Source organism: Microbacterium sp. LBN7 (assembly GCF_045690345.1).
In the GTDB taxonomy this organism is placed as follows: domain Bacteria; phylum Actinomycetota; class Actinomycetes; order Actinomycetales; family Microbacteriaceae; genus Microbacterium.
The window spans coordinates 2,653,189-2,874,532 of record NZ_CP147856.1; the positions used below are offsets into that span (position 1 = coordinate 2,653,189).

A 221,344-nucleotide genomic window follows, 5' to 3' on the forward strand; every position below is an offset into this window, starting at 1 on the left:
GTTCGGACGCTTCTTCACCGGGCAGGTCACCGCTGCCGGCAAGGTGCCGCCCGCCAAGGTCCTGGTCGCCGGAGCCGGTGTCGCCGGTCTCGCGGCGATCGGTGCCGCGTCGAGCCTGGGCGCGATCGTCCGCGCCACCGATCCGCGCCCCGAGGTCGCCGACCAGGTCACGTCGATCGGCGGCTCGTATCTGCCGGTCGACGTCGCGGTCGCGGCATCCTCCGACGGCTATGCGAAGGCGACCAGCGAGGACTACAACCGGCGTGCGGCGGAGATCTACACCGAGCAGGCCGCCGACGTCGACATCATCATCACGACCGCGCTGATCCCCGGTCGCGCGGCGCCGCGTCTGATCACGGCATCCGACGTCGCCCTGATGAAGCCGGGCAGCGTGATCGTCGACATGGCCGCGGGCCAGGGCGGAAACGTCGAGGGCTCGGTCGCCGGAGAGCGCACCGTGACCGACAACGGCGTCATCATCCTGGGGTACACCGACCTCGCCTCGCGCCTCGCCGCGCAGGCCTCGCAGCTGTACGGCACGAACCTCGCCAACCTCGTGGCGCTCCTGACGCCCGCGAAGGACGGGCAGCTGGTGATCGACTTCGACGACGTCGTGCAGCGCTCGGTCACCGTCGTCCGCGACGGAGCCGTGACCTGGCCGCCGCCTGCCGTGCAGGTCGCGGCCGCCCCCGCCGCGAAAGCGGTAGAGGCACCGGCCGAGATCGCGACGCCGGCGACGATGTCGACCGGCCGCAAGGTCGCCCTCATCGTGCTCGGCATCGCCGCGCTGTTCGCCGTGAACGCGTTCGCGCCCGCTCCGCTGCCGCAGCACTTCACCGTGCTCGTGCTCTCGGTCGTGATCGGCTTCTACGTGATCGGCAAGGTGCACCACGCCCTGCACACGCCGCTCATGTCGGTGACGAACGCCATCTCCGGCGTCATCGTGGTCGGCGCGATGCTGCAGGTCACCTCCTCGATCCCGGTCGTGCAGGTGCTCGCCGCGATCGCCGTGCTGCTCGCATCCATCAACATCTTCGGAGGATTTGCGGTCACCCGCCGAATGCTCGCGATGTTCACGAAGGGCGGCCACAAGTGACCGTCGACGCCCTCGCGGGAGCGGCCTACATCGTCGCCGCCCTGCTGTTCATCCTGAGTCTCGCGGGACTCAGTCGCCACGAGTCCGCCCGTTCCGGCGTGGTCTACGGCATCTCCGGCATGACCATCGCGCTGCTCGCGACCGTCGCCCTCACCATGGCGGATGCCTGGACCACGGGCGCCTTCCTCGGGCTCGGCCTGCTCGTCGCCGCGGTCGCCGTCGGCGCGGCCATCGGCCTGTGGCGGGCGCGCTCGGTCGAGATGACCGGCATGCCCGAGCTCATCGCGCTGCTGCACAGCTTCGTCGGCCTCGCCGCCGTGCTCGTCGGCTGGAACGGCTACCTCGCCCACCCGGAGATCGCTCCGCAGCTCGAGGGCATTCACAACGCCGAGGTCTTCATCGGCATCTTCATCGGCGGCGTGACGTTCACCGGATCGATCGTGGCCTACCTGAAGCTCTCGGCGAAGATGTCGTCGAAGCCGCTCATGCTGCCGGGCAAGAACGTGCTGAACGTCGGAGCGCTCGTCGCCTTCGTCGCGCTCACCGTCTGGTTCGTGAACGACCAGCAGCTCGCCCTCCTGATCGGCGTCACGGTGCTGGCGTTCGCGCTCGGATGGCACCTGGTCGCCTCGATCGGCGGCGGCGACATGCCCGTCGTCGTCTCGATGCTGAACAGCTACTCCGGATGGGCCGCGGCGGCGGCGGGCTTCCTGCTGAACAACGACCTGCTGATCGTGACGGGTGCGCTCGTCGGCTCGTCGGGTGCGTACCTCTCCTATGTGATGTGCAAGGCGATGAACCGCTCGTTCCTTTCGGTGATCGCCGGCGGATTCGGCATCGCCGCACCGACGGCCACCGACGAGGAGTACGGCGAGCACCGCGAGATCACCGCCGAGAGCGCGGCCGAGATGCTCACCGAGGCGAAGTCGGTCGTGATCACCCCCGGCTACGGCATGGCCGTCGCGCAGGCGCAGTACCCGGTCGCCGACCTCGTGCGCCGGCTGCGTGAGAGGGGGGTGGACGTGCGTTTCGGCATCCATCCCGTCGCCGGACGACTGCCGGGGCACATGAACGTGCTGCTGGCCGAGGCGAAGGTGCCGTACGACATCGTGCTCAGCATGGACGAGATCAACGACGACCTGGCATCGACCTCGGTCGTGCTCGTGATCGGCGCCAACGACACGGTCAACCCGGCCGCGGCTGAGGACCCGTCGAGCCCGATCGCCGGGATGCCGGTGCTCAAGGTGTGGGAGGCCGAGAACGTCATCGTGTTCAAGCGGTCGATGGCCGCCGGATACGCGGGCGTGCAGAACCCGCTGTTCTTCCGCGACAACGCCTCGATGCTGTTCGGCGACGCGAAGCAGAAGGTGGAGGACATCATCGCGGCACTGTAGCGGCGTGCGCCCGCGTAGGAGAAGTGCGCTTGGCAAGGACGGATCCCGCGGATTCAACCTTGTGGAGCGCACTTCTCCTTGCCGGGCGCACGTCGGTGGACGCGATTGCGAACAGGTGGCGGCGTCGACCGGGTGGCGTCCGCTGCTCGAGCGGCATCCAGACCTAATGTGGAGACCATGGCAGAGTCGTCGTCATCCTCCGCGGATGCCGTGGCATCCGCTCCTCTCGCGGATCGTGCCGTCGAGCTCGCGCGCCGCTGGGTGACCGAGGCCGCGGCGGCCGAGGTCGACCCCGCGGCGGAGCGGCTCGCCGGCGTGCTGCAGGATGCGAACGGGCTCCCCTTCACCCTCGGTTTCGTCGACGGCGTGATGCGTCCGGAGAGCCTGGCCGCGGCCGCATCCCAGCTGCACCGGATCGCTCCGATCGTGCCCGAGTTCCTGCCGTGGTACCTGCGCTCCGCCGTGCGCCTCGGCGGGGGCATGGCGCAGGTGCTGCCGTCCCCGGTCGTGCCGATCGCCCGGCGGGTGCTCCGCGACATGGTGGGGCACCTCGTCGTCGACGCCCGCCCCGCGAAGCTCGGACCGGCGCTGGAGAAGATCCGCACGCCCTCGACGACCACCGGAACCGCCGCGCGCGTCAACCTCAACCTCCTCGGCGAGGCCGTGCTGGGCGAAGCCGAGGCGAAGCGTCGGCTCGATGGCATCCACGAGCTGATCCGCCGCCCCGACGTCGACTACGTCTCGGTGAAGGTGTCGGCGATCATCAGTCACATCTCGATGTGGGCGTTCGACGAGGTCGTCGACCAGGTGGTCGAGCGGCTGATGCCGCTCTATCTGACGGCGGCGGGCCCTTCGACAGGCTCAGGGACCCAGGAGGGGATGGGCTCAGGGACCCAGACCTTCATCAACCTCGACATGGAGGAGTATCGCGACCTCGATCTCACGATCGCGGTCTACACGCGTATCCTCGAGGACCCGCGACTGCAGCACCTCGAAGCGGGCATCGTGCTGCAGGCCTATCTGCCCGATGCCCTCCCCGCCCTGCAGGAGCTCACCGCGTGGGCGCAGGACCGGGTCGCGCACGGCGGAGCCCCGATCAAGGTGCGCCTCGTGAAGGGCGCGAACCTCGCGATGGAGAACGTCGAGGCGCGGCTGCACGGCTGGACCCCGGCGACCTACGACACGAAGCTCGACACCGACGCGAACTACCTCCGCTGTCTCGACTGGGCGCTGACCCCCGAGCGCACCGCCGCGGTGAAGCTGGGCATCGCCGGGCACAATCTCTTCGGCATCGCGTACGCCTGGCTGCTGGCCGGGGAACGCGGAGTCCGCCCTTCGACGAGCTCAGGGACCCAGGTTCCGGGTGCGGGGCAACCGCCGATCGAGTTCGAGATGCTGCTGGGGATGGCGCAGGGGCAGGTGCAGGCCGTCTCCCGCGAGGTCGGCGCCGTGCTCCTGTACGTGCCGGTCGTGGAGCCGGCCGAGTTCGACGTCGCCATCAGCTACCTGGTGCGCCGGCTCGAGGAGAACGCGTCGGCCGACAATTTCCTCTCCGCAGCGTTCCGGCTCGACGAGGACGAGGCCCTGTTCGTGCGCGAGCAGGATCGCTTCCTCGACGCCCTCGACCGCTCCACCGACCCGACGCTGCGCATCGGTCCCCGTCGCACGCAGGACCGGCTCGCCCCCGTGCACGAGTCGGTGCGCCCGGCGCTCGCGGCCCCGACCCCCGAGGTCGACCTCACGAAGGCCGTGCTCGGCATCTCGCGCGGATCGGATGACGGCGACGGCGAGGCCTTCCTCGAGACCGCCGTCTACTCGGCGCGGGAAGCGCCGGAGGACGCCGGCGGCGCTCCCGGATTCTCGAACACCGCGGACAGCGATCCCTCGCTTCCGGCCAACCGCGACTGGGCGCGCTCCGTGCGCGACGGCATCCGCGGTTCGACGGCCGGCCGCACCACGCTCGATGCCGCGCTGATCGACGATCCCGCTGCCCTCGACGACACCGCGCAGCGGGTGCGCGACGCGGCTCCCGCCTGGGGTTCCCGCCCGGCCGCCGAGCGTGCCGAAGTGCTGCTCCGCGCCGCCGCCGCGCTCGAGTCGCGTCGCGGCGAGCTGATCGAGGTCGCAGCATCCGAGACCGGCAAGGTCTTCGCCGAGGCCGACGTCGAGGTCAGCGAGGCGGTCGACTTCGCCCGCTACTACGCGGCCAAGGCCCGCGAGCTCGATGCGATCGCGGGAGCGACCTTCCTCCCCGCGAAGGTGACCGTGGTGACGCCGCCCTGGAACTTCCCCGTCGCGATCCCGGCGGGCGGCGTGCTCGCGGCGCTCGCCGCAGGTTCGGGCGTGGTGTTCAAGCCCGCCCCGCAGGCGCGCCGCTCGGCGGCCGTGGTCGCGGAGTCCCTCTGGCAGGCCGGTGTCCCGCGCGACGTGCTCGCTCTCGTCGACATCGAGGAGGGCGACCTCGGTCGCGCGCTCATCGGTCACGACGCGGTCGATCGCGTGATCCTCACCGGCGCCTGGGACACGGCGGCGCTGTTCCGCTCCTGGCGACCCGATCTGCCTCTGCTCGCCGAGACGAGCGGCAAGAACGCGATGATCGTCATGCCGTCCGCCGACCTCGATCTCGCCGTCGCCGACCTCGTCAAGAGCGCCTTCGGCCACGCCGGTCAGAAGTGCTCGGCGGCCTCGCTGGCGATCCTGGTCGGACCGGTCGGACGCTCTCCGCGCTTCGCCCGGCAGCTGGCGGATGCCGTCCGCTCCCTGCACGTCGGCTGGCCCACGGATCCGCTCGCCGAGGTCGGTCCGGTGATCGAGAAGCCGCAGGGCAAGCTCGCCTGGGCACTGACCGAGCTGGAGGGCGACGAGCAGTGGCTCATCCGGCCGGAGCTCGCGGCGGACGACGACGGCAGCGGACGGCTCTGGCGCCCCGGCATCCGGGTCGGCGTGCAGGCCGGATCGCGCTTCCACACCGAGGAGTTCTTCGGTCCCGTGCTCGGCGTGATGCACGCTCCCACGCTCGAGCGGGCGATCGAGCTGCAGAACGCGGTCGCCTACGGCCTCACGGCCGGCCTGCACACCCAGGATCCCGACGATCTCGCGCAGTGGCTCGACCGCGTGCAGGCGGGGAACCTCTACGTCAACCGGGGCATCACCGGTGCCATCGTGCAGCGGCAGCCGTTCGGCGGCTGGAAGCGCTCATCGGTCGGCCCCGGCGCCAAGGCCGGCGGGCCGAACTACCTGATCGGACTCGGGTCGTGGCGCTCGCACCCCGGCGGGCCGGCATCCAGCACCCTGCACCTTCGCGGTCTCGACTCCCGGATCACCGCCCTCATCGAAGCGGCGCAGCCATCGCTCGCCTACGAGCCGTTCGAGTGGCTGCGACGCTCTGCCCTGTCGGACGCGCTCGCCTGGGATCGCGAGTTCGGGCAGGTGCGCGACGTGTCCCGACTCGGTGTCGAGCGCAACCTCTTCCGCTACCGGCCGGTGCCCGTCGAGATCCGCGCGACGGACGACGCGGCCCTGCAGGATCTGCTGCGCGTCGTGATCGCCGGTGTGCGCGCCGGTGCCCGCTTCGTGCTCTCCAGCCCGACCGGCCTGCCGGCCGAGGTGCGCCGGGCGCTGGGGGATCTGGACGCCGTCGTCTTCCTCGAGACCGAGGCGGAGTGGATCGAGCGGATGCTGCGCCACGACGAGCCCGCCGAGGGCGATCGTCGCCCGACCGCGGCCCGCAACCGCGTGCGTCTGGTCGGCGGACGTGACACGGTCGCCGCTGCCCATGCGTCGCTGGCCGTGGCGTCGAGCGGTGATCCCGACCTCGCGGTGTACGACGGCGAGGTGACGGCGGCCGCGCGCATCGAGCTGCTGCCCTTCGTGCACGAGCAGTCCATCAGCATCACCGCGCATCGCTACGGGAACGTCGACCGCCGCTTCAGCGAGGTCATCTGAGCGGATCGGCGCGTCTCAGCGTCCGCTCGTGGTCACGCTGGCGAGAAGCGAGCGGATCAGCGGGTCCGTGGCACCGCGCCAGTAGACCGAGATGTCGCGGCGCACGGGTTCCCGCAGCGCGTGCGCCGCGACCTGCGGAGGCACGATGTTTCGTGGCACCAGGGTATGGCCGAGCCCGTGCAGGGCGTACTCGACCGCGGCCCGGGCCTGCTCGGTGCGCAGGGCGGCACGCGGGATGAACCCGGCACGCGCGCAGGCCGCGTCGAGCAGTTCCCCCAATCCGTTGCCCGGCGTGAAGTGCACCCAGTCGTCGTCCCGCAGATCGGCGAGGTCGAGCGGGCCGTCGGGAGTCCGTCGATCGGCGCCGGAGAGCACCACGACGAACTCCTCCTCGACCAGTCGGCTCCGACCGCCCGTCCAGCCCTCGGGGACCGGGCCGATCGCGAGATCGAACGCCCCGGCGAGGAGGCCGACCACCAGCTCCTCCTGATGGCGGAACTCGTGGAGCTCGGCCTGCACGCGCGGATGCTGCGATCGCCAGTCCGCGAGGATCGCCGGGAGGATGCCCAGGCTGAGGGAGTACAGGGTGCCGACCCGCAGCTCTCCGACCGCGCCGCTGGTCACGGTGCGCGCCGTCCGGACGAGGTCATCGTGGGCGGCGACCACCGCCCGCGCCGTGTCGAGCAGGGTGCGCCCGGCGGTGGTCGGACGCGTGGACCGAGGGAGGCGCTCGACCAGGGCGACGCCGAGGGCCTGTTCGAGCGCGACGAGCTGGCGGGACAGGGTCGGCTGACTGACGAAGAGACGCGCAGCGGCGCGCGTGATCGAGCCCTCGTCGCACACGGCGATGAAGGCGCGGAGCTGCCGCTCGGTCACATCCATGTCTTGAGTGTATGGATATCAGCGCTTTCTTGCATCGCATGTGGGGTATGGGGATCGAGGGCGGTGTGTTCCATCCCTCAGACGCCGCACCGGGCGTCCGGACAGACAGGAAGAACCATGACCGCTCTCACCATCGAAACCGCGTCCCGCGCCGCCGCCGCCGCCCAGGACGCGGCTCGGCAGCACGGCGTCGCCGTCGTCATCACCATCGTCGATGCCGGGGTGCAGCCCGTGCTGGTCGTCCGACAGGACGGGGCGCCGATCGCGGCGATCGACGCGAGCCTGAGCAAGGCCCGCACGACGCTGTACTTCGGCGGCACCGCGACGGCCGACCTCGCCGGCGCGACCGCTCCCGGGGGACCGCTGTTCGGGTTCGAGCACGCCGTCGCCGCGCCGCTCGCCTTCCTCGGAGGAGCAGTACCCGTCCGAGACACACAGGGAGAGATCATCGGCGCCGTCGGCGTCGGCGGCGGCACGGCCGAGCAGGACCACGCGATCGCTGTCACAGCGGCAGCGGCCATCGGAGCGTCGGCGTGAGCTCGGCGGGCGAGGTCGTCGTCTCGCTGGCGACGCTGGTCGCGCGCGAGGGGCGGCGTGACGACCTGCGGCGCGCGCTGCTGCCGCTCATCGAGCCGACCAGGGCAGAGCCGGGAAACCTCGACTACGTCCTGTTCGAGAAGACCGAGGCGCCGGGCACGTTCGTCATGCGCGAGGCGTTCGCGTCGATGGGCGCTCTCGGCGAGCACCAGCAGACCGCCCACTACGTGGCTTTCGCGGCACAGGCCGACGACCTGCTCGCCGAGCCGCTCGCGCTGACGTTCCTCACGCAGGTCTCGGACTGAGGCCTCGGCGACCGGAGCCGATGTAAAAGATTCTTGACACGAGGGAGCGCTGAGGCGTACTCTCGTGTCAAGAATCTTTTACATGGGAGGCATCATGGTCTACGAGGAGCGCAACGCCTGGGCGGGGTTGATCGTGAGCCCGATCACGATGATCGTCTACGTCATCCTCATCGTGCAGCAGGCCGCGGGCGGTCCGCTCACCGACGTCGACTGGTTCCCGCTCATGCTGTGGGTGATCGGCGGCAGCATCCTCGCCGTGATCATCCTCAGCATCGTCTGGGGCATGATCGCCGGAGTGAAGGATGCCGGCGGCATCGGCCAGGCCGACATCCGCGATCGCGACATCAGCCGCCTGGGCGGACGCGTCGAGCAGGCCTTCGTCGTGATCGCGGGACTCGGCGTGATCGCCCTCTGCGCGGTCGGGGCCGACGTCTTCTGGATCGCGAACACGATGTTCGCCGGCTTCTGGGTCGCCGCCGCCATCGGCAGCGTCGCCCGCGTCATCGCGTACCGCCGGGGGCTGATCTGATGGTCAAGCCGACCCGCGTCTCCAACAGCATCCGCGCCCACCGGGAGTCGGCGGGGATGACCCAGGCCGACCTCGCCCGCACGATCGGCGTGACCCGGCAGACGCTCATCGCGATCGAGCAGGAGAAGTACTCGCCCACGCTCGAGCTCGCCTTCCAGATCGCCCGCGCCTTCGGCGTGGGGATCGACGCCCTCTTCCAGTACCCGGAGCAGTGACATGGACAACACGTCTGAAACCCCGACCATGACCGCCTGGCGCCGCGACACCTACGGCCCCGCCTCCGGGACGACACTGCAGGAGATCCCCGTGCCGGTCCCCGGTCGCGGCGAGGTGGTCCTCCGCGTGAGCGCCACGGCCCTCAACGCCGGCGACGTCCGCCTCATGCTCGGAGATCCCCTGCTCGTGCGGCCGATCTTCGGCATGACGAAGCCGAAGTACCCGGTGCGCGGCATCGAGGTCGCCGGAACCGTGGTCGCGGTCGGCCCCGACGTCGTGGGCGCCGAGCTCGACGAGCACGTGGTGGGAGAGCTCGTCGGGGGAGGCGGGCTCGCGACCTACGTGCGCGTCCCCGCAGCCCGGCTCGTGCCGGTCCCGCCCGACGTCGACCCCGCGATCGCCGCGTGCCTTCCCGTCGCCGGCGGGACCGCCTGGCAGGCGCTCGATCTCGCGGAGGTCGGGCTGCGCGCCGGCAGCGCGCCACGCGTGCTCATCATCGGGGCATCCGGCGGGGTGGGCACCTTCGCGGTGCAGCTCGCCGCCCTGCGCGGCGCCGAGGTCTGGGCCACCTGCCGCACCCGCAACGCGCCGCTCGTCGAGTACCTCGGCGCCACCCGCACCCTCGACCACCGCACCTCGCCGCTGAGCGAGCTGCCGGCCGAGCACTTCGACGCGGTGATCGACATCGCCGGAGGGATGCCGCTGCGCGAACTGCAGCGCCTCGTCGCGCCCGGCGGCACGGTGGTGCTGGTGACCGGCGACGGCGGGCACATCATGGGTCCGGTGCCGCGCATGATCAAGGCGGCCTTCCTCTCGATCGGATCCCGCCGCATCCGTCCTCTCGCGGCCTCGCCGCGCCCCGAGGTGCTGGCCAAGCTGCTGGAGCTCGTCGCCGAGGGGCGCATCTCCCCGGTGATCGAGCGCGAGTACCCCTTCGCCGAGGCATCCGCCGCGCTCGCCCACATCGAAGCCGGGCACACGGTCGGCAAGCTCGTCGTGCGCGCCGGCTGACGCGCTCGGCATCCCGGCGCGCTCTGGCGACGTACAGGGGGTGGATGACAGAATGGGAGCTGGCGTGCTCGAGTCGCATCTTCCCCGCAACCCCTCTGACGAGAAGCGGGTCGAAGGACCGCCGGGCCCCTGGACAGAGTCCGCCGCGTATCGTTCCGAGGAGCATCTTGTCTTTCGAAAACACGCTGTCGACGCCTGAGACCACCGCGACCGCTGTGCCCACCCGCACCGCGCACCACCGTCACTACCTGATGTGCAAGCCGTCGCACTTCACCGTCAGCTACAAGATCAACCCGTGGATGGAGCCGGCCAACCCGACCGACACGGCGAAGGCCGTCGAGCAGTGGCAGCAGCTGCACGACCTCTACCTCGAGCTCGGCCACGAGGTCGAGCTCATCGAGCCGCTCGCCGGATTCCCCGACATGGTCTACACGGCCAACGGAGGCTTCCTCATCGACGGCCGCGCCTATGTGCCGAAGTTCCGGTTCGTGGAGCGCCAGGGCGAGTCCCCGGCCTTCGCCGACTGGTTCCGCGCGGCCGGCTACGACACCGTCATCCCGGAGGAGGTCAACGAGGGCGAGGGCGACTTCCTGCTCGTCGGCGACGTGATCCTGGCGGGCACCGGCTTCCGTTCGACCGGCGACAGCCACCGGGAGGTCGGCGAGGTGTTCGGTCGTGAGGTCGTGTCGCTGAACCTCGTGGATCCGCGCTTCTACCACCTCGACACCGCGATCGCCGTGCTCGACCCGGTGCAGGGCACCGAGAACGGCGGGCCCGAGCGCGCCAACATCGCCTACCTCCCCGGCGCCTTCGACGACGCCAGCCGCGCGATCCTCGAGGAGCGCTTCCCCGACGCGATCCTCGTGTCGGACGAGGACGGCTCGGTCTTCGGCCTGAACGCCGCGAGCGACGGCTACAACGTGGTCATCTCGCCGCGGGCCAAGGGCTTCGAGCAGCAGCTGCGCGAGCGCGGCTACAACCCGATCATGATCGACCTGTCCGAGCTCCTGCTCGGCGGCGGTGGCATCAAGTGCTGCACGCTCGAGCTGCGCGGTGCCAAGTGACGGGCCCTTCGACAGGCTCAGGGACCCAGGTGGCAGGCTCAGGGACCCAGGTGGAGGCGGCGACCGAGCCGCACGTCGCGCACAACTACCACCCGCTCCCGGTGAACATCGCCCGCGGTGAGGGGGCCTGGCTGACGGATGTCGAGGGCAAGCGCTACCTCGACCTGCTCGCCGCGTATTCCGCCGTGAACTTCGGCCACCGGCATCCGGCTCTGGTCGCAGCTCTCACCGAGCAGCTGGGGCGCGTGACGCTCATCAGCCGCGCGTTCCAGAGCGATCGGCTGGAGCCGTTCGCGGCGGCGCTCGCCGAGCTCGCCGGCAAGGACATGGTCCTGCCGATGAACACCGGCGCCGAGGCCGTCGAGACCGGGATCAAGGTCGCCCGCGCCTGGGGCTACCGGGTGAAGGGCATCGCGGAGGGCCGTGCGCGCATCATCGTCGCCGCCGGCAACTTCCACGGCCGCACCACCACCATCGTCAGCTTCAGCGACGACGAGTCGGCGCGCGACGGGTTCGGCCCGTACACGCCCGGATTCGACGTGGTGCCGTACGGGGATGCGGATGCCATCGCGGCCGCCATCACGGATGACACGGCGGCCGTGCTCGTGGAGCCGATCCAGGGTGAGGCCGGGGTCGTGATCCCGCCCGAGGGCTACCTGCGTCGCATCCGCGAGATCTGCGACGAGAAGAACGTGCTGTTCATCGCCGACGAGATCCAGTCCGGTCTCGGACGCGTCGGAGAGACGTTCGCGTGCGACCGCGAGGGCGTCGTCCCGGACCTGTACCTGCTCGGCAAGGCCCTCGGCGGCGGCATCCTGCCCGTCTCCGCCGTGGTCGGCAACGCCGATGTGCTCGGCGTCATCCAGCCGGGGGAGCACGGCTCGACGTTCGGCGGCAACCCGCTGGCTGCGGCCGTCGGCCTCCGTGTGGTCGAGATGCTCGAGTCGGGGGAGTTCCAGGAGCGTGCTCGTGCGCTCGGCGCCCACCTCGATCAGGCGCTGCAGCCCCTGATCGGACACGGCGTGACAGCCGTCCGTATCGCAGGCCTGTGGGCGGGCGTCGACATCGACCCCGCCAAGGGCACCGGGCGCGAGATCGCCGAGAAGCTGCTCGCCCGCGGTGTGCTCGTGAAGGACACGCACGGCCAGACGATCCGCATCGCCCCGCCGCTCGTGATCCGCGCGACCGAACTCGACTGGGCGGTGGAGCAGCTCAAGCTCGTTCTCGGGGCCTGACTCGCGTCACTCCACCTCGGCAGAGGAGGCTCAGGCCGGCGGGGAATCCGGGTCGAGCGTCTTCAGGGTGTCCTCTTCGGCGGCGTTGTCGGCCTGGAGCTGATCCTCGGTCGTCTCGTCGCCGCCGAGCGGTGCCCCGTGCCCGGGTCCTGCGCTGCCCTGGATCGCGCCGCCCGTGGACTCGCCACGGGAGCTGTCGCCCTGGATCGCGCCGCCGTCGCCGCTGTCGGAGCCGTCATGATCGGGCCCTGCGCTGCCCTGGATCGCGCCGCCGGTGGATTCGCCGCGCGCGGCATCGCCCTGGATGGCGCCGTCGTCGCCGCCCTCGTGGCCTTCGTTCTCGGTCGTGCCGTCCACGCCGGTGGCGCCTTCGGCCGGATCCTGCGGGTGCGGGGTGCTTTCGCTGTTGTGGTCCATGCGCCGACCCTACGTTCGGCGAAGACAGGCGCGAAGGGTGTTGACAACGGGCCCTCGCGCGAGGACGGTTCAGTCGTTCTTCGTCGCCGTGCGGATCGGCGTGGTCGCGGCGGCCTCGTCGCTGAACTCGATCGGGTCGGCCCGCTCGATGACGCTGAGCGGACGAGTCTCGTCGAGAGTGAGCAGGAAACGACGGTTCTCGTCGCGGTGCAGACGTCCGGACGTGAACACCCAGATCGCGCCGATCGCGCAGGCGACGAATCCGGCCGTCCCGCCGAGCATGATCGCCGTGCGCGGACCGAAGGCGTCGGCGACCCAGCCGGCGATGGGCGCGCCGACCGGCGTCGAGCCCATGATCACCGCCATGTAGAGCGCCAGCACCCGTCCGCGCAGCGAGGGGTCGGTCGTCATCTGCACGTAGCCGTTCGCCGTGGTCAGCAGCGTCACGATCATGAAGCCCGTGAACATCAGCGTCACCGCGTACGACGCGTACGTCGGCATGGCCGAGGAGACGAACGCGGCGACGCCGAATCCGCCCGCCGCCAGAATGACGACGCGCACGCGCGCCCGGTCGCGCCGGGCCGCGAGCAGGGCACCCGCGAGGGAGCCGATCGCGAGGATCGAGCTGAGCACGCCGTAGCCGTCTGCTCCCGATCCGAACTCGATCGCCATGGTCGAGGCGAAGATCGGGAAGTTCATGCCGAAGGCGCCGATGAGGAACACGGTCACGAACACGACCCGCAGATCGCTGCGCCCCCACACGTACCGGAATCCGGCGAGGAGGCCGCCTCTGTTGCGCGTCTTCGGGCGCGCGGCGAGCAGGCTCTTCCGCAGCATCAGCAGCGCGAGGATCATCGCGAGGAACGTGGCGGCGTTCACGATGAACACCCAGCCGGAGCCGATCGCCACGATCAGGAGACCCCCGACCGCCGGGCCGATCATGCGGGCGAGGTTGAAGGATGCCGAGTTCAGGGCGACCGCGTTCGACGTGTCGCCGGCGGTGACCATGTCGGACACGAAGGCCTGCCGAGCCGGCGCATCGAAGGCGTTCACGATTCCGAATCCGAGAGCGAAGCAGAACATCATCGGCAGGGTCATGACGCCGCTGAGCAGCAGGATGCCGACGGCGACGGCCAGCCCCAGCAGCGCGGTCTGCGTGCACAGCAGGATGTGGCGTCGGTCGAAGCGATCGGCGACCCAGCCGGTCTGACTCACCAGTAGAAGAGGAGGGCCGAACTGCAGGGCCATCGTGATGCCCATCGCCGTCGCGTCGTTGTCGGTCAGCTCGGTGAGGACGACCCAGTCCTGCGCCGTGGCCTGCATCCAGCCGCCGATGTTCGAGACGAGGGCCCCCGCGAACCAGATGCGGTAGTTGATGTTCGCGAACGAGCGGAACATGGCGCTCATCGCTCGACCGCCCGTCGCATCAGCGCGCTGGCTTCTCGGAGCGTGGCCAGCTCCGCCTCGGTGTAGTCGACCTCGCGGAGCATGTCGGCCAGCAGCTCGTCGCGGCGGCGGATGGTCTCGACGACGATCTCGATCCCCGCGTCGGTGATGTCGACCTGCACGCGGCGGCGATCGTCTTCATCCGGGGTCCTGGCGACGAAGCCCTGCTCCTCGAGGCCGTTCACGATGCTGGTCATCGAGGGCGCGGTCACCCGTTCGCGCTCGGCGAGCGTCGAGATCGTGCGGCGCCCGTTCACGCGCAGATCGGCGAGCACCGCGAGCTGCGCATCGCTCATCGAGTCGGCGGCGCGGGCGCAGCGCAGGCGGCGGGCGAGCCGGAACGTGGCCATGCGAAGGTCTGTGGCGGTGAGGTGGAGGGATTCATCAGACGCAGACATTACTTAGTTAGCCTATCTAACCTTCTGGAGGAGGGGAAGGGCGACCCGGCAGAATGGTCGGATGACCCGAACCCTCGCCCTCGAGATCGCCGTGCAGGACCCCGCCGGAGTGCGCATCGCCGCGGAGGTCGGCGCGACGCGCGTCGAGCTCGCGAGTGCCCTCGCCCTCGGTGGGCTCACGCCGTCTCCCGCGACGCTCGAGCTCGCCGTCGAGACGGCGGGGGCCGGAGGGCCCGAGGTGCACGTCCTGATCCGGCCGCGCGCCGGCGGATTCCACTACACCGAGGACGAGCTCCTTGTCTCGGAGCGCGACGTCCGCCGCGCCATCGGCGCCGGTGCGGCCGGCGTCGTGATCGGCGCCCTCGACGCCGACGGCTCTCTCGACGTCGACGCCATGGCGCGTCTGCGCGACGCCGCCGGCGGAGCATCCGTCACCCTCCACCGCGCGATCGACGTGACGCCCGATCCGGTCGCGACCCTGCTCACGGCCAGGGACCTCGGACTCCGTCGCGTGCTCACCTCCGGCGGGGCATCCGTCGCGATCGACGGCATCGACACGCTGCGGATGCTCGTCGCCGCCGCCGAGGGCGGGATCGAGGTCATGGCCGGCAGCGGGGTCGACGCGGCCAGCGCTCCGGCGCTCGCCGCGAGCGGCGTTGACGCCATCCACTTCTCCGCGAAGCGGGCGGTGCGCGAGGTCGGGGGAGTGCGCATGGGCTCCGCCGCGGACGGCGTCGGCGGCTACGAGGTCACCGACCTCGACACGGCTCTCGCGGTCTGCGCCGCACTCGGCCGGTAACCGGCGGCGACCCGCGGTCGGTAGGCTCTCCCCCGTGACGGATACCCGCGAGTTCACCGACGCCCATGGCATCGCCATCGTCTACGACGTCCATCCGGCCACCACGACGCCCCGAGGAGTGGTTCAGCTCCTGCACGGCGTCGGCGAGCACGCCGGCCGATACGGCGTGCTGGCGAAGGCCCTCACCGATGCCGGATTCGTCGTGTACGCCGACGATCATCGCGGCCACGGCCGCACCGGCATCCGTCAGCACGGCGGACCCGCGCGGCTGGGGCGTCTCGGCGCGGGCGGACTCCGCGCGGCCGAAGACGCGATCTGGCAGCTCACCGGCATCATCCGCGACGAGAACCCCGATCTGCCGCTCGTGCTCCTCGGGCACTCGTGGGGATCGTTCCTGGCGCAGAAGCTCGTCAATCACCACCCCGAGGCCTGGGACGCCGTCATCCTCTCCGGATCGGCCTTGCTGACTCCGGGGTCGCTCAACGCCGCGCCGCTCAACGCGCGCTGGGCGAAGGACGAGGGTGCGACCGGCCTCGAGTGGCTCAGCCGCGATCCCGCCGTGTGGGAGGCGTTCGATGAGGACCCGCTCACCACCGACGTCCCGCTGCTCAAGCTCTTCGGCCCGATCGAGGCCGCCAAGCTCTACGGCCGCCCGGCGAAGGGCCTCGTCTCGAAGGCGGGCCACGACATCCCGATGCTGCTGCTCGTCGGTCGCGACGATCCGGTGGGCGGACCGCGCAGCGTGCACAAGCTCGCCGACGAGTACCGCTCGCGTTCCGGTCTCGCCGACGTCACGACGCTGGTCTACCCCGATGCCCGTCACGAGATCTTCAACGAGCTGCAGCAGGACGAGGTGCGCGCCGACGTGCTCGCCTGGCTGGACAGCCGCTTCCCGTCGCGCGCGGACGGCTGACCCGCGCGGCAACCCGGCACAGCGCTCGCGCATTCCCTTCGGAGTCGCGACATTACGCACGGTGAAGGTGCGTGACGTCATCCGGGCGGCCGCTGCCGCCGTCGTTCTACATTCGGACCATCATTCCGCGGGAACGCGAGAGGGCGGTCGGATGAGCTTCGTCAGCGAATGGCGCGATTGGCACGCGGCGCGTGAGCGGCTCGCGGGATCGGAGTACGGTCCCTCGGCCCTGGAGTCGACGAACTGGCTCATCGAGATGCCGGCGGCCGTCGACGGCATCCCGGGCCTCTGGGCGCTGACCGGCGACGGCGGCATCCGCGGCAGCGAGCTCGGGCAGTCCGGTGCGAGCGTGACGCTGCGGGGTGCCGAGAGCTTCCGGCTCGGGCGGCGGGAGCTGCGCGTCTTCGACCGTCACGGAACGCTGGCTCTGCGGGTGCTGAACCCGTCCCGTCCGCAGCGCGAATGGTTCACGGCGATCGACGCCTATGCGCCCGACGAGCGCTGGCGCCTGCCGGCGCGGTTCGAGCAGACGCCCGACGAGCGGGTCGTGATCACCGCGGTCGACGGCGAGGAGCGGGAGTCTCCTGTCGCGGGACGTCTGCACTTCGAGCTCGCGGGTGCGCCGCACACGCTGACCGTGACGCGGAGCTCGCAGGGGACCCTGAGCGCCGTCTTCGCCGACGGCACCAACGGACTCGAGACCTACCGGTTCCGCTTCCTCCCGGTCGAGGAGCCCGCCGATGACGGTTCCGCGATCATCGACTTCAACCGCGCCTACCTCCCGCCCTGTGCGTTCTCGGATCAGTTCGTCTGCCCGCTTCCGCTGCCGGGCAACCGCTACTCGACGCCGATCCGGGCGGGCGAACGCGTCGTCGTGCTCGGCGGCTGACCCGCCGCGGGCCCCCGGCGCGCCTTAAGCTGGAACCGTGCACGGTGAATACAAGGTTCCAGGAGGAAAGCTGGTCGTCGTCGACCTCGACGTCGAAGACGACAGGATCGCGCGTTTCCGACTCGCCGGCGACTTCTTCCTCGAGCCCGACACGGCGCTCGACGATATCAACGCCGCCGTGAACGGCCTGGCGGTGGAGTCGGATGCGACGGTCATCGCCGCCGCGGTGCGCGAGGCTCTGCCCGACGGGGCCCAACTGCTCGGCTTCACGCCCGAAGCCGTCGGCACGGCCGTGCGCCGCGCACTGGTGACCGCACCGGGCTGGCGCGACTTCGACTGGGAGATCGTGCACGACAAGGCCGTCTCGCCGCGGATGAACCTGGCCCTCGACGAGGTGCTCACCTCGCGCGTCGGCGAAGGGCGCCGCCGGCCGACGCTGCGCATCTGGGAGTGGGACGAGTCCGCCGTCGTCATCGGCTCGTTCCAGTCGTACCGCAACGAGGTCGACCCCGAGGGCGCGGCCCGGCACGGCTTCGACGTCGTGCGCCGAATCTCCGGCGGCGGGGCCATGCTCATGGCCGCGGGACAGATCATCACGTACTCGCTGTACGTTCCGGCATCCCTCGTCGCGGGCATGACGTTCGCCGACTCCTATGCGTTCCTCGACGACTGGGTGCTGCAGGCGCTGCGGTCGCTCGGGATCGACGCGGTGTACCAGCCGCTCAACGACATCGCGAGCCCGACCGGCAAGATCGGCGGCGCCGCGCAGAAGCGCCTCGCGAACGGCGGGGTGCTGCACCATGCCACGCTCTCGTACGACATCGACGGTCAGACCATGACCGAGGTGCTGCGCATCGGCCGCGAGAAGCTGAGCGACAAGGGCACGACCTCTGCGGCGAAGCGCGTGGACCCGCTGCGCAGCCAGACCGGGCTGACCCGCGCCGAGATCATCGAGCGCTTCAAGGACACCTTCCGCTCGCTGACGGATGCCGAGACGGGCACGATCGCCCCCGACGAGTACGCCGCAGCCGAAGCCCTCGTGGAGTCGAAGTTCGCCACCGAGGCGTGGCTGCATCGGGTGCCGTGACCGACCCTTCGACGGGCTCGGGGGCCCCGGCGTCGAAGGGCTCCGTCACGATCATCGAGGGCGACAACCTCGTCGCCGCGGCGTCTCTGCCCGCGGCATCCTTCACCCTCGTCTATCTCGACCCGCCGTTCAACACGGGTCGCGCGCAGGAGCGGCAGGTGGTCACCGCGCGACGCGCGTTCACAACTCAGTCAGAATCCGGGGAACCGGCCGCTGACGGGGTCTCGCCGGCCGATTCTGCGCCGGTCTTGCTGAATACCGAACACGCGGATGCCGCGACCGAGGTGCGGCACGGGTTCCACGGGCACGCCTACGAGCGGGTGCGCGGGATGCTGCGCGCGTACGACGACAGCTTCGACGACTACGGGGCGTTCCTCATGCCGCGGCTCGAGGAGGCGTGGCGGCTCCTCGCCGACGACGGCACCCTCTACCTGCACCTCGACTACCGCGAGGCGCACTACGCGAAGGTCATGCTCGATGCGGTGTTCGGGCGGGACTGCTTCCTCAACGAGCTGATCTGGGCCTACGACTACGGAGCGAAGTCCCGGCGCCGCTGGCCGACCAAGCACGACACGATCCTCGTCTACGTGAAGAACCCGCGCGACTACGTCTTCAACTCCGAGGATGTCGACCGTGAGCCGTACATGGCGCCGGGGCTTGTGACGGCGGAGAAGGCGGCCCGGGGCAAGCTCCCCACCGATGTCTGGTGGCACACGATCGTGCCGACGACCGGGCGCGAGAAGACCGGGTATCCGACGCAGAAGCCCGAGGGCATCCTGCGCCGCATCGTCACGGCGTCGAGTCGTCCCGGCGACCGCGTCCTCGACCTCTTCGCCGGCAGCGGCACGACCGGGGCGGTCGCGTCGGTGCTCGGCCGCGATGCGGTGCTCGTCGACGACAACCCCGAGGCCGTCCGCGTGATGACCGAGCGGATGCCGCACGCCGAGGTCATCTCGTCCTCCGGTCGTTGAGCGAGCGCGGCGAGACGAAACGCCGCGCCGCCCACACCCGCATCCGTCGGTTGATCGCACACGTGCAGGTCGAGATCGACGGTTTCGACCTGCAGGCGTGAGATGAGCCTGCAGATGGAGGCCAGGCGGGTCAGACCGGGCGCAGCAGCACGAGGAACTGCTCGATCTCAGCGGCCATGTCGAGCGTCGGGTCGAGCATCCAGGCGGACTGCAGGCCGTCGGCGAGGGCGTGCATCGTCCGCACGATCCAGGCCGGATCGAGGTCGTCGCGCAGCAGGCCCGACTGCTGATCAGCCGCGACCTGCGCCAGCGTGAAGCTCTCGACGCGCGCGGTTCGGTCGCGGAAGTAGTCGTGCGCCGGATGCTCGGGGTCGCCGGCCTCGGCGGCGAGCTGCGCGTAGAGCTGCACGAGTCCGGGGACAGAGGCGTTGTGCCGGGTCACCGCGAGGAAGGCCGCGATCACGTCTTCGCCGGCGTACTCCTGCTCGTCGCGGTCGTCGCGCGCCTGGAGGATCGCGACGAAGAGCTCCTCCTTGGTGCCGAAGTAGTGCAGGAGGCCGGCGGGGCTGAGGCCCGCGGCATCCGCGATCTCCCGCACCGAGGCCTTGCGATACCCGTGCTCGGCGACGACGGCGAGGGCCGCTTCGAGGATCTCCTCGCGCTTGGCGACGCCCTTCGCGTATGCCCCTCGAGTCGCCATGGCTCCAGGGTATCCGTCACGACTCGATCACGAAAATCAAACAACGTTCGTGAATCACTTGCGCTCGCGAGGACGCGTCTGTCACCATGTCCGATGAATACCAAACAACGTTTGGGATTCATTCCGCATCCGCTCAACGAGGAGCCGACATGTCCGTGTCCCCGCTCGACCCCGCCGCCGAACTCGCACCGACCGGGACCATCCGGTCGGCGCCGCCGTCGGCGGGCGAACCCGCCGCCAGTCCGCCCGCGAACCGCAGGCTGCTGCCCAGTCTGCTGATCGCCTCGCTCACCCTGTTCGCCACGTACGGCGGGCTCATCGCGATCCTGCTGCCGAGTCAGGTGCTGCTCATCGACGAGGCGAACAAGGTCGCCAACCTCGGCCTGGTCACCACCATCTCGTTCGTCTTCACGCTGTTCGCGCAGCCGATCGTCGGCGCGCTGAGCGACCGCACCCGCTCGCGCTTCGGTCGTCGGGTGCCGTGGATGGTGATCGGCGCGATCGTCGGCGGCATCTTCCTCTTCGGTCTCGGCTCGCTCAGCGACATCCTCTGGATCACGGTGTTCTGGGTCGTCATCCAGGTCGCCCTCAACTTCTTCCAGGCGCCGCTGACCGCCATCACCGCCGATCGCTTCCCGCGCGCCAAGCGCGGCGGGGCGAGTGCCATGATCGGTCTCGGGACCCAGCTCGGCATGACGGTGGGGATCATGCTGGCCGGCGCCTTCGCCGCGCAGATCGGCATCGGGTACTCCGTCTTCGGCGGTGCGGTGATCGTCGCCGCCCTGCTGTTCGCCCTCGTGAACCGGGACTGGTCGTCGAAGGATGCCGCGGTCGATGCGTTCCGCTGGGGTGCGTTCTTCCGTGGATTCTGGATCGACCCGCGCCGCCACCCGGACTTCGCCTGGGCCTTCGCCGCCCGCTTCCTGCTCATCCTCGGGTACTTCGTCGTGAGCGCCTATCAGCTGTACATGCTGACGGACTACATCGGCCTTCCGCTCGCCGAGGCCCAGGGGGCCGTGGTCACGCTCACGCTCGTGGCCTTCGTGCCGACCCTCGTCGCGATCGCGCTCTCGGGCTGGTGGAGCGACAAGGTCGGCCGCCGCAAGGTGTTCATCTATGCGGCATCCGTCGTCATGGTCGCGGGGCTCGCGATGCCGCTGCTGCAGCCGAACATGACCGGCATGATCCTGATGAGCATCATCAACGGCATCGGCTTCGGGCTGTACATGTCGGTGGATGCCGCGCTGATGACCGAGGTGCTGCCGAACGAGGGGGTCTCGGCGGGCAAGGACCTCGGCATCCTCAACGTCGCGACCAACGTGCCGCAGGCGCTGAGCCCGGCGATCGGCGGAGTGATCATCACGGCGCTGGGGGGCTACGCGACGCTCTTCGTGTTCGCGATCGTCTTCGTCATCCTCGCCGCGATCGCCACCGCGCCGATCAAGGGAGTGCGCTGATGCTCAGCAACGAACAGGAGAATGCTGTGATGACCGACACCGACACCGAGTTCGTCGAGGTGGCCACCGCCGCAGGGCGCGTGCGAGGTCGCTGGCGTCCGACCACGGGTGGGCGGGGGAATCCGCGGTCTGCGGCATTCCTCGGCATCCCGTTCGCGGAACCGCCGGTGGGCGCGTTGCGTTTCCAGGCGCCGGTGCCGAAGGCGCCCTGGGCCGGGGTGAGGGACGCTCTCGAGTTCGGGCCGACCGCGCAGCGGGGCGACCCCGGCGTGACGCTCATCCCGGAGCCGAGCGTCGATGGGGAGTCGACGCTGAACGTCAACGTGTTCACGCCTGCCCTTCGACGAGCTCAGGGGCCCAGTGGTGAGGCTCAGGGACCCAGTGATGAGGCTCAGTGGCCCAGCGGTGAGGGACCGGATGCCGGGCTGCCGGTGCTCGTCTGGATCCACGGCGGCGGCTACTTCGCCGGCTCCCCGGCGAGCCCCTGGTACGACGGCCGCAACTTCAACCGCGACGGCGTCGTGACCGTGTCGATCTCGTACCGTCTCGGCTTCGACGGCTTCGGCTGGATCGAGGATGCCCCGTCGAACCGTGGCGTGCGCGACTGGCTGCTGGCGCTCGAGTGGGTGCAGCAGAACATCGCGGCGTTCGGCGGCGACCCGTCGCGCGTGACGATCGCCGGCCAGTCCGCCGGCGGTGGCGCGGTGCTGACGCTGCTCGGGATGGAGAAGGCGCAGCATCTGTTCCACGGTGTCTACGCGGTCTCGGGCGCCCTCGCGGATGTGTCGGCGGAGCGTGCGGAGGCGTTCGGCCGGGGTCTCGCCGCGACCGCAGGCGTCGAGCCGACGGTCGCGGGATTCTCGTCGCTCGCCCAGGAACGCGTGCTGGCGCTGCAGAAGAAGGCCACGCAGCTCGGCCCGTCGTCGCTCGGAGCCATCGTCGACGAGGGGCTGCCGCTGGGGCCGTCGATCGACGGCGACCTGCTGCCGCGGTCGACGAGGGAGTCGCTGCGCGCGGGAGTCGGAGCTGACAAGCCGCTCGTGCTCGGCGCGACCGACGACGAGTTCACCATGGCATTCACGGGTGCTGCGGAACGGGCGCTGCGCTGGGTGCCGCAGAGCTTCCTGCTCGCCAGGCTCGGCCTTCCGAAGAGCGCGCGGCAGGCTTATCTCGACGCGAACGTCGATGTCGCGCGACGGGGCAAGGCGCGTCTCGCCGGTCGGCTGCTCACCGATCGGATGTTCCGCGCGGCGCTGCTGCGCGTTGTCGAGGATCGGGGGTCGGCCCCGACCTGGCTGTATCGGTTCTCCTGGCCGTCGGGCCAGTTCGGATTCGCGGAGCACTGCCTCGACGTGCCGTTCTTCTTCGACTGCCTCGACGGCCCGGCGTTGGAGCCGCTGGCGGGACCGAAGCCGCCGCAGGAGCTCGCGGACGAGCTGCACGGCGCCGCGGTCGCGTTCATCACGAGCGGCGACCCGGGATGGCCGAGACACGACGGGACAGGCGGGATCGCACGGGTGTACGACACGCCCACGCGTGACATCGCCGACGCTTACGCATCGGTGCGTCCGCTGCTGGGTGCCGCGTCGTGACCGCCGTGGAGACGGCCGGGTCCTCGACCCGGCCGGTGACGGTCGCGCGCCCGCGGTGGATGCTGTGGACGGCGCTCGGACTGCTGGTCGCGTTCGTCGCGCTCGCGCTCGGCGTGCTCGCCGCGCCGGATGCCCCGTGGACTCAAGCCCTCGACGACCTGTGGCGCGGGGCCGTCGGCGTCGGGCCCGACTCGTGGGTGCCGGCGTTCGCGCTCGCCCAGCTGTTCCAGCATCTCGGCCAGCTCCCCGGCGCGGTGCTGATGATGATCCTTCTGCCGCTGGTCCTCGTGCTCGTGGGACGGTGGCGTTCGGCGCTCTTCGTGATCGCCGTGCAGCTGGCGGGACCCGGGCTCCTGTCGCAGCTCACCAAGAACCTCGTCGACAGGCCGCGCCCCGCCGAGGACACGGTGGCCGGGTTGTTCGGTCCCCTCGTGCAGGTCGACCACGGCTCCTTCCCCTCCGGGCATTCGGTGAGCATGGCGGCGATCATCATCACCGTGCTCGCCCTCATCCCGGCATCCGCCGTATGGGCGCGACGGATCTGGATCGTGATCGGCGTGCTGTTGGCGGCCGGGATGGTGTGGCAGCGCACGCTGATCAACGCGCACTGGTTCACCGACACCTGTGCGGGGCTGATCGGCGGCGCCGCGGTCGCCGTGCTGCTGTGGTGGGCGTTCCTGCCGTGGCTGGGTCGCGATCACGAGCGGCGGGTGTGGTTCGTTCGCCGCATCCGGCCTCGCAACGCAGGTTGATCGCACAGTTGCAGGTCGAGATCGGCGATCTCGACCTGCAACTGTGAAACGAACCTGCAAAGCGTCTCGAACGACCGCGCCTCAGGCGATGTAGATCTTCCGCAGCGTCTCGCTGACGGTCCAGATCGTGCGCTGGCCGTCGGCGAGACGTACCACCGAGCCCGGACCGACCTCGAGGTCGGGCAGGTCGGGGTCGTCGAACGCGATGGTCGCGCGACCCGCGATGACGACGAAGACCTCGTCGACCTCGGTGTCGGATGCCGTGCCCGGGGTCATCTCCCAGACGCCGATCTCGGTGTCACCGAGTGTGGCGAGGGCGGCGCTCGCCGCGGTCGGAGACCCCTCCTGCACTTCTTCGACCGGAAGAGGGGTGTGGACGAGGAGCAGCGCGGCAGCATCCACGCCGGCTCCGGGACGCAGTTCGCTCACGAGTCGAACCCCATGCCGACGGCATCCAGCGTCTTGAGGAACAGGTTGCGCTTGCCCCCGTTGTGGTCGGCCTGGTTCATCGCGGCGCGCACGAGGTTCACGCCGATCGAGGCGGCGGGCTCGGGCGGGAACGGGATCGGCTTCTCGCGCACCATCCGCAGATCCGTGCGCTCCGTCACCTCGCCCGACAGCTTGTCGAGCATGACGTCGGCGGCGAAGCGCGCCGCCCCGACGCCGAGCCCGGTGAACCCGGTCGCATAGGCCACGCGGCCCTTTCGTGCCGTGCCGAAGAAAGCGCAGAAGCGGCTCGACGAGTCGATGGCCCCGGCCCAGCGGTGGGTGAACCTCAGGCCCTCGAGCTGCGGGAACGTCGTGAAGAAGTGCGAGGCGAGCTTGCGGTGGCTCTCCATGCGGTCCTCGTACTCGGGGCGCACCTTGCCGCCGTAGTGGTAGATCGCGTCGTACCCGCCGAAGAGGATGCGGTTGTCGGCGGTGAGTCGGTAGTAGTGGAACTGGTTGGCGCTGTCGGCCAGGCCCTGGCGGTTCGACCAGCCGATCGACGCCAGCTGCTCCGTCGAGAGCGGCTCGGTCATCAGCACGTAGTCGTACACCGGCACGGTCATCAGCCGGTTGCGCTTGAGGAGCGAGGGGAAGACGTTCGTGCCGAGAGCCACGGCATCCGCCGTCACCCGTCCGTTCGCCGTCACGAGCGTGATCGGCCCAGAGCCGTCGCCCTCGACGCGCTTCACCAGGCTGTGCTCGTAGATCTCGACGCCGAGGTCGGCCGCGACGCGCGCCAGCTCCATGCCGAGCTTCGCCGGGTGCACCATCGCGCAGGCCTCGCGCTCCCAGGCGCCGCCGAGGAACGTGGGGGAGTGCACCTCGGCCTGCACGGCCTCCTGGTCGAGGAATCCGGGCTCGTCGCGGTACCACTCGACCTGGTGCGGCTCGACGGCGACGGCCAGCTGCCCCGTGCGCTCGAAGTCGACGTCCATGTCGTAGCGGGCCACCGTCTGCTCGATGCCGTCGAGGTTCTCGAGTCCCATCTCCTCGAGGCGGTCGATCTCCTCGGGCCAGCGGGTCAGGCCGTTCTCATGACCGTGGGTGAGGCTCGCCTCGCAGAATCCGCCGTTGCGACCGGATGCCGCCCACGCGATGCGCGACGCCTCGAGCAGCACGACGCGTCGCTCGGGATCGCGCTCCTTGGCGCGCACGGCCGTCCACAGCCCGGCATAGCCGCCACCCACGATCGCGAGGTCGGCCGTGACGTGCCCGGTGAGGGTCGGGTGCGCGGTGCGCGTCACGTCATCGAGCCAGAACACCCCGAACGCGGTGTCGCGCAGGGACCCGGCGACTGCGACGGGGGCGGGCAGGCGGCGTTCGAAGACGGTGGTTCCCATGATCACTCCTGGTCGTGCGGATTCGGGCGCGGATGCGGTGGGGTGCGCGTCAGCGCGTGCCCCAGTTGTAAAGGTCCTTGTAGAGGCCGGCGTAGAGCAGGCTCTCGGTGTGCGCGACGCCCGGGATCGTGCGGATGCGGGTCGCGATGAGGTCGATGAGGTGCTCGTCGTCCTCACACACGGCCTCGACGAGGATGTCGAAGGTGCCGAGGGTGACCACGACGTAGGCCAGCTCGCGGATCTTCGTCAGCTCTTCCGCGATCTCTCGAGGATCGCCGGAGACGCGGATGCCGATCATCGACATGCGGTGGAAGCCCAGCTGCATGGGGTCGGTGACGGCGACGATCTGGATGATGCCCGCCTCGGTCATGCGCTGCACGCGCTGGCGGGCGGCTGCTTCGCTGAGTCCCACCTCGCGCCCGATCTCGGCATAGGGCCGCCGGCCGTCCTCCTGCAGGAGCTCGACGATCCGCTTCGAGATGTCGTCGAGTGCCAGCTGCTTGGTCTTCGTGCTCATGGGTCGATATTGTCAGGCTCGAATGTGGATAGCAACTGATTCAGTTGTTTCAAGGTGATCAGACCTTTTGATTTCGTGGCAGAGCCACTACGCTGGCGCCATGCTCCGTGATCTCCTGAAGAACTCCGCCCCGCTGCAGAACTTCATCGGCGGCCGCTACGTGCCCGCGAACGGTGCCGGACGGATGCCGCTGCTCGACCCGGCGACCGAGGCGACCTACGGCGAGATCCCGGTGTCGGATGCCGGTGACGTGGATGCGGCCTACGCCGCGGCATCCGCTGCCTTCCCGCTGTGGCGCGACACGACTCCCGCCGACCGGCAGCTCGCCCTGTTCCGCATCGCCGACGAGATGCAGGAGCGGGCCGAGGAGTTCGCCGACCTGGAGTCGCAGGACACGGGCAAGCCCCGCGCGAGCCTCGTCGCCGACGAGATCCTGCAGTCGATCGACCAGCTCCGCTTCTTCGCCGGCGCCGCACGCAGTCTCGAGGGGCGCGCAGCGGGGGAGTACCTCGCCGGGCACACCTCGTTCGTGCGCAGGGAGCCGGTCGGCGTGATCGGTCAGGTGACGCCGTGGAACTACCCGCTGAACATGGCGGTGTGGAAGATCGCGCCCGCGCTCGCCGCCGGCAACACGGTCGTGCTCAAGCCCGCCGAGTCGACCCCGCTCACGACGCTGCTGCTGGCAGAGATCGTCGCGCTGCACACACCCGCCGGCGTGCTCAACGTCGTGCTGGGCGACCGCGACACGGGCGTGGCACTGGTGGAGCATCCGACTCCGCAGATGGTCGCGATCACGGGGTCGGTGCGCGCGGGCATGGCGGTGGCACGATCGGCCGCGAGCGACGTCAAGCGCGTCCACCTCGAGCTCGGCGGCAAGGCTCCCGCGATCGTGTTCCCGGACGCGTCGATCGAGAAGGCCGCGGCCGGGATCGTCAACGCCGCCTTCTTCAACGCCGGTCAGGACTGCACGGCGGCCACCAGGGTGCTCGTGCACTCGTCGATCCATGACGAGCTCGTGGCGGCGCTCGTCGAGCGGACCCGGACGGATGCGCGGACGGGCGGGCCGCGCGAAGAGGGCGTGCTGTACGGACCGTTGAGCAGCGCCGCGCAGCTCGCGCAGGTGTCGGGGTTCGTCGAGCGGCTTCCCGCGCACGCGACGATCGAGACCGGAGGCCGTCGTCAGGGCGATCACGGGTACTTCTTCGAGGCGACGATCGTGTCGGGGCTGCGGCAGGACGACGAGGCCGTGCAGGGCGAGATCTTCGGTCCCGTGCTCACGGTGCAGGCCTTCGAATCGGAGGAGGAGGCGCTGGAGATGGCGAACGACGTGCCTTACGCGCTGGCCTCCTCGGTGTGGACGACCGATCACGCGCGGGCGATGCGGTTCTCGCGCGACCTCGACTTCGGCTGCGTGTGGATCAACACCCACATCCCGTTCGTGTCGGACATGCCGCACGGCGGATTCAAGCACTCCGGGTACGGCAAGGATCTCTCGCAGTACGGTTTCGACGACTACACGCGCATCAAGCACGTGATGACGGCGCTGGACTGATGCCCTGCGCGGGGCCGGCTGAACGCTGGTCCCCGCGCGGGTGTCCGGGTCAGGTCACGTTCTCCGTGAGCCAGGGCAGGGGGTCGACGGGGGTGGCGTTGAGGTGCACCTCGAAGTGCAGGCACGAGCCGAACACGTATCCGGTCGATCCGACGTCGCCGATGTACTGCCCTGCCTCGACGCAGTCGCCGACCTCGACCGCGCGACTCCCGTACGTCATGTGCGAGTAGACGGTGCTCACGGCCTTCCCGTCGACGATGCTCTCGATCTGGATCGTCACGCCGTAGCCCTCGAAGCTCTCGGTCGACCGGGAGACGCAGCCCTTCATGGCCGCATTGATCGGCGTGCCGAGCGGAGCGGCGAAGTCCTGGCCGAGATGGGACCGCCCGGGTCGTGAGGCGCCGAAGCCATCGGTGAACGAGTACGTCCCATCGGCCATCGGCATCACGATGCGGTCGGCGAGCGGGATCTCCATCGCACTGCTGAGCGGCATGCCGGCGGCGACCGCGGCAGCGACGGCACGGGAGCGCGTCTCCTTGATCTCCTCGGGCGTCGTCGCGGCGAAAGCCCCGCGCGGAGCGATCTCCGCGCGGATCTCGTCCGTCGCCGTGTAGGACTGGGAGTCGGCGTCTGCGGTGGTGGAGACGGCGGCTGCGGCGCTGGCCGCGGCGGTCTGATCGCTCAGCGGGTTGAGCCCGGGAAATGCTGCTCCGGTCATCATCACGCCGATGGCGAGCGTGGCGCCGAGCGCCTTGACCTTCGCCCAGTGGCGCTTCGTCCGGCGGGACTGCACCCGGGAGATCGGTGCGACCGGCCGCGTCGTCTTCGAGGTCGGCCGAGGGGCGATCGTCGGGGGCAGCTGGGGTGACAGCGGCACCGACATCGGTGCATCGGGTGCAGACGCAGGCTCGTTCGCTCGGCGGGGGCTCTGTGCACTCGCGGATGCGGTGCGCCGAAGATCACGGCGCAACAGCGGGCGCTGCGGGTGGGAGATGTCGGTGGCTGGTTCCGAGGCACCCTGAGCGGGCTCGGTTGGCAGGGAGTTCGTGACGGGTCCTTCCGGAGGCGGATGTACTCGGCGGTCGATCCCCCGGATGCCACCGTTACCGATTCGTAATTTATGCGCTGTGTCGCGCTGGGTCAAATCGAGCGCGAGCTGGGGCGCCGTGCGGCGAGCGGGCGTCAGCCGACGAGTACCTTGACCCGCCGGTGCTCCTTCAGCGTGAGATTCGGCCGCTCGTCCACCTTCGTGGCACCGTCGAGCTCCCATCCGTGGCGCTCATAGAAGGCGTCGGCGCGGTCGTTGCCGTCGAGCACCCACAGGTAGGCGCGGGTGTGGCCGGCATTCGTGATCCGCTCCGCTGCGCTCGTGAGGAGCGCGTGGCCGACTCCGGTCGACCACGCATCGGGGTCTGCGTAGATGCCGTAGATCTCGCCGTCGGCCGCTCCGTCTTCGTCGCGCCCCGAGCCGAACGACGCCCAGCCGAGGATCCGGTCGTCGCGGACGGCGACCAGGATGCCGAGGCCCGTGGGCAGCGGTTCGGCGATGAACCTCCGCCAGTTGGCGGCGCGATCCGGGATCGAGAGGGAGTCCAGGACCTCCTGATCCATGAGCCCGCGGTATGCGGCCTGCCAGGATCGCACGTGGATCCGGGCGACCTCGTCGGCGTCGTCGGCACGGCCGTCGCGGACTTCGAGGGGTGGTGTCATCGGGCCAGCCTAGTGAGGCCGCGGGAGTGTGGGCGAGCCGTCTTGGTGGGTGCTCTGTGGAGGAGGACTGGCTGTCGCGAGAGTATTGGAATATTCGCCTGAACTGGGATATTTGGGGTCTTGAATGTCGGTGGCCCTCGGTTGAATGGGGGTATGAACAGCACCGCGGAGATCTTCGATCGGGTCGTGCCCGACGTCCGCGGAGTGCTGCGTGCGGATGCCGTTCGGGTGCTGTCGGATGCCGAGAAGATGGAGCTGCTTCGCGTGGCGGGTGACGTGCGGCGGGTTGTCGAAGCGCTGGTCGTGGAGACCATCGCATCGACCGATGTCGATTTCGCCCGGTCGTTCGGGTGCGCGTCGATGAATGAGCTTCTGCAGCGGGCCCTGCGCACGGACGCGGCAGGGGCCGGGCGGGTGGTGCGGGCGGCGAAGGCCGTGCACCGCGAGACCGAGTTCACGTCGGGGGCGCCGCTTCCGGCGCTGTGGCCGCAGATGCGGGAAGCACTGCTCGACGGGGTCGTCGGGGTCGCGGGACTGTTGGCGGCCACGGTGCCGGTGGAGCAGGCGGGGCGGCGCATCGGTCCCGAAGACCGGTTGCGGGCGGATGCCGAACTCGCGGCGTTCGCACGCGGGTTCGCTGCGGATACGGATGCGGATGCGGATGCCGATGCCGATGCGGATGCGGACGATGCGGATGCGGCGCCGCCGGCGACGCCGGAGGATCTGCGGCTTCTCGCGAAGGTGATCGTGACCTACCTCGACCCCGACGGCGCCGAACCCGCGGAGGACATCGCCCAGCGCGGGCGCGGTGTGCTCCTCGGCCGGGCGAAGAACGGCCTCATCCCGCTCCGTGGCGACCTCCTCCCCGAAGTGGCCGGGCAGCTGCAACGCATCTGGGACGCCTACCTCAACCCCAAGGTCGACGGCCCACCCCTTCCGGGTGTGAGCTTCCGGCCCACCGAAGACCTCGACGCCGACACGATCTGCGCCGACACGATCGAAACTCCAGAGGACCCGCACGCCGAGGGCGACACTCTGCCCGGTGGCGACTCCACCGGGATGGTCGACACCCGCACCCGGGCGCAGAAGCAGCACGATGCTCTCGCCGCCGCGCTCGGGATCGCTGCCCGCCACGAAGAGATGCCCCGCCTCGGAGGTGCCGCTCCGACCGTCGTCGTGTCGGTCACCGCCCGGGACTATGCGACCGGCCGCGGATGGGCGCACATCGACGGGACAGACACCCCCACGAGCATGGCCGCCGCCCGGCACGCGGCGTGTGGAGGGAACATCCAACGGGTGCTGTTCGATCCCGAAGGGCGCATCATCGGCATCGGGACCACGGAACGGATCTTCACCGTCCATCAACGCCGCGCGATCACCCTCCGCGACAAGGAATGCCTCATACCGGGATGCCACGTTCCGGCATCCTGGTGCGAGATCCATCACGTCACCGAACACGCCAGGGGCGGACCCACACACACCGACAACGGCGTCACCCTCTGCTGGCACCACCACCGCACCCTCGACACGAGTGGGTGGGAGATCCGCGTGCAGAACGGCATCCCGCAGGTGCGGGGCCCGGCGTGGTGGGACCTCGAACGGCGCTGGCGTATGCCCAGTCACCTGCTCCAGGGCATCCACGGGCGCGCCGGCTGACCGACTGTGCGTCACCTGTCGAGCAGGGTGATCCACGGATGTCTGGGATGCGCGGTGGTCAACGCCGATCGAAGCCAGTGAATCGCGTCTGGACGGAGGTAGCGAATCCCGTCGCGCTCCCAGAGGATCTCGTCCGATGGCAGATTCACCCGCGCATCGCGCTTGTACGTCCAGAATCCCTCGGAGGTGTCCATGAGCATCACGTCGTACTCCCAGGGATCCGCTCCGCTCTTTCGCAGCCACAGATTGCTGCAGGGGTCGGGGATTGCGGCATCGACCTCGGTCAGTGGAGTGAGAGAGCCACGGAGACGCACCAGCTCGTCATGATCCACGATTCCACCGTAGATCCCGAGCCTCGAATCTCCCATCGACGGGTGCAACCCGATGTGGCATAGTGGGCGGGACGCCGACCCAGGGATGACATGTCGAGACCACTCGCGGGACCGCAGAGCCTGCTTCGCACACTCAACGGCCGCGCGATCCTCGAGGCACTGGCGCGCAGCGGCCCGCAGACCCGCGCCGAGCTGATGGCCACCACCGGACTCTCCCGCACGGCCGTGACCCAGGTGCTCCGCATGCTCGACGGAGCCGGCGCCGTCGCCGCTGCCGGCGTCGACCGCGACACCCGCGGACCCGCGGCCGGCCGCGTCGGACTGCACCCGCGCCTCGGCTTCGCCGCCGCCGTGCACGTCGACCATCATGCCGCCCACGTCGTCCTCGTCGACGCGACCGGAGCCGTGCGAGCCGAGCAGCATGCCGCCTTCCTCAGCGGCGACCGCGTCGGGCGCATCGTCGAGCTCATCGAGCGATGCCGCAGCGCCCTCAAGGGGCCCGTGCATCTCGCGGTCGTCGGGGTCCCGGGTATCGTCACCCCCGAAGGAGGGATCCGCGACGACCTCGGACCCGACGGCGGAGCCTTCCGCAGCGCCCTCTCCGAGACGCTCGGCTGCCCGGTCCGCGTCGAGAACGACGTGAACCTCGCGGCTCTCGCAGAGCTCACCGCCGGGTCGGGCGGCGAACTCGCCAGCTTCGCGCTGCTCCACCTCGACGACGGCCTCGGCGCAGGCATGGTGCTCGACGGAGTTCTGCACCGCGGATTCTCCGGGGTCGCCGGAGAGGTCGCGTACCTCCCGCAGACCCCGCTGCCCATCGGCGCACCGATCGTCAACGACGCCGTCGTCGGAGATCTCGCGCTGGGCCTCGGGCTCGACGTCGACGCCACGCTCCTCCAGCACCTCGAAGCCGCAGCCCGCGGTGACGAGGTCGCGCAGAAGCTCGTCGCCGAGATCGGCCGGCGTATCGTGCTCGTCGCCGGCACCGTCGGACTCGTCCTCGACCCCGAGGCCTTCATCCTCGGCGGCGATGCGGTGCATCCGATGCTCGTCGACGCCGTCGCACGCACCGCCGCCGAGTACGCGGCCCAGCTGCCGCTGCGCTTCCTCGTCTCCTCGTTCGGCCCGGAGGCGCCGCTGGTCGGCGCCGTCGGCGAGGCGGCATCTGCTCTTCGGGTCGCGCTGTTCACCCGCATCCTCACACCGTCCGCCAAGATCAGCCGCTGACCGTCCCGACAGGATCCGCCGATGACCGCTCCGTCCGACCTCGCCGATCGACTCGGACTCGCCCCGGGCGCGCGCGCGATCATCCTCAACGCCGACGACTTCGGTATGTGCCATGCCGCCAACACCGCGATCGTCGACCTGCTCACCACCGCAAGGATCGACTCGACGACGCTGATGGTGCCGTGCGCGTGGTCGCCGGAGGCGCTGGCCTTCGCGGCATCTCGCACCGACCTCGACATCGGCGTGCACCTCGTGCTGACCAGCGAATGGAGCCGCTACCGCTGGCGCCCGCTCACCGGCACTGCGACGACCCTCGTCGACGCCGACGGCTTCTTCCCCGCCGACGTCGCCGCCGTGGAGCAGGAGGCCACCGACGAGGAGGTCGCCGCCGAGCTCGCGGCACAGCTCCAGGCCGCCCTCGACGCGGGCGTCGACGTGACCCACCTCGACAACCACATGGGCTCGGTCTACGGGCTCCTCACCGGACGCGACTTCCTCCGACCGGTCTTCGCGCTCGCGGCCCGGCACGGCCTTCCCTTCCGCCTGCCGCGCAGCATGGACGGCGTCGGAGCGGATGCCGCGCTGCAGAAGAAGCTCGACGAGGCGGCAGCCGCGGCCGATGCGGCAGGAGTCGAGATCATCGATCGGCTGTGGAGCCATCCGTTCGGACTCCTCGGTGAGGGCACGAGCGAGGAGGAGACCTACGAGCAGGTGCGCGACGGCTTCGTCGCCCTGCTGCGCGCGGTGCCGGCCGGGCTCACCGAGATCTACCTGCACCCGATGATCGACGACGACGAGCTGCGTGCCGCGGTCGACTACGGGGCCGCGAAACGCGGCTACGAGCACAGGCTCCTCAGCGACCCGGTGGTCCTGCAGGCGATCGAGGACGAAGCGCTCGTCCGGGTGGGCTGGCGAGACCTGCGAGACCTGCAGCGGAGCCGCATCCGATGACGTCACTGGGCGGACGACTGCGTGAACGGCGGTTGGATGCCGCGCCGACGCGGGCGCAGTCGATCGCGTTCGGGGCCTCCGGGTTCCCCACCCAGCTCATGGCGCAGACCTTCTCGGCCTTCGTCGTCTACTTCTACGTCTCGCAGCTCGCCGTGCCCGCCGGGTGGGTGGCGGTGTCGATGATCGCCCACGGCGTCCTCAACGCAGTGCTGAATCCGGTCGTCGGCGCGCTCTCCGACCGGCTGCGCACCCCGTGGGGTCGCCGCGTCCCCTGGATCGGCCTCGGCATCGTGCCGCTCGTCGTCGCGTTCGCCCTGGTGTGGATGCCGCCCGACCTGCCCGTCGCGGGCCTCATCGTCTGGTTCCTCGTCGTCGTCGCGGTCTACGACATCGCGTTCGTGGTGGTCGTCCTCAACATCTCGGCCCTGTTCCCCGAGATCTTCCGCACCACGGAGGAACGGGCCAGGGGCAATGTCCCGCGGCAGATCTTCGCGATCCTCGGCATGGTGCTGGGAACCGCCGGCGCACCCGCCCTCTACGGTGCGATCGGCTGGCCGGGTATGGCCATGGTGCTGGGCGGCGTCTGCCTCGTGCTGCTCGTCTGGTCCTTCCTCGGCGGCATGATCGAGCGTCGCGCACCCGAGCCGGGCGGCGCGACGGCCGCCGCGGAGATGCGCTGGCGCGAACAGTTGAGCTACACGTTCCGCAATCGCGCGTTCGTCCCCTATGTGCTCGGCTCCCTCTTCGTGCAGACCGCGGTCGCCGTGATCCTCGCCGCGATCCCGTTCTACGTGCGCTACTCGCTCGGTGCGGACGAGGGGGAAGGGAGCATCCTGCTCGGCGCGATCTTCGTGACCGCGATCCCCTCGATCCTGCTGTGGAGTGCGGTCGTGCGCCGCACGAGTCCCCGGACGGCTCTGCTGTGGAGCGTGGCGGTCTTCGGTGTCGCGGTGCTCGGCTACCTCGCTCCGTCGAACGTGCTCGGCGCGGCGCTCGTCGGCGTGGCCGTCGGCATCGGCGTGGGCGGGCTGCTGCAGCTGCTCGAGGTGATGCTCGCGCAGATCATCGACGCGGATGCCGTGCGCACCGGTCACCGGCGCGAGGGCGCCTACTTCGGGGTGAACGGCTTCGTGGTGCGCGGCTCCGTGGTGCTGCAGGCGGTGGTCGCGGCGTGGGTGCTGACGGCATCGGGTTTCGACGCCGCCCTCGAGGATGCCCAGCCGGAGTCCGTCGACGGCGGCATCCGCCTGATGCTCGCGGTGGTCCCGCTCGGGTTCACCGCCCTCGCGTGGCTCTGCTTCTGGCTCTACCCCATCCGCACCCGCGACGTCTGAGACAGCCGGGGTGTCTCGTCACTTCGGGTCGCCGCGCTCGCTCGACGATCGGCCTAAGAACCGGAGAGGCGCCGAGCTTCCCAACCCGTCCGCACCATCTCGTCCACCGAGTACCGCATCTTCCAGTCGAGGTCGCGCGCCGCGAGCTCTCCGGTGGCGACGATGCGGTCGGGGTCGCCGGGGCGACGCGGGCCGATCTCGGGGGTGAAGTCGATGCCCGTGACGCGGGCGACGGCATCCATGATCTGCTTCACGCTGAGGCCGTCGCCGGAGCCGAGGTTGTAGGCGGCCTCGATCGGCTGTCCGCCCGAGAGGCGCTTCGCCGCCTCGACGTGCGCGGCGGCGATGTCGCCGACGTGCACGTAGTCGCGCACATTGGTGCCGTCTTCGGTGGCGTAGTCGTCGCCGAAGATCTTCGGCGTCTTCCCGGCGATCAGCGCTTCGAAGACGATCGGGAAGAGGTTGTGCGGGCTGACGTCGTAGACCGTCGGGTCGGCGGATCCGACCACGTTGAAGTAGCGCAGCGAGGTGTGGCGCAGCGGGTGCGCGGAGTCGGCCGTCGCGACGGCCTGGTCGCGCAGCAGCCATTCGCCGATGAGCTTGGACTCGCCGTAGGGGCTGGCCGGCTTCTTCGCGGTGTCCTCTTCGACGAGGGCGACATCGGGCGTGCCGAACACGGCCGCCGACGAGGAGAACACGATGTTCGCGACGCCCGCGGCCTCCATGGCCTCGAGGATCACGCGCGTGCCTTCGACGTTCTGCGCGTACGTGTGCAGCGGGCGCTGCACCGAGACGCCGGCGTACTTGAAGCCGGCGACGTGGATCACGCCGTCCGCGTCGTGATCGCGGAGTGCCTTCTCGACGAGCTCGCGATCGAGGATGCTGCCCTGCACGAACGGCACGCCCTCCGGCACGAACGACGGGACTCCGCTGGACAGGTCGTCGAGCACGACGGGGGTCAGTCCGGCATCCGCGAGGGCGCGGACGACGTGGGCTCCGATGTAGCCGGCGCCGCCGGTGACGATCCAGGACATTGCGTTCCTCTCCTGCCGCAGGCTCGTCGCGGCTCGATCACTCATTCTGTCAGGCGTCGCGGTGCGCGCCGGCGGACGGCGTGACCGTGAACAGCACCGGGGCGGTGAAACCGGATGCCGCGAACGCCGCGGTCACGGCTTCCGACACGGACTCCACGGCATCCCGTTCGATCAGCGCGATCGCTGCTCCGCCGAAGCCTCCGCCGGTCATCCGCGCGCCGAGCGCACCCGCGGCCAGTGCCGCGTCGACCGCGGTGTCCAGCTCGGGGACGGAGATCTCGAAGTCGTCGCGCATCGAGACGTGCGAGGCGACGAGCAGGTCGCCGATCGCGCGCGCCCCGACTTCGCGCAGCACGCGCACGGTGTCGAGCACGCGCTGGTTCTCGGTCACGATGTGGCGCACGCGGCGGAAGGTCACGTCGTCCATCAGCTCCGCGGCCCGCGGGAGATCGTCGACGGACACGTCGCGCAGAGCGGGGACGCCCATGATCTCGGCGCCGAGCTCACACGACGCGCGGCGCTCGCCGTATCCACCGGTGGAGTGCGCGTGCTTGACGCGCGTGTCGATCACGAGGATCGCGAGCCCGGCCTCGGCGACACCGAGCGGCACGAGCTGCGCCTCGAGCGAGCGGCAGTCGAGGAAGATCGCGGCGTCCGGCTCACCGAGCATCGACGCCATCTGGTCCATGATCCCGGTCGGGGCGCCGACCGCCTCGTTCTCGGCGCGACGGCCGACGCGAGCGAGGGCGGTGCGGTCGAGCCCGGCGTCCCAGAGGTCGTTCAGGGCGGATGCCGCGGCCCCCTCGATCGCCGCCGAGGACGAGAGCCCGGCACCGACCGGCACGTCGGAGGCGATCGCGATGTCCATCCCGCGGAACGAGCGTTCGGCGCCGTCGGTCGTGAGCGCCTGGCGCAGAGCCCACGCGACGCCGAGCGGGTACGCCGCCCACTCCGGCACGGCGGGTCGGCGATCTGAGCCGGGTCCCTGAGCCGGTCGAAGGGTCGGGAAGATCTCGTCGAGCTCGTCGAGCGCGACCTCGACCGGCTCTGCCGCGAACGTCGACGCGACCCGCACGCGGCCGCGATCGTCGTCACGGAGCCCCACGGCCGCGACCGTGCGGTGCGGGATCGCGAACGGGAGGACGAAGCCGTCGTTGTAGTCGGTGTGCTCGCCGATGAGGTTCACCCGTCCCGGGGCCGACCAGAGCCCGTCGGGCTCGCGGCCGGTCAGCTCGACGAACAGCGTGCGCGCAGCATCCTGCGTCTCGGTCTCGTGGGTCTCGGAGAAGGTCATGCCGACACCTCGCCATCCGTCGACCGGCTCGACGACTCGTCGGTCGCTGCGCGTTCGATCGCCTCGCGGATGCGCGCGGCACCCTGCTCGGGGGTGACCTCGGCGGCCCAGGCCCACATCGCGGCCTCGGACCCGGCGAGGAACTTCAGCTTGTCGGCGGCGCGGCGGGGACTCGTGAGCTGCAGGTGCAGGCGCACGCTTTCGCGCCCGACGTTCACCGGAGCCTGATGCCACGCGGCGATGTACGGCGTCGGGGAGTCATAGAGGGCATCGACACCGCGCAGCAGGCGCAGGTAGAGGGGTGCGAGCTCGTCGCGCTCGGCATCCGTCGTCTCGGCGAAGTCCGGAACGTGACGATGCGGCATCAGGTGGACCTCCAGCGGCCAGCGGGCGGCGAACGGCACGAACGCCGTCCAGTGCTCCCCGCGGAAGACCATGCGCTCGGATGCCTGCTCGAACTCGAGGATGTGCTGGAACAGATCGGGGGCCGTCCGGTCGATCGAGTCGAGCAGGCGCGTGGTGCGCGGCGTCACGTAGGGGTAGGCGTAGATCTGGCCGTGCGGATGCGGGAGCGTGACGCCGATCGCCTCGCCGCGGTTCTCGAACGGGAAGATCTGCTCGATGCCGGGGAGCTTCGAGAGGGCGGCCGTGCGGTCGGCCCAGGCCTCGATCACGGTGCGCGCGCGCGTCACGGTCTGCGTGCCGAACGACCCGGAGTGCTCGGGGCTGAAGCAGACGACCTCGCAGCGGCCGACCGAGGTGCGGGTGCGACCGAGGCCGAGGGCTCCGAGGTCGTCGAGGCCGCGCGCAGGGTTGGTGGCGGCGGGTGCCGTGCCGAGGGCTTCGGCCAGCGCGGGGCCGAAGGCAGGAGAGCGGTTCTCGAACACCGCGACGTCGTAGCGGGACGGCACCTCGGACGGGTTGTCGGGCGTCTGGGGCGCGAGCGGGTCGGCCGAGGCGCTCGGCATCATGACACGGTTCTGCCGGTTCGCGGCCACGGTGATCCAGTCGCCGGTGAGCACGTCGAGGCGCATCGTCGCGGTCTCGGGCCGGGGGTCCAGCGTGCGCGCGTCGACGGCGCGCTCGGCCCCGAGCGTCGTGCCGGGGTCGTCGTAGTAGATGAGGTCGCGACCGTCGGCCAGCGTGGTGGCGCGCTTGACGACGCCGGCGCCGAGGTCTTCCGTGCGCAACTCAGCAAGATTTTCCGTGTTCACGTAAACATGGTACGCACATCGCCGTGATAACGTCAACACGCCTGAGTTGTGAACGGAGGATGCCGGTGACCCACAGCGATGTCGACTCCTTCGCGTCGAAGCCTCGCTCGCGCCGCCCGTCGTCCGGACGCGTCTCGATGGCCATGGTCGCCGCCCGCGCCGGTGTCTCCGGGCAGACCGTCTCGCGCGTGGTCAACGACAGTCCTCGTGTCGACCCGGACACCAGGGCACGTGTCGAGAAGGCCATGGCCGAGCTCGGCTACCGCCCCCATCGCGCCGCGCGAGCCCTGCGCACCGGAAGGTCGCAGACCATCGGGCTCGTGGTCACGACCCTCGCGACGGTCGGCAACTCGCGCATGCTGCAAGCGACGTCCGAGGCGGCGGCGGAACGCGGCTACGCCCTCACGGTCGTGACCGCGGCCGACGGGGTCGGCTCGGCTTTCGAGCGCCTGGCCGAGCAGGAGGTCGACGGCGCGATCGTGCTGAACGAGGCCTCGGCGCAGGTCTCGGCGGACGAGCGCCCCGCGGGACTGCGCCTCGTCGTGGTCGACGCCCCGACCGAGGCGGGATTCGCGACCGTGCACAGCGACCACCACGGCGGAGCGGCGGCCGCGACGGCGCGGCTGCTCGCGCTCGGGCACCAGACCGTGCATCACCTCGCGGGTCCCGCCGACTCCTACGCCGCCGCCGAGCGCGAGCGCGGGTGGCGCGAGACGCTCACGAGTGCGGGCATCTCTGCGCCTGCCGTCGTGCGCGGCGACTGGAGCGCAGACACCGGGTTCTCCGCCGGCGCCGCCCTGGCCGGGGCATCCGCTGTGTTCTGCGCCAACGACCAGATGGCCCTCGGTCTGCTGCGGGCTCTCGCCGAAGCCGGCCGTCGAGTGCCCGAGGACGTCAGTGTGATCGGCTTCGACGACGTGCCGGACGCCGCGAACTACCGACCGCCGCTGACCACGATCCGGCAGGACTTCACCGCTCTCGCCCAGCGCACCGTCGGCGCCCTGGTCGCGGAGATCGAGGGGGAGGGCGCCGAGCGCGAGGATGCCGTCGGCGAGGCGGCATCCGTCATCCCGACACGGCTCGTCGAACGCGCCAGCACCGCTCCGCGCTGAGCCGGCTAGACCTGCCCATACCTGCGGCTCACCCGCGGGAGTTCGCGGCGGCGATCACGACAGCCATCCCGGCGGCCCCGACCACGCTCAGCCCCAGCGAGACGGCGAGGATCAGGCCTCCTCCGGGCAGCCGTGCGCGAAGGCCCTGCGCCCGGAGCGCCTCGGACGTGCGCCGGCCTCGTCGTCGCGAGAGCGTCCACAGGACGGTCGAGAGCAGCACGCCGACCACGCCGACGACGACCCAGCGGGCATCGTCGAACACCGCGGGAAGCAGGCGCAGCGCGACGATCGACGTGATTCCGAACGTCAGGCAGGTGCGCCGCCATGCGAGTTCCGAACGCTCGGGCTGCAGGCCGCGATCGAACGGCGGCGCTGTCATCGCAGAACCATCGACAGGAGCACCAGTGCTCCGGCAACCGCGACCACGGCCGCGAGCAGTGCGCTCAGCGCCGAGCCGGGCAGTGCCGTGTCCTCACGCAGCGCCCGTTCGGTGCGGCACCATCCGATCCAGGCCAGAGCGGGGATGACCGTGCCGGCGACGACGAGCACGAGCGACGCGGCGAGCCGCAGACCCGGGTGGAGGTCGAGGCCGAGCAGCTCGAGCGCCACCCCGCCGGCGATCAGCGCGAGGCCGGTGCGCACCCAGGCGAGGAAGGTGCGCTCGTTCGCGAGGGTGAACCTCGCGTCCGCCTCGTGACCGCGTCGATAGACGGATGCCGGGAACCTGTTCCTCATCCGCTCACCGTGCGGAAGCCCGCGTTCCCCATCGAGGAATCCGGCGTGTTGCGCGAGCGCGCGGAGTTCCGGTACCGGTTGCAGTACGAATCGTGGCACAGGTAGCTCCCTCCGCGCAGGACGCGCTCGGTGCCGTGCGCGGGGCCGGTCGGCGACGACGTCGCGGCATCCGCGTAGGCGCTCGCCGAGTACCAGTCCCGGCACCACTCCCAGACGTTCCCGACCGTCTGGTGCAATCCGTAGCCGTTGGGCGCGAACGCGTCGGCGGGAGCGGTGGTCAGGTGTCCGTCCTCGATCGTGTTCTCGGTGGGGAACCGCCCCTGCCAGATGTTCGCTCGCCAGCCGCCGGCGTCGACGGCCTCGTCGCCCCAGGGGTACCGAGCGCCGTCGATCCCGCCGCGGGCGGCGTACTCCCACTCGGCTTCGCTCGGCAGGCGGCGTCCGCTCCACTCGGCGTAGGCCGCCGCGTCGTTCCAGCTCACGTGCACGACCGGGTGGCGGCCGAGGCCGTCGCCCACGGCATCCGAGAGTCGCCCGCCCGGATGACGCCAGTCGGCACCGCGGACGCCGATCCACCACGGCGCCGTCGCCGCCGGGCCCATGATGTCGCTCGCGCGCGCGGCGACCGCCAGGTGGAAGACCGCGGAGTAGCCGAAGGTCTCGGCTTCCGTGCGGTATCCGGTGTCTGCCGCGAAGCGCGCGAAGTCGTCGTTCGTCACGGCGGTGGCGTCGATCGAGAACCCGTCGAGGGTCACGGGATGCCGTGGCTCCTCGCCGTCGCCGCGGTTGGCGTCTCCGTTCGCGTCGCCCATGAGGAATCGTCCGGCCGGGATGATCGCCTGCGGCACGGCGTGCCGTCCGGTGCCGCCGGCGAGGGGCGGAGCACCGAGACGAGAGGCGGGGGCCGCGGCGCCGATCGTGAGCAGAGTGCTCCGGGACGGAGTTCCGCAGGTGCAGGACGGTCCGCAGCCGGCGTCATCCGCCGAGGTCATCTCGCTCCGTCCTCCGTCCTCCGTCCTCATCGCGCTGTCAGCGTTCGTCGGCGTCCGGCGCCCGCTTCGGCAGAGCGAGGGGCAGGCGGGTCGCGAGAGTCTCGGAGCCGGCGGCCACGATCCGAGAGATCGCGACGATCTCGGCGGGGTCGATGTTCGGCTCGCCGCTGCGGCACGATCGCACGACGGAATCGAGGAGGCCGGTCAGCATGTCCTCGTCCGACTCGATCGTGAAACCGACCTCACCGGACGCCGTCCGAGCTCGCCCGCGAGTCCACGGATCCCACTCCGCCGGACCGCTGAGCGTCGCGCTCCGGCCATCCGGCCAGACCAGGCGCACGCCGGTGCCGCGCGGCTCGACGAGCGCGCACCCCGGCCCGAAGAGCGCCACGGCCAGGTCGACGAGGTGCACGCCGTACCAGGAGAGACCCGGATGGCCGGGTTGCACGACCAGGGGCCCGCGGAGCTCGATCGACTCGATCTCCGCCGCCGGAAGCGCGAGGAACTCGGGGGTGAACCGCTTCGGGGAGCCGCTGAGCACCAGGCATCCGGAGTCTGCGGCGAGCTGCAGCATCTCGCTGGCATCCTGCGCGTCGGCCGCGAACCGGGTGTCGACGTACACGGGCTTGCCGGAGGGGGCGATGCGGGCGAACTGCTCCCGCCGCGTGCGCACGTCGGAGGACACCAGCAGCAGGGCGTCGGATGCTTCGGCCACCGCCTCCGGTGAGTCCAGCAGCGGCACGCCGGCGTCGGAGAGAGCACTCGCGTTCTCGTCGTTGCGGTCCCGACTGGGCGGGAAGTCCGCAGAGGTCGGCGCCTGCCAGGCTGCCGTCACCGTCCCGTCGTGCACGCGTCCGGAGCGGCCGTCGCCGAACAGGCGGGTGAACTGGCGCGCGTGCGAGGAGTCGACGCCGATCAGACCGAATCGGATCGGCTGCGGCCCGGTCATCCCTTGATCCCGCTCGCCGTGATGCTCTCGACGATGTGGCGCTGCAGGAAGATGAAGATCAGGAAGCAGGGCACGAAGCTGATCAGCGCCGCCGCCATGATGTTCGAGGTCGAGACCGTCTCGGTGTTGAGCGTCGCGAGCCCCACCGTGAGCGTCCGCGCCTCGTCGGACTGGCCGACGACGAGCGGCCAGAGCAGGTCGTTCCAGTGCCAGAGGAACACGAAGATCGCGAGGGTCGCGAGCACCGGCTTGATCAGCGGCAGGACGATCGAGACGAAGGTGCGCCACTCGCCGGCTCCGTCGATGCGGGCCGCGTCGAAGAGCTCGTCCGGCATGTCCATCACGAACTGCCGGATCAGGAACACGGCCTGCGCGTTCGCGAGCGTCGGCAGGATCAGGCCCCACAGGGTGTTCACGCCTCCCGCTCCGGCGACGAGGATGAACGTCGGGATCAGCGTCGCCTGCATCGGGACCATGAGGGTCGCGATGATCGACCACAGCAGGGCGTTGCGCCCCGGGAACCGCTTGCGGGCGAGGGCGTACGCGGCCATCGCCGCGGTGAAGAGCACGATGACGACCGAGACGACCGAGTACACGACGGAGTTCCACACCCAGAGCGGGAACTCGCCGACGCGGAAGATCCGGATGATGTTGTCGAAGGTGAGCGCCTCGGGGATCGCATGCGGGATCGTCGGTGCGTCCGCCGGTGACAGCGCGAGGATCACGACCGCGATCAGCGGGGCCACGGTGAAGAGCGAGATCACGATGAGCGCGACCAGGGTCCACGTCTGGCCCGTGCGGCGCCGTCGGCGCGGACGCTTGGTGCCCGGCACGGGCGAGGACGGACGGATGCTGTCCGGGACGGCGGCGGGAGTCATGGCGGTCGAGGTCATGACCGCTCCTTCCTTTCGAAGAATCCCCGCTGGATGAGCGAGAGGACGAGCACGATGACGAACAGCACGATGCCGACCGCCGCCGCGTATCCGAAGTCGAAGAACTTGAAGCCCTGGTCGTACAGGAAGTAGATGAGGCTGTAGCTCGCCCGGGCGGGACCGCCGCCGGTCATCACGTAGATCGTGTCGAACACCTGGAATCCGACGATCGTCTCGATCACGAGGACGAAGAAGAGCACCGGCTTGAGGAGGGGGAGCGTGATGTGCCAGAACGACTTCCACGGTCCCGCTCCGTCGATGGTCGCCGCCTCGTGCACCTCGGCGGGCTGCGCCTTGAGGCCCGCGAGGAAGATGAGCATGGAGTACCCGAAGCCCTTCCAGACGGCGACGAGCGCGAGGCTCGCCAGCACGAGCCACTGGTCGCCGGTGAGGAACGGCACCGGCTCCAGTCCGACCGAGGTGATCACGGTGTTCAGCGGGCCGTCGGAGGCGAAGATCCACTTCCAGACGATCCCGGCGAGCACGAAGGAGCTCAGGTAGGGAACGAAGAGCAGGGCGCGGAACAGCCCGCTCAGTCGCAGCAGCCGGTTCAGCAGCACGGCCCCGGCGAGCGAGACCACGATGATCAGCGGCACGAAGAAGACGACGTAGAGCAGCGTGACCCACAGGCTCTGCCAGAAGTGCGGATCGGCGAACAGCCGCGTGTAGTTGTCGACGCCGAGGAACTCGATGTCGCCGTTGAGCCGGTACCGGGTCAGGCTCATCGCCCCGGCTCCCGCGATCGGGAGGAACTTGAACAGGGCGAAGATCGCGAGGGTGGGCAGGACGAACAGGATGCCGGCCAGCGCCTCGCGGCGGCGAGCGGTGCGGCCCGCAGCGGCACGGGTGCCGGTGGTGCGGCGCGGTGCGGTGGTGACGGACATGGCGTCCTCTCGGGTGGGTGTGCGGGGGCCGCAGCCCCCGCACGGGGCGGTGGGAAGGGTCAGGAGCGGTCGAGGACGGCCTGCGCCTCTTCGGCGGCCTTCTCGAGAGCATCCTTCGCGGAGAGGTCACCGCGCAGAGCCGACTGGATGTACGGGGCGAGCACGGCCATCACCTGGCGGGCGGCCGGGTTGGGCTCGCCGGGGTTCGCGACCTTCAGAGCCGCTTCGTATGCCGCCCTGTCCGCCTCGGGGCCGGCGATCTCGACGTCTGTCCGGGACGGGAAGTTGCCCGCCGCGGCGTTGAGCTCGGTCTGGAAGTCCTTCGAGGTCAGGAAGGCGAGCACGGACGACGCGGCCGCCCTGTTCTCGCTCTTGTTGATCGACGTGAGGGACAGCAGGCCGGGGTTGCCGTACGTGGCCTGCGTCTCGCCCTCCAGAGGCGGGCCCACCACGACGTTCTCCTCGCCGAGGGCCGCACGCATCTGCGCCAGCTCCGACGGCTGCGTGGTGGGGCGGATGCCGACGGTGCCGGCCGCGAGCGGCGAGCCCTCGATGCCGACCGACTGGGTGGCGGCGTCCGCGGGGAGGCCGCCCTCCTTCTGCAGCTCGACGAGGAACTCGAGCGCCTCGACGCCCTCCTTCGAGTCGAAGGCGATCTCGGTCCCGTCGTCGGAGAACACCGTGCCGCCCGCCTGCCAGAGGAACGGGTAGAAGCTGAGGTTCAGCGTCTGCTCCGGCGTGCCCAGGTAGTCCATCACAGCGATGCCGCTGTCGGCGAGGACGGGGGCCGCCTCGCGGATCTCGTCCCAGGTCGTCGGCAGTTCGAGACCCGCCTCATCGAACACCGTCTTGTTGTAGGCGGTCGTGAAGACGTTCTGGAACAGCGGGACGCCGTACAGCTCGTCCTCGAACGTCGCGGCCTCCAACGTGGCAGGGAAGAACGCGTCGCGCTCGTCTTCGATGGCGTCGTCGACGGGGAGCAGGCCACCCACGTTGAGGTAGGTGGCCGCCTGATCGGGGGTGATCAGGACGATGTCCGGACCGGAGTTCGCGGCGAGCGCGGCAGAGATCTGCTCGTCGCGCTTGTCGAAGGTCTGCAGCTCGATGGTGAGGTCGACGTCGGGGAACTCCGTCTCGTAGTCGGCCTCGGCGGTCTCCCAGAAGTCCTTGCTGGCGGCCTCGTCGCGGATCACCGGGTACATCCAGAGGGTGACCTCGCCCTTCAGGGCTGCGTCGTCGCCGCCGGCGTCGGTGTCGGCAGCGGGGGCGGAGCAGGCGGTGAGGGCGAGTGCGGCGACGGCGGTGACGGCCGCCGCTCGGGCGATGCGGTGCTTCATTGCAGTGATCTCTCTCTCGGGTGGGGGTCAGGTGCGAGCGCCGATAGACGCCGCGGAGTGCGTGCGCGCGATCTGCTCGAGGGTGGTCAGGGCGAGGGCATGGCGGGGGGAGGCCGGGCGGGACAGCAGAGGATCCTCGGTGTCGCGCATCCAGGTCCACAGGGCGTCGGCGAACGCGGCGACCCGTTCCCTCCAGGCGGGGTCGTCGATGAGGTTGACGAGCTCGTCGGGGTCGGCGGCGAGATCGTAGAACTCCATGACCGCGCTCGTCCCGATGGTCGGTCCCGTCAGATCGACGGGGATGCTGCGGTGCATCCACGACTGGGTCGGGTCCATCGCGCGCGGCGCGTTGGACAGGTTCAGGATCAGCTTCGCATCGGCGGAGCGGACGGAGCGCTTCGGGTCGAAGTAGGTGTGATAGCTCAGCTGCCCGTAGGTGAAGGGTCGGGCGGGCGCATCCTGCTCGACCAGGCTCACCAGGCTCGTCCCGGCGACGTCGGCGGAGGGGGCGGATGCCGTGAGCTCCAGGAGCGTGGGCACGACGTCGACGTGGCTCACGAGCCCGGTGATGCGCCGCGCCGTCCAGGCGGGTCGGCCGGGCACACGCAGGAAGAGGGCGACGCCCACGCCCGCGTCATAGAGCGTGCACTTCGCCCGGGGGAGGGCCAGGCCGTGGTCGGTCGTGAAGACCACGATCGTGTCGTCCGCGAGGCCGAGACGCTCCAGCTCGGAGAGGATCGCGCCGACGCCCTCGTCCATGTGGCGGACGGCGCCCTGCAGCTCGGCGATCTCCTCCTGGGCGTCGGCGGTGTCGCTCAGGTACGACGGGACGGAGACCCCGTTCGCCGAGTCCGGCTCGACGCGATCGCCGAGGAAGCCCATGATCCCTGCGCGGTCGCGGGCGGAGGGGCTGCGGTGGGGCTCGTGGAATCCCACCTGGAGATAGAACGGCCGGTCGGATGCCGAGGCGCGCTGCAGCGCGTCGATGGCGCGCTCGACGACGACGTCGCGGTCGCCTCCCGTGCGCACCCGGTCGAAGCCGAGTCGTGCGGCGAGCTCCTCGTCGGGGAGCGCACGCGATTCGTGATGCACGCCGATCAGCTCGGTGCGGTAGCCGGTGCGGTTGAGCCGATGCGCGATGTGGGTGGTCGGATCGACGAGGTCCCAGCCGAAGGGCTCATGCGTGAGGCCGAGCACGCCGTGGCGCTGCGGGTACGCGCCGGTGAAGAGCGATGCGCGTGCCGGGCTGCAGTGCGGGGACGTGGCGAACGCCGCATCGAACACCGTCGACTCGGCAGCGAGCGCGTCGAGGTGCGGTGTCGTCACCGTGGTCACGCCGTAGGCCCCGAGGAAGCGGCCGAGGTCGTGGCAGTGCAGGAGCAGGATGCTGCGCGCCATGCTCAGCCCATCCTCTCGAGTGCGTCGGCGGTCACCCGGTGCTGCAGGTCCTCGTCGGCGAGGAAGCGGGCGATCTCGTCGATCACGATCCGTCCTGCACGCGCACGCGACTCCCTGGTCGCTCCGGAGACGTGACCGGTGAGCAGGGCGTTGGGCAGCGAGCGCCAGCGGTCGTCGTCCGGGAGCGGCTCGCTCTCGAACACGTCGAGGGCGGCGTCGAGCCGGCCGGAGGTGACCTCGTCGAACAGCGCGTCCATGTCGACGAGCGACGCGCGCGCCGTGTTGACGAGTGCCGCACCGTCCGGCATCGCCGCGAGCTCACGGCATCCGATCATCCCCGCGGTCTCCGCCGTGGCGGGGGCGTGGATCGCGACGACGTCGCTGGACGACAGGAGCTCGAGGAGGGGTGCCGCCAGCGTGCTGAGCGGATCGTCTTCCCGCAGGTACGGGTCGAAGACCTGGACGTCGGCGCCGAGCGCCGTGCACATCCTGATGTATTCGCGGCCGGTGCGCGACGCGCCGATCACCGCGATGCGGCATCCGCTGATCTCCCTGGCGCGGGTGATGTCACGGGCCGCGGCCCACGGGATGCCGTTGCGCAGGGCATGGTCCATGCGGTGCACACGGCGCAGGAGGGAGAGGGTCAGGGTGAGCGACATCTCGGCCACGGCGGGTGACATCGCGGCGCCCGCCTGCGAGATCGGGATGCCGGAGGCCCAGAACTCGTCGCTCACGATGCCCCGCACCGACGAGGCCGCGTTCACGACGAGCCGCAGCCGCGGCATCCGGGCGAGCATGTCGGCGTCGAGTCGGGGGAAGCCCCAGGCCACGACCGCGATCTCGGCGAGCGAGACGGCATCGGAGCTGCGCGCGTCTTCCGGCTCGACGATGTCGATGCCGGCCGCGTGGATCGAGAGGTCTTCGAGCGCCCCTGCCGGGAAGAACGCCGCACGCTCGGCGCTCCCGACGCTCAGCAGCAGCCTCGACACGCGGCTCTGCGGGTACGGGTCCGCCCGGACATCATCGTTCGACATGCCAGGAAGTCAATCAGCCGTGATTCGTTTTGTCAATGACAAAAATAATAGAATGAGAGCATCGGCTGAACGATGAGGAGCGGCGATGGTGCACGGGGTCATGGATGTCCGGCTACTGGCGCGCGTGGGGAGCAAGGCTCTCATCCGCGAGATCAATGAGGCCCTCGTGCTGGATGTGGTCCGTCGCAGCGGCACGACCTCGCGCGCCGAGGTCACGAGCGTCACCGGCCTCAGCCCCGCGACGGTGACGGGGATCACCAGCCAGCTCGTCCGCGATGGACTGCTGATCGAGAGCGAGATGCTGCGGGGGACGGGAGGGCGCCCCGCTCGGCTCATCGAGCTCGGGCGCGATGCGGTGGTCGCGGCGGGCGTCCGTCTCTCGCCGGACGGCGTCGAGGTCGCCCTGGTCGACCTGAGGGGCGACGTCGTCTCCACGCGCACGGCCCCGTTGACCGCGACCGATCCGGAGTCCGCCGCCGATGCGGTCGTCGCGATCGTGGATGCCGTCGCGGCAGAGCATCCGGCATCCGCACTCCGCGGCATCAGCATCGCGCTGTCCGGGATCGTGGATCGCCCGCGCGGGATCGTCCGCCACAGCGGCGCGCTCGGCTGGCAGGATGTGCCGTTCGCGCGGATGGTCGAGGACCGCAGCTCCGGGCGCGTGGTGATCGACAGCCTGGTGAACAGCTTCACCGCGGGGCTCGTCCTCCTCGACGCGGATCTCGCGGAGCGCGACGTGATCGTCGTCAGCGTGGGGGTGAGCCTCGGGGCATCGATGCTGGTCCACGGGCGCATCCACCGCGGGTTCGGGGGATCGGCCGGCGGATTCGCGCACTCCGCCCTCGGCGATCGGGACGGCGGTCGGCCGTGTCACTGCGGCGGCTCCGGGTGCCTGGAGACCTGGAGCAGTGTGTGGGGCATGCAGCGCGAATCCGAGCGGCGCGGGGGTGCGGCCGATCTCACCGAGAAGGTGGCGCAGGACGTGCTGGCCGAAGGCGGCCGCCAGCTCGGCATCGCGCTCGCCAATGCCGGGAAGATGTTCGGCCCCGAACGCATCGTGCTGGTGCTCTCGCCCGAGGTACGGGTCCCGGCCTTCCAGGAGAGCTGCGAGCAGGCGCTCGTCGGCGAGTACGTCTACGGCGACGGCACCGCTCCCGGGCTCGTGACCGTGGCGGCCGACAGCGACGTCTTCGCGCGCGGCGCCGGATATGACATGGTCACCGAGCTCTTCACCACGGATCGCGCCGACCCCCGCTGACGCCGGACAGTCGGTGAAGGGCCTATCGCAGGCCGTCCTCGCAGTTGCTCCCTGGTCGCGCTTCCGACCACAGCTCGTGCTCGCGCCCGTCCTCCGTGTCGATGTGCCACGGGGGGAACTTGACATACTCGTCCATCGCGAGGGACCACGATGCCTCCGCCCGTGTCGACCCGGGGTCGTCCGCGGGCAGCTCATCGTCTGTCGTCCAGTGCTCGGCCGGGTGGTCCTTTGCCCGTTCGTAGATGAGCTGACCGGTCTGGGACCAGTCCCGTTCGTTCATGCTCTCGGCAATGTCGGCGGGCATCGGCAGGCGTTCCGACGTGCGGTAGTCGTACGTGCAGGAGTATGTCTGCCCGTCGTCGGCGACGTAGCTCAGCGAGATCGTCACGTTGGTCGTGAGCCACGACCTCTGGCCCATCGTGAACAGGACGAGAGCGACGAGGACGACCACGGCGATCGCGATCAGCCATCGAGCACGCCGCCGCCGCCGTCTCTGCGGGGGCGACAACGATTCGATCGACATCAGATCCAGCGTAGCGAGATCGGCGGGCGGGTTGCGGCATCCGACGGTTCATGCCATGATCTCGGAAAGCGCTTACCCATCTCGGGGCGCACCCACTTCCAGAGAACGGACCATCACCATGACGCAGACCCCCACCCGCGAGATCGGGATCATCATGAACGGCGTCTCCGGGCGCATGGGCTACCGGCAGCACCTGGTGCGCTCGATCCTCGCCATCCGCGAAGAAGGCGGCATCGAGCTGCCCGACGGCTCCCGCATCACGGTGAAGCCGATCCTCGTGGGACGCAGCGAGGCCAAGCTCGCCGAGCTCGCCGCGAAGCACGGCATCGAGGACTGGACGACCGACCTCGACGCCGCCCTCGCCGACCCGCAGTGGGAGATCTATGCCGACTTCCTCGTGACCAAGGCGCGTGCCACGGCGATCCGCAAGGCCATCGCCGCCGGCAAGGCGATCTACACCGAGAAGCCGACCGCCGAGTCGCTCGACGAGGCGCTCGAGCTCGCCCGCCTCGCCGAGAGCGCGGGCGTCAAGACGGGTGTCGTGCACGACAAGCTCTACCTCCCCGGTCTGCAGAAGCTCAAGCGCCTGATCGACTCCGGGTTCTTCGGACGCATCCTCTCGGTCCGCGGCGAGTTCGGCTACTGGGTCTTCGAGGGCGACTGGCAGCCCGCCCAGCGCCCGAGCTGGAACTACCGCACCGAAGACGGCGGCGGCATCATCAGCGACATGTTCCCGCACTGGAACTACGTGCTCGAGAACCTGTTCGGCGAGGTGAAGAGCGTCTACGCGCAGGCGGCGGTGCACATCGCCGATCGCTGGGACGAGAAGGGCGAGCACTATACGGCCACCGCCGAGGACGCCGCGTACGGCATCTTCGAGATCGAGGGCGGCATCATCGCCGAGATCAACTCCTCGTGGACCGTGCGCGTGAACCGCGACGAGCTCGTCGAGTTCCAGGTCGACGGCACGCACGGATCCGCGGTGGTCGGCCTCTTCGGCGCCAAGATCCAGCCGCGCAACGCCACGCCCAAGCCGGTGTGGAACCCCGACCTGGAGGACACCCGCGACTACGACGCCGACTGGCAGACCGTGCCGACGAACGAGGTGTTCCTGAACGGCTTCCGCCAGCAGTGGGAGGAGTACCTGGTCTCCTTCGTGGAGGGCACCGACTACCCGTTCGACCTGCTCGCGGGCGCACGCGGGGTGCAGTTCGCCGAGGCCGGCCTGACCTCGAGTGCCGAGGGTCGCAAGATCGCGCTGTCGACCCTGAGCCTGGACTGACCCGATGAGCACTCTCCGACTCCTCGCGGCCGACGGCTCGGTGACGGATGCTGAGCTGAACGCGGGCGGCGCCTTCGCCCGCCCGGCATCCGCTCTGCAGAGCCGCGTGGCCTACGCGGCCGCGCACGTCGTGCCGAAGACCCATGCCGACAACACTCCGGGGCAGCCCGCCGACATCGACTGGGATTCGACGCTCGCCTTCCGGCGGAACGTGTACTCGTGGGGGCTCGGCGTCGCCGACGCCATGGACACCGCCCAGCGGAACATGGGTCTGGATGCCGCGGCGACCCGCGAGCTGATCGCGCGCAGCGCCGAGGTCGCCCGGGAAGAGGGCGGCTCCGTCGTGGTCGGCGTCAACACCGACCATCTCGCTGAGACGCACGTCTCGCTCGAGCAGGTCATCGATGCCTACAAGGAGCAGCTGCACTTCACCGAGGAGCAGGGCGCCGGCCCCGTGCTGATGGCCTCGCGTCACCTCGCGCGGATCGCGACGGGTGCCGACGACTACCGGCGCGTGTACCGGTCGGTGCTCGAGTCGGCGACGGTCCCCGTGGTGCTGCACTGGCTCGGCACGGCATTCGACCCGGAGCTGGCGGGATATTTCGGGGCGGAGGACTGGCAGACGGCATCCGAGGTCCTGCTCGAGGTGATCGGCGAGAACCCGGGCAAGGTCGCGGGCGTCAAGATGAGCCTGCTGAATGCGGAGTCCGAGATCGCGGTGCGCGAGCGCCTCCCGGAGGGCGTGCGCATGTTCACCGGCGACGACTTCAACTACGTGAGCCTCATCGGCGGCTCGTCGGTCGTCGAACGCGGGAGCGAAGCGAGCGCGACGGAACGTCCTGCACGCATCTATTCCGACGCTCTGCTCGGCGCGTTCGCGGCGATCACGCCGGTGGCGTCCGCGGCGATCCAGGCGCTCGACGCCGGCGACCACGAGTCGTACCTGCGCATCCTCGGCCCGACGGAGGAGCTCAGTCGGCAGGTCTTCGCCGCGCCGACGTTCTACTACAAGACGGGTGTCGCCTTCCTGTCCTGGCTCAACGGCCACCAGCCCGCGTTCCAGATGGTCGGCGGCCTGCACTCGGCGCGGAGCCTGCCGCACCTGAGCCGCATCGTCGAGCTCGCGAACGCCTCCCTCGCTCTCGAGGACCCGGAGCTCGCCCGCGAGCGCTGGCACGGGATGCTGCGACTGGACGGAGTGGACGTATGACCGGCCCCGACCCCCGCCTCTCGATCAACCAGGCCACCATCAAGCACGCCGATCTGGCGACGGCGCTGCGGGTCACCGCTGATGCCGGCATCCAGGCCATCGGCCTCTGGCGCGAGCCGGTGAACGAGGTCGGGCTCGACGTCGCCGCCCGGATGCTGGCGGACTCCGGCCTGCGTTTCACGACGCACTGCCGGGGTGGCTTCTTCACCCTCCCGGCCGGCCCGGCCCGCGACGCCGCGCTCGACGACAATCGCCGGGTGATCGAGGAGACCGCGGCGCTCGCCGCCGCCGGCGCCGACGGATCGACCGCTGTGCTCGTGCTCGTCGCCGGCGGACTTCCCGAGGGGTCGCGCGATCTGATCGGCGCGCGCGAACGGGTGCGCGACGCGATCGGCGCACTGGCCCCCGACGCCGAGGCTGCGGGAGTGACGCTCGCGATCGAGCCGCTGCATCCGATGTACGCGTCCGACCGGGCCGTCGTCTCGACGCTCGGACAGGCGCTCGACATCGCCGCCGACTTCGACCCGGAGGTCGCAGCCGTCGCCGTCGACACGTTCCACATCTGGTGGGATCCGCAGGTGCTCGAGCAGATCGCCCGTGCGGGCCGCGAGGGGCGCATCGCGACGTACCAGGTGTGCGACTGGAGGACGCCGCTCGCCGCGGACGTGCTGCTGTCGCGGCACTACACCGGGGAGGGCGTGATCGACTTCGGCTCGCTGACCCGCGCGGTGATCGAGACCGGGTACGACCGCGACATCGAGGTCGAGCTCTTCAACGCCGACATCTGGGCGGATGCGCCGGAGGACGTCGTGCGCCGGACGGCGGAGACCTTCGCCGCGGCGGTCTCCCCGCACCTGCGCTGAGTTGGGTCGCTGAGCTTGTCGAAGCGTCCTCGGGTCGGCCCTTCGACAGGCTCAGGGACCCAGGGAATCACGAGAGGATGAACGCATGACCGTGATCAGGCCGGGACTGTGCTCGGTGACGTTCCGCGGCCTGACGCCGGAGCGGATCATCGCGCTGGTGGCGGATGCCGGGCTCGACGCGATCGAGTGGGGCGGCGACGTGCACGTGCCTCCGGGCGACATCGCCCGCGCGACGCAGGTGGCGAAGGCGACGACGGATGCCGGGCTGGCGGTCGCCTCGTACGGCTCCTACTTCCGCGCCGGAGCCGATGAGCCTCTCACCCCGGTCCTCGACAGCGCCGAGGCGCTCGGTGCCGATCGCATCCGGATCTGGGCGGGCTCGGTCGGTTCCGGCGAGGCCACGGCGGGCGACCGGGCGGCGGTGGTCGAGCGGCTGCAGGCCGCGGCATCCGAAGCCAGCGCGAGAGGGATCGGTCTCGCCCTCGAGTTCCACTCCGGCACGCTCGCCGACACGGCGCCCACCACCCTGCGTCTGCTGGACGACGTCGCCGATCCGGGCCTGAGCACCTACTGGCAGCCGACCGTCGACGCATCGGTCGACACCGCGATCGACGAGTATCGGGCGCTCGCCGACCGCACCAGCGCCGTCCATGTCTTCTCCTGGTGGCCGGCGACCGAGCGGCTGCCGCTCCGTGCGCGCGACTCGCTCTGGACCCGGTTCTTCGCCGAGGCGAAGGGTGTCGCAGACCCACCCCGCGACGCGCTGATCGAGTTCGTGCCGGGTGATGATCCGGAGATGCTCCTCGGGGAAGCCGCCGCGCTGCGCGCCTACGTCGGACGGCTCGGGTGAGCGTGCTCCTCCCAGTAGGCTCTCGATCATGAGCGCGTCTCCGCCGCCCCCGGGTCCTGCGTCCGCCTCGCGCGCGGGACGGTCCGCTCGAGGAGCCGCGGCGACGCTGCACGACGTCGCCCGAGCGGCGGGTGTCTCTCTCGCCACGGCCTCGCGGGTCCTGAACGGGTCGGAGCGCAAGGTCGCCGAGTCGTTCCGCGCGCGGGTGGAGGCGGCAGCGGCAGACCTCGGCTACACCGCCAACGTCTCGGCGCAGGCCACCGCCCGCGGGACATCGCCCGTGATCGCGCTGCTCGTCGCCGACATCGCCGACCCCTACTTCGGGTTGATCGCCTCCGGCGTCGCCCGCGGCGCGGATGAGCACGGCCTGGTCGTGACGATCGCGATCACCGAGCGCGACGCCGCGCGGGAGGCCAGGATCGTCCGCGCGCTCCGCGGACAACGACCTCAGGGGCTGATCCTCGCGGCATCGCGCACCGAGGAGCCGATGGAAGCGGAGACCGCACGCGAGCTCGGCGAATACACCAGGCTGGGCGGCCGCACGGTCACGTTCGGACCGGACGGTCTCGGCGAGCGCCGAGTGGAGATCGACAACAGGGCAGGCGCCGAGGCCCTCGGGCGCCGCATGGCGGAGCTCGGATACCGCACGGCCGTCGTGATCGGCGCGGCAGAGGGCGTGCGCACCTCGGATGAGCGCCTCGACGGCTTCCGCGCGGGCTTCGAGGCCGCGGGGGGAACCGTCGAACGCGTGCTGCGCGGCGACTTCCGACGGGAATCCGGGTCCGCCGCGATGAGCGAGGCCCTCGCCGAGGGTGTGCAGAAAGGGACGCTCGTGTTCGGGATCAGCGATGTGGTGGCGATCGGCGCGATGTCCGCGATCCGCGACGCCGGCAGGCAGGTCGGCGCCGACATCGCCGTCTGCGGCTTCGATGACGTGCCGTCCAGCAGCGACGTCACCCCGGCCCTCACGACCGTGCGGGTGCCTCTGACGGAGGTCGGCTATCAGGCCTTCCGCGCGACGGTCGATCCGGACTGGCAGCAGCCGCCGCTGCCGCTCGAGGTCGTCGTTCGCGCGAGCACCCCGGAGGCGATGGCATGACCCGGATCGTGCTGGCTCCGGACAGCTTCAAGGGGACGATCACGGCGGTGGATGCCGCGGTCGCCCTGCAGGCCGGATGGACCGAGGTCGACCCCGGCGCGGAGTTCGTGCACCGTCCGATGGCGGACGGTGGCGAAGGAACGATCGCGGCCTTCGAGGCGGCGGTTCCCGGCTCCCGGCGCATGCCCGTCACGGTCGAGGGGCCCACCGGCGCGGAGATCGACACGTCGTGGCTGCTTCTGCCGCCGACCGCCGACGCGGCAGGCGGGACCGCCGTGATCGATCTCGCCTCGACGTCGGGCATCGAGCTGCTCGACACGCTCCGCCCCTGGGATGCCGACACGACCGGCTTCGGGCAGGCGATCGCCGCCGCTCTCGACCACGGCGTCTCGCGGGTCGTCGTCGGCATCGGGTCCAGCGGCTCGACGGACGGCGGGACCGGGATGCTCGCAGCTCTCGGCGCCCGATTCCTCGATGCCGCGGGCGCCCCCGTCGCGCGCGGTGCCCGTGGGCTCGCCGACATCGCCTCGATCGATCTGTCGGGTCTGCGCGCCGCGCCCGACGTGCTCGTGCTCACCGACGTCACCAACCCCCTGGTCGGCCCGCGTGGCGCGTCCGCCGTCTTCGGCCCGCAGAAGGGGCTGAACTCCGTCGCCGACATCACTCTCGCCGACCGTGGGCTCGGACAGCTCGCGGCACTCCTCGGGCTCGACGCGGATCTGCCGGGCACGGGCGCGGCCGGCGGCACCGGAGGGGCGCTCGTCGTCTGGGGAGGCGTGCTCGCCCCCGGAGCCGCCGAGGTGGCGGAGCTCATCGGCCTCGCCGATGCGATCGCCGACGCCGACGTGGTCATCACCGGCGAGGGCTCGTACGACGGTCAGTCCGGCGACGGCAAGGTCCCGTCGTTCATCGCCTCGCTCGCCGCGGAGGCCGGTGCCAGGGCGATGCTCGCCGCGGGACGCATCACCGCCGATTCCGACACCAGCCTGTTCACGGCATCCGCTTCGCTCACCGACCTGGCGGGATCCTCGGATGCCGCCCTCGCCGAGCCCGCCCGCTGGCTGCGCGAGGCCGGCGCGGCCCTCGCCCGCAGGAGCTAGCCGCCGAGTGCCGCCGACACGACCGCACGGGCTTCGGCCTGCACCTCGGCGAGGTGCTCGGGGCCGCGCAGGCTCTCGGCGTACAGCTTGTACACGTCTTCCGTGCCCGACGGGCGCGCCGCGAACCAGGCGTGCTCGGTCTGCACCTTGAGACCGCCGATCGCCGCACCGTTGCCCGGCGCGTGCGACAGCTTCGCGGTGATCTCCTCGCCGGCGAGCGACGTCGCGGTCACGGCATCCGGCGCCAGCTTCGACAGCGTCGCCTTCTGGTCGGGGGTCGCGGGGGCGTCGACGCGCTGATAGGCCGAGGAGCCGAAGGCCTGCTCGAGCTCGGCGTAGCGCTCCGAGGGGGTCTTGCCCGTCACGGCGATGATCTCGGCCGCGAGCAGGCAGAGCAGGATGCCGTCCTTGTCGGTCGACCAGACGGAGCCGTCCTTGCGGAGGAACGACGCCCCCGCGGACTCCTCGCCGCCGAACGCGACGGAGCCGTCGAGCAGACCCGGCACGAACCACTTGAACCCGACGGGCACCTCCAGCAGGCGCCGGCCGAGCGACTCCGCGACGCGGTCGATGATCATCGACGACACGAGGGTCTTGCCGATGGCCGCATCCCGCGGCCACTCGTTCCGGTGCGAGAACAGGTAGTCGATCGCGACCGCGAGGTAATGGTTCGGGTTCATCAGACCCGCATCCGGGGTGACGATGCCGTGCCGGTCGGCGTCGGCGTCGTTACCCGTGAGCACGTCGTAATCGCCCTTCTTGGCGACCAGCGACGCCATCGCCGACGGCGACGACGGATCCATCCGGATCTTCTCGTCCCAGTCGAGCGTCATGAATCGCCAGGTCGGGTCGACCTCGGGGTTGACGACCGTGAGGTCGAGGTCATGGACCTCGGCGATCAGCGCCCAGTACTCGACGGATGCTCCGCCGAGCGGATCGGCGCCGATGCGCACACCCGCGCGGCGGATCGCGTCGATGTCGATGATCGAGGGAAGGTCGCGCACGTACGCGTCGCGGAAGTCGTAGCCGGTGATCGCGTCCCAGTCGACGTCGGCGAAGCGCTCGCGCTTCACGCCCTCGAGTCCGTTCGCGATCAGCTCGTTGGCACGGTCGGCGATCCAGCCCGTGGCATCCGTGTCGGCGGGGCCGCCGTGCGGCGGGTTGTACTTGAAGCCGCCGTCGCGCGGCGGGTTGTGCGACGGCGTCACCACGATGCCGTCGGCGCGGCCCGCATTGCCCTCGGCCGGTCCGAGGACCCGGTTGTACGTGAGGATCGCGTGGCTGAGCGCCGGAGTCGGAACCCACGCGTCGCGCGAGTCGACGCGCACGTCGACGCCGTTGGCGAGCAGCACCTCGATCGCGCTGCGCTCGGCGGGCAGCGACAGGGCGTGGGTGTCGCGACCGAGGAACAGCGGGCCGGTGATGCCCTGCGAGGCGCGGTAGTCGACGATCGCCTGCGTGGTGGCGAGGATGTGCGTCTCGTTGAAGCTGTTCGACAGCGAAGAGCCGCGGTGGCCGCTGGTGCCGAAGACGACCCGTTCGGCGGCGACCTCCGGGTTCGGCACGCGGTCGTAGTAGGCGGCGATCAGCTCGTCGACGTCGATCAGGTCAGTGTCCTCCGCGGGGAGGCCGGCACGGCTCGTCATCCCCACAGTCTGCCCTCTGGGCGGCCGGAGTGCATCCCCGTTGACACGCCTGGTCGCGATACGGGCGTCACGTTACTGTGGCCTCGTGATCTACGAGGAGCGGGCGATTCCCGCAGGACTGGAGCAGGCGGTCTCGCGCCTCTGGTTCCTCGAGGCGCCGCGGGAGCGTCGCTACGAGAAGATCCTGCCGCTCCCGTTCGTCCACTTCATCGTCAACCTCTCCGACCCCTATGCGCTGTACGACCGCGACGGTCGGGGGACCGTGGTCTCCGCCGCATTCCTCTCCGGCATCCAGACGGAGTATCTCGTGATCGAATCGCCGCCGATCATCCGGCACGTGGGGGTCGAGCTGCGGCCCGAGGGGCTGAGCATCCTGACGCGCACGCCGGGTGCGCAGGTCGCGCGGCGTGTGCAGGATGCGACCGCCGTCGTGCCGGGCAGCGACCGGCTGGTCGCGGCGCTGCGCGGCGAGGCGTCTGCGGAGGCCGCGCTGAACGTGCTCCAGGACTTCCTCGTGGAGCGAGCGGTCGACTGGCGCCCCGACGAGGTGGTGCGGCACGCGCTCGCCTCGCTGCGCGAGGAGCCGGAGCGCCTCATCGGCGATCTCGCGCGTGCCGCCGGCGTCTCGCACCGCACGCTCATCTCCCGATTCCGCAGCGTCACCGGCCTGACGCCCAAGGAGTACGCGCAGGTCGACCGGTTCCATCGCTTCCTCGGAGCGGCGATCGCGGACGCCGCTGCCGAAGAGGCTGCGCCGGGGCCCGTCGCCGCTCCCGACTGGACGGCGCTCGCCGGGGCGTCGGCGTACTACGACCAGCCTCACGTCATCCGCGCCTTCCGCCGGTTCTGCGGATGGACGCCCACCGAGTACCACCGGCGGATCGCCGAGTTCGGACCGGATGCCGCCTACTTCGTGCCGCTCGACGAGATCCCCGATTCGGCTCAGGCGCGGTCGTAGGCGTCGTGCAGCCAGCCGGTCAGCTCGGCATCCACCTCGTCGACCGAGGTCAGGTCCACCCGGTGCGTGCACATCCCCGTGGCTGCGCGCAGGCGACCGGTAGGAGCGGCTCCGCGCAGGTTGAGGCCGACGCTGATCCGCGTGGCGCTGGGCGCCTCGATCAGCGCGAACTGCTTGCTTCGGCGCAGCGAGACCCCGGTCTTCTTGGGCGACACCTCGACGTCATCTCCGAAGGCGGATGCCGCGGCGACGAGGCGCTCGTACACCGGGCGCAGCGCGGCCTTCCGGCCCTCGTACTGCGCGTCGACGAGGCCGTCCGCCGAGACGTCGGCCCCCTGTGACCGGTGCAGCTTCACGATGAGGTTGGCGAAGCCGTGCGTCACCCCGTGCTCGGTCTTCAGGAACGCGACGGCCGCCGCATGCCGGTCGATCGCCGCGGCGTCGAGCTCCGCGAACCAGTCGGGGAGCTCCCGCCCGGTGCGCGCGGGGAGATTGTCGATCATCGTCTGCGTCGCAGCATCCACTTCCATGTCCGAAGACTAGGCGGCTTCGCCCGGTGCGCGATTGTACGGAATTGACCTCCGCACGCGAGGGATAAGGTGAGACGCGTGACTGAACGCCGCACCTACAGCTACCTCGGCCCCGCCGGAACCTTCACGGAGGCGGCACTCGACCAGGTCGCCGAGGCGCGAGGGCAGGACTGGCGCCCCGTGCACAACGTCGGGGAAGCGCTCGACGACGTGCTCGAGGGGCGCAGCGACGCCGCGATGATCGCGATCGAGAACTCGATCGAGGGCGGCGTCTCCACCACGCAGGACGCTCTCGCGACGCTGCCGGGTCTGCGGATCATCGGCGAGTACCTCGTGCGCGTGAACTTCGTGCTCGTCGCCCCGCGCGGCACCACGCTCGACCAGGTCGAGGTCATCGCGGCGCACCCGGTCGCCTACGCGCAGTGCCACGGCTGGCTCGGCGCGCACGTGCCGTCGCACTCGCACGTGCCGGCGGCCAGCAACGTGGCGTCCGCGATCGGCGTGCTCGACGGCACGCTTCCGGCGCAGGCCGCCATCGCGGCGCCCGGCATCGTGAAGCACTACGACGTCGACGTGCTGGCCGAGGGCATCGGCGACAACGCGCAGGCCGTGACGCGCTTCGTGCTCGTCACCCGCACCACGACGCCGCCCGAGCCGACCGGTGCCGACAAGACCTCGCTCATCGTCGAGCTCCCGCACGACCACCCCGGATCGCTCCTCGAGATGCTCGAGCAGTTCTCGACGCGCGGCATCAACCTGTCGCTGATCGAGTCGCGGCCGATCGGCGACGAACTCGGCCGCTACCGGTTCGTGATCGATGCCGACGGCCACATCGAGCATGAGCGGATGGCGGACGCACTGCTCGGCATCCGCCGATTCAGCCCGCGCGTCGTCTTCCTCGGCTCCTACCCCCGCGCGGATCGGCAGATCGTGCAGTACCCCGATCGCTACGCCGACGATGTGTTCGTCGAAGCGCGCGACTGGCTGCGCGGCATCCTCTCGGGCGAGCCCGAGGCCTGACCCTCACGCCCGGGCGGGCGCCGGGTCAGTGCTCCTGGAAGCGCGGCCAGTCGCTGCCCGGCGCCATGTGGGAGTGCAGGGCGCCCTTGGCGGATGCGAGGCTCGGGTACGTGCCCGTCGCGGCATCCGATCCCGTCATCGTGACGACGTAGCCGTCTTCGTCGTGGCGGATGCTGCCGACCACTCCGTTCGATCCGTAGGCGACCCAGAGGGCGAGGGTCTTGGTGCTGCTCATCGTCGGAACTCCTTCCACTGCCATGACACGGCCGGTGACCGTGCTCGTGACGCTACGCCTCGCGCACGCCGAGCACCAGGCCTTGACAGGGCGCTCCGGGGCACTCCGAGTCACTCCGGGGAGATGCTCACCAGCGCGCGCTTGAACTCGGGCATGGCCGAATGGGGGTCGACGCGGTCGTCGGTCAGCAGGTTCGCGCTGCCGGCATCCGGGTAGTGGAAGGGCAGGAACACGGTGTCCGGACGGATGTCGCGCGTCAGCTCGGCACGCGCGGTGACGCTGCCGCGGTGGTTCGCGATGCGGAGGCCGTCGCCCTCGCCGATGCCGTGCTGCCGGGCCGTGGCGGGATGCAGCTGCGCGATGAGCGCCGCGCGCTTGGCGGTGAGCTCGGTGACGCGGCGGGTCTGCGTGCCGCTCTGATACTGCTCGAGCAGTCGCCCCGTGACGAGGTTGAGCCGGCCTCCGTCCGCCGCCTCGTGCTCGCGGGCCCGCACCGCGACCAGCCGCGCGCGGCCGTCGGGGTGGGCGAAGCGGTCGGCGAAGAGACGCGGTGTGCCGAGGCTGCCGACCGGGAAGGGCCAGTGCGCCTCGACCCCGAGGTCGAGCAGGGCATGGCTGAGGCCGGAGTAGTCCGCGGGGCCGCCGGCGGAGGCGCGGGCGAGCTCGTCGAAGACCTCGGACGGTTCGAGACTCCACTCGCCGGGAGCGTCGAGGCGCCGGGCGAGCTCGGCCATGATCCACAGCTCGCTGCGCGCGCCCGCCGGCGCTGCGATGGCCCGCCGGCGCCGGAGCACGCGCCCCTCGAGGTTGGTCATGGTGCCCTCCTCCTCGGCCCACTGCAGCACCGGGAGGACGATGTCGGCCATCCGCGCCGTCTCGGAGAGGAAGAAGTCCGACACCACGAGCAGGTCGAGGCGCCCCAGAGACGCACGGACCGTCGCGACGTTCGGCGAGGAGACCACGACGTTCGAGCCGTGCACGAGCAGCGCCCGCACTCCGCCGGGGAGGCCCGCGCCCTGCAGCAGCTCCACGGCCGGAACGCCCGGCCCGGGGATGTCATCGGGATCCACACCCCACACCGCGGCGACGTGCGCGCGGGCTGCGGGGTCGGTGATCTTGCGGTATCCCGGCAGCTGGTCGGCCTTCTGGCCGTGCTCGCGGCCGCCCTGCCCGTTGCCCTGCCCGGTGAGAGTGCCGTACCCGGAGCCCGGGGTGCCGGGGAGCCCGAGCAGCAGGGCGAGGTTGATCGCGGCGGTCGCGGTGTCGGTGCCGTCGACGTGCTGCTCGACGCCGCGGCCGGTGAGGATGTAGGCGGAGCCTGAGCGGGCGAGCGCGCGGGCGATCTCGCGGATGCGCGACGCCGGCACACCCGTGATCGTCTCCGCCCGTTCCGGCCACCACGTCGACACGGACTGCTGCAGCTGCTCGAGCCCGGAGGTCCGCTGCGCCACGTATCCCGCGTCGCACAGCCGCTCCGCGATGACCACGTGGATGAGGGCCAGCAGAAGGGGCAGGTCGGTGCCGGGCACGGGCTGGAGATGGATGCCGCCGCCGTCGGCGCAGAGGCGGGCCGTCGAGCTGCGTCGGGGATCGACGACGATGAGACCGCCGCGCGCCCTGGCGCCCTGCAGGTGCGAGACGAAGGGCGGCATCGTGTCGCCCACGTTCGACCCGAGCATCAGGATCGTCTCGGCCGTGTCGAGATCGGTCAGCGGGAACGGGAGACCCCGATCGATGCCGAACGAGCGGTTCGCGGCCGCGGCGGCCGACGACATGCAGAAGCGTCCGTTGTAGTCGATCCGTGACGTGCCGAGCGCGATGCGCGCGAACTTGCCCAGCTGATAGGCCTTCTCGTTCGTGAGGCCGCCCCCGCCGAACACCCCGATCGCGTCGCGTCCGTGCTCCGCCGCGATGCCCTGCAGTCGTGCGGCGAGCAGGTCGAGGACGGCATCCCAGTCCGCGGGATGCAGTTCGCCGTCGTCCCCGCGCATCAGCGGGGTCGTCAGCCGGCCGGCGTCGCCGAGAAGCTCGGCCGATGTCCAGCCCTTCTTGCAGAGGCCTCCGCGGTTGGTGGGGAAATCGCGTCCGGCGACGCTGACCGGGAGGGGGCCGTCGGGCGCCGGGGTGAGAGTCATCGCGCACTGCAGCGCGCAGTAGGGGCAGTGGGTGTCGGTCATGCCGTCGCCGCCGCGTGCGCGTGGACGAGTTCGGCGATGCGGGCGCGGCATCCGCCGCATCCGGTGCCGGCACGCGTGCAGCCTCCGACCTCGGCCACCGTGCCGCAGCCGTCGTCGATCGCGTCCTCGACCTGTCCGACCGTCACGTCGTTGCAGATGCAGAGGGTGGCGTCGCGGCCGCTCGCCGTCTCGACCTCGTCGGCGTCGTCGAGGCGGAGCAGCAGCGAGCGATCGGCGGGCAGCTCGCCACCGCGCAGGTACAGCACGCTCAGCTCGGCCGCGGTGCGCGGCATCCCCACGGAGACGAATCCGGTCAGGACCCCGCTGCGGGTCGCCATCTTCACGTAGGTGCCGTGCTCCGGGTCGGCCCACACCGCGATGCCCGGGGCGTCCTCGCCGGCCGGGACGGGCGCGAACGGATCGGCCGAGACGTCGCCGGCCGAGACGAGATCGACGAGCTCGCCCTTGAGGACCACGACACCGGGCTGATCCTCGCGGAACGGAGCGTGATCCTCTGCGGTGTCGAGACCGGTGTCGAGAGCGGCATCGAGCTCGGCGGTGATGCGGGCGGCCAGCCAGGAGGCCTGGCGCCAGCCCGGTCCGACGAGGCCGTTCGGACCGCCGGGCACGCGCTTCTCGTGCAGGTGGAGCTCCGGATCGGCGATGTGGGCGCAGTCGCCGATCGCGTGGATGCGCTGGTCTGTCCACGACCGCAGGTCGCTGTCGACCAGCACGCCGTTCCCGACGCGGAGCCCGGCGTCCTCGGCGAGCTCTGTCCGCGCCCGTACGCCGCACGAGAGCACGAGCAGGTCGCCCTCGATGTGCTTGGCGTCGGAGCTGACGAGTGCGCGGAAGCGGCGCTCTCCGTTCTCGTCCTCGCGGACGATCACGCCCTCGGCGCGGGTGTGCGGCACCAGCGCGACGCCCGCGGACGCCAGGGCGGAGGACAGGACCGAGGCCGAGCCGCGATCGAGCTGCCGCGGCATCGGGATCGGTCCGAAGTGCGCCACGGCCGGTGTCGCGCCCGCATCCGCGAGGAGCATGGCCAGCTCGATGCCGAGCACGCCGGCGCCGAGGACGACCACGCGCCCGCCGCGCTCCACGACCTCGCGCACCTGGGCGGCATCCGACAGGTCGCGCAGCACGCACACGCCCGTCGTCAGGCGTGCGTCGAGGCCGCTGTCGTCCGGGCCCACGGTGTGCAGCCCGTCCAGCGTCGGGATGATCGGCCGGGCACCCGTGGCGAGCACGAGCCGGTCGTAGGAGACGGCGGACCCGTCGCCGAGGACGACCCGCTGCGCGTCACGGTCGATGCGCTCGGCGCGGGCGCCGAGCCGCAGATCGATCCCCGGCAGGCCGGCCGCCGTGGTGAGCGTGAGCTCGGATGCCGCGACCTCCCCGACGGCGTACTCGCCGATCAGCACGCGGTTGTACGGATCTGCCGTCTCGGCGCCGACCACCGTGACCGTCGCACGGCCGGCGGAGACGAGCGGCAGGAGCTCCTCCGCGAACCGGATTCCGACGGGACCTGCGCCGACGACGACGATCCGCACGATCAGATCCGGTGTCCGGCGAGCGAGGCGCGCGGGATCGCGTAGACGAGGACGGTGATCACGAGCAGCACGACGTAGGCGCCGACGAAGCCCGCGAAGGCCGGAGCGTAGGAGCCGCTCGCGTTCTTCGCGGCGGCCAGCACCTGCGGGATGACGAACCCGCCGTATGCGCCGATCGCCGAGATCAGCCCGAGTGCCGCGGCGGCCTTGCGCTGCGTGCTCACCGTCAGCGGGTCGCCCGCGGTGGCGGCGCCCCGGGCGGCGAACACGTTCGGGATCATCCGGTAGGTCGCGCCGTTGCCGAGGCCGGCGGCGACGAACAGCAACAGGAAGCATCCGAGGAAGAGCGCGAAGCTGTTCATCTCGAGCGTGAGCAGCAGTGAGAGAGCGCCGGCGATCATCAGGCCGAATGCGGCGATCGTCATGCGCGCCCCGCCGAAGCGGTCGGCGAGCTTGCCACCGTAGGGGCGGGCGAGCGATCCGACCAGCGCGCCGAGGAACGCGAGCGAGAGCGAGGCGGTGCCGACCTGGAACGACGAGTACTCCGGGAAGGTGTCGGCGATCAGCTTGGGGAACACGCTGGAGAACCCGATGAAGGATCCGAACGTGCCGATGTAGAGCAGGGCCAGCACCCACAGGTGCGGTTCGCGCAGGGCCGCGGCGGCACCCGCGAAGTCGGCCTTCGCGGAGGACAGGTTGTCCATGTAGCGCCAGGCTCCCCAGGCGGCGAGGAGGATGAGCGGGATCCACATCCATCCGGCGAACGACAGGTTGAAGGTCAGGGCGGCGGTGAGCGACACGACGATCGGCACGGCGAGCTGGGCGACCGCGGTGCCGAGGTTGCCGCCGGCGGCGTTCAGACCGAGCGCCCATCCCTTCTCCTTCTGCGGGAAGAAGTAGGTGATGTTCGACATCGAGCTCGCGAAGTTGCCGCCGCCGAACCCGGCGAGGGCTGCGACGAGCAGCAGGATGCCGAACGGCGTCTCGGGATTCTGCACCACGACGCCGAGGAGGCCGGCTGGGATCAGCAGCAGCAGGGCGGAGACGATGGTCCAGTTGCGGCCCCCGAACCGTGCGACGAGGAACGTGTACGGGAAACGCAGGGTGGCGCCGACGAGGCTCGGCAGCGAGATGAGCCAGAACGACTCCGTGGTGGTGAGCGTGAAGCCGGCGTTCGGCAGCAGCACGACCACGATGCTCCACAGCTGCCAGACGATGAAGCCGAGGAACTCGGCGAAGATCGACCAGCCGAGGTTGCGGCGGGCGATCGCGCGGCCCTCCGCGGCCCAGAAGACGGCGTCCTCCGGGTTCCAGCCGTCGATCCAGCGACCGTCGCGGCGGGTGAGGGTGGTGGCCGAGTCGACCCTGGTGTTTCCGAGCGTCTGAGACATCGCGGCTCCTGGAGTTCGAGAGGAAGAATGCTCCGAACCTAGGGGTCACGTATTTCCCGACTGCTCTTCGGCGATTTCCGGATGATTACTTTTGCATCACACGGGCGAGGAGGCCGATGAGAGGTCTTCGCGATCGGCGGGGTCGTTCAGCCGTGATCGTCCGCGGTGCGCCAGCCGGCGGCGAGCTCGCTGATCGTGGCCGCGGCGTCCGCGGCGTCGGTCGGGCTTCCTCCGGCACGGCCGGCCGCCAGTCCGGCGAGGAACGCGCTCAGCGGCGCGGCGGGGCGGGCGACGCCGTGCGCGACGTCGCGAGCCAGGTCGAGGATGAGCGCCGCGTCGACGTCGGAGCGATCCAGACCCAGGCGGGTGCACACCGCCGCGGTCCAGTCCTCCAGGGCGTCGACGGGGAGATGCCGCGGCTGGTCTGTCATGTCGCCTCCTGATCCGTGCGTCCTCGTACCTGAGCGGCCTGAGCGGCCTGAGCGGCCTGAGCGGCTCGCGCTCTCGCACGCTCCAGATCGTCCCATGTGTCGACGTCCGCCGCCAGGTCGCCGGCGTTCACCAGGTCCAGGCGCAGCCCCGAGACGAGGGAGCGGATCGAGGCGTCGCGGCCGCCGTCGGGAAGCGCCTCGACAGCACGGCGCAGCGTGGCGGTGCGGTACCGCCCGATCAGCCACTGCACGCCGTCGGCATCCGCGAGACAGGTCCCGTCGGCGTCACCCGTCGGATGCGCGCGGAGCAGCGCGACCGCCTCCACGGCGCGCGGGGTGTCGGCAGCGAGGACGCAGACTTCCTCCCGGTCGACATGCGCGAGGCCGGCGGCGATCGCGGCCACCGGGCCGCCGAACGCGGGCGTCTCCCGGGTCCAGACGACCTCTGCGCGCACGGATGCTGGCGGTCCGACCGCGATGAGGGGATCGCACCACGACACCGCGCGCAGCGCATGATCGAGCAGGGTCTCGCCGTCCACGACGAGCTGCGGCTTGTCGGCTCCGCCCAGACGGGAGGCGCGCCCGCCGGCGAGGATGATCGCGGCGACGCCGCCGGTGGCGTGCGGAAGGGCGGGAGCGGTCATGAGAGCAGCACCACGTCGACCAGGTCGCCGGCGCTCACGGTCGCGACATCCTCCGGAACCACCACGTAGGCCTCCGCCTGCGCCAGTCCGGCCGCCAGGTGCGAGCCGGATCCGCCCGCGGTCGCCGGTCGCACCGTCCATCCCGTCGGATCCCGGTCGATGCGCGCAGGAACGAACTGTCGACGCCCCTGCTTCGTGCGCCATCCGGCCGCGACGGGCAGCCGCATCGTGGGTCGCTGCACCTCCGCCCTGCCCTGCAGCGCAAGCAGGGCAGGGCGCACGAACGCCTCGAACGACATCGCGACGCTCACCGGGTTTCCGGGAAGGCCGAACACGAGCGCATCGCCGACCCGTCCGAACGCCTGCGGCTCGCCCGGCTGCATGGCCACGGAGACGAAGGCGATCCGGTCGCTCAGCACGCTGCGGACGACCTCGTACGCGCCGGCGCTGACCCCGCCGGACGTCACGACGAGGTCGGCGCCGAGGTCGTCGACGGCATGCGCGAAGGCCGCGTCGAACGCGGCATCCTCGTCGGTCACCGTCGTCACCGAGACGAGGTCGGCGCCGGCCTCCCGGCACGAGGCCGCGAGCAGGATCGAGTTGGACTCGGGGATCTGCCCGCGGGCGAAGACGCCGCCGGGCGGGGCGAGCTCGCTGCCGGTGGAGATGACGGCGACGCGCGGACGCCGCCGCACGTCGACCCGATCCACACCGGATGCCGCGAAGGCGGTCGCCTGCAGGGCGCCCACGACGATGCCGGCAGGAGCGACCTCGTCGCCGGCTCGCACGTCTTCACCGCGTCGCCGGATGTGCGCGCCCTCGCTCCGCGGCGCGCCGGTCACGATCGCGGTGATCGGCGATTGCGCGAATCCGCCGTGGGTGTCCTCCACGGGGATCACCACGGTCGCCGCCGAGGGAACGGGAGCGCCGGTCATGATCCTGGCGACCTCACCCGCAGCGAGGGGCGGATCGACGGGCGAGCCCGCCGGGATGTCGGCGACGATGCGCACCGTCACCGGGTGCTCGGCGTCTGCGGCGGCGACGTCCTCGAGACGGGCGGCGTAGCCGTCCATGGCCGAGTTGTCGAACAGCGGCACGTCGACGCGGGCGAGCACGGGGGCAGCGAGCGTGCGTCCCACGGCATCGTCGAGCGACACGGTCACGGCGGGCAGAAGGGCGACGGCGGACAGGACGACCTCGAGGTGCTCCTCCACGGTGCGGCGCATCGCGCGCGCGCCGGACGGGGGAGAGGCGGCGCGCATGGACTCAGCGTACGCCCGGGTCGCCGCCCGTCCCGGCGGTTCGTGCGCCATGTTTCGGCACATTTCCCGCGCAGGGAGAGCGGCGTGGGATCAGGGCGCGGCGGCGATCAGAGCGCGGCGGCGATCAGCTCGAGCGTCTGCGCACGCCCGGGAGAGGTCGTCCGCGGCTCCGACTCGTACGAAGCCGCGACGGGCGACAACATGACCTCGTCGACGCCGTAGGTCTCGGCGAACGCGCGGACCTCGGCGGCGACCGACGCGCCCGTCCCGACGAACCAGCGCGAGCGCGCCGCCTGGATGACCTGGTCGGTGGCGGCATCCGTCTCGGCGGCGACGGCCTCCTCGACGGTCTCCAGCGCGACAAGCGGCTGGTTCAGGCGCAGGCGCGCCATCATGCGCAGCTGCGGCAGCGCGCGCGCCTCCGCCTCTTCGGCGGTCGGTGCGGCGACGACGTTGACCGTGAGGAACGTGCGCGGGGTCGGGTGCTCCTCGCTGGGCTGGTAGCCGGTGCGGTAGAGATCGAGCGCACGCTCGAGACCCTGACCCGAGAAGTGGTTCGCGAACACGTAGGGCAGGCCCTGGGCGGCCGCGAGCTGGGCGGAGTAGTCGCTCGACCCGAGGAGCCAGACCTCGGGTGCACCGGTCGCGGCGGGCGTCGCACGGACCGTGTACTCGCCGCCGGATGTGAAGCGGACGGTCGCCCCCTCGCCGGAGACGAGCGCCGCGATGTCCTGCACATGACGCGGGAACTGCTCGACGTCGCTCGTGGTGCCGGACCCGCGGAGCAGCTGGGTGATCACAGGGTCGCTGCCCGGAGCGCGCCCGAGACCGAGGTCGATGCGTCCGGGGGCGATGGCCTCGAGAGCCGCGAACTGCTCGGCGACGATCAGCGGAGCGTGGTTCGGGAGCATGACGCCGCCGGATCCGAGGCGCAGCTGCGAAGTGCGGGTCGCAGCCGCCGCGATCAGCACCGGGGGCGTCGTGGAGGCGACCGCCGGCATGTTGTGGTGCTCGGCGAACCAGTAGCGGCGGTAGCCGAGCCGGTCGGCGGTCTCCGCCAGCGAGAGCGAGGAGGCGATGGCCTCGGCGCTGGTCTGGCCGGTGCGCACCGGGACGAGGTCGAGGACGGAGAGAGCGATTTCAGACATCCTCAGGGCAAACCACGAGACGCCACCGCGCATTCCCCGGATTCAGGTCCGCGGTGCGCGAGAGGACGGTCCGCGCGTCTCATCGCGGAGGGTCTCGATCTCCTCGCGGTTGATGGTCGCCGCGCGATCGAGCAGCTCGTTCGCGAACTCGATCTGCTCGTCGGTCAGGGTGTCGAGATAGTCGTTCCAGCGTTCCGCGACCCGCCCATAGATGTGCCCGACCCGTGCCATCACGGTCTCGGGGACCGCGGAGACGATCACGCGGCGGCGATCGGTCTCGTCGCGGGTGCGGGTGACGAAGCCCGCCCGCTCGAGACGGTCGATCATGGCGGTGACCGCGCCTCCGGCGGTCAGGCCCGAGCGCGCGGCGAGTTCCCCGGGGGTCGCCGGGCCCTCGCTCAGCAGCAGGCCCACCGCCTGGAGATCGGTGCCGTTGAGGCCGCCCGAGCGCGCCACGGCCTCCTGGAACAGCACCGACCTGGCCATGAACTCGCGCATCACCTCGCCCTGACGGGCGATCGCGGCATCGCGCGTTGACGCTTTCTCCGGCATCCGCTAATCTCTCTATATTCGAGAGACTCTCTTTTAGAGTCTCTCTCATCTGCTCTCAGACTATCGAAGGAACCACGCATGCCCAAGGCGCTCATCATCGGGGGCGGCGTCGCCGGACCCGCCACGGCCCTCTTCCTCCACCGTGCCGGATGGGAGGTGGAGCTCTTCGAGGCGCGGAGCGCGCCGGCACCGTACGGCGGGCTCTTCCTCAATGTGGCCACCAACGGCCTCGCGGTGCTCGACGAGCTCGGGCTGCGCGACCGGCTCGTGTCGGACGGGCACCTCAGCCCGCACATGGTGATGCTCAGCGGGCGGGGAGCGCGACTCGGCGTGGTCCCGAACGGGCCCGCCGGCGATCCGGAGCGCGGCAGCGTCGTCGTGCGACGCGCCTGGCTGCACGAGGTGCTGCGCGAGGCGATCACGGATGCCGGCATCCCGCTCGCGTTCGATGCACGGCTGGACCGCATCGAGGAGACGCCGGATGCCGTGGTCGCGCACTTCGCCGACGGTCGCAGCGTCCGCGGCGACGTGCTCATCGGCGCCGACGGTGTGGGATCGATCGTGCGGATGGCCATCGATCCGCAGGCGCCGGCCCCCGCTCCGAGCGGGCTGATCAGCGTCGGCGGATTCTCCCGGGTGCCGGGTCTCGCGCCGACTCCCGGCGAGCAGTACATGGTGTTCGGGGCGAAGTCCTTCTTCGGCTACCTGGTCCGCGAAGACGGCACCGCCTACTGGTTCGCCAACGTGACGGCGCCGGCGCTCGGGCGCGCGGAGACCCGCGCGATGACGGACACGGACTGGTTGACGCGACTGCGCGACCTGCATGCCGACGACCCGTATCCCGTGCCTCAGATCCTCGAGCACGTGGAGGGCGAGATCGGCGCCTATCCGCTCTCCGATCTCACCCACGTCCCGCACTGGCATCGAGGGCGACTGGTCCTCGTGGGTGATGCCGTGCACGCGACCTCGCCCAGTGCAGGACAGGGCGCGTCCCTCGCGCTGGAGGACGCGATCGTGCTCGCCAGGCACCTGCGCGACGCCGCCGACCACGAGCAGGCCTTCGCCGCCTACGAGCGCGACCGGCGGCCACGAGCAGAAGAGGTCGTGAAGTACGCGCGAGCCGTCAACCGGAACAAGCGGGTCACGAAGTCCCGGCTCGGCATCGCCCTCCGCGACGCGATGCTGCCGAGGTTCCTGCGCAGCGCCTCGTCGGACACCCGCAACGATCATCTCTACAACCATGTCGTCCACTGGTGACCCCGCGCTCCCTCCCCGCGCATTCCCCCGCTAGCGTTGGCACATGGATGCCGAGATCTTCTACGTGATCGTCGGGGCCGTCGCCGTGGCCGCCATCGCGAGATGGCGCGGGTGGCCTGCGCCGCTGCTCGTCACGATCGTCGCGCTCGCCGCGTCATTCCTGCCGTTCGTGCCCGAGGTCGACATCGACGGGCACCTGCTGCTGAACCTCGTGCTGCCGCCGCTGCTGTACTCGGCGGCGTTGGACGTGTCGTTCGTCGGCTTCAAACGCAGCCTGCCGCAGATCCGCAGGCTCGGCATCACGCTCGTGCTGCTCACCGCGCTCGCGGTCGGCTTCGTGGCCTGGTGGATCTTCCCGGCGCTGACCCTCCCCGGCGCGCTGCTGCTCGGCGCGATCGTCGCTCCGCCGGATGCCGTCTCGGCGGCGGCGATCGGCCGCAAGCTCGGGCTCCCGCGCCGCATCATGACGGTGCTGTCGGGGGAGAGCCTGATCAACGACGCGACCTCGCTGACGTTGTACCGGGTGTTCGCCGCGATCCTCGCCGGAGCGACGCTGACGGTGTGGGACGGCATCTGGCAGTTCCTGCTCGCGGTCGTGGTCGGCGTCGTGGTCGGCCTCGTCTTCGGCGTCGTGCTGCACCAGCTGCGCATGCGGATCAGCGACCCCGTCGTGATCGGCACCTTCGGGCTGCTGGCGCCGTTCGGCGCGTACGCGATCGCGGAGCACCTGCTCGGATCCGGCGTGCTCGCGGTCGTCGCGATGGGACTCTACGTCGGCTTCAACGCTCCGCGCACCGACTACACCACCCGGCAGCAGGAGAAGCCGCTGTGGCTCTCGGCCGACCTGCTGCTGGAGAGCTTCGTGTTCGCCTACATCGGACTGCAGTTCCCGCGCGTGCTCCGCGATCTCGGCAGCGAGTCGGTCGGGCACATCCTGCTGCTCTCCGGTGCGGTGCTGCTGGTCGTGCTCGTGGTGCGCCCGCTCTACGTCTACCCGACCAGCGCCTGGTCGAACTTCCAGGACCGCCGACGCCTCGCCCGCATGGATCGCGGCATCGCCTCGGGGGAGTTCGACAAGCGCCGTGAGCAGTCCCGCCGCTGGGGGCAGTACAGCGCCGAGGAGCTGCGGTCGCAGATCGTGCGTGAGCGGATGGCGGGACTCCAGCTCACGTGGAAGGACAACGCGGTCATCTCGTGGGCCGGGATGCGCGGCGTCGTGACGCTCGCGACCGCGCTCGCCGCCGCCGATCTCGCGGCCCTCGACTCGGACGCCTCGCACGCGATCGTGGTCGTGGCGTTCATCGTGACGGTCGCGACGCTGCTGCTGCAGGGGCTGACGCTGCCGATGCTCATCCGCGGGCTCGGCATCGCGAGCGACATCGACGCGGTCGAGGACGAGAAGGCCCTGGCCGACGTGAAGGAGAAGAGCCGTGCCGCCGGCAAGGCGTTCCTCGCCGAGAAGCGCCTCGAGTGGGAGGCGACGCACGGGCAGGTCGACATGCCCCTCTTCGACGCCTTCACGAAGCGGATGACCCGGGTCGAGAAGGACACCGACGAGGCGCAGCGCGTCGGGGATTCCGCGAACCAGCCCTCGTACGAGGATCTGGTCGCGCTGTCGCGGGGATGGCTGCAGGTGCGGCGCGACATCCTCCTGGCGGAGCGCGACGCCGGCAACCTCGACGAGGAGGTGATGCGCGAGCTGCTGACCGCGATGGATGCCGAGGAGCTCGCGCTCGACACCCGCGGCGCCACGCGCGAGCAGGGCCGCGCCTAGAACGCCGGTTTCGGCATCCGTCGCGTCTGCCCCCGAAACGTCAGCCCGCGTACGCGGAAGCGCCCCGCCCCACGAGGGGACGGGGCGCTTCCGCGAAGCAGGGGTCAGCGCGCGCCGACCGGCTCCTTGTCGCTGGCGGCATCCGTCTCCGGTGCGTCGTCGGCGTCGGCGTCGCTGTCGTCGGCGAAGGGAAGGCCCTCGCGCGGCGCGTTGTAGAGCTCCTCGTCGAGGATGCCCTCGCGCTTGGCCACGATCGTCGGCACGAGCGCCTGACCGGCGACGTTGACCGCGGTGCGGCCCATGTCGAGGATCGGGTCGATCGCGAGCAGCAGGCCGACGCCCTCGAGCGGGAGTCCCAGGGTCGACAGCGTGAGCGTGAGCATGACGGTCGCGCCGGTCGTGCCCGCGGTGGCCGCGGAGCCGACGACCGAGACGATCACGATCAGCAGGTACTGCACGAAGTTCAGCTCGATGCCGAAGAACTGCGCGACGAAGATCGCGGCGATGGCCGGGTAGATCGCGGCGCAGCCGTCCATCTTGGTGGTCGCACCGAACGGCACGGCGAACGAGGCGTACGAGCGGGGCACGCCGAGGTTCCGCTCGGTGACGCGCTCGGTCAGCGGCAGGGTGCCGATCGACGAGCGGCTGACGAAGGCGAGCTGCACGGCAGGCCAGACGCCCGAGAAGTACTGCTTGATCGACAGGCCGTGCGTCTTCACCAGGATCGGATAGACGACGAAGAGCACGAGCGCGAGGCCGATGTAGATCGCTGCGGCGAACCACGCGAGCGAGGCCAGCTTCTCCCAGCCGTACTCGACCACCGCGGCGCCGATCAGGCCGAACGTGCCGAGCGGTGCGATTCGGATGATCCACCACAGCACGCGCTGGATGACCTTGAGCAGCGACTCGGTGAACGCGAGGAACGGCTCGGCCTTCTTGCCGGCCTTGAGGGCGGCGATGCCCACGGCCGCGGCCACGACGATGACCTGCAGGATGTTGAAGCTGATGCTGGAGGTGGCGCTGCCGGTCTCGAGGTCGACCTGCGTGCTCGCACCGAGTCCGAGGAAGTTCTGCGGGATCAGGCCGAGGAGGAAGTTCCACCACGTGCCGACCGTGTACGGCTCACCAGGCGTGAGGCCCTCGCCGGCCTTCGAGCCCGGCTGGATGACGAGGCCGAGGACGATGCCGATGGTCACGGCGATGAACGCGGTGATCGCGAACCACAGCAGCGTCTGGCCGGCGAGGCGCGCGGCGTTCTGCACGCGTCGCAGGTTCGAGATGCTCGCGACGATGGCCGTGAAGATCAGCGGGACGACGGCGGCGCGCAGCAGCGTCACGTACGAGCTGCCGATCGTGTCGAGGGTCGCGGACAGTCCGTTGGGGCTCTCCGAGGTCGCGCCGAGCTGGCGGGCGATCAGGCCGGCGGCGATGCCGAGGACGAGGGCGGCGAGGATCTGGAAGCCGAACGAGGTCAGCAGCTTCCGGACCGGACCGCGGGTGTCAGGCGCCTTCTGGGCGCGTGCGGTAGTGCTCATGGTGTGTGGGGAACTCCAGGAAATCGCGGCGGGCCGAATGCACGCCATAACGCTCAACGCTAGGAGCGCCCCGTCATTCCCCGGCCCGATATGACGAAGGATGACGGATGCCGCGGGCACCCGTCATCCGCTGCGCCTCGCGCCGCCGGAATCAGTCGGCGATGCACTCCTGGACGTTGTCCGAGATGATCTGCGTGGTGAGAGCCTTGTCGGCCTCGTTCTTCTGCTTGTCCTCGCCGTTCGCGAGGAACGTGAGGGTCTCGTTGCTCAGCTCGGAGTCGACGAGGTACTCCGCCAGGCATTCGGCGGCGTCGGCGTCGATCTGGTCGCCCATGCCCTGGCTGTCGAAGAACTCGGCGAGTCCCTTCGCGACATCGGCTTCGGACGGGCGGCTCGGTCCGCCGCACGCGGCGAGCGAGAACGCGAGCGCGGCGATCGGCAGGGCGAGGAGGAGGCGGCTGGGGGTGCGCAGGTTCCGGTCGTTGATCTTCATGGGGCCAACGCTACTGCTTCACAGCCGATTCATAGAGGGGCTTGCATGGGCACAATTGCCCGTGTCAGGAGCGGATGCTTCTGCCACGATGTCCTCATGTTCATCGTGACCACGAACGACGTTCCCGGATACCGCATCACCCAGGTGCTCGGCGAGGTCATGGGCCTCACGGTCCGCTCGACCGACTTCGGGCAGAGCTTCACCGCCGGATTCCGTTCGCTGGGTGGCGGCGAGATCCCCGAGTACACGCAGGTCATGTACGAGAGCCGCCAAGTGGTGATGGGCCGGATGTGGGCGGAGGCCCAGCAGCGCGGCGCGAACGCGATCGTCGCGATGCGCTTCGACACCGGGTCCATCGGCAACTTCAGCGAGGTGTGCGGGTACGGGACTGCCGTGGTGGTCGAGCCGATCGGGCAGCCGGCGCCACCGGCATCCGCTGCTCCGACGTCGCCGCAAACTCCGCCGCCCGCCGTCTGAATCGCCCGACGACGCTCGCGTCGCAGTCTGTACCGCTCCCGACCCTCGAATCCATGAGGAAGTGCGACCGGAACGGCATCGAGGCCGAGCGTCAGCGCGGCGCCAGCACCAGCAGCTCGCCGACCTCGCACCCGAGGGCATCGCAGATCGCCCGCAGGGTCGAATAGCGGATCGCGCGAGCGCGGTCGTTCTTCAGCACCGACAGGTTGACGATGCTGACGCCGACCAGCCCGCTCAGCTCGGTGAGCGTCATGCCGCGTTCGGCCAGCAGCTCGTCGAGTCGGCAGTGGATGCCGGTGAACTCCTCGTCGTTCTCGGCGGGGCTCACACCAGGCCCTCCGTCTCGCGCTGCAGTCGATCGCCGACCGAGAAGGCCGTGCCGATCACCGCGAGGATGAAGGCGCCGAGGATGAAGGTGAACGGCTCGACGCTCATCACCGCCGTATCGAAGGCATTGTCCGTGACCGCGCTGACGGTCGCGTTGGCGAGCATGTTGTCGAAGAACCGCACGGCCGCGAAGCCGAAGAGACCGGTGATCCCGGCGGTCATCACGAGGGCGGTGTTCCGGCGGCTGAACACCGTGCCGCCGAGGATGCTGCGGGCGAGCAGCAGCAGGCATCCGATCACGACGACGATCGTGAGGATCTGCAGCACCTGGCCGATGATGCCGGGCACGACCGCGAACGGCGGCAGGTCCGCGGCGGTGACGGATGCGCGATCGAGGTCGAGGGTGAGGTCCGCCCCGCCGGCACCGAGCGGCACGTCGACGGGCTGGTCGACGAACTCGAGCATCACGGGGACTGCGGTGCCGGAGCCGAGCCCGATGATGCGGATGATCGAGTGGACGGCGATGTATGCCGCGATCGCGGCGCCGGCGATGCAGAAGGCGATGAGGCTCCCCTTGTCCCCCCGGGACAGCTCGCCCTGCTTCGATCCCTGCTTCTCCACGTTCATCATCCCCACTCCTTATCGATAGTCGTTGTTGTCGATAAACGTTAAGTTATCGACTGTCGATACATCCGTCAACCCCGGCGTGCGTTCCCGTGGCAGAAACGGCGGGAGCTCGGCCGTCGCACCCGCCGCACGTGCCACGGGAGCGACGGGCTATGCCCACGGCGAACACGGGCATACAGCGCCTGAGCGGTGGTTACTCTCGATGTACAAGCGCAGATCGCCGTCTTTGACGTAGCGCTTCGCCCCAGTGCGAATAAGGAGTCACAGCATGTTCGAGAGATTCACGGACCGAGCCCGTCGAGTGGTCGTCCTCGCCCAAGAAGAGGCGAAGATGCTCAACCACAACTACATCGGCACCGAGCACATCCTGCTCGGCCTCATCCACGAGGGCGAGGGCGTCGCCGCCAAGGCGCTCGAAAGTCTCGGCATCTCCCTCGACGCGGTGCGCGAGCAGGTGCAGGACATCATCGGCCAGGGTCAGCAGCAGCCGACCGGCCACATCCCGTTCACGCCCCGCGCCAAGAAGGTGCTCGAGTTGAGCCTCCGCGAGGCCCTGCAGCTCGGCCACAACTACATCGGCACCGAGCACATCCTCCTCGGCCTCATCCGCGAGGGCGAGGGCGTCGCCGCCCAGGTGCTCGTCAAGCTCGGCGCCGACCTCAACAAGGTGCGCCAGCAGGTCATCCAGCTCCTTTCCGGTGCCCCCGGCCGCGAGCCGGCATCCGTCGGCGCGCAGACCAACGACACCCCGAGCGCGCAGGGCGGATCGCAGGTCCTCGACCAGTTCGGTCGCAACCTGACCCAGGCCGCGCGCGACAACAAGCTCGACCCGGTCATCGGTCGCGAGAAGGAGGCGGAGCGGGTCATGCAGATCCTCTCCCGCCGCTCCAAGAACAACCCCGTCCTGATCGGAGAGCCCGGCGTCGGCAAGACCGCCGTCGTCGAAGGTCTCGCTCAGGCCATCGTCAAGGGCGATGTCCCCGAGACGCTGAAGGACAAGCAGCTCTACTCGCTCGACCTCGGCTCGCTCATCGCCGGCTCCCGCTACCGCGGTGACTTCGAGGAGCGCCTGAAGAAGGTCACCAAGGAGATCCGCACGCGCGGCGACATCATCGTCTTCATCGACGAGATCCACACGCTCGTGGGTGCGGGTGCCGCCGAGGGTGCGATCGACGCGGCCAGCATCCTGAAGCCGCTGCTCGCCCGCGGTGAGCTCCAGACGATCGGTGCGACCACGCTCGACGAGTACCGCAAGCACTTCGAGAAGGATGCCGCGCTCGAGCGCCGCTTCCAGCCGGTGCAGGTGAACGAGCCGACGCTGCCGCACGCGATCAACATCCTCAAGGGGCTGCGCGACCGCTACGAGGCGCACCACAAGGTGCAGATCACCGACGGCGCCATCGTCGCCGCGGCGAACCTCGCCGACCGCTACGTCTCCGACCGGTTCCTGCCGGACAAGGCGATCGACCTGATCGACGAGGCCGGTGCGCGTCTGCGCCTCAGCATCCTGTCGAGCCCGCCCGAGCTCCGCGAATTCGACGAGAAGATCGCCAAGGTCCGCGAGCAGAAGGAAGTCGCCTCCGAGGAGCAGGACTTCGAGAAGGCCGCGTCCCTCCGCGATGAGGAGAAGAGCCTCCTCGCCGAGCGACTGCGTCTCGAGAAGCAGTGGCGTGCGGGCGACGTCGCGACCTCCGCGGTCGTCGACGAGGGTCTGATCGCCGAGGTCCTCGCGCAGGCCACCGGCATCCCGGTGTTCAAGCTCACGGAAGAGGAGTCCTCGCGGCTCGTCTTCATGGAGAAGGCCCTGCACCAGCGCGTCATCGGTCAGGAGGAGGCGATCGCCGCCCTCTCCAAGACGATCCGTCGCCAGCGCGCCGGACTCAAGGACCCGAAGCGTCCCTCGGGCTCGTTCATCTTCGCCGGCCCCACGGGCGTCGGAAAGACCGAGCTCGCGAAGGCCCTCGCGGAGTTCCTGTTCGACGACGAGGCCGCGCTGATCTCGCTCGACATGAGCGAGTTCGGCGAGAAGCACACCGTCTCGCGTCTGTTCGGTGCCCCTCCCGGATTCGTCGGATTCGAAGAGGGTGGCCAGCTCACCGAGAAGGTGCGCCGCAAGCCGTTCAGCGTGGTGCTCTTCGACGAGATCGAGAAGGCCCACCCGGACATCTTCAACTCGCTGCTGCAGATCCTGGAAGAGGGTCGTCTCACCGACGGTCAGGGTCGGATCGTGGACTTCAAGAACACGGTCATCATCATGACCACCAACCTCGGTGCGCGCGACATCGCCGGCGGCCCGGTGGGCTTCCAGATCGAGGGCAACGACTCGACCAGCTACGACCGGATGAAGGGCAAGGTGAACGAAGAGCTCAAGCGGCACTTCAAGCCCGAGTTCCTCAACCGTGTCGACGACATCATCGTGTTCCCGCAGCTCTCCAAGAGCGAGCTGGTGCAGATCGTGGATCTGTTCACCAAGCGCCTCGGCGAGCGTCTGCTGGACCGCGACATGACGATCGAGCTGTCGCAGGCGGCGAAGGAGCGTCTCATCGAGATCGGCTTCGACCCGGCTCTCGGCGCCCGTCCGCTGCGTCGCGCGATGCAGCACGAGGTCGAGGACCGTCTGTCCGAGAAGATCCTGCACGGCGAGCTCAACTCCGGCGACCACGTCAAGGTGGATGCCGCGAACGGCGAGTTCCTGTTCGAGCACGGTCCGCGCGGAGAGAAGGTGGCGGTCGGCATCAACACCGGCGGCGCCGGGATCTCCGGCACCCCCGACCTGGCGGTCGCCAGCGGGGAGTGACCCAGCCGAATCGTGGAAGGGGCGGATGCTGCGGCATCCGCCCCTTCTCTGTTCCCGGGGCATACCGGGCCCCGCCCCAGCGCACGACTTCGGAGGTCAGCGGCGAAATGCCGCGGGGAGGCGGTGGCGAGCGGCGCGGCGCCTCCCCGGATCCGAAGTTGTGCATGGACGGAGTCGTTCACAGAGTGCACAGCCTGCAGGTGTCTAGGCTGGACGGGTGAGCGAGTACATCGTCCGACCGGCGCGCAGCGCCGACATCGTCGGCATCCGGAACCTGCTGCAGCCGCTCGTGGAGCAGCGCATCCTGCTCGGGAAGGACCTGGCGGTGCTCTACGGTGCCGTGCAGGAGTTCGTCGTCGCCGAGGCCGACGGCGAGCTGATCGGATGCGGCGCGCTGCACGTGATCTGGGAGGACCTCGGCGAGGTGCGCACGCTCCTCGTGCGCGAGGACTGGCTGCACCACGGCGTCGGCCGCGGGATCGTCGACCGCCTCGAGGAGACCGCCCGCGCGCTCGGCCTCTCGCGACTGTTCTGCCTCACCTTCGAGGTCTCGTTTTTCGGACGCCGCGGCTACACCCCGATCGGCGAGCAGGTCGTCGACCCCGACGTGTACTCGCAGCTGCTGCGCAGCGGTGACGCGGGTGTCGAGGAGTTCCTCGACCTCGCGCACGTGAAGCCGAACACGCTCGGCAACACGCGCATGCTCAAGGTGCTCTGACCGACGGAGTCGCCGGACCGGACGGTCCATCGAATCGTCCATGTTCTTCCCCGTTCACGCCATGGGGCTCCGCGCGGGCCGACGATAGCTTCGTCGCAGGACCACGCGTCCTGTCGTCGGCTGCAGTGTGTCGTCGGCACGCACCTGCACGGAGGTTCAACGGATGAACAACGATCGCGTCGACGTCGGATCGACCATGGGCGTCGACGCGGAGCGTCGGCAGAACGAGCGGATCGTCCTGCCGGAAGCTGCCGGGCCTCTGCGTGCCGCCCTCGATCGCGGCGATGCGATCGCCTGGAGCGAGCCGCTGAGCATCCTCACGTACGAGGCCGCGGAGCCGAGCATCCACCCGATGTACCTCGACCACCGGGTCTACCAGGGATCGAGCGGCACGGTGTATCCGATCCCGTTCACCGAGCAGATCGCCGACGATGGCGTGGTCCGCGAATGGCAGGCCGTCCATCTCGAGAACGAGTACGTGCGGCTCGTGGTCCTCCCGGAGCTCGGCGGGCGCATCCACATCGGGTACGACAAGACCACCGGCTACGACTTCTTCTACCGCAACAACGTCATCAAGCCGGCTCTCGTCGGTCTCGCAGGCCCCTGGATCAGCGGCGGGGTCGAGTTCAACTGGCCGCAGCACCACCGTCCGGGAACCTACCTCCCCGTCGAGACGACGATCGAGAACGACGTCGACGGCTCGGTTACGGTGTGGTGCCACGACCACGACCCGTTCACCCGGATGTCGGCGCAGCACGGCATCCGACTGCGCCAGGGAAGCTCCGTCGTCGAACTGGTGGTGCGGCTGCACAACCGCACCAGCGAGCGGCAGTCCTTCCTCTGGTGGGCGAACGTCGCCGCCCGGGTGCACGACGACTACCAGTCCTTCTTTCCCGAAGACGTCCGCTATGTCGCCGACCACGCCCGTCGGGCGCTCACCGCGTTTCCCGAGGCCGATCGCCCGTACTACGGCGTCGACTACCCGGCACTGGCGGCGGAGCACGAGGGTGCCGACCGCATCGATTTCTACCGCAATATCCCCGTGCCGACGTCGTACATGATCGTCGACTCGCAGCAGGACTTCTTCGGCGGCTACGACCACGCCGCCGGAGCAGGGTTCGTGCACTGGGCCGAGCGTCGACTCGCGCCGGGCAAGAAGCAGTGGACGTGGGGCGATGCGCCGTTCGGCCACGCCTGGGACGACCAGCTCACCGATGGCGACGGTCCGTACGTCGAACTGATGGCGGGCGTCTACACCGACAACCAGCCGGACTTCTCCTGGCTGCTGCCCGGCGAGACCAAGGTTTTCTCGCAGTACTGGTATCCGATCCCCGCGATCGGCGCGGCGCACCAGGCGACGACGGATGCCGCCGTGCACGTCGAGCGCGGGGAGCGGGTGTCGGCGAGCTTCGCGGTCACGAGCCGCCGCGACGGTGTGACGCTGCGGATCCTCGACGGGGGTGCCGTCGTCGCGAGCACCGCGGCCGACCTGGTCCCCGGGGTGCCGGTGACGCTCGAGTCGGATGTCGCACCGTCGGATGCGATCACCGCCGAGCTCCTCGATTCCGACGGCGGTCTTCTCGTTCGGTGGACGCCGACGGATGCCGCGGACGAAGAGCCGTGGGTCGCCGACGAGCCGCCGCTGCCGGACGAGATCGACAGCGTCGAGGAGCTCTACCTCACGGGCCTCCACCTGCAGCAGAACCGCCATCCCACCCGCTCCCCGATGCCCTACTGGCGGGCGGCGCTCGCGCGCGACGCCGGTGACGCGCGGACGAACCTCGCGCTCGCGGATCGCGCGTACCGTTCGGGGCGCTTCGACAGCGCGCTCACGCATGCGCAGACGGCGATCACCCGCCTGACGCGGCGCAACGCGAACCCGACCGATACCGAGGCGTACTACCTCGCGGGACTCGTCCTCGCCCGTCTCGGCCGTGAGGCCGAGGCGCAGCAGATGTTCGGCAAGGCCGGGTGGGACGGGACCTGGGCGGCGGCATCCGGTGTCGAGCTCGTCCGGTCGCTGTTGCGCACCGGTCAGCAGCGCGCCGCATTGCGGGTGCTCGACACGATCGACGACGTCGCCGGGCACGACACCCGCCGCACCGCCCTCCGCGCGATCATTCTGCGGGCACGCGGCGAGGAAGCGGGGAGCGTCGCCGTCGCACGGGCAGCGCTCGTCGCCGACCCGCTCGACGCGACGCTGCGCGTGCTCGCCGGGGAGGAGGTCGACGCGGATGCCGGACTGCTGCTCGACGTCGCTCTCGATCTGAAGCTCGCCGGCGCCGCCGATGACGCCGTGCGCCTCCTCGACGCCGCGATCGCCGCGCCCATCCGTCGCTCCGGCAACGTGAGACCGCTCGCGCACTACCTCGCCGCCGAGATCCGGGAGAGTCGCGGCGACCGGCAGGCCGCAGCGTACGAGCGATCGCTCGCGCGAGCGGCCGAGCAGCGCTGGGCGTTCCCCTCGGGCCTCGATGCGCTGCAGGCCCTCGAGCTCGCGATCGATGCCGGACCCGACGACGCGACCGCCCTCTCGCTGCTCGGGATGCTGCTCTATGCCGTCGGGCGGCGCCGTGAGGCGGCGGCGGCCTGGAATCGCGCGATCGAGAGCGGCCACCGCGATCCGGTGCTGTTTCGCAACGCGGCCCTCGCCGCCTACAACGTCGAGCGCGACGAGGAGAAGGCCTGGCGGCTGTACGCGCAGGCCGTCGAGAGCGCTTCGACGGATGCGCGCATCCGCTACGAGCAGGATCAGCTCGCGGCCCGACTCGGGCACACGACCGCTCAGCGCCTCGCCGCTCTGCGGCCGGTCGAGGACCTGGTGCTCACCCGCGACGACTTCGCGATCGAGTACGCGCGTCTGCTCGTCGCCGAGGGGGCGGCCGCCGAGGCGCACAGCATCCTCCTCACCCGCCCGTTCCACCCGTGGGAGGGAGGGGAGGGGCAGGCGATCGCCACGTGGGATCTCACGCTCGAGGCACTCGGCCTGCCGCTGACCGACCCGCCCGCCACGCTCGGCGAGGCCCGCGCGGCGTATGTCGCGCCGGCGGCCGTGCGGGACGACGGGGTGACCGACTACTTCGCCACCAGCCATCCGGAACTGCTGCTGTTCAACCAGGAGGGCGAGGACGACGGACTGTGACGGTGCCGCTGTCGGGGAACGCGTTCGTGCTGCGCTCGGGACCGTACGAGGCGCGGATCGCGAGCGTCGGTGCCACCGTGCGATCGCTCCGGTGCGACGGCGTCGACCTCATCGTGCCGTTCGGAGCGGACGAGATCAGACCGTCGATGCGCGGCGCGCTGCTCGCACCGTGGCCGAACCGCATCGCCGACGGCGCATACGAGTTCGACGGGGTCGTCCACCGGCTCGTGCAGAACGAGCCGGAGACCCGCACTGCGGCCCACGGACTGATCGCGTGGACGGACTTCACGGCGACGACGGTGGCCTCGGATCACCTGGTGCTCACCGGCATGATCGCCGCGCAGCCCGGGTATCCGTGGCGGGTGCGCATCGATGCGGAGTTCCGCCTCGGCCCGGACGGGCTCACGCAGGAGGTGACGGCATCGAACGAGAGCGCGACCGCCGCCCCGGTCGGCCTGGGCGGGCATCCGTACCTCGTGGTCGGGAGCCCGCGGGAGCGCGGCATCGATGATCTGACCCTCCAGCTCGACGCCCGAGAGATCCTGCTCGTCTCTCCGGACCGGATGCTGCCAGAGCGCAGCGTGCCCGTGTCCGACCCGCTCGCCGGGGAGCGCGACTTCCGGGAGCCGCGGCGCATCGGGTCGACCGCGCTCAACCACGGCTTCACCGATCTCGCGCGCCGGAACGGACGGGCGCGCGCCCGGCTCCTGGATGACGCGGGCGCAGGGGTCGAGGTCGAGTGGGACGACCGCTGCCCGTGGGTGCAGATCTACACGACCGATCACGGCGACGGCGCGGAGTTCCGCAGCGGCGTCGCGATCGAGCCGATGACCTGCCCGCCGGACGCGTTCAACTCCCGGCGCGACCTCCTGATCGTCGAGGCCGGGGAGTCGGTCGGTGCGGGCTGGATGATCCGACGAGTCCGCTGATCCGTCAGCCTTTGTGCTGCGCCCGATAGGCCGTCGGGTTGAGGCCGTGCAATCGCCGGAAGTGCCGGGAGAAGTACAGCGGATCCGCGTAGCCGACAGCTGTGGCGATCTCCCGGACCGAGAGCGAGGTCGTGTCGAGCAGATTCCTCGCGTGCGTCATCCGCAGCGAGGTGTGGAAAGCGGCGGGCCCGCTGCCGGTGGCCTGGCGGAACAGCGCGCTCAGGTGCGACGGCGACATCCCGACGAGAGCGGCGAGCTCGCTGACCTGGATGTTCCCGTCGACCCGCGTCTCGAGATAGCGCATGGCGCGCTCCAGAGCCGACCCCTCGCTCGGAAGGATGCTGTCGGCCGCGATCCGGGTGAGGAGGTTCCATGCGACCCCGGAGGCGATCAGCAGCTGCGGTGGGGAGAGCCGACGCTCCAGCAGCGTGACGAGCTCGTCGAACAGGGCGACGACGCGGTCCATCGAGCGGAGCCGGGTCACGGGGCTCTGGCGCCCCAGGGTCTGGGCCGCGAGCTCGGCCGCGTCCGTCCCCCGGACATGCAGCCACCAGATCGTCCAGGGATCGTCTTCCGATGCCTCGTACGAGTGCGGCGTTCCCGCACTGATCGCGATCGAGGTGGCGGCTGTGAGCGGATGGACCTCGCCGGCGATCGTCACGGTGCCGCGCCCGGCGACGCAGAGCAGCAGGACCGTCTCGGCGCAGCCGCGCGGGCGGACCCGGCGGTGGCCCCGCGCCGTGGGGAAGTAGCCGGCGTCGGTGACGAGCAGGCGCCGGGTACCCGCGGCGCCCAGCGCGGCCTCGACCTGCGGGCGGGGAAGCACGCACAGGCGCTGGTGCTCGAACCCCTCCATCCGATAGTGCGGTTCGAGCAGGATAGGCGTCTCGTCCATGAGGCCTCGCAGAAGTGTCGCGGTTGTCGGCGGCGATGCGTGCAGACCGATCCTGCCAGGCTAGCCGCTGGCCGGTGCACCCAGTCAAACGGATGATTCCCGTCCTCTTGCGCGGAGCCGGAGAAAAGTCCATATGTTCCGTGAGATCGTCCTCAAGCGACGTGGCGCGATCGATGTACGTTCGATCTGTTCCACACAGCATCCGGTCATCACGGCCGGTCATCGCACGAAGACGAAGGAGTCTCAATGTTCGCCACACGCAGCCGCCTCTGGGCGCGCACTGCCGCGGGCGGGGTCGCCGTTCTGGCTCTCGCCGCGCTCACCGCCTGCTCGTCCGGGATGGAGACGGCGGAGCCCGCCGCCGAGGGCGGGGGCACATCCGACGGTCCGCTCACGATCGCCCTGATCCAGAAGCAGGGAGACCAGCAGTACTTCATCGACGAGGCCGACGGCGCGAAGGAGGCCGCGAAGGCCGACGGCGACGTCACGATCAACGTCGTCGACGTCAGCACCGACTCGAACAAGGCGATCTCCGAGGTCGAGGCCGCCATCGCGCAGGGCGTCGACGGGATCATCATCGTCGTGCCCGACACGCAGATCGGCCCGCAGGTGATCCAGCTCGCGACCGACGCCGGCATCCCGATCATGGCGGCCGACGATCCGATCGTCGACGCCAAGGGCGCTGCCGCGGCCTTCACCGGCTTCGACGGCACGTCGATGGGTGAGAAGGTCGGCGCCGACGCCGCCCGTCTGTACCAGGAGGAGGGATGGGATGCCGCGGACACCCGCATCCTCTCCGCCTACAAGCAGGACCAGCCCAACTGCGTCGAGCGCGTCGACGGTGCGGTCGCCGCCTTCTCCGAGGCCGTCCCCGACGGCCCTGAGGTGATCGAGGTCGGCACCGACAATTCGGCCACCGATGCGCAGGACAAGGCCGGTGCCATCATCACGGCCAACGCCGGCGTGAAGCACTGGGTGGTCTGGGGCTGCAACGACGAGAACGAGACGGGTGTCGTCACGGCGCTGCAGAACTCGGGCGTCGCGCCCGCCGACATCATCGGCGTGGGTCTCGGCGCGTACCTGACCTGCAAGGACTGGAACGCCGGCCAGGAGACGGGCAACAAGTCCGCCCTGTTCATCTCGGGTGTCGAGGTCGGCAAGGCCGCCGTCACGTCGATGGTCGACCTGCTGCGCAACGGCACGGAGCTGCCGCCGAAGACCGTGGCCAACACCGAGATCGTCGACGCCTCCAACTGGGAGGAGAAGGGCGTCGTCTGCACCTGACGCCTTCCTCGGGGGCGGCCGCGCCGGCGGTCGTCCCCCCTCGGGCCGGGTCCGGCCACCGCCACCAGATCAGAAGAGGAAAGCATGACGGAGCAGGCAGCCGCACTGCGGGCGCACGCGATCACGAAGTCGTTCGGCCCCGTCCACGCCCTGCGCGGCGTGGACCTCGAGCTCCGCGCCGGAGAGGTGACCGCCCTGATGGGCGAGAACGGCGCGGGGAAGTCCACGCTCCTCAAGATCCTCGGTGGCGACTACCGCCCTGATGGCGGCGAACTGCTGCTGGCGGGCGAGGCGATGGACTTCTCCGGCCCCGCGGATGCCCGTGACGCCGGGCTGCGGGTCATCGCCCAGGAACCGGAGATCGTGCCCTGGGTCTCCGTCGCGGAGAACATCTACATCGGCGCCCTGGGCTCTGTGGGGTTCCGTCGGAGCCAGCTCGAACGCACGGCGACCGAAGAACTCCGCCGCTGGGGCTTCGACCGCGTGATCGACGCCCGCACGCTCGGAGCCGACCTCTCTCCCGCGCAGCGGCAGATCGTCGAGATCATGCGCGCGGTGATCGCGCAGCCCCGGGTCATCTGCTTCGACGAGCCCACCTCCTCCCTCGGCGACGAGGAGGTCGCGCTGCTGTTCGCGCTGATCCGCCGGCTGAAGGCCGACGGGGTCGCCATCGGCTACGTGTCGCATCGGATGGGAGAGATCTTCCAGCTCGCCGATCGCATCACGGTCCTGCGCGACGGCGCCTACGTGGGCACGAAGGCCGTCGGCGAGACCGACCACGACGAACTCGTTCGCATGATGGTGGGCCGCGACCTCACCCAGTTCTTCCATCGCGAGCCCGCGGCCCTCGGCGACGTCGTCCTCGAGCTCGAGCACGTGTCGAACGACATCGTCCACGACATCTCCCTCACCGTGCGCGCGGGTGAGGTCGTCGGTGTCGCCGGCCTCGTCGGCGCCGGGCGGAGCGAGCTCATGAAGACGATCGCCGGCGACCTGCTGGTCACCGAGGGACAGATCAAGATGCACGGCGCCGCACGGCGGTTCCGCAGCCCCCAGGACAGCATCCAGGCCGGCATCGGCTTCGCGCCGGAGGAGCGGAAGGCTGAGGCGCTGCTCCTGGACCGCAGCGTCCGCGACAACACCGCCCTCGCGGTGCTGAAGTCGCTCTCCCGATGGATCTTCGTGAAGGATGCCGCGGAGTCGGCGCTCACGAAGAGCTACATCGACTCGCTGCGCATACGCACACCGAGTCCCGAGCAGCTGGTCGGGCGCCTCTCCGGCGGCAACCAGCAGAAGGTGGTGCTCGCGCGGTGGCTCGCCACCAAGCCGAAGCTGCTGCTGCTGGACGAGCCGACGCGAGGCATCGACGTCGGAGCGAAGGCGGAGATCTACGCGATCATCGACCGCCTCGCACACGAGGGCGTCGCGGTCATCGTCGTCTCCAGCGAACTTCCCGAGGTGCTCGGCGTCTCGGACCGCATCTATGTCATGGCCCACGGGCGCATCACGGGAGAGCTCCCGCGTGCCGAGGCAACCGAAGAGAGCATTCTCGCGCTCGCGATGGACGAGGAGGTCGCCGCATGAGCGACAACACTGTGAAGACGGCGCCGGCACCGGTCGGAGCGGCCGCACCGGCCAAGGGGGCATCGCCCGTCGCGCGGCTGATCAGCGGGGTCGGAGCGCAGAACATCTCGCTCATCATCGCGATCGTGCTGGTGGTCGCGGTGATCGGCTTCCAGAATCCGCTGTTCTTCAGCGTCGGCAACCTCAAGGTGATCGGCACGGCCATCGCCATCATGGGGCTCCTGGCCGTCGTGCAGACGATCGTCATCATCCTCGGCGCCCTCGACATCTCCGTCGGATCGATCGCCGGTCTCACGTCGGTGACATCGGCGATGCTGTTCACCGCCGCCGGCCCCGCCGTCGGCGTCGTCGGCGCGGTGGGCATCGGCATCCTCTGCGGTCTGGTCAACGGCTGCATCATCGTCTTCGGACGGGTCAATCCCGTGATCGCGACGCTGGCGACCCTCGCCGCCTTCAAGGGCGTCGCGCAGCTGATCTCGGACGGACGGGCGCAGGGCTACACCGGAGCGGACCCGTTCTTCGTCTTCCTCGCCCGCGGCGGCGTCGCCGGCATCCCGACCCTCATCCTGGTGCTGCTGATCGTGGCGCTGCTCGCGCACATCGTGCTGCGATACACGTCGTGGGGCCGCAACATCTACGCGGTCGGCGGCAACAACATCGCCTCCCGGCTCGCGGGCATCAACATCAACCGGTACATCATCGGCGTCTACATGGTCACCGGCGCGATCGCGGCGATCGCGGGAATCCTCATCACCGCCCGCACCGGCTCGGGGCAGCCGATCTCCGGCTCGGAGGGCCTGGAGCTGCAGGCCATCACCGCCGCTGCCCTGGGTGGCGCGGCGCTGAAGGGCGGCAAGGGGACGATCTCCGGAACCATCCTCGCCGTGATCCTGCTCGGCGTGCTCACCAACGGCATGACCATCCTCGGTGTGAACACGTTCTGGCAGAACGTCGCTCAGGGAGCGCTCCTCGTGATCGCGGTCGTGATCCAGCAGCTGCGGTCCGGCGAGCGTCGTATCGGTATTCCTGGGTGATCCACGGGTCGGTCGCACGGTCGATCCCCGGGCCGATCGCTTAGCCTGGAGACATGCCACGCCACTCCGCCGCCGTCTATCGTCGTCGGCGGCTCGTGCTCCTGATCGGCCTGATCCTCGCGGTCGCCGTGATCGGCGTCTCGACCTGGCTGCTGGTCGCGCGCCCGTGGGCCGGCGGCGAGGCCGGGCCCGCCCCGACCAGCTCGGCGACGACCACTCCCTCGACGACGCCGACCGACGGCACCGGCTCACCCGTGCCGTCGCCGTCGGCCGAGCAGACGCCGGCCATCGTCGCCTGCGCGGCGAAGGACGTCGAGGTGACCGCGGTCACCGACTCGGACTCGTATCAGGCCGGCGTCACGCCGCAGCTCTCCATCTCGCTCACGAACAAGGGCTCGACGGACTGCACGATCGATGTGGGCTCCACCACCCAGGTCTTCACGGTCTCGAGCGGATCCGACGTCTGGTGGCGCTCGACCGACTGCCAGGAGAATCCGAGCAGCATGATCGCGACGCTCGCGGCGGGCACGACCGTCACCAGCAAGGATCCGGTGGTATGGGACCGCACGCGATCGAGCGTCGAGACCTGCGCCGACGAGAACCGGCAGCGCGCGCCGGGCGGAGGATCCTCGTACCACGTCGAGGTGTCGATCGGCGGGTTCACGAGCGCGAGCACCACGCAGATCCTGCTCTACTGATCCCCGAACGACCGGATTTCTTCTCCGATCTGTCCTCCAGGCCTCGCCGTCTTCGTCGTCATGACGAAGAATCGACCCGAGAAGGAGAGAGCACATGGAGTATCTGCTGTTCATCGTCAGCGACCCGGCCGCCCCGGAGTACATCCCGGAAGAGGACAACATCGAGGAGTGGGCGGCGGATGTCGAGCGCCGCAACGTCTCGCGTACCGGGAATCGGCTGCGACCGCCGTCCGATGCGACCACGGTGACGGTCCGCGACGGCCGGACCATCCTCACCGACGGCCCGTTCACCGAGACGAAGGAGTGGATCGCCGGCTTCGATCTGATCGACGTCGCCGACCTCGATGAGGCGATCGAGATCGCGGCGAAGCATCCGATGGCCCGGTTCGGGCGCGTCGAGGTGCGTCCGGTCTGGCCGATGGAGTGATCGCGTGAGCGAGCGGACGGCGACCGACGCGGTGCGCGAGGCGCTCGCCGCGACGGTCGCCGCCGAGCGTCTGCGGATCGTGGCGTCGCTCATCCGTCGCACCGGAGATTGGGAGCTCGCCGAGGATGCCGTGCAGGATGCGATGACCCGCGCCCTGACCGCCTGGCCGACGCGGGGGATCCCCGACAACCCGGCCGCCTGGCTCACCACAGCCGCCCGGAATGCGGCCGTCGACATGCTCCGACGCGCAGCGTCCGAACGCAGGACCGCGGGTCGTGCGGCCATCGAGGCGGCTGTCGACCGGGAGGATCAGGCGCTCGGCTCCGCGCCGGATGTCGACGCTCTCGGGGTGGTCGACGACGATCGGCTGCGACTGATCTTCACGTGCTGCCACCCCGCGCTGCCCATGGAGGCGCGCGTCGCGCTGACCCTGCGCACCGTCGCCGGGCTCGAGGTCGGCGAGATCGCGCGGGCGTTCCTCGTGTCGGAGGCGACGATGCAGAAGCGGCTGGTGCGGGCGCGCGCCCGGATCCGCGACGCCGGGATCCCGTACCGGGTCCCGTCTGCCGAGGCGCTGCCCGAGCGCGGGCAGGGCGTGCTCGCCGTCCTGTACCTGCTCTTCACCGAGGGGTACGCGGGCGGATCCGCGCTCGTGCGGGTGCCCGTGGCCGAGGAGGCGATCCGGCTCGCGCGGCTGCTCTCGACTCTCCTCGTGGACGCGCCGCCGCAGCCGGAGGTGCTCGCCCTGCTGGCACTGATGCTGTTCCAGCACTCGCGCGCGGCGACACGTCTCGACGAGAAGGGCGACCTGGTCCTGCTGGAGGACCAGGATCGCGCGCGGTGGGACGCCGCGATGATCGGCGAGGGCGTGGCCGCGCTGGCAGCGTCGGAGTCCGCACGCCGACGCATCGACGGCGTGGCCGGGCCGTACCGGCTGCAGGCCGAGATCGCCCGGCATCACGCGACCGCCCCGTCGGCCGAATCGACCGACTTCGCGCGCGTGGCCGAGCTGTACGCCAGGCTCGCGCGCGTGGCGCCCTCGCCGGTCGTGGAGCTGAATCGGGCTGTCGCCGTCGGTCTCGCGGAGGGGCCGCTCGCCGGGATCGCCCTGCTCGACGAGCTCGACGACGCGCGTCTCGACGGCTATCACCTGCTGCCGGCCGCCCGTGCCGACCTGCTGCGTCGCGCCGGACGCCCCGCTGAGGCACTTCCGCACTACGAGCGCGCGCTCGAGCTCGCGCCGTCCGATCCCGAGCGCCGCTTCCTCGTACGGCGGATCGCCGAGGTTCGAAGCGATTCCCGCCCGTGAACTTCGAAATTGCTCGTCGATCCGGGTGGCGCATTCGGAATACCTCGACGTCAGAGGTTTTCTACACGGAGTGCAGACACGGGCTCGTCTCTGGGATACCATTAGGTGACTCTCCGCACCAGCGGCACATGCCATCCCCAGTGGCGTCGAACTACAGCGTCCCCAGCGCTTCGACATCGCCGCTTCGAGAGTCCGAGGGCCCTCTCGAGTACCCCAGTCCCCAATGTGGGACTCGAGAGGGCCCCAATCGTCTCCGCGGTCGGTCTCGGCCGGCGTCGGATGCCGCGCTCTGCGCCGTCGACCGCGAATAGGCTGGGTGCATGGCAGCGAAGAAGGCGAAGGCCTCGAAGAACAAGCCCGCACCGGAGGACTTCCGATCCGATGCGCTGGCCCAGGCCCTCGAGAAGCAGGACGTCGCCGCGGTCGCCCTGGCCCTCCGCCACGGAACCACCATCGTCCCTCTGATCAAGCCGGGCGCGAGGGACAACCCGCTCGACAGCGGCGAGGTCTGGACGTACCGCGACCCGAAGACCGGCGACCTGGCTCTGCTGCTGTTCAGCGACGCGAAGAACAAGCCGGCCAACCTGCCGCCGGGCGTGGGCATCTACACCGCGGACTGGCTGCGGAAGTTCCTTGCCGCGCACCCCATCACCACGGTGTTCCTCGACATCGCCGGGCCCCACCCCATGCAGGCCGATCCGGTCGAGCTGCTCAAGGCGCTCGACGCGTAGCTCCCTCGGCTGAGGGTGGCTGAGCCTGTCGAAGCCTCGTGAGGGCCCTTCGACAAGCTCAGGGACCCAGGGCGCGCGCGGTCAGGGTTACTGGGTGGCTGAGCCTGTCGAAGCCTCGTGTTGGGGCCCTTCGACAAGCTCAGGGACCCAAGGAGCGCGAGCTCAGGGACCCAAGGAGCTCAGGGTCCCGTGCGTCAGAACGGCGGGATGTCGCGCTGGTCGCGCGGAGAGCGATCGCGCGCCTTGATGTCTTTCAGCGCGCCGACCAGGGTCTTCGAGCGATCGTCGACCACCTGCTCGTAGCCGAGTCGCGCAGCCTCGGAGCGGCGCTGGGCGGCCTGCGTGACGGGGCGGATCTCGCCCGCGAGGCTCAACTCGCCGACGGCGGCGACCGTGCGCGGCACCGACGTGCGCTGCACGGACCCGGCGACCGCGACGGCGATGGCGAGATCGGCGGCGGGCTCGGTGAACCGCACGCCGCCGACGGTCGACACGTACACGTCGAGGTCGCTCGTCTTGATGTTCGCGCGCCGCTCGAGGATCGCGAGCACCATCGCCACACGCGAGGAGTCGACGCCGTGCACGATGCGCCGCGGATTCGGCGCGTTCGACGGCACCGTCAGCGCCTGCACCTCGACGGGGAGCGCTCGACGCCCTTCGAGCGAGATCGCGACGCACGTGCCCTCGGCCGTCGACTGCGACAGGAACAGCCCGGACGGATCGGGCACCTCGGCGATGCCGGCACCGGTCATCTCGAAGCAGCCGACCTCGTCGGTCGGGCCGAAGCGGTTCTTGAGTGCGCGGATGAAGCGGAGCGCGGTCTGCCGGTCGCCCTCGAAGTGGCAGACGACGTCGACCAGGTGCTCGAGCACCCGGGGGCCGGCGACCTGACCGTCTTTCGTGACGTGGCCGACGATGATGATCGGCAGGTCGCGGTCCTTCGCGACCCGGATGAGCGTGGAGGCGACCTCGCGCACCTGGCTCGGCTGGCCGGCCGCACCGTCGGTCAGCGACGACGAGACCGTCTGCACCGAATCGACGATCACGAGCTCGGGCTTGACCTCGTCGATGTGGCCGAGGATCGTCGCGAGGTCGGTCTCGCTCGCGAGGTAGAGCTCGTCGTGCAGGGCGCCGGTGCGCTCGGCGCGCAGTCGCACCTGGCCCGGCGACTCCTCGGCGCTCGCGTAGAGCACGCGGCGTCCTGACCGCGCGGCCTGCGCCGCCACCTCGAGCAGCAGCGTGGACTTGCCGACGCCCGGCTCTCCGCTGAGCAGGATCGCGGCACCGGGGACGATGCCGCCCCCGAGCACGCGGTCGAATTCGCCGACGCCGCTCGTGCGACGAGGAGCATCCTGTGTGGTGATCTGCGTGATCGGTCGCGCGGTGCGCTCTGCCGTCGGCGCGAGCGCGGTCACCCGGCGCAGGATGCCCGTGGGTGCGGCCTGCTCCTGCACGGTGCCCCACTGCTGGCACTCGCCGCAGCGGCCCACCCACTTCGCGGTCGTCCACCCGCACTCTGTGCAGACGTACGCCGGGGGAGCGGGTTTTCGGGTGGCCATGCAGCCAGGCTATCGCCGGCATCCGACATCCCTATCGGAACCGGGCATTATTCACGGCCGAACCACTCGATCGGGACGGACGCCGCTGGGATGATGGAGGCATGCGCAACGGCGGGCCCGTCTGCGGGCCGATCTCGACCTACTCGCGGGTGCAGCTCCTGCACCTGCTCTTCGAGGCCGGTCGCGCGCACGGACCGGCCGAGCTCACGATCGGCGAGCTGTGCGAGGCCACCGGGCTTCACGCCAACACGGTGCGCGAGCACCTGCAGCGTCTCATCGAAGGCGGGTACGTGATCCCGACGATCGAGCACCGGACCGTCCGCGGTCGTCCGCGCACGCTCTACCGGGCCGCGACCGGAGCGCCGGGCGCGTCCAGCCCGGTCGCCCGCGACAAGGCGAAGGCCGCAGCGCGCCGCGGAGATCTGATGCGACGGATGCTGCCCGCCCCGGCATCCGAGCTGGGCAGGGAGGCCACCTACCAGCTCGACGCGCTCGTCGAGCACCTGGAGGAGAGCGGCTTCGAGCCCGTGGTCGACGACGTACGGCTCACGGTCGACCTCAGCCCGTGCCCGCACGCGACCGGCCGTCCCGAGGCCCGCCCGATGCTCTGCCAGGTGCACCTGGGGCTGATGCAGGGCGTGCTCAACGAAGCAGGCGGGCCGCTGGTCGCCGACTGCGTGCGCGCCGCCGACGGACCGACGGACTGCACGGTGCAGTTGACCGAAAGAGTGCCGCCGACCGACAGAGCGCCGCTGACCGACACGACAGGAGTCGCGCATGGAATGGCTTGATCCGCTCGTCCTCTCCCGATGGCAGTTCGGGCTGACGACCGTCTACCACTACCTGTTCGTCCCCCTCACGATCGGCATGGCGCTGGTCGCCGCGATCTTCCAGACCGTGTGGGTGCGCACCGGCAAGGTCCAGTACCTGCACCTGACCCGCTTCTTCGGCAAGATCTTCCTGATCAACTTCGCGATGGGCGTCGTCACCGGCATCGTGCAGGAGTTCCAGTTCGGCATGAACTGGTCGGACTACTCCCGCTTCGTCGGCGACGTGTTCGGAGCTCCGCTCGCCTTCGAGGGCCTGCTCGCCTTCTTCTTCGAGGCCACCTTCATCGGCCTGTGGATCTTCGGATGGGACAAGCTCCCGCAGAAGCTGCACCTCGCCACCATCTGGTGCGTGTCGATCGGCAGCATCCTCTCCGCGTACTTCATCATCGCCGCCAACGCGTTCATGCAGAACCCGGTCGGCTACGTCTTCAACCCTGAGACGAACCGCGCAGAGCTGACCGACTTCTGGGCGCTGCTCACGAACCCCGTCGCGCTCGCGGCCTTCCCGCACACGATCTTCGGTGCGCTCATGTTCGCCGCCGGCGTCGTGATCTCGGTCTCGGCCTGGCACCTCGCCCGCGGCCAGCACTTCGACACCATGCGCATCTCGCTGAAGTTCGGGCTGTGGGCGATGATCTTCTCCACTGCGGGCGTCGTGCTCACCGGCGACCAGCTGGGGCTGGCGATGTACGCGGCGCAGCCGATGAAGATGGCGGCGGCCGAGGCGACCTTCAACACGGTCTGCGGCTACGACGCCTCGTTCAGCCTGTTCACGCTCGGCACGCCGGACGGGAGCTCCGAGCTGTTCTCGATCCGCGTGCCGTACCTGCTCTCCCTGCTGTCGACCCACTCGTTCGACGAATGCGTGCACGGCATCAACGACCTGAACGCCGAGTACTCCCAGACCTTCGCCGACACCGGGCTGACCGAGTTCGCCCCCATCCTGTGGGTCACGTACTGGGCGTTCCGCTGGATGATCGGCCTGGGCATGGCCGCCGGTCTCGTCGCCGTCATCGGCCTGTGGCTCACCCGCAAGAGCGCGAAGAAGCCTCCGACGCAGTGGATGTGGAAGCTCGCGATCTGGTCGTTCCCGCTCGCTCTCGCCGCCAACATCATGGGCTGGGTCTTCACCGAGATGGGCCGGCAGCCCTGGATCGTGTTCGGTCTGATGACCACGCAGGACGGCGTCTCGCCGGGCGTCAGCGGCGTCGAGGTGCTGATCTCGCTCATCGCCTTCACCGCGATCTACGCCGCCCTCGCCGTGGTCGAGATCCGCCTCATCATCCGGGCCGCGCAGAAGGGGCCTGACACCGAAGAGCAACCCCACGACGAGACGGCCCAGCTGCCGTCGGTCGTCTACTGAGAGGAAGGAGCATCATGGATCTCGCAACGCTCTGGTTCTTCATCGTCGCCTTCCTCTTCGTCGGCTACTTCGTGCTCGACGGCTTCGACTTCGGCGTCGGGATGTCGCTGCCCTTCCTCGGGCGGAACGACGTGTCGCGCCGACAGGTCATCAACACGATCGGCCCGATCTGGGACCTCAACGAGACCTGGGTCATCGTCGCCGGCGCCTGCCTGTTCGCGTCGTTCCCGGAGTGGTACGCGACCCTGTTCAGCGGCTTCTATCTGCCGCTGCTGCTGATCCTGCTCGCGCTCATCCTGCGCGGGGTCTCGTTCGAGTACCGGCACCAGCGCGAGAGCGCGGCGTGGAAGCGCGGCTTCGACCGGATGATCGTGATCGGCTCGGCCGTGCCCGCCTTCCTCTGGGGCGTCGCCTTCGGCAACATCGTGCAGGGAGTCGCGATCGACGCGGACCACATCTACGTCGGCGGGTTCTTCGCCCTGCTCAACCCGTACTCCCTGCTCGTGGGCCTCACGACGCTGCTGGTGTTCTTCCTGCACGGCGTGCTGTTCGTGGCGCTGAAGACCGACGGACAGGTGCACGACGACGCGCGGCGCCTGGCGAAGATCGCGGCCGTGCCGACGATCCTCGTGGCAGCAGGCACCGTGCTCTGGACGATCGGGATCGCCGCGGGACGCGAGGCGCCGCTGCTCTGGCTGGTCGTCGTCGCGGGCGCGCTCGCCGCGGTCTCGCTGATCGCCGCCGTGTTGTTCTCGCTGCGCGGGCGCGACGGCCGGGCCTTCACCGCGGGAGCTGCGACCGTGCTGTTCGCCGTCGTCATGCTGTTCTTCGCCCTCTTCCCGTTCGTCATGCCCTCGACGATCGACCCCGCGTACAGCCTGACGATCGCCAACGCCTCGAGCACGCCGTATACGCTGCAGATCATGAGCTGGACCGCGCTGATCGCCCTTCCCCTGGTCATCGCGTACCAGACCTGGACGTACTGGATCTTCCGCAAGCGCGTCACGCGCTCGTCGATCGAGGCGGCTCCGGCACACGCATGAGCAAGTCCTCCGTGCGGGGCGTTTCGTCTCGCTTCGCTCGCTCAACGACCGAGCCATGAAACCCGTCGATCCGCGACTGCTGCGGTACGCGGGTGCCGCGAGGGGGTTCCTCGCGGCATCCGCGCTGATCGGCGTGGTGCAGACGGCCGTGACGGTCGCGTTCGCGTGGCTGCTGACGGATGCCGTCACCGGCGCGCTCGCGGGGCGGGATGTCTCGTCGTCGCTGTTCTGGCTGCTCGCGGCCGCGCTGCTGCGCGGCATCCTCATCGCCGCGTCGGATGCCGCCGGGACGCGCGCCGCCGCGAAGACGGGGATGCAGTTGCGGTCGGCGCTCATCGCGGCGGTCGGCCGGCTCGGACCGGGGTGGCTGGCGCAGCGGAACCAGACAGCACTGGCGGTGACCGCGGGGCACGGGCTGGAAGCCCTCGACGCATACTTCGCCCGGTACATCCCGCAGCTGGTGCTCACGGTGATCGCGACGCCCGTGATCGTCGCGGTGATGTGGTGGCAGGACTGGCCGAGCGGGCTGACAGCGATCATCACCCTTCCGCTGATCCCGCTGTTCCTGATCCTCATCGGCATCGCGACGCGCACCGTGCAGAAGAAGCAGTGGCAGACGCTGCAGCGGCTCGCGGCGCGGTTCGCCGACACGGTGCAGGGCCTCTCGACGCTGCGGCTGTTCGGACGCGACCGGCGTGCGGCCGACCGCATCGAGGTCACCGCCGACGAGTACCGGCGCGAGACGATGAAGGTGCTGCGGTTCTCGTTCCTCTCGGGCTTCGCGATGGAGCTGCTCGCCTCGCTCGCGGTGGCGCTGATCGCAGTGGCCGTCGGGTTCCGGCTGCTGTCCGGTGACCTCTCGCTCGAGGTCGGGCTGTTCGTGCTGCTGCTCGCGCCCGAGGCGTTCCTGCCGATCCGCCAGGTCGGGGTGCAGTTCCACGCCGCGGCCGAGGGGGTGGCGGCGACCGAGGACGTGTTCGACGTGCTCGACCAGGCCGGGGCGCGGACCCGGGACCGCGTCACTTTGCAGGTCCAGATCACAGATGCAGGTCGAAATGCCGCGGATGCTGCCTGCATCCGTGAATTCGACCTGCAAACCGCCGGCGGGGCGCACCCGGCTGCGAATCTCGTCGTCTCCGACCTCCGCGTCCGCGACCTGCCGCCGGTCTCCTTCACGGCCGAACCGGGCACCATCACCCTGATCGAGGGTCCGAGCGGAGCCGGGAAGTCGAGCCTGCTCGCGGCCCTTCGCGGGGCCGAAGGGTTCGACGGGGTCGCGACTTTCGCGGGACGAGACGTGCGCGACCTCTCACCCGCTGTATGGCTGGCCTGGGCCGGGCAGAAGCCGGGTCTGCTGCAGGGGACTGTCGCCGAGAACGTGGCTCTCGGCGACCCGGAGCCCGATGCCGGCGGCATCCGCTCTGCGCTGGACGCCGCCTGCGCGGACGCGCTCGATGCGGAGCGGATGCTCGGCGTGCAGGGCAGCGGGCTGTCGGGCGGACAGGCGCAGCGCGTCGCCGTCGCCCGCGCGCTGTACCGGCATGCCGCGGATCCCACCCGGGTGCTCGCGCTCGACGAACCCTCGAGCGCGCTCGACCCCGACACGGAGGAGCGGCTGTGGCGGTCTCTCCGGGACCGGGCGGATGCCGGGGCGACGATCCTGCTCGTCTCGCACCGTCGGTCGGCGCGGGACATCGCCGATCAGGTCGTCGCCCTGGGGGTGAGCGCATGACCTCTCTCCCGCGCGCCGAGCGGGTGCGCGGCATCCTCCGTCTCGCGCAGCCGCCGATCGGACGGTTCCTCCCGGGCCTGCTCTGGGGTGTGCTCTCGGCGGGCGCCGCCGTCAGCCTGCTGGCGGTGAGCGGCTGGCTCATCGTGAGCGCATCGATCGTCGACTCGCTCGTACCGCTGTCGATCGCCGTCGTCGGGGTGCGGTTCTTCGCCGTGTCGCGCGCCGTGACCCGGTACCTCGAGCGGCTGAGCGGGCACGACGCCGCCCTGCGGCAGCTCGCGACCACGCGCGGCGACATGGTGCGCCGGCTCATCCCGCTGTCTCCGGCGGGACTCGGCTCGACCGATCGCGGCCGGGTGCTCGCCGCGCTCGTCGACGACGTCGAGAACCTGCAGAACCTGCCACTCCGCGTGGTGCAGCCGCTCGCGGTCGCAGGCCTCGTCGCGGTCGGGGCCGTCGGCTTCCTCGCGTTCGTCTCCCCGCCGGCCGCGCTGACCCTTGCCGTCTGCCTGATGGTCGCCGCTGCCGCATCGGTCGGCCTGGGCTGGGTTTTCGGCTCGCGTGCCGAGGCGCTCGTGTCCGCCCGACGGGCCGACCTCTCCGCTGCGCTCGTCGACTACTTCGGCAGTCTCGACGTGCTCCTGGCCTACGGGGCGGAAGAGCAGGCGCGTGCGCGGATCGCGGAGGCGGACGCCGCCCTCCGCCGGCTGGTCGCCCGCGCCTCGCTCGCCCAGGCGATCGCGGCCGGGGTGGTGTCGGCCGTCGCCGGCGCGGCGTCGGTGTGGGCGCTCGCCGCAGCTGCCCCCGGTCTCGCGAGCGGAGTCATCGACGGGCCGTGGCTGGCGGTCGCGGTGCTGGTGCCGATGGTGGTGTTCGAGGTCTTCGGAGCGGTGCCGATCGCCGCGGCATCCTGGCGGAGCGTGCGGTCGAGCGCCGAGCGCATCGTCGACGTGCTGCCCGAGCGGATGCCCGAGGAGCTGCGGACGGACGACGGCGACCATACGGAGATCACCGGCACACCCGCCCTGCGTCTGCGCGGCGTGCGCGCGGACTGGCCGGGTGGCGCGGCGGCGCTGCGTGGCGTCGACCTCGACCTGCGGCCTGGCGAGCGCGTGCTGGTCGCGGGCCCGAGCGGAGCGGGAAAGAGCTCTCTCGCCGCGGTGCTCGTGGGTTTCCTCCGCGCCGAGGGCGAGTACCTGATCGATGATCGGGATGCCGCGGCGATGTCGGGTCCGGCGCTGCGCCGGACCATCGGCCTGTGTGAGCAGAGTCCGCAGCTGTTCGACGAGGACATCCGCCAGAACCTCCTGTTCGCGCGCGACACCGCGACCGACGAGGAGCTGCTCGACGTGCTGGAACGGGTCGGCCTGGGGGAGTGGATGCAGGAGCGCGGCGGTCTCGACGCCAGAGTCGGCGACCGCGGCGCTCTCGTGTCGGGCGGGCAGGCCCAGCGCATCGCTCTCGCGCGGGCGCTGCTCCGCGGCTTCCCGGTGCTCGTGCTCGATGAGCCGACAGCGGGCGTGGATCCGGATGCCTCCGACGCTCTGCTGCGCGACCTGCTGGGCGCGGCAGGGGAGCAGTCCGTGCTGCTGATCTCGCACGTCGCGCCGCCGGCGAGGACGGTCGATCGCGTCATCCGGCTCGAGGGCGGCCGGACGATCTGAGACCTCGAATGCTCAGCTGTGCAGCGGCGTCGGCGGCTCCATCACGATGCCCTGCGCCTCGAAGGCCTTGCGGCGTTCCTCGATGCGGCGGTGCAGCTCGACCTGGGCGTCGTCGACGAACTGCGGGTCGAGCTCGACGGTCGCGGGGTGCGGGTCGCCGTGGTGCGAAGCGATGTACGCGTCGAGCTCGGGGCCGCTCGTCCATGAGGTGATCAGCGCGTAGCGCGGTGCGGTTCCGCGATGCCAGACCGCGTGCCAGAACCGCTGCGTGTCGACGATGATCCTCGATCCGGCGTTCAGCGGCAGCCGCACCTCGGTGGCCGGATCGAACCGGTCGGAGCGGAGGATCAGCATCGATTCCGTGTCGTCGGTGAGGTTGAAGAACCCGCGCACGACCCAGCCGGTTCCGTCGTCGTTGAGGCGGTTGTTGTCGTCCTGGTGCAGGTTGTAGATCGCGTCGGCGTACTCGTTGGGCTGCAATTCGATCACCCGGCACCGCCCGATGCCGGCCCCCGGCTCGAGCGCCCGCTGCTGCAGCGTCGGCGCCGTCGCGACCTGGGATGCGATCCAGACGCCGTCCTTGTCGGTGCGGGGCGGCGTGTGGTTCCAGAAGCCGTTGCAGTCGACGTCGCCGGCGTAGCTGGTGAGCGGAGCGAAGCGCGTGATGCCCGAGGAGCGCCAGCGCACGTACTCGAGATCGCGCCACTCGGCGGAGTCGATGTCGGCGGGGTGATCGTCGAGGACGACGTAGCCGGTCTCGGCCAACGCGTCGGACGTGATGAAGCCCATCGGTCGCATCCTTCCCTCGGGGTGCTTAGGACATCCTAACTCGGGAGGGGCCCTGGCGTCGGAAGGTGCGCCGGGGAAAACCGGCGGGGGAGCCCGTTCTCAGGCGATCACGACATCGCGCGCTGCGGCGGTGAGAGTCGCGAGGTCGGCAGGCGGCAGCTCTGAGGTGACGACGACGTCCGGCGCATCGATCGCACAGAGCGAGACGAAGCAGGTCGTCCCGAACTTGCTGGCGTCGATCGCCGCGATCGTCCGCTGCGACGACGCCCTGGCGGTGCGTTTCACGGCGGCGTCCTCGACGTTCCACTCCGAGAAGCCGTGGTCGAGCGAGAACCCGCTGGCTGTCATCACGTAGAGGTCGAACCGGTGCGCCAGCAGGTATTCCACGCTCTCCGAGCCGCTGATGCTGAGCTCGCCCGCGCGTACCACGCCCGGCGGCATCAGCAACCTCACGGACGTGGAGGAGGCGAACTCCCACGCGACGCGGAGCGAGAGCGGGCACACGGTCACCTGCCGATCCGTCAGGGCCTGCGCGATGGCGATGCCGGTCGTGCCGCCGTCGAGCACGATCGTGGTCCCGTCGTCGATCAGGCTCGCCACCCGTGCGGCGATCGCCTTCTTGTCGGCGGCGTGCGTCTGCTCGCGCACCGCGATCGGGGGCTCGTAGCTGCTGCCGATCGCAAGCTGGGCGCCCCCGTGGTAGCGCTTGACCGCCCCCGCGTTCTCCAGCGCCTCGAGGTCGCGCCGGATCGTGATCTCCGTGACGCCGATGCGCGAGCCGAGATCGGCGACCGAGAGGGAACCCGTCTCCTTGAGCATCGCGATGATCTCCTGATGGCGGAGGTCCTTTGCGTTCACCATGCCCCCATTCTCGTCCACGGACGTCTCGAAAAGTTCGAACGAAAGTTGTGTGCCCCTCTTGACGATCAAAACGATCACAACTTATGATCATTCAAACATTACAAGTGTTTGAACGCGAGACGTTCACACAGTTCGAGCGAAAAGAGTTCCCCATGGCGGATCGCACGCCCTTCGAAGACGACATCCAGGAACAGCCCGAGGCGCTGCGTCGTCTTGCCGCCTCCGCGGCGCTGCCGGCCCAGGTGCTCGGTGCCGTCGAGCGCCCCGAGCAGCGCATCGTCCTGACGGGCATGGGATCGTCCCACTTCGCCGGCATCCCCACGTGGCGTCGGCTCGTCGCCGCCGGTCGCCCGGCGTGGAACGTCGACGCCGGGCAGCTGCTCGATGCTCCCGGCCTCCTCGGCGTCGGAACCACCCTCGTCGCCACCTCGCAGTCGGGCGCCAGCGGCGAGGTCGCCGAGCTGCTCGATCGTCGGGCCTCGGGTGCCGTGAGCTTCGATCAGGCGATCGGGATCGCGGACGCCGCCGACAGCGTGCTCGCGCAGAGCTCCGACACCTTCCTCCCGCTGCACAGCGGACCAGAGGCCACCGTGAGCACCAAGAGCTACCTGAACACCCTCGGCGTGCACCGCCTGTTCTCCGCGGCAGCGCTCGGCGAGGATCAGCTCGCCGTGCGCGCGGAGCTGCTCCTTGCCGCCGAGCTCGTCGCCGCGGCGATCTCCCGCGTCGACACGGCCGAGCTGGCGGCATCCGTCGCCGGTCACCCCCGACGTCGTCTCGCCTTCGTCGGCTGGGGCGACCACGCGGCCACGGCCCTCTACTCCGCGCTGATCACGAAGGAATCATCCAAGGTCGCCGCCGAGGGATACATCGGCGGGCAGTTCCGCCACGGGCCGTTCGAGCTCGCCGGCGATGGGCTTACCGTCGTGCTGTTCGGCTCGAGCGCCGCCGAGCCGGACGCGAGCCTGCGCCGACTCGCGGAAGACCTCGTGGCGAGCGGGTCGCGCGTCGTCTTGGTCGGCGACGACTCCGTTCCGGGCGCCGTGACCATCGAGGTCGAGCGCGGCGACGGGCTCACGGCCCTCATGGTCGACTCGGTCGTCGTGCAGCTCCTCGCGGTGGATCTGGCCAGGGCCAACGGCGTCGTCCCGGGAGAGTTCCTGTTCGGCAGCAAGATCACGACGGTGGTGTGACGATGGCTTCCCGCATCCTCCCCACGACCGTCGACACCCTCGTGATCGGCGGAGGCACCGGCGGCACGGCGTTCACCGGAGTTCTCGCCCAGCACTCCGATGAGTCGATCCTCCTCGTCGAGGCAGGGCCGGACTACGGCGCCTTCGCCGATGAGCGGTGGCCCGCCGACATGCTGGACGCACTGATCATCCCGCTGTCCCACGACTACGACCTCCACACCGCATCGACCGACGGTCGACCGGCCATCGACCTGCCGCGCGCCCGCATCCTCGGCGGCTGCTCCGCCCACAACGGATGCACCGCTTCGATCGGAGCCGCGTTCGAGTACGACGAGTGGGCTCGGCTCGCCGATGACACGCGCTGGAGCGCCGATGAGGTCGTGCCGCTGCTCGAGTGGGTGCGCGATCGCTTCCGGGTGAGCCACACCACGATGGAGGAGCTGACCCCTCCACAGCGGGCGTTCGTCGAGGCGGGCATCGCCGCGGGGCTCCCGCTCGACTACGACCTCGACGACATCGCCGCGGGCGAGGGGATCGGCCCGATGCCGGTCAACATCGTCGACGGCGTCCGGTGGAACGGCGCCTTCGCCTTCCTCGACGCGGTGAGGTCGCGCCCCCGCCTGCAGATCGCGGATGGCGTGCAGGCCGAGCAGATCGTGGTCGAGGACGGCGCGGTCACCGGTGCGTGGCTCGTCGTCGACGGAGAGCGGATGCTGGTCACCGCGAAGCGCGTCGTGCTCGCCGCCGGCGCGTACCATTCGCCGGCGCTGCTCCTCCGCTCCGGGATCGGGCCGCGCGAGGAGCTCGCCGACCTCGGCATCGAGACCGTCGTCGACCTCCCCGGCGTCGGCAAGCACCTGCTGGACCACTCGTGCGTGCAGCTGAACTTCGCCGGACGCGAGGGGCTCGTCGACGAACTGCGCGCGCTGCCGTTCCACCCGGACGAGCAGACCGTCGGTCGCTTCCGGTCGAGCGTCTGCGATGACGGCCCCTACGACATCCACGTCTTCATGGTCGCCGGCGAGAACAGCGGCCACCCTGGTCTGCCGCCCATCTCGCTGTACGGAGGAGCGATGCGCGCCAGATCCGAGGGCGTGGTCACCCTCGGGGCCGACCTCGACGTCGTCAACCCGGTCATCGACCACCGCTACGGCACCGATCCCGACGGCTACGACCGGAAGGTGCTCGCCGAGGCGCGCGACCTGCTGCGCGCGATGGCGGAGCACGAGGGGCTCGCCGATGTGCTGGGCGAGGAAGTGACCGACGGCACCGATCCGCTCGACCGCATCGTCAACTACTGCCACCCGGCAGGCAGCTGCAAGATGGGCGCGGCATCCGACCCTCAGGCCGTCGTCGACGGCGCGGGTCAGGTGCACGGCGTCTCGGGGCTCCTCGTCGCCGACGCCTCGGTCATGCCGACGATCACGCGCGGCAACATCAACCTCCCCACCGCGATGATCGGCGCCCGCGTCGCTGCCGCGGCACTGGGCATCTCCCCGGCTGCCGTCGCGCACGCTGACTGATCCACTCCGCACCGACCCGACCCGACCCGACCCGACCCGAACAGGAGTTCACCGATGAACGCACGCACCAGGCTGTATCCAGCCAACAGGCGACGGGCACTGCAGGCCGTCGCAGCCCTCACCGGACTCGCTCTCGCCGCCACCGGCTGCAGCGCGGGGATGGGAGGGGGTTCCGGATCCGACGATGTCGCCGATGCCTCCGGAGAGTTCGACTGGAAGCGCTACGACGGCCAGGAGATCTCGGTGATGCTGAACGAGCATCCCTGGACCACCGGCATCAAGGAGCACCTCGCGGAGTTCGAGGAGCTGACCGGGATCGAGGTCTCCCTCAACACCTACTCCGAGGATCTCTACACCGCCAAGGTCGAGCAGGCAGTCCGGTCCGGCTCGGCCCCGGGCGTCTACATGCTGCCGATGGACGACTTCGCCGCCACGCAGTACGACGCCGACCTGATCGAGCCGCTGACGCCGTACCTGGACAACTCGTCGCTGACGAGCGAGGAATACGACTTCGACGACTTCCCCTCGGGCCTCGTGGATCCGGGGCGATTCCCGGCCGGTGACGCGGATGCGCAGGTCTACGAGGTTCCGATCGCGACCGAGTCGTACATCCTCTTTTACAACAAGCAGATCGTCGACGATTACCTCGGCGGAGTGGTTCCGGAGACGATGGACGACCTCATCGCCGCGGCGGAGAAGATCACCGCGGAAGGCGACGGCGAAGTCTTCGGCTCCGTGGTCCGCGGCGTGCGCTCGGACGGGCTTCGCGACACGATCACCGGCATGGTGCTGAACCAGTGGCCGCTCGATCGCGAGATCGAGGCGCCGTTCAACGTCTGGTTCGACGGGTCGTGGGACGACCCGCGGCTCACGGATCCCTCGATCGTGAAGGGGCTCTCGGACTACGCCTCCCTCATCGCCGCCGGCCCGAGCAACCGCTTCAACCTCGACTGGCCGGACGCCACCAGCCTCTTCGCGCAGGGGAAGGCCGCCTTCTTCATCGACGCGAGCGTGTTCGGTCCCGGGTTCGAAGACCCGGAGACCTCGACCGTGAGCGGCGAGGTCGGCTACGCGGCGATTCCTGCCGGCGATGTCGAGGGAAGTGCCGGCGTGTGGTCCTGGGGGCTCGCGATGGCGAAGAACGCCGAGAACAAGGGCGCCAGCTGGATGTTCCTGCAGTGGGCGACGAACAAGGAGATGACCGCGAAGCTCGGTGCGTACACGGGTGGTGCGCCGCGTCAGTCCTCGGCATCCGACGCCGCGTATCTGGAATCCCTGAATCCGGAGTTCATCGACGTGACGACGGATGTCGCCGCGACCGCCCGAACGACGGCGGTGCTCCGTGCCAACTGGAAGCCGGGCGTGCTGGTGATCGTCGACGGCATCCTGGCGGTCGCGAACGGCGACGATCCGGAGCAGACCTTCGAGCGCGCGAACGAGCAGATGAAATCGGCGCTCGAATGACCTCCACCGAGCTCCTCGTCACGGCCGACAGCACCCGGGGCGGCTTGCGCCCCGGGGCTGCGCCCCGACGCGAGGCACCCCGACGGCCGGCATCCGGCAGGGGAGCGTCGCTCTACCTGGTACCGATGATCGTCCTGCTGGGAATGACCTCGATCGTGCCGATCGTCTACTCGCTCTCCCTCAGCCTGTTCAACTGGAATTGGGGATCGCGCTTCGACTTCGTGGGGCTCGACAACTACATCGCCCTGCTGGGTGACGGGGAGTTCTGGGCGTCGCTGTTCCGCACCGCGCTCTTCACTCTGCTCGCGGTGGCGTTCGAAATCGTGCTCGGATTGGCGATCGCGATGGCCGTGCAGTCGATGACGCGCGGCCTGGGCTGGCTGCGCACGGTCTTCATCCTCCCGCTGATGGTCTCGGGCATGGTCGTCGCACTCGTCTGGAAGGTGATGCTGGACCCGACGCTCGGCGTCATCCCGTTCCTGCTCGGAAAGGTCGGACTCCCGGGTGTCGACCTGCTGGGCTCGGCGACCACCGCGCTGCCGGCGCTGGCGGGGATCGACACCTGGTGGCAGACCGGATTCGTCTTCATCATCCTGAGCGCCGGGCTTGCCGGGTTGCCGAAGGAGCCGTTCGAGGCATCGCACGTCGACGGCGCGAATGCGATCCAGCGCTTCCGGTTCCTCACGCTGCCGATGATGGTGCCGATCATCCTCACGGTCGCGGCCATCCGCACCGTCGACTGCCTCAAGGTCTTCGCCCTCGCGTTCGGCACCACGAACGGGGGCCCTGCCCAGTCCACCGACTTCACCCAGATGCTCGCCTACCGCACCGCGTTCCGCGAGTTCAAGATGAGCGAGAGCATGACCATGATGATCACGTACACGCTGCTGATCGTCGTGGTGCTCGCGGTCGTCGGTCTGATCCGAAAGGCAGGACGCCGTGCGCTCTAGTCTCTCCGGCAGGATCGTGCGCGGCGTCTTCGTCGCCGTGGCCGTGATCGCCACGATCTTCCCCTTCGTCTGGACGCTCAATCTCGCGACGCAGAACACCGCGTCCGGGAGCGGACCGACCTTCTTCGCCGCTCCCTCGTTCGAGGCATTCGCCGCCGTGTGGGAGAACAGCGACTTCGTCGGCTCGATGGTGATGAGCGTGATCGTCGTCGCGCTCACCGTCGTGCTCTCGCTGCTCGTGACAGTACCCGCGGCCTACGCACTGGTGAGGTTCCGCGTGCGGAGGAAGTCGGGCCTCGTGGTCTGGTTGCTGCTGGCCTACCTGCTGCCCGACTTCCTGATCGCGATCCCGATGTTCGCGCTGCTGCAGAACGTCGGTCTCTACGACACCGCGTTCGGTCTGGCGCTCGCGTACCAGGTGTTCATGGTGCCGCTCGCGATGTGGCTGCTGCTGCGCTTCTTCGAAGAGGTGCCGGCTGAACTCGCCGAGGCCGCCAGCATCGACGGCGCGTCCCGGTTCGTCACCCTCACGCGGGTGTACCTTCCGATCGTGCGTCCGGGGATCGCGACGACCGCGGTGCTCATCGCCGTGACGGTCTGGAACGAGGTCACCCTCGCCCTCTCGCTGACGCTGAACAACCCGACCGTGCCCATCGCGATCGCCGCGTACAAGGGTTACGCTTCGATCCAGTGGGATCAGCTGGCCGCGGCGTCGCTGCTGGCCATGGCTCCGGTGATCATCTTCGCGATCTTCGCGCAGAAGCACATCGTCAGCGGATTGACGGCAGGAACGGGGAAGTGAGAGTCATCGGCGTCGATGTGGGCGGCACGAACATCCGTGCTGCGCTGTTCGACGATGCTGCGGAGGTCCGCACGGTCGTGCGTCCTGCAACGCTGGGTCCGGGCGAGCGGCCGGCCGAGGCGATGCTCGCGTTGATCCGTGAGGTGGCGATGGATGAGGATGTCGCCGCTGTCGGAATGGCGATCACAGGCCCGGTCGACGTGCGGACGCGGATCGTGCACAACTCCCACACCTTGCCGGACTGGTCAGGAACATCGTGGGTCGACGAGGTCGAGACCGCACTCGGCCGACCCGTCGTGGTGGAGAACGACGCGATGGGCGCGGCGTTCGGGGAGTTCGCCCACGGCGCGGGCCGCGAGGCCGAGGTCATGGCCATGGTCACGCTCGGCACCGGGATCGGGGTCGCCGTGGTGTCGCGTGCGACCGGTGCGCTGCGGGGAGCCGCGGCCTTCCATCCCGAAGGTGGCCACTTGCTGATCGGCAACGGCTCGCTGGAAAGAGTCGACCGCTGCTACTGCGGCCAGGTCGGATGCTGGGAGGAGCTGTGCAGCGGCAGTAGCATCCCGAAGTACTGGATCACCGAAGGTCGCATCCGCTGGGACGACTACGGTCAGGTGCTCGCCCGTGGAGTTCGCAACGTCACGCGCGCATACGCGCCCGACACGATCGTGTTCGGCGGCGGCGTCAGCGCCAACTTCGACGACTTCGCGCCAGCGCTGCGGGAGGCCTTCGCGGAACCCGATCCGATGGGCGCGCCCGTGGTCTTCGTGCAGGCAGAGCTGGATCAACCCGGATGCGTCGGCGCTGCTCACCTGGCGACGACGCTCGCCGAGTGATCACTAAGCTCGCCGACTGCTCGCCGATATTCTGGAGCGATGACTCAGCCGCAGGGAGCCCTCCTCGTGGGCAGCGTGAACTACGACGACGCCGAGACGACGATGCGCACGGCCGCTGCGATGCTCGGATCGCACCTGCGACGCCTTCCCGACGGCGAGGTCGGGAAGCGGTTCCACTGGATCATGTTCCAGCCCGACGTGATCGGACAGGCCGACGGAATCGAGCGCGTCGGCGACCAGCCGATCCCCTTCCCGGCTGGCATCGACGCCCGGGGTCTGCGCATCGTGGAGGGAGCGGATGCCGCCGCGATCGAGCTTCCGCCGCTCGGCTACGCCTCGGCCGCTCTTGACTCGTATGCCGTGTTCACGCGCCTTCGTGACGAAGGGGCCGTGCCGACCGGCATCCGCTTCCAGGTCTCGCTGCCGACGCCGCTCGCCGTGATCTCGTCGTTCTTCCACGGCGACGACCGCGCGGCGATCGAGCCGGTGTACACGGCAGCGATCCTGCGCGAGCTCGACGAGATCCTCGCCGCCATCCCGCACGACGACCTCGCCGTGCAGTGGGATGTCGCGAGCGAGATGGGCATCATCGAACGCGCCGCCGGCTATGGAGCGGTCATGGAGGCGTGGTGGCCGGGCGATCCGTTCGACGGCCTCGTCTCGCGTCTGGCCGCGCTGGTCGACGCGGTGCCGAGCGATGTCGAGGTGGGCGTGCACCTCTGCTACGGCGACGCGGGGGAGAAGCACTTCGTCGAGCCGACGGATGCCGGGAACCTCGTCGGTTACGCGAACGCGGTGGTGGCGGCATCCGCTCGGGAGATCACGTGGCTGCACCTGCCCGTGCCGATCGCCCGTGACGACGAGGGGTACTTCGCGCCGCTCGCGTCTTTGGTCCCGGTCTCGGAGCTGTACCTGGGGCTCGTGCACCGAGAGGACGGGGCCGAGGGGGCGGCGCGGCGGATCGCCGCGGCTCTGCGCTTCGCGCCCGAGTTCGGCGTCGCGACCGAGTGCGGCATCGGGCGGGCTCCGGCCGGTTCGACCGAGGGCATCCTGCGGACCCACGCCGAGGTCGCCGCGGCCTGGTGAGCATCCGGTCGACTCGCGGATTCGCGCGGCGGGCCGGTCTCGCGTAAGCTATTCCGCGGTGACGTGTCCGAGCGGCCGAAGGTGCAACTCTCGAAAAGTTGTGTAGGGTAACCCCCTACCGTGGGTTCAAATCCCACCGTCACCGCCATGGAAACCCCCTCCTCGTGAGGGGGTTTTTCCGTGTCGCGCACTCCGGACCACTGTTCAACGCGGTCAGAATCAGAGCCACCCGTTTGTCAGAGATCCTGTCGAGGAGCTTCTGGTCGGCGCTCACAGTGAGAGCCGCGTTGTACTTGGCCGTGCTCTCCGCCTTCGGGATCGCGAACACGATGTTCACGGCGGTATCGGCAGGGCATCGGGCGCGTGATCGCCGTCGTGGGGCCGTTGATCCGGGCGTCACGGATGGATCCGGCCCATGCACTCTCCCAGGTGTGACGGGGCGATACGGTACGTAGAAGCGGTGCCGCATCGCCCTCCTGGCCAGCGCCGGATCAGCGCGCGATCGAGAGCGCGAACGGCGCGAACCCCAGCGCGCCGAGCAGACTGGGCACCAGGAGCGCGAACGCCTCGGTGCCACGCGCGGTACCGATCCCGCCGAGGTCCACGATCCAGGCGTCGTCCCAGCCGAGCAGAGCGAGGATCTCGCGAACCCGTGTCTTGGCCTCGTGGTCGTCCGCGGAGAGGAACACCGTCGGGGTGGAGCCGAGGCTGGCGGGCGAGCCCATCGCCGAGAAGAGCATCGTGTTCAGCGTCTTGACCACGGCTACATCGGGGAGCGCCTGCTGGAGCAGCTCGCCCAGGCTCGATTCCTGATAGACGAGGCCGCCCGGCATTCCGTCGGCGCCTCTCGTCGTGGCGTTGGAGACGTCGACGAGGATCTTGCCGGACAGCTGGTCTGCGAGGGCGGTGAAGCGCTCGAGGCTGGTGTCGCCGGGGGTGGCGTTGATGACCACGTCGGAGCGACGGAGCGCGTCGTGGGTGTCCGACACCTCGACGTCGGTTCCCGCCCACTCGGTGCGGACTCGCTCGGGGTCGCGGGTTCCGATGACGACCTCGGCGCCGTTGCGGGAGAGCGCGGTGGCCAGCGCGGTTCCGACGCGTCCGGAGCCGAGGATGGTGATGCTGTTCATGTGTGTCTTCTTTCGTGTCTGGTCGGGTGCGGTCAGGAGATCGCCGAGAGCGCGGCGGTCATCGAAGCAGCGAGGGCAGGTGTCGTTGCGACGAACGCGTCGCTGTCGAGGGTCCAGTCCGCGCCTCGTGCGTCGAGCACGACACCTCCGGCTTCACGGACGAGCAGAGCGCCGGCGACGAGTCCGGAGCGGATCTGGCCGTACTGCCAGAACGCATCGGTGTGCCCTGAGGCGACAGGGAGGATCTGCAGGGTCGCAGGGACTGCGGCGGCCACGAGGAGTGCGCGGTCGAGCAGCGCGTCGATCGAAGTGCTGAGGAGGCGGCGAATGCGCGGGTCCTCGCCGGGCTTCGCCTGCCCCGTGGCGACGAGAGCTGCGGCGAGGTCTGTCTTCTGCGAGACGCTCATCGGCGCGCCGTCGAGGAACGCGCCGCCGCCCTGTGCGGCGGTGTAGGTCTCGCCGGTGAGAGGGACGTGCACGGCGGCGAGTACGGGCACGTCGTCGCGCACGAGCGTGGCGGTCACCGCCCAACCCGAGGAGCCGTGGATGTGATTGACGTTACCCTCAGCGGAATCGGTGATCCACCATTCGCCGGCGCCGAGGGGCCCCGTACCCTCTTCATCGTCATCCCAGCCGGCGAACGGCCGTGCGTGCTCGAGGGCGGGGCGGAGGACTGCTGTCGATGCCTCGTCGTTCGCGTCGATGGCCGCCAGCAGCGACTCTCCGTCGCTGATGCGGGCGGCGGGAGAATAACGCTGGAGCAACACGTTGCCGGCGGACTGCACCGCCTCGACCATCCGCGCGAGGATCTCGCGATCCTCTTCCCCGGGAGTGTTGTCGATCATCTTTCTGCCCTTCCTTCTGTGGCGACGCCTTGCGCAGCCTCGTCCGAAGTTACGACCGCTCGGGTATAACGTCAAAGACAATCCATGCATAGGTAGAATTACCTGCATGCAATTGGATCTGAATCTGCTCACGGCGCTCGATGCTCTGCTCGACGAGCAGAGCGTGACGGGGGCGGCCGAGCGGCTGCACCTCTCGGAGCCGGCAGTCAGCCGTACGCTGGGGCGGATCCGCAAGGCCACGGGGGATCCGATCCTCGTGCGGTCCGGCCGGACGATGCTGCCGACCCCCCGGGCCCAGGAGCTGCATGAGGAGGTGCGCTCCCTCGTCCTCCGGGCTCGGGCGGTCCTGTCGCCGGAGGTGCAACTCGATGTCGCCGGCCTCGAGCGCACCTTCGCCCTCCGCTGTCACGACGCTCTCACGTCGGCGCTTGCGCCCGCTCTCATCGATCATGTGAGCCGGGTCGCGCCCGGCATCCGATTCCGCTTCCTCGGCGAGGCGTCGCTCGACACCACTGACCTCGGGCGCGGGCTCATCGATCTCGAGATCGGGTCCGCGGCATCCGGGCCCGGGGACATCGCCTTCGAACATGTCGCCGACGATCGGCTGGTGGGCCTCGCCCGACGAGACAACCCGCTCCTGAGCGGGGATGTCGATCTCGACTCGTACACGTCTGTGCCGCACGTCATCGTGTCGCGGCGTGGCCGATTCGAGGACTCGGTCGACACTGCGCTCGCCGCGACGCATCGCCGCCGTCGTGTCGTCGCATCCCTGGTGTCGACGGCTGGAGCTCTCGAGATCGTCCGCGACACGAATGCCGTCGTCACCGTGCCGTCCGTGATCGCAGGACGTCTGGTCTCGGATGGTGCACTGCGCGGCTTCGCTCTTCCGGTCGAGCTGCCGACCGTTCCCGTCGTGCTCGCGTGGCCGAAGCGCTTCTCGTCTGACCTGGCGCACGGGTGGTTGCGTCAGGTAGTGCGGGACGAGGTCCTCGGAGTGCTGGATGGCTCACCCGACGGCGTCCGCGAGAGAGTGATCAGCTCAGCCAGCGGTTGAAGCCTCTGCACAAGACCCCAATCCCTACTTGTCGCGGAGCGAGAGCATGCGCGACGTGGTGGACACCCGGTTCCGACGGTCCGACGTCGCTGACGTCATGAGGCGAGTCGCACGAGATCGCTCGGTCTTCGCCGACGATGGCCGAGCGATCTCAGCCGAGCAGTTCCACCCCGAAACCGGAGACGACCGTCCGCAGCTCGGCGAGGTAGCGCTGCGCCTGCTCTGTCAGCGGGATCGCGGAGTGGCCGATCCAGCCGATCTCGATGTGCTCGTCGACCTCGAGCGGGATGGCGACGATCTCGGGGTCGAGGTCGTCGCTGATGATGCCCGTCGAGATGGTGTAGCCGTCGAGTCCGATCATGAGGTTGAAGATGGTCGCGCGGTCGGAGACGCGGATGTCCCGCGAACTCGAGAGGGTGGAGAGGATCTCCTCGGCGAAGTAGAACGAGTTGTTCGCGCCCTGGTCGAAGGTGAGCCTCGGCACGTCGGCGAGATCGGCGAGCGTCACGTGATCTCGGGCGGCGAGGGGGTTCTTGCGGGAGATGAAGATGTGCGGCTCCGCGACGAAGAGCGGATGGAACGCGAGCCCGGAGTCGCGGAGGAGCTTGTCGATCACGCTGCGGTTGAAGTCGTTCCGGTAGAGGATCCCCAACTCGCTGCGGAGCGTGCGGACGTCTTCGATGATGTCCCACGTCCGCGTCTCGCGCAGCGAGAACTCGTACTCGTCCGCCGAGGTCGCCTTCACCATCCGCACGAGCGCGTCGACCGCGAACGAGTAGTGCTGGGTCGACACCCCGAGCAGACGTCGTGACGGCGGCCGACCGAGGTATCGCTGTTCGAGGAGCGCCACCTGCTCGACGACCTGCCTCGCGTATCCGAGGAACTCCACGCCGTCGGTGGTGAGCGTCACGCCGCGGGCCGAGCGGAGGAGGAGCGCGCGCCCCACCCTGCTCTCGAGGTCTTTCATCGCCGCGGACATGGTGGGCTGGGCGACGTAGAGCAGGTCGGCGGCAGCGCTGATCGACCCCTCCGCGGCGACCTCGATGTAGTACGTGAGTTGTTGCAGAGTGATGCCGCTCGAGCGCCGTGCCATAGCGACAGCCTATGGCACGGCATAGTCACCGCGCATTACTCGATGGGGGCACTCTGGGCGCACGATGGAGGGACACCTTTCCGTGAGGCCGAGCCCGGCCGACCACCCCCGATTGGCCCCTCATGGCAGACGACTTCACGTTCCGCATCACGACGACCCGCTTCGACGAGGACTACACGCCATCGGAGAACTCGCGGATCACCACGAACTTCGCCAACCTGGCGCGGGGGGAGCATCGTCAGCAGAATCTGCGCAACGCCCTGACGATGATCGACCGCCGGTTCAACGATCTGGCGCACTGGGACAACCCGAACGCGGACCGCTACACCCTCGAACTCGAGATCGTCTCGGTGGCGGTGCAGTTCGCCGCCGACGGTGAGGACCAGGACTTCCCGCTGCTCGAGGTCCTCGACATCCAGATCGTCGACCGTCTCACCGGACGGCGCAGCCACGGGATCGTGGGGAACAACTTCTCGTCCTACGTCCGCGACTTCGACTTCAGCGTGCGGCTGCCGGCGGCCAGCGCGGCTGCAGGAGGGTTCAGCGTTCCGGATGACTTCGGCGACCTGCACGGCAAGCTCTTCCAGCACTTCCTCGACTCGGACACCTATCGGGAGCATTTCACGGTGTCGCCCGTGATCTGCATCAGCGTCTCGACGAGCAAGGTCTACCGTCGCACCGAGAACCATCACCCGATCCTCGGCGTGGAGTACGAGCAGAAGGACCCCTCTCTGACCGATGCCTACTTCGGCAAGATGGGGCTCTCGGTCCGGTACTTCATGCCGCGCGGCAGCGTCGCGCCGCTGGCTTTCTACTTCCGCGGCGATCTGCTCGGCGACTACACGAACCTCCAGCTCATCGGCACGATCAGCACGATGGAGACCTTCCAGAAGATCTACCGGCCGGAGATCTACAACGCTAACTCGGCAGCGGCGAGCGTCTATCAGCCGACCCTCGAGCAGCAGGACTACTCGGTGACGAAGATCGCCTACGACCGCGACGAGCGCAGCCGGCTCGCGACCGAGCAGGGGAAGTATGCGGACGAGCACCTCATGAAGCCGCACGGCGACCTGCTCGAGCGGTGGGCCGCCGGCTCCCTCGTTCCTGTCGGATGACTGACGGAGAATCGCCGACCATGAACACGCTTCTTCCCACCTCGATCGTCGGCAGCCTGCCGAAGCCGTCCTGGCTGGCCGCACCGGAGACTCTCTGGTCTCCGTGGAAGCTGCAGGGCGACGCCCTGGCGGAGGGTGCACAGGATGCGCTCCGCATCACCGTCCAGGAGCAGCACCAGGCCGGCCTCGACATCATCAGCGACGGGGAGCAGACCCGCCAGCACTTCGTGACGACGTTCATCGAGCACCTCTCCGGCGTCGACTTCGACCAGCGGGAGACGGTCCGGATCCGCGACCGCTACGACGCCAGCGTGCCGACGGTCGTCGGCGCCGTGAGCCGCGAGAAGCCCGTGTTCGTGGAGGATGCGACGTTCCTCCGCCAGCAGACCGATCAGCCCATCAAATGGGCGCTTCCCGGTCCGATGACGATGATCGACACGCTCTACGATCGCCACTACAAGAGCCGCGAGAAGCTGGCGTGGGAGTTCGCGACGATCCTCAATCAGGAGGCGAAGGAGCTCGAGGCGGCCGGGGTGGACGTCATCCAGTTCGACGAGCCGGCGTTCAACGTCTTCTTTGACGACGTGCAGGACTGGGGCGTGGCGGCGCTCGAGAGGGCGGCCGAAGGGCTGCGCGCCGAGACCGTGGTGCACATCTGCTACGGGTACGGGATCAAGGCCAACACGGACTGGAAGGCGACCCTCGGGGCGGAGTGGCGCCAGTACGAGAAGTCCTTCCCGCTGCTCCAGAGCTCGAGCATCGACACCATCTCGCTGGAGAGCCACCACTCGCACGTCCCCCTGGATCTCATCGAGCTCATCCGCGGCAAGAAGGTCATGCTCGGAGCCATCGATGTCGCCAGCGACGCGATCGAGACCCCGGAGGAGGTCGCCGACACCCTCCGGAACGCGCTCCGCTTCGTCGACGCGGACAAGCTCATCCCGAGCACGAACTGCGGCCTCGCGCCGCTGTCTCGCGACGTCGCACGCGGGAAGCTGCGCGCGCTCAGCGCCGGCGCCGCCCTGCTTCGTGACGAACTCGCTGCGAAGGACTGACAGCGACCCGTGCGCGGTACTCTCCTGTTATGACCCCGACGCCCGTCACGACTGCGAAGTCGAGCAGCATGGGGCGCGGTCTCGATGTGCTCGCGGCGCTCACGGACTGCCTTCGCCACGGGCGCAGGGCGACGGTCCTCGAGATCGCACGATCTCTCGGCCGCGAGCGGTCACAGGTGTCCCGCTCGCTCGCGGCCTACGAGGCGTCGGGGCTGGTGGTGAGGGCGGCGGACCGCTCGTACACGCTCGCCTGGGGGTGGTACGCCGCCGCGCAAGACCTCTCGTCCAAGCGCATCGCCACGCACGGCCTCGCCGTGCTGGAGGACCTGTCCTCCCTTCTCGGTGAGGCGACCTTCTTCAGCGTGCTCCAAGGCGATGCGACGCTCACGACGCTCGAGAGCCTTCCATCCTCCTCGCGCATGATCGGCTCCTGGATCGGTCGCTCCTATCCCGCGTACTGCAGCGACGCCGGGCGCGCCTCGCTGTGGGACGCCTCCCCGGATGAGGTCCGCGCGATCTTCGCCGCGACGGAGTTCTCGCCGCAGGGTCCGAACACGCCGACCTCGGTCGATGACTTCCTCGACCGCCTCGACGATGACCGGAAGCGGGGGTTCGCCGTCGTGGATCAGGAGGCCGAGCCGGGCCTCTACTCGGTCGCCGCGCCGGTGTGGGACTTCCGCGGCGAGGTCATCGGCGCCGTCCAGGTCGTGGGCACACGTGACTCGCTCCAGCCGCGGACGGCCGACTGCGGAGCCGCCTGCGCGGCCGCGGCGGCGGATCTGTCGCGACAGCTCGGAGCCACCGGTTCCGCGGTGCTGTCGGGCTAGAACTCGTCGGCGGCCGTCGTCAGCTCGCGAGCGAACTGCGTGAGCAGCGCGCGGGTCTCCCGCGTCGCGCCCTTCGGGCGATGTCGGCCGCGAACCGCCAGCGAGGCGACCACCTCTCCTGCGCGCCGGATCGGCAGAGCGAACTCGTCGATGCCCTCGTCATACTCTTCCGAGGCCGAGATCAGGCCCTCGGCGCGATCGCGGGTGAGCATCGCACGCACGTCCTCGGTCGAACGCCCGGCTGTCGGCCCGCCGACGCCGATGAACTGCACATCCTCGAGGAGGGCGTCGAGCTGTTCGGCGCTGTGGTCCCAGAGCAGCGCACGCCCTGCGCCGGTGCACCAGATCGGTGTCACGAGTCCTTCTCGGATGGACCTGTCCGACCCGTCAGCCGACCGTTCGAAGCGCAGCAGGACCCCGCGCGGTCCGTCCGCGACGGTGATCAACGCGTTCACGCCGAGCTGGGCGGCGAGGGTGCGCAGGGCGACCCGAGACGCCCGGAGCCAGGACACGTTGAGCGCGGCGGCGGTGCGGAAGAACTCGGGACCGGCCGAGAAGCGGGCGTCGTCGTCTCTGCGGAGGAAGTCCCGCGCCCGCAGCTCCTGCGTGAGCCGGGAGACCCGGCTGCGCTCGATGTCGGTGTGCTCGGCGAGACGAGACGCATTGAGTCCTGGTCGCGCGCGGCGCTCCTGTTCGATCGCCGCGTCGAGAAGGCTCAGTCCCTGTGCGAGCGAGGATGACGCCACGGGCCGACCTCCTCCGGGTGTGCGATCAGGCTCATCCTATCCGGCGGCCGGAACGGCGCGACGAGGGAGGAGGCGTCCCCACGCGACGTACAGGTCGGCGGCGATGCTGCCGTGCGCCTCGGCGACATCGGTCGAGCTGATCGCCTGGTCGCCCTGTGCACCGAAGAGCACGACCTCATCGGCTGGAGCCGCCTCGGCGATGTGCGAGACGTCGACGAGGAAGCTGTTCATCGCGATGCGGTCCACGATGCGCGCCCGCCGTCCGCGGATGAGCACCTCGCCGGTGCCGCTGAGGCTGCGGTGGAACCCGTCGGCGTACCCCAGGGGGATCAGCGCGAGCCGGGTATCCGCGTCGAGTCGATGCCAGCGGTCGTAGCCGACGGTGCTTCCTCGGGAGTACGAGTTGATCGCGGCGATGCGCGACACCACACGCATCGCCGGACGCAGTGCTCCTCCCAGCGCATCCGTGTCGCCGTAGAGCCCGGCGCCGATGCGCACGAGGTCGAATCGGGATCGCGGCACACGCAGCGCAGCGAACGTGGTCGCGCAGTGCCGCGTGATCGGCCCCGTCTCGACCCCCGTGAGCACGGCCCGCGACTGCTTGTCGAAGCGTGCGCTCCCTTCGACGACATCCGCGATCTCCTCGCACGGGAAATGCGCGCAGATCCCCGCGAACTCCAGCCGCGGATCGGCCAGCACCCGGCGTGCCGAGCGCTGGCCCCGCGGATGGCCGACCTCAAGACCGTCGCGGCTGAGGCCGGTGGAGTTGAGGGAGAGGTGCGCGCGGATGCGGACGCCCCGTTCCGCGGCGACCGCGCTGACGATGCGGGCGTGCTCCGCTCCGCCGATCCATTCCTCGATGCCGAAACGGATGCCGTCTTCGACCTCGTCCCGCCCCGCGGGCCGCACGCGCAGGAGGCGGCCGGTGAAGCCCGCCGCGCGCACGGTGGCGGCGTCGTCACCGGAGGCCACCCCGATGACCCCGATGCCGTGCTCGGCGAGCAGCGGTGCGACGATGTCCGTCCCGTGTCCGTAGGCGTCGGCCTTCACGACCGCGCAGAACTCGACCTCCTCGCCGAGCTCTGCGCGGATCGTGCGGACGTTGTGGGCGATGGCGCTCTGATCGATCTCCACCCACCCGCCGGCGGACGCGGGAACAGTCATGCCTCGACGGAATCCGCCTCGAGATCCCTGGTCGCCGCACGTGCACCCTTGCGACCGTGACGCCACCAGAAGTACAGGTAGCAGGCTCCGACGAACGGGATGCCGAAGTAGAGCGCGGCCACCTGATTCGGGTCGAACGCGATCGCGACGATCGAGATGAGCAGAAGCGAGAAGGCGACGATGGGCAGCGCGGGGTAGAGCGGTGTCCGGTAGGCGAGATCCTGCACGCGACCGCCGTCGCGGAGGAACTTCCGGCGATGGAAGAACTGCGAGGCGACGATCGACATCCACACGGCCACCACGGCGAATCCGGCGATCGACACGAGCACCAGGTAGACGGTGCCGGCGGCGATCACGCTGGTGAGAAGCGAGACGAGCCCGATCAGGATGCTGACGCTGAGCGCGATGAGCGGCACACCGCGTCGCGTGAGGCGCGTGAACGCCTTCGGTGCATGGCCCTCCTCGGCGAGCGAGAACAGCATGCGTGCGCAGGAGAAGAGCCCGCTGTTGCCCGCCGAGAGGAGGGCGGTGATGATCACGAAGTTCATGATGTCGGCGGCGTACGGCACGCCCACGTACTGGAAGACGTCGACGAACGGGCTGCTGGTGACGCTGGCCTCCTCATAGGGGAGGATCGCCGCGATGACCGCGATCGCGCCGACGAAGAGCACGACGAGCCGGAGCACCGTCGAGCGCAGAGCCCGCGGGATGTTCTTCGCCGGGTCCTTCGTCTCGCCGGCGGCGACGCCGATCAGCTCGGACCCGCTGAACGCGTAGAAGACGGCGAGAGCCGTGACGATCACGCCGCTGAAGCCGTTCGGGAACAGGCCGCCGGGAGTGTCGAAGTTGGAGAGCAGGACGGCGGGCGGATGCTCGGCCGACAGCGGCGTGAAGCCGAAGATCGCTGCGCCGCCGAGCACGATGAGCCCGACGATCGCGACGACCTTGACGAGCGAGAACCAGAACTCCGCCTCGCCGAACACGCGAGCCGAGATCGCATTGAGCACGAACAGCACCGAGGCGAAGATCAGGCACCACGCCCACACCGGCACTCCGGGGAACCAGCGCTGCATGAGGATGCCGGATGCCGTGAACTCCGACCCCAGCGCGACGACCCAGCAGAGCCAGTACAGCCAGGCGGTGGTGAAGCCCGTCGCCGGACCGATCGACCGCGACGCGTAGATGTGGAAGGCGCCGGAGACCGGGTAGGCGACGGCGAGCTCGCCGAGGCATGCCATCACCAGGTAGACGACGAAGGCGCCGATCAGGTAGGCGATGATCGCGCCGAGCGGACCCGCCTGGGAGATCGTGTACCCGGAGCTCAGGAAGAGCCCGGAGCCGATGACGCCGCCGAGGGCGATCATGATCAGGTGACGAGCGTCCATCGTTCGCTGGAGGCGACGCAGCGGCACCTGGGTGGCCGTGGTGTTCGGCAGGACGTTGGGCAAGGGCTTCGCGCCGGGAAGAGGCGTCATCGGAACTCTCAATCGGGTTGTATGTGCATCATATTCACATCTATGTGCCAATGACGCATTCTGTGGGTGGTCTGCGGGGGACACTATCCCCTCCCATATCGGGACCGCAAGAGTGCAGCGTCGGAATCCTCCCCGCCGTCGGGAGTACTGACGATCCGGCCGAGGCGCCGACGATCCGTCAGCTCGCGCTGCCGTTCTGCCAGGCGCGCACGGACACGATCCCTGCCGAGGATGGACACCTGTCGGCGCGGCGATGCGTGCGACAGCCCACGGAAGAAGGAGAACCCGGTGACTCACCACGACCTCGCCCTCATCGGCTTCGGAGGCGTCAACCGCGCCCTCGCCGAGATCATCCGCGATCGGGGCGATGACCTCGCCGCCGACCTCGGCTTCGGCCTGAGGGTCGTCGCGATCACCGACCTGCGTCTCGGATCGCTCATGCAGAGCGACGGGATCGACCTCGGCGCCGTGCTCTCGATGACAGGCCTCGACACCTTCGCCGGCATGCCCGGCGGAGATGCGGAGCCCCGCAACGAATACGTCATCCGCCACACCACGGCCGATGTGGTGGTCGAGGCGACCTTCACGAACCCGGTCGACGGCGAACCTGCGATCTCGCACGTCCGCGCCGCGCTCGAGAGCGGCAAGAGCGTGACCACCACGAACAAGGGCCCCGTCGCGCTCGCCGGCACCGCGCTCAACCGTCTCGCCGCAGAGAACGGAGTGCGCTTCGAGTATGAGGGTTCCGTGATGAGCGGCACCCCGGTGCTGCGACTCGCGCAGCAGACCCTCCGGGGGCTGCGCATCACCCGCGTCCAGGGAATCCTCAACGGCACGAGCAACTTCGTCCTCGGCCAGATGGAATCCGGCAGGTCGCTCGAGGATGCCGTCGCCGAGGCGCAGGCGCTCGGCTATGCCGAGGCCGACCCCACGGCCGATATCGAGGGGTCCGACGTGCAGCTGAAGGTGGTGATCCTCGCCAACGAACTGCTCGGTGCGGACATCACGACCGCCGACGTGTCTCGGGTCGGCATCAGCGGAATCACTGCGACCGACGTGATCGCGGCGGCGGCAGCGGGCGAGCACTGGAAGCTCATCGGCACGGTCGACCGCGATGAGGCGGGAGCGGTGACGGCATCCGTCCAGCCGCTCTCGCTGGCCGCCGACCACCCGCTCGCCGGCATCTCCGGCGCGACCAACGCGATCGCGTTCACGACCGATCTGCTCGGCGCCATCACGATGTCAGGCCCCGGCGCTGGGCGCCTCGAGACCGCCTACGCCCTGCTGTCGGACATCATCGCGATCGACGCGCACCAGGCGTCGCTCGCGGGAGCGCTCCGGTGAGCGCGCCCGCCATGGAGGCTCCGGCGACGTCGGCGTCGCTGCTCGAGGTGCTCGACCCGTACAACGGCGAGGTCATCGCCCGCCTCGCGCAGCACTCGGTCGACGACGTCGACGACATCATGTCGCGCGCGCGCCTCGGCGCGACGCTCTCCCGTGACCTGTCCCGTTTCGCGCGGCACCGGATCCTGGATCGTGCGGCTCGGACCCTCGAGGGACGGGCGGAGGAGGCTGCGGCTCTCATCGTCCGCGAGGCGGGCAAGACCATCACCCAGGCGCGTAAGGAGGTGCGGCGCGCGGTGACCACGATCTCGCTGTCGGCAGAGACGGCGCGCGCGTTCGACGGGGAGGTCATCCCGTTCGACGCGTACGAAGGGTCTGCGAACCGCCGTGGCTGGTACACGCGGGAGCCGCTCGGAGTGATCCTCGCGATCACTCCCTACAACGACGCGCTCAACCTCGTCGCGCACAAGCTCGGCCCGGCGATCGCCGGTGGCAACTCCGTGATCCTCAAGCCGTCGCAGTTCACTCCGCTCACCGCGCGGTTCCTCGTCGACGTGCTGGTGGAGGCAGGACTGCCCGACGAGATCATCACGGTCGTCCACGGCGATCGGCATGTGGCGCAGGCGCTCGTGGCGGTGCGCGACATCCGCATGGTGTCGTTCACCGGGGGATTCGCGACCGGCGAGGCGATCGCCCGCACGGCGGGCCTCAAGAAGCTCGCGATGGAGCTCGGAGGCAACGCCCCGGTGCTGGTCTTCGCGGATGCCGACATCGCCGCCGCGGTCGAGGCGTGCGTGTCGGGTGCCTTCTGGGCTGCAGGGCAGAACTGCGTCGGTGCGCAGCGCATCCTCATCGAGCGCTCCGTGTACGCCGAGTTCCGCGACCGCTTCGCCGCGCGCACCTCGACGCTGCGCGCAGGAGATCCCGTCAACCCATCGACCGATGTGGGTCCGATGATCTCGGTCGCGGCGGCGACGCATGCGGAACGTGTGGTCGACGACGCGGTGCGGTCGGGTGCGCGCGTGCTCGCCGGGCATCGGCGCGAGGGAGCGGTGTACTGGCCGACGGCGCTGGAGAACGTCTCGCCCGTCTGCGAGGTCTGGAGCGAGGAGGCGTTCGCGCCCGTCGTCGTGCTCAGCCCCTTCGACACCGAGGAACAGGCGGTCGCCGAAGCGAACAGCATCGACTACGCCCTTCACGCCGCAGCCTTCACGAGTGACCTCACGCGCGCGCTGCGGGTGTCCGAGGCGCTCGACGCCGGCGGGGTGATGATCAACGACTCCTCGGACTATCGCGTCGACAGCATGCCGTTCGGCGGATCGAAGTACGGGAGCATGGGGCGCGAAGGGGTGCGTTTCGCCTACGAGGAGATGACGCAGCCGAAGGTCACCTGCATCACCACGTGAAGTCTCCTCGCGGAGGGGGAGGGGTCCGTGGGGGATGCCTTCCCTCTCCGCGAGGTCATGTCCGGTCGACCACCCGGGTCAGCGAGACGGCCGTCACGGTGTTCGCCACGCCCGGCAGGGCGGCGATCATCTCCCAGATCTCACCGATCCGATCCATCGATTCGGCCTCCAGCGTCACGAGCAGATCGAAGTCGCCCGAGAGGACGTCGCACCTGCGCACTTCGGGAATCCGGGCGATCTCCGTGACGACGCCGCCGCCGCGCATCCGATCGCTGCGGTAGACCAGCACGATGGCGGACACCGCGGAAGCGCCGGCGCGTCCGGGGACGACGCTGTAGCCGCCGATCACGCCCTGCCTCTCCATGCGCTCCATCCGCTGCTTCACGGCGTTCCGCGACAGATGCACCTGCGCGGCGAGGGACACCAGAGGGACGCGGGCGTCCTCGGTGAGCGCCGCGAGGATCTGGCGATCGATCTGATCGAGATGAAGCCGCTCCATCGGGACCTCCTGAGACTGTGCGCTGTTCATGCAGTATTAGCAATTGCGTGTGTCTATTATGCACCTTAGAGTGAATGGGGCGCCGATGTCGGCGCGGAACGAAGGAGACACCATGGGCGCTCGACCCGACCGCAAGGATCTGCACACGCTGTCCGACCTCAGTCTGGCCGTGCATGCCGGCAACCAGCTCGACTCGACCCTGGCGCTGCGCACGCCCCTCGTCATGGCGAACTCCTACCAGCTGCCCGACGACCCGAGCGAGATCAGCTGGTCGGCGACCGCGCCGGGGCTGTACACCCGCAACACCGGCGTCAACCAGGCTGCACTCGAGCAGAAGCTCGCCGCGCTCGACGGCGCCGAGGACGCCGTCGCACTCGCCTCCGGGGTCGCCGCCCTGCACGCCGTCTTCTTCACGCATGTGCGCGTCGGCGACCACGTCGTCGTGAGCGACGTCGTGTACGAGGCCACCTGGCGCCTGTGGACCGAGCTGCTGCCTCAGCGCTACGGTCTCGAAGCGACTTTCGTGGATATCAGCGACCTCGACGCGGTGCGCGCGGCGATGCGTCCCGAGACGAGGCTCGTCTGCATCGAGGCCATCGCGAACCCGACGACGAAGGTCGCCGACGTGGGCGCCGTCGCGGAGATCGCCCACGCCGCGGGCGCGATCCTCATGGTCGACTCGACCTTCTCGCCGCCGCCCTTCTACCGGCCCCTCCACGACGGCGCGGATCTGGTCGTGCACTCCCTGACGAAGTACCTCAACGGCCATGGCGATGCGATGGGCGGCTCTGTGGCCGGGCGACGCGATCTCATCGAACCCATCAAGGCCGATGCGATGGTCGATGTCGGAGGGATCATCTCGCCGTTCAACGCCTGGCAGATCCAGCGGGGGACGGTGACGCTGCCTCTTCGGCTGCGCCAGCACTTCTCCTCGGCGATGCGCATCGCCGAGATGCTCGATGCGGACCCCCGCGTGGAGTACATCGCGTACCCCGGCCTCGAATCCCACCCGGACCACGTCCTCGCCCTGCGTCAGTTCGGCGGTCGCGGCTTCGGCGGCATGATGGCCTTCGCCGTGAAGGGGTCTCCCGATGTGCAGAATCAGTTCGTGGCGAACCTGCGGCTGATCACGTCCGGATTCTCCCTCGGGCACGACGACTCGCTGATCGTCCACACGGGGACCGATGGGGGCCGCGTCGCGACGTATCCCGAGCCGTTCCGGAAGTTCGGGCATCTGCGGCTGTCCGTCGGGCTCGAGGACGCGGACGACCTTCTCGCCGACCTGCGAGGGGCATTGGACGCCACCTTCGGGAGTTGACGGCCCGCACGGGCTGCATAAATTCTGACGGGGTGCAGCTCACGCGCGCTCCGCGGGTGGTTTAGGACATGGCATCCTGAAGTGACACCGAAAGGCACGGCCATGGACCCGATGTTTCCGAGCCAGGGCGATGCGCCTGCTCCCATGCTGCAGGACGTGCGCGGCTCAGCCAAGCGTGCCATCAACTACTTCCGCGTGATGGTCGGTGAGCCCGCCGATCCCGGTGCCCCCGCTCGGCACCCCATGCAGTTGATCGGTGCCGCCGATGCCGAGTCGCTTCGCGCACCCCTCTCCTACGACGCGTTCGAGGTGGAGATCGACGACATCTTCACCGAGAACGGCACCGTGCGGGTGCAGAGGATGATCACCGAAGTCGTCGCCCGTTTCGGTCTTCACCTCCACGCTTCCTCCTGGTCCAGCCTGGAAGGCGGCGAGGAGATGGTGGTAGCGGTCAGGCGCGGCGCCTAGGGCGCTTCAGTCGAAGACCGGGCTGAGGAACCGACGCTCGTAGCGGCGGATGCACTGCGTCCTGCGCGCGAAGTCGAACGCCTCCACGCACTCGGGATCGGTCTTCGACGCCGTGCGATAGACCTCGTACTCGGCGAGCGAGGGGAAGGTGAACAGCGCGAAGGCCTCATCGCTGTCGCCTTCGCTCGGCAGGAAGTAGCCGTGGTGGGTGCCGCCGTGCTTCGCGACCAGCCGGATCCACGTGCGGCCGTACTCGGTGAAGTCGTCGAGCTTGTCGGGGTCGATCTCATAGCGCAGGTGAACGGTGATCATCCGATCATCCTCGCAGAGCGGTGCAGGGGGCGCGCGCAGCCCCGATTCTCAATAGGCTCGGGAACCATGGACTACACGCAGCTGGGTCGCACGGGTACGTCGGTCTCACGGATCGTGCTGGGCACGATGAACTTCGGTGACCGCACCTCGGAGGAGGAGTCGTTCGCGATCATGGATCGCGCCCTCGAGCTGGGGGTGAACTTCTTCGACACGGCGAACGCCTACGGCGGCTCGGCGGGCCGAGGTGCGACCGAGGAGATCATCGGTCGGTGGTTCGCGGCGCGCCCCGGCGTGCGCGACGACATCGTCCTGGCGACCAAGGTGCATTCCCCGATGGTCGCCCCTGATGCGAAGGGCGACCGGCCCAACGCACGCGGCGCATCCGCCTGGCAGGTGCGGCGGGAGGCGATCGGCTCGCTGCGCCGACTGCAGACCGATCGGATCGATCTCTACCAGTTCCACCACATCGACCGCCACATCTCCTGGCCGGAGCTGTGGCAGGCGATGGAGGTGCTCGTGGCCCGAGGCGAGGTCGTCTACACCGGCAGCTCGAACTTCGCGGCGTGGAACATCGCGCAGGCGAACGAGATCGCGCAGCAGCGCCACTTCCTCGGGCTCGTGAGCGAGCAGTCGCTGTACAACCTCGCCCAGCGCTCCATCGAACTCGAGGTCATCCCCGCGGCGCAGAACTACGGCCTCGGCATCCTGCCGTGGTCGCCGCTGTCCGGAGGTCTGCTGAGCGGCGGATCATCGGATGCCAACGCCCGATCGAACACGGGGAGGGCGGCCGAGATGCGTGCCGCTCACCGCGACAAGGTCGATGCGTACGAGCTGTTCGCGAAGGAGCGGGGCTGGGCACCCTCCGCGCTCGGCCTCGCCTGGCTGCTGCACCAGCCTGCCGTCACCGGTCCGATCATCGGGCCGCGCACGGTCGCGCAGCTCGAGTCCGCCGTGTCCGCGTTGGAGATCACGCTGACCGCAGAGGACCTCGGCCGACTCGACGAGATCTTCCCCGGCCCCGGCGGCCAGGCCCCGGAGGCCTACGCCTGGTAGGCCGTCGCGAGCGATCGCTGCTCAGGTCGGGACGTCGACCCGTTCGGCCGGATTCTGCTCCGCGGGCTCCGGCACGAGATACAGACCGCTCGGCGCGTTCGCGGTGAAGGCGAGAGCCTCGATCCACTCGCGGTTGATCGCCGGCTGTCGGCTGCCGCTGTACTTGAAGACGAGCGAGCTCCGCGCGTGCACCCAGACGGTCGTGCGCCCGCCGCCGACGCTGAGATCCTCGCGCCACGTGAAGTTGAACGGCTCCGCGCGGCGGAGCTTCGCGGTCATGACGAGCTGAAGGTGGGTCAGCGCGCGGTCTTCGATCTCGGTCTTGACGCTGCCCTCGTAGATGAATCGCCCCATCGTGCGTGTTGACTCCTGCTCTGCGGACTTACATCGTAAGTGAGATTACAGTGTAAGCCTATTGCGAGAGCTCACCGCTGAGACGATCGAGCAGGCTCTCGAGAGACGCCTCGAACTCCTCGTCGCTGCGGTCCTCGCTCAGCAGCGGGCGGAGTCGGACGATCTGCGCGTCGTCGTCGACCTGCTCCTGTCCGTCTTTCTCCGGGATGTCCGCGCCGCCCTCGTCGAGTGTCTCCTCGAGAGGACTGATCTCCGCACCGCGCACGGCGGACTCCAGGAGCAGCTGCCCGAGGAGGAAGCTGCTGAAGGAGCGGTACGTGTCGACCGCCTGCCGGTCGGAGAATCCCTGCTCGATGAGCGTGCGGAGGAACATCTCGACGACCTCGACGCTCCGGAGCGGCGGGCGCAGCCAGGGCGCGGCCGGATGGCGGGTGGCGATCAACGGGAACGCCCGCGGGTGATCGATCGCGATCCGCCGCACGCGGTGGGCCAGCGTCTGCAGGAAGCCCTGCCAGTGCTCGGTCAGCTCGTCATCGAGACTCGTCGTCAGGTCGTCCATGAGGAGCGCGACGACGCCCTCCAGCAGATCCTCTCTGCCGTGCACGTAGCGGTACAGCGACATCGCCTCGACGCCGAGCTCCTGTGCGAGCGATCGCATCGACAGGATCGACGCGCCGTCACGGTCGATCTGCCCGAGGGCCGTCGTGACGATCAGCTCTCGACTGAGTCGACCGGCCGACGAGACCCGCTGCTTCTCCCGCGAACGTTCCGGCATGCGCCAACGCTACTCGCATCGCGTCGCTGCCGCCGCTAGCAGCAGCGCGGCTCCCGGGCAAGGGGTGCGGGGTTCGGGCGGCGATGACGTAGAACGGGATCATGCAGTTGATCATGTACGGCGGCGAGGAATTCCTGACGGGCGACGAGATCGCGGATGCCCTGCTGGCGTACGGCCGCGCGCTGGGTGACGAGGTGCGCGCGGAGATCGTCGAGATCCCGGTTCGCGAGGACGACGGCTCGGTCGTCACGGCCAAGTTCCTGATCGGACCAGCGAGCCAGATCGTGTCGAAGAGCGTGGTCGGTCGTGGCGCCGAGCTGGAGGACGGCGACCTCGTGCGGCACCTCCAGGACCTGACGCGCGGTGTCGAGTCGCCCACCGGTCCGCTCCTCGAGTCTCCCGCGGGCGGCGAGTCCGAGCTCGACTGAGGTTGCGGCCAGCAGAGTCCACTGCAAGCCCACATTGATACCATTCGGAGTACTCTGTTCTCCCACTCCGTGAAGTCAAGGACGGTCCTGCGTGACGGCCCAGCAGTCTTCTGCCATCGGTTCGACCGGCCACCCGGTCTCGGCGACGCGATACATCCTCCGCTCCCGGCTTCTTCGGGGATCCTTCGTCAGCCTCGTCATCTCGGGCATCGGCATCTCCCTCACCATCCCGCAGATCACCCTGTTCCTCGTCGGAGAGCTGCACCTCACGGAGGCGCAGGCGGGCCTCTACTTCCTGACCAACCTGACGGCTCCGATCGTCGGATACGTGGTGGGGACGCTGTCCGATCGCGCGGGCTCCCGGCTGCTGGTCTTCCGGCTCTCGGTGCTCGCGGGGTTCGTCGGCTGGACGCTGATGGCCGTCGCGATGCAGGCGTGGATGCCGTTCGTCATCAACGCGATCCTCCTCAGCGCGGCCGGCGCCGGAGCCGCGCAGCTGCAGGCAGCGGTCCGCGACGAGTTGAATCGGTCGCCCACCTCGGCCGACAACGAGGTCGTCGCGGTGATCCGGATGGCGATGGCATTCGGCTGGATCATCGGTCCGGTGCTCGGTGCCGTCCTCGGCGCGGTGCTGGGGCTGCGCCCCCTGCTCTTCGTGACCGGGATCTGCGTGCTGCTGTCCCTCGTCCCCCTGATCGGCGTGAAGAAGAGTCCTCCGTTCGTCGGGGAGCCGGCGCGCACGCCGACGTCCGCCACGCCTCGGCAGCACTCGATCGTTCCCCTCGTGATCTTCACCGGCATCTACATCCTCATCATGTGCGGCGAGACGGTGAAGCTCGCCTACCTGCCTCTCTACATGGACGGGGAGCTTCGCGTCGACGCCGGCGTGCGCGGCGCGATCATCGGCCTGCAGCCCCTCCTCGAGCTGCTGCTGATGCCGCTCGCCGCACGACTGGCGAGCCGGTTCGGCATCGCGCGCGTGCTCATCGTCGGAGCCGCCCTCGCCGTCGGCGCGCACGTCTCCTATGCGTCGGCCTCTCTGGTCGACGCGCCCCTCGTGCCGCTGGTCGTCGGGCAGCTGCTGATGTCCGGCGTGATCGCGACGTTCGGGGTGCTCGGGATCACGGTGGCGCAGCGCCTGGTCCCGACGCGGGTCGGCATGGCCTCCAGCGTCTTCCTCAGCGCCTACGCGATCAACGCGGCGGTCGGCGGATTCGCGGGGAGCGTGGGGGCGACGTGGTTCGGCATCCCGCAGCTGTTCTGGATCCCCGCCGTGATCGCCGCCGTGGGAGCCGTCGCGCTCATCGTGCTGAACGCGAGGGTGCCGCTGGACTCTGGTGATCGGGTTCGGGCCCGCTCCACGCCGACGGAGTCGGCTGAGGCAGCTGCAGCAGAGCGCTTCGACTGAACTGGGCGAGCAGCCGCCGGAAGGCCTCGACGTCGTCGGCCGACCAGGTGGCGAGGCTGTCGGTGAGCTTCTCGGCTGCGCGCGACACGATGCGCACACCGATCTCCCGGCCAGCCGGCGTCAGCGCGACCAGCACGCTGCGCTCGTCGTAGGGGGAGTCGACCCGCGCGACATGGCCGCTGGCCTCGAGTCGGCGCACGATCTTGCTGATGTTCGCCTTGGTCGTGCCGAGCACGGAGGCCAGATCGGTCGGACGCAGCGCCCCGCGATAGGCGAGCTGGTTGACGACGAGGAACATCGGGATGTCGTCGAAGGGGAATCCGATCGCCTCCATCACCTCCAGGCGCACTTCGCGACTGTCGGCCCAGTGCACGATCGAGGTCACCGAGCGACGCAGGTCGAGCGGATCCGGAGGCAGCAGCGACGCCAGCTCCACATCGGATGCCGATGCCTCTGTTGCGCGGGCCTTCTCGCTCATCGAACCTCCTCGGTCTTCATCATCCCAGGTCACACCTGGCGAGGAAGCGACACCAGGCGGACCGGCCCGACCAGGCCGTGCTCGCGCACGCGCGTGGTCTGGTACCCCTCCAGGCCGAGTGCGCGCAGGGCGATGTCCGCGAGCTGGTCGTAGTACCCGCGGGCGATGAGGCGGTTGTTCAACGAGCTGGACACGCGCACCACGACCGTGTTCTCACCGACGACGAGGTCACCGGTGATGTCGACGACGGGACGGGAGGTGTCGAAGCCGCGCGCGACCCCGCCGCCGACGACGACGGAGCCGAGTCCGCCGTTCGTCGAGCCCAGATCGAGCAGGTACCGCCGGCTCGCGGCATCCACTTCCTCCACCCGCACCGTCGTCGTGTAGGTCGCGATCCCCGAGACCGCGGCGCCGACGCCCTCCAGCCGGGTCCAGGGTTGCAGGGCGGATCCGGGGACCGGCAGGCGCGTCACGGCTGTGTGCGGAAGCACCTCCCGCGTCTCGTAGCCGAGTCCGCGGTCCTCCACGATGAGCTCGTTCTCGCCGGCATCCCAGCTCTCCACCACGATGGACCAGTTCGCGAGCTCGGCCACCTCGGTGGCCTCGACCGGAGCGCTCCCGGATGCGGGGGCGGATCGGTCGATCGTGAACAGGGCCGTCTCGCCGGGGGCGAGGGAGAGCGAGATCCGCGTGCGGCCGTCGACGTGCGCGACGCCGGAGTGCGGATGGATGTCGCCCGACCAGGCGTCGATCCGGTGCACGACTCCCTTGCCGGGTACCCGGAGTTCGACCTCGGTCGTCGTGCCGGTCTCGTAGAGGAAGTGGTAGACGTACAGGTGCAGCAGATCGCCGTCCTCGCGGAGGTAGGTGAGGATGTTCGGATCGTCCTCGGCGAACTCGGCACGACCGATGACCCCCAGCTCTCGCAGTGCCCCGATGGTGCCCGAGGGCTCCGAGACCTCTGCGACGTTCGGCAGCGCGCGCAGCTCGGCGAGCGTGGTGGCCAGCTCGGCATCGCGGCCGTCGAGACCGGGGGTGCGCACGGCCGCACGCTCGGTGACGGTGAAGGTGCGCTCCATCTGCACCTTCACCTCGCGCGTGCCGTTCACGATGAGCAGCTTCAGTCCGTTCCGGGCCCACTCCCGAAGGAGCCGGGCGACATCGGGGTCGAGCGCCTCCTGGTAGACGATGAGCGCCTGGTACCCCGGGCCCTCGGGCTGCACGACCTCGCCGTCGAAGCGGACCTCCGGATGCGCGAGCAGCGAGCCGTCGAAGAACTCGTAGGTCCATCCGGCATCCTGCATCCCGAGGTCCTGCCACCACTGGTTCTCGCGGTTGCGCATCCAGAGTCGGCCGTAGGCATCCTCATCGACGACACGGTTGCCGTCGGCATCGACGGCCGCGATGCCGAGCAGATTGTCGATGAAGTGGTCGGTGCGGAGGATGCCGACATCGATGCGTGGCCGGCCCTGCCGCAGCAGGTACTGGAAGCGCCCGATCGCCTCGTTCCACTGGGGGTAGAACTCGCTGCCGGGCTGACGCGTGTCGAAGCGCTCCGAGAACAGCGGCCACATGCCCTCGTGGCCCGGCCACTCCGTGACGTGCTCGCCGCCCGCGCGACTCGCCCATCCGTGCAGCACGGTCTTGGTGATACCCGCGGCGAGCTGCGTGTTGATGATCTGATCGTAGAACCGGTGGTCGAGCATGTGGTTGCGGGTGGTGGCGCCGGTCTCGGACGAGTACTGCTTGCCGAACAGGTGCGCGGGGCCGGCCAGCATCCGGTATGCGTCGATCTGCGAGGCGAACTCGAGCGACTCGGTCTCGATGCCGTCCACCGCGACGCCGGGTCGCGTGAGCTCGAACGGCAGCCCGTAGCTGATCTCGGCGCGCAGCAGCAGTCCGTTCTCGTGCAGGAAGTCCGCGAAAGGGCGCAGCATGTTGTCGATGTACAGGTCGGTCAGCGTGCGCACGTAGTCGAAGCGCACCTTCTCGACGTCGACACGGTGCGCCTCGTCGGGCTCATACGTGTAGACCGTGGTCGCGACGAACATCCCCGTCTGCCGGATGAGGAACGGCAGCCAGGGTGCGATGTCGTAGCCGCGGCGCGCGCGGAACTCGTCGGCGACCGTGTCTCCCCAGAACATGCCGCCCGCTCCCCAGAGGGTGAGCTCGAGGGAGTCCATGTACATCTGCGCGCGCGGGTTCTTCGCGATGTCGGCCTTCAGCTCGTCGGTGAGCACGACATCGCGCCAGTAGTCGATGACCGCGTCGACGCCGGCGCGGTCGAGGTAGTTCACGGTGTAGTTGACGGATGCCGAGGGCGACGCGGTCTGCCCTGTGCCGTGCGACCAGAACACGAAGAGGCGCCAGTCGCGGGTGTCCGGAGCGGTCCAGTCGAGCGTCTCGCCCTCGACCTGCGCGGTGAGATCGACGATCGCGCCGGCGTCGATCATGGCGCCGTCGTCGGCGAGCGCGGGTGCGGCGACGACCGCGACCAGGTGCTGCTCGCGCGGCGCCACGCGGTGCCCGGGGAGGTTCGACCCGCGGCGCTCCGCGTTCAGGTCGACGCGGGGGAGTGCGCCCTGGCGGCGGGCGCCGGGGCCGACCTCCTCGACCTCGACGTCGAGCTCCTTGGCGGCTGCGGGGTGATCGGGATCGATGGTGGGCAGGTTCGCGTTCGACCAGTTCGTGCCGGAGGTGAAGCTCACCGACATGTTCCGTGCGGTCGTCTCGGCCACCACGATGGCGGAGTCGTGCACCCATTCCTCCGAGCCCCAGCCGTAACGGGCGTGGTCGATGTCGCCCTCGTCCATGGCGAGGAACTCCATCCCGCCGAAGCCGAGACGGTGCGCGGTGTCGATCTCGTCGCGCAGCGTGGCGTCGGTGTGCAGGCCTTCGGCCAGCCACCAGCGCAGCTCCGGACGGTACTCGATCGGGGGATGCGCGAGCGCGTCACGGTGGTCGTCGAGCGATGTCATGGGTTCTCCTTCGAACGGAACGGCGGGGACGGGCCCCGGCTCGATGAAGGACACCCTACTCGATTTGATTAACTGGCGACACTATATGGTGTCACCGGCTCCTGTCGCGAGAGGGGGTTCCGTCTCGCGATACTCTCAGCGCATGTCTGAGTTCAAGGATCATTACGACGTCGCCGTGATCGGAGCGGGGCCGGCCGGCACGGCCGCGGCGCTGCGGGCATCCGAGCTGGGGGCGAGAGTCGTCGTGCTGGAGGCCGGACGCACCGGCGGCACCTGCGTCAACACCGGGTGTGTGCCGACCCGTGTGCTGGCCAAGACCGCGCGGCTTCTCCGCGAGTCCCGTCACGCGGACGACTACGGGGTGCGCGTCGGTGCCCCGGAGATCGACTGGACCACCACGGTCGCGCGCGTCCTTGAACGTGTCGACCGGGTGCGATCGATCAAGCGGGAGGCGGCGCGCTTCGCGGCGGCCGGCGTCGACCTGATCCACGAGGGGCGAGCGCGCTTCGTCGACGACCACACGCTCGTACTCGACAGCGGCCGACGTCTCACGGCCGATTCGATCCTCATCTGCGTCGGCGGTCACTCGAAGCGGCTGCCGGTCCCCGGGGCCGAGCTCGCCACGGTCCCCGAAGACGTGCTGGCGCTCCCGGCCCTGCCCCGCCGGGTCGCGGTGATCGGGGCGGGGAACACGGGCGCGCAGCTCGTCACCGTCTTCTCGTCCTTCGGCTCCGAGGTCACGCTCCTCGACGTCGCACCGCGGGTGCTGATGGCGTCGGATGCCGCGATCGCCGCGACCGTCGAGGCGGCGTTCTCCGAACAGGGCATCGATGTGCGCACCGGGATCGAGACCGTCACCCGTCTCGAGCGCGCGGACGACGACGCGATCCGGCTCGTGTGGGGCGAGGCGGGCGAGGAGCGCTCGTCGATCTTCGACGCGGTCATCATGGCGACGGGCTGGCCGGCCGACGTCGAGGATCTCGGCCTGGAGAACGCGGGGATCGAGATCGCGCGCTCCGCGATCCCCGCGGACCGGTACTTCCGCACCGTCGTGCCGCACATCTTCGCGGTCGGCGACGCGAACGGGCGGGACATGCTGGTGCAGGCCGCGCAGTTCGAGGGCGAGGCTGCGGCGGAGAACGCCGTGCTGGGTGCCAACCGTCGCACCCCCCACCATCTGCTCCCGGCCGGCGGGTTCACCGATCCCGACTACGCGGGAGTGGGGCTCACCGAGGATCAGGCGCGCGAGCGAGACACCGACTGCGTCGTCGTCTCGGTGCCGTATGCGAGCCTCGAGCGCGCGGTGATCGACGACCGGGAGATCGGCTTCCTGAAGCTCATCGCCGATCGACGCCGCCAGCTCATTCTCGGCGCCCATGCGGTGGGGGAGAACGCGATCGAGGTCATCCAGTCGGTCACGACGGCGATGGCTGCCGGGGTGGATGTGTCGACGCTCGCCGGTGTGCGGTTCGCCTATCCGACCTACAGCGCGATCATCGGATTGGCCGCCCGGGCTGTGCTCGCGGAGCCGGGATCCCCTCGCGAGTAGCGTTCCGCAGAGCGGCATCGCGTCGGGGCGGGGGGTCAGTTCGTCACGACGGGGATGACGAGGAACTCGCCGTTGTTTCCGGTGATGTCGTCGCCCGCGATCGTCACCGTCACCGTCGCGTCGTCGTCGCGATTGTAGATGGGAACCCACTCAGACGTCTCGAAGGCAGCATCCGGTTGTAGTGCGACGCCGAGATCGATCGTCAGCGAGGCTCCTGCCGTGATCGCCGGAAGCGTGAGGACGAGGCTGCCGGCCGTCCCGGACGCGGTGACACCGGTGCCGCTCGGGGTGAGCGCCCAGAGCCACCCGTCGTAAGTGAGAGTGGCGGTGGCACCGGCGACGGAATCGATCGTCCCGTTGTTGGCGATGGTCAGCTGCGTCGGCATCGAGAACGTCAAGATCGGGCCGAACCCGGTGTCGAACACGGTGTCCACCGGCGTGCCGAGCGTGGAGGCGAGGTCGGCGCCGCCGACGGACGCGGCGGCGAGGGGAGCGGCGGCGGCGACGGCGATCAGGGGGATCGACCAGGCCGCACTCGTCACGACGGTGCGTCGCGAGATCGGGGCGCGAGAGATGGTGGTGCGGTCATCGGTCATGGCCGAGAGGCTACTCGGAGATCGTAAGTCGAGCGATATTCTAGGGTCACTCGTGCTCCGGCAGCAGCGGAGCGGACCAGCCCGGATCGCGCCCGAGTTGCGCGGCGCGGGCGACCGAGGTCGCCCCGTAGCGGTCGCGCACCGCGTCGAGCACCGTGTCGAGGCGCTCGCCGTCGCTGAATCCGAGTTCATCGAGCGGCAGCTCCGGCTGCACCCGGTCGGCACGGTCGAGCTGCGACAGCGAGACGCCGATGAGGGTGATGCCGCGCTCCGCGATCTCGGACTGCGCCGCGACGAGGAGCATCCGTGCCACGGTGAGCAATCGGTTCGTGCGATCGGTCGGCGCACCGAGTGAGCGCGATCGGGTCGCCTTCGTGAAGTCGCCGAAGCGCAGACGCAGCACCACGGTGCGGCAGACGCGGTCGCCGTCGCGCAGGCGGCGGCCGAGCCGATCGATGATCTGGGTGAGGATGAGATCGAGCTCCTCGGCCGATCGCGGGCGGGTGCCCAGGGCGCGCTGCGAGCCGATGGAGCCGCGGCGCCGCGTCGCGTCGACCGGGCGGGGGTCTCGCAGTCGGGCCAGCGCATGCACATGGGCGCCGGTCGCCTTGCCGAGGAGTCTCTCGGCCGCGGACGCCTCGAGCTCGGCGAGCTGCCCGACCGTGCGGATGCCGAGCCGGTGCAGCTTCTCGGCGGTCACGGCGCCGACTCCCCAGAGTCGCTCGACCGGCAGGGGGAGCAGGAACTCCTCCTCGCGGTCGGGCTCGACCACGAGGAGTCCGTCGGGTTTGCTGACCGCGCTCGCGACCTTGGCCAGGAACTTGGTCCTCGCGACGCCGACCGAGATGGCCAGGCCGACCTCGCCGCGCACGCGCTCCCTGAGCTGCTCGGCGATCTGCTCGGGTGTGCCCGCGATGCGCCGGAGCCCGCCGACCTCGAGGAACGCCTCATCGATCGAGAGGCCCTCGACGAGCGGGGTCGTGTCGCGGAAGATCGCGAACACGTCCTTGCTCGCCGTGGAGTAGGCGTCCATCCGCGGCGGGACGACGACGGCATCCGGGCAGAGCCGCAGCGCCTGCCGTCCGCCCATCGCGGTGCGCACGCCGCGGGCCTTCGCCTCGTAGCTCGCCGCCAGGACCACGCCGCCCCCGACGATCACCGGCCTCCCGCGCAGGGCCGGTGCGTCTCGCTGCTCGACCGACGCGAAGAAGGCGTCGAGATCGGCGTGCAGCACGGTGGCTTCGTCCCGCATCCCGTCTCCTGTCGACGGGGAGATCGTCGCACGCACCGGGGACATCGGCGCCTCTCGGCATCCGGTCGATCGTTGCCCCAGGTCGATAGTTGCACTTTCGCAACTAAGAGGCGTATAGTTGATCCTTGTCAACTTTCAATTCAGGAGCATTCACCCCGTGACAAACGCCTCACCTTCCTCCGCAGCCGAGGCCGTGCGCTCACCGCGCGAGGTCTTCACCGCGATATCCGGCCTCGTCGTCGGCATGTTCGTCGCCGTGCTCTCGGGCACCGTGGTGTCGACCTCGATGCCGGTGATCATCGCCGACCTCGGCGGCACCCAGTCCCAGTACACCTGGGTCATCACCGCGAGCCTGCTGGCGACCGCCGTCTCCACGCCCATCTGGGGCAAGCTCGCCGACCTGGTCGACCGCAAGATCCTCGTCCAGATCTCCCTGATCCTCTTCACCGTGGGCACCGTGATCGCCGGATTCTCCACCGACACGAACATGCTCATCGCCGTCCGCGTCGTGCAGGGCATCGGCGTCGGCGGTCTCATGTCGCTGGTCATGATCGCCGTCGCGCTGATCATCTCCCCGCGCGAACGCGGCAAGTACATGGGCGTCGTCGGCGGCATCATGGCCCTCGGCACCATCGGCGGACCGCTGCTCGGCGGACTCCTCACGGACGTCTGGGGGTGGCGCTCCAACTTCTTCGTCGGCGTGCCGTTCGCGATCCTGGCGCTCGTGCTGCTGCAGTTCACGCTGCATCTGCCGAAGCCCCAGCGCGACACCAAGGTGTCGATCGACTACTTCGGCATCGTGCTTCTCGCGGTCGGCGTCTCGACGCTCCTCATCTGGGTGTCGATGGGCGGCAGCCAGTTCGACTGGGACTCCTCGACGAGCATCATGCTCGGAGTCACCGCCGGTGTCGCGATCGCCGCCTTCATCACGGTCGAGTTCTTCGTCAAGGAGCCGATCGTGCCGATGTCGCTGTTCCGCAACCGCACCTTCACGCTCTCGGTCATCGCGTCGATCGCCATCGGCGTCTCGATGTTCGCGACGTCCGTGTTCCTCGCGCAGTACTTCCAGCTCGCCCGCGGCGCCACGCCCACCGAGTCCGGTCTCATGACCATCCCGATGATCATCGGCCAGATGGGTGCGTCGATCGTCATCGGCCAGCTCGTGAGCCGCTTCGGCAAGTGGAAGGGCTGGATGCTGACCGGCTCGGTCCTGACCACGGTCAGCGTGAGCCTCATGGCGACCCTGCGCTACGACACCCCGTTCCCGCTCGTGGCCGTCTACATGTTCGTCCTCGGTGCCGGTCTCGGCATGGTCATGCAGAACCTCACGCTCATCGTGCAGAACGACACCGCCCCGCAGCAGCTGGGTGCGGCCTCGTCGAACGTCAACTTCTTCCGCACGATCGCCGGCACCATCGGTGTGACCGTGATGGGCTCGCTCCTGTCGACCAGCGTCGCCAGCTACATCACCGACGGCCTCGACGGCTTCGTGCCGACGACGCCCGACGAGGTCAGCGCGCTGGAGCACCTCGCGTCGGGCGACGTCCCGAAGGTCGGCCAGCTCCCTGACACGATCCGCGCGATCGTCGAAGGCGCCTACGGTCACGGCATCGCCGATGCGTTCATCATCGCGATCCCGCTCGCCGTGATCGCCGTCATCGCGATCGCGTTCATCAGGAACAAGCCGCTCTCGACGAAGAACGCCGCCGAGCAGCTTCGCGACCAGGCCGAGGAATCGGTCATCGAGGTCGCCGAGGCCGAGGTCGGCGCATCGCTCTCGACCGGAACCATCCGGATCGCGAGCGCCGAGCCCACGTCGCCGAGCACTGCGCCGGTGACCGTGCTCGAGCGCGAGGATCGGGAGCAGAGGCGCTGACGTGGTCACCTCGGTCACCTCGGAAGCGACGGCGTCTCGCGACGTGGACAGCGCGCTCGGAGACCTCCAGACGCATCTGAGCCTCATCTTCGCGAGGACCCGGACGCTCTGGAAGGAATCCGCAGCGCGCATCGACCCGGAGCTGCAGGTCGGCGGCTACAAGCTGCTGACGTTCATCGAGCGGGCCGAGACGGCGAACGCGCACGAGCTCGCCGAGCGCTTCGAGATGGACAAGTCGGTGATCAGCCGTCAGGTGCGGATGCTGGAGGATCTCGGTCTGATCGAGTCCCGCCCCGACGAGCGCGATGGGCGGCTGCGGGTCCTGACGGCGACGCCGTCGGCCCGCGCCGCTCTCGCCGAGCTGCGCCGTGACCATGCCACACGCCTGCGCACGGTCGTGGCGGAGCTGACGCAGGACGAGGTCGATGCGGCATCCAAGGTCTTCCGGCTGCTCGCCGAGATCTGACGCCCGCAGGATCAGGCGATCACGGGGGATCAGGCCGAAACGGGGCGGACTCGCCTGATCCCTCGGGTTCGCCTGATCTCGCGAGGCGGGGCCGCGCCGTAAGCTGGCGGTCATGAGCGCCTCGCCCGACGAACCCGCCGGAACCGGTGCATCCGCGGCCGCGCCGGACGCCGCGCCCGCCGCCGCCGCTCCCGAAGGAGCGGGAAGCAGCGAGGCCGGGAGCGCCGAGCTCGACCAGGCCATCTCGCGCGTGGAGCACGAGCTCGGGCGGCTCTTCGCCCGCATCCGCGTGAGCTGGCGTGAAGCCGCGACGACCGTGCATCCGGATCTGCAGCCGCTCGGCTACCAGGTGCTGACGTCGATCGCGACGGGCAAGGCCACATCGGCCGGCGCCATCATCGAGCGCCTGCAGACCGACAAATCGGCCGTGAGCCGACAGGTGCGTCAGCTCGAGGAGCTGGGGCTCGTGGAGAGCGTCCGCGACCCGGATGACCGCCGGGCGCGCGTGCTCGTCGCGACCGACCTCGCCCAGGAGCGTGTGGCGCTGGCCCGCTCGCGGTACGAGGCGCGCCTGGGGGAGCGGCTGCGCCGCTGGTCGGCCGAGGACCTCGACCACTTCACCGAACTGCTCGCCGCGTTCGGCGACTGATCCGGGGCTTCGACACTCAGGCTTCGAGCTGCGCCCGTATCCGCAGGTGCAATTCCGAGTCCGCGTGCTCCACGATGCGCCCGCCCGCGATGCGGTAGATGCCGAACTCGGCGACGTTCACGTGACGACGGGTCGCTGAGAGGCCGTGGAAGACCCCGGAGTGCGTGCCGCTGCCGCGCAGATGGGCGGCGATGCGATCATCCTCGATGACGAGCTGGATGCGCCGCCAGCGCCAGTCCGGGAACGCATGGAACAGGTCGGCCATGTCGTCGATCCACGCGTCCGCCCCGCCGGGCAGGTGCGCACGTCGCACCTGCGGATCGACGAACTCGCGGAGGGCATCCAGATCGTGGGCGTTGCAGACGTCCAGGTACTCGGCGAACCACTCTCTCGACTCCCACGGCTCCACCCGTCCATTATTCCGGGTGCCGGGTTCGGTCGAGGGCATAGCCTGAACCTCATGACGCTCGAGAACGCCCGCGCCGCCGCCGAGGTCGTCGACTGGCGACGCCGGGTCTTCGCCCTGTACGCCGCCGTCCGCGATGCCGAGTCCCCCGAGGATGCGCACGAGCTCTGGCGGATCGAGCGCGACGAGCTGCTGCTCCACCACCCGGCGACTCCGCTGCTGTCGGAGGATCGGCTGCTGTTCGACGGGCTGCCGATCGCCTCCTACGACCCGCAGTGGCGCTTCGAGCTGCCCATCCTCCCCGCCGAGCCCGGCGGCTTCGAGTTCGCGACCGGTACCGACGGCGTCGTGCCGTTCGAGCGGATCGGCATGGTCGAGATCCCCGACACCGGGACGCTCGACATCTGGCGTCTGACCTCGTACGGCGGGGGACTCTTCATCCCCGTGCGCGACGCCCTCGCCGGTCGTCCCGGCGGCACATACGGCGGCGGGCGCTACCTGATCGACACGATCAAGGGCGCCGATCTCGGCTCGGATGCGGCGCGCGGCACGATCGTGCTGGACTTCAACTTCGCGTACAACCCGTCGTGCGCGTACGACCCCGCGTGGGCCTGCCCGCTCGCCCAGCCGGGCAACGTGCTCTCCGTCGCGGTCCCGGTCGGCGAGATGTACGCCGGCGCGCCGAGCTGACGCTCGAGGGACGCGGCATCCGTCAGCGGCGCGTCCGCGCCCGCGCCCTGCTCACGCTCCCGAGCGTCGCCCGCACCGGAGTGCCCAGGTAGAGCCCCAACGAGGCGCCCGACGCGAGCCCGACCCCGATCACGGCGGCGTAGATCAGCGAGCTTCCGGCCACGACGACATCCGATGCCGAGCCCCCGGTGTGGACCATCTCGAGCAGCCCCTGGAACACCGCCACACCCGGGACGAGCGGCACGATCGCGGCGGTCGTCACCGCCACCGATGGCACGTGCAGGTTGTGCGCGATCATCACCCCGACGAAGCTCGCGAGCAGGGCGCCGAGGGCGCTCGCCGCGGCGGGATGCAGCTGCACCGCGGACGCGAGTGTGTAGCCCGCGATCGTGATGGCGCTGAGCAGAGCGCTCACGAGGATGATCCGGATGCCGGCGCCGTTGAAGACCGCCACCGCGACCGCGATGATGATCGCGCCCGCGAACACGCTCGGCAGCGGGCCGAAGGGTGCAGGGTCGTCGGGAAGGTCCATCGTGAACCCGAGCACGCTGCCGAGCTCGAGGCCCACCAGGATGCCGATCACCACGCCGAGCGTCTGCATCGTGAGGTCGAGGATGCGTCCGCCCGCGGTGAGCGCGAAGCCGTCGATGGCATCCTGCGCCGCACCGACCACGGTGAGGCCGGCGAGCATGAGCACGATGCCGGACGCCACGATGATCGACGGGCGGATGCCGACGAACGGCTCGATGCCCGCGGCGCCCAGCGCCGACACGGCCACGGCCACGACCGTCGTGACGAAGCCCCCGGCGATCTGGTTGAAGAACAGGGGCACCTGCACGCGGGAGAGCCCTGCCTGGGTGATCGCCGCGGCCAGAGCCGCGAGGAACGTGAGACCGACGATGATCGGCGACGCGCCGAGGAGGATGCTGACGCCGACCGCGAGCATGGCGCGGGCGACCACGACGATCGGCTGCTGGTAGCGGAACGGCATCCGACGGATCGCGCGGAACGCGGTGCGGGCCGACTCCAGATCGAGCCCGCCTCGGATGTCGGAGACCAGCGCCTGCACCCGTTGGAGCTTCGCGTGATCGGGTGCTGCGACGCGCACCACGCGCACGAGGGTCTCGGGCCAGACCTCGCCGCTGAGGTGGAACGAGACCGTGATGGAGTTGTAGGTGACGTCGACCTGCACGCCGCGAAGCCCGTAGGCGTCGCAGACGCGCATGATGGCGAGCGTGACCTCGTGCGCGGAGGCTCCGATCGCGAACATGGACTCGCCGATGCGGGTCGAGAGGTCGAGGACCTTCGGCACCGTGCGCTCGTCGATCACCGGCATGACCTCGGTGGCCGCGACGCTCGCGGGGTCGGTGTGCACGAGTCTGCGCGCGGCGGCGAGCAGACGCCGAGGGGACTTCGGGGACATGCCTCCATTCTCCGGCGCCGGGTCGTCGGCGCAGGCGGCGCCGCGCCCTACCTCAGGTACGCGTCGACCATCAGCGCCCCGCGGATCTCGCGCAGCCTGTCGATCAGGAGCGCGACGCCGCGAGTCCCGACGGATGCCAGCTGCAGGTCGTACGGACCGAGCGGCTCGAGCTTCCCGGTGCGCACGCGCACGACCTCCCATCCGGCGCTCCGCACCGCGCGATCCTTCCGGCGATCGGTCTCCTCGCGTCTGCCGACATGCTCGAGGCCGTGTCGACCGACCGTGTCGTACTCGACGGCGATGCGCAGCTCGGGCAACAGGATGTCGGGCCACACCTCGGTGTGACGGAAGAACGGGCGCGTCACCTTGATCGCGTTCACCTCGCCGGTGAACACCAGGCGCGCGGTGAGCGCCGCGCGCAGCTTCTCCTCGGCAGCCGACGCCGGCTTCGGTGCGCACGCGCTGAGGAAGGCCGTCCCCTTCGGCAGATCCGGGGTCTTCGTGCACACGGCCGGAGCCGGTTTCCGCGGTCGTGCGGGGATCGCGCGGGCCTCGCCCAGCACGACGGGCTGCGGCCGGGCGAGGGCCGAGCACTCCGGGCACCACGCCGAGCGTCGGCGGACCCGCCCCGGCCGCTCGCGCTGCTCGGTCGGGGTCGCGGCGAAGCGATGGCCGACCGCGCACTCCCAGCAGAGCAGCACGTCGGCCGCGAGCGGCACCTGCGAGAGGGCGACGCCGTGGTTGAGCTCCGGGTGGTACTGCCGGATCAGCTCCGGGTACGCCGCCCACCCGCTGCGGAAGGCGCCCACCTCATAGGGCACGGCGGCGCCGCGCGAGAACTGCCTCCTCGCCCACCACTGCTGCACTGGCTCCGGCACGAGGGCGACGATAGTCGTGCCGACCGACATCGAGATCCGCTTCGCGGGGATACTTGACCCTGACACTGTGGCAGACGGGAGAACAGAGACATGTTGTCCATCGGAGCCTTCGCGCAGATCGGCCAGGTGACCCATCGGATGCTGCGGCATTGGGACACCTCCGGCCTGCTCGAGCCCGCCCACGTGGACGAGTTCAGCGGCTACCGCTCGTACGATCCCTCGCAACTGGAGCGCCTGCACCGGATCGTCGCCCTGCGTCAGCTCGGCTTCGGGCTCGATGACATCGCGTCGATCCTCGATCAGGGGGTCGATGCGGATCGCATCGCGGCGCTGCTGCGGATCCGCCGCGCGGAGGTCGAGGAAGAGCATCGGGTGGCCGCGGGAAGACTCGTCGACGTGGAGCGGCGGCTCCACCTCATCGAAAGAGAGAACCACATGTCCCAGATCGAGATCATCGAGAAGCCCCTCCCGGCCCTCCGCCTCGCGGCGAGCCGCACGGTCGTCGCGGATCAGCCCGAAGTCGCAGGCGTCGTGGGACCGGCCTTCGACGCCATCGCCGAGATCATCGGGGACGAGAGCGGCGCACTCACGACGCCGATCGCGCAGTACGAGACGATCGACGACGGACTGGAGATCATCGTCGGCTACGCGTACAGCGGACCCGCTCGCGACGGCTTCGACATCATCGAGCTCCCCGCGGCGGAGACCGCCGTGTGCGGCATCCACCTCGGTGCGATGGAGCGCATCGCCGAGAGCTGGCAGGCGATCCACGCCGAGGTCTTCGCGCGCGGCCTGGTGCACGACGGCCCGTGCCGCGAGCTGTACGTGCGCGCGGTCTCGGACGACCAGTCCGACTGGGTGACCGAGCTGCAGCAGCCCGTCCGCCGCGGGTAGGCGCCGGCCGGCCCGGCGCAATGGCCGCGCGCGATCGTCGAATCGGACGATCATGCGCGGTCGTTCCTGTCCGAAGCGCCGATGCGGCGCCGATCGCAGACGATCAGAGTGATCCCATGCGGGCTGCGCGAGAGGATGTGGAATGAGAGTCTTCGTCTCTGTCGACATGGAGGGCGTCGCCGGGGTCTCCACCCCGGATCAGGCTTACCGCGGCGGTCACAATTACGCCGCGTCGCAGCGCCTCATGACCGAGGAGGCCAATGCGGCCATCGCGGGCGCGTTCGACGCCGGCGCGACGTCGGTCGTGGTGAACGACGCCCACGGGACGATGGACAATCTGCTCCCGGAGCAGCTGGACGAACGTGCCGAGCTCGTCAACGGACGACCCAAGGCGCAGTGCATGATCCAGGGGCTGACCCGCGAGCACGATGTCGCGCTCTTCGTCGGATTCCATGCCCCGGCCGGTTCCCCCGGGGTGTTCTCGCACACGCTGTCGTCTCTCGCGTTCACCCGATTCCGCGTGAACGGGGAGACGGCGTCGGAGACCGATCTCGGCGTTCTCCAGGCGGCGGCTCTCGGGGTGCCGGTGGGGCTGGTCACCGGCGACGACCAGATCTGCGGGCTCACGCGCACCGCGTACCCGTGGATCCGCACGGCCCAGGTGAAGCAGGCGGTCGGGCAGTTCTCCGCGCACTCGGTGCATCCGCTCCGCGCACGGGAGGCGATCCGCGCCGAGGCCCGCGCCGCGGTCGAGAACGCCGGGCGGATGCCGGTGCCCGCGGTGCCCGACCGGCTCGTGCTCACCGTCGACCTGAAGACCCCGTTGCACGCCGAGATCGGGGCGCTGATCCCGGGGATGCGGCAGATCGATCGTCTGCAGCTCTCGTTCGACGCGGAGTCCCCGCAGCAGCTGCTCGACGTCTGCGCGCTGCTCTGGGAGACCGCGGGCTGACGATCCGCGGTGCGGGCCGCGCCCGGCCGTCAGGCGGGGGCGAGGCGGGCGACGAACCCGCGGATGCGTCGGTGCAGGGTCTCGAGCGCGGCGTCGAACGCGGCGGCCGTCCCGATCCGAGCAGGGTCGCGGATCGACCAGTGCAGGTCGTCGCGGGTCAGGAGCCGCTCGTGCGCGTCGTCGCAGACAGTGATGACCAGGTCGCCCGGGGTGCGGACATCGTCGATGTGGCGGGGAGGGCGTCGCTCGTCGATCGCCAGGCCATGCCTCTCGGCCGAGGCGACGGCGCCGGGGTTCACCGCATCCGCCGGCCGGGTGCCCGCGGAAGCGACCGGGATGGCGCTCATGTCCTGCCAGACGACTTCCGCGAGCTGCGATCGCGCGGAGTTGGCCGTGCAGACGAACACGACGCGGTCCGGGGGCGGCACGCTGGGCGGAGCGAGCGTGTCGAAGACCTCGGGCCGCAGGCCGATGTAGCTGCGCCGCTGATCGAACTCCGAGCGCGCCCGCGCGATGATCTGGGCCGATTCGAGAACGCCGAGGTGGTGGGCGACGAGATTGGATCGGAGCCCGAGCTGCGCGCCGATCTCCGACGATGACAGGTCGCCGAGAGTGAGGAGATCGACCATGCGCAGGCGCGTCTGATCCGCGAGTGCGGCGAAGATGCCGGCGCGGCGTTCGAGATCGGTCATCGCCTTCATCCATACCACGGTCGCGAGGCTGTGTCCATGAGGGTTGACTCAACGGTCATTGACCCTATTCTCGTACTGCGCATCGCACGTGCGGTCGCAGAGAGGCATGGCAATCATGGGAATCGGAAGCGGTATCGCGCTCTTCGTCATCGGCATCATCCTCGCGTTCGCGGTCAACATCGACACCGGCGGATTCGTCGACCTCGACCTGATCGGCTACATCCTCATGGGTGCAGGCGTCGTGGTGTTCCTCATCAGCCTCGTCCTGACCATGCGGAGCCGTCGCACCGAGACCGTCGCACGCACCTCGGTCGACCCCGTCAGCGGCGAGCAGGTGACCCGGCGGAGCCGCCGCGACACCGACCCCGTCGTCTGAGTCGTGGCGTCGCCTCGCTCCGGTGACCTGACCGGCCGTCTCCTCGGTGATCGGTACGAGCTCGCAACCCGACTGGGTGAGGGCGGGATGGGGGTGGTCTATCGCGGCCACGACACCATGCTGCGCCGTGACGTCGCCGTGAAGGTGTTCCGTGAGGGAACCACGGAGATCGCGAGGACAGCCTCCGAGTCGCAGCTGCTGGCCGCACTCAACCACCCGTCCCTCGTGACCCTCTACGACGCCCATCTGGGCACGGAGGACCCGCGATATCTGGTGATGGAGTACGTCGAGGGCCCCACGCTCGACGAGCGGCTCCGCCGGGGACCTCTGCCGGAGGCCGCGGTGTCGCGGCTCGCCGAGGATCTCGCCGACGCGCTCGACGCCGTGCACCGGGCGGGCATCGTGCATCGTGACGTCAAGCCCGCCAACGTGCTGCTGCGTTCGCCCGGGGTCTCGGGGGAGGAGTTCTCCGCCAAGCTCGCCGATTTCGGGATCGCCTATCTAGTCGATGCCACGCGGCTGACGACGCCCGGAACGGTCATCGGGTCGGCCGCGTACCTGAGCCCGGAGCAGGTCACCGGGGCGGATCCGCGGGCCTCGACGGACGTCTACTCCCTCGGGCTCGTGCTGCTCGAAGCGCTCACGGGACGACGGGCGTTCGCCCAGAACGACCTGCGAGAGGCCGTGCTCGCACGCCTCTCGCAGGATCCGGTCATCCCGTCCGAGGTCGGCCACGAGTGGGGTGCTCTGTTCACGGCCATGACCGCACGGGATCCTGCCGATCGACCCACCGCTCGGGAGGTCGTCGCCGCGGCGCGGAACCTCCGTGCGGGCGGCGGAGCCGCCGTCGCCTCGTCGGCCACCGTGGCTATTCCGCCCGATTCCGGGATGACCCGCACGGCTGTGCTGACGGCGGAGACAGCGGCGCTTCCGCCGGACACCGCCGACGGGGCGCCGCGACGACGACGCCGGTGGCTGGCCGGCGCGGCCCTGGCTGCGGTCGTCGTCGCCGGGGTGATCACGGGGATCTCGCTCGGGGGTGCAGGCGATCAGCCCGGCCCTCCGCCCGAGCTTCCCGCGCTCGAGGAGCCGCTCGCTGCACACCTGCAGCAGCTGATGGACGCGGTGTCGCCGTGAACCGCCGTCTTCGCCTCGGCTGCGCGGCCGCCGTCATCGCCGCGGCCCTCGCGGTCGCCGGGTGCTCGGCCACGGCGTCGGGGCTCGACACGCAGACGAGTGCGGAGTGGCAGTCCCGCGTGCTGGCGATCGCCGAGAGCGCCGAGGCCGGCGACATCCCGACGGCTCTGCTCGACCTCGATGCCCTCGAGACGGAGACGACGCAGGCCCGCGCGGACGGGGACATCAGCGCCGAGCGAGCGGCGATCATCCAGCAGTCCATCGCCGTGGTGCGCTCGGACCTCGAAGCGGATGTCGCCGTCACGCCCTCACCCGAGGAGACCACCACCGACGACACCACGGACACCGACAAGGGCGACAAGGGCAACAGCGAGAACAAGAGCGACAACGGCAAGAAGAACGACGACAACGGCAACGGGAACAACGGCAAGGACGACGATGACTGAGGATGCCGCGTGAACCCTGACCGCGTCTCCCGGCCGAGAGATCGCGCCGTCGCGCTCATCGTGGGCGTCTCGGCCACCGTCGCCTTCGTCGTGCTCCGCGTCTTCGTTGCGGCGGGCGGCCACGAACCCCTGGATGTCGACATCCGCTGGCACGATCTGATGACCGCGTCGCGGAGCGACGTGGGCGTGATCATCGCGTGGGTGCCGGCCATCGTCGGCGGCACAGTCGGCATGATCGTCGTCGGAGCCCTCCTGATCGCGCTGTTCGTGTGGCGTCGGAGAAGGGCGGATGCCGCGACCCTGGCGACCGCGATGATCGTGGTCGTCGCCGTAGGCGCGACGATGGCCGCCGTCATCGGACGCACCCGGCCCGCCGACTCTCTCGCGGAGCGCATGGCCACGTCGTTCCCGTCCGGCCACACGGCGGTCGCGACGACCGTGGTGGTGATCCTCGCCATCGCGCTCCGACGCTGGTACGTCTGGCTGCTCGGCGCCGGGTGGGTGTTCACGATGATGTGGAGTCGCACCTACCTCAACGCCCATTGGCTCAGCGACGTCGTCGCGGGCATGCTCGAGGGCGTCGCCGTGGCCTCGCTCGTCTGGATCGCCGCCGAAGCGGTACGGGACCGCCGTGCCCTGCGTCGAACCGAGAGCTCCATCGCACCACCGATCGAAGGACCTCGACCCCATGAACTCCACTGATTCCGCCGCCTCAGCGGCTCGGGCCGCACAGGACTCCACCGTCTTCCGCACCCTCGCCCGCGTCGGCTACGTTGTCCTCGGCATCCTCCATCTCCTGATCGGCGGCATCGCGATCTCGATCGCGACCGGCGGCGGCGGCGAAGCGGACCAGGGCGGGGCGATGCAGCAGATCCAGCAGGCCCCGGCAGGCATGGTCCTGCTGTGGGTCATCGCGCTGGGACTCGTGGCGCTGGCGATCTGGCAGATCGCCGAGGCCGTCCTCGAACGCGATCCCGACGCCAAGAAGAAGTGGGGCCATCGGGTCAAGTTCCTCGGCACCGCCGCCGCGTACGTCGCGATCGCCGGGACGGCGCTCGTGTACGCGTTGGGCGGTCGGTCGCAGTCGTCCGACTCCTCGCAGTCGCTCAGCGCCCGTCTGCTGGCGGCACCGGCGGGCGTCGTGCTGCTCGTGCTGGTCGGGCTGATCGTCGTCGCCGTCGGTGCGGCGTTCGTCGTGCGCGGCATCACCCGCGCCTTCACGAAGCACCTCGATCTGCCTGCGGGACCGGCACGAAAGGGAATCATCGGCTTCGGCATCGTCGGCTACATCGCGAAGGGCATCGCCGTCGGAGTGGCCGGCATCCTGTTCGTGGTCGCCGCGCTCACCCACGATCCGGAGACAGCCGGGGGACTCGATGCCGCGCTCCACGCGCTGGCAGGGCTTCCCTTCGGCGTCGTCATCCTCTGGACCGTCGGAGCCGGACTCATCCTCTACGGCCTGTTCTGCTTCGCCCGGGCGCGGTACGCGAGGATGTGACGCAGGGCACCACTCAGTGCGTCCGCAGGTGCCCCGGCTACCCTCGGGGCATGCGCCGTCTCGTCGTCCTCCCCCTTCTGCTCGTCGCCGGTCTTCTCGCGGGATGCTCGCAGGTGACCCAGTTCGCCGGAGACGTCGTCGGCGTCCCTGTCGAGGAGACCTGCGCGACCATCGACGACGCCTACGGCCAGTACCAGTCGGTCATCGACCAGGGCGGTGCCACGGAGGAGCAGCTCGATGCGGCGCGCGACGAACTCGTCGCGACACTCGACGGACTCGCCGACGACGTCGACGGACAGCTGGGCGATCTCATCCGCTCCGGTGCCCAGCAGCTCGGCGAGGTCACCGACGTGCAGGCGCCCGAGACCATCGAGGCGATCGAGCAGCTCAAGGAATCGGCGTCGGCCTTCTGCGGCTGACCCGGTGCTCATCGCCCCGGCGCTCGGGGCCCGTCATACGCTGGATGCATGAGCGCGCGTGCCGTGGATCCTCGGGTCTGTCCTACCTGCGGCGACGCCCTGACGTTCGAGATCCTCGACGACGAGCGGTTCCTCGTCGTGTGGTCGTGCGTCGAATGCGGTCTGGTCCGCGCCACCGAACCGGTGTGACCGCGCCCGCCGTGCCGGAGGGGGTCAGCGCGCGTCGCCGCGGAAGATCTGCCGATACAGGCCTTCGATGTCGCTGGCGGAGGGCACACGAGGGTTGTTCCCCGGTGAGCCCGAGGCGAGAGCCTGCTCCGCCATGGTCGGGATGAGCGCCGTCCAGTCATCCGGAGAGACGCCGAACTGCTCGGGTGTCGGCACCGCGAGGTCGACGGCGAGAGAGCGCAGCTCGCCGACCAGCGCCGCCGCGGCATCCGCATCCGCGATGCCGTCATCCGCCACACCCAGGGCGCGCGCGCAGTCCGCGTAGCGATCATCCGCAGCGCTCAGCGAGAACTCCGTCACCGCGGCGAACAGCATCGCATTCGACATGCCGTGGCTGATGTGGAAGTGGGCGCCCAACGGGCGGCTCATGCCGTGCACGAGCGCGACGCTGGAGTTCGAGAACGCGATGCCGGCCAGCGTGGCCGCCTCCATCATCTCGGCTCGCGCGTCCCGGTCCGAGCCGTCGCGACAGGCGGCGCGCAGGCTCCGGCCGATGATCGCGATCGCGCGCAGCGCCACGGCATCCGAGAACGAGTTGCGGCGCCGGCTCACGTAGGCCTCCACCGCGTGGGTCAGCGCATCGATTCCGGTGTCGGCGGTCAGGCGCGCCGGCATGCTCATGGTCAGCTCGAAGTCGACGATCCCGGCGACCGGGAGGTACGACGGCCCCGCGCACAGCATCTTCTCCCCGCTCTCGCTGTCGGTGATCACCGTGAACCGCGTCGCCTCGGAACCGGTGCCGGCCGTGGTCGGGATCGCGACCACGGGCAGAGCCGGTCCGTCATAGCTGACGGGAGCCTTGAGCTCGCGCAGTCGGCCGCCGCGCACCGCGAGCACGGCGAGCGCCTTGGCGGTGTCGATCGGGCTGCCGCCGCCCAGACCGATGAGGATGTCGGCGCCGTGGGAGGACACGGCGGCGAGCCCGTCGTCGAGTGAGGAGGTCGTCGGGTCGGGCACGACCCCGGAGAAGAGCGCGGCGTGCAGGCCGGCGTCTTCCAGCAGGGCGAGAACGCGAGCCGCCGTGCCGTTGCCCGTGAGGAAGGCGTCGGTGACGATCAGGGGACGCTCGGCGGCGCGCAGGCGCAGCACATCGGGCAGCTGCGAGAGCGAGCCGCCGCCGATGCGGAGATCTCCGGGGACGGCAACGTGGAATGTCATGGAGGGCTTCTTCCTGGGGTCGAGTGCCGCGGCGCCTGTCACGGCCGCTCAGCGCTGAGAGTCGCGGTACTGCGCACTCCAGAAGTCCTGGAGTGCGGTGGCGAGATCGTGCGACACGCGGTAACGATGGTCGTAGTGCGCGGTCATCTCGGCGTCGGGTTCGTAGACCGTGCGGATCCGAGTCATGTGCGCCGCGGCGTCGCCGTAGTCGGAGAACGCCCCCGCCGCGACACCGGCGGTCAGCGCTGCTCCCAACGCGCCGGTCTCCTCCTCTGCGGCGACGGAGATGGGGATGCCGAGAGTGTCGGCGAGCATCTGGGCCCATACCGGGCTTCGCGAGCCGCCTCCGGAGAGCGTGGCCCTGTCGATGCGGGCACCTGCCGCTTCCAATCGTTCGACATGGCGGCGGTGCTCGAAGACCACGCCCTCGAACAGGGCTCGGATCAGGTGGCCCTCGCCGTGCCATCCCGCCACTCCGTAGAAGCCCGCTCGGCGCTCGGCGCCCTGCGGCGATCCGTAGAGGAAGGGGTGGAAGTACGGATCGTCGGTCCGCGGCACGACCTCGGAGAGACGCCGGTGGCAGAAGCCGAACGGATCCTCGTGGTGGCCGCCCCGCTCGACGAACTCGCGGACGTACCACTCGAGGTGGGATGCCGAGGTGGCGCTGTTGTCCATGATCATGAACCGGGAAGGGCCGAAGGCCGCGACCATGAGCAGGTCGCGGTCCACCACCGGCTCCTCGGCCAGATACTGGTTGACCGACCACGTCCCCGCGATGATCGATGTCGCCCCGGTCTCGACGACCCCGGCGCCCAGCGCGCTGGCGATCACGTCGAAGAGACCGCCGACGACCGGAGTGCCTTCCGCGAGACCGGTCTGCGCGGCCGCCTCGGCGGTGACGGTCCCGGCGATCTCGGTCGGATCGATCAGCCGGGGCAGCAGCCTCTCCAGGCCGTCCAGCCCGTAGAGCGCGAGCAGCTCGTCGTCGTAGCGGCACTCCGGCATCGTCAGCAGACCGGCGCCCGACATGTCGGAGATGTCGCTCACCTTCTGGCCGGTCAGCTGGAAGGTGATGTAGTCCTTGCACATCACGAGGGTGCCCGCGCGGTCGACGACGTCCGGATGGTGCCGCCGCATCCACGACAGCAGGACCGGAGTCTGCGACGGCCACGGCTCCTGCAGCGTGGCGGCGTGCAGGGCGTCTCCGTGGGCGGAGGTCAGCTCCTCGGCGACGCCGGCGGCCCGCGTGTCCAGCGACTGGATCCCGACGAGCGGCCGGTCGTCCCGGTCCAGCAGGTACAGGCCGTTGCCGTGTCCTGCGCATCCGGCGGCGATGATCTGGCCGGGGTCGATGCCCGCCTCCGAGATGCAGTGCCGCAGCGCCTCCTTCGCGTTGCGCCAGAGCTCGTCGAGATCCCGCTCCACGTGCCCGGGTTCCGGAGTGGTCGATTGGCCGTCGATCGCGTAGGACGAGATCCGCTCGCCATCGAGGTCGAACAGGACGGCCTTGATGACGGTGTTGCCGACGTCGATCCCGAGCAGGTACTGCTTCCCGTCAGCCGGCGTCCCGTCAGCCGGCATTGTAGATCTCCCATGCCTCGGGTCCCGAGGCGCCCCGGTGGACGATCGCCATCAGCGCGTCCACGACCGCCTTCGGATTGTCGTGCTGGTAGATGTTGCGGCCGTAGACGAGTCCCGATGCGCCCTGCGCCATGAGAGCCGCGGACTTCGTCAGCACCGAGTCGAGCCCCTCCTTGCCGCCGCCCCGGACCAGCACCGGCACGCGGGCCGCTTCGACCACGCGGTGGAAGTCCTCGGGATCGGCGGTGGGGTCGGCCTTGATGATGTCGGCCCCCATCTCGCTGGCGAGCCGCACGAGTGTCACGATCTTCTCGGCGTCGCCGTCGACCTGGTACCCGCCTCTGACGTCGTTGGGCAGCATGACCAGGGGCTCGATCATGAGCGGCATCCCGTACTTGGCGCAGGAGGCGCGCACCCGGCTGATGTTCTCGACGCACTGGCGGAACAGCTCGGGCTCGTCCGGCAGCATGAAGAGATTCACGACGACGCAGGCCGCGTCCATCTCCAGCGCCCCGATGATCGGCTCGTCATGGTTCTGCAGCATCGACCACATCACCCGATGCTTCTGGGCGTTGTAGGGGTTGCCCATGTCGATGCGCATGACGAGCGCGGGCTTGTCCCTGCCGGGGACGGCCTGCAGCAGGTCGGCCTGTCCGTAGGCCATCTGGACGGCATCGGGCTTCGCGTCGACCAGCGCCGCGACGACGCTCGGCATGTCCTCGAGTCCCACCAGGAATCCGGGTTCGTTGCAGACTCCGTGATCGATGGCCACGTCGAGGCAGCCCCCTTCGCTGAAGAGACGGTTCATCCTCGCAAGGGTGCTCAGGCGCATTCCACTGTCCTTTCCATCGTCCGACGGTCGAGTGCGTCGCGATCGACGCGGTTGTATTCCTCGAGGTCCGTCACCAGTTCGCCGATCTCCGCGAGACGGCGTTCGTCATCCCAGCCCAGCTCCGCGGCCGCGACCGTGGCGATCGTCTCGATCAGCCCGGCATCCACCGCTCCGGTGATCGCGACGGCCGTGCGTCGCATGATCAGATCGCCGAGTCGCGTCGCGTACTCGTGCTGCACCATGAACGCGATCTCGGCGGCCGTCAGCTGCACGCCGACGCCGACCGGCTGGTCGTCGTCGCGCCCGGCGCAGAACTCCATCACGGCGGATGCCCGAGTGCCGTAGGCGTCGACGAGGTGCGCTGCGCGAGCGTCCGACACTCCCCACGTCGAGATCAGGTCGGTCGCGATGGCCGACGAGTCGACGAAGTCCCGTCCCCCGCCGATCCCGAGCTCCACGGTGGACGTCGTGCGCTCGCGCCCGAGCTCCGCCAGCACCTCATCGGCGGTGTCCTGGGCGAAGGCGCGGAACGTCGTCCACTTCCCGCCGATCATGCAGTACTGGGGAACGTCGCCGTCGATCCGCTTCACGTCGTGCCCGCGGGTGATCCGACCGGTGAAGTCGTGCGCGCTCTTGAGCAGAGGGCGGATGCCGCTGAAGGAGTACACGATCTGGTCTGCCGAGACCGCCACCGTCGGGAAGACGGCCCGCAGGGATTCGAGGATGTAGTCGCGCTCGTCATCCTCGCACCGCACGCGCTCCGCTCGCTCGACCTTGATGTCGGTGGAGCCGGCGAGAACCCGGCCCAGGTATCCGAACGCGATGCAGATCCGGCCGTCGGAGTTGTCGAAGTAGACCATGTGTCCGTCGAGAGCGTCGTACAGCTCCGGATTGTCGAGAACGAGGTGCGAGCCCTTCGTGCCCTCGACCAGCTGATCGGGGCGGCTGTCGGCGGGGACCAGCGTCGCGAGGGACTCGTCCAGCCACGCACCGGTGGCGTTCACGACGGTCTTCGTCGTCACCGGGTATCGCGTACCCGTCTCGCTGTCCGTGATGACGAAGCCCGACCCGTCTCCGGCGATCTCGGCGTAGTTGAGCGCGACGGAATCCGGGGCCATCATCGCGGTGTCGACCACGATCTCGACGCCGAGGCGCTCCGGGTAGCTGATCCAGGCGTCGTAGAACACGGCGGCGAATCTCATGCGGGAGGTGAGCTTCGGCCACTTCTGGAATGCGGCGCGAGCGCCGAGGAAACGGTGTCGCGGCAGCGCCCTGCGCGAGCGGGTGACCCAGTCGTAGATGCTCAGTCCGATCCGCAGCGGGACCGCGCCGCGCCGCGCCGGCCGTGTGGAGAGCCGGAAGAAGCTCGCCGCCGCGTTGAACAGGCCGGAGAACACCGACGTGATCGGCACCACCGTGGCGAGCGGGCGGACCATGTGCGGCGCGTTGCGCAGGAGTGCGTCCCGCTCCCGCAGAGATTCGCGGACGAGGCCGAACTCGCCGTTCTCCAGGTACCGGAGTCCGCCGTGGATCATCCGCGAGGGTGCGGCGCTGCAGCCGGAACAGAAGTCCACGCGCTCCACGAGCAGGACCCGAAGCCCTTGCAGGGACAGCTCCCGGAACACTCCGACGCCGTTGATCCCGCCGCCGACGACGATCGCATCGAACGAGCCGTCCGCGCGGATGGCGTCGAACCTGGCGCTCCTGGGGGCGTTCATGCGTCGAGATCGCTCACGTGCTGGGCCACGGCGGCGTCGATCAGTGTGCGGTCGTCGTCCGAGAGCCGGATGCGTCCGGCGGCGGCGTTCTCCCGCGCCTGCTGCGGATTCCTCGCGCCGCAGAGCGAGTACGTGATGCCCGGCTGATCGAGCGTCCAGGCGATCACGATCTGCGCCTTCGTCGCCGCATGCGCGTCGGACACGGGTTCGATGGCCTGCATCAGTCGGGCGACCTTCTCGCGGTTCGCCAGGGAGAAGCGGGGATTGTCCCTGCGCTGATCGTCACCCGAGAAGGTGCGATCGGGACCCATGCTCCCGGACAGGAGGCCGAGCGCCAGCGAGGAGTAGCTCAGCGTCGAGACGTCGGCCTCCCGGGCGATCGGCAGCAGGGTCGTCTCGATCCCGCGGGCGATCATCGAGTACTCCTCCTGGATGGCGTCGAGCGCGCCGGTCGCCGCATACGAGCGCAGATCGCTCTCCGACACGTTGCTCGCTCCGATGGCGCGGATCTTGCCCTGCTCACGCAGCTGCACGAGTGCGTCGACGGTCTCCTCGATCGGGGTCGTCGGATCCTGCCAATGCGTGATGTACAGATCGATGTGGTCGGTTCCGAGGCGCTGCAGGCTCTGCTCGACCTCCCGGATGATCGACTCGCGGCCGAGATACCGGTGCACGGGTTCGCCGTCGTAGTCGAAGAAGGGCGTGCCCTTCTCCGTGTGCTGCACCAGGCCGCACTTCGTCGCGAGCACGACGTCGTCCCGGCGTCCGCGGATCGCCGCCCCGACGATCTCCTCCGCGCGTCCTTGCCCGTAGGCCGGGGCCGTGTCGATCAGAGAGACTCCTTCGTCGATCGAGGATCGGATCGCGGCGATCGACTCCGACTCATCGGTTCCACCCCACATCCATCCGCCGATGGCCCAGGTGCCCAGGCCGACCGCAGAGGCTTCGATCGACGAACCGCCGAGCGTGCGAGTGCGCATCTCCGTCATTTCTCTCCTTCTGCCGGTGCGACCACCGACGCCGCCGTCTGCTCATCGACGATGAGGGAACGGATGAAGCCGCCGGCCAGCGCGGCACGGATGGGGCGTACCTTCTCCGGCCCGACGGCGACGCCGATCGTGGTCGGGCTCTCGGTGAGCTCGGACGGGCTGAGGGCCAGGAGGCGCGAGTTCAGCGGGGAGTCTGCGAGCGATCCGTCGTCCCGGATGATGTGGGCGAGGAGCTCTCCGCCGGCGTCGCCGGCCCGCAGCATCTCGCGATCCGACTCCGACAGCGGGGCGAGGTCGTAGTAGCTCGATCCCTCGGTCACCACGGAGCCGATGCCGACCATCGCGACGTTCGCGCGTCGGGCCAGATCGAACACCTGCTTGATCGAGCCGACCTCCATGAGGGTGTCGCGCTGTTCGCGGCTCTCCGCGAACAGCGGGGCGTGCAGCAGCACGGCCCGGCCGCCGAGTCGGTCGGCGAGCTGCGTGGCGAGGTGGTTGACGTCGGTGTAGTACTTGCCCTGCACGCCACCGGTGAGCGGGACGACGGTCACGTCGAAGGCTCGGTCGGGGGTGAGGCCGTCGACCACGGCGCTCACTGCCTTTCCTCCGGTGATCGCGATCACGTCTCCGTCGCGGATCGTCTCCAGCAGCTCGTTGGCCGCGGCGCGACCGACGACCTGCAGGTTCGTGTCCGGATTCCCCTCCACGGTGGGGGTCACCACCGCCGTGCGGAGCTCGGTCGTCCGGACGAGCTCGCCCTCCAGATCGACGAGCCGCTGGAACGGCCCCGCATCGATCGTGATCTTGACCATGCCGAGCTCACGCCCTCGCCGGATGAGGCGATTCACCTTCGACGCGGACAGATCGAGGCGAGCGGCGATCTCGGACTGCGTCATGCCCTCGACGAAGTGGAGCGTGACGACGGTGTGGATCTTGCGGATCGTCGCGAGATCTTCCCTGTTCTCGAAGACCATGGCGTCACACCGTCCGTCGGCGGGACAGGTAGTGGTCCACGAGCAGCGCCACGAGCAGGATGCTGCCGCGCACGATGTCCTGCCAGTACACGGAGACGTCGAGGAGAGTCAGCGAGCTCGACACCACCGAGAGCAGGATCGCCCCGAGGGTCGCACCGAAGATGGTTCCCGACCCGCCCTTGAGGCTGGCGCCGCCGATGACGGCGGCCGCGATGACGTTGAGCTCCATTCCGATCCCGAAGGTCGGCTGCGCGGATCCGAACCGTGCCATATAGATGATGCCGGCGACGCCGGCGAGAGCCGAGCACAGCACGGTCGTGAAGAAGATGGCGTGCTTGGTGCGGATTCCCGAGTACGCGGCTGCCTTCTCGTTGCTCCCGGTGTAGAACACCTTCCGGAACGCGGTCGTCCGCCGGAGCATGAAGTCGAAGGCGATGACGACGACCAGGAAGATCACGATGACGAGCGGGATCGGCCCGAGGGAGCCCTGCCCGATGAACTTGAACTCGCTGGGCAGGGAGTACAGCCCGAGCGGCCGGCCGCCGGTGAGGAGGAGGCAGACGCCGCGGGCGATGACCATCACGGCGAGGGTGACCACGAAGTGGTTCAGCCCGACCTTCGTCACGAGGACGCCCATCACCGCGCCGGTGGCGATGCTCGCGAGGATGGCGATGCCGGAGGCCAGCCACGGATCGATGCCCTGAAGGTAGAGCCAGCCGGCCAGCACCATCGACAGCGCCGTGACCGACCCGACCGACAGATCGATGCCGCCGGAGATGAGGAGGATCGTCATGCCGACGACGACGATGCCCTCGACGGCGAACACCATGGCCATCGCCTCGATGTTGGCGAGCGTCAGGAAGTGCGGCGAGGCGAACGACATCGCCACGACCAGGACGAGCAGGATCAGGATCAGCCCGGTCTCGCGCATCCGGAGGAAGCGGGAGAGGAGATGCTTCAGATCGGGTCGGGCTTGGGGCTCCGCCGGCAGCGGCGGGGCGGTCATCAAAGTCTGTTGTTGCGTCATCACACCAGCTCCTGCTTCCGTTCGGCCATCGAGGCCAAGCTCAAGATGTTCTCTTCCGTCATGTCGTCGCCGGCGACCTCGCCGCTGATCTCGCCTTCCCGGATGACGATCACCCGGTCCGAGACCCCGATCAGCTCCGGCATCTCCGAGGAGATGACCACGATGCCGATCCCCTTCCGGGCGAGATCGCGCAGGATGGCGTGTATCTCCGCCTTGGCGCCGACGTCGACGCCGCGGGTGGGTTCGTCGAGGAAGATGACCTTCGGGTTCACGGCGAGCAGCTTCGCGAGGGCGACCTTCTGCTGGTTGCCGCCGGACAGCGTCGAGACGGCGTCGTCGAGCTGGCCGTATTTGAGGCGGAGCCCGCGGCCGACGCGGGCGGCGAGGCTGTCCTCACGGCGCTTCCCGATCAGACCGAAGCGGGAGACCTCTCGCAGCGACATGGCCGAGGTGTTCTCGGCGATCGACATGTCGAGGAACACCCCCTCGGCCTTGCGGTCCTCCGACAGATAGACGATGCCGTGGGCGATGCAGTCCTGATAGTGCTTAAGGCGGAGAGGCTCGCCGTTCAGGGCGATCTCGCCCGTCGCGTCGCCTTCCAGCCGGCAGATGCCCTTCGCGATCTCGCTGCGACCGGCGCCGATGAGGCCGCCGAGTCCGAGGATCTCGCCGCGTCGCACGTCGAAGGTGATGTCGGCGAACCGGGGATCGTCGGTCAGGTGCCGCACCGACAGGATGACGTCGGTGGAGCGCTCGTCGTCCCGCTGCTTCTCCGGGTACTGGTTGTCGAGGGTGCGACCCACCATCGACCGGACCAGATCCGACGGAGTCGTCTCGGAGACGGCACTGGTCATGATGTGCTGCCCGTCTCGGAACACCGAGACCCGGTCGCAGTTCTCGAAGATCTCGACCATGCGGTGGGAGATGTAGATGATCGAGATGCCGCGGGCGGAGAGCTCCCGCATGATGCGGAACAGCGTCTGCGCCTCGATCTCGGTGAGTGCGGCCGTGGGCTCGTCGAGGATGAGCACCCGGCAGTCGAGCGTGAGCGCCTTGGCGATCTCGACGAGCTGTTGGTTCGAGATCGACAGGTCTCGGACCAGCGCTCGTGGATCGATGTTGCCGAGCTGACGGAGGATCTCGCCGGCCCTGCGCTCGAGGGATTCGGGATCCATCAGCCAGGAGCGGCTGGCGTTGGTGGCCGCCATGAACATGTTCTCGGCGACGGTCACATCGGGGCACAGCTCGATCTCCTGGTGGACGAAGCCGATCCCCAGCTTCTGCGCCACCGCCGGCGAGGTGATCTCCACGGGCTGTCCATCGAGCAGGATCGTGCCGCTGTCGGGCCGCACGATCCCGTCGATGACGTTCATCAGGGTGGACTTGCCTGCGCCGTTCTCGCCGGCGATGGCGTGGACCTCCCCCTTGCGGAGGGTGAAGTCGACGGATCTCAGTGCATGGATCGAACCGAACGACTTGCTGACGTTCTTGATGTCGAGGATTGTCGTGTGTTCCAAGGTCGTCTCCATTGATCGAGCTCGAGGACAAGGGGGAGGTCCGGCACCGGGGCTATTCGGTGCTGCGGCCTTCCATGTACTTCTCGAGGTCGAACGAGTCGGCGTTGTCCTTGGTGATCACGGAGAAGCCGTTGTCGACGAACGGGACCTGAGCGGGGTTGTAGTCGGACTCCTTGTAATCGTTGAACGGATCGATCAGGTCGGGGTGCGCCGCCATGAAGAGGGTCATGAATCCCATGAAGCCCTGGATGCCCTGGTTCGGGTTCACCGACAGGTGGATCGTTCCGTCCTTGATGAGGTCGAGGGTGGTCGGGGTGATGTCGGCGTGCAGGATCAGCACGTCGGCGTTCGCCTCGGTGATGGCGGCGGCGGCGCCCTCGGCGGAGCCGGCCTCCGGGATCCACATCGCGTCGAGCTCGGGGTTCGCCTGCAGGATCGAGGCGGTGGCCTGGTAGGCCTTGGTGCTGTCCTGGTTCGTCGCCTGGCGGCCGACGAGCTTCATGTCCGGGTACTTGTTCTCCATGTACTCGATGAACGCCGTCACGCGCAGGTCGTGGTTGCTCTGACCGGGGTTCTCGAGGACGGCGTACTCGCCCTTCTCGCCGACGACCTTGACGATCTCCTCGGCGGCGAATGCTGCTTCCGCACGGTTGTCGGAGGTGACGTACGAGGTGCGGTTCGACTCGGGGGAGTCGGCGGCGAAGGTCACGACCTCGATGCCGTCGTCGATGGCGGCGTTGATCGGCTCGATGAACGGATCCGCCTGCATGGGGTGGAGGAGCACGCCTGCCGGCTTCTCGACCAGATCCTGCTCGAAGGAAGCGATCTGCTTGCTGATGTCGTAGTCGGGGGTTCCGGAGAACACGGTCTCGCACCCCATCGCCTCGGCGGCCTGTTTGAACCCCTGGTAGACGGGAACCCAGTACTGGTGGGAGGAGACCATGACGTTCATCACGTAGGTCTCGCCCTCGGCGCACTGGAACCCCTGGGATTCGGTCGACGTCGAGGACTTGTCGGATGCCGCGGTGCAGCCGGTGATGGCCACGATGGCGAGTGCTGCCGCGACGGCGGCGGTAACGCGGGAGATCTTCATTGATTGCCCTAACTGTGTGGATGGGTACTGCAGAGGACGACTGATTGATGGTGACAGGTTCGGCGAACCGATGCAATAGATTTCGGTCACTGAAATTTCTTGCAGATCCGCGGCACGACAGGGATCGGTCGGTCCTCCGACCGCCGGGGTGGATGTCGTGGCGGCGGCGCGCTTACGTGCTCGCCCGCACGACCAGCGAGGGCGTGAGGTCGACCCGGCGCACGGGGCCGGCGTTGCCCGCCGCGATGCCGAGCAGCAGGTCGAGCGCGACGCGGCCCGACTCCTCGAACGGCTGACGCACCGTCGTGAGGCCGAGTCCGTCGGCGAGCGGACCGTCGTCGAAGCCGACGATCGCGACGTCGTCCGGCACCGACAGGCCGCTCTGCCTCAACCCGCGCCATGCCCGCGAAGCCAGCTCGTCGTGGTTCGCCATGACCGCCGTCGGCGCATCCGGTCCCGAGAGGGCGCGCAGCAGGGCGGGCGTCGGGTCGGTGTCGAGGGGGGAGCGGACCTGCTCGATCGTCACGTACTCCGCGAGTCCCTGCATGCGCAGCATCCCGGCGGAGATGTAGTCCTGTGAGAGCTGAGGCTCCCCGAGGTAGATCACGCGACGGTGTCCGCGCTCGCGCAGGTGCTCGCCCACCATGCGTCCGCCGGCCTCGTCGTCGAGCAGCACGACCGGCGCATCGTCGCCGACGGGACGGGCGCGGCGCACGTCGATGAGCACCAGGGGGAGCGCGGCTTCGCGGCTCGCGCGCATCGCCGCGCTGCCGAGCGGCACGCCCATCACGATGAGCCCCTCGATCCCGCGGCGCACGGGCAGCGCATCCAGCAGCGGGGCGTCGACGCTGGCTGCGGACTCGAGGTCGTGGGCGGTCAGCTCGATCGCGGTCTCGCGCGCCCGCACGAGCATCCCGGAGAAGCGACGGAAGTACGTGGAGTAGGTGCTGAACGGCGCGGCGACGGCGATCCGCGTGCCGCCTGCCGAGCGTCCGCCCGCCGGGCCCGCGCGGTAGCCGAGGGCGCCGGCGGCGGCGATGACCTGGCGCGGGTCTGCTCGCTGACCCGATGGGGTGCGTTGATGACGAGGGAGACCGTGGAGATGCTCACCCCCGCCCGCTCGGCGACCGTGTAGATCGTGACCTTGCTCGCGTCCGGCATCCGATTCCCCTCCTCGTCAAAAAGTACTTCATCGAAGTGCTTCGATGCGCCCACAATGATCCTGACACCAAAGGAGGGGTCGCATGAGGTTCACCAAAGCGCAGCTCGATTCGTCCGTCGTCGCCGTCGAGGCGCGGCTCGCCCCGCTGCAGAAGCCGCGCGGCAGGACCGCGCAGGACCGCCGCCGCGACGCGGAGGCGTTCGATGTGGTGATGACGAGAGAGCTCGGCATCGGCCCCGTCGACGTCGCGACCGAGGAGCACACCGTCCCCGTCGCGGGCCACCCCGACGCCCGGTTGCGCGTCTACTGGCCCACGCCCGATCGACCCGATCCCGTGATCGCCGACCGACTCCCCGTGCTCGTCTACTTCTTCGGCGGCGGGTTCGAGATCGCCGGCATCGACTGGGTCTGGTGGGATGCGGCGTTCCGAGAGCGCGCCCGCGACGCCGGGATCATCGTGGTCGCCGGCGAGTACTCGCATGCGCCGGAGGTGAAGTATCCCGCGCAGCCGGAGCAATGCTGGTCGGTGTTCGAGTGGGCGGCCGCCCATGCCGCCGAGCTCGGCGGCGATCCCGAGAAGCTGGCGCTCGGCGGAGCATCCGCCGGCGGCAATCTCGCCGCCGCGACGGCGCTCATGAACCGCGATCGTGCCGACCGGCCCGTGCGCCTGCAGCTGCTCGAGATGCCGCTCCTCGACATGACCATGAAGCACCTCGACCTCGAGGACCAGTCCGCCATCGTGCCCAAGCCGTTCTTCCGTCGGATGGCGGGCATGATCGTCGACCAGTACCTGGGTCGACGCAGGGCGACGCGGCTCGAGCCCTACGCCTCGCCCCTGCTCGCCCCGTCGCTCGCGGGGCTGCCGCCCGCGGTCATCTACACCGCGGAGCTCGATGCGCTCCGCGGCGACGGCGAGGCCTATGCGCGCGCGCTGAGCGCGGCCGGTGTTCCCGTGACGTGCCTGCGGCTCATCGGGCAGAACCACGGCTCGGGCAGCTACCGCGGCCACGTGCCGGCGGCGGACCACCTTCACCGCGACATCGTCGCCACCCTGCGGACGCTCCACGACGAACCGGCGCACTCTGCGCGGAAGGCGGCATCATGACCACGCTCACGGACATCGATCTCGACGCCGGCATCCGGCGGTGGATCGCCCGCCTCGAAGAGCTCTCGCCCGGGATCCCCGGCATCGACAGCCCCGACCCGACGGTGCAGCGCGCGGCGGCGCGAGTGCTGTCCGACCTGCTCGCCGTCGACTTCACCCTCCCGATCCCCGAGGGCGTCTCGATCGACGACGTCGAGATCGCGGGTCCCGCCGGGCCGCTGCGGATGCGACGCTATCGCCCGGATGCCGTGCCGGATGCCGCGCCCACGCAGCTCTGGCTGCACGGCGGCGGCTTCTACGCCGGCACGATCGACGAGATCCTCAACGACCGGCTCTGCGCGCGCCGCGCCCTCGAGAGCGGCGTGCAGCTCCTCTCCCTCGAATACCGGCTCGCCCCCGAGCATCCGTATCCCGCCCCTGTGCTCGACGCCGTCGCCGCGCTCGACGCGCTCGCCGCCGACCCGCAGAGGTTCGCCGTCGACCCCGAGCGCCTCGGCGTCGGCGGCAACTCCGCCGGCGCGGCGATCGCGGCGAGCACGGCTCTGCGTCTGCGCGATCTGGGCGGTGTCCGCCTCGTGCACGTCGACCTGGAGGTGCCGCCGCTCGCGATGCACCGGGTGGGGCGATCGGCGGAGGACTATGCGATCGGGTTCGGCCTCGATCAGCTCGAGCAGATCGTCGGCATGTACACCGGGCCCGACGGCCCCGCCGACGCACGCATCTCGCCGCTCGATGCGGACGATCTGCGGGGTCTCCCGTCGACCCTCGTCATGGCCGGCGAGCACGACCCGTTGCGCGACTCCGGCGTCCTCTACGCCGAGCGTCTGCAGGAGGCCGGCGTGCCCGTCGAGCTCCACATCGGCGCCGGCCACCTGCACGGCACACCCGGTCTCACTGCCGCATTCGACGGCGCGCGCGCGTGGCAGGAGCTGCACGCCCGCCACCTCGCATCCGCCTATGGCACCATTCCCGTCCGGTCCGCCGGCTGAACGACCCACCCTCGAGGAGACGATGATGTCCCAGACCACACTCGACCCGATCGGCGCCCTCGGCCCCGATGCCGTTCCCGGATCGACGCAGCCGCGCGGCTTCCTGTTCACCTTCGTCGCCGCATGGTTCGGACTGAGTCTGGTGCTCAGCACGCTCATGGGCGCGTCGATACCGAAGGTGTTCGCCTTCCTGGACGACGCGACCAAGGGGGTGAACCTGTCGATCGTCGCCGCGGTCGGCGGTGTCGTGGTGATCGTCATCACGCCCCTGTTCGGCCGACTCAGCGACCGCACGATGTCGCGGCTCGGCAAGCGCCGCCCGTGGATCCTCGGCGGAGCCCTGGGCGGCATGGTCGGCGTCGTCCTCCTCGCGTTCTCGACCGAGCTCTGGCAGGTCATCGTCGGCTGGGCGATCGTGCAGACCGGGTTCGGGGCGACGAACGCCGCGGTGCACGCGCTGCTCGCGGACCAGATCCGGATGAGCATCCGCGCGCGGGTCTCCGCCGCCGCCAGTGCCGCCAACGCGATCGCCCTGATCTTCGGGTCGCTGCTGATCGCGGGGCTGCCCAACGAGCAGCAGTGGACGTGGTTCCTCGTGCCCGGCGCGATCGGCGCGATCTTCAGCGTGCTCCTCTTCTTCCGCCTGCACGACATCGTGCGCACCGAGAAGCCGGCGCCCTGGAGCTGGGCGGACGTGGTGTCGACCTACTGGCTCAACCCGCTGCGGTACCGCGACTTCTTCTGGGCCTGGGCCTGCCGCCTGTTCGTGACGATGTCGATCCTCACGGTGTCGACCTATCTGCTGTTCTTCATCATCGATCGGCTCGGCGTGCCGAAGGAGCAGGCATCCGGCGTCTTCGCCACGGTGCTCATCGCCTTCACGCTCACCAGCATCCTCACCACCGTCGTGTTCGGCTGGATCTCCGACCGGACGGGCCGGCGCAAGGCGATCGTCTGGGTGTCGGCGCTGCTGTCCGCCGGGGGGCTCATCATCGCCGCACTGTCTCCGGATCTCACGACCTTCCTGATCGCGATGGCTCTCGTCGGCGGGGCGCAGGGCGCGTTCGTCTCGGTCGACATCGCGATGATGACCGAGGTGCTGCCGACCTTCGATGAGGCGGGCAAAGACCTCGGCATCGTCTCGCTGTCGTTCCAGGTGCCGCAGGTGCTGGTCCCGGTGCTCGCGATCCCCCTGCTGGCGATCGGCGGGTCGGGGGAGAACTACGCGGCCCTCTTCATCGCCGCGATCGTGTTCGGCGTGCTCGGCGGGCTGTCGGTGCTGCCGATCAGGAGCGTCAAGTAGGAGTCGAGAGCCGCGGGCCCGCCGATCCGGTGGGCCCGCGGCCTTTCCCGGCCCATCAAAAGCAATTTCCGCGCACCTCTCGACAAAACAGAAATTTCCGGTAGAGTCGCCATGTCGGTAATCATTTCTCACTTTTCGTGTCGAGAGGAAATCATGCACGCACGAACTCGCAGCATCGTCGCTGCGGCAGCGGCCGGAGCGATGGCGCTCGTCGGCCTCAGCGGCTGCGCCGCCTCCGCAGGATCCGACGAACCCCTTGTGGGGCTCGTCATCAAGACGCAGGACAACCCCTTCTACGTCAAGATGACGGAAGGGGCCAAGGACGAGGCGGAAGCCCTCGGACTCAATCTGCAGGTCGCCAGCGGCGACGGGCAGAGCGACGTCGACTCGCAGATCAAGGCCATCGAGAACTTCACGGCGCAGGGCGCCAAGGCGATCCTCGTCACACCCGCCGGCGACGGGATCATCCCCGCCGTCAAGAAGGCGCAGGAGGCGGGCGTCGTCGTGTTCGCGATGGACTCGCCGCTCGGTGCGGACTCCGGCATCGACGGCACCTTCGCGACCGACAACTACCTCGCGGGCGTGCTCGTCGGCGAATGGGCGAAGGCCGCGCTCGGCGACACCGAGCCCCGGGTCGCCACGCTCGACCTCAGCACCGACCAGATCCCCGTCGACGTCGCCCGCAACCAGGGCTTCCTCGAGGGGTTCGGCATCGAGCTCGGCGATCCGTCGAAGATGTGGGACGAGACCGACCCGCAGCTGGTCGGCCACGAGGTGACGGATGCCAACGAAGCAGGCGGGCGCACCGGCATGGAGAAGCTCCTGCAGAAGGATCCGACCATCAACCTCGTCTACACGATCAACGAGCCCACGGCCGCAGGCGCCTATCAGGCCGTCGTCGCCGCGGGGCTCGAGGACCAGATCACGATCGTCTCGGTCGACGGCGGATGCCCCGGCGTGACCAACGTGCAGAAGGGCATCATCGCCGCGACCTCGATGCAGTTCCCGCTCGAGATGGCGAAGCAGGCCCTGCAGGCCGTCGAGGACTTCCTGGCCGACGGCACCAAGCCGAAGAACAGCGACGGCCTCGACTTCACCAACACCGGAGTCACGCTCGTGACCGACCAGCCGCAGGACGGCGTCGAATCCGAGGACACGACGTTCGGACTGGAGCAGTGCTGGGGCTGAGTCGCCCCGCTGCCTCCCTACCGGGTGAGGGTCGGCTCTTGCCGACCGGCCCTCACCCTCCTCCTCCATACAACGACGTAGGAAAGCCCATCATGAACCGAAGCGCCACCGATCTCCCGGATGACGAGCGACCGAGCACCGTCACCGCCGGATTCTCGATGGGACTGGTCGAGATCGACCAGGGAGCCCGTCTCAGCCCTCTCCAGTGGATCGAACGACGGATGCTGTCGCGCCCGCTGATCGGTCCCGTCGCGGTGCTCATCATCGCGCTGATCGTCTTCTCGATCGTGTCGCCGAACTTCGGCACGCTCCAGAACTTCTCCCTGATCCTGCAGCAGGTGCAGGTGATCGCGATGCTCGGCATCGCGCAGACCCTCATCATCCTCACCGCAGGGATCGACCTCTCCGTCGCGGCGGTCATGCTGCTGTCGCAGGTCGCCATGGGTCGTTTCGCCGTCTCGGTCGGACTCCCTGTCGAGATCTCGCTCGTGCTCGGCATCGTCGTCGGCATCGCCTGCGGGGCGATCAACGGCTTCATCGTGACGAAGCTCAACATCCCGCCGTTCATCGCGACCCTCGGCACCCTGAGCATCTTCTACGCGCTGAACATCTTCATCTCCGACGGGGAGAGCGTGCCGTACGCCGACGTGCCCCCGCTGTTCAACTGGCTCGGAACGGGCTTCCGCGTGTTCGGCACGACGTTCACCTTCGGCCAGGTGCTCACGATCCTCATGTTCATCCTGTTCGCCTACATCCTGCGCAACACCGCCTGGGGCACGCACATCTACGCCGTGGGCGACAACCTCGAGGCCGCGCGCCTCAGCGGCATCCGCGTCAACCGCGTGCTCATGTCGGTGTACGTGGTGGCCGGTCTCATCATCGGCGTCACCGCCTGGCTGCTCATCGGGCGCATCGGCTCGATCTCGCCCACCGCGGGCGCCGCCTACAACCTCGCGTCGATCACCGCGGTGGTCATCGGCGGCACGAGCCTCTTCGGCGGGCGCGGACGGATCATGGGCACGCTGCTCGGATCCCTCATCGTCGGCGTCTTCTCCAGCGGACTGTCCCTCGCCGGATTCGACAGCCTCTGGCAGGAGTTCACCATCGGCCTCCTCATCATCGGCGCGGTCGCCGTCGACCAGCGCCTCCGCAAGATCGGACGTTGACCATGACCACCGGAACCCAGACCCCGCGCTCCACCGACCTGGTGCTCGAAGCGCGCGGCATCGTGAAGCGCTACGGACGCGTCGTCGCCCTCGACCAGACGGACTTCGAGATCCGTCAGGGGGAGGTGCTCGCCGTGATCGGCGACAACGGCGCCGGCAAGTCCTCACTGATCCAATGCCTGTCGGGCGCCGTGCAGCCCGACGAGGGCGAGCTGCTGGTGAGCGGGGAGCCCACGACGCTGAGGACGCCGGTCGACGCTCGCCGGCTCGGCATCGAGACCGTCTTCCAGAGCCTCGCCGTCTCGCCGGCGCTCGACATCGCCAGCAACATCTTCCTCGGCCGGGAGCTGCGCCGCCCCGGCATCGCCGGCTCCGTGTTCCGCATGCTCGACAAGAAGCGGATGCGGGCGGAGTCGCTCGAGGTGATGTCGCAGCTCGGGCTGCAGACGCTCCAGAACATCGGCCAGTCGGTCGAGACCCTCTCCGGCGGTCAGCGTCAGGGCGTCGCTGTGGCGCGTGCCGCGGCCTTCGGCTCGAAGGTCGTCATCCTCGACGAGCCGACCGCGGCCCTCGGCGTCAAGGAGTCGGGGCGCGTCGTCAAGCTCATCAAGGACATCAACGCCCGCGGCATCCCGGTCATCCTGATCAGCCACAACATGCCGCAGATCTTCGAGGTCGCCGACCGCATCCACATCCAGCGTCTCGGAAAGCGCATCGCGCTCGTCGAGACGTCGCAGATCGACATGGCGGATGCCGTGGCGCTGATGGTCGGCGCGAAGACCCCCGAGCAGCTCGGGCTCGCCTCATGAGCCCGCAGCAGGACCCCGCAGACAATCCTCAAGAAAGGAGCACCCGCATGGTGCCCAACTACCTCCCCGTGCCCGGCACAGCCCTCGACGGCAAGGTGGCGCTCATCACCGGCGCCGCCTCCGGGATCGGCGAAGCGGTCGCCCGCATCTACGCCGCCAACGGATGTCGCGTCGCCCTGATCGACATCGACGCGGCCCGCCTCGAAGAGGTCGCCGCCGACATCGCGGAACGCGGCGGCGAGGTGCTCTCCCTCGTCGGGAACGTCGTGGAGGAGGACGAGGTGCGCGCGTTCTTCGCCGCGACCGTGGCCCGCTGGGGTCGCATCGACCTCGTGATCAACAGCGCCGGCCGGGACTCCCTCGCACCGCCCGTCACCCAGGTGACCCTGGAGGAGTGGAACAAGACGATCGGGCCGAACCTCACCGGCGTCTTCCTCTGCTGCCGCGAGGCCTTCCTCGTCATGGAGGGCCAGGAGACGGGCGGGCGCATCATCAACATGGGCTCCTCCTCGACCAAGGTCGCCTCGGGGCCGGGGCACAGCCCGTACCGCGCCTCGAAGCACGGCATGCTCGGATTCTCGAAGAACATCCTGATCGAGGGCATGCACAAGAACATCGGCGTCACGGTCCTGAACCCCTCGCACGTGCGCACGCCGATGACCGAGATCATCGACAAGGGCCTGTACGACGGCGACCTGCCCGCCTACACCGACGGGTGGCTCGACGAGAAGGAGATCGAGGAGGGCCTCTCGGCCAGCTGCATCGATGTCGGGAACGTCGCGGAGGCCGCGCTCTACATCGGGACGCGCACGCCGGACGTGACCATCCCCACCTTCTCGCTGTACCCGACGCACAAGGTGCTGCGGTACGGCATGGAGGTCTAGGCGATCGTGAAGGCTGCAGTTCTGCGCGGCATCCGCGACATTGCCGTCCTCGATGTGCCCATGCCGGAGCCCGTCGGCGTCGACTCGGTCCTCGTGCGGATCGGGGCGGTGGGCGTCTGCGGGTCCGACGTCCTCCGCTTCGGCATCGGCAAGGGATACGGCTTCCCGCGGGTGCTCGGCCACGAGATGTCGGGCACCCTGGTCGAGGACTCCCCGTCGGGAGTGCTCAAGGCCGGCGATCGCGTCGCGATCTTCCCGTGCATCCCCGAGCCCTCCGACCCGATGAGCGAGATCGGCGAGTACGCGCTCGCCGATCGCTACGACTACTTCGGCTCCCGGCGCGACGGCGGACTCGAGGAGTATCTGCGGGTGCCCGAGCGCAACCTGATCCCACTGCGTCCCGGCACCTCTCTGATCGACGGTGCGATGGTGGAGCCGGCGGGGGTGGCCCTGCATGCCGTCCGCAAGGCAGTGGTCCCCCCGAACGCGACGGCGCTCGTCATCGGCGCAGGGCCGATCGGCATCCTCGCCGCGCAGTGGCTGCGCATCCTCGGCGTCGTGCGCGTGCTCGTGGCGGATGTCGATGCGCGCAAGCGCGAGATCGCGGAGAGCCTCGGCTTCGAGACGCTCGACGCGTCGACGGCGCCGTCCGACGAGCTCGCGACGGCGGCGACCGCCGGCCGCGGCGTCGACATCGCCGTCGAGGCCTCCGGGATCTCCGTGACGTTCCTCCAGGCGATCCGCGCGGCGGCGCACCGCGGACAGGTCGTCCTGCTCGGCGACCTCGCCGATGACGTCGCGCTGCCGAAGGAGCTCGTCTCCCGCGTGCTGCGCCGGGAGCTCGTGCTGCGCGGAACATGGAACGCCGTCATCACGCCCCGGGTGACGAACGACTGGGAGATGGTGGTGGCCTGCCTCGGGCGGTCGCTCATCGTCGACGGGCTCGTGAGCCACGTCGAGCGCATCGACGACGCGCAGGAGGTCTTCACCCGCCTCGCCGACCGCGGAGCATGGTCGAACAAGACGATCTTCGCGGTCTCCGACGAGGCCGTCGCCGAGGCGGATGCCGCACTCAGCGGATCCCTCTCCGCACGATTGGCGCGGCGATGAAGGCCGCGGTGTTCCTGGGACCGGGACGCATCGAGGTCACGGACATCCCGGTGCCCGAGGTGGGCCCGGGCGACGTGCTGGTCGAGGTGAGGGCGGCCAGCATCTGCGGTACCGATCTGCGCATCATGAAGCACGGGCACTTCCGCATCCCCGAGGGCACGCGCCGCGTGCTCGGGCACGAGCTCACCGGTCGGATCGTCGAGGCGGGGGCGGATGTCCGCGGCTTCGCGGTCGGCGACCGGGTCAGCGTCGCTCCGAACGTCGGCTGCGGCGTCTGCGCCATGTGCCGCCGGGGGCTGAACCAGCTGTGCCCGACGTACGACGCGTTCGGCATCACGCTGAACGGCGGGTTCGAGGAGTACATGCTCGTCCCGGCGGTGGCGATCGAACGCGGGAACCTCTTCCACGTCCCGGATGCCGTGGGCGACGAGATCGCGGCGATCATGGAGCCGATGTCCTGCTGCCTCCACGGTCAGCGCAAGGTCGAGGTCTCACCCGAGGACTCGGTGCTCATCATCGGCGCGGGCCCCATCGGATGCTTCCACACCGTGCTCGCGAAGCGGGCCGGCGCCCGTCAGGTGATCGTGGCCAACACCCGACAGCCGCGGCTCGACATCGCCGGCCGGCTGGGAGCCGACCATCTCATCAACGTGTCGGAGCAGGATCTGCACGAGGAGGTCATGGCGCTGACCGGAGGCGAGGGCGTGGATGTCGTCATCACCTGCGTCTCCAAGCCCGACGTGATCGCCTCGACGACCGACCTCGCCGGACGCCTCGGACGGATCAACGTGTTCTCCGGACTCGGCGATCAGGCCAGGCCCGCGATCGACGTGAACGCGCTCCACTACCAGGAGCAGACCCTCACCGGGACGACGGGGTCGAGCGTGACCGACTACGGCGACGTCATCGGCATCATCGCGGAGAGCGATGTGGATCTCACGCCGATCATCACCGCGCGGTTCGCCCTCGACGACATCGAGGCGGCGATGGAGCACTCGCGCTCCGGGGTCGGCATGAAGTCGCTGATCACCTTCGACCGAGGAGACGCGCGATGACCGCGGAGGTCTACACCCCCGACACGCTCGTGCCCGCGACGGAGCCGACGTTCGCCTTCGTCGGCGTCACGACCGGGGCATCGTCGATCATGGAGGTCTTCCCGCGGTGGGCCGCGCATCTCGGCATCCCGTCGCGCATCGTCGGCATCGATGTGCCGCTGGATGCCGACCCCGAGACGTACCGCCGCGTCGTCCGGTTCTTCACGGACGACCCGCTCTCGCTCGGCGCCCTGGTCACGACGCACAAGCTGAACCTGTTCCAGGCGAGCCGTGACCTGTTCGACGAGATCGGGGAGTCGGCCGCGCAGCTCGACGAGATCAGCAGCATCTCGAAGCGCGACGGGCGCCTCCTCGGCCACGCGATGGACGACGTCACGAGCGGTCTGGCGTACGACGCCATCGTCGGCGAGGCCGACGACGAGGTGCTCCTGCTCGGCGCCGGCGGGTCCTCGCTCGCCCTCACGCTGCACCTGCACCGGAAGCACCGGGCGGGCGGCGGGGTACCGCGTCGGATCGTCGTGACCAACCGGCGCCCCGGACGCATCGACGAGATGCGCGCGTTCCACGAGCGGATCGGGTTCGCGCTGCCGATCGAGTACGTGGTGGCGCCGGAGCCGACGGTCAACGACGCCGCTCTCGCGACCATGGCCCCGCGTTCCACGGTCATCAACGCGACCGGACTGGGCAAGGATCGGCCGGGCTCCCCTCTCACGGACGCGGCGCGGTTCCCCGACGGCGCCGTCGCCTGGGACTTCAACTACCGCGGCGACCTCGTGTTCCTCGACCAGGCGCGGGCGCAGGCCGATCGCGGCATCCGCGCCGTCGACGGGTGGTTCTACTTCCTCCACGGGTGGACGCGCGTGATCGCGCAGGTCTTCGACATCGCCATCCCGACATCCGGTCCCGCATTCGACGAGCTCTCCCGCATCGCGCGCGCCTAGCGGCGGCGTCACGCCAGAAGAAGACACAGACAAGAAACGACACAGAGAAGGACCACACATGAGCACCGCATCCCTCACTCCCACCACCCGATCCGTCGTCACCCGGTTCGATCTGACCACCGGACTCGCCGACGGCACCCCGTCGCTGCGTCGCCCGCTGTCGGCGATGGCCGGCATGTACGCGGACGCGGCGGCGTTCGAGGCCGCCGTCGCCGCGGACGACGTGCTCAGCTACGAGTTCTACGACATGGGCGTTCCCGCGCTCGAGACCGAGGTCGCCTACGGGACGAGCATCACCTACCCCGGTCGCGTCGGCGACGAGTACTTCATGACCAAGGGGCACTTCCACACCCGCCTCGAGGCCGCGGAGATCTATCTGTGCCTCTCGGGCGAGGGCCTCATGCTGATGGAGAGTCCCGAGGGTGACGTGCAGGTCGAGGAGTTCCGGGCCGGTCGTTCGGTGTACGTGCCCGGCCGCTACGCGCATCGCAGCATCAACACCTCGGCCACCGAGCCGCTGATCACCTTCTTCGCGTTCCCCGGGGACGCGGGGCACGACTACGGCACGATCGAGACGAAGGGCTTCCGCAAGATCGTCGTCGATCGCGACGGGGTGCCCACGCTGCAGGACAACCCGCGCTGGCAGAGCTGACGCCCGGAGCCCCGGAGCGCTGCCATGGGAACGGCCGGACGACCGTCTAGACTCCACACGTGACTGACCAGGACACGGGAGGGAATCTCCTCCACCAGATCTCCCGTCGCGCCGGAGCGATGAGCCCGGCCCTGCGCGGCGTCGCCGATGTGATCCTCGCGGATCCCGAAGAGGCGCAGGCCCTGTCGATCACCGAGCTCGCCGGGCGAGCGGGCGTCGCGGACTCCACGGTGTCGCGGTTCCTCCGCGAGCTCCAGCTCGACGGGTACAACCAGCTGCGGCTCGGCATCGCGCAGGCGATCTACTCGCGTCCCGTCTCGACTGAGCAGCGCACCAACTGGGTGTACGAGGGCGTGCTCAAGGGTGACAGCAGCGAGCAGATCGTCGAGAAGGTGCTGCACGGCAGCTTCGAGTCGCTGACGCGCACGACGGAGCGGCTCGACCCTGAGATCATGAGCGCCGCGGTCGACCGCATCCACGACGCGTCGGCCGTCTACTTCGCCGCGATGGGATCGTCGGCGACCGCGGCCGAGAGTGCGATGATGCGCTTCGTCCGCGCGGGCAAGCGCTGCCACTTCTTCCGCGATCAGAGCGTGCAGACCATGGGCAGCGCGACGCTGCGCGAAGGAGATGTGCTGATCGCGATCAGCGACTCCGGCGACTCGACCTCGGTCGTCTCGTCGGCCCAGATCGCGAAGTTCCACGGTGCCTACGTGCTCGGGGTCACCTCGAACGTGGACTCCGCGCTGGCGTCGGTGGTCGACGATGTGCTCCTCACCGCCGGCACCGTCGCGAGCTCCGACGTCTACGGCGAGTCGGTCACCGCGAAGTGGGGTCAGCTGCTGGCGATCGATGTGCTGTACGCGACCTACGCCACGCGCTTCTTCGAGGAGACGGCCGACTATCTGCAGGAGAGCTACCTGTCGGCGATCAAGCCGACGCGGGGGAGCGGCGGCGACTGACACCGCCCGCCCCGTCACCCGCGGGCTACACCTCGCGCAGCCAACGCAGCGCGCGGGCGAGCAGCTCGCGATGACCCGCTGACGCATACGAACGCGGGTCGTGTCCGAGTGCGTCGTAGACCACCCTGGACGGGCCGAGGTCCCTGGTCCACACGAGCGCGTGCGGCAGGCCGTCGTGCTCGTGCGATGCCAGTCGGTCGATCTCGGCATCCAGTCGGAGGTCGGTGTAGCGCTCATCGTCCACGGCGAAGTCACGAAGTCCGGCCGCGAGCGGATGCTCCGGATCCAGCCGCACGTGCGCCTCGCCGAAGTCCGGATGCCACGACCGACCGCGCACCCAGCGTCCGCCGAGCGCGCGTTCATAGCTCGGGTAGTCGCGCAGGCTCGCCGCCGCCGAGTGCATGGCGAGGATGCCGATGCCGCGGTCGAGCGCGGACGCAAGCGCGGCATCCCCCTCTGCGAGGGACGCGACGGGTTCCTCCCGTTCGGTCGCTGGCGTGCGCGTCCCGGTCGGATCGACGGAGTCCGGGCCCTCGGGATCGCCCGCGTTGATCACGAGCAGCCGTACGTCGTCGTCGAGTCGGCGCAGGGCTCCGTCGGCTCCGGTCTCGATCCGCGGGGAGAAGCCGGCTGCACGAGCGAGCTCGGCCAACAGCGGGCTGGTCTCGGAGTACGCGTGCCACGGATCGCTGTAGCGCCCGGTTCCGGTGAGTATGAGGGCGTCGACCATGCCTACCCCTGCGAGATCAGCTTCTTGACCAAGTACTCGTGCACGGCTTCGGGGCCGCCTTCCGAGCCGAAGCCGCTCTCCTTGCGCCCGCCGAAGAACGTGTCCCTGGCGCCGACGCCGAACTTGTTGACGCTCACCATCCCGACGTCAAGGCGACGCGGCAGACGCAGCGCCCGGTCGGCATCCTTCGTGAACACGTAGGCGGCGAGGCCGTACGGAAGGGCGTTCGCGCGGGCGATCACCTCGTCCTCGTCGGAGAACACGCTGGTGGCCGCGATCGGACCGAACGGCTCGTCGTGCATCACGAGGGCGTCGTCCGGGACATCGGCGAGGAGCGTGGCCGGCCAGTAGTAGCCGACGCTGTCGTCTCCCGGGCCGCCGGCGACCACGGTCGCCCCGCGCTCGACCGCATCCTCGACGAACGGGGCCATCGCGTCGTAGCGGCGCGAGTTCGCGAGCGGCCCCATCTCCGTCGCCTCGTCGAAGCCGTCACCGATGCGTGAGGCCGCGAGGAGCTCGCCGAAGCGGGCGACGAACTGCGCGTGGACCGCCTCGTGCACGTAGAAGCGCACGGGAGAGCCGCACGACTGCCCCGTGTTGTGGAGCTTGGCACCGAGGGCCTGCCGCGCGACCTCGTCCACATCGACGTCGTCGAAGATCAGGACCGGCGCGTGCCCGCCCAGCTCCAGCATCACGGGCTTCGCCGCGTCGCCGGCGAGTCGGGCGAGGTGCTTGCCCACGCCGATCGACCCCGTGAACGAGACCTTGCGGATGACGGGCGACGCGATCAGCGTCTCGGAGATCTGCGCCGGGTCGCCGAACAGCATGCTCAGCACGCCGTCGGGCAGACCGGCGTCGACGAGGGCGTCCGCGAGCGCGACGGCACTGGCGGGGGTCTCCTCGGCGGGCTTGATGACGACCGTGCAGCCGGCGGCGAGGGCGGCGGCGACCTTGCGACCCGGCACCGTGAGGGGGTAGTTCCACGGCGTGAAGGCGGCGACCGGCCCCACCGGCTCGGTGACGACCAGGGTGCGTCCGTCGTCGGCGGCCGTGGGGAGGACGACTCCGTAGGCCCGTGGTGCCTCGGTGGCCAGGGAGTCGATGATGTCGGCCGTGTAGTCCACCTCGCCGAGCGAGTCGCCGTAGGGCTTGCCGTTCTCGAGGGTCATGGCACGGGCGATCGGCTCGCGGCGGTCACGCAGCAGCTGCGCCGCGCGCATCAGGATCGCGGCGCGGTGGTGCGGCGAGGTGTCCCGCCACCCTTCGGCGGCACGGCCGGCACCGGCGAGCGCGGCGGCGATGTCCTCGGAGGTCGCCAGCGGCACTCGTCCGACGACCTCTCTGGTCGCCGGGTTCTCCACGGCGGCCGTCCCGCGGTCGGCGGCGCCGATGCGCCTTCCGGCCACGAGAAGCTCGATCTCCGGGTATCCGGATTCCGCTGACGTCATGGAAGCACCTCAGATCTTTCGAGTGGTTGGGAATGCGCTGTCCGTTATATCTCTATCGCTAGCAATCATAAACTCGTCCGATGCAGAAAGCGCATTCCTGGTCGGTTCGCGATAGTCTTCTTCACGATGAACCTCGATGCCCGCGGCGGACGACCGCCGACACTCTCGGACGTCGCACGTCTGGCCGGCGTCTCCCAGTCGACCGCGTCGCGCGTCGTGAACGGCTCGGCGCGCCGCGTCGACGACGGATACCGCGAACGCGTCCTCGGCGCGGCGCGCCAGCTCGGCTACGCGCCGAACACGGCTGCGCAGGCCGTGGCGCGGGGCGCATCGCACCGGATCGCGCTCATCACGGGCGGCATCGCGGATGCCTACTTCTCGGCGATGACCGCGTCGATCATGAACGCCGCGGAGCAGATCGATCTCCGCGTCTCCCTCGCGGTCAGCTCGCGCAGCACCGAGCGCGAGCTCGAGCTGGTGCGGGAGCTCCGCGGCGAGCAGCCTCGCGCGATCATCCTCGCCGGCACCGGCTACACCGACGCGCGGTCTGACCCGGCCGTCGAGGCCGAGCTGCTGCGCTACCAGGAGACCGGCGGGCGCGTGGTGCTGATCAGCCGCACCGACATGCCCTTCGAGACCGTGTACTTCGACGACTTCGAGGGGGCTCGCCGTCTCGCCGTGGAGATGCTGGCGCGCGGCTACCGCGCTCCGCTGCTGCTGGGGAGCGGCCTGCCGCTGCGTTCCATGCAGGAGCGGATCGACGGCTTCACGGCCGGATTCGCCGAGGCGGGCATCGCGATCCCGCCCTCGCGCATCCTGCGACCGGCATTCGACTGGGATGCCGCGCGGGAGCTGCTGGCGACGATCGACGACGACATTCTCGCGTCCACCGACCTCGTGTTCGCGGTGACCGACGTGCTGGCGCTGGGGGCGTTGAACGGCCTGCGCGAGCGAGGCATCGACACCCCGGGACGGATCGGCGTCGCCGGGTTCGACGACATCACGACTCTGCGGGACGTCGTGCCGCCCCTCACGAGCGTGCACGTGCCGCTCGACGAGGTGGCGGCCGAGGCGATCCACCGGGCCACCGCCGCGCCCGCAGACCTGCGCCGACGCGTCATCCCCACCCACCCGGTCGTGCGCGCGAGCACACCGCCCCGCTGAGTCCGGGGGCGACGTGCGGCGCGAGCGGGTCATGCCTTCACGCCGCCGGACATGAGGTCCAGGCGCCAGAACCGCTGCAGCGACAGGAAAAGGGCGACGACCGGGATGATCGCGATCGCCGCGCCCGTGATCACGAGCGAATAGAGCGCGGCCTGGGAGGCGCCGGCGCGGAGCATCGCGTAGAGCCCGAGCGTGAGCGGGAACTTCGAGTCGTCCGTCAGCATGATGAACGGCAGCAGGAAGTTGTTCCAGATCGCGATGAACTGCAGCAGGAACACCGTCACCAGCGCCGGCGACATGAGCCGCAGACCCGTCGACAGGAAGATGCGCCATTCCGTGGCCCCGTCGATGCGCGCGGCCTCCATGATCTCGTTCGGTACCGAGGCCTCGGCGTAGATCTTGCACAGGTAGATCGCGTAGGGACTCACCAGCAGCGGCAGGATCACCGAGAAGTAGTTGTTGGTCATCCCGACCTGGGCCAGCAGCAGGTACTGCGGGATCGCGAGCATGATCTGGGGCAGCAGCACCGCCGCGACGATGATGCGGAAGATCGACGTGCTCCCCCGGAACCGGTACTTGGCGAGGGCGTAACCCGCAGCTGCGGCGATCAGGGTGGAGGCGATGCCGCCGCCTCCGGCGTACAGCGCCGAGTTGAGCATCCAGCGCCCGAAGATGCCGTCGCGGTAGGCGAGCAGCTGGGCGATGTTCTCGAACAGGCCGCCGGTGAACGACGGGAGCGCGGTGGGAGTGGAGAACAGCTCGGTGCTGCTCTTGGTCGAGGCGATCACGATCCACAGCACCGGCAGCACGCAGTAGAGCGCGCCGACGAACAGCACGATGGTCGAGAAGAGGTTGGTGCGGCTCAGACGCCGGGGACTGGTGACGACGGCGGTCATCGCTTCTTTCCGATCAGGATTCCGACACGGTTCACGAGGACGGACGCCCCGACCGTCAGCACCACGAGCAGCAGCGAGGTGGCCGCGGCCCGGTGGATGTCGTCGTTGACGAAGGCGTCGGTGTAGACCTTCATCAGCGGGACCCAGGTCGACGAGATCGCGTTGGCGAGCGGGCGCAGGGTCGTCGGCTCGTTGAACAGCTGCAGAGCGCCGAGCACGGAGAACAGGGAGCACATCACGATCGCCGGGCGGATCAGGGGCAGCTTGATGCGCAGCGCGATCTGGAGCTCACCGGCGCCGTCGAGCTTCGCGGCCTCGTACATCTCCTGCGGCAGCCCGCGCAGGGCCGTGTACATGATCACCATGTTGAAGCCGACCACACCCCAGACGGCGATGTTCGCGACGGAGAAGAAGATCTCCGTCCCGCCGAAGAAGTCGATGACCTCGCCGCCGATCGGGCTGGTGGCCGGAAGGTAGAGGAAGCCCCAGAGCAGGGAGGCGATCACGCCGGGGACCGCGTAGGGCAGGAAGATCAGGATCCGCCAGACGCCGATGAGGCGGGTGCGGTCCGCATCGAGGCAGAGCGCGAAGAGCGCGGCGAGGATGATGGTGCCCGGCACGCCGATGCCGGCCACGATCAGCATGCGTCCGAGACCCGCCCACAGCTCGGAGTCGAGGAAGGCGGCGAGGTAGTTCTCGATCCCGACGAACACGAGCGAGGACTCTCCGCCCAGCAGGCCGCCGGAGATCCGACGCTGCATCAGGCTGAGGATGAGCGCGTAGATCGCGGGGGCGAGGGTGAAGAGGGCGAGCAGGATCAGAGCGGGCGTCAGCAGCGCGAGGGCGAAGCCGGCGTTCGTCCTCGGTCGGCGTCGACCGCGTGGCTCTTCCTCGGTCCGCCGGCCGGAGCGCCGCGGTGCGGTGGTGGTGGTCACGTCTGTCCTTCTCTTGGAACGGCGGGTGGGGCGGCGACGCCCCACCCGCCGGGCATGCTACTTCTCGACCGTGAAGCCGAGCTTCTTCATATCGGCCACCGTCGTCTCCTGCATGTTCTTCAACACGTCGGAGAAGGGCGAGCCGGACTCGATCGCCGCGGCGAAGCCGTCGTTGTACGCGCCGAACGTGACCGTCGCGTTCGGACCCCAGAGGTCGAACGTGCGCGCCCCCTCGGAGATCGTCGCGACCGTCGAGTAGTAGTCGGGCTGGTTCGGCATGTACGCGGGAGGCGTCTGCAGGGCGTCGAGCTTCTGCCCGTTGATGGCGGCCGGGAAGACGTTGATCTTCTCGACCTGGAGGGCGAGCGCCTCGTCGCTGGTGTTGAACCATTCGATGAAGGCGGCCGCCTCCTCCGGGTGCTTCGAGTCGGTGGTGACGGCGGTCGCCGAACCACCCCAGATGCCGGTGGTGGCGTCGCCCGCGTTCCAGTCGGGAAGGGCCGTCATGGTCCACTTGCCCTTGGTGTTGGGCGCGATGCCGCCGAACTGGGCGGGGGCCCAGGCGCCGGAGATCCATCCGGCGTACGTGCCGTCGTCCATCTCCTTGTTCCACTGCGGAGACCAGAACGGCTCGCCCTTGATGACGCCCTCGTCGATCAGCCCCTGCCAGTAGTCGGCGACCTTCACCGAGTCGGCGTCGTCGATCTCGACCTTCCAGGTGTCGCCCTCGGCGGACCACCAGTTCGCCCCGGCCTGCTGGGTGAGACCGGTGAACCAGCCCGGGTCGACCGAGCTGAACGTGCCGAGATACTTGCTCGGGTCGGCCGCGTGCAGCGTGCGGGCGACGTCGGCGTACTCATCCCACGTGGTGGGCGGCGTGAGGCCGTACTGCTCGAAGATGTCGTTGCGGTAGAAGAACACCAGCGGCGCGAAGTCCTGGGGCAGGCCGTAGACCTTGCCATCGAAGGACACCTGGTCGAAGGCTGCGGGCGTGAAGCTGTCGGAAGCGTCCTTCGTGTACTCGGTGATGTCGGCGGCGACCCCGTTCGCGACGAGTGCCGGCAGCGCCTGGTACTCGACCTTCACGATGTCGGCGGCGTCACCGGACTTGTGCGCGGTGAGGATGCGGCTGACGAGCTCGTTGCCGCCGGCGGGGTCGGTGACCTCGACCTGGATGTCAGGGTGCGACTCGTTCCAGACCTCGGCGATCTCGGGCATCGACGGGTCCCACGACCACATCTGCAGCGTGACGGGTCCGCTGCTCTCGTTCTCGGAGCCGGTGCCGGCTCCGCAGCCGGCGAGTAGCGCGGCGGAGGCGACGATCGCCCCGGCGGCCAACAGGGTCCTTCTCATGGTGCATCTCCTTTGATGGGGGGAATGTCTTCGGGTGACGAGGGAAAGCGATCTCGGAATGCGCTTTCCCTCGAGGATAAAGATACCTCGCATGGCTGTCAAGCGGTCGCTCACGCCATCGCCGCGAGCTCGCCGAGTGACACCGCGTGCACGGCGTCCTCACCGCGGGCGGCCCGCTGCGCCTCGCCGACGACGGACTCACCCAACCGGCGGAGCTCGTTGCCCAGCGCGCCGGCGATGTGCGGGGTGACGATCACCGACGGCGACTCCAGGAGCACGTGTCCCGCGGGGAGCGGCTCCGGATCCGTGACATCGAGCACGGCCCGCAGCCGCTCGGCACGGATCTCGTCCACGAGAGCCGCATGATCGACGATGGGACCCCGGGCGGTGTTGATCAGGGTGGCGCCGTCGGGCATCAGCCCGAGCAGTCGGCGACTCACGAGTCCGACCGTCTCGGGGAGCAGCGGCGCATGGACGCTCACGATGTCGCTGCTCGCGAAGAGCTCGTCGAGCTCGACCACCCTGGCGTGCTCGCGGATCGGGTCGTCATCACGCAGATACGGATCGCTCACCGCGACGTCGACGTCGAAACCGCGCAGCAGCGCGATCACCCGCCGCCCGATCTTCGATGCGCCCAGGATGCCGATGCGGCGCCGATGGTTGCCGATGCGCTCGAACTGCGGCGTGAGGTCGCCCGCGGGATCCCGGCGGTGCGCGGCTGCGGCTGCCGCGACGCCCTTGCCCTCGAGGAGGATCATGGCGAGCGTGTACTCCGCGACGGGTATGGCGTTCGCCGCAGCCGCCGTGGTCACGCGGATCCCCCGATGCCAGACCTCCGGATCGAGATGCTCCTTGACCGTCCCGGCCGCGTGGTGGATCGCGCGGAGAGCCGGCATCCGAGCCAGTTCCTCCGGCCCGATCCACGGGCAGCCCCAGCCGGTGATGAGCGTGTGGACCGTGCGGAGGCGCGGATCGTCCAGGGACTGCGTCACCGGGCGGTCGCCGAAGTCCAGCAGAGCGCCCAGGGCCGCGAACTGCTCGGGAGCGAACAGCTGCGTCACGAGACCGCGTCTCATCACGAACTGCGCGCGGGGGCGCGCACTCTCCACCTGGTCCGGGGGAACGATCATCGATTCTCCTTGGCGAATGCGGCGACGGCGGGCTACGATCAGACGGCGGGAAACCGCATTCCGAGAATGTACCAGCATCGCGAATCACGTGACGCACACGAAAGGAGACCATCACGGTGACGACGTCGAAGATCGCCGCCGGCTCCGGCAGCTGGGTGCGGTGGAACCCGGCGAGCGTCGGAGACGACATTCCCCTCGCCGAATCCATCGACCTCGTGCACGAGCTCTTCGAGGATCCCGTCGTGCGTGTGCTCGACACCGCGAACAACTACGGCTTCGGAGCCAGCGAAGAGCGGATCGGCATGGCGATCCGGGAGTACGGCTTCGTCCCCGACGGTTTCGTGATCCAGACCAAGGCGGACCGCGACATGACGACCGGGGACTTCTCCGGAGCCCGCGTCCGCCGTTCCCTCGACGAGAGCCGGACGCGCCTCGGCTTCGACCGTCTGCCGGTGGTCTACCTGCACGACCCTGAGAACATCACCTGGGAGCAGGCGTTCGCCGTCGACGGCCCGGTCGCCGCCCTGGTGGCGGCCCGGGAGGCGGAGATCATCGGAACGCTCGGCGTCGCAGGCGGCCCCTCCGACCTCATGCGGCGATATCTCGACACAGGGCACTTCGAAGCGCTCATCACCCACAACCGCTATACGGTCGTCGACCGCAGCGCCGACCGTCTGCTCGATCACGCGCACGCGCTCGGCGTGCATGTCACGAACGCGTCGCCCTACGGAGGAGGCTTCCTCACCGCTTGGCCGCCACCGACCGAGCGATACGCCTACGGGCCCGCGGGGCCGAGCGTGCGACGGACCGCCGCGACGGCGGCGCGACTGTGCGCGGACGCGGGCGTGCCGCTCATCGCCGCGTCCCTTGCCTTCTCGACCGAGGACCCGCGCATCGACAGCACGATCATCGGCATGCGCACGACCCGCGATCTCGCCGCGACGCATGAGCTGCTCGCGACCCCGGTCGCGCCCGAACTGCGCGACGCGCTGCGTGCGCTCCAGTCCGACCCCCGCGAGTGGCAGGACGCGGTCGACGCCTGACCGTCGCGACGCCCGCGTTCCCGCTCCTCGAGGTGGTCGACCACAGGGGCGGGCGTGCGCTCAGTGGTCGGTCCAGTCGAGCGACCGCGACACGGCCTTCCTCCAGCCCGCGTAGAGGCGCTCGCGCGTGTCGGCATCCATCTGCGGCTCGAACGTGCGCTCGATCTCGATCGAGGCGCGCAGCTCGTCCTGCGAGGCCCAGAATCCCACCGCGAGGCCCGCGAGGAACGCGGCGCCGCGGGCGGTCGACTCGGTCACACGCGGACGGTGCACCGGCACGCCGAGCTGATCGGCCTGGAACTGCAGGTGGAAGTCGTTGGCCACCGCGCCGCCGTCGACCCGCAGCTCGGGGAGCGGCGTGCCCGACTCCGCGGTCATGGCGTCGATGACGTCGCGATAGGAGTAGCTCATCGACTCCAGTGCCGCGCGCACCAGCTGCGCGCGACCCGTGCCGGGGGTGATGCCGAACACGGCGGCACGCGCGTACTGATCCCAATAGGGTGAGGCGAGACCCGTGAAGGCGGGCACGAGATAGACCCCGCCGGTGTCGGGGACGGATGCCGCGATCGCCGCGGTCTCCTCGACGTCGTCGATGATGCGGAGTTCGTCGCGGAGCCATTTGATGGTCACGCCGACGCCGAAGAACACGCCCTCCAGCGCGTACTCGACGCGGCCGTCGAGCCCCCAGGCGATCGTCGTGATCAGACCCGCCTCGGAGTGGACCGGCGTCGTGCCGGTGTTCATCATCACCGAGCCGCCCGTGCCGTACGTGGCCTTCACGGCCCCGGGCGCGAAGCACGCCTGTCCGAAGAGGGCGCCCTGCTGATCGCCGGTGGCGGAGGCGACCGGGATGGCCGTTCCGAAGCCCGCCGTCGCGCCCGTCGTGCCGTACACCTCGCTCGAGGGACGTACCTCGGGCAGGATGCCGCGCGGGATGTCGAGAATGTCGAGGATCTTCTGGTCCCACGTGAGCTCCCGGATGTTGAAGCACATCGTGCGGGAGGCATTGGAGTAGTCGGTCACGTGCGCGGCGCCGTCGGTCAGCTTCCAGATGAGCCAGGAGTCGATGGTCCCACAGAGCAGGTCGCCGGCCTCGGCCCGTTCGCGCACGCCGGGGACGTTCTCGAGGAGCCAGCGGATCTTCGTGCCGGAGAAGTAGGTGTCGATCGGCAGCCCGGTCGATTCGCGGATGTACTCGGCATGACCGTCCGCGCGCAGCACGTCGCAGAACTCGGCGGTGCGGCCGTCCTGCCACACGAGGGCGTTGTGGACGGGCTCTCCCGTCGCGCGGTCCCAGATGACGCAGGTCTCGCGCTGGTTGGTGATGCCGATCGCCGCGATGGCGTCGGCCGGCACACCCGAGTCGGACAGCACCCGGTGCGCGACTCGGAGCTGCGACTCCCAGATCACCTCGGCGTCGTGCTCCACCCATCCGGGCGCGGGGTAGTGCTGCTCGAACTCCTCCTGCGCGATGTGCTCGATCGACCCGTCTTCCCTGAAGAGAATTGCGCGGACGCTGCCGGTGCCGGCGTCCAGCGCCATCACGTGTGTCTTGTTCATCCTCGAACCGGTTCCACTTCGTCGTGTGTTGACCGGGCATCATGCCCGTGACTAGAGTGACCGAAGTTTATTCTGAACGCAAGTGAATCAGAGAAATATTTACCGAATGGAGCATCCATGCGCGCCGCCGTCCTGTTCAGCCCCCATGAGCCGCTGCGGATCGAGGATGTCGAGACGCCCGCCGTCCTCGAGCCGCACGAGGTGCGCGTCGCGACGGCCGCCGTCGGGCTCTGCCACTCCGACCTCCACGTCATCGACGGTCGCGTCGCCCGACCCATGCCGATCGTGCTCGGCCATGAGGCCTCCGGCATCGTCAGCGAGGTGGGGTCGGCCGTGGCTGACGTGGTCGTCGGAGACCACGTCATCGCGTGTTTCGTCGTGTTCTGCGGCGCGTGCCGCATGTGCCGTGCGGGGAGGCCGGCCATGTGCCAGGACCGGGAGGCGACGATGCGCGGTCGCGGTGCGGAGCCGCGGCTGTCGCAGCACGGGGCCGAGGTGCAGCAGTGGACCAACATCGCCGGATTCGCGGAGGAGATGGTCCTGCACCGGAACGCGGTGACGGTGATCGACCGCCGGATGCCGCTCGACCTCGCGGCGATGCTCGGGTGCGCCGTCGCGACGGGGGTCGGCTCGGCGCGGAAGGTCGCCGGAGTCTCCGAGGGCGACCACGTGGTCGTGATCGGCGCCGGCGGTGTCGGGCTGAACGTCTGCCAGGGCGCGGCGCTCGCCGGGGCGGCGACCGTGATCGCGATCGACCGCAGCGATGAGCGCCTGCGTCTCGCCCAGGAGCGGTTCGGCGCGACCCACGGGATCAACACCTCGGTGGTGGCGGATGCCGCGGCCGCTGTGCGCGCACTGACGGACGGCGGTGCCGATCACGTGTTCGAGGCGGTCGGCGTTCCGGGCCTGATCGGGCTCGCCCTCGACGCGACGGCCCGCGGCGGGTCGGTCTGGGCGGTCGGCGTGTTCGGCGACGAGGCCGAGATCGCCTTCCCCGCCGGACATCTGCACGCCGGCAAGGGCGTGCAGGGCGTGCGCGCGGGCTCCCTGGAGCCGCAGAAGGATCTGCCTCGGCTCGTCGAGGAGTACCTCGCCGGGCGGCTCGAGCTCGACGCGCTCGCCGGTCGGCGGATTCCGCTCGACGAGATCAACGACGGGATCGCCGACCTCGAGGCCGGGGTCGGCGCCCGCACGCTGGTGGTGTTTCAGCCGATCGAGTAGCCGCCGTCGACGTTGAGGACCGTGCCGGTGATGTAGGCGGCGTCGCGGGAGACGAGGAAGCCGATCGCGCGTGCCACATCGTCGGCCTCGCCCCAGCGCGCGAGCGGGATGCGCGCGCTGATGCGCTCGAAGCGCTCGGCGTCGTCGCGTGCGCGACGGGACATCGGCGTCGCGATCCAGCCCGGAGCCACGGCGTTCACGCGGATGCCCTCCGGAGCGTAGGCCACGGCCTGCGAGCGGGTGAGCGCGACGACGGCACCCTTCGACGCCGCGTAGGCGGGGGAGTTCGCCGAGCCGAAGTAGCTCCACATCGAGGCGAAGTTCACGATCGATCCGCCGGCGTCGGCGAGGCGTGAGCGGAGCAGCTCGGCAACGGCGAGCACACCGGTCACGTTGACGCCGAGCACCGCGTCGAACTGGTCGGGCTGCCACTCGTCGTCGCGCAGCACGGCCGCGCAGGTCACCAGGGCGCTGACCGGCCCGACGTCGGCGAGCGACTCCTCGAGCGCCGCGCCGTCGCTGACGTCGCAGCGGCGGAACGTGATGCCGTCGGGGAGGTCTGCGTCGGCGTCGAGGCCCAGCGCCACGATGCGCCAGCCGCGCTCCACCAGCAGGTCGGCGACTGCCCGGCCGATGCCGGTGCCTCCTCCGGTGATCACGGCGAGCGGTTCGGTGAGGGGCGTGCTGGACATATCTTCTCCTGACGTATCGAAATTTATTCGACCGTAGCTTGACACCGGGGGAAATTTCAATGAGCATGTCTCCCGTGCCCTCATCGACGACGCTCACACCCGACCGACCCACCGCCGACGCCGCTCTCCTGGCCGATCGAGCCGCCTTCGTGCGGACCGAGACGATCCGCCTCATCGAGATCGCGAAGGTCGGACACTACAGCTCTGTCTTCTCGGCCGCCGAGATCTTCGCCGCGCTCTACTACGGCGTGATGCGCACGGATGCCGCTCGCCCCGACTGGCCCGACCGCGACCGATTCCTGATGGGCAAGGGGCATGCCGCCGTCGGTCTCTTCCCGATCCTGGCCGACCTCGGGTACTTCCCGACCGAGGTCCTCGACGGCTACACGCGCCTCGGCAGCCCGCTGGGCGACCACCCGGACATGACCAAGGTCCCCGGAATCGACTTCAGCTCGGGGTCGATCGGCCACGCGCTGTCGAACGGGCTCGGCATGGCGCTCGGCGGCCGGATGGCAGGGCGCGACTTCAGCGTCTTCGTCATGCTCGGCGACGGCGAGATGCAGGAGGGCCAGGTCTGGGAGGCCGCGCTCGGCGCCGCCCACCACCGGCTCGGAAAGCTCGTCGCCATCGTCGACCGCAACGGCTTCCAGCTCGACGGCAGCGTCGATGACGTGATCGGCATCGAACCCCTCGCCGACAAGTGGCGGGCGTTCGGGTGGAACGTCCACGAGGTCGACGGCCACGACGCGGCCGCCGTGCGCGATCTGCTGCTCGCGCTGGCGGAGCGCCCCGACGGTGCAGCGCCCAGCTGCGTCATCGCGCAGACGAAGAAGGGAAAGGGAGTGTCGTACATGGAGGAGGAGCCCGGATGGCACCTCGGATACCTCATGCCCGCCGATGCCGAGAGAGCCGTCGCCGAGATCCTGGAAGGGGGTCGGGCATGAGCGCGCCGCAGCTGGCCCAGGGCTCCTGGCAGTACCGGAGCATCAACGCGCAGAACCCGGGCCTCGACCACCTCTCCGACGGTCTGCTCGACCTCGTCGAGGCGGGAGTGCCCGTCGTCGCCGGCACCGCCGACCTGCAGTACTCGAACGGGCTGGTGAAGTTCGCGCAGCGGCATCCGGATCGCTTCGTCCAGTTCGGGATCTCCGAGCAGAACATGGTCTCGGCCGCGGCGGGGCTCGCCACGACCGGCGCCGTGCCGTTCGTGGCGACCTTTGCCTCGTTCCTCGCGCTGCTGTGCTGCGAGCAGATCCGCATGGACGTCGCCTACACCCAGCTCCCCGTGCGCCTCATCGGGCATCACACCGGCATCGCGCTCGGCTTCTACGGAACCAGCCATCACGCCACGGAGGACATCTCCGCGTTGCGCGCCATCGCGGGGCTCACGATCGTCTCGCCCGCCGACGGACCGCAGCTCCGCGCGGCGATCAGGGCGTCGGCGGACTGGCCGGAGCCGATCTACTTCCGCACCAGTCGCGGCCGCGATCCGCAGGTGTACGGCGACGACGTGGTCTTCGAGTTCGGGAAGGGCATCGAGCACGCGACCGGGACCGACCTCACGATCATCGCGTGCGGCACGCAGGTGCACCCGGCGCTCGCCGCGGCCGAGGAACTCCGGGCCGAGGGGCTCTCGGTGGGAGTCATCGACATGCCGACGATCAAGCCGCTCGACGACGAGCTCGTCCGCGCCGCCGCCGGGCGCAGCGGGGTCGTGCTCACCGTGGAGGAGCACAACGTCCTCGGGGGCCTGGGTGCCGCCGTCGCCGAGGTCATGGCGGAGGCGCCCTCCGGTGCCCGGCTCGTGCGCCACGGCATCCACGATGAGTACAGTCTCATCGCGCCGCCGACGCATCTCTACGCCCACTACCGGCTGGACGCGCCCGGCATCGCCGCCGTCGCGCGGGAGGCTCTCGCATGACCGCCGCGACCCTCCCGCACGCGCACTGGCATGCCGCCACCGAGGTGCGCCCCGGCCCGGCGGTCGTCTTCGATCTCGACGGTGTGCTCGCGGATGCGATGCACCGGCAGCACTACCTGCACCGTGAGACGCCCGACTGGGAGTCGTTCTATCGCGATGTCCACGCGGATGCCGTGATCGAGGCGGGGAGTGCCCTGCTGTCGTGCATGCGCGACGATGTGACGATCATCATCCTCACCGCCCGGGTCGACGAGGTCGCGATCGTGACCCGGGAGTGGCTCGCCGCGCAGGGGCTCCGCTTCGACCTGCTCGTGTGCCGGCCGCCGCGGGAGGACGACGACGCCACCGTCGCCGTGGACTACAAGCGGATCGAGATCGGGCGGATGCTCGCGTGGGGCATCGAGCCGATCCTCGGCATCGACGACAACCGCAAGATCATCGACATGTACGGGGAGTTCGGCATCCCGAGCCTGTATTTCCCGAGCGGCTACTACGACAGCAGCTCGCGCTACGACGGCGGCGTGTAGGCGCACGGGAGCAGACGAGGCCCGGAGGAGGGGCGGCGGGATCCCGCCGCCCCTCCTCTCATGCCGTCGTGCTCTCATGCCATCGTGGAGCGGGCGATCTGCGAGAGGCGATCGAAGAGCTCGCCGCGGGCGGGGATGTCGATCCCGTGCACCTCCGCGACGACCGAGGTCCAGGAGTGGACGAAGTAGTCCCAGCCGTCCTCGACGATGAGTTCGCGCTCCGTCCGTCGGGCTTCGGCCTGGGTGAGGAACAGCCTCGGTCCGCGGTAGTTCATGTCCCAGATGATCGAACCGAGCGGGTAGTCGACGTCGTCGGTGAGCGGAGAGCCCGGTCGATCCTTGCCCATGCCCGTCGCATTGACGAGGACGGATGCCGGGGGCAGGGCGGCGACGACGGCATCCGCCTCGCTGGGGTCGGCCGTGACATGCGGGACGACGGGGATGGGGAAGCCGATCTGCTCGTGCAGCGCGCGCATCTCCTCGAGCCGCTGCGGGGAGCGCGCGGTGACGTGGATGCGCGACGGGACCGGCAGGCCTTCGGCGGCCGCCCGGTGCAGGCCGAGCGTCGTCGCGATCGACGCGCCTCCCGCGCCGAGGAGCAGGAGCTCGCCGCCGCGATCCCAGTGGCCGTCGGGGATCAGGGCCTCGAGGGCGCGTCGGCTCGTGCGGTCGTCGAGGGCCGCGCCATGAAGCTCGCCGTCGCGCATCGCCAGGCAGCTCACCTCGTGCAGCAGGCGGGCCGAGTCGTCGAGGTCCGCGAACAGATCGCGGGCCGCCGCGAGCACGTTGAGCTTGTGCGTCGTGATGAGTCCGCCGATCGAACCGGGCTCCGCGATCACGCGCTCGACGGCGGCCCGATACTCGGCGGCAGGAGCATCGAGGGGGAAGTCGACGCCGACGAGCGTGGATCGGATGCCGAGCTCGTCCATCCACAGCGGATAGATCCGCTGCATCGCGGAGTCGGCCGTGGAGACCCCGAAGAACCAGAAGGTGGAGGTCATGCGGACGCTCCCACCGTGATGAACGGCACGCCGAGCTCGGGGATGCGCCACGCGATGTCATCCACGTCGGACAGCCGCTGGGCGAGGTCGACGGGGTCGGCGGAGTTGAACTCGAACAGACCCCAGTGGTGGCAGACCAGGGAGGGGATGCCGGCGTCGCGGCAGAGCGCCACCGCCTCCTCCAGCGTGAAGTTCCCTGGAACGCCGTGGTCGCGGCGATGCGGATCGCGGCCGTTCACGGGCAGGAGGGCGACATCGACGTTCAGGGCGCGGACGATGTCGGCCTGGCCGGGGTACGGGGCGCAGTCGCCGGAGTGGTAGATCCGCACGGAGCCGACCTCGATGACGTAGCCGAGGAACAGGTTCTGCGCGTGATCGTCGGCCGTGAGCTCCTCGTGCGCGGCGGGGACGGCGGTCACCGTGATGCCGCCGCGGCTGCGGAACGACTCACCGGCGTCGAGACCCAGCAGCCGCTGTGCCGGGATGCCGCGCGCGACGCCCTTCACCGCTTCGGAGCGGGGGACGACGAAGAGCGGGTCGCTCGCGCTCTGCAGGTAGGGGATGGACCCGAGATCCATGTGGTCCGTGTGCCCGTGCGTGCACAGCACCAGGGAGAGTCCGGTGACGTCTGAGGGGTTCACGGGGCTCGGATGCATCCGGCTGTGCGGGAAGATCCGGCCGCGGTACTTGTCGGCGAGCACGTCGCTCAGATACGGATCGATGAACAGGAGCTCGTCGCCGGAGCGGATCGCGAACCCCGCCTGGCCGAGCCACCAGAGGACGACGGCATCCTCCTGGCCGGCGGGTGCAGGGAATCGGGGGTCCAGTGGGAATCGGGCGGGCGTCATCGCAGCTCCTTCGAAAGAATTTCTCTAACGATAGCTAGCCCAGAAATATCCTGCAAGATCGAGTGGGTGGCGAGCATGGGTTCCGCGGTCTGTTGCGCGCCGTCGCAGGCGGGGTCGGGGTGAGGCGCTCTCGCCGGTGCAACGTATGCCGGAATATCAGATTTGGCCGTTGATCTGGTGATTCTCGGGGTCTGAATGTCGGTGGCCCCGGGTTGACTGGGGGTATGAACAGCACCAAGGAACTCCTGGATCGGGTCATCGCCGACCTCGATGCGGTGCTGTCCGCGGACGTGCTGGCGGGGTTGCCGGATGAAAAGCGGATGGACGTGCTGCGCGTCGCGGGAGACGCGTTCCGGCGGGTCGAGGCCGTGGTGGTGGAGACGACCGCGTCCGCACACGCGGACTTCTCGCACACGTTCGGATGCCGTGGGCAGAACGAGCTGCTGCAGCGGGTGCTGCGGACGGATGTGGCGGGCGCGACGCGGGTCGGGAAGACCGCGGATGCCGTGCGGCGGCCGATCAGCGTCAGTTCCGGGGAACGGCTGCAGGCGAGGTTTCCAGCGTTGCGAGAGGCGATGCTCGACGGGGTGATCGGTGTCGCAGGTCTCCTGGCGGCGGTGGGGCCGATCGACAAGGCGGCGCACAAGGTCGGGCGGGAGACGGTCCTCGAGGCGGATGCCCTGTTGGCGGCCTGCGCCCGCGGGTACCGCACGATGTTCGATGACTCGGTTGACCCCGTTGACGTGGATGCGGGGGGCGAAGCCGAGGCGGCCGAGGGCACTGACGAGCCAGGTCCGCCGGCGACACCGGAGGACCTGCGACAGTACGCGCAGATGATCGCCGCGGCGATGGACCCCGACGGGCCGGAGCCTTCGGATCGGAGTGCGCAGAACCAGCGGTTCTTCACGATCGGCCGCCTTCGCAACGGCCTCCACGCGATCCGCGGGAACATCCTCCCGGATGTCGCAGCCCAGATGCAGGCGGTGTTCGACGCGCAGTGCAACCCGAAGACCGACGGACCCCCGAAGCCCGGAGTGCAGTTCGAAGACAGCGAAAGCGCAAGCGACAGCGGCGGCGACAGCGAATGCGGCGGCGAATGCGGCGGCGACAGCGAAAGCGCCGGCGACGCCGGCGACGGCGCGGGCGCGGATGCGGATGCGCCTGACGGCGACGAGCCGTTCGATCGGCGCAGTTCCGCGCAGAAGCGGCACGATGCCCTCGCCGCCGCGCTCGGCATCGCCGCGCGCCATGCCGACACGCCCACGCTGGGTGGAGCATCCCCGACCCTGGTCGTCCACGTCGACGCGAAAGACCTGGCCTCAGGGCGCGGGTGGGCGACGATGGCCGGGTCGGAGTCCCCGGTCCCGCTGCATGTCGCGGCGCACACCGCCTGCACCGGCGCGATCCAGCGGGTGCTGTTCGACGGGGGGCGGATCGTGGGGATCAGCGTGACCGATCGGGTGTTCACCGTGCATCAACGGCGAGCGATCATCGCCCGTGACAGGGAGTGCCTCATCCCCGGCTGCCACGTGCCCGCGTCGTGGTGCGAGATCCACCATGTCACGAAGCATGCCCGCGGCGGTCCGACACATACCGACAACGGTGTCCCGCTCTGCTGGTGGCATCACCGATCGCTGGACTGGTCCGGGTGGGAGATCAGGATGAACGACGGAGTACCCGAGATCCGTGGACCCGCCTGGTGGGACCCTCTCGGGCGCTGGCGCGCACCGCGTCCGCGCGCCCCGCGACACCTCGCCACCGCCTGACGGGGCCGCCTGACGGGGCCGTCTGACAGAGCCGCCTGACGGAGCCGTCTGACGGAACCGTCTGACGGGGCCGTCTGACGGGGCCGTCTGACGGGGCCGTCTGACGGAGCCGGCCCGGCGTCGAGAGGATCAGTCGTCGGTCCGGAACCCCGCGGCCTTGTGCGTGCCGTCGCAGAACGGCTTGATGACCGACAGTCCGCACCGGCACAGCGCCATGGTGCGGCGGTGCGGGCGGATGAGCTCGCCCTCCGGCGTGCGCAGCTCGATCTCGCCCCGAACCAGCAGCGGGCCGTCGGGGTAGGGGGTGATCGTCGTCGGTGCGTCGTCGGCGCTCATGACGTCACCGGTCGCCGCAGGGAGGATTCGCCGGCAGCCCAGGCGTCGAGCATGTGCGCGCCCGACCAGCCGTCGACCGTGAGGCATGCGGCGGCGCCGAACATGATGTCGGCGAGCAGCTCCGGCCGATCCTCGGCCAGACCGCCAGCCAGGTCTCGCGCGGCGATCTGCTCGTGCACGGCATCCGCTTCGATGTGCTCGTCGAAGTACTCCACGACGTCCTGATCGAAGCCGAGTCGGCGCAGACCGTCGGCGTAGAGCCGGCAGGGGATCGACGAGGTCATCTCGAACGCGGCGAGGTGACCGACGACCGCGCCGACCAGGCGGCGGTTGAGCCCGAACATCGACATCATGTTGAACGACGCGAGGGTGAGCGCCGGGACCTCGTCCACGTAGGCGCCGTATGCGGCATCGAGACCCGCCGCCCGCATCGCGTTCGCGAAGAGCACTGCGTGCACGCGATGGGGGCGCCCGCCGCCGTACTCGTCGGACTGGATCTCGACGAGCGCGGCCTTGGCTCGGCCCTCGAGCCGCGGGATCGCCCAGGAGTGCGGGTCCGCTTCGCGCAGCGTGTAGACCGAACGCTGGACCAGCATCTCCTCGGCCTGCTGCGTGGTCGCCTTCCTCGCGAAGTAGCGCGACAGGCTGGGGCCCGTGTCGGCCGCGGCGAGGGCGAACAGCGCCCGCCCGACGGCATCCACCGTCGGCTCCGGGATCTCCGGCATCGGGACCGTCTCACGCAGTGCGCGCTCGAACGCGTCCTCAAGGATGCGACGGGTCGTGAGGAGTGCCGGATCCCACTCCAGGTCGGCATCGAGCTCGGGAAGAGAGCCGTACGCGGAGGAGTAGAGGAGGAAGAGGGCGAGCTGGATGTCGTCGTCGTGCACGATATCGGCGGTCGCGGCGACGGCATCCGTCGCGAGTACGGAGGTGTCGAAGCCGCCCGAGTCCTCGCCGCCGGTGAGTCGCGACAGGATCGCGTGGCTGAGCGGCCCGCGGTCCGCGAAGGCGAGAGCGGTGTCGGAGGAGAGGGTGGAAAGGGTCATGATCAGGCTCCTGGGGGTTCGAACGTTCCGAGCCTGACCCGAAAGCGACGTGCGTCCAAGGGACTTGACGCGCGGCCATCGGTCAGGCATGCGCAGCGTCTGTTCCGACACGCGACGACATGTGTCGTCACGGTGCGGAACCTCCCTTCGCCGTCTGCGGCGGTGGCGCTTATATGGGCGTACCCGCGAACGACGAAGGAGCATCCATGTCCGACACCACCGCCGAGAGCACGCACCGCGTCACCACGGAACCCGCCGCTCACCGGGTGCGCGTCACCGCCGGCGACCAGGTGATCGCGGACTCGACACGCGCCATCGTGCTGCACGAGACGAAGCATGCCGATCGCTACTACCTGCCTCGTGAAGACGTCATCTGGGATCTGCTGCAGCCGACCGAGTCCCGCAGCCACTGTCCCGTCAAGGGCGATGCGGACGACTACTGGGCCCTCCGGACCGACCCGGCCACCGACATCGCCTGGTCGTACCCGACCCCGTTCGACTACCTGGAGTCCATCGCCGGGTACGTCGCCTTCTACTCCGAGCGCGTCCAGGTGGACGCCGCGGAACTCCTGCCGCAGTGACAGCACCCGTACCGATACCCGAGGACACCGCACATGACCCTTCTCACCTCTCCGCCCGCCCGACGACGAGGCGCGCTCGCGCTCGTCGCGACGGTCAGCGCGACCCTGCTGGCCCTCACCGGCTGCGCGACCTCCTCGGCCTCGGGTGACGGCGCCGACGGAGCCGCAGAAGCCGTCTATCGCATCGGCATCACCGAGCCCGGAGCCGAGATCGATCCGCTCACCGTCGCTGACAGCGACGCGCAGCTGATCGCCGGCCTCGTCACCGAGCAGCTCGTCAGCTTCACGGCCGACGGCGAGGCGCTGCCCCGCCTCGCCACGGAATGGTCGGCATCAGAGGACGGTCTCACCTGGACCTTCACGCTCCGCGACGGTGCGCTGTTCAACGACGGCTCCCCGGTCACGGCCGCCGACGTGGTGGCGACGTTCGACGCGATCATCGGCGACGACAGCATCTCGCCGGCGAAGAGCGCGTTCGCCGGCATCCTCGATTCCGTGTCGGATGCCGGGGAGGGCCAGGTCGCGTTCACGCTCGCCCGTCCGTTCTCCGACTTCCCCCGTCTGCTCGCCGGCAACAACACCGGCATCCTCCCCGCCGACTACGAGCCCGGCACATGGCTCGACGCGCCGGTCGGAGCCGGGCAGTTCCTGCTCGAGGACTACGAGGTGGGGCAGAGCGTCACCTACGTGAAGAACCCCGACTACTGGAACGCCGACGAGATTCAGCTCGACGGCATCGAGCTGAAGATCTACAAGGATCCGCAGGCGTCGGTGCTCGCGTTCCAGGCCGGCGACATCGATCGCATCTCGGTCACCCCCGACGTGCTCGCGACGGTCGACGTGGACGACTACGACACCCTCTCCAGTGGCTACAGCTACTTCTACGGCATCCATCTCGATGTCACGAAGGCGCCCTTCGACGACCCCACGATCCGCGAGGCGCTCGCGTGGGCCGTCGACCGACAGGGCATCGTCGACAACGTCTACGGCGGAACCGCCGCGGTCGGCAACGACTACCCCGTGCTGCCGGACTACCTGCCGCAGCCGGAGGGCATCCCGCAGCGCGAGCAGGATCTCGAGAAGGTCGCCGACCTGCTCGACGGGCGCACGGTGTCGTTCACGATCACGACCTCGTTCCAGCTGTTCGGCGAAGTGCTGCAGCAGCAGCTCAACGCGGTCGACGGGTTCGACGTCGAGCTCGAGGTCCTCTCGGACGAGCAGTACTACGCCGAAGGTGCCGACTCCCCGTGGCTCAATGCGCCGCTCACGGTGACCAGCTGGGGCAAGCGCGTGCCGTCGCAGTACTACGGTCTGTTCTACGCCGAGGGTGCCGCCTGGAACGCGGCGCACTACGCCAACCCGGAGCTGGCCCGACTCGTCACCGCGTTCGACGCGACGACCGATGAGACCGAGCGGCAGGAGCTCCTCACCGAGATCTCCGAGATCCAGTGGACCGATGTGCCGACCATCATCCCCGCCCTGGTGCGCTCCGAGGTGCTGGAGAGCAAGCGGGTGACGGGCGAGTTCATCGCCCCGATCGACTTCTGGTCCGGCTACAACTTCGCCGGCATCTCCGTCGAAGGGAAGTGAGTGCGATGACCGTCGGCTTCTCGTCGGATGCGCCTGCCTCGGCGCAGGCGAACGCCCGACGAGGGCTGGCGGTCCTCCGCTCCCGGCACAGCCAGGTGCCGCGCCTGATCGGCCAGCGTCTCCTCCAGGTGCCCCTCGTGCTGCTGGTGGTGTCGGTGCTGGTGTTCTGGCTCATCAAGATCGTGCCCGGCGACCCCGGTCGCAATGCCCTCGGGCAGTACGCCACGGCCGAGCAGGTGCAGGCCTGGAACGAGGCGCACGGCCTGACCGGACCGGTCATCGAGCGCTACTTCTCCTGGCTGATCGGCTTCGTCACCGGCGACTGGGGGACGAGCCTCATCTACGGCGCCCCCGTGCGGGACCTCGTGCTCGAGCGGCTCGGCAACTCCCTCTTCCTGGGGGCGGTGGCGTTCGTGATCCTCGTGCCGGTGGCGTTCGCGCTCGGCGCGCTCCAGGCGCGGCGGGAGGGCTCGCGCACCGACCGTGCCCTCACGGTCGGGCTGATGTCGCTCGCCTCGGTGCCGGAGTTCGTCGTCGGCGTGCTGCTGCTGATCGTGTTCAGCCTGACGCTCGGGTGGTTCCCCATCCAGTCGTCGATCAGTCTCGACGGCCCTCCCGGCGACGTGCTCCGCGCGCTCGTGCTGCCGGCGGTCACGCTCGCGCTCGGCTACCTCTCCGTGCTGGCGCGGATGACTCGCACCGGCGTCCTCGAGACGCTCGATTCGCAGTACTACCGCACGGCCGTCATCAAGGGACTGCACGGCCCGCAGCTCACGCTGGGACACGTCGCGCGCAACGCCGTGATCCCGACGGTCTCGCTGCTCGGCATCTACCTCGGCAGCCTCCTCGGAGGCAGCGCGATCGTCGAGACGCTCTTCGGGTATCCGGGGCTCGGTGCGCTGCTCGTCTCCGCCACGGTCGAGAAGGACATCTTCCTGCTCGAATCCGGCGTGATGGTGACGGGCGTGATCTCGCTGCTCGCCCTGCTCCTGACCGACATCGCGCTCGTGCTGATCGACCCCCGCGTCCGCTTCGAAGAGGGGGAATGACGATGACCATCGCCGCATCGCGTCCGGATGCCGAGATCGCCGAGCTCGTGGTGACGCCGAAGGCGGGATCATCGCGACTCCGGCGCTGGCGCCTGCTCATCGCGCGACCGAGCTTCACGATCAGCGCCGTCATCGTGCTGTTCTGGGTCTTCGCCGCCGTCGGCTGGCGACTGCTCGGCCTGGACCCGTTCGGCGACACCGGCGAACGACTCTCGCCGCCGAGCGCCGCGCACCTGTTCGGCACCGACCGGATCGGACGCGACGTGTTCGCGCGCGTGCTGGCGGGCGCGGAACCCGCTCTGCTGGTCGGACCGTTCGGCGCCGCCCTCGCCACCGCGCTGGGATCCACCCTCGGACTCATCGCCGGCTTCCGCCGCGGCTGGGTCGACCAGCTGTTCATGCGCGGCTTCGACATCTTCCTGACGCTGCCGACCCTGATCTTCCTGCTCGTCATCGTCGGCGCGTTCGGCGGGAGCCCTCTCACGATCATCATCGCCGTCGGCATCCTCTTCGCTCCCGGCATCGCCAGGATCGTGCGGGCGGCCGTGCTCGTCGAGATGGGCAAGCAGTACGTTCCGAGCGCACGCATCCAGGGCGAGAGCGCGGTCCGGCTGGTCTTCCGCGAGCTGCTGCCGAACGTGTGGCCCCAGATCCTCGTGCAGGCGACGCTGAGCATCGCCGGTGCGATCTTCATCTCGTCGTCGCTGTCGTTCCTCGGACTCGCCTCCGCGCCCCCGTCGCCGGACTGGGGGCTCGCGGTCAACGAGAACCGCACCTACCTGCAGGCCGCGTGGTGGACACTCGCGTTCCCCACGCTCGCGATCGCCTCGCTGGTGGTCTCCCTCAACCTGATCGCCGACAACTTCCGAGAGGTCTTCCGACGATGACTGAACCCCTGGTGAGCGTCCGCGGGCTGACCGTGGACTACGAGGTCGACGGTCAGCGGCACCGCGCGGTCGACGGTGTCGACTTCGACGTGGCACCCCACGGAGCGCTGGGACTGGTCGGCGAGTCCGGCTCCGGGAAGAGCACGATCGCGTTCGCGCTGGCACGCTTCCTCCCCGCGGGAGCGGTGATCGCTGCGGATCGCCTCACGGTCGACGGCGTCGATGTGCTGAGCCTGGGCCCGCGCGCCCTGCGCGACTACCGGCGCACGCGGATCGGCTTCGTGTACCAGGAGCCGTCCCGGGCGCTGAACCCCACCCGCACGGTCGGCAGCCAGGTAGCCGAGACCTACCGACTGCAGGGGCTGCGGGCGGCGGACGCCCGGAAGGCGACCCTCGCGGCCTTCGACGACGTCGGTCTGCCCGACCCCGGGCAGCTCGTGCACCGCTTCCCGCACGAGCTCTCCGGAGGGCAGCAGCAGCGCGTCGTGATCGCGATGGCGCTCGCTGCGGACCCGCGGCTGCTGATCCTCGATGAGCCGACGACCGGCCTCGACAGTCGCGTCGAGGCCGAGGTGATCGCGCTCGTGGGGCGGCTCCGTCGCGAGCGCGGTTTCGCGACCCTGCTCATCAGCCACAACCTGCCGCTCGTCGCGAGCCATGCGGAGCGCATCGGCGTGCTCGAGCGCGGGAAGCTCGTCGAGTACGGCGAGGCGGGCGACGTGGTCGAGCGACCGCAGCATGCCTACTCGCGGCTGCTCGTCGACGCGGTCCCGCCTCTCGATGCGCCCTCACGACCGGGGGTCTCGTCGCACGCCGAGGCCCTGCTCTCGGTGCGCGGGGTGACCAAGCGCTACGGCTCGGCCCTCGCGCTCGACGGCGTCGACCTCGACATCGGCCGCGGAGAGGTCCTCGGTCTGGTCGGCGAGTCCGGGAGCGGCAAGACGACGCTCGGCCGCGTGATCGCCGGCCTCGCTCGCGCGGAAGGGACCGTGACGCTCGAGAAGACGGATGCCGCGTCGAAGGTGCCCGTGCAGTTCGTGTTCCAGAGCCCCGACGCTTCGCTGAACCCGCGCCGGACGGTGCGCCAGACTCTCGCCCGCTCGATCCAGCTGCTGCAAGGCGAGACCGATCCGGAGGAGCTCGCGCTGTCCACCGGCCTCCGGCCGGACGTGCTCGACAAGCTCCCCGACGAGCTCTCCGGCGGCCAGAAGCAACGGGTCGCGATCGCCCGGGCGTTCGCAGGACGCAGCCCGCTCGTGATCTGCGACGAGCCGACCTCCGCACTGGACGTGAGCGTGCAGGCGAAGGTGCTCGACCTGCTCATCGAGCTGCAGGAGCGCACCGGCGTCTCGTACCTGTTCATCACGCACGATCTCGCGGTGGTGCGCCGCATCGCCCACCGTGTCGCGGTGCTGCACCACGGCCGCATCGTCGAGACCGGCGCGGTCGACGACGTGCTCGGCGACCCCCGGCATCCCTACTCGGCATCCCTCGTGGATGCCGCTCGCAGCCTGCGCGGCGACACTGCGCGAAGCGTCCCGGAGATCGTCGCCGCGTGAGGCGCCGCTGACCGCGCGCGAATCGGGAGGCTCCGCGCGCGGTCAGCGAACGGCTTGCACCTGCGAGCGGATCTCCGCGCCCTCCGCGACATCGATGCGATCCCAGAACAGCAGCGCGCGCTCGCGGATCGCCGGATCGACGATCTCGGCGAGCTGTGAGACCACGGTCGCGCGCAGCCGCTCGCGCCCCGCGTCGTCGAGCACCCGGCGCACGAGGTCGCCGGCCTGGCGGAAGTCGTCGTCGGGATCCCAGCTCCGGGCGCGCCGGGCGAGATCCTCGTCCCAGCCGGCGTCGACCGGCGCGAACGGCACGGCCGCCCGCCTCGCGTATTCCTCTTTGACGCGGTGCTGGTGGAAGCGCCAATAGGCGTCGATGCGGGAGAGCAGCATCGGGTCGGGGCTCGGCCCGATCCCGGGCACGAAGCTCGAGGGCGCGAACGCGGCCTGCTCGATCTCGGCCAGCTCGTCGTCCGGGTTGCGATCGAGCACGAGCGTCCCGACCTCGATCAGCGGGTACTCTGCCCGGGGCCAGACCTTCGTCAGGTCGAAGGCGTTGAACGCGTCGGTGCGCGCATCCTCGTAGGGCATCACCTGCACCGACACCGTCCAGGACGGATTCTCGCCGCGGTCGATCGCCGCGCGCAGATCGGCGCGCTGGTGGTCGACCTCGGTGTCGGCGATCGCGTCGGCCTGCTCGTCGGTCAGGTACGCGATGCCCTGATCCGTGCGCAGATGGTACTTGACCCAGAAGCGCTCGCCCGCAGCGTTCACCCACTGATAGGTGTGCGAGCCGAAGCCGTCCTGGTGTCGCCAGGAGCGGGGGATGCCGCGGTCGCTCAGCAGCCAGGCGACCTGATGAGCCGTCTCTGGGTGGGTCGTCCAGAAGTCCCACAGCCGGTCGTAGTCGAAGACCGTCCCGTCGCGGTACATCTTGTGCGCCACGACGAGCGAGGCGAACGTGGCCTCGTCGCGGAGGAAGAACACGGGGGAGTTGTTGCCGACCAGGTCGTACTCGCCGTCGTCCGTGAGGAACTTCACGGCGAAGCCCCGCAGGTCCCGCCATGCCTCCCGGCTGCCGCGGAACCCCACCGTGGCGGAGAACCGCACGACCACGTCGACACGGGTGTCGGGCTGGAACAGCGATGCGGCGGTGAAGGCGCTCACATCCCCGGTCGTCTGGAAGAAGCCGAGGGCGCCGCCGCCCTTCGAGTGCCGGATGCGCACGGGGACCGGGCCGGGATCGGCGGCCGGATGGTCGGCACGTCGCGGCGCGGTCCCCGTGCTGGTCATCGCGTCACGCCCGCTCGCCGACGGCGCGGATGTCGAGCGAGTCGTAGAACGCGATGTGCCCGGCGATGGGCGCGAACGCGCTGATCGGCTCCGGGTACGACCACGCCGCGGGGGCGTCGTCGTCGGTGCCGGTCAGGGTCCAGTACTCACTCGCCACACCCTTGAACGGGCAGAACGTGGTGCCCTCGATCGCGCGCAGCTGCGCGAGGTCGACATCGGCGCGCGGGAAGTACAGTCGCGTCGGCACATCGACCTCGTGCAGCTCGATCGCGCGGGCGCTCGAGGCGATGCGCCGGTCGCCGCTCCACACCTCCACGACGCCCTCATGGCGTTCGAGGTGCACCAGGCCGTCCGTGGCGATTCCGGGTGCATCCAGGACTGCGGCATCTGTCATGTCACTGCTCCTTCTCTCTGGGGTGCTGCTTCTCCGCGGGGATCCGCGAAGCCGACGGGCATCCGCTCGCTCACCGCGCGCCCCGGTCGGTCCGATGGCGCGGGCAGGGCGGCGAGCAGGATGCCGAGGAAGGCGAGCGTGCCGCCCACGACCTTGATGGGCTCGGGAGGCTCGCCGAGCGCGACGGCGAACGCATAGCCGAGCGCGGGGACGGCCCCGGTGGCGGTGCCCGCGACGGCGGATGGCACGCGCTCGGCGCCGTAGTTGTAGAGCGCCATGGTGGGGCCGGTCACGATGAGCGACAGGAACAGGATGCTGACCCATCCCGGGCCGTCGGAGGGCCAGGCCGCCGAGCCGTTCGCCACCTCCCACGCGAACCACGGCAGCAGGAGCAGCGCGCCCCAGATCGCCGTCGCGGTCGCGAGCACGACGGCATCCGTCGGCGGTTCCGCCGGGACGGGCGCGCGGTCGGATGCCGGCACGCCGGATCTCCGCAGCAGCACCGTGTAGAGCGCGTAGGAGGCGAGGCCCAGCACGAGCAGCAGGGCGCCGGGGCCGAACTCGACGGCGCCGGCCGACGCGACGACGATGCCGGCTGTGGTGATCGCGAGCCCCGCGAGCACCCGAGCGGTGATCCTCTCCCGGATCAGCCACCAGGCGATCAGCGCGGTCAGCACGGGGAGGGACGCCGACATCAGCGAAGCCGTGCCGGCGGTGGAGAGGACGAGCCCGAGGTTGCTCGGCAGGTAGAACAGGGCGACGCCGGTGAGCGCGAGCACCACGGTCGCCGGTCGGCGCAGCGCGCGCGTGACGGCAGGGAGTCCGAGCCGGGGGCGGAGGAGGATGACCAGTCCGAGCATGAGGGGGACGGCGAGCACGAGCCGCAGTTCCGAGAGCACGGCGGGAGAAGCGGTGACTAGCACGATCGCGCTCAACCCGTAGGTCGTCGACCACAGCACGACCGAGACGACGACGGCGATGACCGGCACCCACGGACGCGCTGCGGCGGTCACGGCCGACCCGCGCGACGACCGGCGACCGCGACGCCGTCGACGGTGATGTCGAGCCGTTCCGAGTAGAAGGCGATGCGGCCGGCGATCGGCGCGATGACCGGAAGCGGAGCCGGGTACGACCACGCGATCTCACGGTCGGGGCGGTCGGCGGTGGCCCAGTACCTGCTCGCCTCGCCCTTGTACGGGCACTTGCTCCAGCCGTCGATCTCCGTCAGCGCGGACAAGTCGACGTCCTCGGCCGGCAGATAGTAGCGGGCCGGGAGCCCGGTCTCGTAGACGATGACCGGATGCCGCGAATCGGCGAGCACGCGGTTGCCGTCACGGACCACCACGTGCCGCGTGGAGGACAGCGCGTCGACGCGGTTGCGCGGGTCGCGCGGATGCGCGAACACGCGGTCCTCCTCCTCGGTCCATCGATCCAGCACGCCCGGGAACCAGGTGACGGCGAGGAAGCCGTCGAGCTCGTCGACGTCCCAGGTCCATGCGGCCGACGGAATGCGTCGTTCGCCCACGACGAGGTCGAACCAGCGCCGGGCGGGCAGACGCGGTCGGTAGTACGCAGCGGCGGGCGGCTCTCCGGGGACGAGCAGGTCGGTGCGGACGTCGGCCAGCGGGAACCCGTACTCGGGCACCTTGGCGTCGGGTTCCCAGACGAGGATCGGGCGACGGGAGTCGACGACGGCGAGCTCACCGACCCAGCCGCGCAGCCATCTCTCGCTCGGCTCCCAGCGCCAGGTCGGCGCCGTGAGCGGAACGCGCCGCACCAGCCGAGCGCTCTCGCGCGGTTCCACGGCGAGCGTCGCAGCGGTCTCCGACATCGGTCCTCCTCGGGTGACGACAGACCCGTCTCCGGGCAGACCCATCCAAGAGCAGAACGTGCTCCTGCGCCCCGCCGGTTGCCGCCCGTGACATCACATGACTCCGGATGACGCGCGCTGACGTCTCGTGACCGCGCTCTCCGCGCCCGACGCACGGAGCTCTAGCGTGGCGCCATGTCTTCCCCTGCCGCGTCTTCTTCCGTCGCGCCCGTCGGCGCATCCGCCCCGCTCCGTATCGGACTGTTCGCCCACCTGGCCGATCATCGCGGCGCGGTCGAGCAGACCTACCTCGATCATCTCGACCTGTTCGTGCATGCGGAGGCCCTCGGCGTGGACTCGGCCTGGGTGCGGCAGTTCCATCTGGCCAAGCCGGATGCCGGTCGGCTCGGCGGCCTGCCGTCGCCGTTCGTCTTCCTCGGGGTGCTCGCCGCGCAGACGAGCCGGCTGCGTCTCGGCACGGCGGCGATCACCCTTCCGCTCGAACAGGAGCTGCGCGTGGCGGAGGACGCTGCCGTGCTCGACGCCCTCAGCGGCGGACGTGTGGAGCTCGGACTCGCGAACGGCGGCCAGCCGCAGACCGCGGCGGCGTTCGGCGTCACACCGATCGACGATCGGGAGAAGAGCAGGAGGGCGTACCTCGGGTCGGTCGACAGGCTCACGGCCGCGCTGCGCGGGCACCCGGTCACGGTCGACGGGGAGGTGCTCTCGCCGGCCCGTCCGGGACTCGCGGATCGCGTGTGGCACGCAACCCTCACGGAGCGCAGCGCGTTCGAGACAGGGCGGCGCGGCGAAGGCGTGCTGATCGGCACGACGCAGGTGGTGCCGGCGGAGGTCTCGGCCGCGGCGTACCATCAGGGCCTCGCCGACGGAGCGACTCCTCGACTGGGGTTGTCGACCTGGATCTTCCCCGGCCGCAGCCGAGAAGAGGCGCTCGCTCGCGCCGAGGACGGACTCCGCGCCAAGTGGGAGTGGGCGAGGGACTTCCTTCCGGAAGCCCACTCGACGGCGCAGATCGCCGACCGTCTCACCCTGCACTACGGGACGGCGGACGACATCGCCGCGTCGATAGCGCGGCATCCGGCCTTCGCGTACACGACGCACGTGCAGCTGCAGCTCGACGGACTGTACCGCGACCTCGAGGAGCAGAAGGACGCGCTGGAGCTCTTCACGACCGAGGTCGCCCCCGCGCTCTCCGGTGCCACCCGTGCGGCGGTGGCGGCATGAGCCGCGCGCCGCTCGTCTTCGCCGCCGGCGTGTTCTATCCGGGTGGTGAGCACATCACCGGATGGCGCTCGCCGGGGGCCGAGCCGGACTCCTATCTCGGCCTCGACTACTGGACGCGCTTCGCGCAGACGGCGGAGGACGGGCGCTTCGCCACGCTGTTCCTGGCCGATGAGCTGTACGTCTGGGACCGCTTCCGCTCCGGCATCGAGCACGGCACCAACGTGCGCCTCGAGCCCTTCACGCTCCTCAGCGCGCTCTCGCAGCGCACGAAGAACATCGGTCTCGCGGCGACCGTGTCGACCACGTACAACGAGCCGTACCACGTTGCCCGCAAGCTCGCCTCGCTCGACCACCTCAGCGGCGGACGCGCGGCCTGGAACCTCGTCACGAGCGCGAGCGACGAGGAGGCCCGCAACTTCGGGCGCGACGCCCACCTCGAGCACGGCATCCGCTATGCCCGCGGCGAGGAGTTCGTCGATGTCGTGAACGGCCTCTGGGACGGATGGGACGACGACGCCTTCCTGTTCGACAAGGCCTCCGGACGCTACGCGGACCGGGCCAAGTTGCACGTCCTGCAGCACCGCGGCGAGCACTTCTCGGTGCGCGGACCGCTCAACATCCCGCGACCGGTGCAGGGGCATCCGCCGCTCTTCCAGGCCGGAGCATCGGAAGCAGGCCGTGCACTGGCGGGGAAGACCGCGGATGCCGTCTTCACGCTCGGCGGCGGATCGCTCGCCTCCGGGCAGGGGCTGTACGACGACTACCGGCGACGCGCGGTCGCCGCCGGACGCGAGGCGGACGACCTCAAGGTGCTGCCGTGGTTCTCGCCCATCATCGGCGACAGTCCCGCCGATGCCGAGGACAGGTTCCGCGAGCTCGCCGAGCTCACACCCGAACGCGTGCAGGTCGACCTGCTCGGGCACTACCTGGGCGTGGACCTCGGGGAACGCGACGTGGACGAGCCGTTCACATTCGACTTCGACGTCGAGAGCTTCAACCAGTCGAAGTCGGGATACCAGGCGATCGCCGACCTGCTCGCCCAGCGCCCCTACACGCTGCGCGAACTCGCCTGGGACGTGCTGCGGAAGCGGTTCACGGTCGGCACCCCCGACACGCTCGCCGCGCACCTCATCGAGCGCTACGAGCAGCGCGCCGCCGACGGCTTCATCCTGATGGCGCCGACCCTGCCCGACACCCTCGACCGCTTCGTCGAGCACATCGTGCCGCGGCTCACCGACCACGGCATCTACCCGAGCGAGTACGCGGGCAGCACGCTGCGGGAGAACCTCGGACTCGAACGACCCGCCGGAAGGTACGCCGCATGACCCGTCGACTGCTCCTCGGAGCCTTCCTGTTCCACCCCGGCGGCTCGCATGTCTCGGGCTGGCGCCACGAGACGGCGGAGCCGCATCGACACGTCGACATCGACTACTACGCCGAGTTCGCGGAGACCGCCGAGCGGGGCGTGTTCGACACGATCTTCCTCGCGGACGGCCTGTACTTCTGGGACCGCTTCCCCTCGGGCGTCGACCATTACGGACAGACCCGGCTGGAGCCGCTGACCCTGCTGTCGGCGCTCGCCGCGCGCACCAGCCGCATCGGCCTCGCCGCCACCGTGTCGACCAGCTACAACGAGCCGTATCACGCGGCACGGGCGATCGCCTCGCTCGACCACATCAGCGAAGGCCGCGCGGCCTGGAACCTCGTCACGTCCCGCTACCCCGAGGAGGCGCGCAACTTCGGCGGCGACGCGCACCTCGATCATGCCCTGCGCTACGAGCGGGGTGCCGAGTTCGTCGACGTCGTGCAGCAGCTCTGGGACAGCTGGGCCGACGACGCGATCCTGGCCGACCGGGCGAGCGGGCTGTTCGCCGACCCCGACAGGCTGCGGACGGCCGAGCACCGCGGCGCGCATTTCGCGGTGCGCGGCCCGCTCAACGTGAGCCGTCCGCCGCAGGGGTACCCCGTCCTGTTCCAGGCCGGGGGATCGGAGGCAGGGCAGGAGCTCGCCGCGGCCACAGCGGATGCCGTCTTCGCCCGCTCCCTGCCCCTCGCCGAGGCGCAGCGCTTCTACGCGGGGCTCAAGGCACGCGTCGTCGCGCACGGTCGGGATGCCGACGACCTCGCGATCCTCCCGCAGCTGCGACCGGTCGTCGCGGAGACCGGGGAGGAGGCTCGCGCGATCGCGCGCGGCCTCCTCGCCTCGACGCCCGACGCGATCGTCGTCGAGGACGTGGCGCACTCCATCGGGCAGGCGCTGCCCGATGATCCGGATGCCGTGATCGCCGTCGCCCGCGACACCGACAGCGACATCGCGAACGAGTCGAAGTCGCCGAACCGCGAGCTGGCCCGTCTGCAGTCGGGGGAGCGACTCACGCCCCGTCAGCTCTACGCGGAGTCGTTCTGGGAATCGGTCACGGTCGGAAGCGCCCGCGAGATCGCGGACGACGTGCAGGAGCGCTTCGAGAACGGCGCGGCCGACGGCTTCGTCGTGCAGGCCCTCACGCAGCCGCAGGGGTTCCGCGACTTCGTCGACCTCGTCGTGCCGGAGCTGCAGCGCCGCGGGCTCACGCGCACCGCATACGAGGAGAGCACCCTGCGCGAGCGCCTGGGTCTCACGCGCCCCGCCCGCCGTGCGGCGGAGACGGTGGGCTGAATCGCGGGCGATGCCGACCCGATACGGTGGGGGCATGCTCCAGGCCCTCCGCACCTTCGGGCGCATCCTCGCGCGGCACTGGCCGGCGCTCGTGGCCTGGTATCTCGGCGGCGAGGCGGTGCACCAGCTGCTCGTGCAGCTGGCCGGATTCGTCGGCGGCCTGACCACGCTCGGCGGTCTGCTCCTGCTCCCGCTCGCGGTGGCGGCGCGACTCATCTCCTACGTCGCGATGTACCTCACGGTGCAGCCCTCGCTGCCGCATGCCGCTCCCGAGGGGGAGCCGGGACCGCGACGTTTCGCCCAGGCCATCCTCACGGCGATCCTGCCGTTCTTCGCGTTCTCGGCGGCCTGGGGTCTGCTCGACGCCGACCTCATCGAGTTCTTCCGGATCGCCAGCAGCATCGCTCTGCGCGATGCCGGATACGACCTCGACCAGCTCGGCGACCGCGGTGGGCTCGTCGCCATCGGAGTGCTGCCGGTCGCGGTGCTCGTGATCGCGCTCGCCGTCCGTGTCGTCCTCGCCCGATTCGGCGCCCGGCTGCCGTCGTGGACGCTCGTCGTCGCGGCGTACGCCGAGGTGCTCTGGACCTTCATGCTGTTCACGCTCGTGGGGCAGTGGTGGGCGAACACGAAGGAGTGGCTGGCCGAGCGGTCTGCGGCCGTCTGGCTCGACGGAGTCGGCGACTGGTTCGCCGCGAACCTGGTCCCCGTCGCCGCGCTGTGGGAGGGTGCGCTCTGGCTCGTCGGCTTCCTGGTCGCGGCCGTCTTCGTTCCCGCTGCCTGGCTGACCATCGCCGGTGTCACCTACGGCACCGCGTTCGATGAGACGCCGCCCGTGCTGCGTCGCTTCGCGGGCGCGTCGAACGGGACGGTGTCGCGCCTCGTCACGATCGTCACCCGCCGCTTCGAGGAGCTGTGGGCCGCGGTCGCCCTGATCTGGCGGGGCGGACCGGTCGTCTTCGGATGCCTGGCGGTCGCCTACGCGGTGTGGGCCTGGGCGACGCAGGTCGGCTCCCAGGCCGTGCTCGGCATCTTCGGCGGACAGGAGACGTCGTTCTGGGCGGCCTTCCTCCCGCTCCTGCTCGTGGCCGTCGGAGTGATCGCCGAGCCGCTCCGCGTCGCGATCGTGGCCACCGCCTTCGATGCGGTCATCGGACGTCCCGAGGCCGAGATGGGGACGCGGGACTCAGAGCTCGACGGGGAACCGGGCGATCTCGCCGTCGCCGGGGACCTCGAGCACGAACGGGCCGTCGGCGTCGTCGGGAAGCAGGAAGACGGCGAGCAGGGCGTAGGGCCCTGACGCCTCCTGGCAGTACGACTCTCCGGCGTCGAACGGCACGTCCAGCACGGAGCGCGCGTTGCTCCAGACGCGGTCGCCCTCCGCCTCGGCGAGGGTGAACAGCCCGCAGGTCGTCGCCTGCGAACCGCCACGGGAATCGATCCGGATGCTGAGGGTGCGGGATCCCTCCGGAGCCTCGAACTCGCCCCAGCGGGCGGACTCGACGGAGAGCGTCTGTCCGGCGATCTCGGCGGAGCCGTCTTCTGCCTCGACCGTCGACGGGTCGCCGGTCGACGCGGGCAGCACGTCGAGCCAGACGTGCACGGCGACGACAGCCGCGGCCGCCACGATCAGTGCCGTGAGGGCGACCCGCTGCCTCCGCCACCACGACGTCATGGCGTCCCCAGACGCGGGGCTTCGATCTCGACGCTCGGCGCCGTCGACGCCTGGTCGAGGTCGACCCGGAAGGCGATCACGTCATCGAGCTCCGGCGTCGGATAGCGCCCGCTGAGCCGCAGCTCGCCGACGCCCGAGCGCAGGTCGTCGGGCAGTTCGAACGCCAGCATCCCCACCGTGTCCGTCCCCACGCGCAGATCCGTGCCGACAAGGGTCGCCGGCGGCCGTTCGCTCGCCTGGAACACCCGCCCGTCGATCAGCAGGCTGGCCACGCCGATCGCGGCATCGACCTCGGTCGTTGGAGCGGAGACGGCGAGCTCGACGACGAGCCAGTTCCCCTCGGCCTCCCATTCCTCATCCGTCATCGTCACGTGCTCGGTGCGGGTGACGTCGACCACGACGGCGGCGAGCGTGCGAGCCGTTGCCGGGCCGCCGTCGGCGGCACCGCGCACGACGAACGGATCGAGCAGTGCCTGCTCGGGCGGAGTGGCGGCTGTCACCACGCCGGCCACGAGGACGAGGACGGCACCGATGACCCAGGGGAGAGCACGGCCCGACGCCCGGCCCTTCGCGCCGCGCTTCACGGAGCAGCCGCCAACTCGATCTGCGCGCTGAGCGCGGCCCGCCGCCAGCTGATCGTGGAGGCTGCGAGGATGACCTGACCGGCCTGCTCCGTCGCGTCGTGGACGTCGAGCCGGGCCGTTCCGTCGGCGAGGGCGCGCACGGTGGCGTCGTCGTCGGCGACCGGCCACGCGATCGTCACCTCGGCGGGGACGCCCGGCTGCAGGATGACGGCGCGGGGCGAGCCGTCCGCGCGCCACGAGCGCGCCGTGCCGGTCACGGCGACGCCGGAGATCTCGAGCATCGGCTCGCGCCCGACGATCATCCGCGAATCGACCCGGTCGGCCGAGCGCTCGACGCCGACCGCCCGGTCGGAGAGGTTCTCCAGCCGCACCGTCACCACGAGCAGCGTCTCGCCGGGTTCCGCCTCCAGGAACTGGCTCTCGACGGCGTCGGTGAGCTCCGCGTCGAGTACGGAGACGGTGTACAGCGAGGTGCGCGCGCCGTCGCCGGCGGAGACCTGAGCCGGCGTCCGGGATGCCGGGGCAAGGCCGCCGAAGCCGATGACCACGGCGAGCAGGGCGACGATCGCGGCGGCGGCGATCCAGAACGGCAGCGCGGAGCGGCTCACGACCGTGCGCGCCGCGCCGGCAGCGGCAGCCCGCGCACCGGCCGCCACCCCCTGCGTCCTCGTCACGACGTCAGCCTAGCGAGGGCTTCGCCCCGACTGCCGTCCGGTGTCAGTCCTCGTCGACGACGCTCATGTCGGGATCCGTGTTCGTCCGGGTGTCCAGCAGCTCGGGCCCGGCATCGTCCGCCGCGGGATCGTCGGTGCCGGAGCCGTCTCGATGGGCACCGCCGTACTGCACGGCATCGGGAGCGGCGGGGTCGTCATGGGTGGCCGGGTCGTCGGCCGTGAAGACCTTCTCGCCGTCCGGCGCGGCTGCGGCGGCATCGAAGGGGCCGTGGTCCTCGGGGTAGCTGCGGGGGTCGCTCATGAGGGATCCTCTCTGGTCGGACCACCAGGATCGCGGTTCCGTCGCGATCCGGCGCTCCCGTTGACAGGCACGCGATCGTCTGGGTGTCAGTCCGCGCAGGTCTCGAACACGTGGCCCTCGTCCGCAGGGGTGAGCAGGTCGCGGTCGCGCAGCACCATCGACGCGGGGGAGTCCTCGTCGGCGCACATCTCGGCGAACGTCCGCGGCAGCTCATCGGAGTACTCGACGTCGATCACGGCATCCCCGTAGACCGCGGTGTACGCGCGGCATTCCTCGTAGGCCGCGCATTCCTCCGCGACCGCGAAGTCGAATCCTGCCTGCTCGTGCAGCGTGGCGGCATCCTCGGCGGAGTTCTTCTGCCCGGCGGCGAGACCGGCGCGGTGCGCGGCGTCGACGAGAACAGCGGCGAGCGCCAGGTTGTCCTCGAGGGAGAGCGCTTCGTCCGAGCGCGTGTAGGTGTCGAGATTGTCGAACTCGACCGCGTCGAATCCGGCATCCGCGCAGCCGTCGATCCAGGGGACGACCTGTGCGGCGATGCGCTCACGATTCTCCGGGGTCGCCGTGTCGAGCAGCGCCTCATCCGGCCAGTCCGGGTCGAACACGACGTCGCCGTCGCGGTGCAGCAGCAGATCGGCATCCCAGGCGTCGAGCTCGCCGGGCTGGGTCTGGAAGCCGTTCACGTAGCAGACCGAGTAGATGCCGGGAGCGGGATCGGCTGCGCGGTCGCGCCCGACGACGGCGACCTCTGCGGCGGGCGCGTAGGCGCCGCCGAGCTGATAGTCGACCATGGCTCCCGCGGGAGGGAGCGACCAGTCGGTGGGCGGAGCGGATGCCGCGGGGGCGCCGGTCGCGGCGGTGCAGCCCGTGAGTCCGAGCAGGATGCCGACCGCCAGCGCGGCCAGCGCGGCCCGCGGCGTCCGGGCGGAGGAGGGGCGACGGAGCACTCCAGAAACCTACCCCGCCGATCGGGAATTCTCCGAGGGGAGGCGTCGTTGGCGTTATATGCAATTGCATGGACCTTGGAAAGGACCTCTTCGGTATGACCATCTACAACGTCGGCTTCCTCGTCGGCAGCATCTCCTCGACCTCGATCAACCGCCGGCTCTCGCGCGCCCTGGTGAAGCTCGCGCCGCAGGCCGATCTGACGCTCACCGAGATCCCGATCGCCGACCTCCCGTTCTACTCCGCGGATCACGATGCCGCGATCCCGGCCGAGGCGGCCGAGTTCAAGAAGGGCATCGAGGCGTCCGACGCGATCATCCTCGTGACTCCGGAGTACAACCGGTCGGTCCCCGGTGTGCTGAAGAACGCGCTCGACACCGCGAGCCGTCCGTGGGGGCAGAACAGCTTCGCCGGCAAGCCGTCCGCCGTCATCGGCGGCTCGATCGGACCGATCGGCACGGCCGTCGCCCAGCAGCAGCTGCGCTCGATCCTGTCGTTCCTCGCCTCGCCCGAGCTCGCGCAGCCCGAGGCGTACATCCACATGCGCGACGGACTGTTCACGGAGGACGGCGAGGTCACCGATGACTCGACCGTCGAGTTCCTCGTCTCCTGGCTGAAGGCCGTGCACACGCACATCGCGAAGACGCTCAGCCCCGTCACCTGACGCGGTCAGCTCGCGGTCGCTGTCCCGATCAGCGGTCGCTGTCCCGATCAGCGGTCGCTGTCCCGTTCTGCTGGCCCATCTCGGCGAGGAGTCAGCAGAACGGGACGGGGTCAGCTGATCGGGACCGGGCCTCAGCTTCCGGCGCCGTACAGCTGCGCGACCTCTTTCGACCCCATGCCCTGGTCGTAGGTCCCGTGCTGCGGCCAGCCCTCCGGCGAGTCCTCCCACTCCTCCTGCCGACCGTACGGGAGCACGTCGACGAGCGCCTGCAGGTGACTGAAGCGCTCGGTGCCTCGCCCGTTCGTGTGCCAGGTGCGGTAGACGGTGTCGCCGTCGCGCAGGAACACGTTCACCGCGAACCCGCCGTCCGGCGGCGCGCCGACGTCGGAGCCGAACGTGCTGTCGGCGCTCGAGTACCACTCCATGCGGTTCCCCACCCGGTCGCGATAGGCGACGGCCTCGTCGATCGGGCCGTTCGTGACGATCACGAAGCGCGCGTCGTAATAGCGGTCGAGGAAGTCCAGGCGCGTGAACTGCGAGGTGAACCCGGTGCAGCCAGGGCACTGCCACTCGTTGCCGTCGGACCACATGTGGTTGTAGACGATGAGCTGCGACTGCTCGCCGAAGACGTCGGCGAGCCGCACCGGGCCGTCGGCGCCCATGAGCGTGTAGTCCGGCATCCGCACCATCGGCAGGCGTCGTCGCTGCGCCGCGATGGCGTCGAGCTCACGGGTGGCGGCCTTCTCGCGCACCCGCAGCGCGTCGAGCTCGCGCTGCCAGGTCTCGGCGTCGACGACGGGCGGAAGGGGCGTCTGGGCAGTGCTCACGGTGACCTCCGGATGCTGATGAGACGATGCATCCAGTGTGCGCGCGGCCACCGACAGGGTCAACGGAGTTCAGCGCCGACCCACCCCGTTGTGGACGATCCGGCCTGGAATGTGCGTTCGCAGAGGGCCGGTTCGCACCGAAGGGGGTGGTTCGGCAGGGCTTTTCCCGGCAGGGCTTTACTCGCCGGTGCTCTGTTCGGCGGCGCGTTGCTCGACCGGGTTCCGACGGATGCCGATCCACGACACGACGCCGCCGAGCACCAGCAGTGACGCGGTGACCCAGGCGGCGTTGTGGAAGCCGCCGAGGTCGAGCGCCCCGCCGACGATCGTCGACAGCATCGCCACCACGAGCAGGCCCGCGACGCGCGACACCGCGTTGTTCACCGCCGAGGCGATGCCGGAGTGCTTCTCGTCGATCGCGCCGAGGATCGCCGCGGTGAGCGGAGCGACCGTGAGGGACAGCCCGAGCCCCATCACGATCATCGCCGGGAGCACCTGCCACCAGTAGTCGAAGTCCGCGCCGACCGTGAGCAGCAGCAGGGCGCCTCCGGCCATCACGATCGGGCCGATCGTCATGAAGATGCGCGGGCCCCAGCGCCCGGCCCACGCTCCCGCGCGCGAGCTGAGCAGGATCATCAGGATCGTCATGGGGAGGCTGGCGAGACCGGCGGCCGTGGCGCTGAGCCCCGCGCCCTGCTGCAGATACACGCCGACGACGAAGCCGTTGAGCGAGAGGGCGGCGTAGACGAAGAGCGTCGCCAGGTTCCCCCAGCCGAAGTCGCGCACGCGGAAGAGCCAGAGCGGCATCAGCGGCGTCGAGGAGGTGCGCTGACGCAGCAGGAACAGGACGAACAGCCCGGCACCGATCAGGGCGGGGAGCCAGATCGCGGGGGACTGCCAGCCGAGGTTCGGCTGCTCGATGAGCGCGAACACCACCGCGCCGAGGCCGAGGGCGCACAGCGCGCCGCTCCACCAGTCGACCCGCACCGTGCGCTCATGCTCCGGCAGGTGCAGGCGGGCGAGCAGGAGAAGCGTGATGGCGATCGGGACGACGTTGATGAGGAAGACGAAGCGCCAGGAGAGGAAGTCGACGAAGAGGCCGCCGAGCAGCGGACCGACGAGCATGGCGCCGGTCGTGAACGCCGTCCACACCCCGATCGCCCTGGCCTGCACCTCGGCGCGCATCGTGGCCGTGATCAGCGCGAGCGAGCTCGGAACGAGGAGCGCTCCCGCCGCGCCCTGCGCCGCGCGGGCGATGATGAGCGTCAGCGGATCGAACGCCGCGGCCACCGCGATCGAGGCCACTCCGAAGGCGATCAGCCCGATGCGCATCACCAGCACGCGGCCGTAGGCGTCCGACACGGAGCCGGCCAGGAGGATGAGCGCGCTCAGCGTGATCAGGTAGGCGTCGACCACCCACTGCTGGGTCGTGATGCCACCGCCGATCTCGCGGCTGATCGCCGGCAGCGCGACGTTGACGACCGTGCCGTCGAGGAAGGTGACGAAGGAGGCGAGCACCGCGATCGAGATCACGAGACGCTGAACGGGGGCGAAGGATGCCACAGGCCGAGACTACTCCCGGCTGCCCACCCCAGGGCGCGACGCGGGGCACGGCGCCGCCCGGGTCACGGGGTCGGCGCCTGGTCCTGTCCGGTGATCGGGGCCGGGGTCCCCGCACGGAGGAGCGCGGCCAGTCCGTGCACGCCCTCGTGTGCGACCGCACGTCGCTGCCGCGTCGCGCCGGTGCCGTCGCTGCGGATGCGCTCGAGCCGTTCGGTGACGAAGTCCTCGTCGCCGAACTCCTGGAGCGCGGGCGTGCTCGCGGCCCGCATCCGATCGACGACGGCCCAGGCATCGGCGGCCTCGCCCGTCGTGGGATCGATGATGCGTGCCTCCATGCCGGAGCGCGCGGCCGTCCACAGCGACGCATCGACCGCGTCGAGTCGGTCGCCCCGCAGGGAGCGGTCGTCCGAGAGCAGGAGGGCGCGGCAGAGCACGGCGGCGAGCACGGAGTCCTCGGGCTCCAGCTGCGCGTCGAACACCCGGACCTCGACCGTCGGGAAGCGCTCCGACAGGCGCACGGCCCAGGACAGCGACGCCGTCTCGCCGATCGCATCCAGGTCGAGGAGCTGCCGGATGCGGCCCCGGTAGTCCTCGAGGTCGTGGAACCGGGGCGGGCACCAGGACGAGGGGAGACGGTGGATCAGCACGCTCCGCCAGCTGGCGAACGCCGTGTCGAGGCCGTTGGCGAAGGGACTGTTGCCGGTGAGGGCCAGCAGCACGGGGAGCCAGCCGCGGATCCGGTTGAGCGCGCGGACCCGCTCCTCGTCGTCGGCGATCTCGACGTGGACGTGCAGACCGTTCACCTCGTGGTCGCGGCTGAGATGCCCGAGACGGAAGGCGACATCGTCGTAGTGCGGGGAGGGGGAGACGATCGACGTCCGCGTCGTGGCGAACGGATGTCCGGTGGCGGCGGCGATCGCCCGCTGCTCCTGCGCATGCCATCCGACCAGGCCGCGCAGGTGGCGCAGCTGCGTCTCGGCCTCGGCACGGTCATCGACCGGCTCGGTGGCGGTCTCGAGCTGCGAGGTCAGGTACTCGGCCGTGACGCTGCCGCCGGTGCGGAGCCGCGTGAAGCGCTCCCGCGTGCCCGCGGCCATCGCCAGGGGCACGAGGGCGTCTTCGTCGAGAAGGAGGAACTCCTCCTCGATGCCGAATCGCGCCATCGCGGGTCAGTGATTCCGGAGGGCGGAGATGAGCTCGGGCTTCCGCTTCCCGCTGTAGCCGGTCAGGCCCAGCTCCTTGGCGCGCTTCTTCAACTCGGGGACGGTCCAGTCCTCGTAGTCGCCGCTCTCGCCGCCGCGGCGGCCGACCGCCTTGCGTCCGTCTCTGGCCGCGGCGTTCGAGATGCGTGCGGCCTTCTCCTTGGATGCTCCGTCATCGCGGAGCTCCTCGTAGAGTTCCGGATCCTTCAGAGAGTTGTTCCGTCTGCCCGGCATGATCCTCAGCTCCTTGCGATGGCACCTGGGAGGTACCTGAGTCAACCCCCTGACGGGGAAAGTCGTACGTGGCTACGTTTGGTCGCTGTAGACGGGCGCACTGTGCCCCGGCGAAAGGAAATCTGATGAACATTCTGTTGATCATCGTCATCGTCGTCGCTGTGATCCTCGCGATCACCGGCGGACTCGTGCAGTCGCTTCAGTTCCTGCTCTGGGTCGGACTGGTCCTGCTGGCCATCGCCGTGATCGCCTGGTTGATCCGTGCGATCAGCGGGAGCCGACGGGCCTGACCCCACAAGTGAGGCCCGCCCGTCGGCGGGCCTCACTTGTCGAAAGCCGTCTTGGCGGCGTCCTTCACGTTCTCGCCGGCCTGCTTGGCTGAGGCCTTGACCTGGTCGGCCTTGCCCTCGGCTTCGAGCCGCTCGTTGTCCGTGACCTTGCCGAGGCCTTCCTTCGCCTTGCCGGCGGCCTTCTCGGCGGCGTTCTTGATGTCATCTGCGGCACTCATGTGCTGCTCCTCTCCTAGGCGGATCGTTTGCCTTCACACCCTCGCAAACCGCGGCGAAGACGGCCAAGGGATTGACAATCCGCAGGTGCCGTGTCAACGATGCCGAACCCGTCGACGTGGCTCCGTCGAAGGACTAGCCTGGCGCCAGGCGGGTGTCCTGCCCGCGGACCTCTCGAAGAAGGAAGCGGTGTGCGATGGACTCGATGATGATGGGCGCCATGTCGAAGAACATGGAGTCGATGACCGATGACATGGCCATGATGGACATGTCCGTCCTGCAGGCCTGTATGGACGCGTGCTCGGCCTGCGAGCAGGCCTGTACGGTGTGCTCCACTCAGCTGATGGACTGCGCGCCGGCATGCATGAACTGCGCCGACATGTGCAATACGATGATGCGCTCGATGATGCGGATGCAGGGGATGACCCCCGCCACCATGATGTCGATGCTCAACGCCTGCATCGCGATGTGTCAGCTCTGCATGGACGAGTGCATGAAGCACGCCGACCACAGCGAGGTCTGCAGGATGTGCGCTCAGGCATGCCAGGCCTGCATGGACGCGTGCATGGCCATGAAGGACATGATGATGGCGAGCGCCTGACCCTTCGACAGGCTCAGGGACCCAGGCACCCAGCGGGGATTGGGGCCCGGAGGGCTCAGGCCGCGGCGACGTTGTACTGCGTGCGCCCGATCGCGAGCACGCCGTAGCGCGCGTGCAGGGCCACCGGCGTGCCGGGGCCCGCTTCGAGCGAGGCGCCCGAGCCGTTCCACAGTGCGTGCGCCGCGCCGTCGAGCCCGCGCACGACGAGGTCGCCGGTCACGGCATCCGCCGACTCCACGATGCCGTCGACCCATTCGGCCGGCGTCGCCGAGGCGATGCGCGCCTGGATCAGGTGCAGGGCGTGGCCGGGAGCGAACGAGGAGCACCGGTCGCCGTGCTGGCACATGCACGCCGCACGCTCACGCACCGGGAGGGGCGAAAGGCGGTTCAGCGGCGTGGACACGGTGGTCTCCTTCATGATCGGGCGTTTCCGAAAGCGTAGGTCGGCATCCCGCGGGGCGATAGGCGCACCGACACGGAGTGAAACAAACAGGTGTAAGCTCGCCGGGTGCTGTTTTCGATGAGCGCCGTTCCGGCGCAGAACGGAGCCGCAGGCGCCCCCCGCGCCGCGGACAGAGGCTGAGGACCAGCCGGAGGCGGAACCCCCGTCCCCGGTGCTGAGTCATACCCGGCATCCATCGCCGGTGACCTCCACCTCCGATCGACTCGCCCGCTGCGGCGACCACTCCGAAAGCACCTCTCTCATGCGTCCCATCGACGAGCGCGCCATCCGCGCCTCCTTCATCAACGCCTCCCGCAAGGAGGTCTCCGACCTCCACCTCCCCGCCGACTTCGCGGACATCGACTTCGACAAGCTCGACTACCTCGGCTGGACCGATCCGAAGATGCCGCGCCGCGCCTACGTCGTGGCCTGGATCGACGATGCTCCCGTCGGCGTCGTGCTGCAGCGCGCCGAGCAGCGCGTGCTCGCCCGCGCGCAGTGCTCCTGGTGCGAGGACGTCACGCTCCGCAACGACGTGCAGCTGTTCGTGGCACGCAAGGCGGGCGCGGCCGGTCGCAAGGGCGACACCGTCGGCAACCTCGCGTGCGCGGAGTTCGGATGCTCCCGCAACGTGCGGGTCCTGCCCCCGCTGGCGTACCAGGGCTACGACCGCGAGCTCGCGCGCGAGATGCGCATCCTGCGCCTGCAGGAGCACGTCACAGGGTTCCTGCGCGAGGTCGCGGGGACGATGGCCTAGGCGATCTCGAACGTCGCCACCGTCTCCTCGTCATCGCAGGCGCCGCCGACCCAGAGGCGGAATCCGCCGGGCTCGACCCGGCGGATTCCGTCGAGGCCGGAGCCGATCGAGCAGACGCACGTGACCCTTCCGACGCGGCTCGTGGTCAGGGCGACGACGGCGCGTCCCGCCGGGTGACCGCCCGGACGTGCTCCCACGCGGGCTCGGCAAGGCCGACCGACAGCCGGGCGAACTCGTCGAAGCTGCGGCGCGCCGGCCAGTCCGACGGCAGCATCGACGGCGGCAGGCCGGGGTCGGTGTACGGCAGCACGCGCCAGCGGTCGATCAGCCGCACGTACGCCGCGAAGGGTTCGGCGGGAAGGGCCGCGAGCGAGTCCTGGAAGGCGAGGTGCTCGGCGCGCAGCGCCTCGAGATCCCACCAGTGCGCCGCGGCGTCGATCAGCGAGCCGGCAGGCAGCGGGTCGGACGCCCGGAACAGGGTGGTCCAGGGGCGGGCACCGAGGTCGTCGAGGATCTCGAGCACCTCGTCCTGGAGGTGTCCCGGGCAGATCCAGAGGGCGGGTGACACGTTGCCGGCGCCGATCCACTGCAGCCGGCGGCGCAGCTGGTGACGCACGCTGCGGGCGCTCTCGGGGACCGAGAACGACACGAGGCACCAGGTGTCGGCATCCGTCATCTCGCGCATCTCGAAGATGCGACGGTCACCGCGCTCCAGCATCCCGACGGCAGCCGGGTTCAGGCGGTACCCGATCGTCTCGGAGCGCTCCGGGACGAGGAGGCCCTTCTGCTTCAGCCGCGTGATGCCGGTCCGTGCCTGTGCGGCGGGGATGCCGAGATCGCCCGCGAGCGCGACAAGGTCGGCGGCCGAGATCTCTCCGCCCAGCGGCCGCAGGTAGAGCCCGATCAGCGTGCGCAGCAGCGACGCGGTGCTTCCGGGTCGCGCATCGATGTCGTCCAGCACGGCCGGGCTCCCCGAGCCCGCCTGGGTCCCTGAGCCTCCCTGGGTCCCTGAGCCTCCCTGGGTCTCTGAGCCTCCCGGGCTCCCCGAGCCCGCCTGGGTCCCTGAGCCTCCCTGGGTCCCTGAGCCTGTCGAAGGGTCAGCGTCCATCGGACTTCAGGGCGTCGCGCACGGCGAGGATGCCCGTCACCGTCTCGACGTGCGACGTGCTCAGCGGCGAGAGCCCGAGGCGGATGCCGTCGGGGAAGCGGAAGTCGGGGATGATCCCGTCCTCCCACAGGCGCCGGGTGACCTCGCGGAAGTCGGGGTGGCCGATCGTCACGTGGCCGCCGCGGAGCTGCGGATCGCGCGGGCTGAGCAGGCGCACGTCGAGGGGGGCGAGGACCTCGTCGTAGGCCTGCACCGCGAGCTCGGTCAGCGATGTCGACTTCGCCCGCACCTCAGCGATCGTCGCCTGCTCGATGAGGTCGAGCATCCCCTGCATCGCGAGCATGGACGTCACCGGCGGAGTGCCGCTGAGCAGCTGCCGGATGTCGCCTGCCGGGGCGTACTCGGGACCCATCGCGAAGATGTCGGCCGCACTCCACCACCCCTGGATGGGCTGGCGCAGCACGCCCTGCAGGTCGTGGCGGAGGTACGCGAACGCGGGGGAGCCGGGTCCGCCGTTGAGGTACTTGTACGTGCACCCCACGGCCATGTCGACCCCCCAGGCGTCGAGCTGCATCGGGACGACACCGGCGGAATGGCACAGGTCCCACATCATCAGCGCGCCCGACTCGTGCACGGCCGCCGTGATCGCCTCCATGTCGGCGAGGGCGCCCGAGCGGTAGTCCACGTGGCTGAGCGAGACGAGCGCGGTGCGCTCCGACACCGCGTGGTGCACGTCGGCCACGGTCACACCCCGCACCGGGTCGGGGTCGAGCCAGCGCAGCGTCATGCCGGCCTCGGCTGCCACGCCTTCGGCGAGGAAGCGGTCGGTCGGGAAGTTGCCCGCCTCGATGACGAGCTCGGTCCGCGCAGGCGCGCCGTTCGTGCCCTGACGCCCATCCGTCGATCCCTGAGCTCGCCCCGTCGATCCCTGAGCGTGTCGAAGGGCGGCGCGCATGAGCTTGTAGATGAGCACGCTGGTCGAGTCGGCGACGACGGTCTGTCCGGCCGCGGCGCCCAGGGCGACGCGGCCGATGCGGTCGCCGAGCTCCATCGGCAGGTCCATCCACTGCTCGTCCCACGAGCGGATCAGTCGCGTGCCCCAGTCCTCGCGCACGAACGTCGCGAGCTTCTCGGGGATGTCGCGCAGCGGGCGGCCGAGCGAGTTGCCGTCGAGGTACGCCGTGACGCCGGGGGCGTCGAGGAACGCATCGAGGTGCGCACCGAGCGGGTCGGCGGCATCGAGGGCGCGGGCGGTGTCGAGGAGGTCGGTCATGTCACACCTTCAGATCGGCGGGGGTGAGGCGGCGGGCGCGGAGCGGGTCCGCGTCGCCGCGGAGGAAGAGGAGGACGGATGCCGGGTCGCGCGGGTCGGCCGGAGCGAGCGCGCGGACGAGGGCGAGGCCGTCGATGCCCGCCTCCCGGAGTGCAGCGACCTCGCCGGGATGCAGGTCGACGGGCGTCGGACCGTTGCCCATGTCCGTGCCGTAGAGCACGGTTCCGCCCGCGGCGTGGAAGCGTCGGACGTTGTCGATCGCCGTCGCCCGCTCGGGGTCGTCGTGGATCGCGAGCGTCGAGATCCAGCGGACGGATGCCGCCTGCACCGCGATCTCCTCGTCGGAGAGCCGCTCGGAGAAAGGGGCGTGGGCGAGCGCGGCGGCACCGAGTCGGGCCGCCCGCTGCGCCTCGCCGGGGCCCTGCGCGTGCACGACGACGGGGAGGTCGCGCGCGGCGGCGAGCTCGATGATCGTGCGGAGCAGGTCATCGTCGAACACGGGACCGGCATCGCTGTTGCTCGCGACCTTGATGCGGGTGGCGCCGGCATCCGCCATCTCCGCGACGGCCGCGGCGGCGTCGTCGGTGCTCGCGATCTCGCGGAAGGAACCGCTCGGCGCCCAGTCGCGGTCGGACGGGTATCCGCCCGGCGGGGTGAGAAAGGCGCCGGCGAACTCGATGACGGTCGAGGTGCGCGCGACGCGCGGGCGTTTCGTCTCGTCGCTGCGCTCCTCGCTCAACGACCGGTCGTTGAGCGAGCGAAGCGAGACGAAACGCGCCGACAGGTCACCGAGCACCGTCACATTCCCGCCCAGATCCACGACGCGACCCAGCACCGAATCCGCCAGCAGGTCGACGTCGACGAGCTCCAGGTGCACGTGGTGGTCGGTGAATCCGCCGACGATGACGCCGTCGAGGCGCGGCAGGTCCGCCGGCAGCGCGACTTCGCGCAGCAGCATCTGTCCGTCGTCGTCGGCCTCGACGACGCCCTCGCGCCATCCTTCGCCGTCGAAGAAGGTGACGGCGAACATCAGCCGCCGATCTCGGTGCGCACGGTGTACAGCTCGGGGAAGAACGTGAGATCCAGTGCGCGCTGCAGGAATCCCACCCCGCTCGATCCGCCGGTGCCGACCTTCATTCCGATCGTCCGGGCGACGGTCTTGAGGTGGCGGAAGCGCCAGAACTGGAAGTTGTCCTCGAGGTCGACGAGGTCTTCGCACGCCTCGTAAAGATCCCAGTTCTGCTGGTGGTTCTGGTAGATCTCGCGGATGGCCGGCACGAGCTCCGGGGTCTCGCGGTAGGGCTCGCGAACATCGCGCTCGAGGATCGAGGCGGGCACGGGCAGTCCACGCCGCGAGGCATAGCGGAGGAACTCGTCGTACAGGGTCGGCTTCTCCCACTCGGCCGTCAGCAGCGCGAGATTGGCGGGATGATCGGCGAAGACCTGCAGCATCTTCTCGTTCTTGTTGCCGAGGGCGAACTCCACCGCGCGGTACTGCACCGACTGGAAGCCGGACGAGTTGCCCAGCGCCCCGCGGAACTGCGCGTACTCGGTCGGCGTGAGCGTCGCCAGGATCGCCCACTGCTGCGTCATGACGTCCTGGATCCTCTTCACGCGCGCGACCCGCTTCAGCGCCTCGCGGAGGTCGTCGCTCGCGAGCAGCTCACGGGCCGAGGAGAGCTCGTGCAGCAGCTGCTTGAGCCAGAGCTCCGTGGTCTGGTGCTGGATGATGAACAGCATCTCGTCGTGGTGCTGCGGGGCGCTGACCGGATGCTGCGCCGTGAGCAGCTGATCGAGCCCGAGGTACGACCCGTAGGTCATCTTTCCCGACAGGTCCGTGACGATGCCGGACTCCAGGGTGCGCTCGTTCTCGGTGCTCATGACCCCGAACATATCACTTCTGTGGCGAACGTCATAGATATGAAATGCTGGCGCGACGGTGGAATTTCACAACTGGACCGTACCAATTGTTTCGAGGAGGTTACATTTTGTCGTCATGGTTGCTATGGTCTGGCATAGTCGAACCACCACTGGACCGTACCACTTGGAGGAATGATGCAGAAGAACCGAGCACTGACGCTGGGCGCAATCGCTGTGTCCGCAGCGCTGCTGGCCGGCTGCTCGACGGGATCGGGCGGCTCCGGCGGCTCCGACGGCTCGGGCGAGGGCACCGTGAAGCTCGTCGCCTGGCCGGGCCCGGAGGGCGATGCGATGGCCGAGGTC

Annotated in this window: 222 protein-coding genes and 1 tRNA gene (2 of these 223 running past the window's edge); 118 read left to right on the forward strand and 105 right to left on the reverse strand. The window is 69.8% G+C overall.

What is annotated here, in order from left to right; translation table 11 throughout:
* The 3 genes from LBN7_RS12740 to LBN7_RS12750 all read left to right on the forward strand — a co-directional run.
* Nucleotides 1-1,096, forward strand: partial view of a Re/Si-specific NAD(P)(+) transhydrogenase subunit alpha gene (locus tag LBN7_RS12740; RefSeq protein WP_407359844.1) — the 3' portion only. Its footprint begins 443 nt before the window's first position; the window shows 1,096 of its 1,539 coding nt (coding positions 444-1,539); its start codon lies off the left edge, out of view; its stop codon occupies nt 1,094-1,096.
* Complete coding sequence (gene pntB / locus LBN7_RS12745) at nt 1,093-2,490, forward strand: Re/Si-specific NAD(P)(+) transhydrogenase subunit beta (protein ID WP_407359845.1); 1,398 nt, start codon at nt 1,093-1,095, stop codon at nt 2,488-2,490. The genes LBN7_RS12740 and pntB overlap by 4 nt, the downstream gene beginning before the upstream one ends.
* Nucleotides 2,491-2,667: 177 nt before the next feature.
* Nucleotides 2,668-6,435, forward strand: a complete 3,768-nt coding sequence (locus tag LBN7_RS12750; protein ID WP_407359846.1) for a proline dehydrogenase family protein — start codon at nt 2,668-2,670, stop codon at nt 6,433-6,435.
* 15 nt (nt 6,436-6,450) lie between these two features.
* Here the strand turns inward: LBN7_RS12750 and LBN7_RS12755 are convergent, their stop codons facing one another.
* Nucleotides 6,451-7,317 carry a LysR family transcriptional regulator gene (locus LBN7_RS12755; RefSeq protein ID WP_407359847.1) on the reverse strand — a complete coding sequence of 289 codons (867 nt, stop codon included), beginning with the start codon at nt 7,315-7,317 and terminating at the stop codon, nt 6,451-6,453.
* A gap of 117 nt (nt 7,318-7,434) precedes the next feature.
* Between LBN7_RS12755 and LBN7_RS12760 the strand changes: the two genes are divergently transcribed.
* The 7 genes from LBN7_RS12760 (at nt 7,435) to rocD (ending at nt 12,214) form a co-directional block, all read left to right on the forward strand.
* Nucleotides 7,435-7,854: a GlcG/HbpS family heme-binding protein gene (locus LBN7_RS12760; protein ID WP_407359848.1), complete on the forward strand. Its 420-nt coding sequence runs from the start codon at nt 7,435-7,437 to the stop codon at nt 7,852-7,854.
* On the forward strand, nt 7,851-8,159 hold the full coding sequence (locus LBN7_RS12765; RefSeq protein WP_341947483.1) for a putative quinol monooxygenase: 309 nt from the start codon (nt 7,851-7,853) through the stop codon (nt 8,157-8,159). The genes LBN7_RS12760 and LBN7_RS12765 overlap by 4 nt, the downstream gene beginning before the upstream one ends.
* An 82-nt stretch (nt 8,160-8,241) precedes the next feature.
* Nucleotides 8,242-8,688, forward strand: a complete 447-nt coding sequence (locus LBN7_RS12770; RefSeq protein ID WP_243408795.1) for a hypothetical protein — start codon at nt 8,242-8,244, stop codon at nt 8,686-8,688.
* A complete protein-coding gene (locus tag LBN7_RS12775) occupies nt 8,688-8,903 on the forward strand; it encodes a helix-turn-helix transcriptional regulator (protein WP_116633921.1) in 216 nt (71 codons plus the stop codon). The genes LBN7_RS12770 and LBN7_RS12775 overlap by 1 nt, the downstream gene beginning before the upstream one ends.
* A 1-nt stretch (nt 8,904) precedes the next feature.
* Nucleotides 8,905-9,915 carry an NAD(P)-dependent alcohol dehydrogenase gene (locus LBN7_RS12780; protein WP_407359849.1) on the forward strand — a complete coding sequence of 337 codons (1,011 nt, stop codon included), beginning with the start codon at nt 8,905-8,907 and terminating at the stop codon, nt 9,913-9,915.
* Nucleotides 9,916-10,166: 251 nt separating this feature from the next.
* Nucleotides 10,167-10,979 (forward strand): dimethylargininase, encoded by an 813-nt coding sequence (gene ddaH, locus LBN7_RS12785; RefSeq protein ID WP_407361719.1) that lies wholly within the window; start codon nt 10,167-10,169, stop codon nt 10,977-10,979.
* Nucleotides 10,980-11,008: 29 nt separating this feature from the next.
* On the forward strand, nt 11,009-12,214 hold the full coding sequence (gene rocD / locus LBN7_RS12790; RefSeq protein WP_116633923.1) for an ornithine--oxo-acid transaminase: 1,206 nt from the start codon (nt 11,009-11,011) through the stop codon (nt 12,212-12,214).
* A 30-nt stretch (nt 12,215-12,244) separates the two neighbouring features.
* On the opposite strand, the gene LBN7_RS12795 is transcribed toward rocD, so the two are convergent.
* From LBN7_RS12795 to LBN7_RS12805, 3 genes are all read right to left on the reverse strand, one after another.
* Nucleotides 12,245-12,631 (reverse strand): hypothetical protein, encoded by a 387-nt coding sequence (locus LBN7_RS12795; RefSeq protein WP_341947485.1) that lies wholly within the window; start codon nt 12,629-12,631, stop codon nt 12,245-12,247.
* Between the two features lie 69 nt (nt 12,632-12,700).
* Nucleotides 12,701-14,029, reverse strand: a complete 1,329-nt coding sequence (locus LBN7_RS12800; protein ID WP_407361720.1) for an MFS transporter — start codon at nt 14,027-14,029, stop codon at nt 12,701-12,703.
* A gap of 5 nt (nt 14,030-14,034) precedes the next feature.
* Nucleotides 14,035-14,427: a MarR family transcriptional regulator gene (locus LBN7_RS12805; RefSeq protein WP_341947486.1), complete on the reverse strand. Its 393-nt coding sequence runs from the start codon at nt 14,425-14,427 to the stop codon at nt 14,035-14,037.
* 109 nt (nt 14,428-14,536) lie between these two features.
* Here LBN7_RS12805 and LBN7_RS12810 point away from each other — a divergent pair, with 109 nt between their 5' ends.
* The 5 genes from LBN7_RS12810 to LBN7_RS12830 all read left to right on the forward strand — a co-directional run bounded on the left by LBN7_RS12810 (nt 14,537) and on the right by LBN7_RS12830 (nt 19,134).
* A complete protein-coding gene (locus LBN7_RS12810) occupies nt 14,537-15,274 on the forward strand; it encodes a copper homeostasis protein CutC (protein WP_407359850.1) in 738 nt (245 codons plus the stop codon).
* A gap of 34 nt (nt 15,275-15,308) precedes the next feature.
* The gene (locus LBN7_RS12815; RefSeq protein WP_407359851.1) at nt 15,309-16,187 is read left to right on the forward strand and encodes an alpha/beta fold hydrolase; all 879 of its coding nucleotides are present in this window, start codon (nt 15,309-15,311) and stop codon (nt 16,185-16,187) included.
* A 151-nt stretch (nt 16,188-16,338) separates the two neighbouring features.
* Complete coding sequence (locus LBN7_RS12820) at nt 16,339-17,076, forward strand: DUF1684 domain-containing protein (RefSeq protein WP_341947489.1); 738 nt, start codon at nt 16,339-16,341, stop codon at nt 17,074-17,076.
* A 37-nt stretch (nt 17,077-17,113) separates the two neighbouring features.
* Nucleotides 17,114-18,163: a biotin/lipoate A/B protein ligase family protein gene (locus LBN7_RS12825; RefSeq protein ID WP_116633930.1), complete on the forward strand. Its 1,050-nt coding sequence runs from the start codon at nt 17,114-17,116 to the stop codon at nt 18,161-18,163.
* Entirely contained in the window at nt 18,142-19,134 is a 993-nt protein-coding gene (locus tag LBN7_RS12830; RefSeq protein ID WP_407359852.1) for a DNA-methyltransferase, read from the forward strand. Before LBN7_RS12825 ends, LBN7_RS12830 begins: the two co-directional genes overlap by 22 nt.
* Nucleotides 19,135-19,264: 130 nt before the next feature.
* Here the strand turns inward: LBN7_RS12830 and LBN7_RS12835 are convergent, their stop codons facing one another.
* Nucleotides 19,265-19,834: a TetR/AcrR family transcriptional regulator gene (locus LBN7_RS12835; RefSeq protein WP_407359853.1), complete on the reverse strand. Its 570-nt coding sequence runs from the start codon at nt 19,832-19,834 to the stop codon at nt 19,265-19,267.
* A 149-nt stretch (nt 19,835-19,983) separates the two neighbouring features.
* On the opposite strand from LBN7_RS12835, the gene LBN7_RS12840 reads away from it, so the two are divergent.
* From LBN7_RS12840 to LBN7_RS12850, 3 genes are read left to right on the forward strand one after another with little or no spacing between them, the layout of a single operon-like run.
* On the forward strand, nt 19,984-21,291 hold the full coding sequence (locus tag LBN7_RS12840; protein WP_341947493.1) for an MFS transporter: 1,308 nt from the start codon (nt 19,984-19,986) through the stop codon (nt 21,289-21,291).
* A gap of 29 nt (nt 21,292-21,320) precedes the next feature.
* The gene (locus tag LBN7_RS12845; protein WP_407359854.1) at nt 21,321-22,883 is read left to right on the forward strand and encodes a carboxylesterase/lipase family protein; all 1,563 of its coding nucleotides are present in this window, start codon (nt 21,321-21,323) and stop codon (nt 22,881-22,883) included.
* Nucleotides 22,880-23,635 (forward strand): phosphatase PAP2 family protein, encoded by a 756-nt coding sequence (locus LBN7_RS12850; protein ID WP_341947495.1) that lies wholly within the window; start codon nt 22,880-22,882, stop codon nt 23,633-23,635. Before LBN7_RS12845 ends, LBN7_RS12850 begins: the two co-directional genes overlap by 4 nt.
* Before the next feature lie 81 nt (nt 23,636-23,716).
* On the opposite strand, the gene LBN7_RS12855 is transcribed toward LBN7_RS12850, so the two are convergent.
* Genes LBN7_RS12855 through LBN7_RS12865 form a run of 3 tightly spaced genes read right to left on the reverse strand, consistent with a single transcriptional unit; the run spans nt 23,717 to nt 25,981 of the window.
* Nucleotides 23,717-24,064 (reverse strand): cupin domain-containing protein, encoded by a 348-nt coding sequence (locus tag LBN7_RS12855; RefSeq protein WP_341947496.1) that lies wholly within the window; start codon nt 24,062-24,064, stop codon nt 23,717-23,719.
* Complete coding sequence (locus tag LBN7_RS12860; protein ID WP_407359855.1) at nt 24,061-25,464, reverse strand: NAD(P)/FAD-dependent oxidoreductase; 1,404 nt, start codon at nt 25,462-25,464, stop codon at nt 24,061-24,063. Before LBN7_RS12860 ends, LBN7_RS12855 begins: the two co-directional genes overlap by 4 nt.
* Before the next feature lie 49 nt (nt 25,465-25,513).
* Nucleotides 25,514-25,981 (reverse strand): Lrp/AsnC family transcriptional regulator, encoded by a 468-nt coding sequence (locus LBN7_RS12865; RefSeq protein WP_341947498.1) that lies wholly within the window; start codon nt 25,979-25,981, stop codon nt 25,514-25,516.
* A gap of 100 nt (nt 25,982-26,081) precedes the next feature.
* Between LBN7_RS12865 and LBN7_RS12870 the strand changes: the two genes are divergently transcribed.
* Entirely contained in the window at nt 26,082-27,533 is a 1,452-nt protein-coding gene (locus LBN7_RS12870; RefSeq protein WP_407359856.1) for a gamma-aminobutyraldehyde dehydrogenase, read from the forward strand.
* Between the two features lie 49 nt (nt 27,534-27,582).
* On the opposite strand, the gene LBN7_RS12875 is transcribed toward LBN7_RS12870, so the two are convergent.
* Both LBN7_RS12875 and LBN7_RS12880 read right to left on the reverse strand, forming a co-directional pair.
* Entirely contained in the window at nt 27,583-28,416 is an 834-nt protein-coding gene (locus LBN7_RS12875) for a M23 family metallopeptidase (protein ID WP_407359857.1), read from the reverse strand.
* Between the two features lie 299 nt (nt 28,417-28,715).
* The gene (locus tag LBN7_RS12880) at nt 28,716-29,243 is read right to left on the reverse strand and encodes a GNAT family N-acetyltransferase (protein WP_407359858.1); all 528 of its coding nucleotides are present in this window, start codon (nt 29,241-29,243) and stop codon (nt 28,716-28,718) included.
* A 153-nt stretch (nt 29,244-29,396) separates the two neighbouring features.
* Between LBN7_RS12880 and LBN7_RS12885 the strand changes: the two genes are divergently transcribed.
* Nucleotides 29,397-30,899: a DUF222 domain-containing protein gene (locus LBN7_RS12885; RefSeq protein WP_407359859.1), complete on the forward strand. Its 1,503-nt coding sequence runs from the start codon at nt 29,397-29,399 to the stop codon at nt 30,897-30,899.
* 11 nt (nt 30,900-30,910) lie between these two features.
* Here LBN7_RS12885 and LBN7_RS12890 read toward each other — a convergent pair whose 3' ends face one another.
* Nucleotides 30,911-31,231: a hypothetical protein gene (locus LBN7_RS12890; RefSeq protein WP_407359860.1), complete on the reverse strand. Its 321-nt coding sequence runs from the start codon at nt 31,229-31,231 to the stop codon at nt 30,911-30,913.
* A 90-nt stretch (nt 31,232-31,321) separates the two neighbouring features.
* On the opposite strand from LBN7_RS12890, the gene LBN7_RS12895 reads away from it, so the two are divergent.
* Genes LBN7_RS12895 through LBN7_RS12905 form a run of 3 tightly spaced genes read left to right on the forward strand, consistent with a single transcriptional unit; the run spans nt 31,322 to nt 34,743 of the window.
* Nucleotides 31,322-32,458 (forward strand): ROK family protein, encoded by a 1,137-nt coding sequence (locus LBN7_RS12895; protein WP_407359861.1) that lies wholly within the window; start codon nt 31,322-31,324, stop codon nt 32,456-32,458.
* Between the two features lie 21 nt (nt 32,459-32,479).
* Entirely contained in the window at nt 32,480-33,409 is a 930-nt protein-coding gene (locus LBN7_RS12900) for a polysaccharide deacetylase family protein (protein WP_407359862.1), read from the forward strand.
* Nucleotides 33,406-34,743 carry an MFS transporter gene (locus LBN7_RS12905; protein ID WP_341947505.1) on the forward strand — a complete coding sequence of 446 codons (1,338 nt, stop codon included), beginning with the start codon at nt 33,406-33,408 and terminating at the stop codon, nt 34,741-34,743. The genes LBN7_RS12900 and LBN7_RS12905 overlap by 4 nt, the downstream gene beginning before the upstream one ends.
* A gap of 53 nt (nt 34,744-34,796) precedes the next feature.
* Here LBN7_RS12905 and galE read toward each other — a convergent pair whose 3' ends face one another.
* From galE to galT, 3 genes are read right to left on the reverse strand one after another with little or no spacing between them, the layout of a single operon-like run.
* Complete coding sequence (galE, locus tag LBN7_RS12910; RefSeq protein WP_116633956.1) at nt 34,797-35,777, reverse strand: UDP-glucose 4-epimerase GalE; 981 nt, start codon at nt 35,775-35,777, stop codon at nt 34,797-34,799.
* A 49-nt stretch (nt 35,778-35,826) separates the two neighbouring features.
* Nucleotides 35,827-37,071: a galactokinase gene (gene galK / locus LBN7_RS12915; protein WP_407359863.1), complete on the reverse strand. Its 1,245-nt coding sequence runs from the start codon at nt 37,069-37,071 to the stop codon at nt 35,827-35,829.
* Nucleotides 37,068-38,285: a galactose-1-phosphate uridylyltransferase gene (galT, locus tag LBN7_RS12920; protein WP_407359864.1), complete on the reverse strand. Its 1,218-nt coding sequence runs from the start codon at nt 38,283-38,285 to the stop codon at nt 37,068-37,070. Before galT ends, galK begins: the two co-directional genes overlap by 4 nt.
* Nucleotides 38,286-38,422: 137 nt before the next feature.
* Between galT and LBN7_RS12925 the strand changes: the two genes are divergently transcribed.
* Complete coding sequence (locus tag LBN7_RS12925; protein ID WP_407361721.1) at nt 38,423-39,397, forward strand: LacI family DNA-binding transcriptional regulator; 975 nt, start codon at nt 38,423-38,425, stop codon at nt 39,395-39,397.
* A gap of 28 nt (nt 39,398-39,425) precedes the next feature.
* Here LBN7_RS12925 and LBN7_RS12930 read toward each other — a convergent pair whose 3' ends face one another.
* The 9 genes from LBN7_RS12930 to LBN7_RS12970 are packed head-to-tail and all read right to left on the reverse strand — an operon-like array spanning nt 39,426 to nt 47,658.
* Complete coding sequence (locus tag LBN7_RS12930) at nt 39,426-39,776, reverse strand: DUF202 domain-containing protein (protein ID WP_407359865.1); 351 nt, start codon at nt 39,774-39,776, stop codon at nt 39,426-39,428.
* Nucleotides 39,773-40,132: a YidH family protein gene (locus tag LBN7_RS12935; RefSeq protein WP_116633960.1), complete on the reverse strand. Its 360-nt coding sequence runs from the start codon at nt 40,130-40,132 to the stop codon at nt 39,773-39,775. The genes LBN7_RS12930 and LBN7_RS12935 overlap by 4 nt, the downstream gene beginning before the upstream one ends.
* Nucleotides 40,129-41,124, reverse strand: a complete 996-nt coding sequence (locus tag LBN7_RS12940; protein WP_407359866.1) for a formylglycine-generating enzyme family protein — start codon at nt 41,122-41,124, stop codon at nt 40,129-40,131. Before LBN7_RS12940 ends, LBN7_RS12935 begins: the two co-directional genes overlap by 4 nt.
* Before the next feature lie 37 nt (nt 41,125-41,161).
* Entirely contained in the window at nt 41,162-42,073 is a 912-nt protein-coding gene (locus tag LBN7_RS12945) for a gfo/Idh/MocA family oxidoreductase (protein ID WP_341947510.1), read from the reverse strand.
* Nucleotides 42,070-42,966 (reverse strand): carbohydrate ABC transporter permease, encoded by an 897-nt coding sequence (locus LBN7_RS12950; protein ID WP_407359867.1) that lies wholly within the window; start codon nt 42,964-42,966, stop codon nt 42,070-42,072. Before LBN7_RS12950 ends, LBN7_RS12945 begins: the two co-directional genes overlap by 4 nt.
* Nucleotides 42,963-43,889 (reverse strand): carbohydrate ABC transporter permease, encoded by a 927-nt coding sequence (locus tag LBN7_RS12955; protein WP_116635435.1) that lies wholly within the window; start codon nt 43,887-43,889, stop codon nt 42,963-42,965. Before LBN7_RS12955 ends, LBN7_RS12950 begins: the two co-directional genes overlap by 4 nt.
* 59 nt (nt 43,890-43,948) lie before the next feature.
* Nucleotides 43,949-45,226: an extracellular solute-binding protein gene (locus tag LBN7_RS12960; protein WP_407359868.1), complete on the reverse strand. Its 1,278-nt coding sequence runs from the start codon at nt 45,224-45,226 to the stop codon at nt 43,949-43,951.
* Between the two features lie 27 nt (nt 45,227-45,253).
* On the reverse strand, nt 45,254-46,624 hold the full coding sequence (locus LBN7_RS12965; RefSeq protein WP_407359869.1) for a sulfatase: 1,371 nt from the start codon (nt 46,622-46,624) through the stop codon (nt 45,254-45,256).
* Between the two features lie 2 nt (nt 46,625-46,626).
* Nucleotides 46,627-47,658, reverse strand: a complete 1,032-nt coding sequence (locus tag LBN7_RS12970; RefSeq protein ID WP_407359870.1) for a hydroxyacid dehydrogenase — start codon at nt 47,656-47,658, stop codon at nt 46,627-46,629.
* Nucleotides 47,659-47,743: 85 nt separating this feature from the next.
* On the opposite strand from LBN7_RS12970, the gene LBN7_RS12975 reads away from it, so the two are divergent.
* Nucleotides 47,744-48,916, forward strand: coding sequence for an ROK family protein (locus LBN7_RS12975; protein WP_407359871.1), 1,173 nt, complete (start codon nt 47,744-47,746; stop codon nt 48,914-48,916).
* Between the two features lie 22 nt (nt 48,917-48,938).
* Here the strand turns inward: LBN7_RS12975 and LBN7_RS12980 are convergent, their stop codons facing one another.
* Nucleotides 48,939-49,439, reverse strand: coding sequence for a hypothetical protein (locus LBN7_RS12980; protein ID WP_407359872.1), 501 nt, complete (start codon nt 49,437-49,439; stop codon nt 48,939-48,941).
* A 118-nt stretch (nt 49,440-49,557) separates the two neighbouring features.
* Here LBN7_RS12980 and LBN7_RS12985 point away from each other — a divergent pair, with 118 nt between their 5' ends.
* The 6 genes from LBN7_RS12985 (at nt 49,558) to LBN7_RS13010 (ending at nt 55,843) form a co-directional block, all read left to right on the forward strand.
* The gene (locus tag LBN7_RS12985; protein WP_116635443.1) at nt 49,558-50,721 is read left to right on the forward strand and encodes a Gfo/Idh/MocA family protein; all 1,164 of its coding nucleotides are present in this window, start codon (nt 49,558-49,560) and stop codon (nt 50,719-50,721) included.
* 4 nt (nt 50,722-50,725) lie between these two features.
* Nucleotides 50,726-51,931 carry a dihydrodipicolinate synthase family protein gene (locus LBN7_RS12990; RefSeq protein WP_407359873.1) on the forward strand — a complete coding sequence of 402 codons (1,206 nt, stop codon included), beginning with the start codon at nt 50,726-50,728 and terminating at the stop codon, nt 51,929-51,931.
* Nucleotides 51,928-52,794, forward strand: coding sequence for a sugar phosphate isomerase/epimerase family protein (locus LBN7_RS12995; protein WP_407359874.1), 867 nt, complete (start codon nt 51,928-51,930; stop codon nt 52,792-52,794). The genes LBN7_RS12990 and LBN7_RS12995 overlap by 4 nt, the downstream gene beginning before the upstream one ends.
* 85 nt (nt 52,795-52,879) lie before the next feature.
* Nucleotides 52,880-53,644, forward strand: a complete 765-nt coding sequence (locus LBN7_RS13000; protein ID WP_407359875.1) for a sugar phosphate isomerase/epimerase family protein — start codon at nt 52,880-52,882, stop codon at nt 53,642-53,644.
* A gap of 28 nt (nt 53,645-53,672) precedes the next feature.
* Nucleotides 53,673-54,743 carry a LacI family DNA-binding transcriptional regulator gene (locus LBN7_RS13005; protein WP_407359876.1) on the forward strand — a complete coding sequence of 357 codons (1,071 nt, stop codon included), beginning with the start codon at nt 53,673-53,675 and terminating at the stop codon, nt 54,741-54,743.
* On the forward strand, nt 54,740-55,843 hold the full coding sequence (locus tag LBN7_RS13010) for a glycerate kinase (RefSeq protein WP_407359877.1): 1,104 nt from the start codon (nt 54,740-54,742) through the stop codon (nt 55,841-55,843). Before LBN7_RS13005 ends, LBN7_RS13010 begins: the two co-directional genes overlap by 4 nt.
* Here LBN7_RS13010 and pgm read toward each other — a convergent pair.
* Nucleotides 55,840-57,489, reverse strand: coding sequence for a phosphoglucomutase (alpha-D-glucose-1,6-bisphosphate-dependent) (pgm, locus tag LBN7_RS13015; protein ID WP_341947524.1), 1,650 nt, complete (start codon nt 57,487-57,489; stop codon nt 55,840-55,842). The two genes, LBN7_RS13010 and pgm, sit on opposite strands and share 4 nt — an antisense overlap.
* A gap of 85 nt (nt 57,490-57,574) precedes the next feature.
* On the opposite strand from pgm, the gene LBN7_RS13020 reads away from it, so the two are divergent.
* Entirely contained in the window at nt 57,575-58,447 is an 873-nt protein-coding gene (locus tag LBN7_RS13020; RefSeq protein ID WP_407359878.1) for an AraC family transcriptional regulator, read from the forward strand.
* Here LBN7_RS13020 and LBN7_RS13025 read toward each other — a convergent pair.
* The gene (locus LBN7_RS13025; RefSeq protein ID WP_407359879.1) at nt 58,432-58,977 is read right to left on the reverse strand and encodes a DUF4287 domain-containing protein; all 546 of its coding nucleotides are present in this window, start codon (nt 58,975-58,977) and stop codon (nt 58,432-58,434) included. The genes LBN7_RS13020 and LBN7_RS13025 overlap by 16 nt on opposite strands.
* Before the next feature lie 69 nt (nt 58,978-59,046).
* Between LBN7_RS13025 and pheA the strand changes: the two genes are divergently transcribed.
* Nucleotides 59,047-59,997, forward strand: a complete 951-nt coding sequence (gene pheA, locus LBN7_RS13030; protein WP_341947527.1) for a prephenate dehydratase — start codon at nt 59,047-59,049, stop codon at nt 59,995-59,997.
* A 25-nt stretch (nt 59,998-60,022) separates the two neighbouring features.
* On the opposite strand, the gene LBN7_RS13035 is transcribed toward pheA, so the two are convergent.
* The 9 genes from LBN7_RS13035 to LBN7_RS13075 all read right to left on the reverse strand — a co-directional run bounded on the left by LBN7_RS13035 (nt 60,023) and on the right by LBN7_RS13075 (nt 69,390).
* A complete protein-coding gene (locus tag LBN7_RS13035; protein ID WP_116635448.1) occupies nt 60,023-60,232 on the reverse strand; it encodes a methyltransferase in 210 nt (69 codons plus the stop codon).
* A gap of 110 nt (nt 60,233-60,342) precedes the next feature.
* On the reverse strand, nt 60,343-62,409 hold the full coding sequence (locus LBN7_RS13040; protein ID WP_407359880.1) for a molybdopterin oxidoreductase family protein: 2,067 nt from the start codon (nt 62,407-62,409) through the stop codon (nt 60,343-60,345).
* Entirely contained in the window at nt 62,406-63,962 is a 1,557-nt protein-coding gene (locus tag LBN7_RS13045) for an FAD-dependent oxidoreductase (RefSeq protein WP_407359881.1), read from the reverse strand. The genes LBN7_RS13040 and LBN7_RS13045 overlap by 4 nt, the downstream gene beginning before the upstream one ends.
* Before the next feature lie 2 nt (nt 63,963-63,964).
* A complete protein-coding gene (locus tag LBN7_RS13050) occupies nt 63,965-65,353 on the reverse strand; it encodes an MFS transporter (protein ID WP_116635449.1) in 1,389 nt (462 codons plus the stop codon).
* Between the two features lie 146 nt (nt 65,354-65,499).
* Entirely contained in the window at nt 65,500-65,784 is a 285-nt protein-coding gene (locus LBN7_RS13055) for a DUF6457 domain-containing protein (RefSeq protein ID WP_407359882.1), read from the reverse strand.
* A complete protein-coding gene (locus LBN7_RS13060) occupies nt 65,781-66,428 on the reverse strand; it encodes a molybdenum cofactor guanylyltransferase (protein ID WP_407359883.1) in 648 nt (215 codons plus the stop codon). Before LBN7_RS13060 ends, LBN7_RS13055 begins: the two co-directional genes overlap by 4 nt.
* Entirely contained in the window at nt 66,425-67,690 is a 1,266-nt protein-coding gene (gene glp / locus LBN7_RS13065; protein ID WP_407359884.1) for a gephyrin-like molybdotransferase Glp, read from the reverse strand. The genes LBN7_RS13060 and glp overlap by 4 nt, the downstream gene beginning before the upstream one ends.
* A 107-nt stretch (nt 67,691-67,797) precedes the next feature.
* Nucleotides 67,798-68,838: an LLM class flavin-dependent oxidoreductase gene (locus LBN7_RS13070; RefSeq protein ID WP_407359885.1), complete on the reverse strand. Its 1,041-nt coding sequence runs from the start codon at nt 68,836-68,838 to the stop codon at nt 67,798-67,800.
* Nucleotides 68,839-68,880: 42 nt separating this feature from the next.
* Nucleotides 68,881-69,390 carry a MarR family winged helix-turn-helix transcriptional regulator gene (locus LBN7_RS13075; protein WP_116635453.1) on the reverse strand — a complete coding sequence of 170 codons (510 nt, stop codon included), beginning with the start codon at nt 69,388-69,390 and terminating at the stop codon, nt 68,881-68,883.
* 78 nt (nt 69,391-69,468) lie between these two features.
* Here LBN7_RS13075 and LBN7_RS13080 point away from each other — a divergent pair, with 78 nt between their 5' ends.
* Both LBN7_RS13080 and LBN7_RS13085 read left to right on the forward strand, forming a co-directional pair.
* A complete protein-coding gene (locus LBN7_RS13080) occupies nt 69,469-70,647 on the forward strand; it encodes an NAD(P)/FAD-dependent oxidoreductase (RefSeq protein WP_116635454.1) in 1,179 nt (392 codons plus the stop codon).
* Between the two features lie 43 nt (nt 70,648-70,690).
* Nucleotides 70,691-72,421, forward strand: coding sequence for a cation:proton antiporter (locus LBN7_RS13085; RefSeq protein ID WP_407359886.1), 1,731 nt, complete (start codon nt 70,691-70,693; stop codon nt 72,419-72,421).
* A gap of 104 nt (nt 72,422-72,525) precedes the next feature.
* Here LBN7_RS13085 and LBN7_RS13090 read toward each other — a convergent pair whose 3' ends face one another.
* Nucleotides 72,526-73,956, reverse strand: coding sequence for a dicarboxylate/amino acid:cation symporter (locus LBN7_RS13090; RefSeq protein ID WP_407359887.1), 1,431 nt, complete (start codon nt 73,954-73,956; stop codon nt 72,526-72,528).
* A gap of 151 nt (nt 73,957-74,107) precedes the next feature.
* A complete protein-coding gene (locus LBN7_RS13095; RefSeq protein ID WP_407359888.1) occupies nt 74,108-74,449 on the reverse strand; it encodes a hypothetical protein in 342 nt (113 codons plus the stop codon).
* 96 nt (nt 74,450-74,545) lie between these two features.
* Here LBN7_RS13095 and LBN7_RS13100 point away from each other — a divergent pair, with 96 nt between their 5' ends.
* Entirely contained in the window at nt 74,546-74,926 is a 381-nt protein-coding gene (locus LBN7_RS13100) for a YbjQ family protein (RefSeq protein ID WP_407359889.1), read from the forward strand.
* Nucleotides 74,927-75,017: 91 nt separating this feature from the next.
* On the opposite strand, the gene LBN7_RS13105 is transcribed toward LBN7_RS13100, so the two are convergent.
* Nucleotides 75,018-75,254, reverse strand: coding sequence for a helix-turn-helix transcriptional regulator (locus tag LBN7_RS13105; protein ID WP_307379645.1), 237 nt, complete (start codon nt 75,252-75,254; stop codon nt 75,018-75,020).
* Nucleotides 75,251-75,883 (reverse strand): hypothetical protein, encoded by a 633-nt coding sequence (locus LBN7_RS13110; RefSeq protein WP_341947539.1) that lies wholly within the window; start codon nt 75,881-75,883, stop codon nt 75,251-75,253. Before LBN7_RS13110 ends, LBN7_RS13105 begins: the two co-directional genes overlap by 4 nt.
* A 265-nt stretch (nt 75,884-76,148) precedes the next feature.
* Here LBN7_RS13110 and LBN7_RS13115 point away from each other — a divergent pair, with 265 nt between their 5' ends.
* The 4 genes from LBN7_RS13115 to LBN7_RS13130 all read left to right on the forward strand — a co-directional run bounded on the left by LBN7_RS13115 (nt 76,149) and on the right by LBN7_RS13130 (nt 83,466).
* Nucleotides 76,149-78,677: an ATP-dependent Clp protease ATP-binding subunit gene (locus tag LBN7_RS13115; RefSeq protein ID WP_341947540.1), complete on the forward strand. Its 2,529-nt coding sequence runs from the start codon at nt 76,149-76,151 to the stop codon at nt 78,675-78,677.
* Between the two features lie 217 nt (nt 78,678-78,894).
* Nucleotides 78,895-79,395, forward strand: coding sequence for an amino-acid N-acetyltransferase (locus tag LBN7_RS13120; protein WP_116635461.1), 501 nt, complete (start codon nt 78,895-78,897; stop codon nt 79,393-79,395).
* 163 nt (nt 79,396-79,558) lie between these two features.
* A complete protein-coding gene (locus tag LBN7_RS13125) occupies nt 79,559-82,537 on the forward strand; it encodes a DUF5107 domain-containing protein (RefSeq protein WP_407359890.1) in 2,979 nt (992 codons plus the stop codon).
* Nucleotides 82,534-83,466 carry an aldose 1-epimerase family protein gene (locus LBN7_RS13130; RefSeq protein WP_407359891.1) on the forward strand — a complete coding sequence of 311 codons (933 nt, stop codon included), beginning with the start codon at nt 82,534-82,536 and terminating at the stop codon, nt 83,464-83,466. The genes LBN7_RS13125 and LBN7_RS13130 overlap by 4 nt, the downstream gene beginning before the upstream one ends.
* 4 nt (nt 83,467-83,470) lie before the next feature.
* Here the strand turns inward: LBN7_RS13130 and LBN7_RS13135 are convergent, their stop codons facing one another.
* Complete coding sequence (locus tag LBN7_RS13135; protein ID WP_116635464.1) at nt 83,471-84,361, reverse strand: AraC family transcriptional regulator; 891 nt, start codon at nt 84,359-84,361, stop codon at nt 83,471-83,473.
* A 246-nt stretch (nt 84,362-84,607) separates the two neighbouring features.
* Between LBN7_RS13135 and LBN7_RS13140 the strand changes: the two genes are divergently transcribed.
* From LBN7_RS13140 to LBN7_RS13170, 7 genes are all read left to right on the forward strand, one after another.
* Entirely contained in the window at nt 84,608-85,645 is a 1,038-nt protein-coding gene (locus LBN7_RS13140; protein ID WP_407359892.1) for a substrate-binding domain-containing protein, read from the forward strand.
* Between the two features lie 84 nt (nt 85,646-85,729).
* Nucleotides 85,730-87,229 (forward strand): sugar ABC transporter ATP-binding protein, encoded by a 1,500-nt coding sequence (locus tag LBN7_RS13145; protein WP_116635466.1) that lies wholly within the window; start codon nt 85,730-85,732, stop codon nt 87,227-87,229.
* Complete coding sequence (locus tag LBN7_RS13150) at nt 87,226-88,263, forward strand: ABC transporter permease (RefSeq protein WP_341947545.1); 1,038 nt, start codon at nt 87,226-87,228, stop codon at nt 88,261-88,263. The genes LBN7_RS13145 and LBN7_RS13150 overlap by 4 nt, the downstream gene beginning before the upstream one ends.
* Before the next feature lie 53 nt (nt 88,264-88,316).
* On the forward strand, nt 88,317-88,961 hold the full coding sequence (locus LBN7_RS13155; RefSeq protein ID WP_116635468.1) for a hypothetical protein: 645 nt from the start codon (nt 88,317-88,319) through the stop codon (nt 88,959-88,961).
* A gap of 94 nt (nt 88,962-89,055) precedes the next feature.
* Entirely contained in the window at nt 89,056-89,388 is a 333-nt protein-coding gene (locus LBN7_RS13160; RefSeq protein WP_116635469.1) for a YciI family protein, read from the forward strand.
* A 4-nt stretch (nt 89,389-89,392) separates the two neighbouring features.
* The gene (locus tag LBN7_RS13165) at nt 89,393-90,697 is read left to right on the forward strand and encodes an RNA polymerase sigma factor (RefSeq protein WP_407359893.1); all 1,305 of its coding nucleotides are present in this window, start codon (nt 89,393-89,395) and stop codon (nt 90,695-90,697) included.
* Nucleotides 90,698-91,017: 320 nt separating this feature from the next.
* Nucleotides 91,018-91,428 (forward strand): dehydrogenase, encoded by a 411-nt coding sequence (locus tag LBN7_RS13170; RefSeq protein WP_116635471.1) that lies wholly within the window; start codon nt 91,018-91,020, stop codon nt 91,426-91,428.
* Nucleotides 91,429-91,622: 194 nt separating this feature from the next.
* Here LBN7_RS13170 and radA read toward each other — a convergent pair whose 3' ends face one another.
* Entirely contained in the window at nt 91,623-92,987 is a 1,365-nt protein-coding gene (radA, locus tag LBN7_RS13175; RefSeq protein WP_116635472.1) for a DNA repair protein RadA, read from the reverse strand.
* A gap of 101 nt (nt 92,988-93,088) precedes the next feature.
* Between radA and LBN7_RS13180 the strand changes: the two genes are divergently transcribed.
* The 5 genes from LBN7_RS13180 to cydC are packed head-to-tail and all read left to right on the forward strand — an operon-like array spanning nt 93,089 to nt 99,619.
* Nucleotides 93,089-93,778 (forward strand): helix-turn-helix transcriptional regulator, encoded by a 690-nt coding sequence (locus LBN7_RS13180; protein ID WP_407359894.1) that lies wholly within the window; start codon nt 93,089-93,091, stop codon nt 93,776-93,778.
* Nucleotides 93,765-95,180 (forward strand): cytochrome ubiquinol oxidase subunit I, encoded by a 1,416-nt coding sequence (locus tag LBN7_RS13185; RefSeq protein WP_116635474.1) that lies wholly within the window; start codon nt 93,765-93,767, stop codon nt 95,178-95,180. Before LBN7_RS13180 ends, LBN7_RS13185 begins: the two co-directional genes overlap by 14 nt.
* Nucleotides 95,181-95,194: 14 nt before the next feature.
* The gene (gene cydB / locus LBN7_RS13190; protein ID WP_116635475.1) at nt 95,195-96,223 is read left to right on the forward strand and encodes a cytochrome d ubiquinol oxidase subunit II; all 1,029 of its coding nucleotides are present in this window, start codon (nt 95,195-95,197) and stop codon (nt 96,221-96,223) included.
* A gap of 55 nt (nt 96,224-96,278) precedes the next feature.
* A complete protein-coding gene (gene cydD, locus LBN7_RS13195; protein ID WP_407359895.1) occupies nt 96,279-97,955 on the forward strand; it encodes a thiol reductant ABC exporter subunit CydD in 1,677 nt (558 codons plus the stop codon).
* Nucleotides 97,952-99,619 (forward strand): thiol reductant ABC exporter subunit CydC, encoded by a 1,668-nt coding sequence (cydC, locus tag LBN7_RS13200; RefSeq protein WP_407359896.1) that lies wholly within the window; start codon nt 97,952-97,954, stop codon nt 99,617-99,619. Before cydD ends, cydC begins: the two co-directional genes overlap by 4 nt.
* Nucleotides 99,620-99,631: 12 nt before the next feature.
* Here the strand turns inward: cydC and LBN7_RS13205 are convergent, their stop codons facing one another.
* Nucleotides 99,632-100,408 carry a hypothetical protein gene (locus tag LBN7_RS13205; protein ID WP_407359897.1) on the reverse strand — a complete coding sequence of 259 codons (777 nt, stop codon included), beginning with the start codon at nt 100,406-100,408 and terminating at the stop codon, nt 99,632-99,634.
* A gap of 99 nt (nt 100,409-100,507) precedes the next feature.
* On the reverse strand, nt 100,508-101,269 hold the full coding sequence (locus LBN7_RS13210; protein WP_341947552.1) for a DeoR/GlpR family DNA-binding transcription regulator: 762 nt from the start codon (nt 101,267-101,269) through the stop codon (nt 100,508-100,510).
* Between the two features lie 152 nt (nt 101,270-101,421).
* On the opposite strand from LBN7_RS13210, the gene LBN7_RS13215 reads away from it, so the two are divergent.
* The 8 genes from LBN7_RS13215 (at nt 101,422) to LBN7_RS13250 (ending at nt 109,271) form a co-directional block, all read left to right on the forward strand.
* Nucleotides 101,422-102,462, forward strand: a complete 1,041-nt coding sequence (locus LBN7_RS13215) for an SIS domain-containing protein (RefSeq protein WP_341947553.1) — start codon at nt 101,422-101,424, stop codon at nt 102,460-102,462.
* Nucleotides 102,463-102,464: 2 nt separating this feature from the next.
* Nucleotides 102,465-103,985, forward strand: a complete 1,521-nt coding sequence (locus tag LBN7_RS13220; protein WP_341947554.1) for a GMC family oxidoreductase — start codon at nt 102,465-102,467, stop codon at nt 103,983-103,985.
* Between the two features lie 54 nt (nt 103,986-104,039).
* Complete coding sequence (locus LBN7_RS13225) at nt 104,040-105,449, forward strand: extracellular solute-binding protein (RefSeq protein WP_407359898.1); 1,410 nt, start codon at nt 104,040-104,042, stop codon at nt 105,447-105,449.
* On the forward strand, nt 105,446-106,399 hold the full coding sequence (locus LBN7_RS13230) for a sugar ABC transporter permease (RefSeq protein ID WP_341947556.1): 954 nt from the start codon (nt 105,446-105,448) through the stop codon (nt 106,397-106,399). The genes LBN7_RS13225 and LBN7_RS13230 overlap by 4 nt, the downstream gene beginning before the upstream one ends.
* Entirely contained in the window at nt 106,389-107,201 is an 813-nt protein-coding gene (locus LBN7_RS13235; RefSeq protein WP_407359899.1) for a carbohydrate ABC transporter permease, read from the forward strand. Before LBN7_RS13230 ends, LBN7_RS13235 begins: the two co-directional genes overlap by 11 nt.
* A complete protein-coding gene (locus tag LBN7_RS13240) occupies nt 107,198-108,037 on the forward strand; it encodes an ROK family protein (protein ID WP_407359900.1) in 840 nt (279 codons plus the stop codon). Before LBN7_RS13235 ends, LBN7_RS13240 begins: the two co-directional genes overlap by 4 nt.
* 39 nt (nt 108,038-108,076) lie before the next feature.
* Nucleotides 108,077-109,123: a hypothetical protein gene (locus LBN7_RS13245; protein ID WP_407359901.1), complete on the forward strand. Its 1,047-nt coding sequence runs from the start codon at nt 108,077-108,079 to the stop codon at nt 109,121-109,123.
* Nucleotides 109,124-109,180: 57 nt separating this feature from the next.
* Nucleotides 109,181-109,271: transfer RNA gene (locus tag LBN7_RS13250), tRNA-Ser, on the forward strand.
* On the opposite strand, the gene LBN7_RS13255 is transcribed toward LBN7_RS13250, so the two are convergent.
* The 3 genes from LBN7_RS13255 to LBN7_RS13265 all read right to left on the reverse strand — a co-directional run bounded on the left by LBN7_RS13255 (nt 109,263) and on the right by LBN7_RS13265 (nt 111,098).
* Nucleotides 109,263-109,460, reverse strand: a complete 198-nt coding sequence (locus LBN7_RS13255; RefSeq protein ID WP_407359902.1) for a hypothetical protein — start codon at nt 109,458-109,460, stop codon at nt 109,263-109,265. The genes LBN7_RS13250 and LBN7_RS13255 overlap by 9 nt on opposite strands.
* A gap of 154 nt (nt 109,461-109,614) precedes the next feature.
* Entirely contained in the window at nt 109,615-110,370 is a 756-nt protein-coding gene (locus LBN7_RS13260; protein WP_407361722.1) for an NADPH-dependent F420 reductase, read from the reverse strand.
* Nucleotides 110,286-111,098 (reverse strand): inositol monophosphatase family protein, encoded by an 813-nt coding sequence (locus LBN7_RS13265; protein WP_407359903.1) that lies wholly within the window; start codon nt 111,096-111,098, stop codon nt 110,286-110,288. The genes LBN7_RS13260 and LBN7_RS13265 overlap by 85 nt, the downstream gene beginning before the upstream one ends.
* 106 nt (nt 111,099-111,204) lie before the next feature.
* Here LBN7_RS13265 and LBN7_RS13270 point away from each other — a divergent pair, with 106 nt between their 5' ends.
* Complete coding sequence (locus tag LBN7_RS13270; protein ID WP_407359904.1) at nt 111,205-112,152, forward strand: LysR family transcriptional regulator; 948 nt, start codon at nt 111,205-111,207, stop codon at nt 112,150-112,152.
* 151 nt (nt 112,153-112,303) lie between these two features.
* Here the strand turns inward: LBN7_RS13270 and LBN7_RS13275 are convergent, their stop codons facing one another.
* The gene (locus LBN7_RS13275; RefSeq protein ID WP_116635484.1) at nt 112,304-113,245 is read right to left on the reverse strand and encodes a LysR family transcriptional regulator; all 942 of its coding nucleotides are present in this window, start codon (nt 113,243-113,245) and stop codon (nt 112,304-112,306) included.
* 122 nt (nt 113,246-113,367) lie between these two features.
* On the opposite strand from LBN7_RS13275, the gene LBN7_RS13280 reads away from it, so the two are divergent.
* From LBN7_RS13280 to LBN7_RS13290, 3 genes are read left to right on the forward strand one after another with little or no spacing between them, the layout of a single operon-like run.
* Nucleotides 113,368-114,360, forward strand: a complete 993-nt coding sequence (locus tag LBN7_RS13280; RefSeq protein WP_116635485.1) for a DUF1852 domain-containing protein — start codon at nt 113,368-113,370, stop codon at nt 114,358-114,360.
* Between the two features lie 20 nt (nt 114,361-114,380).
* Entirely contained in the window at nt 114,381-115,415 is a 1,035-nt protein-coding gene (locus LBN7_RS13285) for a methionine synthase (protein ID WP_407359905.1), read from the forward strand.
* A 29-nt stretch (nt 115,416-115,444) separates the two neighbouring features.
* Nucleotides 115,445-116,242: an IclR family transcriptional regulator gene (locus LBN7_RS13290; protein WP_407359906.1), complete on the forward strand. Its 798-nt coding sequence runs from the start codon at nt 115,445-115,447 to the stop codon at nt 116,240-116,242.
* Here the strand turns inward: LBN7_RS13290 and LBN7_RS13295 are convergent.
* From LBN7_RS13295 to LBN7_RS13305, 3 genes are read right to left on the reverse strand one after another with little or no spacing between them, the layout of a single operon-like run.
* Complete coding sequence (locus LBN7_RS13295; protein ID WP_407359907.1) at nt 116,239-116,988, reverse strand: IclR family transcriptional regulator; 750 nt, start codon at nt 116,986-116,988, stop codon at nt 116,239-116,241. The two genes, LBN7_RS13290 and LBN7_RS13295, sit on opposite strands and share 4 nt — an antisense overlap.
* A gap of 36 nt (nt 116,989-117,024) precedes the next feature.
* Nucleotides 117,025-118,152 (reverse strand): alanine racemase, encoded by a 1,128-nt coding sequence (alr, locus tag LBN7_RS13300; protein WP_407359908.1) that lies wholly within the window; start codon nt 118,150-118,152, stop codon nt 117,025-117,027.
* Complete coding sequence (locus LBN7_RS13305) at nt 118,149-119,627, reverse strand: amino acid permease (protein ID WP_407359909.1); 1,479 nt, start codon at nt 119,625-119,627, stop codon at nt 118,149-118,151. The genes alr and LBN7_RS13305 overlap by 4 nt, the downstream gene beginning before the upstream one ends.
* Before the next feature lie 288 nt (nt 119,628-119,915).
* Here LBN7_RS13305 and LBN7_RS13310 point away from each other — a divergent pair, with 288 nt between their 5' ends.
* Nucleotides 119,916-120,971: a homoserine dehydrogenase gene (locus tag LBN7_RS13310; RefSeq protein ID WP_407359910.1), complete on the forward strand. Its 1,056-nt coding sequence runs from the start codon at nt 119,916-119,918 to the stop codon at nt 120,969-120,971.
* A gap of 11 nt (nt 120,972-120,982) precedes the next feature.
* On the forward strand, nt 120,983-122,377 hold the full coding sequence (locus LBN7_RS13315) for an aldehyde dehydrogenase family protein (RefSeq protein ID WP_407361723.1): 1,395 nt from the start codon (nt 120,983-120,985) through the stop codon (nt 122,375-122,377).
* Nucleotides 122,378-122,432: 55 nt separating this feature from the next.
* On the opposite strand, the gene LBN7_RS13320 is transcribed toward LBN7_RS13315, so the two are convergent.
* Entirely contained in the window at nt 122,433-122,876 is a 444-nt protein-coding gene (locus tag LBN7_RS13320) for an Lrp/AsnC family transcriptional regulator (RefSeq protein WP_407359911.1), read from the reverse strand.
* Nucleotides 122,877-122,988: 112 nt separating this feature from the next.
* Here LBN7_RS13320 and LBN7_RS13325 point away from each other — a divergent pair, with 112 nt between their 5' ends.
* On the forward strand, nt 122,989-124,194 hold the full coding sequence (locus tag LBN7_RS13325; RefSeq protein WP_407359912.1) for a trans-sulfuration enzyme family protein: 1,206 nt from the start codon (nt 122,989-122,991) through the stop codon (nt 124,192-124,194).
* A 144-nt stretch (nt 124,195-124,338) separates the two neighbouring features.
* Complete coding sequence (locus LBN7_RS13330; RefSeq protein WP_407359913.1) at nt 124,339-124,662, forward strand: hypothetical protein; 324 nt, start codon at nt 124,339-124,341, stop codon at nt 124,660-124,662.
* 6 nt (nt 124,663-124,668) lie between these two features.
* Here the strand turns inward: LBN7_RS13330 and LBN7_RS13335 are convergent, their stop codons facing one another.
* On the reverse strand, nt 124,669-124,974 hold the full coding sequence (locus LBN7_RS13335) for an NIPSNAP family protein (RefSeq protein ID WP_116635488.1): 306 nt from the start codon (nt 124,972-124,974) through the stop codon (nt 124,669-124,671).
* A gap of 66 nt (nt 124,975-125,040) precedes the next feature.
* Here LBN7_RS13335 and LBN7_RS13340 point away from each other — a divergent pair, with 66 nt between their 5' ends.
* Nucleotides 125,041-126,027, forward strand: coding sequence for an aldo/keto reductase (locus LBN7_RS13340; RefSeq protein WP_407359914.1), 987 nt, complete (start codon nt 125,041-125,043; stop codon nt 126,025-126,027).
* A gap of 21 nt (nt 126,028-126,048) precedes the next feature.
* On the opposite strand, the gene LBN7_RS13345 is transcribed toward LBN7_RS13340, so the two are convergent.
* Nucleotides 126,049-126,381 carry an ATP-dependent DNA ligase gene (locus LBN7_RS13345; protein ID WP_116635490.1) on the reverse strand — a complete coding sequence of 111 codons (333 nt, stop codon included), beginning with the start codon at nt 126,379-126,381 and terminating at the stop codon, nt 126,049-126,051.
* 58 nt (nt 126,382-126,439) lie between these two features.
* Complete coding sequence (locus LBN7_RS13350) at nt 126,440-127,156, reverse strand: TetR/AcrR family transcriptional regulator C-terminal domain-containing protein (protein ID WP_116635491.1); 717 nt, start codon at nt 127,154-127,156, stop codon at nt 126,440-126,442.
* A gap of 101 nt (nt 127,157-127,257) precedes the next feature.
* Between LBN7_RS13350 and LBN7_RS13355 the strand changes: the two genes are divergently transcribed.
* Both LBN7_RS13355 and LBN7_RS13360 read left to right on the forward strand, forming a co-directional pair.
* Nucleotides 127,258-127,584: a hypothetical protein gene (locus tag LBN7_RS13355; protein WP_407359915.1), complete on the forward strand. Its 327-nt coding sequence runs from the start codon at nt 127,258-127,260 to the stop codon at nt 127,582-127,584.
* A 91-nt stretch (nt 127,585-127,675) separates the two neighbouring features.
* Nucleotides 127,676-128,992, forward strand: a complete 1,317-nt coding sequence (locus tag LBN7_RS13360) for an MFS transporter (RefSeq protein ID WP_407359916.1) — start codon at nt 127,676-127,678, stop codon at nt 128,990-128,992.
* On the opposite strand, the gene LBN7_RS13365 is transcribed toward LBN7_RS13360, so the two are convergent.
* Entirely contained in the window at nt 128,886-129,470 is a 585-nt protein-coding gene (locus tag LBN7_RS13365; RefSeq protein ID WP_407359917.1) for a MarR family winged helix-turn-helix transcriptional regulator, read from the reverse strand. The genes LBN7_RS13360 and LBN7_RS13365 overlap by 107 nt on opposite strands.
* Before the next feature lie 29 nt (nt 129,471-129,499).
* Nucleotides 129,500-132,448 carry a glycosyl hydrolase gene (locus tag LBN7_RS13370; protein ID WP_407359918.1) on the reverse strand — a complete coding sequence of 983 codons (2,949 nt, stop codon included), beginning with the start codon at nt 132,446-132,448 and terminating at the stop codon, nt 129,500-129,502.
* A gap of 142 nt (nt 132,449-132,590) precedes the next feature.
* On the opposite strand from LBN7_RS13370, the gene LBN7_RS13375 reads away from it, so the two are divergent.
* Nucleotides 132,591-133,997 carry a dihydrolipoyl dehydrogenase family protein gene (locus tag LBN7_RS13375; protein ID WP_407359919.1) on the forward strand — a complete coding sequence of 469 codons (1,407 nt, stop codon included), beginning with the start codon at nt 132,591-132,593 and terminating at the stop codon, nt 133,995-133,997.
* Between the two features lie 35 nt (nt 133,998-134,032).
* On the opposite strand, the gene LBN7_RS13380 is transcribed toward LBN7_RS13375, so the two are convergent.
* Together LBN7_RS13380 and dinB are read right to left on the reverse strand one after the other, a co-directional pair.
* On the reverse strand, nt 134,033-134,593 hold the full coding sequence (locus tag LBN7_RS13380) for a hypothetical protein (RefSeq protein ID WP_116635497.1): 561 nt from the start codon (nt 134,591-134,593) through the stop codon (nt 134,033-134,035).
* A 46-nt stretch (nt 134,594-134,639) separates the two neighbouring features.
* Complete coding sequence (dinB, locus tag LBN7_RS13385; protein WP_407359920.1) at nt 134,640-135,845, reverse strand: DNA polymerase IV; 1,206 nt, start codon at nt 135,843-135,845, stop codon at nt 134,640-134,642.
* Between the two features lie 157 nt (nt 135,846-136,002).
* On the opposite strand from dinB, the gene LBN7_RS13390 reads away from it, so the two are divergent.
* The 3 genes from LBN7_RS13390 (at nt 136,003) to LBN7_RS13400 (ending at nt 138,836) form a co-directional block, all read left to right on the forward strand.
* Complete coding sequence (locus LBN7_RS13390; protein ID WP_407359921.1) at nt 136,003-137,721, forward strand: DHA2 family efflux MFS transporter permease subunit; 1,719 nt, start codon at nt 136,003-136,005, stop codon at nt 137,719-137,721.
* A gap of 1 nt (nt 137,722) precedes the next feature.
* Nucleotides 137,723-138,187 carry a MarR family winged helix-turn-helix transcriptional regulator gene (locus LBN7_RS13395; protein ID WP_116635499.1) on the forward strand — a complete coding sequence of 155 codons (465 nt, stop codon included), beginning with the start codon at nt 137,723-137,725 and terminating at the stop codon, nt 138,185-138,187.
* 112 nt (nt 138,188-138,299) lie between these two features.
* The gene (locus LBN7_RS13400) at nt 138,300-138,836 is read left to right on the forward strand and encodes a MarR family winged helix-turn-helix transcriptional regulator (RefSeq protein ID WP_407359922.1); all 537 of its coding nucleotides are present in this window, start codon (nt 138,300-138,302) and stop codon (nt 138,834-138,836) included.
* 16 nt (nt 138,837-138,852) lie between these two features.
* On the opposite strand, the gene LBN7_RS13405 is transcribed toward LBN7_RS13400, so the two are convergent.
* A complete protein-coding gene (locus tag LBN7_RS13405) occupies nt 138,853-139,284 on the reverse strand; it encodes an ester cyclase (RefSeq protein ID WP_407359923.1) in 432 nt (143 codons plus the stop codon).
* A gap of 12 nt (nt 139,285-139,296) precedes the next feature.
* On the opposite strand from LBN7_RS13405, the gene LBN7_RS13410 reads away from it, so the two are divergent.
* The gene (locus tag LBN7_RS13410) at nt 139,297-139,932 is read left to right on the forward strand and encodes a DUF1684 domain-containing protein (RefSeq protein WP_341947592.1); all 636 of its coding nucleotides are present in this window, start codon (nt 139,297-139,299) and stop codon (nt 139,930-139,932) included.
* A gap of 22 nt (nt 139,933-139,954) precedes the next feature.
* On the opposite strand, the gene LBN7_RS13415 is transcribed toward LBN7_RS13410, so the two are convergent.
* Complete coding sequence (locus LBN7_RS13415; protein WP_341947593.1) at nt 139,955-141,355, reverse strand: threonine/serine exporter family protein; 1,401 nt, start codon at nt 141,353-141,355, stop codon at nt 139,955-139,957.
* Between the two features lie 47 nt (nt 141,356-141,402).
* Entirely contained in the window at nt 141,403-142,233 is an 831-nt protein-coding gene (locus LBN7_RS13420) for a zinc-ribbon domain-containing protein (protein WP_407359924.1), read from the reverse strand.
* Nucleotides 142,234-142,323: 90 nt separating this feature from the next.
* Between LBN7_RS13420 and LBN7_RS13425 the strand changes: the two genes are divergently transcribed.
* Together LBN7_RS13425 and LBN7_RS13430 are read left to right on the forward strand one after the other, a co-directional pair.
* The gene (locus LBN7_RS13425) at nt 142,324-143,127 is read left to right on the forward strand and encodes a MerR family transcriptional regulator (RefSeq protein WP_341947595.1); all 804 of its coding nucleotides are present in this window, start codon (nt 142,324-142,326) and stop codon (nt 143,125-143,127) included.
* Nucleotides 143,128-143,269: 142 nt separating this feature from the next.
* Nucleotides 143,270-144,079, forward strand: coding sequence for a M55 family metallopeptidase (locus LBN7_RS13430; protein WP_341947596.1), 810 nt, complete (start codon nt 143,270-143,272; stop codon nt 144,077-144,079).
* A gap of 29 nt (nt 144,080-144,108) precedes the next feature.
* Here LBN7_RS13430 and LBN7_RS13435 read toward each other — a convergent pair whose 3' ends face one another.
* Nucleotides 144,109-144,771, reverse strand: a complete 663-nt coding sequence (locus tag LBN7_RS13435) for an ArsR family transcriptional regulator (protein ID WP_341947598.1) — start codon at nt 144,769-144,771, stop codon at nt 144,109-144,111.
* A gap of 115 nt (nt 144,772-144,886) precedes the next feature.
* Here LBN7_RS13435 and LBN7_RS13440 point away from each other — a divergent pair, with 115 nt between their 5' ends.
* From LBN7_RS13440 to LBN7_RS13470, 7 genes are read left to right on the forward strand one after another with little or no spacing between them, the layout of a single operon-like run.
* Nucleotides 144,887-145,147 (forward strand): DUF6458 family protein, encoded by a 261-nt coding sequence (locus LBN7_RS13440; protein WP_116635507.1) that lies wholly within the window; start codon nt 144,887-144,889, stop codon nt 145,145-145,147.
* Between the two features lie 3 nt (nt 145,148-145,150).
* A complete protein-coding gene (locus LBN7_RS13445; protein ID WP_407359925.1) occupies nt 145,151-146,284 on the forward strand; it encodes a serine/threonine-protein kinase in 1,134 nt (377 codons plus the stop codon).
* Entirely contained in the window at nt 146,281-146,730 is a 450-nt protein-coding gene (locus tag LBN7_RS13450) for a hypothetical protein (protein WP_407359926.1), read from the forward strand. The genes LBN7_RS13445 and LBN7_RS13450 overlap by 4 nt, the downstream gene beginning before the upstream one ends.
* A gap of 9 nt (nt 146,731-146,739) precedes the next feature.
* The gene (locus tag LBN7_RS13455) at nt 146,740-147,432 is read left to right on the forward strand and encodes a phosphatase PAP2 family protein (protein WP_407359927.1); all 693 of its coding nucleotides are present in this window, start codon (nt 146,740-146,742) and stop codon (nt 147,430-147,432) included.
* A complete protein-coding gene (locus LBN7_RS13460; RefSeq protein ID WP_407359928.1) occupies nt 147,419-148,228 on the forward strand; it encodes a DUF1206 domain-containing protein in 810 nt (269 codons plus the stop codon). Before LBN7_RS13455 ends, LBN7_RS13460 begins: the two co-directional genes overlap by 14 nt.
* A 50-nt stretch (nt 148,229-148,278) precedes the next feature.
* Entirely contained in the window at nt 148,279-148,647 is a 369-nt protein-coding gene (locus LBN7_RS13465; protein ID WP_407359929.1) for a hypothetical protein, read from the forward strand.
* Between the two features lie 48 nt (nt 148,648-148,695).
* Nucleotides 148,696-148,836 (forward strand): hypothetical protein, encoded by a 141-nt coding sequence (locus LBN7_RS13470; RefSeq protein WP_282216059.1) that lies wholly within the window; start codon nt 148,696-148,698, stop codon nt 148,834-148,836.
* 24 nt (nt 148,837-148,860) lie between these two features.
* Here LBN7_RS13470 and LBN7_RS13475 read toward each other — a convergent pair whose 3' ends face one another.
* The 11 genes from LBN7_RS13475 to LBN7_RS13525 form a co-directional block, all read right to left on the reverse strand.
* Nucleotides 148,861-150,033, reverse strand: coding sequence for an iron-containing alcohol dehydrogenase (locus tag LBN7_RS13475; RefSeq protein ID WP_407359930.1), 1,173 nt, complete (start codon nt 150,031-150,033; stop codon nt 148,861-148,863).
* A 48-nt stretch (nt 150,034-150,081) separates the two neighbouring features.
* On the reverse strand, nt 150,082-151,614 hold the full coding sequence (locus LBN7_RS13480) for an FGGY-family carbohydrate kinase (RefSeq protein WP_407359931.1): 1,533 nt from the start codon (nt 151,612-151,614) through the stop codon (nt 150,082-150,084).
* On the reverse strand, nt 151,604-152,422 hold the full coding sequence (locus LBN7_RS13485) for a class I fructose-bisphosphate aldolase (protein WP_407359932.1): 819 nt from the start codon (nt 152,420-152,422) through the stop codon (nt 151,604-151,606). The genes LBN7_RS13480 and LBN7_RS13485 overlap by 11 nt, the downstream gene beginning before the upstream one ends.
* Nucleotides 152,423-152,436: 14 nt before the next feature.
* Complete coding sequence (locus LBN7_RS13490) at nt 152,437-154,164, reverse strand: glycerol-3-phosphate dehydrogenase/oxidase (RefSeq protein WP_407359933.1); 1,728 nt, start codon at nt 154,162-154,164, stop codon at nt 152,437-152,439.
* Nucleotides 154,161-155,153 carry an aldo/keto reductase gene (locus LBN7_RS13495; protein WP_407359934.1) on the reverse strand — a complete coding sequence of 331 codons (993 nt, stop codon included), beginning with the start codon at nt 155,151-155,153 and terminating at the stop codon, nt 154,161-154,163. Before LBN7_RS13495 ends, LBN7_RS13490 begins: the two co-directional genes overlap by 4 nt.
* A complete protein-coding gene (locus LBN7_RS13500; RefSeq protein WP_407359935.1) occupies nt 155,150-156,127 on the reverse strand; it encodes a sugar-binding transcriptional regulator in 978 nt (325 codons plus the stop codon). The genes LBN7_RS13495 and LBN7_RS13500 overlap by 4 nt, the downstream gene beginning before the upstream one ends.
* 4 nt (nt 156,128-156,131) lie before the next feature.
* On the reverse strand, nt 156,132-157,133 hold the full coding sequence (locus tag LBN7_RS13505; RefSeq protein WP_407359936.1) for an ABC transporter permease: 1,002 nt from the start codon (nt 157,131-157,133) through the stop codon (nt 156,132-156,134).
* Between the two features lie 20 nt (nt 157,134-157,153).
* Nucleotides 157,154-158,671, reverse strand: coding sequence for a sugar ABC transporter ATP-binding protein (locus LBN7_RS13510; protein WP_407359937.1), 1,518 nt, complete (start codon nt 158,669-158,671; stop codon nt 157,154-157,156).
* 52 nt (nt 158,672-158,723) lie between these two features.
* The gene (locus tag LBN7_RS13515) at nt 158,724-159,764 is read right to left on the reverse strand and encodes a substrate-binding domain-containing protein (protein ID WP_407359938.1); all 1,041 of its coding nucleotides are present in this window, start codon (nt 159,762-159,764) and stop codon (nt 158,724-158,726) included.
* Between the two features lie 172 nt (nt 159,765-159,936).
* A complete protein-coding gene (locus LBN7_RS13520; protein ID WP_407359939.1) occupies nt 159,937-160,677 on the reverse strand; it encodes a LacI family DNA-binding transcriptional regulator in 741 nt (246 codons plus the stop codon).
* Complete coding sequence (locus tag LBN7_RS13525; protein WP_407359940.1) at nt 160,641-160,925, reverse strand: LacI family DNA-binding transcriptional regulator; 285 nt, start codon at nt 160,923-160,925, stop codon at nt 160,641-160,643. Before LBN7_RS13525 ends, LBN7_RS13520 begins: the two co-directional genes overlap by 37 nt.
* A gap of 83 nt (nt 160,926-161,008) precedes the next feature.
* Between LBN7_RS13525 and LBN7_RS13530 the strand changes: the two genes are divergently transcribed.
* The 12 genes from LBN7_RS13530 to LBN7_RS13585 all read left to right on the forward strand — a co-directional run bounded on the left by LBN7_RS13530 (nt 161,009) and on the right by LBN7_RS13585 (nt 173,090).
* Nucleotides 161,009-162,031 carry an alpha/beta hydrolase gene (locus LBN7_RS13530; protein WP_341947606.1) on the forward strand — a complete coding sequence of 341 codons (1,023 nt, stop codon included), beginning with the start codon at nt 161,009-161,011 and terminating at the stop codon, nt 162,029-162,031.
* Complete coding sequence (locus LBN7_RS13535; protein ID WP_341947607.1) at nt 162,028-163,020, forward strand: alpha/beta hydrolase; 993 nt, start codon at nt 162,028-162,030, stop codon at nt 163,018-163,020. The genes LBN7_RS13530 and LBN7_RS13535 overlap by 4 nt, the downstream gene beginning before the upstream one ends.
* A 25-nt stretch (nt 163,021-163,045) precedes the next feature.
* Nucleotides 163,046-164,323: an MFS transporter gene (locus LBN7_RS13540; protein ID WP_341947608.1), complete on the forward strand. Its 1,278-nt coding sequence runs from the start codon at nt 163,046-163,048 to the stop codon at nt 164,321-164,323.
* Nucleotides 164,324-164,476: 153 nt separating this feature from the next.
* Nucleotides 164,477-165,511 (forward strand): substrate-binding domain-containing protein, encoded by a 1,035-nt coding sequence (locus LBN7_RS13545; protein WP_407359941.1) that lies wholly within the window; start codon nt 164,477-164,479, stop codon nt 165,509-165,511.
* A 92-nt stretch (nt 165,512-165,603) separates the two neighbouring features.
* Complete coding sequence (locus tag LBN7_RS13550; protein WP_116635515.1) at nt 165,604-166,677, forward strand: ABC transporter permease; 1,074 nt, start codon at nt 165,604-165,606, stop codon at nt 166,675-166,677.
* A 2-nt stretch (nt 166,678-166,679) separates the two neighbouring features.
* Entirely contained in the window at nt 166,680-167,486 is an 807-nt protein-coding gene (locus LBN7_RS13555) for an ATP-binding cassette domain-containing protein (protein ID WP_116635516.1), read from the forward strand.
* Between the two features lie 47 nt (nt 167,487-167,533).
* On the forward strand, nt 167,534-168,370 hold the full coding sequence (locus LBN7_RS13560) for an SDR family NAD(P)-dependent oxidoreductase (protein ID WP_116635517.1): 837 nt from the start codon (nt 167,534-167,536) through the stop codon (nt 168,368-168,370).
* A gap of 6 nt (nt 168,371-168,376) precedes the next feature.
* Nucleotides 168,377-169,480, forward strand: coding sequence for a galactitol-1-phosphate 5-dehydrogenase (locus tag LBN7_RS13565; RefSeq protein WP_407359942.1), 1,104 nt, complete (start codon nt 168,377-168,379; stop codon nt 169,478-169,480).
* Entirely contained in the window at nt 169,477-170,535 is a 1,059-nt protein-coding gene (locus LBN7_RS13570) for a zinc-dependent dehydrogenase (RefSeq protein ID WP_341947613.1), read from the forward strand. The genes LBN7_RS13565 and LBN7_RS13570 overlap by 4 nt, the downstream gene beginning before the upstream one ends.
* Nucleotides 170,532-171,476, forward strand: coding sequence for a shikimate dehydrogenase family protein (locus LBN7_RS13575; RefSeq protein WP_407359943.1), 945 nt, complete (start codon nt 170,532-170,534; stop codon nt 171,474-171,476). Before LBN7_RS13570 ends, LBN7_RS13575 begins: the two co-directional genes overlap by 4 nt.
* 58 nt (nt 171,477-171,534) lie before the next feature.
* Entirely contained in the window at nt 171,535-172,128 is a 594-nt protein-coding gene (locus LBN7_RS13580) for a glucose-6-phosphate isomerase family protein (RefSeq protein WP_407359944.1), read from the forward strand.
* Between the two features lie 59 nt (nt 172,129-172,187).
* A complete protein-coding gene (locus LBN7_RS13585) occupies nt 172,188-173,090 on the forward strand; it encodes a MurR/RpiR family transcriptional regulator (RefSeq protein WP_207769963.1) in 903 nt (300 codons plus the stop codon).
* 25 nt (nt 173,091-173,115) lie between these two features.
* Here LBN7_RS13585 and LBN7_RS13590 read toward each other — a convergent pair whose 3' ends face one another.
* Complete coding sequence (locus tag LBN7_RS13590; RefSeq protein WP_407359945.1) at nt 173,116-173,820, reverse strand: ThuA domain-containing protein; 705 nt, start codon at nt 173,818-173,820, stop codon at nt 173,116-173,118.
* A 2-nt stretch (nt 173,821-173,822) separates the two neighbouring features.
* On the reverse strand, nt 173,823-175,268 hold the full coding sequence (locus tag LBN7_RS13595; RefSeq protein WP_407359946.1) for an NAD-dependent succinate-semialdehyde dehydrogenase: 1,446 nt from the start codon (nt 175,266-175,268) through the stop codon (nt 173,823-173,825).
* 126 nt (nt 175,269-175,394) lie between these two features.
* Between LBN7_RS13595 and LBN7_RS13600 the strand changes: the two genes are divergently transcribed.
* Complete coding sequence (locus LBN7_RS13600) at nt 175,395-176,432, forward strand: LacI family DNA-binding transcriptional regulator (RefSeq protein ID WP_407359947.1); 1,038 nt, start codon at nt 175,395-175,397, stop codon at nt 176,430-176,432.
* Nucleotides 176,433-176,461: 29 nt separating this feature from the next.
* On the opposite strand, the gene LBN7_RS13605 is transcribed toward LBN7_RS13600, so the two are convergent.
* The 4 genes from LBN7_RS13605 to LBN7_RS13620 all read right to left on the reverse strand — a co-directional run bounded on the left by LBN7_RS13605 (nt 176,462) and on the right by LBN7_RS13620 (nt 180,746).
* Nucleotides 176,462-177,328, reverse strand: coding sequence for a carbohydrate ABC transporter permease (locus tag LBN7_RS13605; protein ID WP_116635525.1), 867 nt, complete (start codon nt 177,326-177,328; stop codon nt 176,462-176,464).
* Nucleotides 177,325-178,263, reverse strand: a complete 939-nt coding sequence (locus LBN7_RS13610; RefSeq protein ID WP_243408910.1) for a carbohydrate ABC transporter permease — start codon at nt 178,261-178,263, stop codon at nt 177,325-177,327. Before LBN7_RS13610 ends, LBN7_RS13605 begins: the two co-directional genes overlap by 4 nt.
* 57 nt (nt 178,264-178,320) lie before the next feature.
* Nucleotides 178,321-179,616: an ABC transporter substrate-binding protein gene (locus tag LBN7_RS13615; RefSeq protein WP_407359948.1), complete on the reverse strand. Its 1,296-nt coding sequence runs from the start codon at nt 179,614-179,616 to the stop codon at nt 178,321-178,323.
* A gap of 110 nt (nt 179,617-179,726) precedes the next feature.
* Nucleotides 179,727-180,746 (reverse strand): hydroxyacid dehydrogenase, encoded by a 1,020-nt coding sequence (locus LBN7_RS13620; RefSeq protein ID WP_407359949.1) that lies wholly within the window; start codon nt 180,744-180,746, stop codon nt 179,727-179,729.
* Between the two features lie 116 nt (nt 180,747-180,862).
* Between LBN7_RS13620 and LBN7_RS13625 the strand changes: the two genes are divergently transcribed.
* Nucleotides 180,863-181,789 carry an aldo/keto reductase gene (locus LBN7_RS13625; protein WP_407359950.1) on the forward strand — a complete coding sequence of 309 codons (927 nt, stop codon included), beginning with the start codon at nt 180,863-180,865 and terminating at the stop codon, nt 181,787-181,789.
* A gap of 60 nt (nt 181,790-181,849) precedes the next feature.
* On the opposite strand, the gene glpK is transcribed toward LBN7_RS13625, so the two are convergent.
* Nucleotides 181,850-183,349, reverse strand: coding sequence for a glycerol kinase GlpK (gene glpK, locus LBN7_RS13630; RefSeq protein WP_407359951.1), 1,500 nt, complete (start codon nt 183,347-183,349; stop codon nt 181,850-181,852).
* A 117-nt stretch (nt 183,350-183,466) separates the two neighbouring features.
* Here glpK and LBN7_RS13635 point away from each other — a divergent pair, with 117 nt between their 5' ends.
* Nucleotides 183,467-184,570 carry a zinc-binding dehydrogenase gene (locus LBN7_RS13635; protein ID WP_407359952.1) on the forward strand — a complete coding sequence of 368 codons (1,104 nt, stop codon included), beginning with the start codon at nt 183,467-183,469 and terminating at the stop codon, nt 184,568-184,570.
* Here LBN7_RS13635 and LBN7_RS13640 read toward each other — a convergent pair.
* On the reverse strand, nt 184,555-185,262 hold the full coding sequence (locus LBN7_RS13640; RefSeq protein ID WP_407359953.1) for an SDR family NAD(P)-dependent oxidoreductase: 708 nt from the start codon (nt 185,260-185,262) through the stop codon (nt 184,555-184,557). The two genes, LBN7_RS13635 and LBN7_RS13640, sit on opposite strands and share 16 nt — an antisense overlap.
* 74 nt (nt 185,263-185,336) lie before the next feature.
* On the opposite strand from LBN7_RS13640, the gene LBN7_RS13645 reads away from it, so the two are divergent.
* Genes LBN7_RS13645 through LBN7_RS13655 form a run of 3 tightly spaced genes read left to right on the forward strand, consistent with a single transcriptional unit; the run spans nt 185,337 to nt 187,710 of the window.
* A complete protein-coding gene (locus LBN7_RS13645; RefSeq protein ID WP_341947618.1) occupies nt 185,337-186,206 on the forward strand; it encodes a transketolase in 870 nt (289 codons plus the stop codon).
* Entirely contained in the window at nt 186,203-187,183 is a 981-nt protein-coding gene (locus LBN7_RS13650) for a transketolase family protein (RefSeq protein ID WP_407359954.1), read from the forward strand. The genes LBN7_RS13645 and LBN7_RS13650 overlap by 4 nt, the downstream gene beginning before the upstream one ends.
* Nucleotides 187,180-187,710, forward strand: coding sequence for a hypothetical protein (locus LBN7_RS13655; protein ID WP_407359955.1), 531 nt, complete (start codon nt 187,180-187,182; stop codon nt 187,708-187,710). Before LBN7_RS13650 ends, LBN7_RS13655 begins: the two co-directional genes overlap by 4 nt.
* A gap of 74 nt (nt 187,711-187,784) precedes the next feature.
* Here the strand turns inward: LBN7_RS13655 and LBN7_RS13660 are convergent, their stop codons facing one another.
* Both LBN7_RS13660 and LBN7_RS13665 read right to left on the reverse strand, forming a co-directional pair.
* Nucleotides 187,785-188,711 (reverse strand): shikimate dehydrogenase, encoded by a 927-nt coding sequence (locus tag LBN7_RS13660; RefSeq protein ID WP_407359956.1) that lies wholly within the window; start codon nt 188,709-188,711, stop codon nt 187,785-187,787.
* Entirely contained in the window at nt 188,708-189,559 is an 852-nt protein-coding gene (locus tag LBN7_RS13665; RefSeq protein ID WP_407359957.1) for an MBL fold metallo-hydrolase, read from the reverse strand. Before LBN7_RS13665 ends, LBN7_RS13660 begins: the two co-directional genes overlap by 4 nt.
* A gap of 224 nt (nt 189,560-189,783) precedes the next feature.
* On the opposite strand from LBN7_RS13665, the gene LBN7_RS13670 reads away from it, so the two are divergent.
* Nucleotides 189,784-191,325, forward strand: coding sequence for a DUF222 domain-containing protein (locus LBN7_RS13670; protein WP_407359958.1), 1,542 nt, complete (start codon nt 189,784-189,786; stop codon nt 191,323-191,325).
* A 129-nt stretch (nt 191,326-191,454) separates the two neighbouring features.
* Here the strand turns inward: LBN7_RS13670 and LBN7_RS13675 are convergent, their stop codons facing one another.
* Together LBN7_RS13675 and LBN7_RS13680 are read right to left on the reverse strand one after the other, a co-directional pair.
* On the reverse strand, nt 191,455-191,661 hold the full coding sequence (locus tag LBN7_RS13675; protein ID WP_407359959.1) for a CDGSH iron-sulfur domain-containing protein: 207 nt from the start codon (nt 191,659-191,661) through the stop codon (nt 191,455-191,457).
* A complete protein-coding gene (locus LBN7_RS13680) occupies nt 191,658-192,707 on the reverse strand; it encodes an iron-containing redox enzyme family protein (protein WP_407359960.1) in 1,050 nt (349 codons plus the stop codon). Before LBN7_RS13680 ends, LBN7_RS13675 begins: the two co-directional genes overlap by 4 nt.
* 206 nt (nt 192,708-192,913) lie before the next feature.
* Between LBN7_RS13680 and LBN7_RS13685 the strand changes: the two genes are divergently transcribed.
* From LBN7_RS13685 to LBN7_RS13705, 5 genes are read left to right on the forward strand one after another with little or no spacing between them, the layout of a single operon-like run.
* Complete coding sequence (locus LBN7_RS13685; RefSeq protein ID WP_407359961.1) at nt 192,914-193,288, forward strand: DUF427 domain-containing protein; 375 nt, start codon at nt 192,914-192,916, stop codon at nt 193,286-193,288.
* Nucleotides 193,289-193,321: 33 nt separating this feature from the next.
* Nucleotides 193,322-194,878, forward strand: a complete 1,557-nt coding sequence (locus LBN7_RS13690; protein WP_407359962.1) for an ABC transporter substrate-binding protein — start codon at nt 193,322-193,324, stop codon at nt 194,876-194,878.
* A gap of 5 nt (nt 194,879-194,883) precedes the next feature.
* The gene (locus LBN7_RS13695) at nt 194,884-195,927 is read left to right on the forward strand and encodes an ABC transporter permease (protein ID WP_407359963.1); all 1,044 of its coding nucleotides are present in this window, start codon (nt 194,884-194,886) and stop codon (nt 195,925-195,927) included.
* A gap of 2 nt (nt 195,928-195,929) precedes the next feature.
* Complete coding sequence (locus LBN7_RS13700) at nt 195,930-196,814, forward strand: ABC transporter permease (protein ID WP_341947628.1); 885 nt, start codon at nt 195,930-195,932, stop codon at nt 196,812-196,814.
* Entirely contained in the window at nt 196,811-198,373 is a 1,563-nt protein-coding gene (locus LBN7_RS13705) for an ATP-binding cassette domain-containing protein (protein ID WP_407359964.1), read from the forward strand. The genes LBN7_RS13700 and LBN7_RS13705 overlap by 4 nt, the downstream gene beginning before the upstream one ends.
* Nucleotides 198,374-198,415: 42 nt before the next feature.
* On the opposite strand, the gene LBN7_RS13710 is transcribed toward LBN7_RS13705, so the two are convergent.
* Genes LBN7_RS13710 through LBN7_RS13725 form a run of 4 tightly spaced genes read right to left on the reverse strand, consistent with a single transcriptional unit; the run spans nt 198,416 to nt 201,888 of the window.
* A complete protein-coding gene (locus LBN7_RS13710; protein WP_407359965.1) occupies nt 198,416-199,663 on the reverse strand; it encodes a catalase in 1,248 nt (415 codons plus the stop codon).
* 4 nt (nt 199,664-199,667) lie between these two features.
* Entirely contained in the window at nt 199,668-200,057 is a 390-nt protein-coding gene (locus tag LBN7_RS13715; RefSeq protein WP_407359966.1) for a DUF427 domain-containing protein, read from the reverse strand.
* Nucleotides 200,054-201,070 carry a DMT family transporter gene (locus LBN7_RS13720; protein ID WP_407359967.1) on the reverse strand — a complete coding sequence of 339 codons (1,017 nt, stop codon included), beginning with the start codon at nt 201,068-201,070 and terminating at the stop codon, nt 200,054-200,056. Before LBN7_RS13720 ends, LBN7_RS13715 begins: the two co-directional genes overlap by 4 nt.
* On the reverse strand, nt 201,067-201,888 hold the full coding sequence (locus LBN7_RS13725) for a DUF427 domain-containing protein (protein WP_407359968.1): 822 nt from the start codon (nt 201,886-201,888) through the stop codon (nt 201,067-201,069). The genes LBN7_RS13720 and LBN7_RS13725 overlap by 4 nt, the downstream gene beginning before the upstream one ends.
* A 174-nt stretch (nt 201,889-202,062) precedes the next feature.
* On the opposite strand from LBN7_RS13725, the gene LBN7_RS13730 reads away from it, so the two are divergent.
* From LBN7_RS13730 to LBN7_RS13745, 4 genes are read left to right on the forward strand one after another with little or no spacing between them, the layout of a single operon-like run.
* Complete coding sequence (locus LBN7_RS13730; protein ID WP_341947634.1) at nt 202,063-203,112, forward strand: LLM class flavin-dependent oxidoreductase; 1,050 nt, start codon at nt 202,063-202,065, stop codon at nt 203,110-203,112.
* Nucleotides 203,109-204,437, forward strand: a complete 1,329-nt coding sequence (locus tag LBN7_RS13735) for an LLM class flavin-dependent oxidoreductase (protein WP_407359969.1) — start codon at nt 203,109-203,111, stop codon at nt 204,435-204,437. The genes LBN7_RS13730 and LBN7_RS13735 overlap by 4 nt, the downstream gene beginning before the upstream one ends.
* Nucleotides 204,434-205,768 (forward strand): NtaA/DmoA family FMN-dependent monooxygenase, encoded by a 1,335-nt coding sequence (locus LBN7_RS13740; protein WP_407359970.1) that lies wholly within the window; start codon nt 204,434-204,436, stop codon nt 205,766-205,768. The genes LBN7_RS13735 and LBN7_RS13740 overlap by 4 nt, the downstream gene beginning before the upstream one ends.
* Nucleotides 205,769-205,802: 34 nt before the next feature.
* On the forward strand, nt 205,803-207,068 hold the full coding sequence (locus LBN7_RS13745; RefSeq protein WP_407359971.1) for a hypothetical protein: 1,266 nt from the start codon (nt 205,803-205,805) through the stop codon (nt 207,066-207,068).
* Here the strand turns inward: LBN7_RS13745 and LBN7_RS13750 are convergent.
* From LBN7_RS13750 to LBN7_RS13770, 5 genes are all read right to left on the reverse strand, one after another.
* Nucleotides 206,955-207,443 (reverse strand): hypothetical protein, encoded by a 489-nt coding sequence (locus tag LBN7_RS13750; RefSeq protein WP_116635540.1) that lies wholly within the window; start codon nt 207,441-207,443, stop codon nt 206,955-206,957. The genes LBN7_RS13745 and LBN7_RS13750 overlap by 114 nt on opposite strands.
* Nucleotides 207,440-208,027 carry a hypothetical protein gene (locus tag LBN7_RS13755; protein ID WP_407359972.1) on the reverse strand — a complete coding sequence of 196 codons (588 nt, stop codon included), beginning with the start codon at nt 208,025-208,027 and terminating at the stop codon, nt 207,440-207,442. Before LBN7_RS13755 ends, LBN7_RS13750 begins: the two co-directional genes overlap by 4 nt.
* The gene (locus LBN7_RS13760; RefSeq protein WP_407359973.1) at nt 208,024-208,701 is read right to left on the reverse strand and encodes a hypothetical protein; all 678 of its coding nucleotides are present in this window, start codon (nt 208,699-208,701) and stop codon (nt 208,024-208,026) included. The genes LBN7_RS13755 and LBN7_RS13760 overlap by 4 nt, the downstream gene beginning before the upstream one ends.
* Nucleotides 208,702-208,744: 43 nt before the next feature.
* Entirely contained in the window at nt 208,745-209,002 is a 258-nt protein-coding gene (locus LBN7_RS13765) for a hypothetical protein (protein ID WP_407359974.1), read from the reverse strand.
* A gap of 86 nt (nt 209,003-209,088) precedes the next feature.
* Entirely contained in the window at nt 209,089-209,946 is an 858-nt protein-coding gene (locus tag LBN7_RS13770; protein ID WP_407359975.1) for an endo alpha-1,4 polygalactosaminidase, read from the reverse strand.
* A gap of 95 nt (nt 209,947-210,041) precedes the next feature.
* Here LBN7_RS13770 and LBN7_RS13775 point away from each other — a divergent pair, with 95 nt between their 5' ends.
* Nucleotides 210,042-210,608, forward strand: a complete 567-nt coding sequence (locus tag LBN7_RS13775; protein WP_116635544.1) for an NADPH-dependent FMN reductase — start codon at nt 210,042-210,044, stop codon at nt 210,606-210,608.
* Between the two features lie 131 nt (nt 210,609-210,739).
* Here the strand turns inward: LBN7_RS13775 and LBN7_RS13780 are convergent, their stop codons facing one another.
* The 4 genes from LBN7_RS13780 to LBN7_RS13795 form a co-directional block, all read right to left on the reverse strand.
* Complete coding sequence (locus tag LBN7_RS13780; RefSeq protein ID WP_407359976.1) at nt 210,740-211,435, reverse strand: DUF899 domain-containing protein; 696 nt, start codon at nt 211,433-211,435, stop codon at nt 210,740-210,742.
* A gap of 177 nt (nt 211,436-211,612) precedes the next feature.
* Complete coding sequence (locus LBN7_RS13785) at nt 211,613-212,998, reverse strand: MFS transporter (RefSeq protein WP_407359977.1); 1,386 nt, start codon at nt 212,996-212,998, stop codon at nt 211,613-211,615.
* 62 nt (nt 212,999-213,060) lie between these two features.
* Nucleotides 213,061-214,161, reverse strand: a complete 1,101-nt coding sequence (locus LBN7_RS13790; protein WP_407359978.1) for a YbdK family carboxylate-amine ligase — start codon at nt 214,159-214,161, stop codon at nt 213,061-213,063.
* Between the two features lie 6 nt (nt 214,162-214,167).
* The gene (locus tag LBN7_RS13795; protein ID WP_407359979.1) at nt 214,168-214,434 is read right to left on the reverse strand and encodes a Rho termination factor N-terminal domain-containing protein; all 267 of its coding nucleotides are present in this window, start codon (nt 214,432-214,434) and stop codon (nt 214,168-214,170) included.
* 125 nt (nt 214,435-214,559) lie between these two features.
* On the opposite strand from LBN7_RS13795, the gene LBN7_RS13800 reads away from it, so the two are divergent.
* Nucleotides 214,560-214,724, forward strand: a complete 165-nt coding sequence (locus tag LBN7_RS13800; protein WP_162836769.1) for a hypothetical protein — start codon at nt 214,560-214,562, stop codon at nt 214,722-214,724.
* A gap of 32 nt (nt 214,725-214,756) precedes the next feature.
* On the opposite strand, the gene LBN7_RS13805 is transcribed toward LBN7_RS13800, so the two are convergent.
* Nucleotides 214,757-214,942, reverse strand: coding sequence for a CsbD family protein (locus tag LBN7_RS13805; RefSeq protein ID WP_116635548.1), 186 nt, complete (start codon nt 214,940-214,942; stop codon nt 214,757-214,759).
* 194 nt (nt 214,943-215,136) lie between these two features.
* Here LBN7_RS13805 and LBN7_RS13810 point away from each other — a divergent pair, with 194 nt between their 5' ends.
* Complete coding sequence (locus tag LBN7_RS13810) at nt 215,137-215,541, forward strand: hypothetical protein (protein ID WP_116635549.1); 405 nt, start codon at nt 215,137-215,139, stop codon at nt 215,539-215,541.
* 55 nt (nt 215,542-215,596) lie between these two features.
* Here the strand turns inward: LBN7_RS13810 and LBN7_RS13815 are convergent, their stop codons facing one another.
* Nucleotides 215,597-215,944, reverse strand: coding sequence for a hypothetical protein (locus LBN7_RS13815; RefSeq protein WP_341947648.1), 348 nt, complete (start codon nt 215,942-215,944; stop codon nt 215,597-215,599).
* 241 nt (nt 215,945-216,185) lie between these two features.
* Here LBN7_RS13815 and LBN7_RS13820 point away from each other — a divergent pair, with 241 nt between their 5' ends.
* A complete protein-coding gene (locus tag LBN7_RS13820) occupies nt 216,186-216,740 on the forward strand; it encodes an FBP domain-containing protein (RefSeq protein ID WP_407359980.1) in 555 nt (184 codons plus the stop codon).
* On the opposite strand, the gene LBN7_RS13825 is transcribed toward LBN7_RS13820, so the two are convergent.
* From LBN7_RS13825 to LBN7_RS13845, 5 genes are read right to left on the reverse strand one after another with little or no spacing between them, the layout of a single operon-like run.
* Entirely contained in the window at nt 216,737-216,937 is a 201-nt protein-coding gene (locus LBN7_RS13825; protein ID WP_341947650.1) for a hypothetical protein, read from the reverse strand. The two genes, LBN7_RS13820 and LBN7_RS13825, sit on opposite strands and share 4 nt — an antisense overlap.
* Nucleotides 216,886-217,848, reverse strand: coding sequence for a PaaX family transcriptional regulator C-terminal domain-containing protein (locus LBN7_RS13830; RefSeq protein ID WP_407359981.1), 963 nt, complete (start codon nt 217,846-217,848; stop codon nt 216,886-216,888). Before LBN7_RS13830 ends, LBN7_RS13825 begins: the two co-directional genes overlap by 52 nt.
* Complete coding sequence (locus LBN7_RS13835) at nt 217,838-219,121, reverse strand: kynureninase (protein WP_407359982.1); 1,284 nt, start codon at nt 219,119-219,121, stop codon at nt 217,838-217,840. The genes LBN7_RS13830 and LBN7_RS13835 overlap by 11 nt, the downstream gene beginning before the upstream one ends.
* A 1-nt stretch (nt 219,122) precedes the next feature.
* Nucleotides 219,123-220,151, reverse strand: a complete 1,029-nt coding sequence (locus LBN7_RS13840; RefSeq protein WP_407359983.1) for a hydrolase — start codon at nt 220,149-220,151, stop codon at nt 219,123-219,125.
* Complete coding sequence (locus LBN7_RS13845; RefSeq protein WP_407359984.1) at nt 220,151-221,002, reverse strand: tryptophan 2,3-dioxygenase; 852 nt, start codon at nt 221,000-221,002, stop codon at nt 220,151-220,153. Before LBN7_RS13845 ends, LBN7_RS13840 begins: the two co-directional genes overlap by 1 nt.
* A gap of 174 nt (nt 221,003-221,176) precedes the next feature.
* Between LBN7_RS13845 and LBN7_RS13850 the strand changes: the two genes are divergently transcribed.
* Nucleotides 221,177-221,344, forward strand: the start of a protein-coding gene (locus tag LBN7_RS13850) for an extracellular solute-binding protein (protein ID WP_407359985.1). Its footprint extends 1,167 nt past the window's final position; 168 of the gene's 1,335 nt are visible here — the first part of the coding sequence; it begins with the start codon at nt 221,177-221,179; the stop codon falls past the right edge of the window.

Excerpts from the sequence above, each read along its gene's own strand:
- LBN7_RS13640 (WP_407359953.1), bottom strand. The coding sequence starts at position 185,262 with ATGTCCAGCACGCCCCTCACCGAACCGCTCGCCGTGATCACCGGAGGA.
- LBN7_RS13715 (WP_407359966.1), bottom strand. The coding sequence starts at position 200,057 with ATGACAGATGCCGCAGTCCTGGATGCACCCGGAATCGCCACGGACGGC.
- LBN7_RS13425 (WP_341947595.1), top strand. The coding sequence starts at position 142,324 with ATGTTGTCCATCGGAGCCTTCGCGCAGATCGGCCAGGTGACCCATCGG.
- LBN7_RS13090 (WP_407359887.1), bottom strand. The coding sequence starts at position 73,956 with ATGAGCACTACCGCACGCGCCCAGAAGGCGCCTGACACCCGCGGTCCG.
- LBN7_RS12755 (WP_407359847.1), bottom strand. The coding sequence starts at position 7,317 with ATGGATGTGACCGAGCGGCAGCTCCGCGCCTTCATCGCCGTGTGCGAC.
- LBN7_RS13800 (WP_162836769.1), top strand. The coding sequence starts at position 214,560 with ATGAACATTCTGTTGATCATCGTCATCGTCGTCGCTGTGATCCTCGCG.
- LBN7_RS13100 (WP_407359889.1), top strand. The coding sequence starts at position 74,546 with ATGTTCATCGTGACCACGAACGACGTTCCCGGATACCGCATCACCCAG.
- LBN7_RS13095 (WP_407359888.1), bottom strand. The coding sequence starts at position 74,449 with ATGAAGATCAACGACCGGAACCTGCGCACCCCCAGCCGCCTCCTCCTC.
- LBN7_RS13690 (WP_407359962.1), top strand. The coding sequence starts at position 193,322 with ATGACCCTTCTCACCTCTCCGCCCGCCCGACGACGAGGCGCGCTCGCG.
- radA (WP_116635472.1), bottom strand. The coding sequence starts at position 92,987 with ATGGCCACCCGAAAACCCGCTCCCCCGGCGTACGTCTGCACAGAGTGC.
- LBN7_RS12990 (WP_407359873.1), top strand. The coding sequence starts at position 50,726 with ATGAGCACTCTCCGACTCCTCGCGGCCGACGGCTCGGTGACGGATGCT.
- LBN7_RS12885 (WP_407359859.1), top strand. The coding sequence starts at position 29,397 with ATGAACAGCACCGCGGAGATCTTCGATCGGGTCGTGCCCGACGTCCGC.
- LBN7_RS13500 (WP_407359935.1), bottom strand. The coding sequence starts at position 156,127 with ATGGTCTTCGAGAACAGGGAAGATCTCGCGACGATCCGCAAGATCCAC.
- LBN7_RS13220 (WP_341947554.1), top strand. The coding sequence starts at position 102,465 with ATGGCTTCCCGCATCCTCCCCACGACCGTCGACACCCTCGTGATCGGC.
- LBN7_RS13375 (WP_407359919.1), top strand. The coding sequence starts at position 132,591 with ATGTCTGAGTTCAAGGATCATTACGACGTCGCCGTGATCGGAGCGGGG.
- LBN7_RS12970 (WP_407359870.1), bottom strand. The coding sequence starts at position 47,658 with ATGTCGAACGATGATGTCCGGGCGGACCCGTACCCGCAGAGCCGCGTG.
- LBN7_RS13835 (WP_407359982.1), bottom strand. The coding sequence starts at position 219,121 with ATGACCGACCTCCTCGACACCGCCCGCGCCCTCGATGCCGCCGACCCG.
- LBN7_RS13320 (WP_407359911.1), bottom strand. The coding sequence starts at position 122,876 with ATGGAGCGGCTTCATCTCGATCAGATCGATCGCCAGATCCTCGCGGCG.
- LBN7_RS13810 (WP_116635549.1), top strand. The coding sequence starts at position 215,137 with ATGGACTCGATGATGATGGGCGCCATGTCGAAGAACATGGAGTCGATG.
- LBN7_RS13245 (WP_407359901.1), top strand. The coding sequence starts at position 108,077 with ATGACTCAGCCGCAGGGAGCCCTCCTCGTGGGCAGCGTGAACTACGAC.
- LBN7_RS13050 (WP_116635449.1), bottom strand. The coding sequence starts at position 65,353 with ATGTCTCAGACGCTCGGAAACACCAGGGTCGACTCGGCCACCACCCTC.
- LBN7_RS12820 (WP_341947489.1), top strand. The coding sequence starts at position 16,339 with ATGAGCTTCGTCAGCGAATGGCGCGATTGGCACGCGGCGCGTGAGCGG.
- LBN7_RS13185 (WP_116635474.1), top strand. The coding sequence starts at position 93,765 with ATGGAATGGCTTGATCCGCTCGTCCTCTCCCGATGGCAGTTCGGGCTG.
- LBN7_RS12800 (WP_407361720.1), bottom strand. The coding sequence starts at position 14,029 with ATGTTCCGCTCGTTCGCGAACATCAACTACCGCATCTGGTTCGCGGGG.
- LBN7_RS13350 (WP_116635491.1), bottom strand. The coding sequence starts at position 127,156 with ATGCCGGAACGTTCGCGGGAGAAGCAGCGGGTCTCGTCGGCCGGTCGA.
- LBN7_RS13325 (WP_407359912.1), top strand. The coding sequence starts at position 122,989 with ATGGGCGCTCGACCCGACCGCAAGGATCTGCACACGCTGTCCGACCTC.
- LBN7_RS13135 (WP_116635464.1), bottom strand. The coding sequence starts at position 84,361 with ATGGACGAGACGCCTATCCTGCTCGAACCGCACTATCGGATGGAGGGG.
- LBN7_RS13345 (WP_116635490.1), bottom strand. The coding sequence starts at position 126,381 with ATGGGGCGATTCATCTACGAGGGCAGCGTCAAGACCGAGATCGAAGAC.
- glp (WP_407359884.1), bottom strand. The coding sequence starts at position 67,690 with ATGCGCGCCGCCTCTCCCCCGTCCGGCGCGCGCGCGATGCGCCGCACC.
- LBN7_RS12770 (WP_243408795.1), top strand. The coding sequence starts at position 8,242 with ATGGGAGGCATCATGGTCTACGAGGAGCGCAACGCCTGGGCGGGGTTG.
- LBN7_RS13520 (WP_407359939.1), bottom strand. The coding sequence starts at position 160,677 with ATGCTCGTGCGGGCGCGCGAGACCGCGATCGAGCTGACCGCCCACGAC.
- LBN7_RS12985 (WP_116635443.1), top strand. The coding sequence starts at position 49,558 with ATGACGCAGACCCCCACCCGCGAGATCGGGATCATCATGAACGGCGTC.
- cydB (WP_116635475.1), top strand. The coding sequence starts at position 95,195 with ATGGATCTCGCAACGCTCTGGTTCTTCATCGTCGCCTTCCTCTTCGTC.
- LBN7_RS13230 (WP_341947556.1), top strand. The coding sequence starts at position 105,446 with ATGACCTCCACCGAGCTCCTCGTCACGGCCGACAGCACCCGGGGCGGC.
- LBN7_RS12980 (WP_407359872.1), bottom strand. The coding sequence starts at position 49,439 with ATGTCGATCGAATCGTTGTCGCCCCCGCAGAGACGGCGGCGGCGGCGT.
- LBN7_RS13655 (WP_407359955.1), top strand. The coding sequence starts at position 187,180 with ATGACCGCCGCGACCCTCCCGCACGCGCACTGGCATGCCGCCACCGAG.
- LBN7_RS13735 (WP_407359969.1), top strand. The coding sequence starts at position 203,109 with ATGAGCCGCGCGCCGCTCGTCTTCGCCGCCGGCGTGTTCTATCCGGGT.
- LBN7_RS12760 (WP_407359848.1), top strand. The coding sequence starts at position 7,435 with ATGACCGCTCTCACCATCGAAACCGCGTCCCGCGCCGCCGCCGCCGCC.
- LBN7_RS13830 (WP_407359981.1), bottom strand. The coding sequence starts at position 217,848 with ATGGACGCTGACCCTTCGACAGGCTCAGGGACCCAGGGAGGCTCAGGG.
- LBN7_RS13700 (WP_341947628.1), top strand. The coding sequence starts at position 195,930 with ATGACCATCGCCGCATCGCGTCCGGATGCCGAGATCGCCGAGCTCGTG.
- LBN7_RS12860 (WP_407359855.1), bottom strand. The coding sequence starts at position 25,464 with ATGGGAACCACCGTCTTCGAACGCCGCCTGCCCGCCCCCGTCGCAGTC.
- LBN7_RS13290 (WP_407359906.1), top strand. The coding sequence starts at position 115,445 with ATGACCCCGACGCCCGTCACGACTGCGAAGTCGAGCAGCATGGGGCGC.
- LBN7_RS13400 (WP_407359922.1), top strand. The coding sequence starts at position 138,300 with ATGAGCGCCTCGCCCGACGAACCCGCCGGAACCGGTGCATCCGCGGCC.
- LBN7_RS13405 (WP_407359923.1), bottom strand. The coding sequence starts at position 139,284 with ATGCCCTCGACCGAACCCGGCACCCGGAATAATGGACGGGTGGAGCCG.
- LBN7_RS13845 (WP_407359984.1), bottom strand. The coding sequence starts at position 221,002 with ATGAGCACCGAGAACGAGCGCACCCTGGAGTCCGGCATCGTCACGGAC.
- LBN7_RS13035 (WP_116635448.1), bottom strand. The coding sequence starts at position 60,232 with ATGAGCAGCACCAAGACCCTCGCCCTCTGGGTCGCCTACGGATCGAAC.
- LBN7_RS13410 (WP_341947592.1), top strand. The coding sequence starts at position 139,297 with ATGACGCTCGAGAACGCCCGCGCCGCCGCCGAGGTCGTCGACTGGCGA.
- LBN7_RS13705 (WP_407359964.1), top strand. The coding sequence starts at position 196,811 with ATGACTGAACCCCTGGTGAGCGTCCGCGGGCTGACCGTGGACTACGAG.
- LBN7_RS12775 (WP_116633921.1), top strand. The coding sequence starts at position 8,688 with ATGGTCAAGCCGACCCGCGTCTCCAACAGCATCCGCGCCCACCGGGAG.
- LBN7_RS13600 (WP_407359947.1), top strand. The coding sequence starts at position 175,395 with ATGAACCTCGATGCCCGCGGCGGACGACCGCCGACACTCTCGGACGTC.
- LBN7_RS12810 (WP_407359850.1), top strand. The coding sequence starts at position 14,537 with ATGACCCGAACCCTCGCCCTCGAGATCGCCGTGCAGGACCCCGCCGGA.
- glpK (WP_407359951.1), bottom strand. The coding sequence starts at position 183,349 with ATGAACAAGACACACGTGATGGCGCTGGACGCCGGCACCGGCAGCGTC.
- LBN7_RS12950 (WP_407359867.1), bottom strand. The coding sequence starts at position 42,966 with ATGACCTCGACCGCCATGACTCCCGCCGCCGTCCCGGACAGCATCCGT.
- LBN7_RS13685 (WP_407359961.1), top strand. The coding sequence starts at position 192,914 with ATGTCCGACACCACCGCCGAGAGCACGCACCGCGTCACCACGGAACCC.
- LBN7_RS13580 (WP_407359944.1), top strand. The coding sequence starts at position 171,535 with ATGAGCACCGCATCCCTCACTCCCACCACCCGATCCGTCGTCACCCGG.
- LBN7_RS13005 (WP_407359876.1), top strand. The coding sequence starts at position 53,673 with ATGAGCGCGTCTCCGCCGCCCCCGGGTCCTGCGTCCGCCTCGCGCGCG.
- LBN7_RS12960 (WP_407359868.1), bottom strand. The coding sequence starts at position 45,226 with ATGAAGCACCGCATCGCCCGAGCGGCGGCCGTCACCGCCGTCGCCGCA.
- LBN7_RS13495 (WP_407359934.1), bottom strand. The coding sequence starts at position 155,153 with ATGACGGAGATGCGCACTCGCACGCTCGGCGGTTCGTCGATCGAAGCC.
- LBN7_RS13335 (WP_116635488.1), bottom strand. The coding sequence starts at position 124,974 with ATGATCACCGTTCACCTGCGCTATGAGATCGACCCCGACAAGCTCGAC.
- LBN7_RS13055 (WP_407359882.1), bottom strand. The coding sequence starts at position 65,784 with ATGACAGACCAGCCGCGGCATCTCCCCGTCGACGCCCTGGAGGACTGG.
- LBN7_RS12840 (WP_341947493.1), top strand. The coding sequence starts at position 19,984 with ATGTCCGTGTCCCCGCTCGACCCCGCCGCCGAACTCGCACCGACCGGG.
- LBN7_RS13180 (WP_407359894.1), top strand. The coding sequence starts at position 93,089 with ATGCGCAACGGCGGGCCCGTCTGCGGGCCGATCTCGACCTACTCGCGG.
- LBN7_RS13070 (WP_407359885.1), bottom strand. The coding sequence starts at position 68,838 with ATGTCTGAAATCGCTCTCTCCGTCCTCGACCTCGTCCCGGTGCGCACC.
- LBN7_RS13605 (WP_116635525.1), bottom strand. The coding sequence starts at position 177,328 with ATGACCGCCGTCGTCACCAGTCCCCGGCGTCTGAGCCGCACCAACCTC.
- LBN7_RS13490 (WP_407359933.1), bottom strand. The coding sequence starts at position 154,164 with ATGAACGCCCCCAGGAGCGCCAGGTTCGACGCCATCCGCGCGGACGGC.
- LBN7_RS12875 (WP_407359857.1), bottom strand. The coding sequence starts at position 28,416 with ATGTCGGTGCCGCTGTCACCCCAGCTGCCCCCGACGATCGCCCCTCGG.
- LBN7_RS13745 (WP_407359971.1), top strand. The coding sequence starts at position 205,803 with ATGCTCCAGGCCCTCCGCACCTTCGGGCGCATCCTCGCGCGGCACTGG.
- LBN7_RS13275 (WP_116635484.1), bottom strand. The coding sequence starts at position 113,245 with ATGGCACGGCGCTCGAGCGGCATCACTCTGCAACAACTCACGTACTAC.
- LBN7_RS13775 (WP_116635544.1), top strand. The coding sequence starts at position 210,042 with ATGACCATCTACAACGTCGGCTTCCTCGTCGGCAGCATCTCCTCGACC.
- LBN7_RS12895 (WP_407359861.1), top strand. The coding sequence starts at position 31,322 with ATGTCGAGACCACTCGCGGGACCGCAGAGCCTGCTTCGCACACTCAAC.
- LBN7_RS13675 (WP_407359959.1), bottom strand. The coding sequence starts at position 191,661 with ATGAGCGCCGACGACGCACCGACGACGATCACCCCCTACCCCGACGGC.
- alr (WP_407359908.1), bottom strand. The coding sequence starts at position 118,152 with ATGACTGTTCCCGCGTCCGCCGGCGGGTGGGTGGAGATCGATCAGAGC.
- LBN7_RS13305 (WP_407359909.1), bottom strand. The coding sequence starts at position 119,627 with ATGACGCCTCTTCCCGGCGCGAAGCCCTTGCCCAACGTCCTGCCGAAC.
- LBN7_RS12975 (WP_407359871.1), top strand. The coding sequence starts at position 47,744 with ATGGTGCACGGGGTCATGGATGTCCGGCTACTGGCGCGCGTGGGGAGC.
- LBN7_RS13040 (WP_407359880.1), bottom strand. The coding sequence starts at position 62,409 with ATGACCGACACCCACTGCCCCTACTGCGCGCTGCAGTGCGCGATGACT.
- LBN7_RS13330 (WP_407359913.1), top strand. The coding sequence starts at position 124,339 with ATGCTGCAGGACGTGCGCGGCTCAGCCAAGCGTGCCATCAACTACTTC.
- LBN7_RS12965 (WP_407359869.1), bottom strand. The coding sequence starts at position 46,624 with ATGGCGCGCAGCATCCTGCTCCTGCACTGCCACGACCTCGGCCGCTTC.
- LBN7_RS13465 (WP_407359929.1), top strand. The coding sequence starts at position 148,279 with ATGCGCCGTCTCGTCGTCCTCCCCCTTCTGCTCGTCGCCGGTCTTCTC.
- LBN7_RS13270 (WP_407359904.1), top strand. The coding sequence starts at position 111,205 with ATGCAATTGGATCTGAATCTGCTCACGGCGCTCGATGCTCTGCTCGAC.
- LBN7_RS13280 (WP_116635485.1), top strand. The coding sequence starts at position 113,368 with ATGGCAGACGACTTCACGTTCCGCATCACGACGACCCGCTTCGACGAG.
- LBN7_RS12930 (WP_407359865.1), bottom strand. The coding sequence starts at position 39,776 with ATGACAGCGCCGCCGTTCGATCGCGGCCTGCAGCCCGAGCGTTCGGAA.
- LBN7_RS12955 (WP_116635435.1), bottom strand. The coding sequence starts at position 43,889 with ATGTCCGTCACCACCGCACCGCGCCGCACCACCGGCACCCGTGCCGCT.
- LBN7_RS13560 (WP_116635517.1), top strand. The coding sequence starts at position 167,534 with ATGGTGCCCAACTACCTCCCCGTGCCCGGCACAGCCCTCGACGGCAAG.
- LBN7_RS12845 (WP_407359854.1), top strand. The coding sequence starts at position 21,321 with ATGACCGACACCGACACCGAGTTCGTCGAGGTGGCCACCGCCGCAGGG.
- LBN7_RS13545 (WP_407359941.1), top strand. The coding sequence starts at position 164,477 with ATGCACGCACGAACTCGCAGCATCGTCGCTGCGGCAGCGGCCGGAGCG.
- galE (WP_116633956.1), bottom strand. The coding sequence starts at position 35,777 with ATGTCCTGGATCGTCACCGGCGGCGCCGGCTACATCGGAGCCCACGTC.
- LBN7_RS13570 (WP_341947613.1), top strand. The coding sequence starts at position 169,477 with ATGAAGGCCGCGGTGTTCCTGGGACCGGGACGCATCGAGGTCACGGAC.
- LBN7_RS13060 (WP_407359883.1), bottom strand. The coding sequence starts at position 66,428 with ATGACCGCTCCCGCCCTTCCGCACGCCACCGGCGGCGTCGCCGCGATC.
- cydD (WP_407359895.1), top strand. The coding sequence starts at position 96,279 with ATGAAACCCGTCGATCCGCGACTGCTGCGGTACGCGGGTGCCGCGAGG.
- LBN7_RS13515 (WP_407359938.1), bottom strand. The coding sequence starts at position 159,764 with ATGAAGATCTCCCGCGTTACCGCCGCCGTCGCGGCAGCACTCGCCATC.
- LBN7_RS13795 (WP_407359979.1), bottom strand. The coding sequence starts at position 214,434 with ATGCCGGGCAGACGGAACAACTCTCTGAAGGATCCGGAACTCTACGAG.
- LBN7_RS13590 (WP_407359945.1), bottom strand. The coding sequence starts at position 173,820 with ATGGTCGACGCCCTCATACTCACCGGAACCGGGCGCTACAGCGATCCG.
- LBN7_RS13210 (WP_341947552.1), bottom strand. The coding sequence starts at position 101,269 with ATGGTGAACGCAAAGGACCTCCGCCATCAGGAGATCATCGCGATGCTC.
- LBN7_RS12925 (WP_407361721.1), top strand. The coding sequence starts at position 38,423 with ATGGCCATGGTCGCCGCCCGCGCCGGTGTCTCCGGGCAGACCGTCTCG.
- LBN7_RS13475 (WP_407359930.1), bottom strand. The coding sequence starts at position 150,033 with ATGACATTCCACGTTGCCGTCCCCGGAGATCTCCGCATCGGCGGCGGC.
- LBN7_RS13115 (WP_341947540.1), top strand. The coding sequence starts at position 76,149 with ATGTTCGAGAGATTCACGGACCGAGCCCGTCGAGTGGTCGTCCTCGCC.
- LBN7_RS13160 (WP_116635469.1), top strand. The coding sequence starts at position 89,056 with ATGGAGTATCTGCTGTTCATCGTCAGCGACCCGGCCGCCCCGGAGTAC.
- LBN7_RS13110 (WP_341947539.1), bottom strand. The coding sequence starts at position 75,883 with ATGATGAACGTGGAGAAGCAGGGATCGAAGCAGGGCGAGCTGTCCCGG.
- LBN7_RS13505 (WP_407359936.1), bottom strand. The coding sequence starts at position 157,133 with ATGACCGCCCCGCCGCTGCCGGCGGAGCCCCAAGCCCGACCCGATCTG.
- LBN7_RS13575 (WP_407359943.1), top strand. The coding sequence starts at position 170,532 with ATGACCGCGGAGGTCTACACCCCCGACACGCTCGTGCCCGCGACGGAG.
- LBN7_RS13670 (WP_407359958.1), top strand. The coding sequence starts at position 189,784 with ATGAACAGCACCAAGGAACTCCTGGATCGGGTCATCGCCGACCTCGAT.
- LBN7_RS13155 (WP_116635468.1), top strand. The coding sequence starts at position 88,317 with ATGCCACGCCACTCCGCCGCCGTCTATCGTCGTCGGCGGCTCGTGCTC.
- LBN7_RS13170 (WP_116635471.1), top strand. The coding sequence starts at position 91,018 with ATGGCAGCGAAGAAGGCGAAGGCCTCGAAGAACAAGCCCGCACCGGAG.
- LBN7_RS12880 (WP_407359858.1), bottom strand. The coding sequence starts at position 29,243 with ATGACACCACCCCTCGAAGTCCGCGACGGCCGTGCCGACGACGCCGAC.
- LBN7_RS13550 (WP_116635515.1), top strand. The coding sequence starts at position 165,604 with ATGAACCGAAGCGCCACCGATCTCCCGGATGACGAGCGACCGAGCACC.
- LBN7_RS13365 (WP_407359917.1), bottom strand. The coding sequence starts at position 129,470 with ATGAGCGAGAAGGCCCGCGCAACAGAGGCATCGGCATCCGATGTGGAG.
- LBN7_RS13085 (WP_407359886.1), top strand. The coding sequence starts at position 70,691 with ATGGATGCCGAGATCTTCTACGTGATCGTCGGGGCCGTCGCCGTGGCC.
- LBN7_RS12835 (WP_407359853.1), bottom strand. The coding sequence starts at position 19,834 with ATGGCGACTCGAGGGGCATACGCGAAGGGCGTCGCCAAGCGCGAGGAG.
- LBN7_RS13470 (WP_282216059.1), top strand. The coding sequence starts at position 148,696 with ATGAGCGCGCGTGCCGTGGATCCTCGGGTCTGTCCTACCTGCGGCGAC.
- LBN7_RS13150 (WP_341947545.1), top strand. The coding sequence starts at position 87,226 with ATGAGCGACAACACTGTGAAGACGGCGCCGGCACCGGTCGGAGCGGCC.
- LBN7_RS13680 (WP_407359960.1), bottom strand. The coding sequence starts at position 192,707 with ATGACCCTTTCCACCCTCTCCTCCGACACCGCTCTCGCCTTCGCGGAC.
- LBN7_RS13620 (WP_407359949.1), bottom strand. The coding sequence starts at position 180,746 with ATGATCGTTCCCCCGGACCAGGTGGAGAGTGCGCGCCCCCGCGCGCAG.
- LBN7_RS12795 (WP_341947485.1), bottom strand. The coding sequence starts at position 12,631 with ATGGACCACAACAGCGAAAGCACCCCGCACCCGCAGGATCCGGCCGAA.
- LBN7_RS13635 (WP_407359952.1), top strand. The coding sequence starts at position 183,467 with ATGCGCGCCGCCGTCCTGTTCAGCCCCCATGAGCCGCTGCGGATCGAG.
- LBN7_RS13415 (WP_341947593.1), bottom strand. The coding sequence starts at position 141,355 with ATGTCCCCGAAGTCCCCTCGGCGTCTGCTCGCCGCCGCGCGCAGACTC.
- LBN7_RS13340 (WP_407359914.1), top strand. The coding sequence starts at position 125,041 with ATGGACTACACGCAGCTGGGTCGCACGGGTACGTCGGTCTCACGGATC.
- LBN7_RS12945 (WP_341947510.1), bottom strand. The coding sequence starts at position 42,073 with ATGACCGGGCCGCAGCCGATCCGATTCGGTCTGATCGGCGTCGACTCC.
- LBN7_RS13805 (WP_116635548.1), bottom strand. The coding sequence starts at position 214,942 with ATGAGTGCCGCAGATGACATCAAGAACGCCGCCGAGAAGGCCGCCGGC.
- pgm (WP_341947524.1), bottom strand. The coding sequence starts at position 57,489 with ATGACGAGCCGTGCCGGCCTCCCCGCGGAGGACACTGACCTGATCGAC.
- LBN7_RS12805 (WP_341947486.1), bottom strand. The coding sequence starts at position 14,427 with ATGGCCACGTTCCGGCTCGCCCGCCGCCTGCGCTGCGCCCGCGCCGCC.
- LBN7_RS13460 (WP_407359928.1), top strand. The coding sequence starts at position 147,419 with ATGAACTCCACTGATTCCGCCGCCTCAGCGGCTCGGGCCGCACAGGAC.
- LBN7_RS13740 (WP_407359970.1), top strand. The coding sequence starts at position 204,434 with ATGACCCGTCGACTGCTCCTCGGAGCCTTCCTGTTCCACCCCGGCGGC.
- LBN7_RS12750 (WP_407359846.1), top strand. The coding sequence starts at position 2,668 with ATGGCAGAGTCGTCGTCATCCTCCGCGGATGCCGTGGCATCCGCTCCT.
- LBN7_RS13525 (WP_407359940.1), bottom strand. The coding sequence starts at position 160,925 with ATGCCGGACGCGAGCAAGGTCACGATCTACACGGTCGCCGAGCGGGCG.
- LBN7_RS13355 (WP_407359915.1), top strand. The coding sequence starts at position 127,258 with ATGCAGTTGATCATGTACGGCGGCGAGGAATTCCTGACGGGCGACGAG.
- LBN7_RS13790 (WP_407359978.1), bottom strand. The coding sequence starts at position 214,161 with ATGGCGCGATTCGGCATCGAGGAGGAGTTCCTCCTTCTCGACGAAGAC.
- LBN7_RS13205 (WP_407359897.1), bottom strand. The coding sequence starts at position 100,408 with ATGGGCTTCATCACGTCCGACGCGTTGGCCGAGACCGGCTACGTCGTC.
- LBN7_RS12995 (WP_407359874.1), top strand. The coding sequence starts at position 51,928 with ATGACCGGCCCCGACCCCCGCCTCTCGATCAACCAGGCCACCATCAAG.
- LBN7_RS13125 (WP_407359890.1), top strand. The coding sequence starts at position 79,559 with ATGAACAACGATCGCGTCGACGTCGGATCGACCATGGGCGTCGACGCG.
- LBN7_RS13215 (WP_341947553.1), top strand. The coding sequence starts at position 101,422 with ATGGCGGATCGCACGCCCTTCGAAGACGACATCCAGGAACAGCCCGAG.
- LBN7_RS13225 (WP_407359898.1), top strand. The coding sequence starts at position 104,040 with ATGAACGCACGCACCAGGCTGTATCCAGCCAACAGGCGACGGGCACTG.
- LBN7_RS12900 (WP_407359862.1), top strand. The coding sequence starts at position 32,480 with ATGACCGCTCCGTCCGACCTCGCCGATCGACTCGGACTCGCCCCGGGC.
- LBN7_RS13650 (WP_407359954.1), top strand. The coding sequence starts at position 186,203 with ATGAGCGCGCCGCAGCTGGCCCAGGGCTCCTGGCAGTACCGGAGCATC.
- LBN7_RS13540 (WP_341947608.1), top strand. The coding sequence starts at position 163,046 with ATGTCCCAGACCACACTCGACCCGATCGGCGCCCTCGGCCCCGATGCC.
- LBN7_RS13440 (WP_116635507.1), top strand. The coding sequence starts at position 144,887 with ATGGGAATCGGAAGCGGTATCGCGCTCTTCGTCATCGGCATCATCCTC.
- LBN7_RS13145 (WP_116635466.1), top strand. The coding sequence starts at position 85,730 with ATGACGGAGCAGGCAGCCGCACTGCGGGCGCACGCGATCACGAAGTCG.
- LBN7_RS13660 (WP_407359956.1), bottom strand. The coding sequence starts at position 188,711 with ATGACCTCCACCTTCTGGTTCTTCGGGGTCTCCACGGCCGACTCCGCG.
- LBN7_RS13265 (WP_407359903.1), bottom strand. The coding sequence starts at position 111,098 with ATGATCGACAACACTCCCGGGGAAGAGGATCGCGAGATCCTCGCGCGG.
- LBN7_RS13140 (WP_407359892.1), top strand. The coding sequence starts at position 84,608 with ATGTTCGCCACACGCAGCCGCCTCTGGGCGCGCACTGCCGCGGGCGGG.
- LBN7_RS12940 (WP_407359866.1), bottom strand. The coding sequence starts at position 41,124 with ATGACCTCGGCGGATGACGCCGGCTGCGGACCGTCCTGCACCTGCGGA.
- LBN7_RS12780 (WP_407359849.1), top strand. The coding sequence starts at position 8,905 with ATGGACAACACGTCTGAAACCCCGACCATGACCGCCTGGCGCCGCGAC.
- LBN7_RS13730 (WP_341947634.1), top strand. The coding sequence starts at position 202,063 with ATGTCTTCCCCTGCCGCGTCTTCTTCCGTCGCGCCCGTCGGCGCATCC.
- LBN7_RS13695 (WP_407359963.1), top strand. The coding sequence starts at position 194,884 with ATGACCGTCGGCTTCTCGTCGGATGCGCCTGCCTCGGCGCAGGCGAAC.
- dinB (WP_407359920.1), bottom strand. The coding sequence starts at position 135,845 with ATGCGGGACGAAGCCACCGTGCTGCACGCCGATCTCGACGCCTTCTTC.
- LBN7_RS13485 (WP_407359932.1), bottom strand. The coding sequence starts at position 152,422 with ATGAACCGTCTCTTCAGCGAAGGGGGCTGCCTCGACGTGGCCATCGAT.
- LBN7_RS13435 (WP_341947598.1), bottom strand. The coding sequence starts at position 144,771 with ATGACCGATCTCGAACGCCGCGCCGGCATCTTCGCCGCACTCGCGGAT.
- galK (WP_407359863.1), bottom strand. The coding sequence starts at position 37,071 with ATGACCTTCTCCGAGACCCACGAGACCGAGACGCAGGATGCTGCGCGC.
- LBN7_RS13000 (WP_407359875.1), top strand. The coding sequence starts at position 52,880 with ATGACCGTGATCAGGCCGGGACTGTGCTCGGTGACGTTCCGCGGCCTG.
- LBN7_RS13615 (WP_407359948.1), bottom strand. The coding sequence starts at position 179,616 with ATGAGAAGGACCCTGTTGGCCGCCGGGGCGATCGTCGCCTCCGCCGCG.
- LBN7_RS13555 (WP_116635516.1), top strand. The coding sequence starts at position 166,680 with ATGACCACCGGAACCCAGACCCCGCGCTCCACCGACCTGGTGCTCGAA.
- LBN7_RS13075 (WP_116635453.1), bottom strand. The coding sequence starts at position 69,390 with ATGCCGGAGAAAGCGTCAACGCGCGATGCCGCGATCGCCCGTCAGGGC.
- LBN7_RS13530 (WP_341947606.1), top strand. The coding sequence starts at position 161,009 with ATGAGGTTCACCAAAGCGCAGCTCGATTCGTCCGTCGTCGCCGTCGAG.
- LBN7_RS13710 (WP_407359965.1), bottom strand. The coding sequence starts at position 199,663 with ATGACCAGCACGGGGACCGCGCCGCGACGTGCCGACCATCCGGCCGCC.
- LBN7_RS13840 (WP_407359983.1), bottom strand. The coding sequence starts at position 220,151 with ATGTTCGCCGTCACCTTCTTCGACGGCGAAGGATGGCGCGAGGGCGTC.
- ddaH (WP_407361719.1), top strand. The coding sequence starts at position 10,167 with ATGTGCAAGCCGTCGCACTTCACCGTCAGCTACAAGATCAACCCGTGG.
- LBN7_RS13665 (WP_407359957.1), bottom strand. The coding sequence starts at position 189,559 with ATGACGCCCGCCCGATTCCCACTGGACCCCCGATTCCCTGCACCCGCC.
- LBN7_RS13025 (WP_407359879.1), bottom strand. The coding sequence starts at position 58,977 with ATGGAAGTGGATGCTGCGACGCAGACGATGATCGACAATCTCCCCGCG.
- LBN7_RS13370 (WP_407359918.1), bottom strand. The coding sequence starts at position 132,448 with ATGACATCGCTCGACGACCACCGTGACGCGCTCGCGCATCCCCCGATC.
- LBN7_RS12935 (WP_116633960.1), bottom strand. The coding sequence starts at position 40,132 with ATGAGGAACAGGTTCCCGGCATCCGTCTATCGACGCGGTCACGAGGCG.
- LBN7_RS13010 (WP_407359877.1), top strand. The coding sequence starts at position 54,740 with ATGACCCGGATCGTGCTGGCTCCGGACAGCTTCAAGGGGACGATCACG.
- LBN7_RS13430 (WP_341947596.1), top strand. The coding sequence starts at position 143,270 with ATGAGAGTCTTCGTCTCTGTCGACATGGAGGGCGTCGCCGGGGTCTCC.
- LBN7_RS13765 (WP_407359974.1), bottom strand. The coding sequence starts at position 209,002 with ATGAGCGACCCCCGCAGCTACCCCGAGGACCACGGCCCCTTCGATGCC.
- LBN7_RS13535 (WP_341947607.1), top strand. The coding sequence starts at position 162,028 with ATGACCACGCTCACGGACATCGATCTCGACGCCGGCATCCGGCGGTGG.
- LBN7_RS13080 (WP_116635454.1), top strand. The coding sequence starts at position 69,469 with ATGCCCAAGGCGCTCATCATCGGGGGCGGCGTCGCCGGACCCGCCACG.
- LBN7_RS13725 (WP_407359968.1), bottom strand. The coding sequence starts at position 201,888 with ATGTCGGAGACCGCTGCGACGCTCGCCGTGGAACCGCGCGAGAGCGCT.
- LBN7_RS13315 (WP_407361723.1), top strand. The coding sequence starts at position 120,983 with ATGGAGGCTCCGGCGACGTCGGCGTCGCTGCTCGAGGTGCTCGACCCG.
- LBN7_RS13380 (WP_116635497.1), bottom strand. The coding sequence starts at position 134,593 with ATGACCGATGACCGCACCACCATCTCTCGCGCCCCGATCTCGCGACGC.
- LBN7_RS12865 (WP_341947498.1), bottom strand. The coding sequence starts at position 25,981 with ATGAGCACGAAGACCAAGCAGCTGGCACTCGACGACATCTCGAAGCGG.
- LBN7_RS13750 (WP_116635540.1), bottom strand. The coding sequence starts at position 207,443 with ATGACGTCGTGGTGGCGGAGGCAGCGGGTCGCCCTCACGGCACTGATC.
- LBN7_RS13480 (WP_407359931.1), bottom strand. The coding sequence starts at position 151,614 with ATGCCGGCTGACGGGACGCCGGCTGACGGGAAGCAGTACCTGCTCGGG.
- LBN7_RS13595 (WP_407359946.1), bottom strand. The coding sequence starts at position 175,268 with ATGACGTCAGCGGAATCCGGATACCCGGAGATCGAGCTTCTCGTGGCC.
- LBN7_RS12905 (WP_341947505.1), top strand. The coding sequence starts at position 33,406 with ATGACGTCACTGGGCGGACGACTGCGTGAACGGCGGTTGGATGCCGCG.
- LBN7_RS12870 (WP_407359856.1), top strand. The coding sequence starts at position 26,082 with ATGCTCCGTGATCTCCTGAAGAACTCCGCCCCGCTGCAGAACTTCATC.
- cydC (WP_407359896.1), top strand. The coding sequence starts at position 97,952 with ATGACCTCTCTCCCGCGCGCCGAGCGGGTGCGCGGCATCCTCCGTCTC.
- LBN7_RS13285 (WP_407359905.1), top strand. The coding sequence starts at position 114,381 with ATGAACACGCTTCTTCCCACCTCGATCGTCGGCAGCCTGCCGAAGCCG.